Annotated in this window: 202 protein-coding genes, 4 tRNA genes and 1 other RNA gene (1 of these 207 running past the window's edge); 136 read left to right on the forward strand and 71 right to left on the reverse strand. The window is 70.1% G+C overall.

Features of this window, described 5'->3' with window-relative positions:
• On the forward strand, positions 1 to 653 hold the 3' portion of the coding sequence (locus KVS71_RS09865; protein ID WP_105949595.1) for an arylsulfatase. Its footprint begins 1,681 nt before the window's first position; only the last 653 of its 2,334 coding nucleotides appear in the window; the start codon falls outside the window, past its left edge; it ends in the stop codon at positions 651 to 653.
• A gap of 34 nt (positions 654 to 687) precedes the next feature.
• Positions 688 to 1,581 (forward strand): formylglycine-generating enzyme family protein, encoded by an 894-nt coding sequence (locus KVS71_RS09870; protein WP_060921621.1) that lies wholly within the window; start codon positions 688 to 690, stop codon positions 1,579 to 1,581.
• A gap of 19 nt (positions 1,582 to 1,600) precedes the next feature.
• Here KVS71_RS09870 and KVS71_RS09875 read toward each other — a convergent pair whose 3' ends face one another.
• Positions 1,601 to 2,533, reverse strand: a complete 933-nt coding sequence (locus KVS71_RS09875; RefSeq protein ID WP_060921620.1) for an HAD family phosphatase — start codon at positions 2,531 to 2,533, stop codon at positions 1,601 to 1,603.
• A gap of 156 nt (positions 2,534 to 2,689) precedes the next feature.
• Between KVS71_RS09875 and KVS71_RS09880 the strand changes: the two genes are divergently transcribed.
• The 4 genes from KVS71_RS09880 to KVS71_RS09895 all read left to right on the forward strand — a co-directional run bounded on the left by KVS71_RS09880 (position 2,690) and on the right by KVS71_RS09895 (position 7,657).
• Positions 2,690 to 2,899, forward strand: a complete 210-nt coding sequence (locus tag KVS71_RS09880) for a heavy-metal-associated domain-containing protein (RefSeq protein WP_060921631.1) — start codon at positions 2,690 to 2,692, stop codon at positions 2,897 to 2,899.
• A complete protein-coding gene (locus KVS71_RS09885) occupies positions 2,899 to 5,154 on the forward strand; it encodes a heavy metal translocating P-type ATPase (protein WP_217584445.1) in 2,256 nt (751 codons plus the stop codon). The genes KVS71_RS09880 and KVS71_RS09885 overlap by 1 nt, the downstream gene beginning before the upstream one ends.
• 23 nt (positions 5,155 to 5,177) lie before the next feature.
• Positions 5,178 to 5,438: a YHS domain-containing protein gene (locus KVS71_RS09890; protein WP_025103119.1), complete on the forward strand. Its 261-nt coding sequence runs from the start codon at positions 5,178 to 5,180 to the stop codon at positions 5,436 to 5,438.
• A gap of 65 nt (positions 5,439 to 5,503) precedes the next feature.
• A complete protein-coding gene (locus KVS71_RS09895) occupies positions 5,504 to 7,657 on the forward strand; it encodes a heavy metal translocating P-type ATPase (RefSeq protein ID WP_217584446.1) in 2,154 nt (717 codons plus the stop codon).
• 30 nt (positions 7,658 to 7,687) lie between these two features.
• Here KVS71_RS09895 and KVS71_RS09900 read toward each other — a convergent pair whose 3' ends face one another.
• The 6 genes from KVS71_RS09900 to KVS71_RS09925 form a co-directional block, all read right to left on the reverse strand.
• A complete protein-coding gene (locus KVS71_RS09900; protein WP_217584447.1) occupies positions 7,688 to 8,254 on the reverse strand; it encodes a hypothetical protein in 567 nt (188 codons plus the stop codon).
• 2 nt (positions 8,255 to 8,256) lie between these two features.
• On the reverse strand, positions 8,257 to 9,405 hold the full coding sequence (locus tag KVS71_RS09905; protein ID WP_217584448.1) for a zinc-dependent alcohol dehydrogenase: 1,149 nt from the start codon (positions 9,403 to 9,405) through the stop codon (positions 8,257 to 8,259).
• A 100-nt stretch (positions 9,406 to 9,505) separates the two neighbouring features.
• Positions 9,506 to 10,792 carry a Na+/H+ antiporter NhaA gene (gene nhaA, locus KVS71_RS09910; protein ID WP_217584449.1) on the reverse strand — a complete coding sequence of 429 codons (1,287 nt, stop codon included), beginning with the start codon at positions 10,790 to 10,792 and terminating at the stop codon, positions 9,506 to 9,508.
• Positions 10,793 to 10,853: 61 nt separating this feature from the next.
• On the reverse strand, positions 10,854 to 11,027 hold the full coding sequence (locus tag KVS71_RS09915; RefSeq protein WP_167627861.1) for a hypothetical protein: 174 nt from the start codon (positions 11,025 to 11,027) through the stop codon (positions 10,854 to 10,856).
• A gap of 97 nt (positions 11,028 to 11,124) precedes the next feature.
• A tRNA-Arg gene (locus KVS71_RS09920) sits at positions 11,125 to 11,197 on the reverse strand.
• 16 nt (positions 11,198 to 11,213) lie between these two features.
• On the reverse strand, positions 11,214 to 12,023 hold the full coding sequence (locus KVS71_RS09925) for an SGNH/GDSL hydrolase family protein (protein ID WP_217584450.1): 810 nt from the start codon (positions 12,021 to 12,023) through the stop codon (positions 11,214 to 11,216).
• A gap of 93 nt (positions 12,024 to 12,116) precedes the next feature.
• Between KVS71_RS09925 and argS the strand changes: the two genes are divergently transcribed.
• Together argS and KVS71_RS09935 are read left to right on the forward strand one after the other, a co-directional pair.
• Positions 12,117 to 13,781, forward strand: a complete 1,665-nt coding sequence (argS, locus tag KVS71_RS09930; protein WP_060922230.1) for an arginine--tRNA ligase — start codon at positions 12,117 to 12,119, stop codon at positions 13,779 to 13,781.
• An 8-nt stretch (positions 13,782 to 13,789) separates the two neighbouring features.
• Positions 13,790 to 14,638 carry a DUF2993 domain-containing protein gene (locus tag KVS71_RS09935; protein ID WP_217584451.1) on the forward strand — a complete coding sequence of 283 codons (849 nt, stop codon included), beginning with the start codon at positions 13,790 to 13,792 and terminating at the stop codon, positions 14,636 to 14,638.
• 12 nt (positions 14,639 to 14,650) lie between these two features.
• Here KVS71_RS09935 and KVS71_RS09940 read toward each other — a convergent pair whose 3' ends face one another.
• From KVS71_RS09940 to KVS71_RS09955, 4 genes are read right to left on the reverse strand one after another with little or no spacing between them, the layout of a single operon-like run.
• The gene (locus tag KVS71_RS09940; protein WP_060922232.1) at positions 14,651 to 15,385 is read right to left on the reverse strand and encodes an alpha/beta fold hydrolase; all 735 of its coding nucleotides are present in this window, start codon (positions 15,383 to 15,385) and stop codon (positions 14,651 to 14,653) included.
• 1 nt (position 15,386) lies between these two features.
• On the reverse strand, positions 15,387 to 15,968 hold the full coding sequence (locus KVS71_RS09945) for a TetR/AcrR family transcriptional regulator (protein WP_217584452.1): 582 nt from the start codon (positions 15,966 to 15,968) through the stop codon (positions 15,387 to 15,389).
• The gene (locus KVS71_RS09950; RefSeq protein WP_217584453.1) at positions 15,961 to 16,851 is read right to left on the reverse strand and encodes an alpha/beta fold hydrolase; all 891 of its coding nucleotides are present in this window, start codon (positions 16,849 to 16,851) and stop codon (positions 15,961 to 15,963) included. Before KVS71_RS09950 ends, KVS71_RS09945 begins: the two co-directional genes overlap by 8 nt.
• Positions 16,852 to 16,902: 51 nt before the next feature.
• On the reverse strand, positions 16,903 to 17,976 hold the full coding sequence (locus KVS71_RS09955) for a YihY/virulence factor BrkB family protein (RefSeq protein ID WP_217584454.1): 1,074 nt from the start codon (positions 17,974 to 17,976) through the stop codon (positions 16,903 to 16,905).
• A 146-nt stretch (positions 17,977 to 18,122) separates the two neighbouring features.
• On the opposite strand from KVS71_RS09955, the gene lysA reads away from it, so the two are divergent.
• The 5 genes from lysA to prfA all read left to right on the forward strand — a co-directional run bounded on the left by lysA (position 18,123) and on the right by prfA (position 25,043).
• The gene (lysA, locus tag KVS71_RS09960; RefSeq protein ID WP_368874660.1) at positions 18,123 to 19,541 is read left to right on the forward strand and encodes a diaminopimelate decarboxylase; all 1,419 of its coding nucleotides are present in this window, start codon (positions 18,123 to 18,125) and stop codon (positions 19,539 to 19,541) included.
• A gap of 21 nt (positions 19,542 to 19,562) precedes the next feature.
• Entirely contained in the window at positions 19,563 to 20,867 is a 1,305-nt protein-coding gene (locus tag KVS71_RS09965) for a homoserine dehydrogenase (protein WP_105949605.1), read from the forward strand.
• A 5-nt stretch (positions 20,868 to 20,872) separates the two neighbouring features.
• Positions 20,873 to 21,838: a homoserine kinase gene (gene thrB, locus KVS71_RS09970; protein WP_234024239.1), complete on the forward strand. Its 966-nt coding sequence runs from the start codon at positions 20,873 to 20,875 to the stop codon at positions 21,836 to 21,838.
• Between the two features lie 143 nt (positions 21,839 to 21,981).
• Entirely contained in the window at positions 21,982 to 23,955 is a 1,974-nt protein-coding gene (gene rho, locus KVS71_RS09975; protein WP_144880927.1) for a transcription termination factor Rho, read from the forward strand.
• Positions 23,956 to 23,963: 8 nt separating this feature from the next.
• Complete coding sequence (prfA, locus tag KVS71_RS09980; RefSeq protein ID WP_071328361.1) at positions 23,964 to 25,043, forward strand: peptide chain release factor 1; 1,080 nt, start codon at positions 23,964 to 23,966, stop codon at positions 25,041 to 25,043.
• An 18-nt stretch (positions 25,044 to 25,061) separates the two neighbouring features.
• On the opposite strand, the gene KVS71_RS09985 is transcribed toward prfA, so the two are convergent.
• Entirely contained in the window at positions 25,062 to 25,715 is a 654-nt protein-coding gene (locus KVS71_RS09985; RefSeq protein WP_217584456.1) for a response regulator, read from the reverse strand.
• Entirely contained in the window at positions 25,712 to 27,358 is a 1,647-nt protein-coding gene (locus KVS71_RS09990; protein WP_217584457.1) for an ATP-binding protein, read from the reverse strand. The genes KVS71_RS09985 and KVS71_RS09990 overlap by 4 nt, the downstream gene beginning before the upstream one ends.
• Before the next feature lie 149 nt (positions 27,359 to 27,507).
• Here KVS71_RS09990 and KVS71_RS09995 point away from each other — a divergent pair, with 149 nt between their 5' ends.
• The gene (locus KVS71_RS09995; protein ID WP_060922513.1) at positions 27,508 to 29,055 is read left to right on the forward strand and encodes a CitMHS family transporter; all 1,548 of its coding nucleotides are present in this window, start codon (positions 27,508 to 27,510) and stop codon (positions 29,053 to 29,055) included.
• 28 nt (positions 29,056 to 29,083) lie between these two features.
• Here the strand turns inward: KVS71_RS09995 and epsC are convergent, their stop codons facing one another.
• Both epsC and cysK read right to left on the reverse strand, forming a co-directional pair.
• On the reverse strand, positions 29,084 to 29,653 hold the full coding sequence (epsC, locus tag KVS71_RS10000) for a serine O-acetyltransferase EpsC (RefSeq protein ID WP_060922512.1): 570 nt from the start codon (positions 29,651 to 29,653) through the stop codon (positions 29,084 to 29,086).
• Positions 29,654 to 29,661: 8 nt separating this feature from the next.
• Complete coding sequence (gene cysK / locus KVS71_RS10005) at positions 29,662 to 30,600, reverse strand: cysteine synthase A (RefSeq protein ID WP_144880930.1); 939 nt, start codon at positions 30,598 to 30,600, stop codon at positions 29,662 to 29,664.
• Positions 30,601 to 30,697: 97 nt separating this feature from the next.
• Here cysK and prmC point away from each other — a divergent pair, with 97 nt between their 5' ends.
• The 16 genes from prmC (at position 30,698) to KVS71_RS10085 (ending at position 46,593) form a co-directional block, all read left to right on the forward strand.
• Positions 30,698 to 31,558 (forward strand): peptide chain release factor N(5)-glutamine methyltransferase, encoded by an 861-nt coding sequence (gene prmC, locus KVS71_RS10010; protein ID WP_060922510.1) that lies wholly within the window; start codon positions 30,698 to 30,700, stop codon positions 31,556 to 31,558.
• A gap of 52 nt (positions 31,559 to 31,610) precedes the next feature.
• Positions 31,611 to 32,306: an L-threonylcarbamoyladenylate synthase gene (locus tag KVS71_RS10015; protein WP_105949611.1), complete on the forward strand. Its 696-nt coding sequence runs from the start codon at positions 31,611 to 31,613 to the stop codon at positions 32,304 to 32,306.
• Positions 32,303 to 33,475: an MraY family glycosyltransferase gene (locus tag KVS71_RS10020; protein WP_071328370.1), complete on the forward strand. Its 1,173-nt coding sequence runs from the start codon at positions 32,303 to 32,305 to the stop codon at positions 33,473 to 33,475. Before KVS71_RS10015 ends, KVS71_RS10020 begins: the two co-directional genes overlap by 4 nt.
• Positions 33,472 to 33,990, forward strand: a complete 519-nt coding sequence (locus KVS71_RS10025) for a hypothetical protein (RefSeq protein WP_217584458.1) — start codon at positions 33,472 to 33,474, stop codon at positions 33,988 to 33,990. The genes KVS71_RS10020 and KVS71_RS10025 overlap by 4 nt, the downstream gene beginning before the upstream one ends.
• Before the next feature lie 144 nt (positions 33,991 to 34,134).
• Positions 34,135 to 34,923, forward strand: a complete 789-nt coding sequence (gene atpB, locus KVS71_RS10030) for a F0F1 ATP synthase subunit A (protein ID WP_036292497.1) — start codon at positions 34,135 to 34,137, stop codon at positions 34,921 to 34,923.
• A gap of 43 nt (positions 34,924 to 34,966) precedes the next feature.
• On the forward strand, positions 34,967 to 35,203 hold the full coding sequence (gene atpE / locus KVS71_RS10035) for an ATP synthase F0 subunit C (RefSeq protein WP_025103147.1): 237 nt from the start codon (positions 34,967 to 34,969) through the stop codon (positions 35,201 to 35,203).
• Positions 35,204 to 35,230: 27 nt separating this feature from the next.
• A complete protein-coding gene (locus KVS71_RS10040) occupies positions 35,231 to 35,809 on the forward strand; it encodes a F0F1 ATP synthase subunit B (RefSeq protein WP_060922506.1) in 579 nt (192 codons plus the stop codon).
• Positions 35,809 to 36,600 carry a F0F1 ATP synthase subunit delta gene (locus KVS71_RS10045; protein WP_060922505.1) on the forward strand — a complete coding sequence of 264 codons (792 nt, stop codon included), beginning with the start codon at positions 35,809 to 35,811 and terminating at the stop codon, positions 36,598 to 36,600. Before KVS71_RS10040 ends, KVS71_RS10045 begins: the two co-directional genes overlap by 1 nt.
• Positions 36,601 to 36,647: 47 nt before the next feature.
• On the forward strand, positions 36,648 to 38,288 hold the full coding sequence (gene atpA, locus KVS71_RS10050) for a F0F1 ATP synthase subunit alpha (RefSeq protein ID WP_062634989.1): 1,641 nt from the start codon (positions 36,648 to 36,650) through the stop codon (positions 38,286 to 38,288).
• Positions 38,289 to 38,307: 19 nt separating this feature from the next.
• Positions 38,308 to 39,204, forward strand: coding sequence for a F0F1 ATP synthase subunit gamma (locus tag KVS71_RS10055; protein WP_025103151.1), 897 nt, complete (start codon positions 38,308 to 38,310; stop codon positions 39,202 to 39,204).
• A gap of 26 nt (positions 39,205 to 39,230) precedes the next feature.
• Positions 39,231 to 40,685 carry a F0F1 ATP synthase subunit beta gene (atpD, locus tag KVS71_RS10060; RefSeq protein WP_025103152.1) on the forward strand — a complete coding sequence of 485 codons (1,455 nt, stop codon included), beginning with the start codon at positions 39,231 to 39,233 and terminating at the stop codon, positions 40,683 to 40,685.
• 2 nt (positions 40,686 to 40,687) lie between these two features.
• On the forward strand, positions 40,688 to 40,948 hold the full coding sequence (locus tag KVS71_RS10065) for a F0F1 ATP synthase subunit epsilon (RefSeq protein WP_025103153.1): 261 nt from the start codon (positions 40,688 to 40,690) through the stop codon (positions 40,946 to 40,948).
• A gap of 76 nt (positions 40,949 to 41,024) precedes the next feature.
• Positions 41,025 to 41,771, forward strand: coding sequence for a peroxide stress protein YaaA (locus KVS71_RS10070; RefSeq protein WP_217584459.1), 747 nt, complete (start codon positions 41,025 to 41,027; stop codon positions 41,769 to 41,771).
• Positions 41,772 to 41,910: 139 nt separating this feature from the next.
• Positions 41,911 to 42,720 (forward strand): DUF4794 domain-containing protein, encoded by an 810-nt coding sequence (locus KVS71_RS10075; RefSeq protein ID WP_025103155.1) that lies wholly within the window; start codon positions 41,911 to 41,913, stop codon positions 42,718 to 42,720.
• A 243-nt stretch (positions 42,721 to 42,963) separates the two neighbouring features.
• Positions 42,964 to 43,761 (forward strand): PP2C family serine/threonine-protein phosphatase, encoded by a 798-nt coding sequence (locus KVS71_RS10080; RefSeq protein ID WP_060922105.1) that lies wholly within the window; start codon positions 42,964 to 42,966, stop codon positions 43,759 to 43,761.
• Between the two features lie 57 nt (positions 43,762 to 43,818).
• Complete coding sequence (locus tag KVS71_RS10085) at positions 43,819 to 46,593, forward strand: FtsK/SpoIIIE domain-containing protein (protein WP_217584460.1); 2,775 nt, start codon at positions 43,819 to 43,821, stop codon at positions 46,591 to 46,593.
• A 43-nt stretch (positions 46,594 to 46,636) separates the two neighbouring features.
• On the opposite strand, the gene KVS71_RS10090 is transcribed toward KVS71_RS10085, so the two are convergent.
• A complete protein-coding gene (locus KVS71_RS10090) occupies positions 46,637 to 47,632 on the reverse strand; it encodes an asparaginase (protein ID WP_217584461.1) in 996 nt (331 codons plus the stop codon).
• An 81-nt stretch (positions 47,633 to 47,713) separates the two neighbouring features.
• Here KVS71_RS10090 and KVS71_RS10095 point away from each other — a divergent pair, with 81 nt between their 5' ends.
• Positions 47,714 to 48,211 carry an OsmC family protein gene (locus KVS71_RS10095; RefSeq protein WP_060922123.1) on the forward strand — a complete coding sequence of 166 codons (498 nt, stop codon included), beginning with the start codon at positions 47,714 to 47,716 and terminating at the stop codon, positions 48,209 to 48,211.
• 9 nt (positions 48,212 to 48,220) lie between these two features.
• On the opposite strand, the gene KVS71_RS10100 is transcribed toward KVS71_RS10095, so the two are convergent.
• Positions 48,221 to 49,000: a 1-acyl-sn-glycerol-3-phosphate acyltransferase gene (locus KVS71_RS10100; protein WP_217584462.1), complete on the reverse strand. Its 780-nt coding sequence runs from the start codon at positions 48,998 to 49,000 to the stop codon at positions 48,221 to 48,223.
• A 124-nt stretch (positions 49,001 to 49,124) separates the two neighbouring features.
• Between KVS71_RS10100 and KVS71_RS10105 the strand changes: the two genes are divergently transcribed.
• Positions 49,125 to 50,087 (forward strand): FKBP-type peptidyl-prolyl cis-trans isomerase, encoded by a 963-nt coding sequence (locus KVS71_RS10105; RefSeq protein ID WP_217584463.1) that lies wholly within the window; start codon positions 49,125 to 49,127, stop codon positions 50,085 to 50,087.
• A 43-nt stretch (positions 50,088 to 50,130) separates the two neighbouring features.
• The gene (dxr, locus tag KVS71_RS10110; RefSeq protein WP_105949620.1) at positions 50,131 to 51,213 is read left to right on the forward strand and encodes a 1-deoxy-D-xylulose-5-phosphate reductoisomerase; all 1,083 of its coding nucleotides are present in this window, start codon (positions 50,131 to 50,133) and stop codon (positions 51,211 to 51,213) included.
• Between the two features lie 12 nt (positions 51,214 to 51,225).
• Here dxr and KVS71_RS10115 read toward each other — a convergent pair whose 3' ends face one another.
• From KVS71_RS10115 to KVS71_RS10125, 3 genes are all read right to left on the reverse strand, one after another.
• Positions 51,226 to 52,842, reverse strand: coding sequence for a Mur ligase family protein (locus KVS71_RS10115; RefSeq protein ID WP_217584526.1), 1,617 nt, complete (start codon positions 52,840 to 52,842; stop codon positions 51,226 to 51,228).
• Positions 52,843 to 52,933: 91 nt separating this feature from the next.
• Complete coding sequence (locus KVS71_RS10120) at positions 52,934 to 53,608, reverse strand: YcnI family protein (protein ID WP_105949621.1); 675 nt, start codon at positions 53,606 to 53,608, stop codon at positions 52,934 to 52,936.
• 92 nt (positions 53,609 to 53,700) lie between these two features.
• Positions 53,701 to 54,285, reverse strand: a complete 585-nt coding sequence (locus KVS71_RS10125; RefSeq protein ID WP_217584464.1) for a hypothetical protein — start codon at positions 54,283 to 54,285, stop codon at positions 53,701 to 53,703.
• Between the two features lie 66 nt (positions 54,286 to 54,351).
• Between KVS71_RS10125 and KVS71_RS10130 the strand changes: the two genes are divergently transcribed.
• On the forward strand, positions 54,352 to 55,665 hold the full coding sequence (locus KVS71_RS10130; RefSeq protein ID WP_105949623.1) for an RIP metalloprotease: 1,314 nt from the start codon (positions 54,352 to 54,354) through the stop codon (positions 55,663 to 55,665).
• A gap of 18 nt (positions 55,666 to 55,683) precedes the next feature.
• On the opposite strand, the gene KVS71_RS10135 is transcribed toward KVS71_RS10130, so the two are convergent.
• Together KVS71_RS10135 and KVS71_RS10140 are read right to left on the reverse strand one after the other, a co-directional pair.
• Complete coding sequence (locus KVS71_RS10135; RefSeq protein WP_217584465.1) at positions 55,684 to 57,567, reverse strand: chorismate-binding protein; 1,884 nt, start codon at positions 57,565 to 57,567, stop codon at positions 55,684 to 55,686.
• A 172-nt stretch (positions 57,568 to 57,739) separates the two neighbouring features.
• Positions 57,740 to 58,366, reverse strand: a complete 627-nt coding sequence (locus KVS71_RS10140; protein ID WP_217584466.1) for a pyroglutamyl-peptidase I — start codon at positions 58,364 to 58,366, stop codon at positions 57,740 to 57,742.
• Between the two features lie 81 nt (positions 58,367 to 58,447).
• On the opposite strand from KVS71_RS10140, the gene ispG reads away from it, so the two are divergent.
• From ispG to KVS71_RS10155, 3 genes are read left to right on the forward strand one after another with little or no spacing between them, the layout of a single operon-like run.
• Positions 58,448 to 59,578: a flavodoxin-dependent (E)-4-hydroxy-3-methylbut-2-enyl-diphosphate synthase gene (gene ispG, locus KVS71_RS10145; protein ID WP_025103167.1), complete on the forward strand. Its 1,131-nt coding sequence runs from the start codon at positions 58,448 to 58,450 to the stop codon at positions 59,576 to 59,578.
• A 13-nt stretch (positions 59,579 to 59,591) separates the two neighbouring features.
• Positions 59,592 to 59,924: a nuclear transport factor 2 family protein gene (locus tag KVS71_RS10150; RefSeq protein WP_060922115.1), complete on the forward strand. Its 333-nt coding sequence runs from the start codon at positions 59,592 to 59,594 to the stop codon at positions 59,922 to 59,924.
• Between the two features lie 45 nt (positions 59,925 to 59,969).
• Positions 59,970 to 60,836 carry a hypothetical protein gene (locus tag KVS71_RS10155; protein ID WP_060922116.1) on the forward strand — a complete coding sequence of 289 codons (867 nt, stop codon included), beginning with the start codon at positions 59,970 to 59,972 and terminating at the stop codon, positions 60,834 to 60,836.
• Between the two features lie 290 nt (positions 60,837 to 61,126).
• On the opposite strand, the gene KVS71_RS10160 is transcribed toward KVS71_RS10155, so the two are convergent.
• A complete protein-coding gene (locus tag KVS71_RS10160; protein ID WP_217584467.1) occupies positions 61,127 to 62,542 on the reverse strand; it encodes an RNB domain-containing ribonuclease in 1,416 nt (471 codons plus the stop codon).
• Between the two features lie 78 nt (positions 62,543 to 62,620).
• Between KVS71_RS10160 and KVS71_RS10165 the strand changes: the two genes are divergently transcribed.
• Together KVS71_RS10165 and KVS71_RS10170 are read left to right on the forward strand one after the other, a co-directional pair.
• On the forward strand, positions 62,621 to 63,391 hold the full coding sequence (locus KVS71_RS10165; RefSeq protein ID WP_217584468.1) for an isocitrate lyase/phosphoenolpyruvate mutase family protein: 771 nt from the start codon (positions 62,621 to 62,623) through the stop codon (positions 63,389 to 63,391).
• Between the two features lie 39 nt (positions 63,392 to 63,430).
• Positions 63,431 to 65,191 (forward strand): proline--tRNA ligase, encoded by a 1,761-nt coding sequence (locus KVS71_RS10170; RefSeq protein WP_217584469.1) that lies wholly within the window; start codon positions 63,431 to 63,433, stop codon positions 65,189 to 65,191.
• An 18-nt stretch (positions 65,192 to 65,209) separates the two neighbouring features.
• Here the strand turns inward: KVS71_RS10170 and KVS71_RS10175 are convergent, their stop codons facing one another.
• The gene (locus tag KVS71_RS10175) at positions 65,210 to 65,713 is read right to left on the reverse strand and encodes a pyridoxamine 5'-phosphate oxidase family protein (protein ID WP_217584470.1); all 504 of its coding nucleotides are present in this window, start codon (positions 65,711 to 65,713) and stop codon (positions 65,210 to 65,212) included.
• Between the two features lie 134 nt (positions 65,714 to 65,847).
• Here KVS71_RS10175 and KVS71_RS10180 point away from each other — a divergent pair, with 134 nt between their 5' ends.
• From KVS71_RS10180 to KVS71_RS20445, 6 genes are all read left to right on the forward strand, one after another.
• Entirely contained in the window at positions 65,848 to 66,888 is a 1,041-nt protein-coding gene (locus tag KVS71_RS10180) for a TIGR00730 family Rossman fold protein (RefSeq protein WP_217584471.1), read from the forward strand.
• 172 nt (positions 66,889 to 67,060) lie between these two features.
• Positions 67,061 to 68,044: a transcription termination factor NusA gene (gene nusA, locus KVS71_RS10185; protein WP_025103177.1), complete on the forward strand. Its 984-nt coding sequence runs from the start codon at positions 67,061 to 67,063 to the stop codon at positions 68,042 to 68,044.
• 62 nt (positions 68,045 to 68,106) lie between these two features.
• Positions 68,107 to 68,361, forward strand: a complete 255-nt coding sequence (locus tag KVS71_RS10190; protein ID WP_082750046.1) for a YlxR family protein — start codon at positions 68,107 to 68,109, stop codon at positions 68,359 to 68,361.
• Between the two features lie 94 nt (positions 68,362 to 68,455).
• Positions 68,456 to 71,191: a translation initiation factor IF-2 gene (gene infB / locus KVS71_RS10195; protein ID WP_083371063.1), complete on the forward strand. Its 2,736-nt coding sequence runs from the start codon at positions 68,456 to 68,458 to the stop codon at positions 71,189 to 71,191.
• Positions 71,192 to 71,296: 105 nt separating this feature from the next.
• Entirely contained in the window at positions 71,297 to 71,722 is a 426-nt protein-coding gene (gene rbfA / locus KVS71_RS10200; RefSeq protein WP_060923633.1) for a 30S ribosome-binding factor RbfA, read from the forward strand.
• A 160-nt stretch (positions 71,723 to 71,882) separates the two neighbouring features.
• Positions 71,883 to 73,937, forward strand: a complete 2,055-nt coding sequence (locus KVS71_RS20445; RefSeq protein WP_217584472.1) for a helix-turn-helix transcriptional regulator — start codon at positions 71,883 to 71,885, stop codon at positions 73,935 to 73,937.
• A gap of 7 nt (positions 73,938 to 73,944) precedes the next feature.
• Here KVS71_RS20445 and KVS71_RS10210 read toward each other — a convergent pair whose 3' ends face one another.
• Positions 73,945 to 74,841 (reverse strand): A/G-specific adenine glycosylase, encoded by an 897-nt coding sequence (locus KVS71_RS10210; RefSeq protein WP_231919605.1) that lies wholly within the window; start codon positions 74,839 to 74,841, stop codon positions 73,945 to 73,947.
• 52 nt (positions 74,842 to 74,893) lie between these two features.
• On the opposite strand from KVS71_RS10210, the gene truB reads away from it, so the two are divergent.
• The 6 genes from truB (at position 74,894) to KVS71_RS10240 (ending at position 81,171) form a co-directional block, all read left to right on the forward strand.
• Entirely contained in the window at positions 74,894 to 75,787 is an 894-nt protein-coding gene (gene truB / locus KVS71_RS10215; RefSeq protein WP_217584473.1) for a tRNA pseudouridine(55) synthase TruB, read from the forward strand.
• Entirely contained in the window at positions 75,784 to 76,152 is a 369-nt protein-coding gene (locus tag KVS71_RS10220; RefSeq protein ID WP_217584474.1) for a hypothetical protein, read from the forward strand. The genes truB and KVS71_RS10220 overlap by 4 nt, the downstream gene beginning before the upstream one ends.
• Positions 76,153 to 76,207: 55 nt before the next feature.
• On the forward strand, positions 76,208 to 76,645 hold the full coding sequence (locus KVS71_RS10225; RefSeq protein ID WP_231919606.1) for a hypothetical protein: 438 nt from the start codon (positions 76,208 to 76,210) through the stop codon (positions 76,643 to 76,645).
• Positions 76,642 to 77,592, forward strand: a complete 951-nt coding sequence (locus KVS71_RS10230) for a bifunctional riboflavin kinase/FAD synthetase (RefSeq protein ID WP_105949634.1) — start codon at positions 76,642 to 76,644, stop codon at positions 77,590 to 77,592. The genes KVS71_RS10225 and KVS71_RS10230 overlap by 4 nt, the downstream gene beginning before the upstream one ends.
• Positions 77,593 to 77,793: 201 nt before the next feature.
• Positions 77,794 to 79,938 carry a DEAD/DEAH box helicase gene (locus KVS71_RS10235; RefSeq protein ID WP_144880954.1) on the forward strand — a complete coding sequence of 715 codons (2,145 nt, stop codon included), beginning with the start codon at positions 77,794 to 77,796 and terminating at the stop codon, positions 79,936 to 79,938.
• A gap of 204 nt (positions 79,939 to 80,142) precedes the next feature.
• Complete coding sequence (locus tag KVS71_RS10240) at positions 80,143 to 81,171, forward strand: 6-phosphofructokinase (protein WP_025103187.1); 1,029 nt, start codon at positions 80,143 to 80,145, stop codon at positions 81,169 to 81,171.
• 198 nt (positions 81,172 to 81,369) lie between these two features.
• On the opposite strand, the gene KVS71_RS20345 is transcribed toward KVS71_RS10240, so the two are convergent.
• Both KVS71_RS20345 and KVS71_RS10250 read right to left on the reverse strand, forming a co-directional pair.
• Entirely contained in the window at positions 81,370 to 82,230 is an 861-nt protein-coding gene (locus tag KVS71_RS20345) for a DUF559 domain-containing protein (protein ID WP_217584475.1), read from the reverse strand.
• 177 nt (positions 82,231 to 82,407) lie between these two features.
• On the reverse strand, positions 82,408 to 84,501 hold the full coding sequence (locus KVS71_RS10250; protein ID WP_217584476.1) for a S9 family peptidase: 2,094 nt from the start codon (positions 84,499 to 84,501) through the stop codon (positions 82,408 to 82,410).
• Between the two features lie 154 nt (positions 84,502 to 84,655).
• Here KVS71_RS10250 and KVS71_RS10255 point away from each other — a divergent pair, with 154 nt between their 5' ends.
• From KVS71_RS10255 to KVS71_RS10270, 4 genes are read left to right on the forward strand one after another with little or no spacing between them, the layout of a single operon-like run.
• A complete protein-coding gene (locus tag KVS71_RS10255) occupies positions 84,656 to 86,020 on the forward strand; it encodes an inorganic phosphate transporter (protein ID WP_060922644.1) in 1,365 nt (454 codons plus the stop codon).
• On the forward strand, positions 86,017 to 86,352 hold the full coding sequence (locus KVS71_RS10260; RefSeq protein ID WP_025103191.1) for a hypothetical protein: 336 nt from the start codon (positions 86,017 to 86,019) through the stop codon (positions 86,350 to 86,352). The genes KVS71_RS10255 and KVS71_RS10260 overlap by 4 nt, the downstream gene beginning before the upstream one ends.
• A gap of 51 nt (positions 86,353 to 86,403) precedes the next feature.
• Entirely contained in the window at positions 86,404 to 87,333 is a 930-nt protein-coding gene (locus KVS71_RS10265; RefSeq protein ID WP_060922643.1) for a phosphodiesterase, read from the forward strand.
• Positions 87,334 to 87,384: 51 nt separating this feature from the next.
• Positions 87,385 to 88,845 (forward strand): aspartate ammonia-lyase, encoded by a 1,461-nt coding sequence (locus KVS71_RS10270; protein ID WP_025103193.1) that lies wholly within the window; start codon positions 87,385 to 87,387, stop codon positions 88,843 to 88,845.
• Between the two features lie 63 nt (positions 88,846 to 88,908).
• On the opposite strand, the gene KVS71_RS10275 is transcribed toward KVS71_RS10270, so the two are convergent.
• On the reverse strand, positions 88,909 to 89,778 hold the full coding sequence (locus KVS71_RS10275; RefSeq protein WP_217584477.1) for a fumarylacetoacetate hydrolase family protein: 870 nt from the start codon (positions 89,776 to 89,778) through the stop codon (positions 88,909 to 88,911).
• Between the two features lie 89 nt (positions 89,779 to 89,867).
• Between KVS71_RS10275 and KVS71_RS10280 the strand changes: the two genes are divergently transcribed.
• From KVS71_RS10280 to KVS71_RS10290, 3 genes are all read left to right on the forward strand, one after another.
• Entirely contained in the window at positions 89,868 to 91,169 is a 1,302-nt protein-coding gene (locus KVS71_RS10280) for a PrsW family intramembrane metalloprotease (protein WP_105949638.1), read from the forward strand.
• 213 nt (positions 91,170 to 91,382) lie between these two features.
• Positions 91,383 to 91,751 (forward strand): FKBP-type peptidyl-prolyl cis-trans isomerase, encoded by a 369-nt coding sequence (locus KVS71_RS10285; protein WP_025103196.1) that lies wholly within the window; start codon positions 91,383 to 91,385, stop codon positions 91,749 to 91,751.
• Between the two features lie 177 nt (positions 91,752 to 91,928).
• The gene (locus KVS71_RS10290; protein WP_025103197.1) at positions 91,929 to 92,483 is read left to right on the forward strand and encodes a YceI family protein; all 555 of its coding nucleotides are present in this window, start codon (positions 91,929 to 91,931) and stop codon (positions 92,481 to 92,483) included.
• Between the two features lie 31 nt (positions 92,484 to 92,514).
• Here the strand turns inward: KVS71_RS10290 and KVS71_RS10295 are convergent, their stop codons facing one another.
• Positions 92,515 to 93,810 (reverse strand): MFS transporter, encoded by a 1,296-nt coding sequence (locus KVS71_RS10295; RefSeq protein WP_105949639.1) that lies wholly within the window; start codon positions 93,808 to 93,810, stop codon positions 92,515 to 92,517.
• A gap of 185 nt (positions 93,811 to 93,995) precedes the next feature.
• On the opposite strand from KVS71_RS10295, the gene rpsO reads away from it, so the two are divergent.
• A complete protein-coding gene (rpsO, locus tag KVS71_RS10300) occupies positions 93,996 to 94,265 on the forward strand; it encodes a 30S ribosomal protein S15 (protein ID WP_017203073.1) in 270 nt (89 codons plus the stop codon).
• A gap of 105 nt (positions 94,266 to 94,370) precedes the next feature.
• Here rpsO and KVS71_RS10305 read toward each other — a convergent pair whose 3' ends face one another.
• Positions 94,371 to 95,375 (reverse strand): isopenicillin N synthase family oxygenase, encoded by a 1,005-nt coding sequence (locus KVS71_RS10305; RefSeq protein ID WP_105949640.1) that lies wholly within the window; start codon positions 95,373 to 95,375, stop codon positions 94,371 to 94,373.
• 150 nt (positions 95,376 to 95,525) lie between these two features.
• Between KVS71_RS10305 and efeU the strand changes: the two genes are divergently transcribed.
• Genes efeU through efeB form a run of 3 tightly spaced genes read left to right on the forward strand, consistent with a single transcriptional unit; the run spans position 95,526 to position 99,023 of the window.
• Positions 95,526 to 96,464, forward strand: a complete 939-nt coding sequence (gene efeU / locus KVS71_RS10310) for an iron uptake transporter permease EfeU (RefSeq protein WP_105949641.1) — start codon at positions 95,526 to 95,528, stop codon at positions 96,462 to 96,464.
• On the forward strand, positions 96,461 to 97,693 hold the full coding sequence (efeO, locus tag KVS71_RS10315; protein ID WP_105949642.1) for an iron uptake system protein EfeO: 1,233 nt from the start codon (positions 96,461 to 96,463) through the stop codon (positions 97,691 to 97,693). Before efeU ends, efeO begins: the two co-directional genes overlap by 4 nt.
• A 25-nt stretch (positions 97,694 to 97,718) precedes the next feature.
• Positions 97,719 to 99,023, forward strand: coding sequence for an iron uptake transporter deferrochelatase/peroxidase subunit (gene efeB / locus KVS71_RS10320; RefSeq protein WP_217584478.1), 1,305 nt, complete (start codon positions 97,719 to 97,721; stop codon positions 99,021 to 99,023).
• Positions 99,024 to 99,027: 4 nt separating this feature from the next.
• Here efeB and KVS71_RS10325 read toward each other — a convergent pair whose 3' ends face one another.
• Together KVS71_RS10325 and KVS71_RS10330 are read right to left on the reverse strand one after the other, a co-directional pair.
• Positions 99,028 to 99,912: a serine hydrolase gene (locus KVS71_RS10325; RefSeq protein WP_217584479.1), complete on the reverse strand. Its 885-nt coding sequence runs from the start codon at positions 99,910 to 99,912 to the stop codon at positions 99,028 to 99,030.
• A complete protein-coding gene (locus KVS71_RS10330) occupies positions 99,909 to 101,039 on the reverse strand; it encodes an acyltransferase family protein (RefSeq protein ID WP_217584480.1) in 1,131 nt (376 codons plus the stop codon). Before KVS71_RS10330 ends, KVS71_RS10325 begins: the two co-directional genes overlap by 4 nt.
• A 111-nt stretch (positions 101,040 to 101,150) precedes the next feature.
• Here KVS71_RS10330 and KVS71_RS10335 point away from each other — a divergent pair, with 111 nt between their 5' ends.
• Positions 101,151 to 102,377 (forward strand): LLM class flavin-dependent oxidoreductase, encoded by a 1,227-nt coding sequence (locus KVS71_RS10335; protein WP_217584481.1) that lies wholly within the window; start codon positions 101,151 to 101,153, stop codon positions 102,375 to 102,377.
• A 1-nt stretch (position 102,378) separates the two neighbouring features.
• Complete coding sequence (locus tag KVS71_RS10340; protein WP_025103206.1) at positions 102,379 to 103,023, forward strand: FMN reductase; 645 nt, start codon at positions 102,379 to 102,381, stop codon at positions 103,021 to 103,023.
• A gap of 109 nt (positions 103,024 to 103,132) precedes the next feature.
• Here the strand turns inward: KVS71_RS10340 and KVS71_RS10345 are convergent, their stop codons facing one another.
• On the reverse strand, positions 103,133 to 103,312 hold the full coding sequence (locus tag KVS71_RS10345) for a DUF5302 domain-containing protein (protein WP_025103207.1): 180 nt from the start codon (positions 103,310 to 103,312) through the stop codon (positions 103,133 to 103,135).
• 39 nt (positions 103,313 to 103,351) lie between these two features.
• Entirely contained in the window at positions 103,352 to 103,936 is a 585-nt protein-coding gene (locus KVS71_RS10350) for a DedA family protein (RefSeq protein ID WP_368874667.1), read from the reverse strand.
• Positions 103,937 to 104,076: 140 nt separating this feature from the next.
• Between KVS71_RS10350 and KVS71_RS10355 the strand changes: the two genes are divergently transcribed.
• Positions 104,077 to 106,017, forward strand: a complete 1,941-nt coding sequence (locus KVS71_RS10355; RefSeq protein WP_083371095.1) for a GDSL-type esterase/lipase family protein — start codon at positions 104,077 to 104,079, stop codon at positions 106,015 to 106,017.
• An 11-nt stretch (positions 106,018 to 106,028) separates the two neighbouring features.
• Here KVS71_RS10355 and KVS71_RS10360 read toward each other — a convergent pair whose 3' ends face one another.
• Entirely contained in the window at positions 106,029 to 107,339 is a 1,311-nt protein-coding gene (locus KVS71_RS10360) for a UDP-glucose/GDP-mannose dehydrogenase family protein (RefSeq protein WP_105949648.1), read from the reverse strand.
• A 359-nt stretch (positions 107,340 to 107,698) separates the two neighbouring features.
• Here KVS71_RS10360 and KVS71_RS10365 point away from each other — a divergent pair, with 359 nt between their 5' ends.
• From KVS71_RS10365 to KVS71_RS10385, 5 genes are all read left to right on the forward strand, one after another.
• A complete protein-coding gene (locus KVS71_RS10365; RefSeq protein WP_060921087.1) occupies positions 107,699 to 109,972 on the forward strand; it encodes a polyribonucleotide nucleotidyltransferase in 2,274 nt (757 codons plus the stop codon).
• A gap of 312 nt (positions 109,973 to 110,284) precedes the next feature.
• On the forward strand, positions 110,285 to 111,214 hold the full coding sequence (locus KVS71_RS10370; RefSeq protein WP_174521413.1) for an aldo/keto reductase: 930 nt from the start codon (positions 110,285 to 110,287) through the stop codon (positions 111,212 to 111,214).
• Positions 111,215 to 111,287: 73 nt separating this feature from the next.
• Positions 111,288 to 111,890 (forward strand): histidine phosphatase family protein, encoded by a 603-nt coding sequence (locus KVS71_RS10375; protein ID WP_025103212.1) that lies wholly within the window; start codon positions 111,288 to 111,290, stop codon positions 111,888 to 111,890.
• A 55-nt stretch (positions 111,891 to 111,945) separates the two neighbouring features.
• On the forward strand, positions 111,946 to 112,686 hold the full coding sequence (dapB, locus tag KVS71_RS10380; RefSeq protein WP_217584482.1) for a 4-hydroxy-tetrahydrodipicolinate reductase: 741 nt from the start codon (positions 111,946 to 111,948) through the stop codon (positions 112,684 to 112,686).
• Entirely contained in the window at positions 112,686 to 113,120 is a 435-nt protein-coding gene (locus KVS71_RS10385) for a hypothetical protein (protein ID WP_105949650.1), read from the forward strand. Before dapB ends, KVS71_RS10385 begins: the two co-directional genes overlap by 1 nt.
• Before the next feature lie 12 nt (positions 113,121 to 113,132).
• Here KVS71_RS10385 and KVS71_RS10390 read toward each other — a convergent pair whose 3' ends face one another.
• From KVS71_RS10390 to KVS71_RS10400, 3 genes are all read right to left on the reverse strand, one after another.
• Positions 113,133 to 113,558, reverse strand: a complete 426-nt coding sequence (locus tag KVS71_RS10390) for an OsmC family peroxiredoxin (protein ID WP_060921083.1) — start codon at positions 113,556 to 113,558, stop codon at positions 113,133 to 113,135.
• Between the two features lie 84 nt (positions 113,559 to 113,642).
• A complete protein-coding gene (locus KVS71_RS10395) occupies positions 113,643 to 114,215 on the reverse strand; it encodes a DUF4395 family protein (RefSeq protein ID WP_217584483.1) in 573 nt (190 codons plus the stop codon).
• Complete coding sequence (locus KVS71_RS10400; protein WP_217584484.1) at positions 114,215 to 114,649, reverse strand: thioredoxin family protein; 435 nt, start codon at positions 114,647 to 114,649, stop codon at positions 114,215 to 114,217. Before KVS71_RS10400 ends, KVS71_RS10395 begins: the two co-directional genes overlap by 1 nt.
• Positions 114,650 to 114,762: 113 nt before the next feature.
• On the opposite strand from KVS71_RS10400, the gene KVS71_RS10405 reads away from it, so the two are divergent.
• Genes KVS71_RS10405 through KVS71_RS10415 form a run of 3 tightly spaced genes read left to right on the forward strand, consistent with a single transcriptional unit; the run spans position 114,763 to position 116,806 of the window.
• Positions 114,763 to 115,572: a thymidylate synthase gene (locus KVS71_RS10405; RefSeq protein WP_060921080.1), complete on the forward strand. Its 810-nt coding sequence runs from the start codon at positions 114,763 to 114,765 to the stop codon at positions 115,570 to 115,572.
• Positions 115,569 to 116,045, forward strand: a complete 477-nt coding sequence (locus tag KVS71_RS10410; protein WP_144880971.1) for a dihydrofolate reductase — start codon at positions 115,569 to 115,571, stop codon at positions 116,043 to 116,045. The genes KVS71_RS10405 and KVS71_RS10410 overlap by 4 nt, the downstream gene beginning before the upstream one ends.
• Entirely contained in the window at positions 116,045 to 116,806 is a 762-nt protein-coding gene (locus tag KVS71_RS10415; protein ID WP_217584485.1) for an SDR family oxidoreductase, read from the forward strand. The genes KVS71_RS10410 and KVS71_RS10415 overlap by 1 nt, the downstream gene beginning before the upstream one ends.
• Before the next feature lie 9 nt (positions 116,807 to 116,815).
• Here KVS71_RS10415 and KVS71_RS10420 read toward each other — a convergent pair whose 3' ends face one another.
• Complete coding sequence (locus KVS71_RS10420) at positions 116,816 to 117,355, reverse strand: NUDIX hydrolase (protein ID WP_217584486.1); 540 nt, start codon at positions 117,353 to 117,355, stop codon at positions 116,816 to 116,818.
• 79 nt (positions 117,356 to 117,434) lie between these two features.
• On the opposite strand from KVS71_RS10420, the gene dapA reads away from it, so the two are divergent.
• From dapA to dapF, 13 genes are all read left to right on the forward strand, one after another.
• Positions 117,435 to 118,412, forward strand: coding sequence for a 4-hydroxy-tetrahydrodipicolinate synthase (gene dapA, locus KVS71_RS10425; RefSeq protein WP_025103222.1), 978 nt, complete (start codon positions 117,435 to 117,437; stop codon positions 118,410 to 118,412).
• 53 nt (positions 118,413 to 118,465) lie between these two features.
• Entirely contained in the window at positions 118,466 to 120,142 is a 1,677-nt protein-coding gene (locus tag KVS71_RS10430) for a ribonuclease J (protein ID WP_105949656.1), read from the forward strand.
• Positions 120,143 to 120,233: 91 nt separating this feature from the next.
• Positions 120,234 to 122,948 carry a DNA translocase FtsK gene (locus tag KVS71_RS10435; protein ID WP_217584487.1) on the forward strand — a complete coding sequence of 905 codons (2,715 nt, stop codon included), beginning with the start codon at positions 120,234 to 120,236 and terminating at the stop codon, positions 122,946 to 122,948.
• On the forward strand, positions 122,948 to 123,523 hold the full coding sequence (pgsA, locus tag KVS71_RS10440; protein ID WP_025103225.1) for a CDP-diacylglycerol--glycerol-3-phosphate 3-phosphatidyltransferase: 576 nt from the start codon (positions 122,948 to 122,950) through the stop codon (positions 123,521 to 123,523). Before KVS71_RS10435 ends, pgsA begins: the two co-directional genes overlap by 1 nt.
• Positions 123,520 to 124,008, forward strand: a complete 489-nt coding sequence (locus tag KVS71_RS10445) for a CinA family protein (RefSeq protein WP_217584488.1) — start codon at positions 123,520 to 123,522, stop codon at positions 124,006 to 124,008. The genes pgsA and KVS71_RS10445 overlap by 4 nt, the downstream gene beginning before the upstream one ends.
• A gap of 141 nt (positions 124,009 to 124,149) precedes the next feature.
• Entirely contained in the window at positions 124,150 to 124,458 is a 309-nt protein-coding gene (locus KVS71_RS10450) for a helix-turn-helix domain-containing protein (protein ID WP_025103227.1), read from the forward strand.
• Positions 124,459 to 124,476: 18 nt separating this feature from the next.
• Positions 124,477 to 124,701: a DUF3046 domain-containing protein gene (locus KVS71_RS10455; RefSeq protein WP_060921072.1), complete on the forward strand. Its 225-nt coding sequence runs from the start codon at positions 124,477 to 124,479 to the stop codon at positions 124,699 to 124,701.
• Positions 124,702 to 124,961: 260 nt separating this feature from the next.
• Positions 124,962 to 126,008: a recombinase RecA gene (gene recA / locus KVS71_RS10460; RefSeq protein WP_060921071.1), complete on the forward strand. Its 1,047-nt coding sequence runs from the start codon at positions 124,962 to 124,964 to the stop codon at positions 126,006 to 126,008.
• A complete protein-coding gene (locus KVS71_RS10465; RefSeq protein WP_144880975.1) occupies positions 126,008 to 126,871 on the forward strand; it encodes a regulatory protein RecX in 864 nt (287 codons plus the stop codon). The genes recA and KVS71_RS10465 overlap by 1 nt, the downstream gene beginning before the upstream one ends.
• Before the next feature lie 49 nt (positions 126,872 to 126,920).
• Positions 126,921 to 128,465: a tRNA (N6-isopentenyl adenosine(37)-C2)-methylthiotransferase MiaB gene (miaB, locus tag KVS71_RS10470; protein WP_217584489.1), complete on the forward strand. Its 1,545-nt coding sequence runs from the start codon at positions 126,921 to 126,923 to the stop codon at positions 128,463 to 128,465.
• Entirely contained in the window at positions 128,462 to 129,373 is a 912-nt protein-coding gene (gene miaA, locus KVS71_RS10475; protein ID WP_060921068.1) for a tRNA (adenosine(37)-N6)-dimethylallyltransferase MiaA, read from the forward strand. Before miaB ends, miaA begins: the two co-directional genes overlap by 4 nt.
• Before the next feature lie 34 nt (positions 129,374 to 129,407).
• Positions 129,408 to 129,956, forward strand: coding sequence for a dihydrofolate reductase family protein (locus KVS71_RS10480; protein WP_060921067.1), 549 nt, complete (start codon positions 129,408 to 129,410; stop codon positions 129,954 to 129,956).
• Positions 129,957 to 129,965: 9 nt separating this feature from the next.
• On the forward strand, positions 129,966 to 130,838 hold the full coding sequence (dapF, locus tag KVS71_RS10485; RefSeq protein ID WP_217584490.1) for a diaminopimelate epimerase: 873 nt from the start codon (positions 129,966 to 129,968) through the stop codon (positions 130,836 to 130,838).
• Between the two features lie 18 nt (positions 130,839 to 130,856).
• Here dapF and KVS71_RS10490 read toward each other — a convergent pair whose 3' ends face one another.
• Positions 130,857 to 131,498 carry a class I SAM-dependent methyltransferase gene (locus tag KVS71_RS10490; RefSeq protein WP_217584491.1) on the reverse strand — a complete coding sequence of 214 codons (642 nt, stop codon included), beginning with the start codon at positions 131,496 to 131,498 and terminating at the stop codon, positions 130,857 to 130,859.
• A 66-nt stretch (positions 131,499 to 131,564) separates the two neighbouring features.
• Here KVS71_RS10490 and hflX point away from each other — a divergent pair, with 66 nt between their 5' ends.
• Positions 131,565 to 133,076 (forward strand): GTPase HflX, encoded by a 1,512-nt coding sequence (gene hflX / locus KVS71_RS10495; protein WP_060921064.1) that lies wholly within the window; start codon positions 131,565 to 131,567, stop codon positions 133,074 to 133,076.
• Between the two features lie 10 nt (positions 133,077 to 133,086).
• On the opposite strand, the gene KVS71_RS10500 is transcribed toward hflX, so the two are convergent.
• Complete coding sequence (locus tag KVS71_RS10500; protein ID WP_217584492.1) at positions 133,087 to 133,749, reverse strand: SIMPL domain-containing protein; 663 nt, start codon at positions 133,747 to 133,749, stop codon at positions 133,087 to 133,089.
• Between the two features lie 140 nt (positions 133,750 to 133,889).
• On the opposite strand from KVS71_RS10500, the gene ssrA reads away from it, so the two are divergent.
• Positions 133,890 to 134,259: a transfer-messenger RNA gene (gene ssrA, locus KVS71_RS10505) on the forward strand.
• 185 nt (positions 134,260 to 134,444) lie between these two features.
• On the opposite strand, the gene KVS71_RS10510 is transcribed toward ssrA, so the two are convergent.
• The gene (locus KVS71_RS10510) at positions 134,445 to 134,789 is read right to left on the reverse strand and encodes a hypothetical protein (RefSeq protein WP_217584493.1); all 345 of its coding nucleotides are present in this window, start codon (positions 134,787 to 134,789) and stop codon (positions 134,445 to 134,447) included.
• 212 nt (positions 134,790 to 135,001) lie between these two features.
• Between KVS71_RS10510 and KVS71_RS10515 the strand changes: the two genes are divergently transcribed.
• Entirely contained in the window at positions 135,002 to 135,229 is a 228-nt protein-coding gene (locus KVS71_RS10515; RefSeq protein WP_060920996.1) for a DUF2188 domain-containing protein, read from the forward strand.
• Between the two features lie 57 nt (positions 135,230 to 135,286).
• Positions 135,287 to 135,601, forward strand: coding sequence for a hypothetical protein (locus KVS71_RS10520; RefSeq protein WP_025103247.1), 315 nt, complete (start codon positions 135,287 to 135,289; stop codon positions 135,599 to 135,601).
• A 56-nt stretch (positions 135,602 to 135,657) separates the two neighbouring features.
• Here the strand turns inward: KVS71_RS10520 and KVS71_RS10525 are convergent, their stop codons facing one another.
• From KVS71_RS10525 to KVS71_RS10535, 3 genes are all read right to left on the reverse strand, one after another.
• Positions 135,658 to 135,834 (reverse strand): hypothetical protein, encoded by a 177-nt coding sequence (locus KVS71_RS10525; protein WP_158698530.1) that lies wholly within the window; start codon positions 135,832 to 135,834, stop codon positions 135,658 to 135,660.
• Positions 135,835 to 135,922: 88 nt separating this feature from the next.
• A complete protein-coding gene (locus KVS71_RS10530; RefSeq protein WP_105949717.1) occupies positions 135,923 to 136,471 on the reverse strand; it encodes a hypothetical protein in 549 nt (182 codons plus the stop codon).
• Between the two features lie 15 nt (positions 136,472 to 136,486).
• The gene (locus tag KVS71_RS10535; RefSeq protein ID WP_144880979.1) at positions 136,487 to 137,284 is read right to left on the reverse strand and encodes an inositol monophosphatase family protein; all 798 of its coding nucleotides are present in this window, start codon (positions 137,282 to 137,284) and stop codon (positions 136,487 to 136,489) included.
• 156 nt (positions 137,285 to 137,440) lie between these two features.
• Between KVS71_RS10535 and KVS71_RS10540 the strand changes: the two genes are divergently transcribed.
• Positions 137,441 to 137,513, forward strand: a tRNA-Lys gene (locus KVS71_RS10540).
• Positions 137,514 to 137,682: 169 nt separating this feature from the next.
• Here the strand turns inward: KVS71_RS10540 and KVS71_RS10545 are convergent.
• The 8 genes from KVS71_RS10545 to KVS71_RS10580 form a co-directional block, all read right to left on the reverse strand.
• Entirely contained in the window at positions 137,683 to 137,958 is a 276-nt protein-coding gene (locus KVS71_RS10545; protein WP_217584494.1) for a hypothetical protein, read from the reverse strand.
• Between the two features lie 29 nt (positions 137,959 to 137,987).
• Positions 137,988 to 138,257, reverse strand: a complete 270-nt coding sequence (locus KVS71_RS10550) for a hypothetical protein (protein ID WP_144880981.1) — start codon at positions 138,255 to 138,257, stop codon at positions 137,988 to 137,990.
• Between the two features lie 64 nt (positions 138,258 to 138,321).
• Positions 138,322 to 138,663, reverse strand: coding sequence for a hypothetical protein (locus KVS71_RS10555; RefSeq protein WP_060920991.1), 342 nt, complete (start codon positions 138,661 to 138,663; stop codon positions 138,322 to 138,324).
• Positions 138,664 to 138,808: 145 nt separating this feature from the next.
• On the reverse strand, positions 138,809 to 139,501 hold the full coding sequence (locus tag KVS71_RS10560) for an SOS response-associated peptidase (RefSeq protein ID WP_144880982.1): 693 nt from the start codon (positions 139,499 to 139,501) through the stop codon (positions 138,809 to 138,811).
• Positions 139,502 to 139,583: 82 nt separating this feature from the next.
• Complete coding sequence (locus tag KVS71_RS10565) at positions 139,584 to 140,066, reverse strand: YbaK/EbsC family protein (protein WP_217584495.1); 483 nt, start codon at positions 140,064 to 140,066, stop codon at positions 139,584 to 139,586.
• 22 nt (positions 140,067 to 140,088) lie between these two features.
• The gene (locus KVS71_RS10570) at positions 140,089 to 141,327 is read right to left on the reverse strand and encodes an MFS transporter (protein WP_144880984.1); all 1,239 of its coding nucleotides are present in this window, start codon (positions 141,325 to 141,327) and stop codon (positions 140,089 to 140,091) included.
• A complete protein-coding gene (locus tag KVS71_RS10575; RefSeq protein WP_144880985.1) occupies positions 141,324 to 141,761 on the reverse strand; it encodes a MarR family winged helix-turn-helix transcriptional regulator in 438 nt (145 codons plus the stop codon). Before KVS71_RS10575 ends, KVS71_RS10570 begins: the two co-directional genes overlap by 4 nt.
• Before the next feature lie 35 nt (positions 141,762 to 141,796).
• Positions 141,797 to 142,585, reverse strand: coding sequence for an IclR family transcriptional regulator (locus KVS71_RS10580; RefSeq protein ID WP_060920986.1), 789 nt, complete (start codon positions 142,583 to 142,585; stop codon positions 141,797 to 141,799).
• 103 nt (positions 142,586 to 142,688) lie between these two features.
• Between KVS71_RS10580 and KVS71_RS10585 the strand changes: the two genes are divergently transcribed.
• Genes KVS71_RS10585 through KVS71_RS10595 form a run of 3 tightly spaced genes read left to right on the forward strand, consistent with a single transcriptional unit; the run spans position 142,689 to position 145,309 of the window.
• The gene (locus KVS71_RS10585) at positions 142,689 to 143,462 is read left to right on the forward strand and encodes a CoA transferase subunit A (protein ID WP_217584497.1); all 774 of its coding nucleotides are present in this window, start codon (positions 142,689 to 142,691) and stop codon (positions 143,460 to 143,462) included.
• 1 nt (position 143,463) lies between these two features.
• The gene (locus KVS71_RS10590; protein ID WP_217584498.1) at positions 143,464 to 144,132 is read left to right on the forward strand and encodes a CoA transferase subunit B; all 669 of its coding nucleotides are present in this window, start codon (positions 143,464 to 143,466) and stop codon (positions 144,130 to 144,132) included.
• The gene (locus KVS71_RS10595) at positions 144,125 to 145,309 is read left to right on the forward strand and encodes an acetyl-CoA C-acetyltransferase (protein ID WP_105949720.1); all 1,185 of its coding nucleotides are present in this window, start codon (positions 144,125 to 144,127) and stop codon (positions 145,307 to 145,309) included. Before KVS71_RS10590 ends, KVS71_RS10595 begins: the two co-directional genes overlap by 8 nt.
• A 21-nt stretch (positions 145,310 to 145,330) precedes the next feature.
• On the opposite strand, the gene KVS71_RS10600 is transcribed toward KVS71_RS10595, so the two are convergent.
• Entirely contained in the window at positions 145,331 to 145,630 is a 300-nt protein-coding gene (locus KVS71_RS10600) for a hypothetical protein (RefSeq protein ID WP_025103262.1), read from the reverse strand.
• Positions 145,631 to 145,837: 207 nt separating this feature from the next.
• Here KVS71_RS10600 and KVS71_RS10605 point away from each other — a divergent pair, with 207 nt between their 5' ends.
• The 8 genes from KVS71_RS10605 (at position 145,838) to KVS71_RS10640 (ending at position 155,974) form a co-directional block, all read left to right on the forward strand.
• Positions 145,838 to 147,094 carry an MFS transporter gene (locus KVS71_RS10605; protein WP_060920983.1) on the forward strand — a complete coding sequence of 419 codons (1,257 nt, stop codon included), beginning with the start codon at positions 145,838 to 145,840 and terminating at the stop codon, positions 147,092 to 147,094.
• Between the two features lie 65 nt (positions 147,095 to 147,159).
• Positions 147,160 to 148,566 (forward strand): trehalose-6-phosphate synthase, encoded by a 1,407-nt coding sequence (locus tag KVS71_RS10610; protein WP_060920982.1) that lies wholly within the window; start codon positions 147,160 to 147,162, stop codon positions 148,564 to 148,566.
• 43 nt (positions 148,567 to 148,609) lie between these two features.
• Entirely contained in the window at positions 148,610 to 149,407 is a 798-nt protein-coding gene (gene otsB, locus KVS71_RS10615) for a trehalose-phosphatase (RefSeq protein ID WP_025103265.1), read from the forward strand.
• Between the two features lie 9 nt (positions 149,408 to 149,416).
• On the forward strand, positions 149,417 to 151,135 hold the full coding sequence (gene ilvD, locus KVS71_RS10620; protein WP_060920981.1) for a dihydroxy-acid dehydratase: 1,719 nt from the start codon (positions 149,417 to 149,419) through the stop codon (positions 151,133 to 151,135).
• 70 nt (positions 151,136 to 151,205) lie between these two features.
• Positions 151,206 to 153,005 carry an acetolactate synthase large subunit gene (locus KVS71_RS10625; RefSeq protein WP_025103267.1) on the forward strand — a complete coding sequence of 600 codons (1,800 nt, stop codon included), beginning with the start codon at positions 151,206 to 151,208 and terminating at the stop codon, positions 153,003 to 153,005.
• A 3-nt stretch (positions 153,006 to 153,008) separates the two neighbouring features.
• On the forward strand, positions 153,009 to 153,518 hold the full coding sequence (gene ilvN / locus KVS71_RS10630; RefSeq protein ID WP_025103268.1) for an acetolactate synthase small subunit: 510 nt from the start codon (positions 153,009 to 153,011) through the stop codon (positions 153,516 to 153,518).
• Positions 153,519 to 153,577: 59 nt separating this feature from the next.
• Entirely contained in the window at positions 153,578 to 154,606 is a 1,029-nt protein-coding gene (gene ilvC, locus KVS71_RS10635) for a ketol-acid reductoisomerase (protein ID WP_060920979.1), read from the forward strand.
• Positions 154,607 to 154,708: 102 nt separating this feature from the next.
• Positions 154,709 to 155,974: an alpha-L-fucosidase gene (locus KVS71_RS10640; RefSeq protein WP_217584499.1), complete on the forward strand. Its 1,266-nt coding sequence runs from the start codon at positions 154,709 to 154,711 to the stop codon at positions 155,972 to 155,974.
• A gap of 19 nt (positions 155,975 to 155,993) precedes the next feature.
• On the opposite strand, the gene KVS71_RS10645 is transcribed toward KVS71_RS10640, so the two are convergent.
• Complete coding sequence (locus KVS71_RS10645) at positions 155,994 to 157,145, reverse strand: ROK family transcriptional regulator (protein ID WP_025103271.1); 1,152 nt, start codon at positions 157,143 to 157,145, stop codon at positions 155,994 to 155,996.
• A gap of 199 nt (positions 157,146 to 157,344) precedes the next feature.
• Between KVS71_RS10645 and KVS71_RS10650 the strand changes: the two genes are divergently transcribed.
• The 6 genes from KVS71_RS10650 (at position 157,345) to KVS71_RS10675 (ending at position 164,387) form a co-directional block, all read left to right on the forward strand.
• Positions 157,345 to 158,604, forward strand: a complete 1,260-nt coding sequence (locus tag KVS71_RS10650; RefSeq protein WP_060920976.1) for an ABC transporter substrate-binding protein — start codon at positions 157,345 to 157,347, stop codon at positions 158,602 to 158,604.
• Positions 158,605 to 158,647: 43 nt separating this feature from the next.
• Complete coding sequence (locus KVS71_RS10655) at positions 158,648 to 159,553, forward strand: carbohydrate ABC transporter permease (protein ID WP_060920975.1); 906 nt, start codon at positions 158,648 to 158,650, stop codon at positions 159,551 to 159,553.
• Positions 159,543 to 160,457, forward strand: coding sequence for a carbohydrate ABC transporter permease (locus KVS71_RS10660; RefSeq protein WP_060920974.1), 915 nt, complete (start codon positions 159,543 to 159,545; stop codon positions 160,455 to 160,457). The genes KVS71_RS10655 and KVS71_RS10660 overlap by 11 nt, the downstream gene beginning before the upstream one ends.
• On the forward strand, positions 160,454 to 161,428 hold the full coding sequence (locus KVS71_RS10665; protein WP_217584500.1) for an ROK family protein: 975 nt from the start codon (positions 160,454 to 160,456) through the stop codon (positions 161,426 to 161,428). Before KVS71_RS10660 ends, KVS71_RS10665 begins: the two co-directional genes overlap by 4 nt.
• A gap of 65 nt (positions 161,429 to 161,493) precedes the next feature.
• Positions 161,494 to 163,041 (forward strand): M81 family metallopeptidase, encoded by a 1,548-nt coding sequence (locus tag KVS71_RS10670; RefSeq protein ID WP_254635686.1) that lies wholly within the window; start codon positions 161,494 to 161,496, stop codon positions 163,039 to 163,041.
• On the forward strand, positions 163,038 to 164,387 hold the full coding sequence (locus tag KVS71_RS10675; RefSeq protein ID WP_217584501.1) for an alpha-L-fucosidase: 1,350 nt from the start codon (positions 163,038 to 163,040) through the stop codon (positions 164,385 to 164,387). The genes KVS71_RS10670 and KVS71_RS10675 overlap by 4 nt, the downstream gene beginning before the upstream one ends.
• Before the next feature lie 58 nt (positions 164,388 to 164,445).
• Here the strand turns inward: KVS71_RS10675 and KVS71_RS10680 are convergent, their stop codons facing one another.
• Positions 164,446 to 167,280: an FAD-binding and (Fe-S)-binding domain-containing protein gene (locus KVS71_RS10680; protein WP_217584502.1), complete on the reverse strand. Its 2,835-nt coding sequence runs from the start codon at positions 167,278 to 167,280 to the stop codon at positions 164,446 to 164,448.
• Between the two features lie 74 nt (positions 167,281 to 167,354).
• Between KVS71_RS10680 and KVS71_RS10685 the strand changes: the two genes are divergently transcribed.
• Entirely contained in the window at positions 167,355 to 168,017 is a 663-nt protein-coding gene (locus KVS71_RS10685) for a GntR family transcriptional regulator (protein ID WP_217584503.1), read from the forward strand.
• Positions 168,018 to 168,019: 2 nt separating this feature from the next.
• Here the strand turns inward: KVS71_RS10685 and KVS71_RS10690 are convergent, their stop codons facing one another.
• A complete protein-coding gene (locus KVS71_RS10690; RefSeq protein ID WP_217584504.1) occupies positions 168,020 to 168,970 on the reverse strand; it encodes a hypothetical protein in 951 nt (316 codons plus the stop codon).
• 83 nt (positions 168,971 to 169,053) lie between these two features.
• Between KVS71_RS10690 and KVS71_RS10695 the strand changes: the two genes are divergently transcribed.
• The 3 genes from KVS71_RS10695 to serA all read left to right on the forward strand — a co-directional run bounded on the left by KVS71_RS10695 (position 169,054) and on the right by serA (position 171,592).
• Positions 169,054 to 169,524 (forward strand): hypothetical protein, encoded by a 471-nt coding sequence (locus tag KVS71_RS10695; RefSeq protein ID WP_217584505.1) that lies wholly within the window; start codon positions 169,054 to 169,056, stop codon positions 169,522 to 169,524.
• The gene (locus KVS71_RS10700; protein ID WP_105949734.1) at positions 169,521 to 169,856 is read left to right on the forward strand and encodes a hypothetical protein; all 336 of its coding nucleotides are present in this window, start codon (positions 169,521 to 169,523) and stop codon (positions 169,854 to 169,856) included. Before KVS71_RS10695 ends, KVS71_RS10700 begins: the two co-directional genes overlap by 4 nt.
• Positions 169,857 to 169,987: 131 nt before the next feature.
• The gene (serA, locus tag KVS71_RS10705) at positions 169,988 to 171,592 is read left to right on the forward strand and encodes a phosphoglycerate dehydrogenase (protein WP_105949735.1); all 1,605 of its coding nucleotides are present in this window, start codon (positions 169,988 to 169,990) and stop codon (positions 171,590 to 171,592) included.
• Between the two features lie 73 nt (positions 171,593 to 171,665).
• On the opposite strand, the gene KVS71_RS10710 is transcribed toward serA, so the two are convergent.
• Positions 171,666 to 172,208 carry a TetR/AcrR family transcriptional regulator gene (locus KVS71_RS10710; protein WP_060922663.1) on the reverse strand — a complete coding sequence of 181 codons (543 nt, stop codon included), beginning with the start codon at positions 172,206 to 172,208 and terminating at the stop codon, positions 171,666 to 171,668.
• A 96-nt stretch (positions 172,209 to 172,304) separates the two neighbouring features.
• Here KVS71_RS10710 and KVS71_RS10715 point away from each other — a divergent pair, with 96 nt between their 5' ends.
• The 10 genes from KVS71_RS10715 to KVS71_RS10760 all read left to right on the forward strand — a co-directional run bounded on the left by KVS71_RS10715 (position 172,305) and on the right by KVS71_RS10760 (position 182,632).
• The gene (locus tag KVS71_RS10715) at positions 172,305 to 173,840 is read left to right on the forward strand and encodes an MFS transporter (RefSeq protein ID WP_105949736.1); all 1,536 of its coding nucleotides are present in this window, start codon (positions 172,305 to 172,307) and stop codon (positions 173,838 to 173,840) included.
• An 82-nt stretch (positions 173,841 to 173,922) separates the two neighbouring features.
• On the forward strand, positions 173,923 to 174,966 hold the full coding sequence (locus KVS71_RS10720) for a 3-isopropylmalate dehydrogenase (protein ID WP_105949737.1): 1,044 nt from the start codon (positions 173,923 to 173,925) through the stop codon (positions 174,964 to 174,966).
• Between the two features lie 62 nt (positions 174,967 to 175,028).
• Complete coding sequence (locus KVS71_RS10725; RefSeq protein WP_062634807.1) at positions 175,029 to 176,129, forward strand: branched-chain amino acid aminotransferase; 1,101 nt, start codon at positions 175,029 to 175,031, stop codon at positions 176,127 to 176,129.
• A gap of 189 nt (positions 176,130 to 176,318) precedes the next feature.
• Positions 176,319 to 177,299, forward strand: coding sequence for a hypothetical protein (locus KVS71_RS10730; protein WP_217584506.1), 981 nt, complete (start codon positions 176,319 to 176,321; stop codon positions 177,297 to 177,299).
• 115 nt (positions 177,300 to 177,414) lie between these two features.
• On the forward strand, positions 177,415 to 178,194 hold the full coding sequence (locus KVS71_RS10735; RefSeq protein WP_060922668.1) for a fumarylacetoacetate hydrolase family protein: 780 nt from the start codon (positions 177,415 to 177,417) through the stop codon (positions 178,192 to 178,194).
• Entirely contained in the window at positions 178,191 to 179,450 is a 1,260-nt protein-coding gene (locus tag KVS71_RS10740) for an MFS transporter (RefSeq protein ID WP_217584507.1), read from the forward strand. Before KVS71_RS10735 ends, KVS71_RS10740 begins: the two co-directional genes overlap by 4 nt.
• Complete coding sequence (locus KVS71_RS10745) at positions 179,447 to 180,211, forward strand: class I SAM-dependent methyltransferase (protein ID WP_217584508.1); 765 nt, start codon at positions 179,447 to 179,449, stop codon at positions 180,209 to 180,211. The genes KVS71_RS10740 and KVS71_RS10745 overlap by 4 nt, the downstream gene beginning before the upstream one ends.
• Before the next feature lie 29 nt (positions 180,212 to 180,240).
• Positions 180,241 to 181,746: a glutamate--tRNA ligase gene (gltX, locus tag KVS71_RS10750; RefSeq protein ID WP_085606935.1), complete on the forward strand. Its 1,506-nt coding sequence runs from the start codon at positions 180,241 to 180,243 to the stop codon at positions 181,744 to 181,746.
• A 100-nt stretch (positions 181,747 to 181,846) separates the two neighbouring features.
• Positions 181,847 to 181,921 (forward strand) — tRNA-Gln (locus KVS71_RS10755).
• 132 nt (positions 181,922 to 182,053) lie between these two features.
• Positions 182,054 to 182,632 (forward strand): hypothetical protein, encoded by a 579-nt coding sequence (locus KVS71_RS10760; protein ID WP_060923185.1) that lies wholly within the window; start codon positions 182,054 to 182,056, stop codon positions 182,630 to 182,632.
• A 14-nt stretch (positions 182,633 to 182,646) separates the two neighbouring features.
• On the opposite strand, the gene KVS71_RS10765 is transcribed toward KVS71_RS10760, so the two are convergent.
• On the reverse strand, positions 182,647 to 183,351 hold the full coding sequence (locus tag KVS71_RS10765; RefSeq protein WP_060923186.1) for a hypothetical protein: 705 nt from the start codon (positions 183,349 to 183,351) through the stop codon (positions 182,647 to 182,649).
• A 196-nt stretch (positions 183,352 to 183,547) separates the two neighbouring features.
• On the opposite strand from KVS71_RS10765, the gene KVS71_RS10770 reads away from it, so the two are divergent.
• Complete coding sequence (locus KVS71_RS10770; protein ID WP_217584509.1) at positions 183,548 to 187,123, forward strand: hypothetical protein; 3,576 nt, start codon at positions 183,548 to 183,550, stop codon at positions 187,121 to 187,123.
• Positions 187,124 to 187,650: 527 nt separating this feature from the next.
• On the opposite strand, the gene KVS71_RS10775 is transcribed toward KVS71_RS10770, so the two are convergent.
• A complete protein-coding gene (locus KVS71_RS10775) occupies positions 187,651 to 188,502 on the reverse strand; it encodes a class II glutamine amidotransferase (RefSeq protein WP_060923188.1) in 852 nt (283 codons plus the stop codon).
• Positions 188,503 to 188,591: 89 nt separating this feature from the next.
• Positions 188,592 to 189,386 carry a hypothetical protein gene (locus KVS71_RS10780; RefSeq protein ID WP_217584510.1) on the reverse strand — a complete coding sequence of 265 codons (795 nt, stop codon included), beginning with the start codon at positions 189,384 to 189,386 and terminating at the stop codon, positions 188,592 to 188,594.
• A 75-nt stretch (positions 189,387 to 189,461) separates the two neighbouring features.
• Here KVS71_RS10780 and KVS71_RS10785 point away from each other — a divergent pair, with 75 nt between their 5' ends.
• From KVS71_RS10785 to pepN, 4 genes are all read left to right on the forward strand, one after another.
• The gene (locus KVS71_RS10785) at positions 189,462 to 190,748 is read left to right on the forward strand and encodes an MFS transporter (RefSeq protein WP_368874669.1); all 1,287 of its coding nucleotides are present in this window, start codon (positions 189,462 to 189,464) and stop codon (positions 190,746 to 190,748) included.
• 9 nt (positions 190,749 to 190,757) lie between these two features.
• Positions 190,758 to 191,264 carry a hypothetical protein gene (locus KVS71_RS10790; protein WP_060923369.1) on the forward strand — a complete coding sequence of 169 codons (507 nt, stop codon included), beginning with the start codon at positions 190,758 to 190,760 and terminating at the stop codon, positions 191,262 to 191,264.
• A 73-nt stretch (positions 191,265 to 191,337) separates the two neighbouring features.
• Complete coding sequence (locus tag KVS71_RS10795) at positions 191,338 to 192,348, forward strand: DNA topoisomerase IB (protein ID WP_217584512.1); 1,011 nt, start codon at positions 191,338 to 191,340, stop codon at positions 192,346 to 192,348.
• A 49-nt stretch (positions 192,349 to 192,397) separates the two neighbouring features.
• Entirely contained in the window at positions 192,398 to 194,881 is a 2,484-nt protein-coding gene (gene pepN / locus KVS71_RS10800) for an aminopeptidase N (RefSeq protein ID WP_217584513.1), read from the forward strand.
• Here pepN and KVS71_RS10805 read toward each other — a convergent pair.
• Both KVS71_RS10805 and KVS71_RS10810 read right to left on the reverse strand, forming a co-directional pair.
• Positions 194,878 to 195,408 carry a GNAT family N-acetyltransferase gene (locus KVS71_RS10805; RefSeq protein ID WP_260981392.1) on the reverse strand — a complete coding sequence of 177 codons (531 nt, stop codon included), beginning with the start codon at positions 195,406 to 195,408 and terminating at the stop codon, positions 194,878 to 194,880. The two genes, pepN and KVS71_RS10805, sit on opposite strands and share 4 nt — an antisense overlap.
• The gene (locus KVS71_RS10810) at positions 195,405 to 196,043 is read right to left on the reverse strand and encodes an MBL fold metallo-hydrolase (protein WP_217584514.1); all 639 of its coding nucleotides are present in this window, start codon (positions 196,041 to 196,043) and stop codon (positions 195,405 to 195,407) included. The genes KVS71_RS10805 and KVS71_RS10810 overlap by 4 nt, the downstream gene beginning before the upstream one ends.
• Positions 196,044 to 196,194: 151 nt before the next feature.
• On the opposite strand from KVS71_RS10810, the gene KVS71_RS10815 reads away from it, so the two are divergent.
• Positions 196,195 to 196,267: transfer RNA gene (locus KVS71_RS10815), tRNA-Glu, on the forward strand.
• A 60-nt stretch (positions 196,268 to 196,327) separates the two neighbouring features.
• Here KVS71_RS10815 and KVS71_RS10820 read toward each other — a convergent pair.
• The 4 genes from KVS71_RS10820 to KVS71_RS10835 all read right to left on the reverse strand — a co-directional run bounded on the left by KVS71_RS10820 (position 196,328) and on the right by KVS71_RS10835 (position 199,824).
• Entirely contained in the window at positions 196,328 to 197,569 is a 1,242-nt protein-coding gene (locus KVS71_RS10820; protein WP_217584515.1) for an MFS transporter, read from the reverse strand.
• On the reverse strand, positions 197,569 to 198,117 hold the full coding sequence (locus tag KVS71_RS10825; RefSeq protein WP_060922890.1) for a helix-turn-helix domain-containing protein: 549 nt from the start codon (positions 198,115 to 198,117) through the stop codon (positions 197,569 to 197,571). The genes KVS71_RS10820 and KVS71_RS10825 overlap by 1 nt, the downstream gene beginning before the upstream one ends.
• Before the next feature lie 64 nt (positions 198,118 to 198,181).
• On the reverse strand, positions 198,182 to 199,270 hold the full coding sequence (locus KVS71_RS10830; protein WP_217584516.1) for a DUF4349 domain-containing protein: 1,089 nt from the start codon (positions 199,268 to 199,270) through the stop codon (positions 198,182 to 198,184).
• Complete coding sequence (locus tag KVS71_RS10835; protein WP_105949749.1) at positions 199,267 to 199,824, reverse strand: RNA polymerase sigma factor; 558 nt, start codon at positions 199,822 to 199,824, stop codon at positions 199,267 to 199,269. Before KVS71_RS10835 ends, KVS71_RS10830 begins: the two co-directional genes overlap by 4 nt.
• A gap of 265 nt (positions 199,825 to 200,089) precedes the next feature.
• Here KVS71_RS10835 and KVS71_RS10840 point away from each other — a divergent pair, with 265 nt between their 5' ends.
• On the forward strand, positions 200,090 to 201,097 hold the full coding sequence (locus tag KVS71_RS10840) for a TerC/Alx family metal homeostasis membrane protein (protein ID WP_105949750.1): 1,008 nt from the start codon (positions 200,090 to 200,092) through the stop codon (positions 201,095 to 201,097).
• A 16-nt stretch (positions 201,098 to 201,113) separates the two neighbouring features.
• On the opposite strand, the gene KVS71_RS10845 is transcribed toward KVS71_RS10840, so the two are convergent.
• Positions 201,114 to 202,427: an LLM class flavin-dependent oxidoreductase gene (locus tag KVS71_RS10845; protein WP_060922894.1), complete on the reverse strand. Its 1,314-nt coding sequence runs from the start codon at positions 202,425 to 202,427 to the stop codon at positions 201,114 to 201,116.
• Positions 202,424 to 203,719, reverse strand: coding sequence for a PLP-dependent transferase (locus KVS71_RS10850; protein ID WP_217584517.1), 1,296 nt, complete (start codon positions 203,717 to 203,719; stop codon positions 202,424 to 202,426). The genes KVS71_RS10845 and KVS71_RS10850 overlap by 4 nt, the downstream gene beginning before the upstream one ends.
• 187 nt (positions 203,720 to 203,906) lie before the next feature.
• On the opposite strand from KVS71_RS10850, the gene leuC reads away from it, so the two are divergent.
• From leuC to KVS71_RS10880, 6 genes are all read left to right on the forward strand, one after another.
• Positions 203,907 to 205,343: a 3-isopropylmalate dehydratase large subunit gene (leuC, locus tag KVS71_RS10855; protein ID WP_217584518.1), complete on the forward strand. Its 1,437-nt coding sequence runs from the start codon at positions 203,907 to 203,909 to the stop codon at positions 205,341 to 205,343.
• A 2-nt stretch (positions 205,344 to 205,345) separates the two neighbouring features.
• Positions 205,346 to 205,966, forward strand: a complete 621-nt coding sequence (gene leuD / locus KVS71_RS10860; RefSeq protein ID WP_060922897.1) for a 3-isopropylmalate dehydratase small subunit — start codon at positions 205,346 to 205,348, stop codon at positions 205,964 to 205,966.
• Positions 205,967 to 206,027: 61 nt separating this feature from the next.
• Positions 206,028 to 207,395: a UDP-N-acetylglucosamine 1-carboxyvinyltransferase gene (gene murA, locus KVS71_RS10865; protein ID WP_060922898.1), complete on the forward strand. Its 1,368-nt coding sequence runs from the start codon at positions 206,028 to 206,030 to the stop codon at positions 207,393 to 207,395.
• Between the two features lie 5 nt (positions 207,396 to 207,400).
• The gene (locus tag KVS71_RS10870; protein ID WP_029989231.1) at positions 207,401 to 208,156 is read left to right on the forward strand and encodes a 1-acyl-sn-glycerol-3-phosphate acyltransferase; all 756 of its coding nucleotides are present in this window, start codon (positions 207,401 to 207,403) and stop codon (positions 208,154 to 208,156) included.
• Positions 208,146 to 209,285 (forward strand): NAD(P)H-dependent glycerol-3-phosphate dehydrogenase, encoded by a 1,140-nt coding sequence (locus KVS71_RS10875; RefSeq protein ID WP_060922899.1) that lies wholly within the window; start codon positions 208,146 to 208,148, stop codon positions 209,283 to 209,285. The genes KVS71_RS10870 and KVS71_RS10875 overlap by 11 nt, the downstream gene beginning before the upstream one ends.
• On the forward strand, positions 209,185 to 210,267 hold the full coding sequence (locus KVS71_RS10880) for a D-alanine--D-alanine ligase family protein (protein ID WP_217584519.1): 1,083 nt from the start codon (positions 209,185 to 209,187) through the stop codon (positions 210,265 to 210,267). Before KVS71_RS10875 ends, KVS71_RS10880 begins: the two co-directional genes overlap by 101 nt.
• A 22-nt stretch (positions 210,268 to 210,289) precedes the next feature.
• Here the strand turns inward: KVS71_RS10880 and KVS71_RS10885 are convergent, their stop codons facing one another.
• On the reverse strand, positions 210,290 to 210,772 hold the full coding sequence (locus KVS71_RS10885) for a DUF3515 domain-containing protein (protein WP_025103314.1): 483 nt from the start codon (positions 210,770 to 210,772) through the stop codon (positions 210,290 to 210,292).
• Positions 210,773 to 210,795: 23 nt separating this feature from the next.
• Between KVS71_RS10885 and thiL the strand changes: the two genes are divergently transcribed.
• On the forward strand, positions 210,796 to 211,791 hold the full coding sequence (gene thiL / locus KVS71_RS10890; RefSeq protein WP_083370847.1) for a thiamine-phosphate kinase: 996 nt from the start codon (positions 210,796 to 210,798) through the stop codon (positions 211,789 to 211,791).
• Here thiL and rsmD read toward each other — a convergent pair.
• Positions 211,761 to 212,375, reverse strand: coding sequence for a 16S rRNA (guanine(966)-N(2))-methyltransferase RsmD (gene rsmD / locus KVS71_RS10895; protein WP_217584520.1), 615 nt, complete (start codon positions 212,373 to 212,375; stop codon positions 211,761 to 211,763). The genes thiL and rsmD overlap by 31 nt on opposite strands.
• Positions 212,376 to 212,499 lie beyond the last annotated feature (124 nt).

Raw genomic sequence — 212,499 nt, forward strand, 5'->3', positions numbered from 1 at the left:
TCGCAGAGGCGGAGGCGAACTTCGCCCTTCCGCTCGACGACCGCTCGGCCCGTGACCTGCTGAACGTGGAGCGTCCGCAGGCGGAGCCGCCGCGGGGACGGTATGTGTACTTCCCCGGCACCGCGGCGGTGCCGGAGAGCGTCGCGGTGAACGTCCGAGGGCGCTCCTACAAGATCATCGCCGATGCCGTCCTCGACGAGGGCGCCGAGGGTGTGATCTTCGCGCACGGTTCCCGCTTCGGCGGGCATTCGCTGTTCCTCAAGGACAACAGACTGGTCTACGTGTACAACTTCCTCGGCATCCCGCCGGAGCAGTCGTTCACCTCGGAGGAGCTCACCCCCGGCCCGCACACTCTTGGTGTGGAGTTCGTGCGCGAGGGAGCGGGGGAGCACGGCGAGTCCGTAGGCACGACCACGCTGTACGTCGATGATCGTGCGGTGGCGTCCGGTCCGATGCGGGCGCAGGTCGGGAAGTTCACGCTCTGCGGCGACGGACTCTGCGTCGGGTGGGACAGCGCCGACCCGGTCAGCGCGCAGTACCGCAATCCGTTCCCGTTCACCGGCGGCAAGCTCCTGGGCGTGGCGGTGGACGTGAGCACGGAGCAGTATCTCGATATGGAGCTTGAGGCGGCCGCGATGCTGTCGCGCGAGTGACCGAACGCAGGGGGTGGCGGCCTAGCATGAGGGCATGACGGCGATGATCGAGGTCCCCGGCGGAACGCTCCTCATGGGGTCGGACGAGTTCTACCCGGAGGAAGGCCCCGTCCACGAACGGCGTGTGAAAGCGTTCGCGCTCGATCAGCACCCCGTGACGAACCGCCAGTACGCCGCGTTCGTCGAGGACACCGGCTACATCACGATCGCCGAGCGGCCGATGGACCCCGCCGACTACCCCGGCGTGCATCCGGACGACCTCGTCCCCGGCGCCATGGTGTTCACGCCGACCCGAGGCCCCGTCGACCTGCGCGACTGGCGGCAGTGGTGGCGGTGGGAGCCCGGTGCGTCGTGGCGCCAGCCGTTCGGACCGGCCTCGTCGATCGACGACCGCCTCGATCATCCGGTCGTGCAGGTCGCGTACCCCGATGCCGTCGCCTACGCTTCGTGGGCGGGCCGGCGCCTTCCCACCGAGGCGGAGTGGGAATGGGCGGCGCGCGGTGGCCTCGTCGGCGCCCGCTTCGCCTGGGGGGAGGAGACAAAGCCGGGCGGCACCCTCATGGCGGACACGTGGCAGGGCGCCTTCCCGTACCGGAACGACGGTGCCGACGGGTGGATCGGCACCGCTCCGGTGGCCTCGTTCCCCGTCAACGGCTACGGCCTGCACGACATGATCGGCAACGTGTGGGAGTGGACGGCGGACTACTGGACGCACCGGCACGTGCCGCCGGGAGCCGTGGGCGTGGAGGCGGGGCATCGAGCGAGCCTGCTGTCCTCCGAACCCGGGTCGCCCATCCCGCGCCGCGTTCTCAAGGGGGGATCGCACCTGTGCGCTCCGGAGTACTGCCTCCGCTACCGCCCCGCGGCGCGATCGGCGCAGGCGGAGGACACCGCCATGACCCACATCGGCTTCCGCTGCGCCCTCTGACCGCCCGGAGTTCCCCGACTCAGACGGGGTCGGGGAACAGGGACGCCCAGTCGTCGCGGACGCTCACCACGGTGTACCCGCGGTCGGCGGCTGCGTGGAGGGCCTGCTCCGCTCCCGTGTCGTAGGGCGTGTCGTCGCGGTCGGCGTCGTCGTGATGGATCAGCAGTGCGAGTCCGGGCCGAGGGCCGCCGTGCGCGAAGTCGAGCATCGGCATGTCGCCGTTCGAGTTGCCGGCCGCCAGGAGCGGGCGCCGGCCGATCCGACTCCAGATCCGCACCGGCTTCTCCGGCCCGTCGTCGAAGAAGGCGAGGGCGGAGGAGTAGCGGACGCTGGCATCCTTCTCGTCGTAGGCGAGTCCGAGCGCCGAGCCGATCACGCGCTCGGGAGGGATGCCGTAGTTCGCCTGGGTCATCGGTCGCATGAAGTCGCGCTCGCCGCCCGACACGATGTAGCAGGTGAAGCCGTGGCTCTCGAGATACCGCAGCAGCTCGACCATCGGGCGGTACACCGATTCGGCGTAAGAGCGACCGAGGAGCGGGTGCTGCGCGGTGCGGTAGAACTCCGTGACCGAACGGGCGTAGTCCTCCACGCTCACCCCGTCGGTCAGCCCCAGGAGCGCGTGGATGATGACGCCGAGGTCGGAGTCGTCGCCGGCGTAGTGCTTGTCGATCGCGGTGCCGAGCCAGGCGAGGTCACCGGTGACCGCGGCGCGGTAGGGCTGCCGGTCGGCCAGGGAGGGGTCACGGGTCGCCTCCTCGCGCCAGCGCTCGACGACGTAGTGCAGCTGGGTGGGCATGGGCTTCTCCGACCAGAGAGTGCCGTCGTTGTCGAACACGGCGATGCGTTCGTCGACGGGGACGGGGTCGGGGCCCTCCGTCACGGCGGCGACGAACGCCTCGATCGTGCGCCGCGTGCCGGTGTCGCGCCAGGAAGACAGAGGTGAGGAGTCCATGACCACGATCCTCCCAGGCGTGGCGTCGGATGCCGAGCGTCCCTCACCCGGAGCGGACGAGTCCCGCTGCGACCGGGCGTGCGGGAATACCCTCGCAGGGTATAGGGTTGTGCCGAAGGAGTACCCCAGGGGGGTATCCCGAGGAAAGGAAGCATGATGAGCACGAGCGAGTACCAGGTCACCGGAATGACGTGCGGCCACTGCGAGATGGCGATCCGCGGCGAGGTGTCGCGCATCCCCGGTATCGAGGGTATCGATGTGAGCGCACAGAGCGGGAAGCTCGTGGTGCGCAGCTCCGCCCCCGTCGACGACGCGGCCGTGCTGGCCGCCGTGGACGAGGCGGGCTACCAGGCGGTCCGGTCCTGATGGACACCCCGCCCGCGACCAGCGTGGAGCTGGAGATCGGCGGCATGACCTGCGCGTCGTGCGCGATGCGGATCGAGAAGAAGCTCAATCGTCTCGACGGCGTCACCGCCACCGTGAACTACGCGACCGAGAAGGCGAGCGTCACGGTGCCCGCGGGCATCGACACCGCCCTGCTCATCGCCGAGGTCGAGAAGACCGGATACACCGCCGTCGTCCCCGTGCCTCCCGCTCCCGCGGGTGCGCAGCCCGACGGCGAGGAGCCGGATCCGGAGCTCACGGCGTTGCGTCACCGGCTGATCGCGTCCGTCGTGCTCACCGTCCCGGTCATCGCGATGGCGATGATCCCGGCGCTCCAGTTCACGTACTGGCAGTGGCTGTCGCTCGCGCTCGCGGGTCCCGTGATCGTGTGGGCGGCGTGGCCGTTCCACAAGGCGGCGTGGATCAACCTCCGGCACGGTGCGGCCACGATGGACACGCTCATCTCGATGGGCACGATCGCCGCTCTGCTGTGGTCGTTGTACGCGCTGTTCTTCGGTACCGCCGGAATGCCCGGCATGACGCACCCCTTCGAGTTCACCGTCGCACCCAGTGACGGTGCCGGGAACATCTACCTCGAGGTCGGGGCGGGGGTGACCACGTTCATCCTCGCCGGGCGCTACTTCGAGAAGCGTTCCAAGCGGCAGGCCGGTGCGGCGCTCCGGGCGCTGCTGGAGCTCGGAGCGAAGGAGGTCGCGGTACTCCGGCAGGGCGTCGAGACCCGGATCCCGACGAGCGAGCTCCGGGTCGGGGACGAGTTCGTCGTGCGCCCGGGGGAGAAGATCGCCACCGACGGCGTGGTGGTCAGCGGCACGTCCGCGGTCGATGCCTCGATGCTGACCGGCGAGTCGGTGCCCGTGGAGGTCGGTCCCGGCGATGCCGTCACCGGCGCCACGGTGAACGCCGGAGGACGCCTGGTGGTGCGTGCGACCCGCATCGGCGCAGACACCCAGCTCGCCCAGATGGCGCGGCTCGTGGAGGAGGCGCAGACCGGGAAGGCCGAGGTGCAGCGCCTCGCGGACCGCATCTCCGGAATCTTCGTGCCGATCGTGATCGTGATCGCCCTCGGCACGCTGGGAGTGTGGCTGGCAGCCGGGTTCCCGGCGTCCGCCGCCTTCACCGCCGCGGTCGCGGTGCTCATCATCGCGTGCCCCTGCGCACTGGGCCTGGCCACGCCGACCGCCCTCCTCGTCGGCACCGGTCGCGGTGCCCAGATGGGCATCCTCATCAAGGGGCCCGAGGTGCTGGAGTCGACCCGGAAGGTCGACACGGTCGTGCTCGACAAGACGGGCACCGTCACCTCCGGTCGCATGACGCTGACGGCGGTGCACACCGACGACGGCGTGCAGCGCGAGGAGCTGCTGCGGCTCGCCGGTGCCCTCGAGGACGCTTCCGAGCACCCCATCGCGCAGGCAGTGGCGGCCGCGGCCACCCGGGAGCTCGGCGCCCTGCCGAGCGTCGAGGAGTTCGCGAACGTCGAGGGCAGGGGCGTCCAGGGCATCGTCGACGGCCACGCCGTCGTCGTGGGACGCGCCTCGTTGCTCGCCGACTGGTCGCAGCACCTGTCCGCGGGGCTGGCTGCGGTCAAGGCCGAGGCGGAGGCCCAGGGCAAGACTGCGATCGCGGTGGGCTGGGACGGTCGTGCCCGCGGGGTGCTCGTCGTCGCCGACACGGTCAAGTCCACGAGCGCGGAGGCGGTGGCGCAGCTCCGGGCGCTGGGACTGACGCCTGTCCTGCTCACGGGAGACAACCGTGCGGTGGCCGGGCAGATCGCCCGCGAGGTGGGGATCACCGAGGTGATCGCCGAGGTGCTGCCCCAGGACAAGGTCGACGTGGTGCGCCGGCTCCAGGGCGAAGGAAAGGTCGTCGCGATGGTGGGAGACGGCGTGAACGACGCCGCGGCCCTCGCCCAGGCGGACCTCGGGCTGGCGATGGGGACCGGGACCGACGCGGCGATCGAGGCCAGCGACATCACGCTCGTCCGCGGCGACCTCCGCAGCGCGGCCGACGCGATCCGCCTGTCCCGCCGCACGCTCGGTACGATCAAGGGCAACCTGTTCTGGGCGTTCGCCTACAACGTCGCAGCCATCCCGCTCGCGGCGCTCGGTCTGCTCAACCCCATGCTCGCCGGTGCGGCGATGGCGTTCTCCAGCGTCTTCGTCGTCGGCAACAGCCTCCGCCTGCGGTCCTTCCGCAGCAGGGCGGTGGACACCCCGTGAACGAACGACAGAGGAGTACCGACATGTCCGATTCCCCCGCAGGATCCTGCTGCAGCGTCCCGCGCCAGAGCGGCGTCTCCGCCGAAGGGCGCACCGACCTGCTCGCCGTGCCGGCCGAGGGCATGGCCGAATGCCCGGTGATGGCCGGAACGCCCGTGGTGATCGCGACCGCCGAGGCAGCGGGCCTGTATCGCGACCACGAGGGCACCCGCTACTACTTCTGCTGCGCGGGCTGCGGGCCGGCGTTCGACGCTGATCCCGCGAAGTACACCAGGGCGGCCTGAGCCCCCACCCGTGCGGGGCCGCGAGATCCGGCCCCGCACGGCATCATCGACGTTGGAGGGAAGACATGAGCACCTCGCATCACGACCATTCCGCGCACGGTCACCCCGGGGGAGCGGGGACCGGGACGCACGCGGATCACACCGGACACGCGGAGCACGCCGCGCCCGGAGACCACACGGACCACGCGGGACACAGTGCGCACGCCGGGCACGGCGGCCACGCGGGACACGGCGGTCACGGCGACCACGTCGCCCAGTTCCGGCGGCTGTTCTGGATCATGCTCGTCCTGGCCGTGCCGACCGTGCTGCTCTCGGGCATGTTCGCGATGATCGTGGGCTACCCGCTTCCCGACATCCCGGGTCTGGCCTGGGTGTCGCCGGTCCTCGGCACGATCATGTACGTGTGGGGAGGAAAGCCGTTCCTCACCGGCGCCGTCAGCGAGATCCGTGCCCGGCAGCCCGGCATGATGCTGCTCATCGGGCTCGCGATCACCGTGGCGTTCGTCGCGTCGTGGGGAGCGAGTCTCGGGCTGCTGCATCATGAGCTCGACTTCTGGTGGGAGCTCGCTCTCCTCATCGTGATCATGCTGCTCGGGCACTGGATCGAGATGCGGTCGCTGGCGCAGACCACCTCCGCCCTCGACTCGCTGGCCGCGCTGCTGCCGGACGAGGCCGAGCGCGTCGAGGGCGATCAGGTCGTGCGGGTGGCCCCGTCGGACCTCCGCGTGGGCGATGTCGTGGTGGTGCGCCCCGGCGGGAGCATCCCTGCCGACGGGCGGATCGTCGACGGCCGCGCCTCGATGGACGAGTCCATGGTGACGGGGGAGTCCCGCACCGTCACACGGACGACCGGCGACGCGGTGACCGCGGGGACCGTCGCCACCGACTCCGGCCTCCGCGTGGAGATCACCGCGACCGGAGACGACACGACGCTCGCGGGCATCCAGCGGCTCGTGACGGAAGCGCAGAACTCCTCGTCCCGCGCACAGCGTCTGGCCGATACGGCCGCCGGCTGGCTGTTCTGGTTCGCGCTCGGTGCTGCCGCGATCACCGCGGTGGTGTGGAGCGCGGTCGGCCTGCCGGACGACGCCGTCATCCGCACGATCACCGTGCTCGTGATCGCCTGCCCGCACGCGCTGGGTCTGGCCATCCCGCTCGTCGTGTCGATCGCGACCGAGCGCGCGGCCCGTGGCGGCGTGCTCGTGAAGGACCGGCTGGCCCTGGAGAGCATGCGCACCGTCGACACCGTGCTGTTCGACAAGACCGGCACGCTGACCAAGGGCGAGCCCGTCGTCTCCGAGGTGTCGGTGGCCGGTGCGGAGACCGCGGAGGAGGTGCTGGCGCTCGCCGCGGCCGCCGAGGCCGACAGCGAGCATCCGCTGGCGAAGGCCATCGTCCGGGCCGCTCGCGACAAGGAGCTCCGCGTGCCGGCGAGCCGCGACTTCTCGTCCTCGCCGGCGGTGGGGGTGACCGCGATGGTGGACGGCGCCGTGATCCGCGTCGGCGGCCCGCACCTGCTCACGGAGGAGGATGCCCACGAGCTCCCCGTCGCGGAAGGGTGGCGTGCGGACGGCGCGATCATCCTGCACGTGTTGCGGGACGGCCGCGTCATCGGGGCGCTCAAGCTCGCGGACGAGGTGCGTCCGGAGTCGCGGGATGCGGTCGATGCGCTGCACGCACTCGGCGTCCAGGTCGTGATGATCACCGGCGACGCGGAAGCCGTCGCGCACACCGTCGCGGCCGACCTCGGCATCGACCGTGTGTTCGCGGGCGTCCGGCCGGAGGACAAGGCTGCGAAGGTGCAGGAGCTGCAGCACGAGGGCCGCAGGGTCGCGATGGTGGGCGACGGCGTGAACGACGCCCCCGCGCTCGCTCAGGCCGACGTGGGCCTGGCGATCGGCGCAGGAACGGACGTGGCCATCGCCTCCGCCGGGGTGATCCTCGCCGGAGACGACCCGCGCGCCGTGTTGTCGGTGATCGAGCTCTCCCGCGCCTCGTATCGCAAGATGACGCAGAACCTCTGGTGGGCGGCAGGGTACAACCTGCTCTCCGTCCCGCTGGCCGCGGGTGTGCTCGCTCCGATCGGCTTCGTGCTGCCGATGTCGGTCGGCGCGGTGCTCATGTCGCTGTCGACGATCGTGGTGGCGCTCAACGCGCAGCTGCTCCGGCGGCTCGATCTCCGTCCGGAGGTCGTCACCGCGGGCATCCTGCAGCGCTGAGCGCCACCACGCCGCCGTCTCGGTCCCGGCTCAGTGTCGACGGCCGAGGCGGCGGAGAGCGCGGACGCTCAGGACCACCGTCAGCACCCAGGGTCCCACGACGATGATCGGGTCGAGCCAGGTGTGCCGGAGATCGATCCGTCCCCGTCCGAACGGCGACGCGAGCGGACGATGCTGCGGTTCCGCGAGGACACCGGTCTGCGTGATGGGGTCGTCCGGTCGCCGGGTGAGCAGGGAGCGCGCGTGCGCCGTCACCGCATCGACCCGGTCGCCCAGCACGAGCAGCAGCCAGCGGGTGTTCTTCGTCTCGCTGAACCGGTCGTAGGCCACGCGCCGGATGGCGCCGGACAGGCCGTGCAGCGGCTGGGCGGTGCCCCAGACGGGCGGCAGCATCCCGTGCTCGATGGAGCGCTCGCGGCCGCGGTCGGGGCCCTGACGCTCGGGGAGGTCCCAATGCGCGCCGGTGTCGCCGACATCCTCCAGCTGTTGCCAGGTGCGGCGGTGCTCGGGGGCGAGGTCGGCGCCCCAGCCCGGGATCCGGGCACGCAGCTCCTCGGGGGTCGGTGCGGGGATGGGTCGAGATCCTTCGTACGGCATGGTCATTCCTCTCCGACGACGATGAGCGGCTTGATGCAGTCGTCGAGCTTGGACGAGAACACGTGGTAGGCCTCCGCGATGTGCTCCAGCGGGAAGCGATGCGTCAGCAGCTCGGAGGGACGGATGTGCCCCGCCTGGATGTGTTCGAGCAGTCGAGGCCACTGCCTCTTCACGGGAGCCTGGTTGCCGCGCACCGTGAGTCCCTTGTTCATGATGTCGCCAAGGCGCACCGAGGTCACCAGAGGACCGTACGCGCCGAGGATGGACACGGTGCCGCCCTTGCGCGCGCTGTCGATGGCACAGTTCACCGCGACGGGGGAACCGCCCTGCAGCTTGAGCTTCGCGGCGGTCACATGCTGGACGACGCTGCCGTCCGCCTCCGCGCCGACCGCGTCGATCACCACGTCCGCGCCGAGGTAGCCGGTCGCCTTCTTCAGGGCGAGCACGATGTCACCGGCTTCGTGGAGGTGCATCGTCTCGGCGAAGGCGAAGTCCCGCGCCTTCTCGAGCCGGTAGTCGAGGTGGTCGACGACGATGACCCGGCCTGCGCCGAGGAACCAGGCCGAGCGGGCGGCGGCCAGGCCGACGGGACCGGCGCCGAACACGACCACCGTGTCCCCTTCGGCGATGTCGGCCTGCTGCGCGCCGAAGTAGCCGGTGGAGAACGCGTCGGTGAGCAGCAGCGCGTCTTCGGAGGCGAGCCACTCCGGGATCACCGACGGGCCGACATCCGCGAACGGCACGCGCACGCGCTCCGCCTGCCCGCCGTCGTACCCGCCTGTCGTGTGCGAGTAGCCGTAGATCCCCCCGACCGCGGTCGCGTTGGGGTTCACGTTGTGGCAGTTCGAGAAGAGGCCTCGGCGGCAGAAGTAGCACGAGCCGCAGTAGATGTTGAACGGCACCATCACCCGGTCTCCCGCCCGCAGACTCTCCACCGAGGGGCCGACCTCCTCCACCACCCCGACGATCTCGTGACCGAAGGTGTGCCCGATGCGGGTATCGGGCATCATGCCGTGGAAGAGGTGGAGATCCGACCCGCACACGGCGGCTCTCGTGACCCGGACGATCGCGTCGTTGGGGTGTTGGATCGTCGGATCAGGTTTCTCCTCGACGCGGATCTTGTACGGTCCGCGGTAGGTCATCGCCTTCATCGGATGCTCCTTCGCTACGTGGAGTGACCGACGCTAGGCGCCGCCTCGAGGATGACTCAGGGCATTGACGGATGGCGCCGGGGAGCGTAGCGGGCCGAAGTCAGGCCCTGGGCGGGGACCCGATCTCCGCGCGTGCCCGGCGGCTGCGGGCCGCGAGCACGAGGCCACCGAGGACCGCGGCGAGGAGCGAGCCGACGAGCACGCCGATCTTCACGTGATCGTCCGCGACGCTGCTGCTGCCGTACGCGAGCTCGCCCACCAGCAGCGAGACCGTGAACCCGATGCCCGCGAGCAGGGACATGCCCGCGAGATCCGACCAGCGCAGCGACTCATCGAGGCGCAGGGCCGGTACGCGACTCAACAGGAAGGTCGTGAGCAGGATGCCGACGGGCTTACCGAGCACGAGCCCCACGATGATACCGATCGTGATGGGGTCGGTCAGCGCCGAGACGAGGCCGTCCACGCCGCCGATCTCGACCCCGGCCGCGAAGAAGGCGAACACCGGCACGGCGACGAGGGTCGCCACGATGCCCCAGCGATCCGCGAAGTGCGCGGCGAGACCGTCGTAGACCGGGGCGCCGTCGGCGTCCGTCCCGGTCCGCACCCGCGCGCGCTCCGTCGGACGCACCGGGACCATGAAGCCGAGCAGCACGCCGGCGACCGTGGCGTGCACCCCCGACGCATGTACGAACGCCCAGACGGCCAGGGCGAGGGGGAGCAGGAGCCACCAGGACCGGATGCCGTTCTGCACAGCGAGTGCGAAGCCCGCGAGGGGGAGGAGCGCCAGGATCAGCCAGGGGAAGCTGATGGTCTCGGTGTAGAAGGTGGCGATGATCGTGATGGCGATGAGGTCGTCGATGATCGCGAGCGTCAGCAGGAACACCCGCAGGGCGGGCGGCAGGAAGCGGCCGACGACGGCGAGCACCGCGATCGCGAACGCGATGTCCGTGGCCGTGGGGATCGCCCATCCGCGGAGGACCTCGGCGCCCGACGCGGCGTTGATCGCGACGAAGAAGAGGGCGGGGACGATGACGCCGCCCACCGCGGCGGCGATCGGGAGCGCGGCACGGCGCGGGTCACGGAGACGCCCGGCGACGAACTCCTCCTTCAGCTCCAGTCCGACGACGAAGAAGAACACCGCGAGCAGGCCGTCGGCGGCCCAGGCGCCGACACTGAGCTCGAGGTGCCACTCTGGGATCCCGAAGCGGAAGTCCCTGATGGCCTCGTACCAGGGGGCGGCGGGGGAGTTGGCGAGGATCAGGGCAGCGAGCGTGGCGGTCAGAAGGAGACCGCCGCCGAGCACGTCGCTGCGGGCGGTGGAGCGGATGCCGCGCCAGAGCTCATGCGGCGCGAGACGGAAACGGGCAGGGGACGACGAAGAAGACACAGGGATACCTCACGGCAGATGGATGGGTGGCGCGATGTCGCCGCACCCGTCCGGGCGCGGCCTATCCCCGTGGCGGCGGGCAGCCGGCGATCTCGCCGTGCGAGAGGGTGCCCCAGACGCTCGTCCACCCGTTGGTGCCGGGGTGCAGCACCACGCGCATCCACTCCGTCATCGGCGTCGCGGACGACAGACGGCGCGGAGCGCGCGTCGAACCGGCAATGAGGAGGGAGGGCACGGATCCAGGCTACCGGTCCGGGCGGCGGGCCCGCTGAGCGACCTCCGGGGGAACGAGAAGAGGGACCGTCCGTCTGGACGATCCCTCTTGCTGTACGTGCCCCCGACAGGAGTCGAACCTGCGACCTACGGTACCGGAAACCGGCGCTCTATCCACTGAGCTACGGAGGCGTACCGATCGACAATATCACTCGTCGGGGGTGGTCTCCGACCCACCGGCCTCCGTGACCGGCGCGGCGCGCAGTTCGTCGAGCGCCGCGGCGAGCCTTTCGGCGAGATAGCGGTGGCCGTCGGTGGACGGATGCTTGCGTCCGACTTCCACGTCGATGACGGCGAGGTAGTTGTCCTCGGTGATCCAGTCCCGCTCGATCGGGGAGATGTACCACCAACCGCGGGCCGAGGCGAGAGCTGCGAGATCCCGGTCGATCCGTGCGGTCTGCGCGCCCACCGGCAGCTCGTGCGGCGCGGGACCGAGGACCACGATCGCCGCCTCCGGATACAGCGCCGTCAGCGCGTCCCACGCGGCGGTCACGGCCTCGCGGTAGCCGGCCGCGCCCTGCGCCCGGTCGTTGATGGAGCCCTGGATGATGACGAGGTCCGGATCGAGGGTCGGGTCCAGCGCCGCGATGCGGTCGCCGAAGTCGGGGCCGTCGATCCCGGGCTTGAGGTAGCCGCTGCCGCGGACGCCGTCGACGATGGTCGAGCCGTGCAGGAGGTCGGCGAGCACGTACGCGTAGCCGAGCGTGGGGTCGGAGGCGGCCGAACCGTAGGTCCAGGAATCGCCGAACACGAGGACGGTCGGCTCGTCGGGGAGCGCGAGCGGCGCGGGGGCGATGACCGCGGCGGACTCGTCTCCGGTGGCGGCGCCGACCGGGAGGGACGACGGCGCCGGGACCCACGGTCGCCAGACCCCGATCACGCCCGCGGCGACGGCGACGAGGAGGGCGGCGGCGACGCCCGCGATGCGCAGTCGACGAGGGGCGGCGGGGGCGTTCATGGTGTGAGAGTAGATCACGGAGGACGGATCGCAAACTCCGCGGGACACGGGGCGACGGAACGGGCCGGCGCACCCCCGTAAACTGGGGGATCTATGAATCCTGAAACGCTCGCCCACGCCCTCCTCGCCGTCCTCGCCCCCATCGCCGAGGAACGACGTCCGGGCGAGCCGTTCGACCTCTCCGCCGCCGACATCGTGCTGGAGCGCCCGCGCAACCGCGACCACGGCGACTGGGCCTCGAACATCGCCATGCGCCTGGCCAAGCCCTTCGGCACGAACCCGCGCGAGCTCGCCCAGCAGATCGCCGACGGACTGGCCGATGTGGACGGCATCGCGAGCGTGGAGGTCGCGGGCCCCGGCTTCCTCAACATCCGCCTCGACGCGGCGGCCGCCGGTGCGCTCGCGAAGGTCATCGTCGACGCCGGTCCCGCCTACGGGACGAACTCCTCGCAGGAGGGCGTGAGCGTCAACGTGGAGTTCGTCTCGGCGAACCCCACCGGACCGCTGCACATCGCGCACACGCGCTGGGCGGCCCTCGGCGACGCGATCGTCCGCCTGCTCCTCGCGAGCGGCGCCCGTGCGGTGCGCGAGTACTACATCAATGACGCGGGCGTGCAGATGGACCGTTTCGCCGCGTCCGTGCTGGCCGCGGCGAAGGGGGAGCCCACGCCGGAGGGCGGCTACCCGGGGGAGTACATCGCGACGCTCGCCGGTCGCGTTCTCGAGGCCCGTCCCGACCTGCTCGACCTCCCCGAGGAGGACCAGCTCACCGTCGCCCGCGAGCTCGGCTACGAGTACCAGCTCGCCGAGATCAAGAACTCCCTCGAGCGCTTCAACGTGCCGTTCGACGTGTGGTTCTCCGAGCGCACCCTCCACGCGAAGGACGCCTCGGGCACCAGCCTCATCGACCAGGCCGTCGACCGTCTGCGCGAGCAGGGCCACGTGTTCGACGAGGACGGCGCCGTCTGGGTGCGCACCACCGACTTCGGCGACGACAAGGACCGCGTCATCCGCCGCTCGAACGGCGAGTACACCTACTTCGCCGCCGACGCCGCCTACTACCTGAACAAGGGCGACCGCGGCTTCCGCGACAAGATCTACCTGCTCGGCGCCGACCACCACGGCTACGTGCACCGTCTCAAGGCGGTCGCGGGGGCGGCGGGCGACGACCCCGCGAAGAACATCCAGGTGCTGATCGGCCAGATGGTCTCGATCAACGGCGCCCGCCTCAGCAAGCGCGCCGGCAACATCATCGAGATGGACGACCTGCTCGACTGGCTCGGCACGGACGCGCTGCGCTACTCGCTGGAGCGCTCGCCGGCCGACTCGCCGCTCGACCTCGACCCGGAGCTGCTGCAGAAGCGCACGAACGACAACCCGGTGTTCTACGTGCAGTACGCACACGCCCGCACCCACAACGTCGCGCGCAACGCCGCCGACTCCGGCATCGACCGCTCGGTCTTCGCCCCGGAGACCCTCACGCACGAGACCGAGGCGGCGCTGCTGGGCGCGCTCCAGGAGTTCCCGCGCATCGTCGCGTTCGCCGCCGAGGTGCGCGAGCCGCACCGCGTCGCGCGCTACCTGGAGGAGCTCGCCGGGCTGTACCACCGCTGGTACGACAACTGCCGGGTGATCCCGCTCAGCGACGCCCCGGTGGAGGACGTGCACCGCACGCGCCTGTGGCTGAACGACGCCGCCGGCCAGGTCTTCCGCAATGGGCTCGACCTGCTCGGCGTCTCCGCGCCCGAGCGCATGTAGGGAGCGCCATGAGCGACGACAACCCGACCCTCCCGTACCCGAAGCCCTCGGACGAGCACCCGACGCTCGTGGTCCCGGACCCGGCGGACGGTCGCCAGCGGAAGGGCTCGGCGCCGCGCCGGCGCCGGTGGCCATGGGTCGTCCTCATCGTCGTGGTGGTGGTCGCGGCCCTCGTGGTCGCGGCGGAGCTCGTCGCCCGTGCGGTACTGCCCGGCGTCGTGCGTTCGATCGTCATCGAGCAGCTAGACCTCCCTGCCGACCAGCAGCTGGACGTCGAGACCGAGGGGGTCCTCCTCCCACAGCTGCTCGCCGGTCGTCTCGACACCCTGCGGCTGTCGACGGACGCCGTCACGCTGCAGGGCATCACCGGTGCGGCTGACGTCACGGCGACCGGCGTTCCGCTGCGGGGCGGCGACCTCGACGGCGCCGACGGCACCATCCGCATCGACCAGGAGCAGTTCACCGCTCTGCTCGCCGACTCCGAGCTCCCGGTCGACACCGTGGAGTTCGCGGCACCGAACGCGACCCTCGGAGGCTCGTTCGACGTGCTCGGCACCGCGGTTCCGGTCTCCGTCACCCTCACTCCGGGGGCTGTCGAGGGCGACCTCGAACTCACCCCGGTGGCGGCGAGCATCGGCGGCGTCGACATCGATCTCGACAGCGTCGGGTCGTCGCTCGGCTCCCTCGGTGACGGGATCACGCAGCCGCGGCGGGTGTGCATCGCGGACCAGCTCCCGGCCGGTCTCACGCTGACGGGGGTCGAGATCGTCGACGATCAGGCCGTGATCGACATCGACGTGGACGGGGCGATCGTCACGGATGATGCGCTCCAGGAGAAGGGGTCCTGCGACCGCTGACCGGACCCCACTTCAATCGGGCAGGCGCTCCTGCAGCCGTGCGGCGAGCTCCGTCGGCCGCTGCAGGGGGATGCCGTGTCCGTAACCACGAAGGACCTCGAGGGTGCTGCGGGGATGGACACGGTTCAGCAGCGCGGCGGAACGGCGCATGAGCGGCTTCTCGTCGCCTCCGACGAGGACCAGTGCCGAGCCGGGGTGCGTGCTCCACGCGGGCGGCGGCGTGAAACGCAGGTTCTCCTCGACGGCGCGCAGCAGGGTCGTGCGTGAGATGGCGGCGGAGGTCTCCAGATAGCGGGGGAGCAGCGCGTCCGGGACGAACAGCTCGCGCGCCTGCAGACGGGCGAAGCGCTCGTTCCTGGCGAGCCCGGCCGTGAGGCGGAGCAGCGCGAGGGTCGGTCGGATGGCGCGCAGCGGTTCCGCCTGGGCGCTGATGACGACGGCGTCGGCGACGAGGTCCGGGCGTCGTGCCGCGAGCAGGACGGCGAGCTGCGCGCCGAGGGAGAATCCGACGACCGTGGCCGGTCCCGTCTCCCGCTCCAGCAGGGGGACGAGCGCCGCCACCGTCTCCTCGTGCGACGCGTAGTCCTCGGTCGCGCTGCGGCCGTGACCGGGAAGATCAGGGACGATCACCCGCCGCGCAGGATCGAGGTGCGTGCGCAGCGGCTCCCACATCCAGCCGGCGACGCCGCCGCCGTGCAGGAGCAGAAGCGGTGGTGTTCCCGGGGGACCCGATGTCTCGTGATGCATGTCACTCCGTCTCGAAGCTCGCGGCCATGCGGCCGACCGTGTCGATGGCGCTCTTCAGCGTGCCCCGGTCGAGCGGTCCCAGCGTTCGGGCCGCGGAGAGCAGTCCGAGGGTGGCGCTGGAGAGCGCGAGGGCGAGGGCTTCGGGCTCCACGTCCGGCACGATACGGCCCTGACACTGGAGGTCACGGAGCCCGGTGACGACCCGCTCGTGACGTGTCCGGTACCGGGAGGTCGGTTGCGTGGCGACGTGCGCGCCGAGCACTCCCGCATCGTCGAGGAACGCTGCCGTCATGAGCTCGTCGTCGAGCAGCGCGGCCGCCGTGGCGCGGTAGAGGGCGCTGAGCGAGGGCTGCGGTCCTGCGGTGCGGGCGACGGCGTCGGCGATCCGAGCGGTTCCGCGCTGGAGCAGGGCGTCGAGGATGTCGCGCTTCGCGGCGAACTCCAGATAGACGGCGCCTTTGCCGATACCGGCCACGCGGGCGATCGCCGCGACGCTCATCGTGTCGAACCCCTCCGCGAGGACCATCCCCTCCGCCGCGTCGAGGATGCGTGCCCGGCGGTCCGGGACGAGCGGCCTAGGCATCGGAGCCTCGTGCGAACCACTCGTGCAGGGCGGGGATCACGAGGTCGGGACGGTCCCGTTGCACCCAGTGCCCGGCGCCGGGGGCCACGAAGAGCTGCCCGTCCGGCAGGCTCTCCGCGGCCGCCTCGATCCGTCGGAGCGGGACGCCGGAGTCGCGGTCGCCGTGCACGAGGAGGACGGGGACGCGGATCTCGGCGAGTCGATCACGGTAGTCGGTGCGGAGCCGCAGCGGCCGCACCTGGTCGCGCTGCCAGCCGCCGAAGGTCTTGAGACCGGAGCCGGTCGCAGCCTCGGCGAGCACCGCGTCGACGAGAGCAGGGGTGCGGGCGTCGGGGGAGCGCACGAGATCCTGAAGGCCTCGCGTCATCGCCTTGCGGTCGCGTGCGTAGACGCGTGTCATCGCACCGAGCAGGCCCGAACGCAGGAGCAGGAACGTCGACAGGTGGGAGAGGGGCCCGAAGGCGCCGTCCGTCAGGCGCGGCATCAGACCATAGCTGCCGAGGAGGGCGGCGGCGTGCGCTCCGTCCGGGCGGTCGAGCAGATGGCCCAGCGCCATCCCCGCGCCCATCGACAGGCCCCCGATGGCGTAGGCGTGCAGCCCGAGGGCATCGACGAGGTCGCCGACATACTGCACCAGGCGCTCTTGCGTCAGCGGTGCATCGAGGTGTGAACTGCGTCCGAAGCCCGGGTGGTCCGGCGCGAAGACGCGGTGCCCGGCCGCCGCCAGCGCCGGCCCGACCTCGCCCCAGGAGAGCTCCGCACTGTCGGCCCCGCCGCCGTGCAGCAGCAGCACGGGCGGCTGTGTCTCCCCGGACGGGCACCATTCTAGGATCGACACCGCCGCGCCGGGAACGGTCACGGTGTGCCGTCGTGGTGCGGACATGCATCCCCTCTCGTTGTGACCATCGTATCGATTCCGGTCACAACGAGGGCATCACTCCGTGGCGGCGGTGCCGTTCTCCTCGGCCGCCGCACGCTGGGCGTCGCGCAGCTCGGCCGTGGCGATCTTGACGTCGACCTCGGCGCGCTGCAGCCGTCGCTGGACGAACGTCCGCGCGCCGAACCGTTCGTGCAGGCGGTCGCCGCGCTCCTCTTCGGCCGTGACGATGTAGGCGCACGCGACGAGGATGACCTGCGTGGAGAGCTGGAGCCAGATCAGGAGGGCGAGGAGGGAAGCGAACGAGGCGAGCAGGGGATTGCTCGTCGCTCCGCCCACGAACAGTCCGGAGAGCTGCTGCAGCACGATGAGGCCGAAGGCGCCGAGGAAGGCGCCGCTCCACAGGGAACGGGCGGCCGGCCGGACGCCGGAGAGCAGGAGGAAGGCGCCGACGATCAGGGCGGCATCGAGGACGAAGACCACGAGAAGCGACAGGATCCGGACCGTCCAGGCGAGCAGAGGCGAATCCGACGGCACCCCGAGCAGGTCGCCGATCCAGGTCACCCCGAGCTGACCGATGAACGTGATACCGGCGGCGAGCACGAACGCGATCCCGATGCCGGCGGCGAGGAGCAGGTTGCGGACGATGACCCATATCCACAGGATGTCCGCCTGGATCGTGCCGGCGATGGTCCGGATGGCCGTGCGGAGCGAACCGATGGCGCCGAGGGCGGCACCGATCAGGGCGACGAGGGAGATGATGCCGGCGATCGAGAACGACGCCGGAGTCCGGAGGTCCTTCGTGTCGATGACGCCGCCTTCTCCGATGAGCCCGGGGACCGCGGACTGCACGGCGTCGATGATCGCGCGCCAGGCCTCCGGGTTGCCGGAGAGCCAGAGGGCCGCGAGGGAGAATCCGAGGAGCACGCCCGCGAACACGCTGAACAGGGCGCGATAGGTCACGCTGTCGGCGAGCATCGGACCGCGTCGTTCGGAGTACAGCAGCACCGCCCTCACCGGTCGCCGAGCCAGGGCCCAGGCGATCACCGGGCCCGTGATGCGGGCGACGAGCCCCGGGCGGGCCGGGGCTGCGGAGCGGTTCTCGGAGTCTCGGTTGTCGGTGTCTGCCACGTGCCCACCCTATGAGCCGGGCGGTACCGCTCCCCAGGGGGTTGACGCGGCGTGTCACCATGACCAGGCCGGGACAGAGGGTGCCCTAGAATCGGGGCAACTCGATGTGCGCCTCCGCCCGAGATCCGTCCCACGATTGGTGTTCCGTGCTCGACTCTGCCGCCACGCTCGCTCCGGACTGGCTCGTCGTCCCCGAGGATCCGAACGATCTCGCGCCGGGTGTCTGGCCATCGTCGGCCACGCGCGACGAGGACGGCAGCCTCGTGCTCGCCGGAGCGCCGGCGCCCGAGCTCGCCCGCACCTACGGCACGCCGCTCCTCGTGCTCGACGAGGACGAGGTGCGTCGCCGCGCCCGGGCCTTCCGCGACGCTTTCGACCGCGCCGCGTCCGCGCACGGCACTACCGCGCAGGTGTACTACGCCGGCAAGGCGTTCCTGTGCACGACGGTCGCCCGTTGGGTCGTCGACGAGGGGCTCCGCGTCGATGTGTGCACCGGCGGTGAGCTCGAAGTCGCCCTCGCCGCGGGGGTCGCGCCGGCCTCACTGGGGTTCCACGGCAACAACAAGTCGGTCGCCGAGCTGGAGCGCGCGGTCGCTCTCGGCGTCGGCACGATCGTCGTCGACAGCGCGATCGAGATCGAGCGCCTCGCCGCCATCACGGCGCGTACGGACACCATGCAGCGCGTCATGGTCCGGGTCATCAGCGGCGTCCACGCCGAGACCCACGACTTCCTCGCCACGGCCCACGAGGATCAGAAGTTCGGCTTCCCGCTCGCCGAAGCCGAGGTCGCCGTGGCGCGCATCCGCGAGATCCCGGGGCTGGAGTTCGCCGGCCTGCACTGCCATATCGGCTCCCAGATCTTCGGCGTGGCCGGCTTCCGCGAGTCCGCGTCGCGCGTGCTCGAACTGCACGCCGCCCTCCTCGAGGACGGACCGGTGCCGCAGCTGAACCTCGGTGGCGGCTTCGGCATCGCCTACACCCGCGTCGACGACCCCACGCCGATCGACGAGCTGGCCGACGGCATCGTGGCGGCGGTCGCCGAGGGCTGCGCGGCGCGGGGCATCGCGGTGCCCGCGCTCTCGTTCGAGCCCGGGCGCGCGATCGTCGGCACGGCGGGTGTGACCCTCTACGAGGTCGGGACGACGAAGGACGTCACGGTCGCCTCGGGAGCGACCAGGCGTTACGTCAGCGTCGACGGCGGGATGAGCGACAACGCCCGCACGGCCCTCTACGGCGCCAGCTACTCCGCCCGCCTCGCCTCGCGGACGGGGACGGCCGAGCCTCAGCTGAGCCGAGTGGTCGGCAAACACTGCGAGTCCGGCGACATCGTCGTCGACCACGAGTACCTCCCCGGAGACGTGACACCGGGCGATCTGCTGGCCGTCCCGGCGACCGGCGCCTACTGCGCCTCGCTCGCGAGCAACTACAACCACGTCCCGCGGCCGCCGATCGTCGCAGTGCGCGAGGGGCGCGCGCGGGTGATCGTCCGCGGCGAGACCGTCCACGACCTGCTGGCCCGCGACGCGGGCATCGACGGGGCGCACGCCCCTGAGGGAGCACGATGACCCACCACCGAAGGAGCATCCATGACTGACTACAGACGACTTCGCGTGGCGCTGCTGGGCGCCGGAGCCGTCGGCTCCCAGGTGGCGGCCCTCCTGCTCCGCCACGGCGACGAGCTGGCCGACCGCGCGGGCGCCGCGCTGGACCTGGCGGGCATCGCGGTGCGCAACCTCGACGCGCCCCGCGACGTCGACCTCCCGAAGGAGCTCTTCACGACCGACGCCGAGTCGCTCATCCTCGGCGCCGACATCGTGATCGAGCTCATCGGCGGCATCGAGCCCGCCCGCACGAACATCCTCCAGGCGATCGGCTCCGGAGCCGACGTGGTCACGGCCAACAAGGCGCTGTTGGCCACCCACGGGCCGGAGCTGTTCGAGGCGGCCGATCGCGTCGGCGCCTCGGTGTACTACGAGGCGGCGGCCGCGGGTGCCATCCCGATCATCCGTCCGCTGCGCGACTCGCTCGCGGGTGACCGCGTCGTGCGGATCATGGGCATCGTCAACGGCACCACGAACTACATCCTCGACCGGATGGACACCGAGGGCGCCGACTTCGCCGACGTGCTGGCGGACGCGCAGCGCCTCGGATACGCGGAGGCCGACCCCACCGCGGACGTCGAAGGCTACGACGCCGCGCAGAAGGCCGCGATCCTCGCCAGCCTCGCCTTCCACACCGCGGTGCCGCTGGATGCGGTGCACCGCGAGGGGATCACCGCCATCACGGCGTCGATGATCGAGGAGGCCCGCGCGGCGGGCTTCGTGATCAAGCTGCTCGCCGTCTGCGAGCGCATCGAGGCCGACGGCGCCGAGTCCATCTCGGTGCGGGTCTACCCGGCTCTCGTGCCGGTCGCCCACCCTCTCGCCTCCGTGCACGGCGCCAACAACGCCGTCTTCGTCGAGGCCGAGGCGGCGGGCTCCCTCATGTTCTACGGTGCCGGCGCGGGCGGCATCCAGACGGCCTCGGCCGTGCTCGGCGACGTGGTCTCCGCCGCGCGTCGGCATATCGCCGGCGGCGTCGGCGTGGGCGAGTCGACCCGGGCGAACCTCCCCGTCGTGCCCATCGGCCACGTCACGACGCGGTACCAGATCACCCTCGAGGTCTCCGACGCCCCCGGCGTGCTGGCGACCGTCGCCGGGATCCTCAGCGACGGCGGGGTGTCCGTCGCGACCGTCGTGCAGACCGTCGAGGGGGAGGACGAGCCGACCGCGCGCCTCATCATCGGCACGCACCGCGCGACGGAGCAGGCCCTCAGCGACACGGTGGACGTGCTCGCGGGCAGCGACGTCGTCGCCCGTGTGGTGTCCGTCCTCCGGGTGGAAGGCGAGTGACCACGGTGACGGCCACGGCTCCCGCCCCCGAGGAGCACGGTGCGCGCGTGGGCCGCACGGTCGAGGTGACGGTGCCGGCGACGAGCGCCAACCTGGGCCCCGGCTTCGACACGCTCGGCCTGGCGCTCAGCATCTACGACCGTCTCGAGGTGACGGCGCTTCCCGCAGGGCAGCTCGAGATCGAGGTCTCCGGCTCCGGCGCCGAGGACATCCCGCAGGACGCGTCCAACCTCATCGTCCGGACGATCGCCCACGTGTTCGCCGACGTCGGCCGGTCGATGCCCGGTCTGCGCATCGTGGCCGAGAACGCCGTCCCGCACGGCCGCGGTCTCGGGTCCTCCGGTGCGGCCGTCGCCGCCGGCGTGCTCGCGGCGAAGGGGCTGCTGGCTGGCGACGTCGACATCTCCGACACCGATCTGCTGCGCCTGGCGACCGAGCTGGAGGGCCACCCGGATAACGTGGCGCCCGCACTGTTCGGCGGACTCACGATCGCGTGGATGGGGGAGCGGGGCCCGCAGCACAAGAAGCTCCTCGTGCACCGCGGCGTCTCCCCGCTCGTCCTCGTCCCGGCCTACACGATGTCCACCTCGCAGGCCCGTTCCCTGCAGCCGCCGCACGTCTCCACGGCCGACGCGGTGTTCAACGTGTCCCGGTCGGCATTGCTCATCGCGGCGCTGATGCAGAGCCCGGAGCTGCTGCTGGACGCGACCGCGGACCGGCTGCACCAGGATTACCGCGCCGGCGCCATGCCCGAGACGCAGCGCCTCGTGCAGGCGCTGCGCGCCGCGGGATTCGCGGCCGTCGTCTCCGGTGCCGGGCCCAGCGTGCTCGTGCTCGCCGACGGTCCCGGCAGTCGGCTGGATGCGGTGGAGGTGGCCAACAGGGTGACCGACACCCCGTGGGAGGCGCTCCTGCTCGCCGTCGACGTCCGTGGTGGTACAGTGGGGGATCGAGCGGAGGGCTCCACGTAGCATTCGTGAATCTGGCCCCATTGCATCTCTTGCAAGACCCGCACGCGAACCCCTGAGGCACAAGTGCCGAGGCTGGCTGACGCCGAGCGTCAGCCCGTGCGATCGTGCGCAGCACCCGTTGTGCGCGTTCACGCTCATTTCCCATGACCTATAAGGGAGTACTCGTGGAGAACCTCTCCGAGACCCAGAACGATCAGGCGGCTCCGACCGCCGACGCCCCCGTCGCCGAGCAGGCGACCGAGTCGGCTCCGGCCAAGAAGCGCGCGCCGCGCCGGGCGAACACCGCCACGGCTGCGGCCAAGGCGGCCAAGGCCGCGGAGGAGTCCGGTTCGGCGGAGGCCCCTGCGGCTGCCGGCGACTCCGCCGAGGCGGCGGAGGCGGCCCCGAAGGCGAAGGCTCCGCGTCGCACGCGGGCGAAGAAGGCGGACGCCGAGGCTCCGGCCGAGGCCGCACCGGCGGAAGCGGCACCGGCTGCCGAGACCACCGAGGCGCCCGCCGAGGCCCCCAAGTCCGCCCGCGGGCGTCGTACGAAGAAGGCGGACGCCGAGGCCCCGCAGGCGAAGACCGAGAAGGCCGAGGCCGCACCGGCCGACAGCACGGCGGAGACCGCCGAGGCGGGCGCTGCTCAGGGCGGCCGCGCCAAGAACGATGCGGCGAAGAGCGAGTCGAAGAACGACAGCGCTGCCGCGAAGAACGAGGCCGAGGCGGACGCTCCGGCGAAGGATGCATCCGGCGAGGCGGACAACGGCGAGGAGCAGGGCGGTCGGGGCCGCAACCGCAACCGCAACCGCAACCGTGGCCGTGGTCAGGGCGGCGGCCAGGAGCAGGCACAGAACGCGCCGGCCGACGACGACCAGTCGGGTAACGGCAACGGCCGCAACCGTCAGCGCAACAAGCGTCGCAGCGGCGGCCAGGTCGACGAGTTCGAGACGGAGATCACCGAGGACGACGTCCTCATCCCGATTGCCGGCATCCTCGACGTGCTCGACAACTACGCCTTCGTGCGCACGACCGGCTACCTCGCCGGCCCCAGCGACGTCTACGTCTCGCTCGGCCAGGTCAAGAAGTACAACCTCCGCAAGGGCGACGCCGTCGTCGGCTCCATCAAGCAGCCGCGCGAGGGCGAGCAGCAGGGCCGCCAGAAGTACAACGCGCTGGTCAAGGTCGACTCGATCAACGGCCTCTCCGTCGACGACGCGGCCACCCGCGTGGAGTTCGGCAAGCTCACCCCGCTCTACCCGCAGGAGCGTCTGCGCCTGGAGACGGCTCCGGAGAAGCTCACGCAGCGGATCATCGACCTCGTCGCGCCGATCGGCAAGGGCCAGCGCGGCCTCATCGTCGCGCCGCCGAAGGCCGGCAAGACGATCGTCCTGCAGCAGATCGCCAACGCGATCGCGCAGAACAACCCCGAGGTCCACCTCATGGTCGTGCTCGTCGACGAGCGCCCCGAAGAGGTCACCGACATGGAGCGCACCGTGAAGGGCGAGGTCATCGCCTCGACCTTCGACCGCCCCGCGGAAGACCACACGACGGTCGCCGAGCTCGCTATCGAGCGGGCCAAGCGCCTCGTCGAGCTGGGCCGCGACGTGGTCGTGCTCCTCGACTCGATCACCCGCCTCGGACGCGCGTACAACCTGGCCGCTCCGGCGTCGGGCCGCGTCCTCACCGGTGGCGTCGACGCGTCCGCGCTCTACCCGCCGAAGCGCTTCTTCGGTGCCGCCCGTAACATCGAGAACGGCGGATCCCTCACGATCCTCGCCACCGCGCTCGTCGAGACCGGCTCCAAGATGGACGAGGTCATCTTCGAGGAGTTCAAGGGCACCGGCAACAGCGAGCTGCGGCTGTCCCGTCAGCTCGCCGACAAGCGCATCTTCCCGGCGGTGGACGTCAACGCGTCCAGCACCCGCCGCGAGGAGATGCTGCTCTCGGCCGACGAGGTCAAGATCACCTGGAAGCTGCGCCGCGCTCTCGCCGGCCTCGACCCGCAGCAGGCCCTGGAGGTCGTGCTCGGCAAGCTCAAGGAGACCCACTCCAACGTGGAGTTCCTCGTGCAGATGCAGAAGTCGATCCCGACGCTGCCCTCGGGCGCCCACGGGCACGACAACAACATCCGCTGAGGTCCGACGTGTTCGAGTCCGTCCAGACTCTGATCGACGAGCATCGCCGGGTCCAGGAGGAGCTCTCCGACCCGGCGGTGCACGCCGACGCGGCGCGCGCCAAGCGCGTCAACCGTCGGTACGCCGAACTGTCGCGCATCGTCGCGGCGCACGAGGCGTGGACGGGGGCCGTCGACGATCTCGAGGCGGCGCGGGAACTGGCCCGTGAGGACGAAGCGTTCGCCGCGGAGATCCCCGCCCTCGAAGAGGGCGTGCAGGCGGCGCAGGAGCGTCTGCGGCGCCTTCTCATCCCGCGCGACCCGGACGACGCCCGCGACGTGATCATGGAGATCAAGGCGGGGGAGGGCGGCGCGGAGTCGGCCCTGTTCGCCGCGGATCTGCTGCGCATGTACGTGCAGTACGCCGCGTCGAAGGGGTGGAAGACCGAGCTGCTCGAGCGCAACGAGTCCGACCTCGGCGGCTACAAGGACGTGCAGGTCGCGATCAAGGGCTCGTCGTCCGACCCCGCGCAGGGCGTCTGGGCGCATCTGAAGTACGAGGGCGGCGTGCACCGCGTGCAGCGGGTTCCCGCGACGGAGTCGCAGGGGCGCATCCACACCTCGACGACCGGCGTGCTCGTGTTCCCCGAGGTGGACGAGCCCGAGGAGATCCAGATCGATCAGAACGATCTGAAGATCGACGTGTTCCGCTCATCGGGACCCGGCGGGCAGTCGGTGAACACCACCGACTCCGCTGTCCGCATCACGCACGTGCCCACCGGGATCGTCGTGTCGATGCAGAACGAGAAGTCGCAGCTGCAGAACCGCGAGGCGGCGATGCGGGTGCTCCGGGCCCGACTTCTCGCCAAGCAGCAGGAGGAGCTCGATGCGGCCGCCTCCGACGCGCGCAAGTCGCAGATCCGCGGCATGGACCGCTCGGAGCGCATCCGCACGTACAACTTCCCCGAGAACCGGATCGCGGATCACCGCACCGGGTTCAAGGCGTACAACCTCGATCAGGTCATGGACGGTGCGCTCGACCCCATCATCGAGAGCGCCATCGCCGCCGACGAGGAGGCGCGTCTCGCCGCCGTCGGCTCCGAGGGCTGAGCGGCCGCCGCGACGGCGTCAGGTGCGCGCGGCGTACCGGTGCTCGGGACGCCCGGTCGACCCGTACCGCAACCGCACCTCGACGATGGTCCGCGCGGCGAGAGCGGCGAGGTGCCGTTGCGCCGTGGCGCGGGAGATGCCGACCCGTTCGGCGACCTCCGCGGCGGAGGCCTCGTCGGCCCCGAGCGCCTCGAGCACGCGCTGCTCGGTTGCCGAACGCGACAGGGAGACCGGCTCGCCGCCCCCGTGCAGGATCGCCAGCGCGCGGTCCACCTCCTCCTGCGTGAGCGCACGATCGCCCGCGAGCAGATTGCGGTAGCGGGTGTATCGGTCGAGGAGCCCGGTGAGGGCACGGCGCTCGAAAGGCTTCACGAGGTAGCCGACGGCGCCGGTCCGCAGCGCCCGTCGTACCGTGGGGGCGTCGTCCGCGGCGGAGATGAGGATCGCGTCGACGCCGGCCTCGCGGACGAGCCCGATGCCGTCGCCGTCGGGGAGATAGACGTCGGCGAGCAGGAGATCGGGGCGTGTCGAGCGCACGAGGTCGCGTGCCTCGGCGCAGGACCGCGCGGTCCCGGTCACGGCGTACCCGGGGTGGTCGTCCACGATCGTCCGGTGCAGATCGGCCACCCGGAAGTCGTCGTCGAGGATGAGCGCGCGCAGCGGTTCGGTCATGGGTCCTCCTTCGGGACACGCGGAGCGGGGTCGACGGCATCCCCGAGGCGGGCGGCGAACACCGCGCCGTGGCCAGGACCGCCGGGGTCGATGATCCAGAGCTCGCCTCCGCTGCGGCGGGCGATCTCCGTCGCGAGCGGCAGACCGATGCCGTGCCCGTGCACCGGGTCGTCGCTTCCGTCCTCGACGGTGCTCGTCCGCGGGTCGGGCTCGCGCAGACCGTCGCCGGAGTCGGCCACGGTGACGATGAGCGCGTCACCGTCGCTCAGCACGGAGACGTCCACCCACCGCGGCTCCCGCGTGCCTGCGACGGCGGCCACGACCGCGTTGTCGACGAGGTTGCCGAGCACGCTCGCCACGTCCTCGGCCCGGCGGACGGTGCCGATCAGCTGGGTCTCGTCTCCGATCCGCAGGGCGACGCCCCGTTCGGCGGCCTCGACGCCCTTCGCTCCGAGGAAGGCGTGCAGGAACGGGTCGCGCACGAGGTCGAGTCCGGTGACGGGGAACGCCACCGGACCGCGGCTCACCAGCTCGTCGAGGAATGCCCTGGCGTCGTCGACACGACCGGCGTCGATGAGGCCCGCGGCCACATGAAGGCGGTTCGCGAACTCGTGGCGCTGGACACGCAGCGCGGAGGTCATCGTCCGGACGGCTTCCAGCCGCTCGGTCAGGGCGATGAGGTCGGTGCGGTCGCGCACGATCAGCACCTCGCCGAGCGCGCGCCCGTCGCGTCGCACCGCGCGCGACTCGAGGTACAGCATCCGGTCGCCGACGACGGCCTCCGCACGGTCGCGAGCCCCGGTGGCGGTATCCCGCACGACTGGCGGGAGCGGGAGCGCGTCCACGGTGTGGCCGACCGGATCGTGAAGCCCGAGGAGCCGGTCCGCCGCCGCATTGCTCACGCGCACGACGCCGTCCTGATCGACCGCGAGCACGCCGTCGCCGACGCCGTCGAGCACCGCCGTCTGATTCTGCACGAGGGCGACCAGCTCCTCGGGCTGCACGCCGATGGTCAACCGTTCCCAGCGGCGGCGCAGGAGGAGGAAGGTCAGGAGGGCGAGGGCGAGCGCGCCGGCGGCGGTGAGACCGAGAGCGGCGAGTAGGGGAGGCAGGTCGTCGAACACACCCGTGCGCTCGAACCCGACGCTGATCTCGCCGACCGGCGTGCCGGAGTCGTCGCGCACCGGCACCTTCGCGCGGGCGGACTCGCCGAGCGTGCCGGTCTGCCAGTCGACCACCTCGTGGCCCGCCAGCACCGCGGCGAAGGGGGTGCTCACCACCTCGCCGATCCGGGACGGGAGGGGATGAGCAAGACGGATGCCTTCATCGTCCGTGATGACGACGAACAGGGCCCCGGTGCGGGCCATGACGTCCGTGGCGATCTGCTGCAGGTCTCCGTCGCGCAGCGCCTCCGCGTCCGGCTCGTCGTCCGAGGCGGAGACGGCGGCGACCGCCGCCCGCACCTGCGCATCCTCGGCCAGGGTCCTCGCGATGCCGAGCGCGGTCGACTCCGCCTCGGCGCGCAACTGCTGAACCGCGAGGGCGAGGTACACGCCCGTGCACAGCGTCACGACCAGGGCGACGGCCGCGAGGTGGAGCAGCAGCGCGCGGGTCGCGAACCGGACCCGTCTCCGCGGGGCCATCGCCACCTCCTCCCATCGCGCAATATGCGCAGAAGTCACGGTACGCGCACAAGGCGCGGTTATGCGGCATACCGCGCTCCGCGTCCCCGGATTCCCTAGCCTCGTCAGGATCCGTCAGCGATGACGGAGCGACGACGAAGGAGTCACGCATGTTCCACGCATCGACCGCGCTGATCGCTGCCGCCGAGGAGGAGGCACCGACCTACGACGTGGCTTTCGTGCCGCCGGAGGGCGTGCTCGTCATCCTCGGCTTCACGATGGTCCTCGTGTTCATGACGCTGATCATGACCAAGCGCCTCACCCCGATGGTGGCCCTGATCCTGGTGCCGACCGCCTTCGGGCTCTTCGCGGGAGCGGGGCTCGGGCTCGGCGACATGATCCTCGACTCGATCGGCACCATGGCGCCCACGGCGGCGCTGCTGATGTTCGCGATCATGTTCTTCGGCATCATGATCGACGTCGGACTCTTCGACCCTCTCATCCGGCTGATCACGCGGGTGCTCGGTGACGACCCCGCAAAGGTGGTGCTCGGGACGGCGATCCTCGCGGGCGCGGTGTCCCTCGACGGCGACGGCTCGACGACGTTCATCATCACGACCTCCGCGATGCTGCCCATCTACCTGCGCCTCGGCATGAGCCCCGTCGTCCTCACCTGCGTCGCCGGACTCATGAACGGCACGCTCAACATCGTCCCGTGGGGCGGCCCGACCGTGCGCGCCGCGACCGCGCTCGGTGTGCAGCCGACGGAGATCTTCGTGCCGATGCTCCCCGCTCTGGGCGCAGGCATCGTCGTGACGCTCGGCTTCGCCTGGCTCCTCGGCCTGGGGGAGCGGCGGCGCCTGGGACGGATCGACGCGGACGGCCGGCTCACCGGAGCCGACGGCGGCGTCCTCTCCTCGGTGCCCCGGATCTTCCGCGGCGCCGAGCTCAAGCCGGGCGCGCGCGCCTCGCTGCGCACCGGCAATCTCGTCGTCGTCGCCGGCGGACACGCTCCGGTCGCCGCCGGGAGCGTCGACCCCGCGGACACGGCGATGGCCGACACCATGCTGGACCCGGCCCGGCCGACCCTGCGTCCGCGGCTGATCTGGTTCAACCTCCTCCTGACCGTCGCGGTCATGGTGCTCCTGGTGATCGACATCCTGCCGTTGCCCTACGTGTTCATGGTCGGCGCGGGCATCGCCCTCGTCGTCAACTTCCGCGGCATCAAGGAGCAGGCGGCCGAGATCGTCGCGCACGCCCCGAGCATCGTCGGCGTCGTGTCGATGGTCATCGCGGCCGGAGTCCTCGTGGGAGTCCTCTCCGGCACCGGCATGGTCGACGCCATGGCGACCTGGATCACGAACGTGCTTCCGCCCGCGCTCGGCCCCTTCCTCGCTCCGATCACGGGCGTGCTGTCGATCCCGTTCACGTTCTTCATGTCGAACGACGCCTTCTACTTCGGGATCCTCCCGGTGCTCGCCCAGAGTGCCGCGAACTTCGGCATCGACCCCGTCGAGATGGCCAGGGCCTCGATCACCGGACAGCCGGTGCACCTGCAGAGCCCGCTCGTGCCCGCGATCCTGCTGCTCGTCTCCCTCGCCGGGGTGAACCTCGGAGACCACCACCGCAAGGTGCTGTGGCGCGCGGTCATCGTGTCACTCGTGATGCTGGGGATCGGCATCCTGGTCGGCGCCGTCCCGTTCTTCGTCGCGCAGTGACGAAGAACGCCGGTCGCCGGGCGGCGCGTCAGATGGAGTAGTCCGGGGCGGTCAGCAGGGCTCTGGTGTCCTCACCGGCGCTCCGCTGGCGCGGCTTCGCCGGCACGCCCACGAGCACGCTGTCGGCGGGTGCGTCCTTCGTGACCACGGCGTTGGCACCCACCACCGAGCGGGCGCCGACCGTGACGGGGCCGAGGATCTTCGCCCCCGCGCCCACGGCGACGCCGTCCTGCAGGGTGGGGTGCCGCTTGCCGACGTCCCGTGTCCGACCGCCGAGGGTCACACCGTGGTACATGAGCACGTCATCGCCGATCTCCGCGGTCTCGCCGATCACGACGCCCATGCCGTGGTCGATGAAGAAGCGCCGGCCGATCCGGGCTCCCGGGTGGATCTCGACGCCGGTCAGCCAGCGGGACACCTGTGACCCGGCACGGGCGAGGAGTCGGAAGCGTCGCCGCCACAGCGCGTGGGAGACGCGGTGCGCCCAGACAGCATGCAGGCCGGGGTAGAGCAGAGCCACCTCGATCGCGCTGCGCGCGGCCGGATCGCGGAGGCGCGCGGCGGCGATGTCCTCGCGCATTCGCCCGATCATGCCCATCGACGACCTCAGTCCTCGCGAAGATCCTCGAACAGGGCGGTGGAGAGGTACCGCTCGCCGGTGTCCGGGATGATCACGACGATGGTCTTGCCGGCGTTCTCCGGGCGCGCGGCGACGGTCAGCGCGGCCGAGACGGCGGCGCCGGAGGACATGCCGACCAGCAGTCCCTCCTTCGCGGCGAGCTCTCGGGCCACGCGCAGGGAGTCCTCGAACTCCGCCGTGATGATCTCGTCGAGCACGTCACGGTCGAGCACATCGGGCACGAAGTTCGGGCCGATGCCCTGGATCTTGTGCGGTCCGGGGTGCCCCTCGGTCAGGACGGGGGAGTCCTTGGGCTCCACGGCGATGACCTGGACCTCGGGCTTCGCCGCCTTCAGCGCCTGCCCGGTGCCCGTGACGGTGCCGCCCGTGCCGACGCCGGCGATGAAGATGTCGACTGCGCCGTCGGTGTCCCGGAGGATCTCCTGCGCCGTGGTCTCGCGGTGGATCTGCGGGTTCGCCGCGTTCTCGAACTGGCGGATCCAGACGGCGCCGGGGGTCTCGTCGACGATCCGCTTGACCTCCTCGATGGCCCCCTTCATGCCCTTGGTGGGGTCGGTGAGGACGATCTCCGCGCCGAAGGCCTTGAGCAGCACACGGCGCTCCTTCGACATCGAGGCGGGCATGGTGAGGATGACGCGGTAGCCGCGGGCGGCGCCGACCATGGCGAGGGCGATACCGGTGTTGCCGCTCGTCGACTCCACGATGGTGCCGCCGGGGGAGAGCTCGCCGGCGGCCTCGGCCGCGTTGATCATGGCGATGCCGATGCGGTCCTTCACGCTCGACGCCGGGTTGTAGTACTCGAGCTTCGCGAGCACGGTGGCGCCGAGGCCCTCGGTCACGCGGTTGAGGCGGACGAGCGGGGTGTTCCCGAAAGCGGTGGTGATGTCGGGGTGGATGCCGGACATGGGGGAGCCTTCCTGTGCGGGTGCGCTGCCGCTCCAGCCTAGGCGAGCGCGATGGGGCACGGGGCATTGTGACGGCTGCGCACTCTACGCTGGAGCCATGCCCGACCTCTCCCTCGCCGCCGCCGTGCGCGCCGCCGCGCAGCGTCTCGCCGACGCCGGCGTGCCCGACCCCCTCGTCGACGCGGAGCTGCTCGCCGGGCACGTCCGGGGACAGCGCCGGGGAGAGGTGCAGGCGGCGGTGATCCGCGGTGACCGGCTCGACGATGACGACGCGGCGGCGCTGGACGCCCTCGTCGCCCGCCGCGCGCGCAGGGAGCCGCTGCAGCATCTCACGGGAACGGCACCGTTCCGGCACCTGGAGCTCGCGGTCGGTCCCGGCGTCTTCGTCCCGCGTCCCGAGACGGAGACGGTGGTGCAGTATGCGATCGACGCTCTGCTGGGATCGGGCGATCCTTCCCCGATCGGCGTCGATCTCGGCACCGGGAGCGGTGCGATCGCGCTCGCGATGGCGACCGAGGTGCCGCATGCGCGGGTCTACGCCGCAGAACTCTCTCCGGAGGCGCACGCCTGGGCCCGCCGCAACGTCGAGGGCGTCGAGAACCTCACGCTCGTGCTGTCGGACCTCGCGGAGGCGTTCCCGGAACTGGACGGTACGGCAGCAGTCGTCATCTCGAACCCGCCCTACGTGCCGGCACAGGCGATCCCCCGTGACCCCGAGGTCCGGCTGTTCGACCCCGCCCTCGCGCTCTACGGCGGAGAGGACGGGCTCGATGTCGTCCGGGTGCTCAGCACCAGGGCTCTGCGCCTGCTGAGATCCGGCGGAACCCTCGTGATCGAGCACGGAGAACTGCAGGGCGCTCCGATCCGGGAGCTGCTCGCGGCGGACGGCTGGCGGGCCGCGGCCACCCATCGCGATCTGACGCTGCGCGATCGCGCCACCACCGCCGTGCGTCCCTGATCAGCAGTCGTCGAGCTCGTCCCGAACCCGCCCCGCGTAGAATCGAACCGTCATGTCCCCCATCTTCGACTGCAGCGACGAGGCGCAGCTGCTCGCCGGAATGCGCAATGCGCGTCAGGCGATCGGCCGCGGCGACCTCATCGTCATCCCCACCGACACCGTCTACGGCGTCGCCGCCGACGCCTTCTCGCCGCCCGCGGTGCAGCGTCTCCTGGATGCCAAGGGTCGCGGCCGCAATCAGCCGCCGCCCGTGCTCGTCGGCACGAAGGAGACGCTGACGGCCCTCGCGGAGGCTGTTCCGGAGCCCGTCCAGCGTCTCGTCGACGCGTTCTGGCCCGGGGGACTCACGATCGTGCTGCCGGCGCAGCCCTCGCTGGTGTGGGATCTGGGGGAGACCCAGGGCACGGTCGCCGTCCGCATGCCCGAGGGCCGGGTGGTGCTCGAGCTGTTGGCCGAGACCGGACCGCTCGCGGTGTCCAGCGCCAACCTCACCGGCAAGGCGGCGGCGATCTCCGCGCTCGACGCGGAGAAGATGCTGGGCGACAGCGTCGCGGTGTACCTGGACGACGGCATGAGCAGGAACGGCGTCGCCTCCACGATCGTCGACGCGACCTCTCTCGTGCGCCGCGGCCCCGATACCGAGGAGGGCGTCGTCCGGATCCTGCGGGACGGCGTCGTGACCAGGGAGCAGCTGCGCGAGGTCCTGGGCGACCTGCTCGAGCCGGAGCCGCAGGACGGGGATTCGTGAAGCAGTACCTCTTCACGATCATCGTCACCGCCGCGATCACCTTCGTGCTGACGTGGGCGGTGTGGCGGTTGAGCCTGCGCTTCAAGCTGTATCCCGGCATCCGCGAGCGCGACGTGCACACCACGCCGACGCCCCGCCTCGGCGGCGTCGCGATCTTCCTCGGCATCGTGGCCGCCTTCGCGGTCTCGGCAGCCAACCCCTTCTTCCAGAGCATCTGGACGCCCCCGCAGACCATGTGGTCCATCCTCGCCGCCGCGCTCCTCATCGCCGTGATCGGGGTGATGGACGATCTCTGGGACATCGACTGGATGATCAAGCTCGGCGCGCAGTTCCTCGCCGCAGGCATCATCACGGTCGGCGGCGGTCTGCAGATCCTCTCCCTGCCGTTCGGCGACCTCATCGTGGTGTCGAGCTGGCTGAGCATCACGATCACGATGTTCGCGATCGTGATCGTCATGAACGCCGTGAACTTCATCGACGGGCTGGACGGCCTCGTCGCCGGCGTCTGCCTGATCTCCAACGGGGTCTTCTTCGCCTATTCGTACATCTTCACGCGCGACTCCGGCGCGTCGAGCTACTTCAACCTCTCCACCTTCCTCGCTGCGGTCCTCATCGGCGCGTGCCTCGGATTCCTGCCGTTGAACTGGAGTCCGGCGAAGCTCTTCATGGGCGACTCGGGTGCGCTCGTGATCGGTCTGCTCATGGCGACCTCGGCCATCGCGATCACCGGGCAGATGGATCCGTCCGCCCTGGATCCGGAGCGCCTCGGGCGCTCGCAGCTCATCGGCGCCTTCCTGCCCATCCTGCTTCCGCTGCTCGTCGTGCTCCTGCCGCTGCTCGACTTCGGGCTCGCCGTGCTGCGTCGGATGAGCGCAGGCCGCTCGCCGTTCTCCCCGGACCGGAAGCACCTGCACCACCGGATGCTCGACCTCGGGCACCGCGACCGCGATGCGGTCCTCATCTTCTACGCCTGGACGGCCGTCATCTCCCTCGCCGTCCTCCTGATGTACGTCGGCGCCCGTGAGGACTGGCCCGGCCAGTACCTCCCCGGGGTCGCCTTCGGGGTCGTCGGCATCGCCGCGTGCCTCGTCATCACCCTGAGCCCCACCCGCCGACGCAAGACCGCCGCGGGCGCTGCGCCCGACCCGATCCCCCTGGAGCCCCGATGAGTCCCAGCCCCGTTTCCAGCACCCCGATCCTGCGTCGCACGCTCGTCTGGTCGGCGGTGGCAACCGTCGTGCTGGCTCTCGTCGCCGGCGGAATCGGCTTCGCGGTCGCGCAGGGGGAGGGGCTCGCGAGCGGCCTTCTCGGCGTGCTCCTGGCCGCGCTGTTCCTCGGCATCACCGGGCTGAGCATCCTGATCGCCAACCGGTGGTATGGCGACCCGCTCTACGTGCAGCTCTTCTTCGCGATCGTCCTCGGCGGCTGGCTGCTGAAGCTCGGGGTCTTCGTCGTCGTGATGATCCTGCTCGCCGGACAGCCGTGGATCGAGCCGATGGTGTTCTTCCTGTCGATCGTCGCCGGGGTGCTGATGTCCCTCATCATCGATGTCGTCGTCCTCACCCAGATGCGGCTGCCGAACGTCAGCGACACCACGCTGCCCACCGAAGTACCGGAGGACCGCGCCCCGGGAGCGGTGAACGATGCTCCGGACGGCCCGGCGGACGCCGCCCCGCGGTCTTAGGGCACCCTTGGATTCTGATAGTGTTGAGGAGTGCCCGCCGCTCGCCCGCGAGCGCTTGCGCTGTGTAGCACACCGACCATCGTCGCCCCGGTTCTGACCGGTGCCCCGAAGCTGGAGCCCGCGCTGTTTAATCTTGCTGCGACCCTGACCCCCCGACTCGCGTCCTCTGATGGCGAGTTCCACGGCCCTTCGATCGATGAGTTCTTCCCGGAGATCCTCTTCCACGTCGGACCCATCCCGGTCAACCGGATCCACCTGATCCAGTTGCTCTCGGTGATCGCCGTCGTCCTGATCCTCTGGCTCGGCACCCGCCGCATGAAGGTCGTGCCCGGCCGGTTCCAGAGCCTCGTCGAGATGGGCCTCGGCTTCGTCCGCGGCGGCATCGCCCACGACCTGCTGGGCCGCAAGGACGGCGACCGCTTCCTGCCGATCCTCACCACGATCTTCTTCATGGTGCTGTTCATGAACATCACGGGCATCATCCCGTTCCTGAACATGCCGGGAACGGCGATCATCGCGGTGCCGCTCACGCTCGCCGTGGTCAGCTACGTCACGTTCATCTACGCCGGTATCAAGAAGAGCCCGAAGAACTTCTTCAAGAACGCGCTCTTCCCGTCGGGCGTGCCGTGGCCGGTCTACTTCATCGTCACGCCGATCGAGCTCATCTCGACGTTCATCATCCGCCCGGTGACCCTCACCCTGCGACTGCTGATGAACCTCGTCGTCGGCCACATGATCCTGGTCCTCTGCTTCGCGGCGACCCAGTTCTTCTTCTTCACCGCGGGTGGCGGCTGGGCTGCCCTCGGTATCGGAACCCTCGCCTTCGGCGGCGCCTTCACTCTCTTCGAGATCCTGGTCGCCGTCCTGCAGGCCTACGTCTTCACCGTCCTCACCGCGGTCTACATCCAGCTCGCGGTCGCAGAAGAGCACTGAGCGGGCGGGCAACAGCCCACCCACCCAACGAAAGGAAAAACCCGTGGACGCAACTACGGTTCTCGCTGAAATCAACGGCCACCTCGCGGCGGTCGGCTACGGCCTCGCGGCCATCGGCCCGGCCATCGGTGTGGGCATCGTGGTCGGCAAGACCATCGAGGGCGTCGCCCGTCAGCCCGAGCTGGCCGGTCGCCTGCAGGTCCTCATGTGGATCGGTATCGCCTTCACCGAGGCGCTTGCGTTCGTCGGCATCGCCGTCGGATTCATCCCCTTCCCGTAATCCCCACCGACTTCTGAAGGAGACAGGATGCTGAACGCTCTTGTCACGAACCTCGCGGCTGAGGGTGAGGCGGCGAACAACCCGCTGATCCCCGCGTGGTACGACATCATCTGGTCGGGCTTCTGGTTCCTCATCATCCTCGCCGTCGTGTGGAAGGTCGCCCTTCCCCGTCTGACGAAGATGCTCGACGAGCGGTCCGCCGCCATCGAGGGCAACATTGCCAAGGCCGATGAGGCGCAGAAGCAGGCGGAAGCGGCTCTCGAGGAGTACACCCGGCAGCTCGCCGAGGCACGCACCGAGGCCGGTGAGATCCGTGAGGCCGCCCGTGAGGACGGCAAGAAGATCATCGCCGAGGCGAAGGAGACCGCAGCCAGCGAGGCCGCGCGTCTGACCGCCACCGCGCACACGCAGATCGAGGCCGAGCGCCAGACGGCTCTCGTCTCCCTGCGCAGCGAGGTCGGCTCGCTCGCTCTCGACCTCGCCGGCGGCGTGGTCGGCGAGACGCTCTCCGACGACGCTCGCGCGGCCGCCGTGGTCGACCGCTTCCTCGCCGATCTCGAAGCATCCGACCTTCGACAGGCTCAGGTACCGGGCGGGCAGTCGTAATGGGCAGCGCGACCGCTCAGGCACTCGCGGCATCCACTCAGACGCTTGCCGCAGCGAAGGACATCACCCTCGAGACCGCGCGCGAGCTGTTCGCGGCCGCGCGGGCCGTGGGCGAATCGTCTCAGCTGAGCGGCGCGCTGGCTGACCCCTCGGCTCCGGCCACGGCGCGGCAGAACGTCGTGTCCGCCGTGTTCGGGCAGTACGGCTCCGCGACGCAGGGCATCCTGCGCACCGCGGTCGCCGAGCGCTGGTCGAACGCGTCCGAGCTGATCGACGGCCTCGAAGAGCTCGCGATCCGGGCGGCGACCAGCGCCGAGCCCGGCGCGGACATCGAGGGAGAGCTCTTCGGCTTCTCGCGCGTGATCGCGGCGAACCCGGAGCTCGAACTCGCTCTCGGCAGCCGGCTCGGGGGAGAGGACGCGAAGGCCACCCTGGTCGAGCGTCTCCTCGCCGACGCCTCCGCCAGCGCTCCGACGGCCCTCATCGTCACGTCCCTCGTGCGTCAGCCGCGCGAGCGCCGGGTGCGGCAGCTGCTGAGCCGGGCGATGCGCATCGTCTCGAGCCAGCGCGGCCGCCTCGTGGCCACGGTGCACACCGCGACCGAGCTCAGCGACGCCCAGCGCACGCGACTCGGCCAGACGCTCTCGCAGCGATACGGCGGCCAGGTGTCCCTCAACGTCGTCATCGACCCCACCGTCGTCGGAGGCCTGCGCGTGCAGATCGCCGATGACGTCATCGACGGCAGCATCTCCGCACGACTCGCCGACCTTCGCCAGAAGCTCGCGGGCTAACACGACTTCGCGCGGGGAACCGCGCACCCAGATACAAAGGGAAGACAATGGCAGAACTATCGATCAGCCCCGACGTCATCCGTGACGCGCTGAAGGATTTCGCCGCCGCGTACGAGCCCACCGGGGCCGCGGCGACCGAGGTCGGCACCGTCATCGACGCCGCCGACGGCATCGCTCACGTCGAGGGACTTCCCGGCGTCATGGCGAACGAGCTCGTGACCTTCGCCGACGGCACCAAGGGTCTCGCGCTGAACCTCGACGAGCACGAGATCGGCGTCGTCGTCCTCGGCGACTTCACCGGCATCGAGGCCGGTCAGGAAGTCACCCGCACGGGTGAGGTCCTCTCCGTCCCGGTCGGTGACGGCTACCTCGGCCGCGTCGTCGACCCGCTCGGCAACCCGATCGACGGCCTCGGCGCGATCGCGACCGAGGGTGTCCGCGAGCTGGAGCTCCAGGCCCCGGGCGTCATGCAGCGCAAGTCGGTCCACGAGCCCATGCAGACCGGCATCAAGGCCATCGACGCGATGATCCCGGTCGGCCGCGGCCAGCGCCAGCTCATCATCGGCGACCGCCAGACCGGCAAGACGGCCATCGCGATCGACACGATCATCAACCAGAAGGCCAACTGGGAGTCCGGCGACGTCAACAAGCAGGTCCGCTGCATCTACGTCGCCATCGGTCAGAAGGGCTCGACCATCGCTTCGGTGAAGGGCGCGCTCGAGGAGGCCGGCGCTCTGGAGTACACCACCATCGTGGCGGCTCCGGCGTCCGACCCCGCCGGCTTCAAGTACCTCGCTCCGTACACCGGTTCGGCCATCGGCCAGCACTGGATGTACGGCGGCAAGCACGTCCTGATCATCTTCGACGACCTGTCGAAGCAGGCCGAGGCCTACCGTGCCGTCTCCCTGCTGCTCCGCCGCCCGCCGGGCCGCGAGGCCTACCCTGGTGACGTCTTCTACCTGCACTCGCGTCTGCTCGAGCGGTGCGCGAAGCTGTCCGACGAGCTCGGTGCCGGCTCGATGACGGGTCTCCCGATCATCGAGACCAAGGCGAACGACGTCTCGGCGTACATCCCGACCAACGTGATCTCGATCACCGACGGCCAGATCTTCCTCCAGTCCGACCTCTTCAACGCCAACCAGCGTCCCGCGGTCGACGTGGGTATCTCGGTGTCGCGTGTCGGTGGTGACGCCCAGGTGAAGTCGATCAAGAAGGTCTCCGGAACGTTGAAGCTGGAGCTGGCGCAGTACCGCTCGCTCGAGGCGTTCGCGATGTTCGCCTCGGACCTCGACGCCGCGTCGCGCCGTCAGCTCTCGCGCGGTGCCCGTCTGACCGAGCTGCTCAAGCAGCCGCAGTACTCGCCGTACCCGGTGGAGGAGCAGGTCGTCTCGATCTGGGCCGGCACCAACGGCAAGCTCGACTCGATCGAGGTCGAGGACGTGCTCCGCTTCGAGCGCGAGCTGCTCGACTACCTGCGTCGCAACACCAAGGTGCTCGACACGCTTCGGGAGACGAACGTGCTGGACGACGCCACCGTCGCCGAGCTCGACAAGCAGACCGACAACTTCCTCCTGGAGTTCCAGGGCGGCAAGGGCCACGCCATCGGTGCCCCTGGTCACGAGGAGCACGCTGCGGCCGAGGCCGAGGACGTCAACCAGGAGAAGATCGTCAAGGGTCGTCGCGCGTAATCGCGTGAGGTACTGATTCATGGGCGCTCAACTCAGGGTCTACAAGCAGAAGATCTCTTCTGCTCAGACGACCAAGAAGATCACGAAGGCGATGGAACTCATCGCGGCTTCGCGCATCCAGAAGGCGATGGCACGCGTCAAGGCGTCCACCCCCTTCGCGCGGGCCGTGACGAGGGCCGTGTCCGCCGTCGCGACGCACTCGAACGTCGACCACCCGCTCACCCGCGAGCCCGAGACGATCCGCCGCTCCGCGGTCGTGATCTTCTCGTCGGACCGCGGCCTCGCCGGAGCCTTCAACTCGCAGATCCTCCGTGAGGGTCTCGAGGTCGCGGAGCTCCTGCGCGAGCAGGGCAAGGAGCCGGTGTTCTACCTCGTGGGCCGCAAGGCCGTCGGGTACTTCCAGTTCCGTCGTATCGAGGCCGCTGCAGAGTGGACCGGCGACACCGACACCCCCTCGTTCCACACGGCGGAGGAGATCTCGCAGACGCTTCTCGAGGCCTTCAACCGTGGGGGAGAGGACGGCGGCGTCGACGAGATCCACCTCGTGTACAACCGCTTCGTCAGCATGATGACGCAGTCGCCGGAGTCCGTGCGCCTGCTGCCGCTGGAGATCGCGGAGGCCGACGACTCGGAGGCGGGCAGCACCGTCTACCCGCTGTACGAGTTCGAGCCCGACGCCGAGACGGTGCTCGACGCGATCCTGCCGGTGTACATCCAGAGCCGCGTCTTCAACGCCCTCCTGCAGTCGTCCGCCGCCAAGCAGGCCGCGACGCAGAAGGCGATGAAGTCGGCCAGCGACAACGCCGACAAGCTCATCACCGACTACACCCGCCTGCGCAACAACGCGCGTCAGGCCGAGATCACCCAGCAGATCGCCGAGATCGTCGGTGGCGCCGACGCTCTCGCATCGAGCTGACAGACCCTCAGGAAAGAGACGAAGAAATGACCACCACCGCCACGGCTGAGCAGCCGGCGACCGCGGTCGTCGGGCGCGTCGCCCGCGTCAACGGTCCGGTTGTCGACATCGAGTTCCCGCACGACTCGATCCCCGACATCTACAACGCGCTGAAGACGACGATCACGATCGGCGAGGAGTCCACCGAGATCACGCTCGAGGTCGCGCAGCACCTCGGCGACGACCTGGTCCGCGCCATCGCCCTGAAGCCGACCGACGGCATCGTCCGCGGTCAGGAGGTGCGTGACACCGGTGAGGCCATCTCGGTCCCCGTCGGTGACATCACCAAGGGCAAGGTCTTCAACGTGATCGGCGAGGTCCTCAACGGCGAGCCCGGTGAGACCATCGAGGTCACGGAGCGCTGGCCCATCCACCGCAAGGCCCCGAACTTCGACCAGCTCGAGTCGAAGACCACGATGTTCGAGACGGGCATCAAGTCGATCGACCTCCTCACCCCGTACGTGCAGGGTGGAAAGATCGGTCTCTTCGGTGGTGCCGGCGTCGGCAAGACCGTCCTCATCCAGGAGATGATCCAGCGCGTCGCGCAGGACCACGGTGGTGTGTCGGTGTTCGCCGGTGTCGGTGAGCGCACCCGTGAGGGCAACGACCTCATCCACGAGATGGAGGAGGCGGGCGTCTTCGACAAGACCGCCCTCGTCTTCGGCCAGATGGACGAGCCGCCGGGGACGCGTCTGCGCGTCGCCCTGTCGGCTCTGACGATGGCGGAGTACTTCCGTGACGTGCAGAAGCAGGACGTGCTGCTCTTCATCGACAACATCTTCCGCTTCACGCAGGCCGGTTCCGAGGTCTCCACGCTGCTGGGCCGCATGCCCTCCGCCGTGGGGTACCAGCCGAACCTCGCCGACGAGATGGGCCTCCTCCAGGAGCGCATCACCTCGACGCGCGGTCACTCGATCACCTCGCTGCAGGCGATCTACGTGCCGGCCGACGACTACACCGACCCGGCTCCGGCCACGACCTTCGCGCACCTCGACGCGACGACCGAGCTCTCGCGTGAGATCGCGTCGAAGGGTCTGTACCCGGCCATCGACCCGCTGACCTCGACGTCGCGCATCATGGACCCCCGCTACTTGGGCGAGGACCACTACCGCGTGGCCACCACGGTCAAGCAGATCCTCCAGAAGAACAAGGAGCTGCAGGAGATCATCGCCATCCTCGGTGTCGACGAGCTCTCCGAGGAAGACAAGATCGTCGTGTCGCGTGCACGTCGCATCCAGCAGTTCCTCTCGCAGAACACCTACATGGCGAAGAAGTTCACGGGCGTCGAGGGCTCGACCGTGCCGCTGAAGGAGACCATCGAGTCGTTCGATGCGATCACCCGCGGTGACTTCGACCACGTCGCCGAGCAGGCCTTCTTCAACGTCGGTGGCATCTCCGACGTGGAGGAGCGCTGGGCGCAGATCCAGAAGGAGAACGCCTGACCATGGCGCTGCACGTCAGCCTCGTCTCCGCCGACGCGGAGGTCTGGACGGGAGAGGCGAGCCTCGTGGTCGCCAAGACCGTCGAGGGCGAGATCGGCTTCATGTCCGGTCACGAGCCGGTGCTGGCCATCCTCGCCGAGGGCCAGGTCCGGATCACCCAGACGGATGGCGCCAAGGTGCTGGCGAACGCGCAGGACGGATTCCTCTCCATGGAGGGCGACGTCCTGACGATCGTGGCCGGCAACGCGGCACTCATCTCCTGACACTCCTGTACATCGCGTCCGCCTCGACACCCTGCCCGGGTGTCGAGGCGGACGCGTCTCTTTTCCCCGAGGTGCTATGAAGATCCTGCTTCCGCCGTCCGAGACCAAGCGCGAGGGCGGTGACGGCGGGCCGCTGGACGTGTCGGCGCTGGCTCTTCCCGGCCTCGCCCCCCAACGGGATGCCGTGATCGACGCCCTCGTCGCTCTCGCGGACGACGAGGACGCCGCCCGGCGGGTGCTCAAGCTCAGCGAGCGGCAGCGGGGAGACGTCGCGCACAACCGGGCCCTGCGGACCTCCTCCACGATGCCCGCGGTGGACCGCTACACCGGGGTGCTGTTCGACGCCCTCGACGCGGCGTCGCTGTCCACCGCGTCTCGGCGCTGGCTGGATGCCCATGTGTGGATCCACAGCGCCCCGTTCGGCCCCGTCGCCGCCTTGGACGGGATTCCGACGTATCGGCTCGCCGCCGGCACGGCGCTGCCCGGAGTGGCGCCGCTCCGCCGCCACTGGGCCGATCCGACGACGGCGGCGATCGCGGCCGACGCCCCGGCGTTCGTCCTCGATCTGCGCAGCGAGGCCTACGCGGCGCTCGGTCCGGTTCCGAGCGCGGTGTCGTCGGCGTACGTGCGGGTCGTCACGGAGCAGGGGAGAGCCCTGAACCACTTCAACAAGAAGAGCAAGGGGCTGCTCGTGCGGGCGCTGGCGGAGGAGCGTCCGCGGCTGGGTTCGCTTCGCGCCCTGCAGCGGTGGGCCCAGGCGCATGACGTCGTGCTCCGGGACGGGAAGGTGCCCGGCGAGGTCGAGCTGGTCGTCGCCGACTGACGCCCGCCCCGAGCCCGGCGAATCGCCTCCGGCGGTCGTTGCTGCCCCCTGGGCGCACCGCTACCATGTCCAATGCGAGGCGGGGAGTCTCGTGGTGGGGGACGAAAGCCGTCTCCCCTGACCAGAGAATGTGAGCCTCATGGGTTACGACGACTACGGAGCGGGCTATCTCGGCCTGCTCTTCGCCTACTTCTTCGTCATTCTGCTGATCGCGGTCGCCGGATACGTCCTGGTGTCGCTCTTCTACATGAAGATCTTCCAGAAGGCCGGAGTCCAGGGGAACTGGCGCGCCTGGGTGCCGGTCTACAACTCCATGATCTTCTTCAAGCTTGGCGACCTGAGCCCGTGGCTCGTCCTCTACGGGATCGCGGGTGCCGCGCTGTTGAGCTGGATCGGCATCGGCTTCCTGTTCTCGCTCGCCCTCGGGGTGCTCTCGGCCATCGCCGCGTGGCGCGTGGGTCTCAAGCTCCAGAAGGACGCCGTCTGGGTCGTCCTCTACGTCTTCCTCGCCGTCGTCTGGCTCGGCATCAACGCCTTCGACAAGTCGCGCTGGAACCCGAACATCCAGCCGGCACCGTGGGCGGGCAACGGATTCCTCGGCGACCGCACGGTCTGGGACGGCATCCCCGTCCAGCCCGCCGCGGCCGCGCCGCAGCAGGGCTACGGCGCGCCCCAGGGGTACGGTGCCCCGCAGGGCTACGGTACCCCTCCGCAGGGGTACGCGCCTCCGACGCAGCCGTACACCCCGCCCGCCGCTCCGGGCTACGCACCGCCGGCCGCGCCGACCGCTCCGGCGACGGGAGCGCCGATCCCTCCGGTGCCGCCCACCACTCCGCCGGCTCCGCCCGCGGCTCCGCCCACCACGCCTCCCGCGCCTCCGGCGGCTCCGCCTGCGGCGCCTCCGGCTCCGCCGACCACGCCGAACGATCCCACGCAGCCTCCTGCGTGACGACGGTGGAAGAGCCCCCGGTCTCCGGACCGGGGGTTCTTCGCGTCCGTGGTGCCGGCACGCCCCGACATGCCGCTAACGTGGAGGCATGGACTCGTCGCACCGGAGGGCCGTTCACTCTCCTCCTTTCGTCCCGCGCCCCGTTCACAGAGACCCCGGTGCGGAGCAGGAGAGCGAGTTCCACTACGATGTGTGAGTATCCTGCGCCCGCCCCATTCGCCGCAGGTCCATCGGAGGCAGTTCGTGGCTGAGACCAAGACGCACACCGTCACGGTTGCGCATCGTCCGTTGCTGCTGTCCTGGGCCGGGGTCACCGACCAGGGGCGACGCCGGGAGACGAATCAGGACGCTCTGCTCGCCGAGTACCCGCTGTTCATCGTCGCGGACGGCATGGGTGGCCACGCCGGTGGCGAGATCGCCAGTCAGAGCACGGTCACCCGACTGCGCGCGGTGGTGGACGCCGACGAGGTCTCTCCGTCTTCGATCGAGAAGGCGCTCGCTCTCGCCGTGGACGACATCGCCGGGCACCCCGACACCACCGATGAGGGCACGGGTACCACGCTCACCGGTGTGTACCTGGAAGAGCGCGACGGCGAACCGCACTGGGTGGCGCTGAACATCGGCGATTCCCGCGTCTACCTCCTGCGCGACGATCGGCTGCTGCAGGTCACGACCGATCACTCCGTCGTGCAGGAGCTCATCGCCGCCGGCAAGCTCAGCCCGGAAGAAGCCGAGGGACACCCCTACAGCAACGTGATCACCCGTGCCGTGGGCGCGAGCGAACTCACGGCGCCGGACTACATCACCATCGACGTGCGCCCGGGAGACCGGTTCGTCATCTGCTCCGACGGTCTCACGAAAGAGCTCACGGACTATGGCATCCAGCACTTCCTCCGGGCCCACGCCGACCCGGCCGAGAGCGTCGACGCGATGCTCGCCGCGGCACTCGACAACGGGGGCCGCGACAACGTCACGGTGATCGTCCTGCAGGTCGACGAACCCGACGACTCCTCCTCCCCATCCGACGACTCCGCGGAGTAGCGCCGCGCAGCCTGTGGAGAGGCCGCATCGGCACCGGGGGCGGGATGCACTGGGGGCATGGACCCTTCGCCCCTCCTCCTGCCGTCCGCATCGGCACCGCTCCGCCGCCGCCCGCTTCCCCTCGTCGCCGCGGTCGTCCCCGTGGCGGCCGGCCTCGCGCTCTGGATGACGACGGGGGCGGTACACGCGCTGTGGTTCGCGGCTCTCGGTCCCCTGATGCTGGGCGCTTCTCTCCTCGACACGGCCCGGGGGCGCCGCCGGGAACGGAAGGCCGACGCGCTCAGGGTGAGCACCGCGTGGGCCGACATCGAGGCCGAGTTGCATCGTCGCCACGCGCAGGAGCGGGCGCAGGTGGAGCGCCGTCATCCGGATGCGGCATCCTGCATCCGCGACCGACCGTTGCGGGATGCCCGACCACCGGGCGACGACACCTCGCTCGTGGTGGGACGCGGATCTCGGCCGAGCGGGGTGCGTTGCGAAGGCGGTGACGACGCCCGTGCTCAGTCCTTCCGCCGCCGCTGTGCGGTGTTGGAGGACGCGCCGTGGGTCGTCGCCCTCGGCCGCGGGGTGTGTCTCCGCGGCCGGGAGCCGCTCGTGCAGGCCGCAGCTCGCGCTCTCGTGATCCAGCTCTGCCTGCGCTTCTCGCCGAGCGTGCTGTCCCTCGTCGGCGACGAGGGGTGCGACCGGGCGCTCCGAGCGCTTCCGCATGCGCAGCGGGCCCGACGCGGCGGATTCCGTCTCGCTCTCGCCTCCGGTTCGGCCGGCGGGGCGGGGGCAGGTGCGGATGCCGTGATCTGGACCGTTCCGTCCGGCGCCGAGGTCCCGGAGGGCATCACGACGGTGATCGACATCGAGGAACCGGGCGCGGCCACGCTGCGGACGGCGGACGGCGAGGCCGACCTCGCCGTGGAGTTCCTCTCGTCCGCCCAGGCATCGGCCGCGGCGGAGCTGTGCGGCGCGGGGGACGGGGAGGGACCCGCCGTCACCGCGACAGCCCTGCGAGACCTTCCGCAGCCGCCGGCGGGGCCGGGCCTCCGCGTCGCGCTGGGCACCGGGAGGGATGGCGCGCCCGTGGGAGCCGACATCGTCGAGGACGGTCCGCATGCCATCGTGACGGGGATGACGGGCACGGGCAAGAGCGAGCTCCTCGTCAGCTGGGTCGTCGCGGTCTGCGCGGGACACGGCCCTGACCGGGTGAGCTTCCTCCTCGCGGACTTCAAAGGAGGAACGGCTTTCGACCGGTTGCGCGGTCTGCCGCAGGTGGTCGGTGTCATCACCGACCTCGACGAGACGGAGGCACGACGCGGGGTCGCCAGCCTCGCCGCCGAGATGCGGCGTCGTGAGGCAGCCCTTGCCGCGATGGGCGCCCGGGACGTGCGCGAGACCGACCTGCCCCGTCTGGTCATCGTCGTCGACGAGTTCGCCGCCTTGCTGCAGGATCACGCGGAGCTGGCGGCGGTCTTCACCGATGTCGCGGCGCGGGGGCGTGCGCTGGGCATGCACCTGATCCTGGGCACCCAGCGTGCCGCCGGCGTCATCCGTGACGCTCTTGCGACGAACTGCCCGCTGCGGATCAGCCTCCGCGTCGCGGAGGCCGCCGACAGCCGAGCGGTGATCGGGACCGGGGGAGCGGCGGATCTGCCCGGAGGCGCGGACGGGCGCGGTCGGGCGCTGCTCCGACGCCCCCAGGACGAGGAGCCCCACCCCGTGCGCACAGCGCTCGCGGATGACGAGCACATCCGTCGCATCGAGGAGCGATGGTCCGGAACGACCCCGTCCGCACCGCCGTGGCACCCGGCCCTCCCCACGTGCCTGCCGCTCGGGACGCTGCGAGCCGGGTCGAGGACGGGCGACAGGAGAACCGAGGAGGGGCCCCTGATCGTGCTCGGACGCGCCGACGACCCCGACCACCAGGCACAGCCGCTGGAGGTCCTGCGTCCTGGGCGCGAGCGCGGCATCGCCGTGCTCGGCGCTCCGGGGACCGGCAGGACGGCAGCGCTGCGCGTGATCGCCGCGCAGTATTCGCAATGCACGTGGTTCCCTGATGACCTCGAGAGCGCCGTCGATCAGCTCCTCGCGTGGACGGAGGGGGACGCCGCTCCGTCCGACGTCGTGCTCGCCGACGACCTCGACGCTCTCCATGCGGCGCTGCCTCTCGAAGACGGTCAGGACTTCGTCCAGCGCTGGGAGCACCTCGTGCGGTCGAAGGTGGCCGTCACCTGGGTGCTGGCGGCGAGTCGGGCCGTGGGCCCCCTGGCGCGCGTGTTCGATGCGCTTCCGCGACGGGCGGTGCTCCGGATGCCCACCCGGGTCGAGCACCTCGCCGCCGGTGGCGAGCTGGCGGCCTTCCGACGCGACCGTCCGCCGGGGCGGGCAGTGCTCGAGGAGCGGGAGATGCAGTTCGCGTGGGTCGATACCGAGCGCATGCCCGTGCGGCCGGTGCACACGCTTCGAGAGGGGGTGCCGGCCTGGGCGCCGGCCGGGGAGGTGACGGCGCTGGTCACCCCGGTCGCGGCGTCGGTCGTCGAGACGCTGGCCTCGGCGCACCCGGAGTGGGACGTGCAGGCCGCGGGTCCCGAGACGGGTAGGAACGGCAAGCCGCTCGTGCTCGTCGCCGATGCCGAGAGCTGGCAACGTCACTGGGCGCTGTGGCAGCGGGTGCGGTCGCATGGGGAGGTGCTCATCCGGGCGGAGCGGCCCAGCGAGCTGCGTCAGCTCGTCGGCATCCGCGCTCGCCCGCCGTACGCCCGACCCGACGCCGGACGCGCGTGGTCCGTGATCGGCGACCGCGCACCCCGGCGGGTGGTCATCGATGCTCTGGGGCGTCGCTGACCACCCGACCGCGGTACGCGGGTCCCGTGCCGTCGATGTGCGGTCAGATACCCGCGCCCGGCCGGATGACGCCGACGCGGGAGCCGCCACCGAGCACCGCGAGCGGCAGGGCCTCGGCCAGCGCGGTCACGTCGGCCTCGCTGAGGCCGCCGGCACGCGCCAGCAGAGTCGCGGCGACGATGGTCGACGCGCGAGCGCCGCCGTCCAGCATCTTGAGCGCGACCGTCGTCCCGTTCGGAGCCACCATCACCATGACGCCCTCCGCGCCGCCCTTGGCGAAGACGCCGAGGCGTTCGATCGCGATCGTGTCGGGGCGCCCGGGGCCGTCGATGGTCCAGGGGTTCTCACGTACCGCCTTCACCAGAGAGCCGGCCACGCGGTGCAGTGCGAAGGGGGAGCGCTCGGAAGCGGTTCCGATGCGATGGATGGCACGGGCCAGGCCCGTGAGGGTGAGGGCGTACACCGGGGCGCCGCAGCCGTCGATCGCGGTGTGGGCCATCTTCTCTCCGGTCAGCCGCTCGATGACGTCGCGGATGTGAGCCTGGAGCGGGTGCGCCGGGTCGAGGTAGCCGTCGGTCGGCCAGCCGGTCGCGATGCAGGCGCGGAGCATGGCGGCGTGCTTGCCGGAGCAGTTCATCCGGACGCGCGCCTCCTGGCCGTGTTCCCGCACCATCTCGTCGCGGGTCGCGGAGTCGCTCGGCCACGCGGGAGGACACGCGAGGTCGTCCTCGTTGAGGCCGCCGGCGGTGAGCATCTCGCGCACGACCTCGGCGTGCCGGTCGGTTCCGGAATGGCTGGCGGTGGACAGAGCCAGCTGCTCTCCCTCGAGCACCGCGCCCGCCGTGAGGCAGGCGACCGCCTGCAGGGGCTTCAGGCTGGAGCGGGGGAGGATCAACGCCTCCGCGTTCCCATGCCGCGCGACCACCTCGCCCTCGGGCGACAGCACGACAGCCGCCCCGGCATGACGCGACTCGATGAAGCCGCTCCGCTCCACGACGGCGAGTTCGACGGAATCCTGAACGGTGAGAGTCTCCAGCACCCGACAACTCTACCGGCGGGTGCGGCTCGCCTCCGTCGAGCACAGAGCCCGGGAGTCGGCGCCGCCTGGCAGACTGGGCGCATGCCAGAGCAGACGACTCCCCGGCCCCTCGGCGAGCACCGCTACGCCCTCACCTCCACCTGGACCGGCAACACCGGGTCCGGCACGAGCGGTTACCGCGACTACCGCCGTGACGTCACGATCGAGGTCGAGGGGAAGCCCGAGCTGCTCGCGTCGTCCGACAAGCCCTTCCGCGGCGATCCGTCGCGCTGGAATCCGGAGGACCTCCTGCTGGCCTCGCTCTCGGAGTGCCACCTGCTGTCCTATCTGCACGCGTGCGTGACGGCCGGCGTGGTGGTCGTGTCCTATCGCGACACCGCGAGCGGCGTGATGCGGGAGAACGGCGCCGGCGGCGGGTCCTTCGTCGAGGTGCTGCTGCGACCCGAGGTCGTCGTCGCCGAGCCGTCGATGATCGAGGCGGCCGAGCGGGCGCACGCCCAGGCGAACGAGTGGTGCTTCATCGCCAACTCGGTCAACTTCCCCGTCCGGCACGAGGCGACGGTGACGGCCGCCGGCTGAACGGGTCGCTCAGCGGCGCTCGTGCGGGAGCGCCTGCTTGATCTTCTCGATCGTGTTCTGTGCCGGCGCCTCGTTGTAGGTGCCCGCGAGCTCCTGACCGGAGAGGGCATGGATCGCGGCCATGATCTCGTCGGTCGCGAGTCGGCGCGCGCGGCCGCTCGTGGCCGGTCCGTGCGAGGACAGATCCAGGGGCTCCCCGAAGCGCACGGTGATCCGCTCGGACAGCGTGGGCATCTTGGCGCCGACCGGCATCACCTTGTCTGTGCCGATGAGTCCCACGGGGACGACAGGGGCGCCCGTCTGCAGGGCGAGGAACGCCACGCCCGTGCGGCCCTTGTACAGCCGGCCGTCGGTGGAGCGGGTGCCCTCGGGGTACAGCGCGACGGCGAGACCCTCGTCGAGGAGCTGACGCTGCAGGTCGAGAGCGTCGAGAGCCGCCTGGCCGGCGCCGCGGCGGACCGGGATCGCACCGATCGCCTCGAAGAACGTCTTGGACGCCCAGCCCTTCAGGCCCGTGCCCTCGAAGTAGCTCGACTTGGCGAGGAAGTGCACGGGACGCGGGGCCGCCACGGGGATGGCGATGGAGTCGATGAACGACAGGTGGTTGCTGGCGAAGATCACCGGGCCGGTGGTCGGGACGTGCTCGCGTCCTTCGATGTGCGGCCGGTAGACGAGCCGGGCGAGCGGGGCGATGAGGCTGCGGCCCAGGGTGTAGGTGAAGCCGGCGTGCCGGGGCTTCGGGGAGTCCTCTGAGGGGGTTTCGGGGTCCACGGACTGCTCAGAGCTCATCAGAGCAGGCTACTCCCGGATCCATGCCGACATGGGAATGAAGACTCGCGCCGCCGCTTCCCAGCGCGAGCAAAGGGCGATGAGGCAGGATGGAAGCTCCCGCCCGCGATCGTGAGGTCTTCCTGTGCGCACCCGTCCGCTGCTCGTCCTGTCCACCGTCGCTGCGGCGACCCTGCTGCTGGCGGGCTGCTCCGGGAACGGCGATCCGCAGAGCACCTCCTCCCCGGACGCCTCCGGCTCGAGCCAGTGCCTCGTGAACGCGAAGGCCGGCGACACCTCCGACGGCATCGAGGTGGACGGCGAGGGTCTCGACGCCAAGATCACGGTTCCCGCCGATGCGGAGTTCGCGAACGTCGAGCGGACCGTCGTGGCCGAGGGCGACGGGGATGACCTCGCGGCGAACGACCTCGTCTCCGTCCAGTACCAGATCGTCGATGCCGCCAGCGGCGACGTGGTCGACTCGTCGGCGCGCGGCGAGGACGGCACGCTCCCCGTGCTCCTCGACCCGAACCAGTCGTCGCTGTTCGTCGCCGCGCTGGAGTGCGAGCCGGTCGGATCCCGCGTCGTCCTCGCCATCCCCGGCAGCGCGCTCGGTGAGGGGCAGAGCAACATCGTCGTCTACGCGGAGGCCGTCGACCGACTCCCCGAGGTCGCGACCGGTGAGCCCGTCGAGCCGACCGCCGGCATGCCCGAGGTCGAGCTCGACGACGACGGCAAGCCGACCGTCACGATCCCGGACGGCGACGCGCCGACCGAGACGAAGGTCTCCGTCCTCAAGCAGGGCGACGGTGCGACGGTCGCGTCCGGCGACCTCGTGGTCGTCCAGTACCTCGGCGTGAAGTGGTCCGACGGCGAGGAGTTCGACTCCAGCTGGAGCCGCGACGCCGCCCCGGCGCAGTTCCAGACCACGGGAGTCGTCGCCGGGTTCCAGAAGGCGCTCGAGGGTCAGAAGGTCGGTTCGCAGGTTCTCGTCGTCATGCCGCCGTCCGATGGCTACGGTGCGAGCGAGGGGCACGAGCTGCAGGACGAGAGCCTCGTGTTCGTCGTCGACATCCTCGCCACGACTCCGGTCCAGCCGCAGCAGTAGCCGCCGTCCCGGACGGCGCCGGCACGTGTCCTAGGCTGGCGTCATGCGTCGCGTCATCATCCTCGGCTCCACCGGTTCCATCGGCACCCAGGCGCTGGATGTGATCCGTGCCAATCCTCGACGCTTCGAGGTCGTCGGTCTCGCCGCCGGGTCGAACGCGGCGATGGTGGCTGAGCAGGCGGCGCAGTTCCAGGTGGAGCACACCGCTCTCGGCGCGGCGGAGGCGGAGCAGTTGGTCCGCGACGTCGAAGCCGATGTGGTGCTGAACGCGATCACAGGCTCGATCGGTCTGGGATCGACGCTGGCTGCGCTGGAGGAGGGGCGGACGCTCGCCCTGGCGAACAAGGAGTCGCTGATCGTCGGCGGCGATCTCGTGCTGGCCGCCGCAGCCCCCGGTCAGATCGTGCCCGTGGACTCCGAGCACTCCGCTCTCGCGCAGGCCCTGCGTTCCGGTACGCACGACGAGATCCGTCGGCTGGTGGTCACGGCCTCGGGCGGGCCCTTCCGCGGGAAGTCGCGCGACGAGCTCAGCGCTGTCACGCCGCAGGAAGCGCTCGCGCACCCGACGTGGAACATGGGACGCACGGTCACCACGAACTCCGCCACCCTGGTCAACAAGGGCCTCGAGGTCATCGAGGCGCACCTGCTGTTCGACGTGCCCTACGACGACATCGACGTCGTCGTGCACCCGCAATCGATCGTCCATTCCATGGTGGAGTTCATCGACGGATCCACCATCGCGCAGGCCTCTCCGCCGGACATGCGTCTGCCCATCTCGCTGGGCCTCGACTGGCCAGACCGGGTGGGTGGTGTGGGCCGCCCACTGGACTGGACCACCGCCACGTCGTGGACGTTCGAGCCGCTCGACGACATCGCCTTCCCCGCGGTGACGCTCGCGAAGGCGGTCGGGAGGGCCGGAGGAACCTTCCCCGCGGTCTACAACGCCGCCAACGAGCAGGCCGTGGACGCGTTCCACGAAGGGCGCCTGCCCTTCCTCGGCATCGTCGACACCGTGCAGCGGGTCGTCGACGCGCACGACGCTCCGGACGCGCTGACCGTGGAATCGCTCGCGGCGGCCGAGGACTGGGCGCGGCGGAAGGCCGACCAGCTCATCGCCGCCGCCTGACGCGGCGCGGGCTCAGTCCTCGTCCGGGTACGGCACGGGCCAGCGCGGCTCCGGCACCGGCCAGCCGGCGGCCTTCAACGCACGCCGGGAGAGCTCGCGGGCGGAGTACGGCGTCCGCACTCCGCGGATGTCGCGGTAGTCCTGGTGGCCGGGGCCGGCCCAGAGGATCGCGTCGCCGTCGCCGACGAGTCCGACGGCGGCGACGATCGCGGCCTCCGGCGGGGAGTACTCGTGGATCTCGGCGCCAGGACGGGCGCGACGGGCGCCCTCGACGAGCGTCGCGCGGATCGACGCCGGGTCCTCGAACCGCGGGTGGTGATCGGTCACGACGAGGATGTCGCTGCCTTCCACCGCGGTGCGGGCCATGTCGAAGCGCTTGCTGGCGTCGCGGTCCCCGTCGGCCCCGAAGAGCATGAGCACCTTGCCGGGAGTCACCCGTCGCACGGCCGCCAGGGTCTTCTCGAAAGCATCAGGCGAGTGGCCGAAGTCGACGAAGACGGCCGGCCCCCGCGCGCCCGAGACGAGCTGCGTGCGCCCTGGCAGATAGGCGTGGATGCCGCCGTCGCGCTGCAGGGCTTCGACGATGCGATCCCAGGCATAGCCGCCTTCGAGCAGCATGACGATCGCGAGCGCCGCGTTCGCCGCCATGTGCGGACCGATCACCGGGACGGTCGTGGTGAGCGTGCCGGCCGGTCCCGTCATCGTGAACGTCGTGCCGGTCGTCCGCTCGTCGTCGATGGCGACCACCCAGTCGGCCTGCGCCGCAGCATCGGCGTCGGCCGCGATGGAGGGTGTCCCGACGGTGACGACGGGGATCTCGGAGCGTGCGACGACCAGGGCGCCGGAGGAGGAGTCGAGGCAGACGACGCCGCGCACGGCACGGTCGGGGCGGAAGAGAGGCAGCTTCGCCTCGAAGTACTCCTCCATGTCGGCGTAGTCGTCGAGGTGGTCGTGGCTGAGGTTGGTGAACCCCGCGACGTCGAATCGGATGCCGTCGACGCGGTGCCGGGACAGGGCCTGGGCGCTGACCTCGACCGCGACCGCTTCGACCTCGCGCTCGCGCATGAGCGCGAGGAGGGCGTGCATCTCGGAGGCCTCGGGGGTGGTGAGCCGCGAGACGATGACCTCACCCGCGATGTGTCGTTCGGCGGTGGAGGAGAGCCCGGTGACGACGCCCATCTGGTCGAGGATGCCCTCGAGGAGATGCGAGACGCTCGTCTTGCCGTTCGTCCCGGTGGTCGCGAACAGGAGGGGGAGCGGGTCCTCCGCGCCCGTGCCGTACACCCAGGCGCTCAGCGCGCCGAGCACGCCGCGGGGATCGTCGACGATGAGGATCGGGAGGCCGGCGTCCGCGGCGATGTCGGCACCCGCCTGGTCCGTGATCACCGCGACCGCTCCCTTCTCGGCGGCGGTCTTCGCGAACTCCGCGCCGTGGCGGTTCACGCCGCGGATCGCGACGAACGCCTCGCCGGGACGCAGGTCCGCCGTGGCGAGGGTGATGCCACTGAGAGCGACGCCCTCCACGTCGCCACGCACGGAGCGGGCGAACAGGGAGGCGAGTTCGGACAGCTCGCGCCGGGGCGGGTTCGCCGGGCGGAGCACGGGGGGCAGGGTCGGCTGTTGTTCCATCGACATGTCGTCTCCATGTTCTCACGACGGCGGTGTCGGCTCGGGCGGGTCGGTCCGCCGCGCGCCGGAGCCGGGCGCGGCGGACCGAGGGTCAGGCGCGGCGGCGGAACGCCAGCACCGCGACCACGAGCGCCGCGACGCCAGCGAGGAGGCCGCCGGCGCCCAGGGCGATGCCCAGCGCGTCGTCGCCGTCATCAGCAGTCGCGGGCTGCGGCGCGGCGCTCGTGCCGTGACCGTCCGCGGTGCCGTCGGTGACCGTCACGACAGGCGCGGGGGAGTCGAGGTCGTGCGCGTCCTCACCCTTCTCGGCGAGCTGCGTCCACTCGGTCGCGCCGTCCACGCACTGCTGGACCACCGGGAAGGCGAGCGTCTCGGGCGTGTCCTCGTCCAGGCCCACCGACATGCTCACGGCGCCGCGCAGGTCGGTCGGCACAGGGGTGAGGGCGGTGTACGTGACGGCGCTCACGAGACCGTCGTCGCCGCGCTCGACCTGGATGGTCCAGTCGCCGTCGAGCGTCGGGGCGACCGAGGCGAGGCCGTCCGGCATGGTGATGCGCAGGGCCGTGGTGGGCGAGGTGCCGCAGCCGTGCGAGAACGAGAAGGTCAGCACGCCGTGGTCGCCCGCGGCGAGCTCGTCGGGGCTGACGCTGACGTGCGCCCCGGCCATCGCGGGGACGGCGAGGGCGAGGGCCAGTCCGCCGACGATGCCGGTGGCTCCGAGAAGGGTGCGGCGCGGACGACGGGGACGGATGGTGGTGTTCGACATGGGGTCTCCAGATGCTCGTGTGCGGGCGCGCCGGACCAGCGCAGCCCGGAAGGAAGGGCCGTCGAACGGCGACGGCCGGATCAAGGGACGGCTCAGCCGCCGACGAGCAGCGGAGGACCGCGTCGCGAGACCACGGCGGTCGTCGCGACGTCGAGCGGAGGGAGGAGGGCGGAGCGCAGCGGACGCGGGGGTGCCGGAGGCGTGGAGGCGGGCGTCGCCGTGCGTCGGAGGGCGGCCTGGAACCAGCGGGCGATCGTGCGCAGCACGCTCTCGCCATGCCACAGCAGCAGCGTCGTCGGCAGGGCGGCGACGAGGTGGGCCGACAGCATCAGCGCTCCCGGCCCTGGGGCCGGTGACAGCGAGCCGAGTGCGCTCAGGTCGAGGTGGTGGGAGTGGGCGCCGAGGCCGGGGGCGTCTCCGGCGGTGGGGGCGCCCAGAAGCTGGAAGAGCAGGTGGAACGCGCCCTGCGCCAGGATCACGGCCACCGCGACCCGCGCGCGCGACGACCGCTCGCCGACCACGGCGGCGGAGAGGGGCACGAAGAGCGCGGCGACGGCGGCGATGAGCAGCGGGTGCGGGGCGGCGCCGCCGGCGAGCGTGTGGGAGACGGCCGCGAGGAGCGTGGCGATCGCGGACACGGCGGCGGCGCGGAGGAAGCGCAGCTGCCGGGACGTCATCGTGCCAGCCTAGCGACGCTGCGCGAGCCGGGCGGATTCCTAGGCGGCGGGCAGTAGCGTTGGCCTGTGGAATTCCTGCTCTATCTGGGCGGCATCGTGTTCATGCTGATCGGCCTCGGCCTCTCGATCGGTCTGCACGAGGTCGGCCACCTCGTCCCCGCGAAGCTCTTCGGCGTGCGTGTCGGCCAGTACATGATCGGCTTCGGGCCGCGCCTGTGGTCGAAGCGGATCGGCGAGACGGAGTACGGTTTCAAGCTGCTGCCCCTCGGCGGCTTCATCTCGATGTCGGGCATGTATCCGTCATCGAAGGACAGCGGGCCGGCATCCGGGGCGTTCCGCACGCTCATCCAGGACGCGCGCTCAGCCAACGACGAGACGATCGCGGAAGGCGCGGAGGACCGGGTCTTCTACAAGCTGCCGGTGTGGAAGCGCGTGATCGTGATGCTCGGCGGGCCGCTCATGAATCTCCTGCTGGCCGTGGTCATCTTCACCGTCCTCGTCAGCGGGATCGGTGTGCAGCAGGGCACCACGACGGTCGCGGCGGTGAACGAGTGCGTGGTTCCCGCGTCGTCGACGGCGACCGAGTGCGGGGCCGATGATCCGGAGTCTCCGGCCGCTGCGGCCGATGTGCAGCCCGGCGACGTCCTCGTGTCGATCGACGGGAAGCCGGTGTCGACCTTCGCCGAGGCCACCGCCATCGTCCAGGCCTCACCGGGCGATCCCCTCGCCCTCGTCGTGCGCCGGGACGGCTCCGAGCGGACGCTGACCCTCACGCCCATCGCCGCGGAGCGCACCCTCACGGATGCGAGCGGGCAGCCGGTGCTCGACGACGACGGCGATCCCGTCGTGAAGGAGGTCGGCTACGCGGGGATGATCGCGCAGATGGGCTACGTACAGCAGCCGCTGACCGCCGGACCCCAGCTGGCGGCGGACACCGTCGCCCGGGTCGGCTCGCTGATCGTCACGCTGCCGGTGCGGCTGTGGGACGTCGGGGTCTCGCTCGTGACGGGAGGGGAACGCGATCCGAACGGACCGCTGAGCGTCGTCGGCGTCGGGCGTCTCGCGGGCGAGGTGGCCGCGACGGACGCCCCGGTGCTCAACCGGTTCGCCGTGCTGCTCGGCCTTCTCGGCTCGCTCAACGTCGCGCTCTTCGTCTTCAACCTCATCCCGCTGCTGCCGCTCGACGGCGGGCACATCGTCGTCGCGCTGTGGGAGGGGGTCAAGCGGGCGTGGGCGAAGCTCTTCCGGCGGCCGCCGCCGGCGCCGGTCGACGCCACCAAGCTCGTGCCGCTGACCGTCGTCGTCGCGACGCTGCTGATCGCGATGGGCGCGCTCCTGCTCGTGGCCGACCTGTTCAACCCGGTCAAACTCCTGGGCTGAGCGGTCGGAAGCCCGGCCTCAGGCCAGGGCGTGCGCGGCCAGACGCTCCAGCGTGCGGATGCCGTCGCGGGACAGGATCGATTCGAGGTGGCCCTGCACCGATGCGAAGCCGTCGCCGCGAAGCGCGTAGACGTCCCCGGTCACCGGATCGGCGGAGACCTCGGCCGTGCCCACCGTGGTCATTCCGGGGTCGACCCGCGCAGTGAAGGTGTTGTAGAACCCGATCGAGGCGTCCTCGCCGAACACCGGCACGGCCTTCTGCAGCCCTTGGTGCGGAGCGTCGAGAGGCGTCAACGCGATCCCCATCCGGTCCGCCAGGATCTGGTGGCTCAGGCAGACCGCGAGCAACGGCGAATGCGCCTGCAGGCGGGCCGCCACGACCTCGCGCATCCGGGCGATGCGCGGGCTCGCGTCGTCGCGGGGGTCGCCGGGGCCGGGGCCGGCGACGACGAGATCGGCCGTCTCGACCGCCTCGTCGTCCACGTCGTCCCAGGATGCGATGGTCACGTCGAGCCCGAGGTGCCGCAGCTGATGCGCGAGCATCGTCGTGAAGCGGTCCTCGGCGTCGACGACGAGGGCGGAACGGCCCGAGAACGGACCAGTGAAGTCCTCGCCCTGCGGGTTCAGCCAGAACTCGGCGAGGCGGGCGTTGCGCGAGGAGAGCAGCGCGGCGACGTCCGGGTCGTCCGCGAGACGCCGGGGCTCACCGGGGGCGTCGGCGTCGCTCCGCGCCTCGGCCACACGATCCCGGTCGATCGCGCCGATGGCGCCGAGCACGCCCGCGGCCTTGCCGTGGGTCTCGGAGACCTCGCCGTGCGGATCCGAGTGCCGGACGAGGGTCGCGCCGACCGGAACGCTCAGCGCGCCGTCCTGCAGGTACACCGTGCGGATGAGGATCGGGGCATCGAGGTCGTGACCGCCGTCGCCGTTGGGGGTGAACAGCGCGGCCACCCCGGAGTAGTAGCCCCGGGGTTTGCGCTCGTGCCGCCGGATCACGGCGCAGGCGTTCTGCATGGGGGAGCCGGTGACGGTCGGGGCGAACATCGTCTCGCGGAGGATGTCCCGCGGGTCCAGCCCGCTCCGGCCGCGCAGCATGTACTCCGTGTGCGTCAGCCGCGACATCTCCTTCAGATGCGGACCCGTGATGCGTCCGCCGTCGGCGCAGACGGCGCTCATCATCTTGAGCTCCTCGTCGACGACCATGAACAGCTCCTCGGTCTCCTTGGTCGACGTGAGGAAGTCGGTGAGCGTCTCCTTGGTCGCGCCGCCCGCCGGATGCCGGAACGTGCCCGAGATGGGATTCATGGTGACGATGCCACCGCGGGCCACGACGTGCGCCTCGGGGCTCGCGCCGACCGCGATATGACCGGGGGTGACGACCGCGAACGTCCAATACGCGCCGCGCTCGTGGGCGAGGAGCGCTCGGAACCAGGTGAGCGCCGCGGTGCGCTCATCGGTGTCGACGGTCGCGGTGAAGTCGCGGCGGATGACGAAGTTCGCGCCCTCGCCGCGGCCGATCTCGTCGGCGATCACCGTCTCCACGATCGCGGCGTACTCCTCGTCCGCGATGTCGAAGCCCTCGTCACGCAGGGGGACCGGGGACGAGGGGAGCGCGTCGAGCACGGCGGCGGTCGGCAGGTGGAGGTGCTCCGCCACGACGAGGCAGCGCAGCGGGGCGCCGTCGTCCTGAGCCACGAAGCCGCGCTCGCGGACCTGTCGATACGGGACGAGCGCGAACACCTCCCGCGGCTCTCCGTCGACGGTCAGCGGGATGTCGGCGAGCAGCTCGACGTCGGTCACGTCGCCGGTGAGCAGCTCCACGGTGTCCGTGCCGTCCCGGGCGATCAGCACGAAGGACGCGGTGGGATCGGCGCTGAGCTCGTCGAGGCGAGAGAGGGTCATCGATGTCTCCTGTGCGAGGGCTCCGGCTCGGCGCAACGAAAAGACCGCCCCGGAGGCGGTCTGGATTCGAGGGAACGCGAACACACCGCCTAGGAGGCGGGCCACCAGGTGATGTGCGCGATCATTGGGGCGAAACTACCACACCCCGCCCTGCCGGCCGGGCGGCGTGACGTCACCAGAGAGAGCCGCCGGTTCCCGCTTCTTCGTCGTCGAGGCAGTGATCCACGAGCAGACGCACGCCGCGCGCGATCTCCTCGTCGTCCAGGTGCGGAGCGCCGGCCGGCGCGGTGCTGCGGGTCCAGGGCAGATGAACGAAGCCGGCGGGCACGGGCGCGGGAACGGCGGAGAGCGCCGTGTACAGCACGTGGTTGCACACGTACGAGCCCGCGGAGAGCGAGAGGCGTGCGGGGAGACCCGCATCGGCGAGCAGGCGCACGAGACGCTTCACGGGGAGGGTGGCGAATCGGGCGGTCGGACCGTCCGGATCGCTGCGCTGGTCCACCGGCTGCGCGCCGTCGTTGTCGGGGATCCGCGCGTCGATCAGGTTCAGCCCGACCCGCTCGACCGCGATCCGATCGCTTCCGCCGGCGAGACCCGTGCACACGACCGCGTCGGGGGAGTGCTGGGCGATCCGCTCCCGCAGGAGCGCGGCCGATCGGGCGAACGACACCGGCAGCGTCGCGACGACCAGGTCGTGAGGGCCGTCGTATCCGGTGGCGACCGTCTCCACAGCCTCCGCCGAGGGATTGCGGGCCGCGCCGTCGAACGGATCGAAGCCAGTGAGGAGGATGACCGCCATGCCCTCAGCGTAAGCGCCCGCATCCAGCCCTTCTGCATCCTGGCGGCGTAGGCTGGGATCGTGCCAGCAGTGAATCTTGGGATGCCGAAGGTCCCCGAAGTCCTCGCCCCGCGTCGCAAGTCCCGCCAGATCAAGGTGGGCAAGGTGCTCGTCGGCGGCGACGCGCCCGTCAGCGTGCAGTCGATGACGACGACAAAGACGACCGACATCAACGGGACGCTGCAGCAGATCGCGGAGCTCACCGCCTCGGGCTGCGAGATCGTGCGCGTCGCCGTTCCCTCGCAGGACGACGCCGATGTGCTGCACATCATCGCGAAGAAGAGCCAGATCCCGGTCATCGCCGACATCCATTTCCAGCCGAAGTACGTCTTCCAGGCGATCGATGCCGGGTGCGCGGCCGTGCGCGTCAACCCGGGGAACATCCGCAAATTCGACGACCAGGTCGGCGAGATCGCCAAGGCCGCCAAGGACGCGGGCGTCTCGCTTCGCATCGGCGTGAACGCGGGATCGCTCGACCGTCGCCTGCTCGAGAAGTACGGCAAGGCCACGCCGGAGGCCCTCGTCGAGAGCGCGGTCTGGGAGGCGTCGCTGTTCGAGGAACACGACTTCCACGACTTCAAGATCTCGGTCAAGCACAACGACCCGGTCGTCATGGTCAAGGCCTACCGTCAGCTCGCCGAGCGGGGCGACTGGCCGTTGCACCTCGGCGTGACCGAGGCGGGCCCGGCCTTCCAGGGCACGATCAAGAGCGCGACCGCCTTCGGCATCCTGCTGGGAGAGGGCATCGGCGACACCATCCGCGTGTCACTGTCCGCCCCGCCGGCTGAGGAGGTCAAGGTCGGTCACCAGATCCTCCAGTCCCTCAACCTCCGAGAGCGCAAGCTCGAGATCGTCTCGTGCCCCTCGTGCGGTCGGGCTCAGGTCGACGTGTACACGCTCGCGGAAGACGTCACCGAGGGGCTCAAGGAGATGACGGTGCCGCTGCGCGTCGCGGTCATGGGCTGCGTCGTGAACGGCCCGGGTGAGGCACGCGAGGCCGACCTCGGTGTCGCATCCGGCAACGGCAAGGGCCAGATCTTCGTCAAGGGCGAGGTCATCAAGACCGTCCCGGAGGCCGACATCGTCGCCACCCTCATCGAGGAGGCGAACCGCATCGCCGCCGAGATGGGACCGGACGCTCCGCTCGGCACCGCCCAGGTCGTCACCGCCTGAGCCGAGGAGCGCCATGCCCGACTTCCTCCTGCCCGCACCGGTCCAGGCCATGATCGACGCGATCAACGCCGGAGACACCGAGGCCTTCGTCGCCGCGTTCACGCCGGACGGCTTCGTGAACGATTGGGGCACCGTGAAGACCGGTGCCGACGGCGTGCGCGGCTGGGCGGACAGCGATGCGATCGGCGCCGGGGCGCGGATGAACGTGCTCTCGGCCGCCACGGACGGCGACACGACGCGCATCCGCTTCGGCTGGCGCAGTCGCGTCTTCAACGGCGAGTCCGAGGGGATCTTCGTCGTCGACGGCGACCGGCTCGTCAGCTTCACGATCCCGCCGTCCCACTGACACCCGGTGCCCCGTCGGCTCCGCCGCCCCTTTCCGAGGAGACCCATGACCACGCCCACGATCGTCACCTTCCCGGACGGCACCCTCCGCGGAGACGCCGTCGTGACCCGCGTGGCGGACGACGCGGACGGGACGGTGATCGTCGTCGACGCCACCCCGTTCCACCCCGTCGATCACACCTGGCCCGATCAGCCAGGCGACACCGGCGCGATCTCCGGCGAGGGCGGATCCGTCCGCGTGACCGAGGCGCTGATGGCTGCGGTATCGGACGACGGCGAGTTCGCAGTGGGCAGCGAGATTCCTGTCAAGCGCGGGACCGAGGGGTGGACGTGGCTGGTCGCTCACCGGCTGGAGGGCGCGGCGCCGGCGTGGCTCGCAGAGGGGGCTCGCGTGGTGCTCTCGGTCGACGAGGAGCATCGCGTCGGCCTCAGCCGCGGTCACACCGCGTGCCACCTCGCCTCCCTCGCCCTGGACCTCGCGGTCGCCGACCTCTGGCGCAAGGACCCGGGGGACGATGCGTTGGGAAATCCGGACTTCGAGGGACGCGCGAACCAGTCCAGCCGCATCCACGAGGACGGTGCGGTCGACGAGTACCGCCTGGGTAAGAGTCTGCGCCGTGCGGGCTTCGACACGGAGACGTTCGCGGCCACGCTGGCGGACCGCGAGCAGCGCATCAACGCGCAGCTCGCCGCGTGGGTCTCCGCGGCTGCCGCGAGCCGTATCGAGGTGGACGGGCCGACCATCGTCGACCGACGGCGCTGGCACTGCGACCTCCCCCAGGGCGAGGCCGTGATCCTCTGCGGCGGCACACATGTCCGTTCCCTCGCGGCGTTCGCCGCCATCACGGTGGCTCTGGAGCTGTCCGACCCCCAGCTCCTCGTGATGACGACGACCGCGACTCCCGCCTCCTGAGCCCTCGCCCGCCTCAGGCGTTCGCGCGAGGACAGGCGCCAGCGCCCGGTGTCGCCTGTTGTCGCGTGACTGCCTGTTCCCGCGGCGAGGTCAGCGCACGAACCCCGCCTGCACCCGACCACCTGCGAGTTCCAGTTCCTCGCCGACCCGCGCCGCGAACCCTTCGTCCCGGGAGGCGCCGACGACCGGCGCCCCTCGGGCTGACGCTGTGCCGGATCAGGCGATCGCGGCGGCACAGGCTCTCGTACCGGGAAGCGCCTGATCCGGCGTCCTCGCCTGATCCGGCGGAGTCAGACAGCGAGCTCGATCTCGCCCGTCGCGATGTCCACGCGCACGACGTGCAGCGAGACCACGTCCCCGGGTCTCGTGTCGGGGGTCACCGGCGCGGTCGTCGTCACTGCAGGCTCCGCGATCTGGACGGCAGCCCGCTCGCCCCGGAGCTCGATGACCGTCGCCTCGACCGTCTGTCCCACCAGGGGAGTGAGCAGTGCGGCCTCGACGCGGTTCACGGTGTCCGCGTCCAGCTGCGACGCCCGTCGGCCGGAGTCCTGCATGAGCGCGGGGAGGTCTCCCAGCGAGGAACGCACCCACTCCGGCACGGGCTGCCCTGTCGAGACGGCGAGGCAGATGGTGAGGACCCAGCGGTCGACGAGCCGGCGGAGCGGCGCGGTCGCGTGCGCGTAAGGGGCTCCGATCGCGGCCTGCACGGCGTCGGCGGGCGGCTCCCCGTCGAACACGAGGTACCCGGCTCCGCGGAACAGCGACGCGGCGGCTTCCAGCACGGGAAGGGTCATCGGGTCGGAGCGGTCGAGGCCGCGCAGGTACTCGCCGTAGGTGCCCGTGATCCACGGGCGCCCGAGCGCCTCCGTCTGGTGGCGGAAGGCCGCGAAAGCCGCCTCGTCGGGTTCCGGCATCGTGCGGAGGATACCGACGCCCGCGTCGATCATGAGCGCCGCGGCCGCCATCCCGGTCATGAGCGAGAGCTGCGCGTTCCACTCCTCGACGGGCAGCGGGCTGCGGCGCTCGATCGCATAGGAGCCGTCGTCGGTGCGCACGACCTCCTCGTCCGGGACGTTGAGGCTGGCGCCACCGCGGCGGCGCTCCTGCTCGAGGCGGAGGGCGCCGATCTCCGGCAGCAGGGCCGCGAGACCGCCGTCGCCCCGGTCCAGGGCGTCTTGCGTGGAGGCGTAGTCGAGCTGCGCGCGGGACCGGATGAGGGCGCGCTCCAGCCGGAAGTCGGTCACGGTGCCCGCGGCATCCAGCGTGAACGTCCACACGAGAGCGGGACGGTCGACATCGGGGAGCAGGGAGGCGCGGTCCTCGCTCAGCACCGGCGGATGCAGCGGGATCGTGCCGTCCGCGGCGTACAGCGTCTGTCCTCGCCGGCGCGCCTCCGCGTCCACGGCGCCTCCCGGTACGACGAACCCGGGCACGTCCGCGATGGCGTACCGCACCCGATAGCCGTCGCCGTCGCGCTCGAGGTGGAAGGCCTGGTCGAGGTCACGGGCGCCCGCCGGGTCGAGGGTCGCGAACGGGATGTCCGTGAGGTCGAGCTCCGGGGTCGTCGCCGAGGCTGCTTCCGCCTCCGCGAGCACGTCGGCGGGAAACGCGGTCGGCGTGTCCAGGGCCTCCCGCAGCGCGGAGAGCGCCGCGGCGAGCTCGGTCTGGGCGGCGGAGGGGGCGACATGCGAGCGGCGCTGGGGCATGCCGCCAGCCTAGGTCGAGCACCGGGACGATCCGCTGCAGCCGGCCCGCGTGCCCGCACCGGCCGCTAGCGTGGGGACATGACCACTGCTACCAAGGCCCAGACCCTCGTCGGACTCTATGACGCCCCGGAGATCCTCCGCGTGGTGAACGTGTGGGATGTCGTCTCCGCACGCGCCGTCGCCGCGCTGCCGGAGACGAAGGCGATCGCCACCGCCGGTCACGGCATCGCGGCGTCGTTCGGCTACGACGACGGCGACACCCCGCGCGACGTCATGCTCGACATGGTCGGACGGATCGCGGCGGCCGTGTCCGTTCCCGTCACCGCCGACCTGGACGACGGCTACGGCGACGCGGGGGAGACCACCCGGCTCGCGATCGCGGCCGGCGTCGTCGGCGCGAACGTCGAGGACCGCCTCAAGCCGCTCGACGAATCGGTCACCGTCGTCGAGGCCATCGTGAAGGCTGCGGAGTCCGAGGGCGTGCCGTTCGCCCTCAACGCCCGCACCGACGCGTTCGTGCGGGCCGGGTCGCGCCCCGTGGAGGAGAGCGTCGCGGACGCGATCCAGCGCGGGCGTGCGTTCCTCGATGCGGGTGCCACTGCGGTGTTCGTCCCCGGCATCCTCGACGCGAACGTCACTCGACAGCTCGTCGAGGGCATCGGAGAGCGCAAGGTCAGCGTGATCGGCATCCCCGGCGCGCTCGCTGCCTCCGAGTACGAGAAGCTCGGCGTGGCCCGCATCTCCTATGGCCCGCTGCCGCAGCGAGTGGCGCTCACGGCCCTGCAGGAGCTCGCCGAGAGCCTCTACGGCGGCGGTGTCGTGCCGCAGGGACTCCCGGCCCTCAACTGAGCGACGAGGCGGGTGACCGCGGCTCACTACACTTGAGCCGTGGTCACTCGTCTTTCGAACTTCTTCCTCCGTACGCTCCGCGAAGATCCTGCCGGTGCCGAGGTCACCAGTCACAAGCTGCTGATCCGCGCCGGGTACATCCGACCGCAGGCGGCGGGCATCTTCGCGTGGCTGCCGCTCGGCCTGCGCGTCAAGGCGAAGATCGAGACCGTCATCCGCGAGGAGATGGCCGCCGCGGGTGCGCAGGAGGTGCACTTCCCCGCGCTGATGCCGCGGGAGGCGTACGAGGCCACCGGGCGCTGGGACGAGTACGGCGATCTGCTGTTCCGCCTCCAGGACCGCAAGGGCGGGGACTACCTGCTCGCGCCGACGCACGAGGAGGCGTTCACGCTGCTCGTGAAGGACCTGTACTCGTCGTACAAGGACCTGCCGCTGACGATCTTCCAGATCCAGGACAAGTACCGCGACGAGGCCCGGCCGCGCGCCGGGCTCCTCCGCGGTCGCGAGTTCACGATGAAGGACGCCTACTCCTTCGACGCCTCCGACGAGGGGCTGGACGCGAGCTACCAGGCGCAGCGGGACGCGTACGAGCGCATCTTCCAGCGGCTGGGCCTCGAGTACGCGATCGTGCAGGCCGACGCGGGGGCCATGGGCGGTTCGCGCAGCGAGGAGTTCCTGCACCCGACCCCCGTGGGCGAGGACACGTTCGTCCGCAGCGCCGGCGGCTACGCGGCCAACGTCGAGGCCTTCACCACGCCCGTCCCGGCTCCGGTCCCGTTCGACGCCGACGGCGCCCCCGTGATCTTCGACTCTCCGGACACGCCGACCATCGAGACGCTCGTGGCGCACTGCAACCGCGAGCTCGACGGCGAGTACACCGCGGCCGACACGCTCAAGAACGTCGTCCTCGCCCTGAAGCACCTCGACGGCACCCGCGAGCTCGTGATCGTCGGCATCCCCGGCGACCGCGAGGTGGACGAGAAGCGCGCAGAGGTGGCCTTCGCGCCGGCCGAGGTCGAGACCGCCACCACCGAGGACTTCGAGAACAACCCGCTCCTGGTGAAGGGCTACATCGGTCCGTGGTCGCCCACGGGTGCCGTGCTGGGCGAGGAGTCCGCGACCGGCATCCGCTACCTCGTCGACCCCCGCGTGAGCGAGGGCACGAGCTGGATCACCGGTGCGAACATCGACCAGAAGCACGCGCACTCGGTCGTCGCCGGACGCGACTTCGAGGCGGACGGCATCGTGGAGATCGCGAACGTGCGTGCCGGCGACCCGGCGCCCGACGGCTCCGGTCCGGTCGAGCTCGCCCGCGGCATGGAGATCGGTCATGTCTTCCAGCTCGGACGGAAGTACGCGGAGGCGCTCGGCCTCAAGGTCCTCAACGAGAACGGCAAGCTCGTCACGGTCACCATGGGGTCGTACGGCATCGGCGTCACGCGGATCCTGGCGATCATCGCGGAGCTGAACAACGACGACAAGGGCCTGATCTGGCCGGCCTCGGTCGCGCCGTTCGACGTGCAGGTCGTCGCCGCCGGTCGCGACCAGGTCGCCTTCGACGTCGCGGAAGACCTCTCGGTTCAGCTCGAGGCCGCTGGGCTCGACGTGCTGTACGACGACCGTCCGAAGGTGTCGCCGGGGGTCAAGTTCGGCGACGCCGAGCTCGTCGGGGTCCCGAAGATCGTGATCGTCGGTCGCGGTGCCGCCGACGGCCAGGTCGAATTCTGGGACCGTCGCACGGGCGAGCGCGAGGCGGTCTCGGTCGCCGAGGCCGTGGAGCGGCTCTCCGCCACACGCTGACCCCGCGCCCCCGGTCGCTCAGCAGGTGACGCGGCCGTGGTTCATGATGTCGTCGTCCGGGGTGTCTCGGGTCACCAGTGCCTTGAGCGCCCCGGCGGCCATCGCCACCTTGCCCTTCGCCGGTTCCCAGAACTCGGCGACCACCGGGGTCACCGTGAGCAGGGCGATGCCGGGGGTGTCCAGCCCGTCCTCGAACCAGATGTCGAGGGAGGGGGAGTAGAGCTCCTCCATCTTCGCGCGATCGTGGACGATCTCGGCGGTGCCGGCGACGGACACGTAGCGCATGTCCTTGGCGTCGCAGTAGGCGAGACCGACATCGTGGTGACGGCGCGCCTCCTCGACCTTCTCCGTGTCCTCCGCCGTGAAGAACCAGATGGCACCGGCGTCGTCCATCTGCCTGGTCGACATCGGCCGGCTGACGAGGTTCCCGTCCGGGTCGGTGGTGGTGAGCATGGTGAAATCGATGTCCTCCACGAGCTCTTTGATGCGGGCGAGGGCCTCGGGTCCGGTGATCTCTGTCATGTCGCCATCGTGGCGTCATCGCCGACCGAGGGCACGGGCGTTGACACCGTGTCCTGCCCGTGCTGCGGAGCGCGGGGGTGCGGATCCTCGGCGTTGCGTCCCGCCGGCCGGGTGCCGCGTGGGACGCTGGGGGCATGACCGAGGAACCGCTGCCGGCCGCTCTGAGCGACGAGATCAACCATGTGCTGGACGAAGCGGGGGTGTCCTCGGACCGTCGGCTCGTGATGCGGATGCTCCGCACGGCGCTGCTCCTCGGTGAGGACGACACCGACCGCCTCGACCTCAAGATCGCCTCCGCCGCGCTGGCCGAGATGCGCGATGCCTTCCGCCTCTTCGCTCCGTTCCGCGGGGTGCCGAAGGTGACCGTCTTCGGCTCCGCGCGCACCCTCCACGACGACCCGCTGTACCTGCAGGCGCGGGATGTCGCCGCGGCGCTCGCGAGCGACGGCTGGATGGTCGTCACGGGCGCCGGCCCCGGGATCATGCAGGCGGCGGCCGAGGGCGCGGGTCCGGCGCTGTCGCTCGGCGTCTCCATCCGGCTCCCCTTCGAGGAGAAGGCGAACAGCCTCGTCGCGGGAAGCGATCAGGTCGTCGCGATGAAGTACTTCTTCACCCGCAAGCTCATGCTCATCAAGGAGTCGAGCGGCTTCATCTGCCTGCCCGGCGGGTTCGGCACGCTCGACGAGATGTTCGAGCTGCTCACCCTGCAGCAGACCGGGAAGGCCGAGCCGACGCCGATCGTGCTGCTCGATGAGAAGGGCGGATCATTCTGGCAAGGCATGCGGCGCTTCGTCGACGAGCACCTCGCCCCGATGGGGGTGATCTCCCCGGGGGACTTCCATCGCGTCGTCATCACCGACTCGGTCGAGGAGGCCCGCGCCGAGATCACCGGGTTCTGGCGCAACTACGACTCGCTGCGGTGGGTGGGGGACACGCTCGTGCTGCGACTCAAGGCCGAGCCGACGGACGCCGAGATCGAGGAGCTCAACACCGCCTTCGCTGCACTCCTGTCGACCGGGCGGATCGAGCGCACGGCTCCCCGGTCCCCGGAGGTCGCCGACGACGACCGGCTCGACCTCCCGCGCCTCGCCTTGCACCTGGACCAGCGTCAGGTGGGCAACCTCTTCCGGCTCATCGCCGCCCTCAACGCGCTCCCGTCCGCGCCGAAGCTCTGACCCCGCAACAGGCTCCCACGCGGGATCAGGCTGTTCTCGCGGTGAGCGCCTGCTGTCGCGCGATGGCCTGTCTCCGCGAGGACTGGATGGCCCGGGGGTGCGGCACACGGTATCGTTGTACGGATGTCGCGCGTGCATTCGGGCGCGACGAGAGCTGAATAGGGAGGCCGTCATGGACATCGAACTGAGTCTGCTGCGAGGGATCGAGAAGGAGAAGGCGATCCCGTTCGACGAGCTCGTCTCGATCATCGAGCAGGCGATCCTGACCGCATACTCCAAGCACGTCTCGCCCGACGGTGCCACGCCCGAGGGTGTCCGCGTGCACCTCGACCGCAAGACCGGCCACGTCGCCGTCCTCCAGGTCGTCCGCGACGACGAGGGCGCGATCATCGGCGAAGAGGAGGCGACGCCGGACGACTTCGGGCGCATCGCCGCATTCGCCGCCAAGCAGGTCATCAGCCAGCGCCTCCGGGACATCGCGGACGACGCCGTCCTCGGGGAGTTCAAGGGCAAGGAGGGCGACATCGTCGCCGGCGTGATCCAGCAGGGGCCGAACCCGCGCATGATCCACGTCGACCTCGGCTCCGTCGAGGCGATCCTCCCGCCCGAGGAGCAGGTGCCCGGCGAGGAGTACACTCACGGGTCCCGGCTGCGCGTCTACGTCACCAGCGTCGCCAAGGGGCTCAAGGGTCCGCAGATCACGGTCTCGCGCACGCATCCCGGGCTCGTCCGCAAGCTGTTCGCGCTCGAGGTGCCGGAGATCGCCGCGGGGCTCGTCGAGATCGTGGCGCTCGCCCGCGAGGCGGGCCACCGGACCAAGATCGCGGTCAAGGCGAACGACCCGGCGATCAACGCCAAGGGCGCGTGCATCGGCGAGATGGGGCGCCGTGTGCGGGCCGTCACGGAGGAGCTGGCGGGGGAGAAGATCGACATCGTCGACTACGACGCCGACCTGCCCACGTTCGTGGCGCACGCGCTGTCGCCCGCCAAGGTCACGAGCTCGTTCGTCCTCGACGCGAGCACCAAGGCCGTCCGTGCCCTCGTGCCGGACTACCAGCTGTCGCTCGCCATCGGCAAGGAGGGTCAGAACGCACGTCTGGCCGCCAAGCTCACCGGCGCCAAGATCGACATCCAGCCGGACAGCGTCCTCGACTGAACCCTGTCCGTCCTCGACGCCACGCCCGGTGGCGGCGAGGACGGACGGAACGCAGGTGTAAGATGGAACCCGTACGAACGTGCGTCGGTTGCCGCACGCGTGCTCCCCGCTCCACTCTGCTCAGGGTGGTTGCCCAGAACGACACCCTCGTCCCCGATGAGCGTGCTGTCCTGCCGGGGCGTGGCGCGTGGGTGCATCCGACACCCGAGTGCATGGAAGCCGCTCTGCGGCGTCGCGCTTTCGGAAGAGCACTGCGTGTGACCACTCAGCTGGATACACGGATCTTCGAACAGCACCCACCAAGAAACAAAGGCTGAACAGCTATGGAAACAAAGTGAACGGCTCGAAATGAGACCCGTCCGCGACTAGTGGTCTGCCCTGTCTGGGCAGACCGACCCAGACAGGAGAATTGTGGCTGGTAAACCACGCGTACATGAGATCGCCGCCGAACTCGGCGTCGACAGCAAGGTCGCACTTGCGAAGCTCAAGGAACTCGGCGAGTTCGTGAAGAGCCCGTCCTCGACGGTCGAGCCCCCGGTGGCGCGCAAGCTGCGTGCCGCGATCGAGGCCGACCCGTCCCTCAAGGCGGCCTCCGAGCCCGCTGCGGCGAAGCCCGCCGCGAAGCCGGCACCGAAGTCCTCGGCGCCCACCCCCGGTCCGAAGCCCGGCCCCAAGCCGGGTCCTGCCGCTCCGGCCGCACCCGCCCCGAGCCCGGCGCCCGCCCCCGCGGCGGAGAAGGCTCCGGCGCCGTCGGCGCCCGCGAAGCCGTCGGCTCCGGCTCCGGCCGCACCGTCCTCGGGTGACGGCAACGCGCCGAAGCCCGGCGCGCCCCGCCCCGGCAACAACCCGTTCTCGTCCGCTCAGGGCATGGGCCAGCGTCCCGCCGGTCCTCGTCCCGGCAACAACCCCTTCGCCTCGGCGCAGGGGATGGGCCAGCGGCCGACCCCCGGGAACATCCCGCGCCCGCAGGCGCCCCGTCCCGGCGCTCCGCGCCCGGGTGCCCCTCGTCCCGGCTCGCCGCGACCCGGTGCACCCCGCGGCGGTCAGGGTGGACGTCCCGGTGCTCCGTTCCAGCAGCGTACGGGCGGCCCCGGTCGTCCCGGCGGCGGTGGCGGTCCCGGTGCAGGTCCCCGTCCCGGCGGTGGTTTCGCCGGCCGTCCCGGTGGCGGCGGTGGCCGTGGCCGCGGTCCCGGCGGTGGTACCGCAGGCGCCTTCGGTAAGGGCGGCGGCAAGAGCAAGCAGCGCAAGTCGCGGCGGGCGAAGCGGCAAGAGTTCGAGATGCGGAGCGCCCCGGTCGTCGGCGGCGTCAACGTCACCCGCGGCAACGGGGAGATCATCCGCATGCGTCGCGGCGCGTCCATCGCGGACTTCGCCGACAAGATCGAGTCCCTGACCGGCTACACCGTGCAGCCGGGCACCCTCGTCACGATCCTCTTCAACCTCGGCGAGATGGCCACGGCCACCGAGTCGCTGGATGAGGCCACGTTCGAGGTCCTCGGTGAGGAGCTGGGCTACAAGGTCCAGATGGTCTCGCCCGAGGACGAGGACAAGGAGCTCCTCGAGGGCTTCGGTCTCGACCTCGAGAAGGAGCTGGAGGAGGAGAGCGAGGACGACCTCGAGATCCGTCCCCCGGTGGTCACCGTCATGGGTCACGTGGACCACGGTAAGACCCGCCTTCTCGACGCGATCCGTCAGACCAACGTCATCGAGGGTGAGGCCGGCGGCATCACCCAGCACATCGGTGCCTACCAGGTCTGGACCGAGCACGAGGGCATCGAGCGGGCGATCACGTTCATCGACACCCCCGGTCACGAGGCGTTCACCGCCATGCGTGCCCGTGGTGCGCAGGTCACCGACCTGGCGATCCTGGTGGTCGCGGCCGACGACGGCATCATGCCGCAGACGGTCGAGGCGCTGAACCACGCTCAGGCGGCGAACGTGCCGATCGTGGTCGCGGTGAACAAGGTCGATAAGCCTGAGGCCAACCCGGCCAAGGTGCGTCAGCAGCTCACCGAGTACGGTCTGGTGGCCGAGGAGTACGGTGGCGACGTCATGTTCGTCGACGTGTCGGCCAGGGCGAACACCGGTATCCAGGAGCTCCTGGACGCGGTGCTGCTCACGGCGGACGCCGGTCTCGACCTGACCGCCAACCCGAACAAGGCCGCTCGCGGTGTCGCCATCGAGGCGAAGCTCGACAAGGGCCGCGGTTCGGTCGCGACGGTGCTGATCCAGTCCGGAACCCTCCGGGTCGGCGATGCGATCGTGGCGGGCACCGCTTATGGCCGCGTCCGCGCGATGATCGACGAGAACGGCGAGATCGTCGAGGCGGCCGCACCGTCTCGTCCGGTCCAGGTGCAGGGTCTGAACTCCGTGCCGCGCGCCGGCGACGTCTTCATCGTGACCGAGGAAGACCGCATGGCCCGTCAGATCGCGGAGAAGCGCGAAGCCGTCGAGCGCAACGCCCAGCTGGCCAAGGCCCGCAAGCGCATCTCGCTCGAGGACTTCACCCGTGCTCTCGAAGAGGGCAAGGTCGAGTCGCTCAACCTCATCATCAAGGGTGACGTCTCCGGTGCCGTCGAGGCGCTGGAGGAGTCGCTCCTCAAGATCGAGGTCGACGACTCGGTGCAGCTGCGCATCATCCACCGCGGTGTCGGTGCGATCACCGAGTCCGACGTGAACCTGGCGACGATCGACAACGCGATCATCGTGGGCTTCAACGTCCGCCCCGACACGAAGGCGCGCGAGCGCGCCCAGCGTGAGGGTGTGGACATCCGCTTCTACTCCGTCATCTACAACGCGATCGAGGAGATCGAGAGCTCGCTCAAGGGCATGCTCAAGCCGGAGTACGAAGAGGTCCAGTCGGGTGTCGCCGAGATCCGCGAGGTGTTCCGCTCCTCGAAGTTCGGCAACATCGCGGGTGTCATCGTCCGGTCCGGGACGATCACGCGGAACGCGAAGGCCCGCGTCATCCGCGACGGCGTCGTCATCGCCGATGGTCTGGCCATCGAGTCGCTGCGCCGGTTCAAGGACGACGTCACCGAGGTGCGGACGGACTACGAGGCCGGTATCGGCCTCGGCAAGTACAACGACATCCAGGTCGGCGACGAGATCGAGACGACCGAGATGGTGGAGAAGCCGCGCGGCTGATCCGCACGACTGCGGCGGCTGCCTCCTCCTCCCGTGACGGGGGAGGGGGCAGCCGCCTCCGCGGTTCGCTGGGAGCCGCGATGCACAGAGGTGGGAGAAGGAACAATGGCTGGTGAACGACAGGCCCGACTCGCGGATCGTATCCGCGTGATCCTCGCCGAGCGCTTGGAGAAGGGGCTGCGCGACCCGCGTCTGGGCTTCGTGACCATCACCGACGTCCGCGTGAGCGGCGATCTGCAGCACGCGTCCGTGTTCTACACGGTGCTCGGCACGGAAGAGGAGCGCCTCGCCAGCGGTGCCGCGCTCACCTCTGCGACCGGCATGCTGCGCAGCGAGGTCGGACGACAGCTCAGCACTCGACTCGTCCCTACGCTCGAGTTCATCCCGGACGCGCTCCCGGAGAATGCCGACCATATCACCGCTCTGCTACGCGAGGCGCAGGAGCGCGACGCGGAGGTGGCCAAGCTGGCCTCGTCCGCGACCCACGCCGGCGAAGCCGACCCCTACCGGTCGGACGACGACGAGGACTGATCCCGTCTGATACCCTCAGGTCCGCGGCGGGACAACCGGTGGATCTGGGGGGATCGACATCGAGTCTCGGAACGCGCCTGCGGGGTCGTCCGTCGCGCCCGGCGACGTCGAGGCGCTGCTGGACGAGCTTCGGGCTCGGGAGCTCGCGTGCGCCCCGCACGTGGCCGCGCGGCTCGTCGCCGCGCTTCCGGCGGACCCGGCGGCCGTCATGGCGGTGGCGGCCCGCCTCACGCCGGAGCAGCGGCGAGGTCTCGGCCGGCTGCCGTGGCCTCTGCCGTCCGTCGCCGACGCCGTCCCTCTCGGCATGCTGTCGGCCCCGGACCGGCTGCTGCTGCTCACCGTGGCACTGGCGTTCGAGGATGACCTCGATCCGGTCCTCGCGGTGGACGGGCGCGGCGTGGAGGAGGTGCGGGCGAGCGGCGCCGCGCCGCACCTGGTGATCCACGCGGGACGCGTCCGGTTCGCCGACCCCCGGATGGAGACGGGAGTGCACGCGGCCGCCTCTGCGGCTGAGGTCGCGCACACGCACGCGCGCCTGGCCGCGGTCGCCGTCCGGCGGCGAGATCGGGTGGCTGCGGCCTGGCATCGCGCGCGTGGGGGCGCCGTCCGCGATCAACGGTCCGCAGCGGTGCTGACGGCAGGTGCCCGCGCCGCTGCCGCAGAGAGACGCCAGGAACGCGTACTGCTGCTCGCCGCCGAGGCCGCGAAGCACGCGGCCGGCGACATCGGCGAGGAGGCGCGAGTGCTCGCCGGGTGCGCGGCGCTCGCATGCGGTCATGCGGCGGATGCCGAGGAATGGTTGGGAAGCCTCGTCTGCGGTGCCGCCGAGCACCGTCGGGGGCGAGCGCTCGGACCGTTCCTCGTCGCCCGCACGTTCCGGTACGGAGCGGTGCCGGCCGTCGATCCGCAGCGGCTCGCTCCGCTGCGTACGGGGGACGGCGACTCCTGGGCGCGGTTCGCGGCGCTCCTGGCGATCCTGTGCGCGGAGCGCGGCGACCGCAGGGCGGGTCGCCGCTGGCTCGCCGATGTCCGTGATGGGGCCTCGCGCGTCGGCGGGGACGGCGTCCTGCGGGACGCGGTCGAGTCGCTGTGCGGCCTTCTCGCCGGGGAGGTCGCCACGGGTGACGTGCCAGGAACCGGCGGGCTGCTGGGCGCCGTGTCGGGGGCTCTGCACGCCGCGTGCGGCGGCGACATCGACGAGGGCCTGCGGCTGCTGCAGTCCGCGGATCTCCCCGGGGTGGGGGAGCGCGATCCGATGATCCCCGGTTTCGAGCACAGCCCACTGGGCCGGGCCTACCGGATCGTCACCGAGGTGCTGCTTCTTGTCTGGCGGGGAGACATCGGTCGCGCCCGGCTGCTGCTGCGGCGGGCAGCGGTCGAGCTCCCCGTCGCGATCCCGTTCGCGGGACTCGGCGTGGTGCTGGCGCGGCGGCTCGATCTCGCGGTCCTCGGCGCTTTCAGTCCGATCGCCAGGGCTCTCACCGCCGTGCTGCCTCCGGCCGCAGACATGGACGTACTGGTGGACCGCGCTGTCGAGGCGTTCCTGAACGGCTCCTTCGAGGCGGCCGCCGGTGCGATCGGGCTGTGGCGGGATCGCGGGGAGCCGCAGGCGCGCTTCGCGGTGCCGGGGGTGGAGGAGGTCGTGCTCGTCCCCGAGGCCGGACGGGCGTCACCGGCGGTGCGCCCACCGGAGACGGAGTTCGCCGACGCCCTGCGTCACGCCGTCGCGGCGTCCGGCGACGGTGCCTGGCGCACGGAGCAGGAGACCCTGCGAGAGGCGGCACGACGGCTTCGGTCGCCCTTCGCCCGCGGCCGTGTCGAGACGCTGTTGGGGGTCAGGTCCGGGCTGCACGGGGATCCGATCGCGGCCCGCAGTCACCTCGCGCAGGCCGAGAGGCTGTTCGAGGCCGCCGGGGCGAGCGCGTGGGGGCGTGCCGTCCGCCGGCGTCTGCAGCGGCTGGAGACCGACCCGCACGTCACGGGCGGCGCGTATCTTTTCGTGTGCCGGAGCGCCTGGGCCCAGCGACTGACACCGCGGGAACTGGAGGTGGCCATGCTCGCCGTCGAAGGCACGGGGAACCGCGCGATCGCGGAGCGCCTGTCGATCTCCGTCCGGACGGTCGAGGTGCACCTGGGACGCGTGTTCGCGAAGCTGGACGTCCGCAATCGCGTCGAGCTGACGGTGCTCGCGCACAGGACCGAACAGTACCTCTGAGGCGCGCTCACCGCGGCAGGGAGAGGCCCTCCCCGTCGGCTTCCGCGAGCCCGTCGGCGATGAGGGAGTCGATCGCACGATCCCGCTGACGCACGTCGGGCCAGTCCGGGAGGACGGCGGTAAGCGGGACTGCGGCGGGGGCGGCGGCGCGCAGGAGCCGGAGCACGGCGCCGCGGGCCTGGCGGTCCGAACCCTCGTACGCGGCCTGTCGTCGTCGCTCATCCCCGGTGTCGGGTCGGCCGGCCGCGAGCCACGCACACCCGTCCGCCAGCGGGCAGCGTTCGCATCGGGGCGCACGGGACGTGCAGATCGTCGCGCCGAGCTCCATAGCCGCGGCGTTCAGGACGGCGGCCTCTGCGGGGTCCGCGGGCAGCAGCGCCGCCATGAGCGCAAGGTCGCGGCGGGACGGGGACCCCGGTTGCGCTCGTCCCTCGACCGCCCTGGCCAGCACGCGCCGGGTGTTGGTGTCGACGACGGGATGACGGTCGCCGTACGCGAACACGGCCACGGCACGGGCGGTGTAGTCGCCGATCCCGGAGAGGGCGAGGAGGGCGTCGACGTCACGCGGCACGACGCCGCCGTGGCGCTCGACCACCTCGACGGCCGCACGGTGCAGCCACAGGGCACGCCGCGGATAGCCGAGGTTCGCCCACTGCTGGACGACGTCCGCAGTGGACGCGGCCGCCATCGCCAGGGGTGTCGGCCAGCGCGCTAGCCACGCGTCGAGGTGCGGGATCACGCGGGTCACGGGCGTCTGCTGCAGCATGAACTCGCTCACCAGGACGCCCCAGGCGCCGAAGGCGGCATGGAAGTCCGGACGGCGCCAGGGAAGGTCGCGCGCCGCGGAGGCGTACCAGCCGAGCAGGGGCGTCATCGTCGCGGGAGACGGTGCGGGCGCGGCCATCCCTCCAGCCTAGGCGAGCGGGCACCGCTCCCTGCCTCGGTAGGCTGGAGGGATGGCGACCCCCGGCATCCTCCTCGTCGACAAGCCCGGCGGGCTGACCAGTCACGACGTCGTCGCCCGTACTCGTCGGGCCTTCGGCACCCGCAAGGTCGGTCACGCCGGTACCCTCGACCCGATGGCCACCGGACTGCTCGTCATCGGCATCGAGGGCGCGACCCGCCTCCTCACCTACATCGTGGGCGCGGACAAGACCTACGAGGCGACCATCCGGCTCGGTGCCGTCACCTCGACGGATGACGCGGAGGGCGAGACCCTCCACCGCGCGGATGAGAGCGGCCTCGCGGCGATCGCGGATGCGGCTATCGATGCCGGAGTGGCCGCTCTGACGGGCGCGATCTCCCAGGTCCCGAGCGCGGTCTCGGCGATCAAGGTCGACGGCCGCCGCGCCTACGACCGCGTCCGTGCGGGGGAGGAGGTGGTCCTCCAGCCGCGAGACGTCGTCGTGTCCCGGTTCGACGTCATCGCGCGACGTCGCGACGATCACGCGATCGACCTCGACGTCGTCGTGGACTGCTCGTCCGGAACCTACATCCGCTCGCTGGCCCGCGACCTGGGCGCCGCCCTCGGCGTCGGCGGCCACCTGACCGCCCTCCGCCGCACCCGCGTCGGCCCGTTCGACGTGCGCGACGCCGTGACGATCGACGCCCTCGAGGGCGCTCCCGTGCTCACCCCCGGGGAGGCCGCCGGCCGCGTCCTCCCCGTCCTCCGCGTCTCGGCGGAGGAGGCACGCGATCTGCGGCACGGCAAGCGAGTGGCGGGCGCCGCTGCGCGGCTGGACGGCCCGCTCGCGGCCGCCATCGAAGACGACGGCGGCCTGGTGGGGATCGTCGAGAAGCGCGGTGCCGATGTGAAGAGCGCCATGAACATGCCGGAGGCCTCCCGATGATCCTGTGGTTCACGATCGTGCAGATCGTCATCGCCATCGCCGCCGGGCTCTTCTGCCTCGGCGCGGGGTTCGCCGGCCGTCGCCCCAGCGACTTCTCCGTCGGCGCGCTGGCTCTCGTCGAGGTGCTGCTGATCGTGCAGATCGTCGTCGCCATCGTCGCGCCGCTCGCGGGGAACCCGCCCACCGGCGACCTGCTGGAGCTCTGGGTGTACCTCGTCTCGGCGGCCCTGCTTCCGATCGGCGCCGTGCTCTGGGCGCTGATGGAACGCAGCCGGTGGAGCACCGTCGTGCTCGGTGTGGCCGCCCTCGCGATCGCGATCATGCTGTGGCGCATGCAGGTGATCTGGACAGTCCAGGTCGTCTGAGCGCCAGCCGGCGCGGACGCCGGGCGGCTCGCCCGGCTCTAGGATGGAATGCGCTATGAGCTCCACCGCCCCCTCCACTCGGATGACCGGCATCGGTCGTGTCCTGGTGATCGTCTACGCCGTGATGGCGCTGGCGGCCACCGGGCGCAGCTTCGTGCAGATCGTCCGTCGCTTCGACGAGGCCCCGTTGGCCTACAGCCTCTCGGCGCTCGCCGCGGTCGTGTACGTCCTGGCGACGCTCGCGCTCGTCTTCGCGCGTCGTCGCGGCTGGTACACCGTCGCGTGGGTGGCGATCGTCTTCGAGCTCACCGGTGTGCTGGTCGTCGGCGTGCTCAGCCTCGTCCTGCCCGACCTGTTCCAGCACGAGACCGTGTGGTCGCTGTTCGGCCGCGGCTACCTCTTCATCCCCCTGGTCCTCCCGATCTTCGGCATCTGGTGGCTGCGCACGCACCGGCCCGTCGACGCCGCGCGACCGGTCGAGGTCGCCGCGTGATCGTGTTCCGGAGTCCGGACGAGGTGCCGGAGAACTACGGTCCCAGCACCGTCGCCATCGGGAAGTTCGACGGCGTGCACGAGGGGCACCGCGCCGTCATCCGTCGCCTGGAAGAGGCCGCCGCGGCGTCGGGGAGCCGGGCCGTCGCGGTGACGTTCGACCGTAACCCTCTCGCTGTGATCCGCCCCGACCGGTGCCCCGAGAACGTCGTGACCGTCGACCGCAAGCTGGAGCTCCTGGGCGAGCTCGGGCTCGACGCGACGCTCGTGCTGACCTTCGACGAGACGCTCGCGGCCGTCGGTGCGGAGGACTTCGTCGCCGATATCCTCGTCGGCGCGCTGCACGTGTCCACCATCCTCGTGGGCGCCGACTTCCGCTTCGGGCACCGAGGCGCGGGCACCCCCGACCTGTTGCGGGAGCTCGGCCCCCGGTACGGCTTCACCGTCGAGGTCGTCGACGACGTCTACCTCCCGGGGTCCAGCCGTCGCGTCTCGTCGAGCTGGATCCGCGAGCTCCTGATGGCCGGTGACGTCGCGGAGGCGACTCGCGCTCTCGGCCGATATCCCGACGTGCGCGGCGTGGTGGTCCACGGCCTGAAGCGCGGACGAGAGCTCGGCTTCCCGACCGCGAACCTCTCCACGATCGTCGATGCGTTCGTGCCGGCGGACGGCGTCTACGCGGGGTGGCTCGTCGACCACGACACGGGCATCCGGCACCCGTCGGCGATCTCGGTGGGCACGAACCCCACCTTCGATGACGTGCTCGTGCGGCAGGTCGAGGCGCACGTGCTGGGGGAGACCGGACTCGATCTCTACGGTCACGACGTGACGGTCGAGTTCGTCGAGCGGCTGCGCGGCATGGTCGCCTTCGAGGGCATCGAGAAGCTGATGACGCAGATGGCCGCCGACGTCACGCAGGCCGCGACCATTCTGGACGTGTCCGCGTAACACGACGGCGCCGTGTTTCCGCGGCCGGTGCTCGCGATGACATAGAATGGGATCAGGCTCCCGCCGGTCCCGCACTCATCGCGTGCTCCGGAGGGAACACCGATCCACAGTCCGCACGGTCCTGGCTCACGCCACACGCGGACGACGAGAACGGCTCGCGGCTCCCCGGAGGCGCCGGAGCCCTTCAGGCTCAGGAGGAGCATGCCGACCACGGCAACCGCCGCCCCGCGGCGTAAGAAGACGTCCCGTCGCGACGACGAGGCACCGCTCATCCCGATCCTCGCGCGCAAGGTGCGCGAGATCGAGGCGAAGTCCCAGCGCGGCAAGCTGGGCCCCACGAACCGCACGAAGTTCCAGGTGATCGCCTTCCTGGTGCGCGAGGAGCGCGCCCGCGTGAAGGCCGATTCCGAGATCACCGACGCGGCCCGCGCCGAGCTGCTCAAGCGCCTCGACGGCGTCGCGACGATCCTCGCGAAGACGGCCGCACGGGACACGTCGCTCATCCAGCTGCTCGAAGCAGACCAGGCCACGTCGCCCGTCGCGAAGCGGATGCGTCGCGACTGGCTGCTCGAGTCCGGCGCGGAGCTCCCGCCGGAGGAGCTCATCATCGCCGACCCGGCGCCCGTGCAGACGCCCGTGGTGCCCGCGGCCATCGCGGAGCGTCAGGTCACCCCGCCCTCGGTGGAGGCCCGTCAGCTCGCCAACCCGTTCCTTGCGCCCGACCTGACCCCGCGACCGGCCAGCACGCCCCGCCGCCGCCTCGACGGCTGGGAGCTCATGGGGCCGCTGTACAAGGCCTTCGAGACCGGCGCGGGCGGTGCCGCGGCCTCGATGGAGCTTCCGCCGGCCCCGGAGTTCGACCACATCTCGCCCAAGGGCCGCGAGATCATGGTGCACCAGTCCCGTTTCCTCGAGGCTGTGCGCGCCGGGCACCGCAGCTTCCTGCTCGCCGACGAGCCGGGCCTCGGCAAGACGGCGCAGTCGGTGCTCGCGGCCTCGGTCGCCGGCGCCTATCCGCTGCTCGTCGTGGTGCCCAACGTCGTGAAGATGAACTGGGCGCGCGAGGTCGAGCGGTGGACGCCGCAGCGTCGTGCCACGGTCATCCAGGGCGACGGTGACGACATCGACGCCTTCGCCGACGTGTTCATCGTGAACTACGAGATCCTCGACCGTCACATGTCCTGGCTCGCGTCGATCGGCCTGCGCGGCATGGTCGTCGACGAGGCGCACTTCATCAAGAACCTCTCGTCGCAGCGTTCGCAGAACGTGCTGTCGCTCGCGGCACAGGTGCGCGAGCGCACCCCGGGGCACGATCCGCTCATGCTCGCCCTCACGGGTACCCCGCTCATCAACGACGTCGAGGACTTCGACGCCATCTGGCGTTTCCTCGGCTGGACGAACGGGGAGAAGCCCGGACCGGAGCTCATGGAGAAGCTCGACGCGACGGGGCTCACGCCGGCGGACAAGGCCTTCTACCCGGAGGCCCGCGACGCGGTGATCTCGATGGGCATCGTGCGGCGCAAGAAGAAGGATGTCGCCGCCGACCTGCCCGACAAGCTGGTCGCCGATCTGCCGGTGCAGCTCGACGACGAGTTCGGTCGCAGCATCCGCCAGGCCGAGCGCGAACTGGGAGAGCGTCTGGCCGCCCGCTACCGCCGCATCATCGAGGCACGCGGCGACCGCGGTCTCGCGCCCGGAGAGATCGACGACGACATCGTCCGGCTCGTGGCGCAGAACGAGCTCGAGGAGTCGAAGGCCGCCGGTACCGGGGGAGACAACGTCTTCACCATGGTGCGCCGCATCGGTCAGGCGAAGGCCCTCCTCGCGGCCGACTACGCCGCACAGCTGCAGCGGTCGGTCGGCAAGGTCGTGTTCTTCGCGAAGCACATCGACGTCATGGACCAGGCGGAGGCGCACTTCGCCTCCGCCGGCATCCGCGCGGTATCCATCCGCGGTGACCAGACGAACACGGCGCGGCAGCAGGCCATCGACGACTTCAACGGCGACCCCGAGGTCGGCATCGCGGTGTGCTCGCTCACGGCGGCCGGCGTCGGGCTCAACCTGCAGGCGGCGTCGAACGTCGTCCTCGCGGAGCTGTCGTGGACGGCGGCCGAGCAGACGCAGGCCATCGACCGCGTGCACCGCATCGGGCAGGACGAGCCGGTCACGGCGTGGCGGATCATCGCCGCCCACACGATCGACACGAAGATCGCGGAGCTCATCGACCAGAAGCAGGGCCTCGCGGCCCGCGCTCTGGACGGCGAGGCGACGGAGGAGACGGGGAGCGAGTCGGTGCAGCTGGCGGCGCTCACGCATCTTCTGCGCGAGGCTCTGGGCGGGCGCTGAGACGCCGTCAAGAACACGGGTTCTTAACGGCGATTCCGAGGCCTTATCCTGCCGGAACGCGAAGTTCGGCGTGATCGCTCGCCGCAGCCGTCAAGATCCCCGATTTTCGACGCGCTCGAATGGCCACGTGAGGGGGCGGCGCGCTAGTGTCGATCGCAGGCACTGTCGCCGCACCCCCATCCCTCGACCTCCGAAGGCAGCAGCATGAAGATCGGCATCCTGACGAGCGGCGGCGACTGCCCCGGACTCAACGCGGTCATCCGCGGCATCGTGCTCAAGGGCACCACGACCTACGACCTCGAGTTCGTCGGCATCCGCGACGGATGGCGCGGCGTCGTCGAGGGCGACTTCATGCCCCTGACGCGGCATGAGGTGAAGGGCCTGTCCAAGGTGGGCGGCACCATCCTCGGCACCAGCCGCACCAACCCCTACGAGGGGGAGCGCGGAGGCGCCGACAACATCGCGAAGACTCTCTACGGGCACAAGATCGACGGCATCGTCGCGATCGGCGGCGAAGGCACTCTCGCCGCGGCGGACCGCCTCGCGAAGGACGGCATCAAGGTGCTCGGCGTTCCGAAGACGATCGACAACGACCTCCGTGCCACGGACTATTCGTTCGGCTTCGATACGGCCGTGAACATCGCCACGGACGCCATGGACCGGCTCCGCACCACGGGAGACTCCCACCAGCGCTGCATGGTCGCGGAGGTCATGGGCCGTCACGTCGGCTGGATCGCGCTCCACGCCGGAATGGCCGCGGGCGCGCACGTCATCTGCATCCCCGAGGTGCCGATGTCGCTGGACGAGATCACCGCTCTGGTCACGAGCGCCCACGATCGCGGTCGCGCGCCGCTCGTCGTCGTCTCCGAGGGCTTCAAGCTCGCCGGTATGGACGAGGCCTACAGCGACAAGGGTCTGGATGCGTTCAACCGCCCGCGGCTCGGCGGCATCGGCGACCTGCTCGCCCCCGAGATCGAGCGGATCACGGGCATCGAGACGCGTGCCACGATCCTCGGGCACATCCAGCGCGGCGGTTCGCCGTCGGCGTTCGATCGCGTCCTCGCGACCCGGCTGGGCCTGCACGCCGCAGACGCGATCGTCGACGGCGCCTGGGGGCAGATGGTCGCGATGCAGGGCACCGACATCGTCCGCGTCCCGTTCGCCGATGCTCTCGGTGAGCTGAACACCGTGCCCCGCTACCGCTACGACGAGGCCGCCGCCCTCTTCGGCTGACTTCCGCCCGGCTTCAGGGTCTCGCGCCGCTTCAGGCATCTTGCTGTCTTTCTTGCCTGTTCTCGCGCGAGTGCCTGTGCCCGTCCGCTCGCCTGTTCTCACTGCCTCGCGCGGTGTCAGGCCCTCGCGCGGGTTCAGGCATCGTGCTGTCTTCCATGCCTGTTCTCGCGCGAGGGCCTGGGCTTGCGCTCGGGTCTGCTACCGACCCGTCGCCCGATGGCTTGCGTGATGGAGCCCCTGCGCGAGCGCGGCCAGGACGGTGTCCTCGACATGACTGTCGTCGACCATGACCTGGTGGTAGTCGAATCGCAGGACGGTGTAGCCGCGGAGCGCGAGCCTCGCGTCCGCTGCGAGGTCTCGCCGCCGATCGCCCGCGGCGCTGTGGTGGCGGAAGCCGTCGATCTGGATGGCGAGCCGTTCGCCGATGACACCGTCGAGCGGATGGCCGTACACCCACACCTGCTGTCGCACGTCGATGCCGATCGCGCGCATCCGTTCGACGAAGACCGTCTCGGGACCGGAGTCCGACCGGCCGCGGACGGTTCGAGCGAGGCGGTCAGCGGCGTGGCACCGCCACCGCACCCGCGCGAGCGTATCCAGCTCCACCGCTCCGTGGCGGATGGCGGACTCCCAGATCGCGCGGGCCTCGACCGGCGGCCGACATCGCGCGACCTGGAAGAGGACATCCAGGACGGGGTCGACCGCCGCTCGCGGATGCACGGGCACAGGCCCCTGCGCACAGTGCACCTCCACGCCGGCGCGATCGAACCGAGAGGCAGTGCGGGGGAGGGCGACGTGCACGTTCGTGGGCCCGACATCCCACCACCCGGCGAGAGCCGCAGCGCTCACACAGGTGACTCTCCCGCCGACCGAAGCAGCCGCCCGGCGCCGCGCATCGACATCGGGGACGAGGAGCCACGACCGGCGCACGCGCTCGAGCGTGCCTTCCTGCACCGCGCGACGCATCTGGTACTCGGTGAAACCCGCCTCACGTACCCGCGACGAATGCGCCGATCCGCCCTGCTCTCGAACCCAGCCCTCGACCCTCGTGCGTCCCACCCCTCCACCCTGAGCGCTCGCGCCGCACTCTCCATCGCCGCTCTCGGGATGGGGAATCAGCTCGCGAGATCCTCGCCCTGTGCAGGATCAGTCGTCGCATGTGGTCCCACAGGCGTCCGCGCGAGACCAGGCAGCGAGAGTCACGCGCGCCTGATGCCGCGCGAGTGCCTGATGCCGTCAGGCGAGGTGAAGGGTGTCCAGGAGCCAGGCGAGCTCGAACGCCCGCTCGCGCCAGGAGTTGTACCGTCCGCTCACGCCGCCGTGCCCGGCGACCATCTCGCACTTGAGCAGCACGTCCTCCGCGCCGGCCTCCCGCAGCCGGGCGACCCACTTGGCGGGCTCCACGTAGAGCACGCGGGTGTCGTTCAGCGAGGTCACCGCGAGGATCCGCGGGTACTCCACGCCGTCGCGCACGTTCTCGTACGGCGTGTACGACTTCATGTACGCGTACACCTCCGGGTCGTGCAGCGGGTCGCCCCACTCGTCCCACTCGATCACCGTGAGGGGGAGCGAGGGGTCGAGGATCGTGGTCAACGCGTCGACGAACGGCACACCCGCGAGGATCCCGGCGAACAGCTCCGGGGCGAGGTTGGCGACCGCGCCCATCAGCAGACCACCCGCGCTGCCGCCCTCCGCGACGAGCTGGGCCGGGGTCGTGGTGCCCTCGTCGACGAGGTGCCGGGCGCAGGCGACGAAGTCCGTGAAGGTGTTCCGCTTGTGCAGGAGCTTGCCCTCCTCGTACCACTGCCGGCCCATCTCGCCGCCGCCGCGCACGTGCGCCACGGCGAAGACGACCCCGCGGTCCAGCTCCGAGAGCCGGGCGACGGAGAAGCCGGGGTCGATCGAGTGCTCGTACGAGCCGTAGCCGTAGAGGTGGACGGGACGTGCGGTCGCACCGGGCTCTCCGAAGGAGCGCTTCCAGACGAGGGAGATCGGCACGCGCGTGCCGTCCTCCGCGGTGGCCCATTCCCGCCGCTGCCCGTAGTCGGCGGGGTCGTAGTCGCCGAGCACCGTCACCTGCTTGCGGAGGACGAGCTCCCGCGTCGCGAGGTCGAGCTCGTAGACCGTGCCTGGGGTGACGAACGACGTGTAGCCGAGACGCAGGAAGGGGGAGTGCCACTCGGGGTTGCCGCTGACGCCCGCCGAGTAGAGGGGCTCGTCGAACCGCAGCTCCTCCACGGCGTCCGTCGCGTAGTCGAGGAGCCCGACCCGTTCGAGGCCCTCGCTGCGGTACTCGACCGTGGCGAAGTCGCGGAACGCGTCCACCCCGAGCAGTCGTCGTCCCGGCTGATGCGCGACGACGACGCGGCGCTCGCCCTGCGGGTCGCCCGCCGCCACGGAGACGAGCTCGAAGTCGAGGGCGTCGTCGTTGTGCAGGATGAGCAAGCGGTCCTCGCCGTCCACGACCGCGTGCTCGAGCGAGTACTCCACGCCCTCCCGCCGCGGCCACACCGTGCGCGGCTCCGCGGTGATGTCGCCCGCGAGGTCGACGAGGTACTCCTCGCTCGTGATGCTGGACCCCACGCCGATCACGAGGTAGCGACGACTGCGCGTGATCCCGGCGCCGAGCCAGAACTTCTCGTCGGGCTCGTGGAAGAGCGTGATGTCGTCCGACACCGGGGTCCCGAGCCGGTGCAGCCACAGAGTGTCCGGACGCCAGGCGTCGTCGCGGGTCGTGTAGAGGATCCCGGTGCCGTCCGGGGTGAAGAACGCGCCCCCGGTGTTCGGGATCTCGTCGTCGAGGGTGACGCCCGTCTCCAGGTCGCGCACACGTACGGTGTAGAGCTCGTCGCCCTCGAAATCGGTCGACCACAGCAGCTTCGTCGCATCGTCGGAGGTGTCGAACGCGCCGAGCGAGAAGAACTCGTGCCCCTCCGCCTCGGCGTTGCCGTCCAGCAGGACGACCTCGCCGGGCACCGGCACCCCCGGCTCGAGCCGCGGGGGCGTCCAGTCGCCTTCGAGAGCGGCGGCGCGGCAGTGGATGCCGTACTGCGCGCCTTCCTCGGTGCGGCTGTAGTACCACCAGTCTCCGCGTCGCGTCGGCACGGAGAGGTCGGTCTCCTGGACCCGGCCCTTGATCTCCTGGAACAGCGTCTCCCGCAGATCTGCCAGGTGTGCGGTCTCGGCTTCGGTGTGCGCGTTCTCCGCCTCCAGGTGCGCGATGACCTCGGGGGAGTCCTTGGCGCGCAGCCACTCGTACGGGTCGTCGACCGTGTCGCCGTGGTGCGTGCGGAGGGTGGAACGGCGGGCGGCGATCGGGGCATCAGTCACCGTCCCACGCTATCCCAGGTCGAGTTGACCGGCACGGGGGACGGTGGCAGGATTTACCGGGGCCGGTAAACGGAAGTCAAACCCACGGTGAACTCTTCGTTCGTCACGTCGATCCCGTCGACATCTCCCTCTTCCTCAAGACCGAAAGCGAACGGTGGAAACCGCAGCCCTCATCGTCGTGCTCGTCATCGCGCTGGCACTCTTCTTCGATTTCACGAACGGGTTTCACGACACCGCGAACGCGATGGCGACGCCCATCGCGACCGGAGCGCTCAAGCCCAAGACCGCGGTGCTCCTGGCCGCCCTGCTGAACCTCGTCGGCGCCTTCCTGTCGACGGAGGTGTCCAAGACCATCTCCGGCGGCATCATCCAGGAGGATGCCATCATCGCCGCAGGGGCGGAGTTGTTCCTCTCGCTGATCTTCGCCGGACTCATCGGCGCGATCACCTGGAACATGCTGACCTGGCTGCTCGGCCTCCCGTCCAGCTCCTCCCACGCCCTCTTCGGTGGTCTGATCGGTGCGACGCTCGTGGGCGCCGGCCTCGGCGGCATCGATTTCGGCGCCGTGCTGTCGAAGATCGTCCTCCCCGCTCTCATCGCCCCGATCACCGCCGGGATCATCGCGTACGTCGCGACGAAGATCGCCTACTCGATCACCCGGCGCTACGACGGCAAGCCCGACGGGCGCGACGGCTTCCGCTGGGGTCAGATCTTCACGTCGTCCCTCGTCGCGCTCGCCCACGGCACCAACGACGCACAGAAGACGATGGGCGTCATCACCCTCGCGATGATCACGATCGGCTGGCAGTCCGGTGCGCACCACGAGCCCGAGCTCTGGGTCATCGTCGCCTGTGCGTTCACGATCGCCCTCGGCACGTATCTCGGCGGCTGGCGCATCATCCGAACGCTGGGCAAGGGCCTGACCGACGTCAAGCCGGCTCAGGGCTTCGCGGCCGAGAGCTCGACGGCGGCCACGATCCTCGCCTCCAGCGCCCTCGGCTTCGCCCTCTCCACCACGCAGGTGGCCTCGGGATCGGTCATCGGATCGGGTCTCGGTCGCCGCGGCTCGACGGTCCGCTGGCGGACGGCCGGTCGCATCGGCGTCGGCTGGCTGCTGACCCTGCCCGCGGCCGGAGGGGTCGGCGCCCTGGCGGCGCTGCTCGTCGTCTGGCTCGGTCCCTGGGGTGTGGCCATCGATGCCGTGCTCGCCGTGGTGATCATCCTCGGGCTGTACATGCGTTCCCGGCGCAACGCCGTCACGCCGGCCAACGCCATGAGCGACGTCGCCGAGTCCCACCTCGCGGTCGAGGTCCCGGACACACCGCCGCCCACGCGTCGCCAGCAGCGCATCGCCCAGGCGAAGGCGGAGGCGAAGGCCCGCGCCGAGGCCAAGGAGAAGGCGAAGGCCGAAGCCAAGGACAAGGCGAAGAAGAAGGCCAAGGCCAAGGCCGACGCGAAGGCCGCGAAGACCGGCAGCGTCTCCTCGTCCGACGCGTCGCAGAACGGGGACTCGGCATGAACGTCACGATCGACTGGATCGCCTTCCTGCAGGTGTTCGCTGCCGCGCTCATCGGCGCCGCTGCCATCGTCACCTTCTACGCCCTGGGGCTGCGTCTGCTCGTGCGCAGCGGACGAGCGCCCGTCGTCAGCCCCGCGGAGTTCACCGATGCCATCACGGTGATCTCCGAGAAGGAGCTCAAACGGGCCGCCAAGCAGGCGGCGAAGGCAGCGAGGAAGAGCCCGCTCACCGAGGGGCAGAAGACCCTCGCCCTCGTGGGCGCCTACGGCTGCTTCGTGCTCTGCGGGGCCGCGGTCATCGCCGGCATCCTGCTCATCGTCGTCGGCCACTGAGCGTCCGGCGCGCCAAGGGGGAGCGTCGGCGCCCGCCCGTAGGCTGAGGGCATGTCCGCACTCAACGGAACGCCCCCGGTCTTCGGCCGGTATGCCCCCGCGTCCCATGTCCTGATCCATGTCAGTGACCCGCACTTCCTGGCCGGCGGTGCCGCGCTGGGGGGACGGTACGACGTCGAGCGCACGTTCGCGCGGACGCTCGAGGCGATCCGTGCCGTGCATCCCGCTCCCGCCGCCATCGTGATCACCGGGGACCTCGCCGACCTCGGCGAGCCGGATGCGTACCGCCGGCTCCGGGCCGCGATCGAGCCGGTCGCCGCCGAGCTCGGCGCTCCCGTGGTCTGGGTCGCGGGCAACCACGACGAGCGCCCGGCGCTGCGCGAAGCGCTCCTCGACGGCGAGCCCACCGAAGAGCCGGTCACCGGGGTCTGGGATATCGATGGGCTGCGGCTCGTGGCCCTCGACACGAGCGTCCCGGGATGGCACCACGGCGACCTCGACCCGGCGCAGCTCGCGTGGCTGGCCGACGTCCTCGCGGAGCCCGCGCCGCACGGCACGATCCTGGCTATGCATCACCCGCCGCTGCCCAGCCATCTGCCGCTGTTCGACATCCTCGAGCTCCGTCATCAGGACGAGCTCGCCGCCGTCATCCGCGGCACCGACGTGCGCGGCATCCTCGCCGGCCACCTGCATTACTCCGCACACGGTCTTTTCGCCGGTGTCCCGGTGAGCGTGGCATCCGCCACCTGCTACACGATGAACGTCGCCCGTCCGGCGGCGGAGGTGAACGGCATGGACGCCGCCCAGGCGTTCCAGCTCGTGCACGTGCGGCCGGAGACCCTCACGCACACGGTCGTCCCCGTGGTCGACGCGCCGACCGACGACTACTTCTCGGAGGAGTGGATCGCGCGGATGGCGGCGCTGGCCCCGGAGGAGCGCCTGGAGGTGTTCTCCCGGAAAACCCCGCAGGGACCGGCGTAGACTGGTCGCATCCCCCACTTTTCCGTTCGCCACGACCCACGAGGATGTGACATGGCTTCTGCCGCGCCCGCCCATACCCGCACCGAGACCGATTCGCTGGGGAGCATGGAGATTCCCGCCGACGCGTACTGGGGGATCCACACCGCCCGCGCCGACGCGAACTTCCCGATCACGAAGCGCCCCATCTCGGTCTATCCCGAACTGGTGATCGCCCTCGCGATGGTGAAGCAGGCCAGCGCCAGGGCCAACAAGGAGATCGGCGTCCTCGACGCCGAGCGGGCCGACCTCATCGACCGCGCGGCGCAGCGCGTCATCGACGGCGAGTTCCACGACCAGTTCACGGTCGGCGTCATCCAGGGCGGCGCCGGCACGTCGACGAACATGAACGCGAACGAGGTCATTACCAACATCGCGCTGGAGATGGCCGGACGCGAGAAGGGCGACTACGCCTTCCTCTCTCCGATCGACCACACGAACCGCAGCCAGTCGACCAACGACGTCTACCCGACCGCGGTCAAGATCGGCCTCTCGCTGACGCTGCGTTCGCTGCTCGACGAGCTGGACGCCCTGCGCGTGGCGTTCCTCGGCAAGGCGGGGGAGTTCCACGACATCCTCAAGGTCGGCCGCACCCAGCTCCAGGACGCCGTGCCCATGACGCTCGGTCAGGAGTTCCACGGCTTCGCCACGACCCTGGGCGAGGACCACAGCCGCCTCACCGAGAACGCCTCGCTCATGTTCGAGATCAACATGGGCGCGACCGCGATCGGCACCGGCATCACGACCCACCCCGACTACGCGCCGGCGGTGCTGAAGCACCTGCGCGAGATCACCGGGCTCGACCTCGAGACGGCGACCGACCTCGTCGAGTCCACGAGCGACACGGGCGCCTTCATGTCGTTCTCCTCGTCGCTCAAGCGGAACGCCATCAAGCTCTCGAAGATCTGCAACGACCTGCGCCTGCTGTCGTCGGGTCCGCAGGCGGGCCTGGGCGAGATCAACCTTCCCGCACGGCAGGCCGGCTCCAGCATCATGCCGGGCAAGGTCAATCCGGTGATCCCGGAGGTCGTGAACCAGGTGGCGTTCGCGGTCGTCGGCGCCGACATGACCGTGACCATGGCCGTCGAGGGCGGTCAGCTCCAGCTCAACGCCTTCGAGCCCGTCATCGCGCACTCGATCTTCCAGTCGATCACCTGGATGCGTCAGGCCATGTGGACGCTGCGCGTGAACTGTGTCGAGGGCATCACCGCCAACCGTGACCGTCTGGGCGCGATGGTCGGCGCGTCGGTCGGCGTCATCACGGCGCTCACGCCCTTCATCGGCTACGCGGCGGCCGCCGCCCTGGCCAAGACGGCCCTGCTGACCAACCGCAACGTCGCCGACCTGGTGGTCGAGGCCGGACTCATGTCGCGCGACGAGGTCACCAAGCAGCTCTCTCCCGCCCGTCTCTCGGGTCTGGAGGCGGTCACGGCGGCCATCCCGATCGTCACCCCGGACGACCTCATCCAGATCTGAGCGTCGGCCGGATATGCGAAGGGGACGGGAGCTCGAAGCTCCCGTCCCCTTCGCGTATCCGGGTCAGTCGAGGATGCGGCAGCGCGTCGTGAGCTCGCCGATCCCGTCGATGCCGACCGTGACGGTCGAGCGGTCGCGGAGGAAGATCTGCGGGTCGCGCGAGTAGCCGGCACCGCCGGGGCTGCCCGTGGAGATCAGGGTGCCGGGGAGCAGGGTGAGCGACTGGGAGAGGTGGGCGATGAGCTTCGCCACCGAGCGCACCATCTGGTCGGTGCTGGCGTCCTGCACGGTGTGTCCGTCCACGACGGTCCAGATGTGGAGGTCCTGCGGGTCGGCGATCTCGTCGGCGGTCACCGCGAAGGGCCCGGTGGGGGTGAAGCCGTCGAACGACTTGCAGCGGGACCACTGCGCCTCGGAGAACTGGATGTTCCGCGCGGTGATGTCGTTGACCACCGTGTAGCCCCATACGTGCGTCAGGGCATCGGCTTCCGGGACGTCCTTCGCGGGGGTGCCGATGAGCACGCCCAGCTCGGCCTCGTAGTCGACGGCCTCGCTGAGACTCCGGGGCCAGGACGTGGTCTGGTCGTGACCGGTCAGCGAGTTCGGCCACAGCGTGAACACGGTCGGTGCGGCGTCGGTCTTGAGTCCGAGCTCGCTGGAGTGCGCGGCGTAGTTGAGGCCGACGGCGAGCACGGCCGGCGGCGCGATCACGGCGGAGGCGAACCCCCAGCCGGTCAGCGGGTGGCGCGGGGCCGTGCCGTCGCGCAGGGCGGCGCGGAGCTCGTCGAGTCCGGCGTCTCCTCGCTCGATCAGCTGCTGCAGGGTGGCAGGCGCGTCGGACAGGAGATCGGAGACGAGGATGGCGTCCGAGTCCTCCACCACGGCGAGAACCGCCTGGGAGGAGTCTGGACGGCGCAGGTGAGCGAACCGCATGGTTCTACGCTACCGGGTGCGTGCGGCCGGTCGGGTGGAGGAAGCCCCCAGAGCCCGGCGCGGATGCTTGTGCCCCATAAGCTTTGAGCATGACCTTCGGAGGACCGTCCGACCCCCAGCAGCCCGCCCGGTACACGCCGCCGTCCGCGCCGCCCGCGCAGCCGAGTGCGTACTCCGCCGCGCAGTACGCGCAGTCGCCGTATCTGCCGCCGTCGTTCGGACAGCAGCCCGGCTATGCGTCGGCCCTCGCGCAGCCGACGCCCTACACGCCGCCGGCTCCCGTCGCGCCGTCGCCCGCGGAGTCGCTGCCGGCTCTCCCGGTGCCGAACAAGAAGGGCCGGACGATCTCGCTGTGGCTGTTCGGCTTCCTCGGGTTCCTCCTCCTGGCGCTCATCGGCTACTTCGGCTGGGCGCTCGGACCGACCGCGTCGGTGATCGGGCTCGTCCTGGCGTTGATCCCGCTCACGATCGTCTTCCTCGGGGTGCGCATGATCGACCGGTGGGAGCCGGAGCCCAAGCGTCTCGTGGCGTTCGCCATCGCCTGGGGTGCCGTGGCCGCGGTCGGCCTCACGCTCCTCGTCGACATCGGCCTCACGATGCTGTTCGACATCCGCTCCGAGGAGTTCTCCGCGGTGGTCCAGGCTCCCATCGTCGAGGAGTTCTGGAAGGGCCTCGGGGTCTTCCTCATCTTCCTGCTCGCGCGGCGCTCCTTCGACGGTCCGGTGGACGGCGTCGTGTACGGGGCGCTCGTCGGCGCGGGCTTCGCGTTCACCGAGAACATCCAGTACTTCGCCATCAGCCTGATCGAGGGCGGCGGAGAGCAGCTCGGCGTGACCTTCATCGTGCGCGCGGTGCTGTCGCCGTTCGCCCACGCGATGTTCACCTCGCTGACCGGGTTCGCGATCGGCCTCGTGGCTCGCCGGCACGCTTCCGCGGGAGCGGCCGCCGGCGCAGGCCTGCTCGGCATGGTCGGGGCGATCCTCCTGCACGGCCTGTGGAACGGCTCGGCCACCTTCGCCGACTTCTTCGGGCTCTACTTCACCCTGCAGGTGCCGCTGTTCATCGGCTTCATCCTCGGGATCGTCGCGCTGCGGCGAGAGGAGGCGCGGCTCACGCGGGCGCGCCTGGCCGAGTACGCCGCCGCCGGCTGGTTCACGCCGGAGGAGGTCACGATGCTCGCCACGCCCGCCGGGCGCAAGGTCGGGCTGGCGTGGGCGGCGCAGCTGCGCGGCGACCGCCGGCCGCTGATGCGTGAGTTCATCAAGGACGCGACGGCGCTGGCGGCTGTCCGCCAGCGGGCGATCACCGGTCGCGACCCGCTCGCGGTCGAGGACGAGCGTGCCCTGCTGATCCGGACGAGGGCGGCACGAGCCGCGCTGCTGGCCTACTGAGCGGCACGCCCGGAGACAGACTCAGCGCCCGGTGCTGCGGCGATGCCTGCATGTCTCCCGGGCGCTGAGTTGATCTGCCACCAGGGTGCACCCGGCCCCGGGGATGTGTCAAGGGTCTCCGTGACGGGCAGCCACGGCGGCTCGACGAGGTGTTCGCTGTGAGCAGGTGCGGTCGCGTTGACCGGGCGCGCGACGGTCGGGTTGGATGGAGCCATGACTGATCGCACAAAGCCCGAGTTCGACGCCCCGACCGGCCCTGCCCCCGCAGAACTGGTCATCCGCGACATCATCGAGGGTGACGGTGCCGAGGCCAAGCCCGGCGACACCGTGACCGTCCACTACGCCGGCGTGGAGTTCGAGTCCGGCGAGGAGTTCGACTCGTCGTGGGGTCGCGGCGAGACCATCCAGTTCCCGCTCCGCGGCCTGATCCAGGGCTGGCAGGACGGCATCCCCGGCATGAAGGTCGGCGGTCGTCGCGAGCTGATCATCCCGCCGCACCTCGCCTACGGCCCGGCCGGGGGAGGACACTTCCTCTCCGGCAAGACGCTGATCTTCATCATCGATCTCGTCGCCGTCGGCTGACATCCTCGTTCGGAAGCGCCCCGCCCCCTGTGGTGTGGGGCGCTTTCGACGTCTCCGGACTTTCTGCCCGACACGGGAATACATGCGAGTGAATGTATGTTGTGGGAAGGGTGCCGCGGACGATCGCGGTGCCATCCCTTCGCCGCCGCCGCGGCCGACGTCTCCTGAGGAGCAACCATGAGCAGCATCGACATCCCCGGTTACCGCCCCGGCACCTGGGTCCTGGACCCGTCCCACAGCGAGGTGACCTTCAGCGTCCGCCACATGATGATCTCGAAGGTGCGCGGCACCTTCGGCGTGAAGAGCGCGACGCTCGTGGCCCCGGAGAACCCCCTCGACGCCAAGGTCGAAGCCTCGGTCGACGTGACCTCCGTCGACACGAAGGACGAGGGCCGTGACCAGCACCTCCGCTCCGCCGACTTCTTCGACACCGAGAACTTCCCGACCATGGACTTCGTCTCGACCGGCGCGCGCGTCGAGGGCGGCGACTTCCTCGTGGACGGCGACCTCACCATCCGCGGCATCACCAAGCCCGTCACCTTCGAGCTCGACTTCGGCGGCTTCGGCAGCGACCCGTGGGGCAACTACAAGGCCGGTGCCTCCGCCAAGACGGTCATCAACCGCGAGGACTTCGGCCTCACCTGGAACGCCGCGCTGGAGACCGGCGGTGTGCTCGTCGGCAAGGACGTCACGATCACGCTCGACCTCCAGGGTGCGCTGCAGCAGGACTGACGCGCGCAGACCTCTCCGAACCCCGGGCCCGTCAGGGCTCGGGGTTCTCTGCGTCGTAGGCGCGGAACCGCGGGTGCCGACGGGCGAGGAGGGCGACGAGGACGATCACGAGGATGCCGCCGAGCAGCGGGGGGAACCACAGCGACGTCAGCGTCGCGAGGGTCCCGGCGTAGAGGGCGCCGACGCGGGGGCCGCCGGTCACCACGACGACGAAGAGCCCCTGCAGGCGTCCGCGCATGGCGTCGGGCACCGCGGCCTGCATCATGGTGTTCCGATAGATCGAGCTGATGTTGTCCGAGGCGCCGGAGAGCGCGAGCGCCACGCAGGCGGCGACGATGAGCAGGACGTGCGGCCGGTCCTCACCGGCGGGCGTCGCGGAGAGCGCGCCGATCAGGAGGACGACGCCGAACAGGGCGATCGCGGCGCCGTAGGCCTCGATGGCACGGGCGATCCCACGACCGTGCCACCGGTACTGCACCACGCGGCCGGAGAACAGGCTCGAGGAGAAGGTGCCGACGGCGACCGCGGCCGTGAGGATGCCGGTCGTGAACGCCCCGCCGCCGAGGATCACGGTGCCCAGCGCCGGGAAGAGCACGAGGGGCTGCCCGAAGGTCATCGCGATGATGTCCATGACGTACTGCATCCGGATGTTGCCCGCCCGTCGGAGGAAGCGCCAGCCGTCGACGAGTGAGGCGAAGCCGGGGCGCACGGTGTCGCCTTCGGGGCGCAGGGCGGGGAGGGTCCACAGTCCGAGGAACATCGACAGCATGAGCACGACGTCGATCGTGTACGTCCAGCCGTACCCGGTGAGGGCCACGAGGAGTCCGGCCAGCGCGGGGCCGGCCATGACCGTGAGTCCGAAGGCGACGCCGTTGAGCGCGGACGCGGCGGCGAGCATGCGGCGGGGGATGAGCCGGGGGACGATCGCCGTCCGGGTGGCCATGCCGACGGAGTTCGCCGCCGAATTCACGATGCTCAGCGCGTACAGCCACCAGATCGTCTCCGTCCCCGTCCACGTGAGCGCGGCGAGGAGCGCGGTGGAGGCGAACGTCACGGTGGCCGCGATCAGCGCGACCCGCCGGCGGTCGAACGCGTCGGCGAGCATGCCGCCGTACAGACCGGCGAGGATCATCGGGAGAAGGCCGGCGACGGCGATCATCGAGACGGCGAACGTGCTCTCGGTCAGTTCGAACACGTGCAGCATCACGGTCACGATGGTGAGCTGACCGCCGATGCCGGCGAGCGTCGAGCCGATCCACATCCGGGCGAAGGCCGGGCTCGCCTTCAGCGGGGTGAGGTCGATCAGATGGCCGCGTCGGGAGCTCACAGGGCGATCTTCTTCTGCACATCCCGAGCCTAGTTGACCGGTGGACCCCGGTCCGGACCCCGTGTCCCGCCGTGGTCGTTCGGGCTGGTAGACTCGTCAGGTTGCCGTTCGATCGGCCGCGGATAAAGAGAGCTCACGCATCAGGCGTCGGGCGCCGCGCAACAAGCAGAGAGGGGATCGAATCTATGGCACTGGAAGCAGACGTCAAGAAGGCGATCATCGAAGAGTACGCGACGCACCCCGGTGACACCGGATCCCCCGAGGTGCAGGCCGCGATGCTGACGCAGCGCATCAAGGACCTCACCGAGCACCTGAAGGAGCACAAGCACGACCACCACTCGCGTCGTGGTCTGTTCCTGCTCGTGGGTCAGCGCCGTCGTCTGCTCGGCTACCTCCAGAGCGTCGACATCGAGCGGTACCGCTCGCTGATCGCACGCCTTGGTCTTCGCCGATAAGGCACCACGGACCCAGCGTTCAATCGCGCAGAACATTCTTGAGAAGGCCGCCCCACGGTGTGGGGCGGCCTTCGTCATGTCCGGGATGACGCGTCGCGGAGCCTGTCAGGCGGGCGTCCGGACCAGATCGGGGTGGTGGATGGCCGCCACGTCGGGGTGCGCGCGCAGTCGCGACTTCATGGCGTTCTCGCCGTAGGTCGCGTGGATCGGATTGCTCGGGTCCTCGGTGATTCCGGTGGCCTCGGCGGCGAGGTCGGCGGGGAGCTCGAGCAACGGCAGCTGCTGGTCGAGGGCGGGGTTGAAGAAGAACGGGATCGAGATGCGCTCCTCGGGCGCCCGCGGCGAGATCACCCGATGGTTCGTCGCCTTGAGGTAGCCGCCGGTGGCGTACTCGAGCAGCTCGCCGATGTTGACGACGAAGGCGCCGGGCACCGGGGGAGCCGACACCCACTCGCCGTCACGCTCGACCTGGAGCCCGCCCTTGCCGGGCTCGACCCAGAGCAGCGTCAGCACCCCGGAGTCCTTGTGCGCGCCGACGCCCTGCTGCGGTTCCGGCTCGTTCGTGCCCGGGTACCGCACGATCTTGATCAGGGTCGACGGATCGCGGAACGTCTCGTCGAAGTAGGTCTCCTCGGCCCCGAGAGTGAGGGCCCAGGCGCGCAGGAGCTTGCGGGCGATCTCCGTCAGGGCGTCGTGCCACTCGGTGACGACCTGCTTCAGCTCGGGCTGGGCGGCCGGCCAGAGGTTGGGGCCGATGAGGCGGTTGAAGGCGGGGCCGCCGTCCACCGGCTCGCGCTCGGGGCCGATGTCGATCTGCTCGCGCCAGTCGACCTTGCCCTGCGTCCGTTCCCCGCCGATCCGGGTGTAGCCGCGGAAGTGCGGGCTGTTGACGTTCTCGATCGCGAGCTTGTCCTCCTCCGGCAGGGCGAAGAAGTCGAGGGCCGCCTGGTGCAGCCGCGCCTCGAGTTCCGGTGAGATCCCAGTGCCGGTGAGATAGAAGAAGCCGACGTCGTGAGTGGCCGCGCGGAGGTCGTCGCGGAAGCGCGCCGCGGCCTCGGGGCCGTCGTCGAGCTGGGACAGGTCGAGGATGGGGAGCGAGAGTTCAGCCATGGACCGAGGCTATGTCGGGGATGTGGCCGGAGGACGCTCTGTTGCACTCCATTACCTCCGGCGGTGGTGTCGGGGCGGCGCCGGTCGCGGTGCTAGAGTCTCGGTGGTAAGGGATGCCTTACCTCAGTCGTCAGTCAGAGAGTGTCTCCCGTGCTCGCCACCTTCCTCATCGGACTCCGCGAGGGTCTCGAAGCCGCGCTCGTCGTCGGCATCCTCGTCGCCTACCTCCGCCGTCTCGGTCGGCGGGACGCGCTGCCCAAGATGTGGGCCGGGGTCGGTCTCGCGATCGCCCTCGCTCTGGGCATCGGCGCGATCCTGACCTTCGGAGCCTACGAACTGACGTTCCAGGCCCAGGAGCTGATCGGCGGCGGGTTGTCCCTCGTCGCGGTGGCGATGGTGACGTGGATGATCTTCTGGATGCAGCGCGCCGGCCGCACCATGAAGGCGACTCTGGAGGGCGGCATCGATCGCGCGCTGACGGTGGGTGGTCTCTGGGCGCTCATCGCGATCGGCTTCGTCTCCGTCGCCCGCGAGGGGATCGAGACCACGCTGCTGCTGTGGTCGATGGTGCAGTCCTTCGGCGACGCCCCCTCGGCCCTCGTCGGCGCGCTCCTGGGACTCTCCGTGGCCGTCGTGCTCGGCTGGCTCATCTCCCGCGGGGCGCTGCGCCTGGACCTGCGGCGCTTCTTCGCCTGGACGGGCGGCTTCCTCGTGATCGTCGCGGCAGGCGTCCTCGCCTACGCGCTGATGGATCTGCAGGAGGCCGGCGCGCTTCCCGGCCCGTTCACCGCCGCCGCTCCGCTCGACCCGGTCACCGGCGCCGTCGCCGTGGGCGCGGCCGGCTTCCCGTTCGGCTGGGCGTTCGACGTGTCGGCGGCGATCGCTCCCGGCGGCGCCCTGGCCTCCGTCCTGCAGGCCACGGTCGGCTTCATGCCCGCCATGACGTGGCTGCAGGTGCTCGCCTGGGGCCTCTACCTCCTCGTCGTGGGCGGGCTCTACCTCCGCGGCCTTCGCTCGGCACGCCCTTCGACGCGCGGTGCCTCCGCCGCCACCCCGACGTCCTCCCTCACACAGCAAGGAGCAGCATGATCACCTCGCACCGGGTCCTCGCCGCGGCAGCCGCCGCGGGTACCGCCGTCCTCCTCCTCAGCGGCTGCGTCGCGAAGAGCGATAGCCAGGCGACGGCGGCGTTCGACGTCTCGTCCACCGCCACGGACTGCGCCGTCTCCGCGTCCACCGCGAAGAGCGGGACGCTGACGTTCGATGTGAAGAACGACACCGACCAGGTCTCCGAGTTCTACCTGCTGGCGGAGGACGGACTGCGGATCGTCGGCGAAGTCGAGAACATCGCCCCGGCCGCGTCCCGCACCCTCACGGTGGTCGCCCAGCCGGGCGAGTACTTCACGCTCTGCAAGCCGGGCATGGTCGGCGACGGTGTCGGTCGGGCGGCGTTCACGGTGACCGGAGACCGCGTGGCGGTGGACGGCCCCGACGCCGAGCAGAAGCAGAAGGCCGTCGATCTCTACGGGGCGTTCGTGAAGGATCAGGTCGGGCAGCTCGTGCCGGCCGTGGAAGACCTCGTGGCCGCATATGAGTCCGGCGACGACGAGACCGCCCGCACGCTCTTCCCCCAGACGAGGGCGTTCTACGAGCGCATCGAGCCCGTCGCCGAGGCGCTCGGAGACCTCGACCCGCGGATCGACTACCGAGAGGTCGATGCGGTGGCGGAGGGCCTGGACTGGACCGGATTCCACCGCATCGAGAAGGACCTCTGGGTGCCGGCGAAGGACGCGCTGAACGCCGACGGAGAGACCCCGGCATGGCAGGACTGGACGCCGTCCACGCCCGCGGAGCGCGCCGATTACGGCGACCTGCTCCTGGCCGACGTGCAGGAGCTGTACGACTACGTGCACTCGGACGACTTCACCACCGCGTTGGACGACCAGGGGATCGGCGGCATCTCGAACGGCGCGATCGCACTGCTCGACGAGGTGGCCACCGGCAAGATCTCCGGTGAGGAGGACTGGTGGTCCGGCACGGATCTCTTCGACTTCGCCGCGAACGTCGAGGGATCCAAGATGGCCTTCTCACTGGTGCAGGACTTCGCCGCGGCGCAGGGCGACGACGGCGAGGCCCTCGTCTCCGAGATCGAGACCGGATACACCGCCCTCGAGGAGTCCCTCGCCGCGCACGGCTCGCTCACGAAGGGTTTCGTCGGCTACGGCGAGCTGACCGAAGCGGACAAGCGGGAGTTCACCGACCTCATCAACGCGCTCGCCGAGCCGCTCTCGCAGCTCACCGGCACGGTGCTCGACTGACGACGGCACACGGAGGAGCACGGACGTGAACGAGTCGGAATCCGTCCCCCGGGAGGCGCCGGCGGCCCTGCCGTCGGAGCCCTCCGGCGGTGGTCTCAGCCGCCGAGGGCTGCTCGGGCTGGCCGTCGGCGGTGGCGTCGCGGGGCTGGCCGTCGGCCTGGGGGCCGGGACGGCCGGGGGCATGGCGCTCGGGCGTGCGCGCGCCGCCGAGGACGCCGAGTCGCGGTACGAGTTCTTCGGCGCGTACCAGGCCGGCGTCACGACGCCGGTGCAGGACCACCTGCACTTCGCGAGCTTCGACATGATGCCCCGCACCGACCGGGACGATCTCATCTCCCTGTTGCAGGACTGGTCGTACGCCGCGGCGCGGATGACGCAGGGGCTGGAGGTGAGTGCGAGCGGCGCGGTGAGCGGCCCCGCCGAATCGCCCCCGGATGACACGGGGGAGGCGCTGGGGCTCCCCGCCGCGGGCCTGACCCTCACGTTCGGGTTCGGTCCGGGGCTGTTCGAGAACGAGGACGGCGATCGCTACGGTCTCGCAGCGCGGCGCCCGCCCGGCCTCGAACGCCTCCCCGCCTTCCTCGGGGACGACCTCGATCCCGCGGCGTCGCACGGCGACCTGTGCATCCAGGCCTGTGCCGACGACCCCCAGGTCGCCGTGCACGCGATCCGCAACCTCAGCCGCATCGCGTTCGGACGGGCGCGCCTGCGCTGGTCACAGCTCGGATTCGGCAAGACCTCGCGCACGACGGCAAGCCAGGCCACGCCCCGGAACCTCTTCGGCTTCAAGGACGGCACGGCCAACATCCTCGCCGACGACACCGCGGCGCTCGCCGAGCACGTCTGGGTCGCCGAGGGTGACGAGCCGTCCTGGATGGCCGGCGGTTCGTATCTGGTCGCCCGGAAGATCGCCATGCTCATCGAGACCTGGGACCGGGTGCGCCTCTCCGAGCAGGACACGATCATCGGACGGGACAAGGGGGTCGGGGCGCCGCTCTCCGGTGGCGACGAGTTCACGGCGCCCGACTTCCGCGGGACGAAGATCGATGCGAACAGTCACGTCCGGCTCGCGCATCCGGAGCAGAACGACGGCATCCGCATCCTGCGCCGCGGCTACAACTACGTCGACGGCAACAACGCCCTCGGACGACTCGACGCCGGGCTGTTCTTCCTGTCCTACCAGCGTGATCCCGCCCAGTTCATCAGCCTGCAACGCCGGCTGTCGACCGATCGTCTCAACGAGTACATCCGTCACGTGGGCTCAGGCATCTGGGCCATCCCCCCGGGAGCGCAACCGGGCTCGTACGTGGGGGCGGAGCTGTTCGCCTGAGCACTCAGCCGGCGGCGACGTCTTCGAGGACGGCGACGGCGTCCGCGGCGAACGCATCCGCTCCGGCGTGATCGTGAGCGGTCACCGTCACCACCGCGTCGTCGAGGAAGAGCAGCAGCTGGCCGTGGGCCCCGTGCAGCCGCCACGCTCGTCCCGGACCCTGCCAGCCCGCGAGCGCATAGCGGTCGTAGCCCGGGTTGACGCCCGCGATGACGCCGTCCTCGTGCATGGCGTCGATCCACTCCGGGGCGACGAGTCGACGTCCCTGCCAGGAGCCACGATCGCGGATGAGCAGCCCCAGGCGCGCGACCTCCTCGGTGCGGAGCGGCAGGCCACCCCCCGCCTCGATGCGGCCGTTCGGGCAGCGGGACCACGCCACGTCCTCGATGCCGAGCGGGGCGAACAGGCGGGTCGAGAGGTAGTCGCCGACATCGCCCACCCGGGTCGCGAGGGCGGTCATGGCGGTGTAGGTGCTCGCGTTGGAGTACTGGAACACGCGGCCGCGTGATGGCCGTCGCAGGAACTCCCGGGCCAGATCCGGCCAGTCCGTCATCAGCGTCTCGGACCACGGCAGGTCGATGCCGCTCGACATCGACAGCAGGTGACGCAGGGTGATGTGAGCGACACCCTCGCCGAGTTCGTGGTCCGGAAGGAGGGTGGCGACGGTGTCGTCCAGGCGGATCAGTCCGTCGTCGGCGGCGAGCGCGGCGGCCAGCACGCAGACGCCCTTCGCGATCGAGTGCACGTCCTCCCGGACGTCGGGTGTCCAGCGGTGACCCGCGGTGTCGTCGCCGATGCGCACGTGAAGCCCGTGCGCGGCGAACCCCTGGGAGTCGGCGATGGCGACGAGCCGGTCCCGGACCTCGGATGCGGGGTGGGTGGCTGTCACCGCGGACGCCGGGATCCGGTCGGATCGTTCCGGCGGCCTTCCCGCGAGGCGAGCTCGGGGTCGGCGAACAGCCACCGCGGACGCGGCTCCACGAGCGGACGGAACACCCGCCGCACGGGCTTGGTCGCGAGCAGCAGCGCGAGGACCACCGACAGCGCCGTGACCGCAGGGAGCCAGAACCAGGTCGGCTCGAGGTCGCGCAGCACGCCGCTCTCGCGGAACGGGTAGAGCACGAAGGAGTGCAGGAGGTAGACGTACATCGTGTACTGGCCGAACGTGGTCCACCAGTACGCTCCGCGCGGGATGAGGGCGAAGAAGGCGGCGCACAGCACGACCGCCAGCAGCATGAGCAGGATGCGGATGCCGCCGGCCCACCACTGATCGCCGACGAGGTCGACGTAGGAGTCTTCGTAGAACAGCCAGTGCCGCAGGTCGACTGCCTGCCACAGGGGCAGCCAGTTCCACGCCGCCCATCCGGCCGCGCCGAGGACGACGAGCGCGAGGACGCGGCTCCACCACGGGCGGACGTCGAGGAGGCGGAGGCGGTCGACGACGTTCCGCTCCCGGAGCCACCAGCCCAGGGTGAAGAACGGCAGCAGCCCCAGGGTCCGGGAGAGCGAGAACGTGCTGTCGACGTTCGGCAGGTAGCCGGCGCCGATGGAGATCACGATCGTCCACAGCAGCGGCCAACGCAGCAGCGCGAGGTAGGGGAGGACGAGACGGAAGATCCCGAGCGCGAGCAGGAACCAGAGCGTCCAGCTGGGCTGGGTCGGATTCGGGGTGGTCTCTCCCTCCACGAGCCACTTCGTGAGCGTCCAGAGCGCCTCGAAGATGACGTAGGGCAGGATGATGTCGGTGATGACGCGGGCCATCTGCGTCCGGGTGGGGGAGCCCGACTTGGAGAAGTAGCCCGAGATGATGGCGAACGCCGGCATGTGGAACGCGTAGAGCGCCAGATAGAAGGCGAAGGCGATGTCCGAGTCGTAGCTGAGGCGCTGGATGGCGTGACCCAACACCACGAGGACGATGCAGGCGTATCGCGCGTTGTCCCAGAAGGGCACGCGTCGGCGTTTGCGGGCAACCAGCCCTGTGTGGGGCCCCGTCGTCCCGACTCCGGTGGTGCTCATTCTCCGAGGCTACCGGCCGGGAATAAAGTTGCCCTGCACGCGTTGACCCAATTACATTCAAATGAATAGAACCGGATGTCGAGCATCCGATTCGGAGAACACGGAGCAATCATGAGCGAGCAGTCAGGCGCGCAGGCGATGCAGTTCGGCATCATGTCGGTCAGCGACATCACCCGCGACCCCACCACGGGAGTCACCCCCAGCGAGCAGGAGCGGATCAAGGCGACGCTGGCCATCGCCACGCACGCCGAGGAGGTGGGCCTCGACGTCTTCGCCATCGGCGAGCACCACAACCCGCCGTTCTGGTCGTCGAGCCCCACGACGTTCCTCGCCGCGCTCGCCGCCCAGACGGAACGCCTCATCGTCTCGACCTCGACGACGCTGATCACGACGAACGACCCGGTGCGCATCGCCGAGGAGTACGCGATGCTGCAGCACGTCTCGGACGGCCGCATGGACCTCATGCTGGGCCGCGGCAACACCGGCCCGGTGTACCCGTGGTTCGGGCAGGACATCCGTCAGGGCCTTCCGCTCGCGATCGAGAACTACGCGCTGCTGCACAAGCTGTGGCGTGAGGACGTCGTCGACTGGGAGGGCAAGTTCCGCACCCCGCTGCAGGGCTTCACCTCCACGCCCCGTCCCCTCGACGGCATCGCCCCGTTCGTGTGGCACGGCTCCATCCGCACACCGGAGATCGCGGAGCAGGCCGCCTACTACGGCGACGGCTTCTTCGCGAACAACATCTTCTGGCCGAAGGAGCACTACCAGCGGCTCATCGAGCTGTACCGTCAGCGCTTCGAGCACTACGGCCACGGCACGCGCGAGCAGGCGATCGTCGGTCTCGGCGGCCAGGCGTTCATGGCCGCGAAGTCGCAGGACGCGGTGAACCAGTTCCGCCCGTACTTCGACAACGCCCCGGTCTACGGTCACGGCCCCAGCATGGAGGACTTCACCGAGATGACCCCGCTGACGGTGGGATCGCCGCAGCAGGTGATCGACCGGTACGCGGCGATGCGCGAGCACTACGGCGACTACCAGCGTCAGCTGTTCCTCATCGACCACGCGGGTCTGCCGTTGAAGACGGTCCTCGAGCAGCTCGACATCCTCGGCTCTGAGGTCGTGCCGGTGCTCCGCAAGGAGCTCGCGAAGGACCGCCCGTCCACGGTGCCCGACGCGCCGACCCACGCCGCGCGCGTGCAGGCGACGTACGGCGACGGACCCACGCGGCAGGCGCGCCCCGGTGCGAACCGCGGAGACAACCTCACCGGGGACTCGCCCTACCAGGACACGCCGGCGCCCGCGGGTGCCGCCTTCGGACTCGGCCGGAAGGAGGCCTGACATGACCACGCGTCGCATCGCCGTCGTCTCGGCGGGGCTGTCGAACCCGTCGTCCACCCGGATGCTCGCCGACCGGCTGGCCGCGGAGACCGTGAAGGCGCTCGCGGAGCGCGACATCGAGGCCACCGTCGACGTGATTGAGCTGCGCGACCATGCGCACGACATCACGAACAACATGCTCACCGGCTTCGCGCCCCCCGCACTCGAGACGGCGATCAACACCGTCGTCTCTGCCGACGCGCTGATCGCGGTCACCCCGATCTTCTCGACGAGCTACTCCGGGCTGTTCAAGTCGTTCATCGACGTGCTCGACCCGGACGCGCTCACCGGCAAGCCGGTGCTGATCGGGGCGAACGCGGGGACACCGCGGCACTCGCTCGCGATCGACTACGCGATCCGACCGCTGTTCGCCTACCTGCATGCCGAGGCTGTCTCGACGGGCGTCTTCGCGGCGTCGAGCGACTGGGGCGGCGCGGGGGACGACGTCGCGCCGCTGGCGAAGCGGGTCGAGAAGGGGGCGAGGGAACTCGCCGAGGCCGTCGCGCGCCGGGATGCCGCCGCGGTCGTCGACCCGTACGACCCCGCCACCTACCTGGGTGAGGGACGCTCCTTCGGTCACATGCTCGGCGGTCTCGCCGGAGAGTGACCCGAACGGCGGCCTGACAGCGACGTGCCCCGTGCCTTCCGGCGCGGGGCACGTCCGTGTCTGCGGAGGGGGATGCGGGAGCAGGAGACCGGCTCCCGCATCCTCGCGGTCAACCGCTCTTGCGTCGGAACTCGCGCCGCGTCTGCGGGGCGTGGGCGGCGTGCACGGCGGAATCGCCGTCGAGGTGAGCCTCGCCCTGCCGGTGGTGCGCGTTCTTCTTCTCGAGCGCTTCCTTGAATTTGCGCTTCATGTCCTCGGAGGAGGAGCCGGCGCCTTCTTCGGTGCTCATGCTCCCGAGCCTAGAGCACGGCCGGACGGGCGGCGAGGGTCACCGCTCCCGCCTCCGTGTGAGTCGGTCGAGCCCGAGCCCCAGGGCGACGGCGAGTGCCACCGACACCGGGACGGCGACGAGAGGGCCCCCGGGGAGTACTGCGGCGACCATCGCTCCGACGGCGGCCTGGTAGCCCGCCCACCCGAGCGCGGCCAGGGACACGAGTACCAGGTAGCGAGGGGGATGGATGCGGGAGGCGCCCGCCACGAGGTTGACGGCGAGCCGGGCGAACGGCACGAAGCGCGCGGTGAACAGCACCGTGGCCGTGCCGTGGTCCAGCCGATGGCGTGCCCAGGCGAGGGCCTGCCGGACGCGGTGCCCTCGCATCCAGCCCCAGCGCTCGGTGCCGACGACACGACCGATCAGATAGCAACAGGCGTCGCCGAGCACCGCTGCCCCCGCAGCGCAGAGCACCACCATCCAGAGCGCGGGCGTTCCGGTGGTCACCGCCACGGCGCCGAGGGCGGTCACGGCGATCTCCCCGGGGATGATGACGAAGAACGCGTCACCGAGCACGAGCAGGCTCATCGCGGCCAGGCTCCAGGGGCTGGCGAGGACGTCAGCGAGCAGGTCTGTCGACACGGGCGTCACTCTGCCCCGGGGCGGTGAACGGGAACCAACGCGCGGATAGCCGGTGACCCGTGATCCAGCATCCGGTGAACATCCGGTGCCCGACGCCGATTCCCCTCGGCGGGGACGGGGATCGCCGCCATCCTGAGGGTGTGAGAGTCGCGATCGTCACCGAGTCCTTCCTTCCGCACATGAACGGTGTGACCGGATCCGTGATGCAGATCCTCCGTCACCTGGAGCGCCGAGGGCATGAGTCCTGTGTGCTCGCTCCGGCCGCGATCGGAATCCCGGCGGAGCTGCACGGCGCGCCCGTCACGGCGATTCCCAGCGTCCCGCTCCCGGGGTACCGGGACGTCCGCGTGGGCGCGGCGACCACCCGGAGGATCGGCGCGGAGCTCCACCGCTTCCGTCCCGACGTCGTCCACCTCGCGTCGCCGTTCGCGCTCGGGTGGCGGGGCCTGCTCGCTGCAGAACGCGGGGGTGTCGGAACGGTCGCGGCATACCAGACCGACGTGGCCGCGTACACGGAGAGGTATCGCGTCGCGGTGACGACAGGGATCGCCCATGCCCACATCGCCCGACTGCACCGGAGGGCGACACTCACGCTCGCGCCGTCCACCGAGTCGGCACTGCAGCTGAGTCGGCTCGGCATCGACCGCATCCGGTCCTGGGGGCGGGGTGTGGACGCCGAGCTCTTCCACCCCTCGCGGCGCAGCGACGCGCTCCGGGCGGAGTGGGGAGCCGAGATCGTCATCGGCTACGTCGGACGCCTCGCCCCCGAGAAGCAGGTGGAGGATCTCGCCGCACTGCACGGCATCCCCGGCGCGCGTCTCGTCATCGTCGGAGACGGCCCCCGGCGGGAGCGGTTGCAGGAGCAGCTTCCCGACGCCCTCTTCCTCGGGCGGCTCGACGGGGAGGCGCTCGCCGCGGCGCTGGCCTCCTTCGACGTCTTCGTGCATCCGGGGGAGAGCGAGACCTTCGGGCAGACGCTCCAGGAGGCCCATGCGAGCGGTGTCCCCGTGGTCGCCACAGGCAGAGGAGGCCCGCTCGATCTCGTCCGACCCGGCGTCGACGGATGGCTGTACCGACCAGGAGACCTCGCAGACCTCCGCCGTCGCGTGACCGATCTCGCCGGAGACGAGCGCCGGCGTCGGGCGTTCGGGGAGGCGGGCTGGAGCGCGGTGCAGGGCCGGAGCTGGGCGCACCTCGGCGATCAGCTCCTGGATCACTTCGAGGAGGCGCGGACGCTGCACGCCGTGGACCGTCGGCTGCGCGCTCGCCGCCTCGTCCGGCCGGAGCCGGCCCCGCCCGCCCCCTCGCGCCGCTGGCGACGGATCGTCGCCCTCGGCGACTCGGTGACCGAGGGGCTCTGCGATCCCGGACCCGACGGGGCGCTCCGCGGGTGGGCGGACCGGCTCGCGCTGCTCCTCGCCGCGCGGGGAGGCCTCCACTACGCGAACCTCGCGATCCGGTCGAAGCGGGTGTCCGACGTGTGCGGACCGCAGCTGGAGCGGGCGCGCGAACTCCGCCCCGACCTGGTCACCGTCCTGGTGGGTGCCAACGATCTCGTGAGGCACCGCGTCGACGTGCCCGCGCTCGCCGCGAGTCTGGAGACCGCGGTGCGGCGGCTGCGCGCGACCGGTGCCGACGTGATCCTGGTCACGCCGTTCCTGCCGGCCCGTCGCGCGGCGGCGCTGTACACGCGGCGCTTCTCCGCCTTCGCCACGGCGCTCGCCGGTGTCGCGGCGCGGACCGGTGCGATCCTCATCGACACCGATCTGCTCCCGGCGCTGGGGGAGCGACAGCACTGGGGCGAGGACCTCGTGCATCTCGGCAGTCGGGGCCACCGGGTGCTCGCCTATCGCGTCGCGGAGGTGCTCGGGGTGCCGCACGCCGACGCGCTGGGAGCGCTGGATGCGGCGTTGCACGAGAACGAGCCGATCGGACGCGCGGCCTGGTGGCGGCAGTACGCGCTCCCATGGGTGTGGCGACGACTCCACGGCCGCGCGGCGGGGGACGGGCGTCGGGCCAAGCACGACGACTACGTCTACCTCGGACGCTCCACCGTGCGGCAGGACGCGAGCGTGGTCTGACCGACGGGGCCTCAGCGTCGTCCCATCCCGAGGTAGGTCCAGCCGGCAGCCCGCCACGCGTCGGCATCCAGACAGTTCCGCCCGTCGATCACGATGCGGCCCCGCACGAGCCCGCCGGCGTGCTGGGGACGGAGCTCCCGGCGGTACTCGTCCCACTCCGTGACGACGACGACCGCATCCGCGTCCCGCAGGGCCTCGTCCCTGGACGAGGCGTACCCGAGCTGCGGATGCCGTTCGCGGGCGTTCTCGATCGCCGCGGGATCCGTCACCACGACATCGGCCCCCAGTCCCCGCAGCCGCACGGCGACCTCCAGGGCGGGAGAGTCGCGGACGTCGTCGCTGAAGGGCTTGAAGGCCGCACCGAGGACGGCGATCCTCCGCCCGAAGACGAGGCCGCCGAGCGCATCCACCACGAGGCGCACCGCCCGATCCCGTCGGCGGAGGTTGATGGCGTCCACCTCGTGCAGGAACCCGACGGCCTCCCCGCGTCCGAGCTCCTCGGCGCGCGCCGCGAACGCGCGGATGTCCTTGGGCAGGCAGCCGCCCCCGAACCCGATTCCCGAGCCGAGGTAGCGACGGCCGATGCGCGAGTCGTGTCCGAGTGCTTCGGCGAGGAGGGTGACGTCCGCTCCGGCCGCCTCGGCGATCTCGGCCATGGCGTTGATGAACGAGATCTTCGTCGCGAGGAACGCGTTGGCGGCGCCCTTCACGAGCTCCGCGGTGGCCAGGTCGGTGACGAGGAAGGGCGCGCCCGCGTCGATCGCCGCGGCGTACACGCGGCGGAGCAGGTCGACGGCGGCGGCGCCCTGCGGGGTGTCTTCGACGCCGGCCACCAGACGGTCGGGGTGGAGGGTGTCGTGGACGGCCCAGCCCTCCCGGAGGAACTCGGGGTTCCAGGCGAGCGTCGCGCCGGTCTCCGCGATCCGACGGGCGAGACGGGCTGCGGTGCCCACGGGGACCGTCGACTTCCCGGCCACCACCGCCCCCGGTCGCAGGTGGGGGAGCAGCCCGTCGATCGCCGCGTCGACGAAGCGGAGGTCGGCCGCGGGCCCGGAGGCGGACTGCGGGGTACCGACCGCGAGGAAGTGCACGTCCGCCCCGGCAGCGGCCGCCGGATCAGCGGCGAAGCGCAACCGCCCTGACCGCACCCCGTCCTCGAGGAGCTCGGCGAGGCCAGGCTCGAAGAAGGGCGCGGCACCCGCGGTGAGGTCGGCGACCTTGCCCTCGTCCACGTCGATCCCCACGACATCGTGACCGAGCGAGGCCATCGCCGCAGCGTGCACCGCTCCCAGATACCCGCATCCGATCACTGACATCCGCATGCGCCCAGCACAGCCGAGCCGTCTCTCGCTCCGGCGCACGCACGGTGAACGCCGGGTGACGGTCGGGTGTCGGGACCGCGCCGCGCGCGGAACCCTCGGGTCTTGACGGACACGCTGGTAGTGTGGTCGAGGGTGACTCCGGTCACCCGACAATTTCACATCGACTCATGGAGCGATCGGCGGAGAAGCTGGTCCCCTGTGGTGGGTTCCTCGGCGCACGTCGGGTGGCTTTCTACTGGTGGCCAGCGCAGGCGAGATTCGCGGGAATGCCCGCGCGCCCGAACCCTTCCGTTCCGCTCCTTTGAACACGCTCGCGCGTCACACGGATTCGCGAGTCTAAACAAAGAAGGAGAGACCTCTTGGAAGGTCCTGAAATCACCGCCACCGAGGCCGTTCTCGACAACGGCCGCTTCGGCACCCGCACCATCCGCTTCGAGACCGGCCGCCTCGCGCAGCAGGCTCAGGGCGCCGTCGCCGCCTACCTGGACGGCGAGACCATGCTCCTGTCGGCCACGAGCGCGGGCAAGCACCCGCGAGAGGGCTTCGACTTCTTCCCGCTGACGGTCGACGTCGAAGAGCGTTCCTACGCCGCCGGCAAGATCCCCGGCTCGTTCTTCCGTCGCGAGGGTCGTCCCTCGACCGAGGCGATCCTGGTCTGCCGTCTGATCGACCGTCCGCTGCGCCCGTCGTTCGTCGACGGCCTGCGCAACGAGGTCCAGATCGTCATCACGGTCCTCTCGATCGCGCCGGGCGAGTTCTACGACGCCCTCGCGATCAACGCCGCGTCCGCGTCCACCCAGATCTCGGGTCTGCCGTTCTCGGGTCCCGTCGCCGGTGTGCGCCTCGCGTTCATCCCCGGTCACGGTCAGCACGAGGACCAGTGGGTCGCGTTCCCGACCGCCGAGCAGGTCTCCGAGGCCGTGTTCGACCTTATCGTCGCCGGCCGCGTGGTCACCAAGGCCGACGGCTCCGAGGACGTCGCGATCATGATGGTCGAGGCCGAGGCGACCGAGGGCAGCTGGAACCTGATCAAGGCCGGTGCCACCAAGCCCGACGAGACCATCGTGGCCCAGGGCCTCGAGGCCTCGAAGCCGTTCATCGCCCAGCTCGTCAAGGCCCAGGCCGAGCTCGCCGCCACCGCGTCGAAGGAGCCGGGCGTCTACCCGGTCTTCCCCGCGTACAGCGACGAGGTCTACGACTTCGTGTCCGAGCGCGCGTTCGCCGAGCTGAGCGACGTCTACCAGATCGCCGACAAGACCGAGCGCCAGAACGCCGACGACGCGATCAAGGACCGCGTCAAGGCCGAGCTCATCGAGGCCACCGAGGCGGGTTCGCTCCCGGCCGCGGCCCCGCTGGAGTTCTCCGCGGCGTACAAGTCCGTCACGAAGAAGATCGTCCGTGGTCGCATCCTCACCGAGGGCACCCGCATCGACGGCCGCGGGCTGGCGGACATCCGTCCGCTCGACGCCGAGGTGCAGGTCATCCCGCGCGTGCACGGCTCCGCGATCTTCCAGCGCGGCGAGACCCAGATCATGGGTGTCACCACGCTGAACATGCTCAAGATGGAGCAGCAGATCGACTCGCTGTCGCCCACGACCAGCAAGCGCTACATGCACCACTACAACTTCCCGCCCTACTCGACCGGTGAGACCGGCCGCGTGGGTTCGCCGAAGCGTCGCGAGATCGGGCACGGCTTCCTCGCCGAGCGCGCACTGGTGCCGGTTCTGCCGAGCCGCGAGGAGTTCCCGTACGCGATCCGTCAGGTGTCCGAGGCGCTGAGCTCCAACGGCTCCACCTCGATGGGCTCCGTCTGCGCGTCGACCCTCTCGCTCCTCAACGCGGGTGTGCCGCTGCGCGCCCCCGTCGCCGGCATCGCGATGGGCCTCGTCTCCGACGAGGTCAACGGGGAGACCCGGTACGCGGCGCTGACCGACATCCTGGGTGCGGAGGACGCGCTCGGCGACATGGACTTCAAGGTCGCCGGCACGAGCGAGTTCGTCACCGCCATCCAGCTCGACACGAAGCTCGACGGCATCCCGTCGTCGGTGCTCGCGGGCGCGCTGACCCAGGCCAAGGACGCTCGTCTGACGATCCTCAACGTCCTGAACGCCGCGATCGACGCTCCCGACGAGATGGCACCCACCGCGCCGCGCGTCATCAGCGTCCAGATCCCGGTCGACAAGATCGGCGAGCTGATCGGCCCGAAGGGCAAGACGATCAACGCGATCCAGGACGAGACCGGCGCGCAGATCTCCATCGAGGAGGACGGCACCGTCTACATCGGCGCGACCGACGGCCCCTCGGCCGAGGCCGCCCGTGCCCAGGTCAACGCGATCGCCAACCCGACCAACCCGGAGGTCGGCGAGCAGTTCCTCGGCACCGTCGTGAAGATCGCCACCTTCGGCGCCTTCATCTCGCTGCTGCCGGGCAAGGACGGTCTGCTGCACGTCACCGAGGTGCGCAAGCTCGCCGGTGGCAAGCGTGTGGAGAACGTCGAGGACGTGCTCTCCGTCGGCCAGAAGATCCTCGTGAAGATCACGAAGATCGACGATCGCGGCAAGCTGTCGCTCGAGCCCGTGCTCGACGATGCGCCCGCTGCGGACGAGGCTCCGGCCGAGGACGCCGCCGAGTAAGACACGGATGACACGGAACCCGGGTCTCTCCGTCGGAGAGGCCCGGGTTCCGTCGTCTGTGCCGTGATCGAAACGTTATGGGAAGTTTGCGCGCCGTTCCCCGGATTGGTCGGGACGTTCGCGCACGTCGCATACCCTCGAAGTACGCACCGGGGGGTGCCAGCGAAGCAGTGATGTCGATCGGCTCCGGCCGATCACGGCGGGGGTGAGAGTATGCGGTTGTTCAGCGTAGGCGCAGGAACACCTGCTGAACGCGCCCCGCAGGAGCACGAGGACCATCCTTCCGCTCCCATCCCCATCGTCGGACCCGGCGTGGGGGAGTCCATCCGCGCCGCCCTCGGCGAGACCGGGTACGAGACGTTCCCGCTCATGCTCGGCGCCGCGGAGTTCGGATGGAACGTCGATCTCGAGACGAGCCACGGCATCCTCGACCGCTACGTGGAGTTCGGCGGCAACGCCATCCATACCGCGGACGGGTTCTCCGGCGGGCGGAGCGAGCACATCCTCGGGCAGTGGCTGCGGTCGCGGGACCAGCGCGAGCGCGTCGTCCTGAGCGTGCGCATCGGAGCCCACGCCGACAACCCCGGCCTGGGATCGGTCAACCTCGTCCGTGCCGTCGAGGGGTCGCTGACCCGGCTCGGCGTCGAGCGCATCGACGTGCTGTACCTGGACGCCACGCTGGATGCGACGACCAACCTCGAGGACACCCTGGCCACGGTCGAGTGGCTCGTCGAGGCGGGGAAGATCGGGGCGCTCGGCGCGTACGGCTTCACGCCGGAGAGGCTCGTCGAGGCGCGGATCCTCGCGTCGGCGGGATATCCGCGCATCACGGTGATCGACACGCCGTACAACCTCGTCCGCCGGCAGCCGTTCGAGGGGGACCTGCGGCTCGTCGCCGGCGCGCAGAACCTCGCCGTGACGCCGTCCCACGCTCTGGAGCACGGATTCCTGTCCGGCCGTCACCGGACGAAGGCCCTCGCATCGCGCGGCGTCCGCGGCGAGCAGCTGCGGGGTCACCTCAACCGCCGCGGGACCAAGGTGCTGCGTGCGCTGGATCAGGTCGCGGCGGAGCTCGCCGTGCCTGTCGCGGCCGTGTCCATCGCATGGCTGCTCGCACAGCGCACGGTCGCCGCGCCGATCGTGAACACGTTCGCGACCGACCACGTCGACGAGCTGATGCAGGGCGCGGGTGTCACGCTGTCCCGGGTGCAGGTCGCCGACCTCACCCGCGCGGGCGCCTGAGCTCGCGGCGCCCGTGACATAGGGTGGAAGAGGAAGACCGGCGGATGCTGGCGATGAGGCGAGCGAGCGAGTTGTGACGCACTACATATATCTGGTCAGACACGGTGAACATCAGGATGCCGAGCACGGCCTCGCCGACGGACCCCTCTCCCCGCGCGGTCAGCGGCAGGCGGAGCTCATCGCGGACCGCCTGTCCGGCCTCCCGCTCGACGCCGTCTGGCACTCGCCGCTCCTGAGGGCCGCGGAGACGGCGAGAGCGATCGCCGGCCGACTCCCGTCCGTGGATCCGGAGCCCTCCGCTCTGCTCTTCGACTGCGTGCCGACGGGGATGACGGAGGAGACGCCGGCGGTGTTCGAGCCCTTCTTCGGCTCCGTGACCGAGGCGGAGATCGAGGCGGGCCGCGCGCAGATGTCGGATGCCGTCAACGAGTTCCTCGTGCGGAAGACCGGCGACGTGCACGAGGTGCTCATCACCCACAACTTCGTGATCTCGTGGTTCGTGCGTGAGGTCCTCGCCGCACCGGACTGGCGCTGGATGACCCTGAACCAGTCGCACTGCGGGTTGACGGTGATCGCACAGAAGCAGGGACGGCCGTGGACCCTGCTCACGCACAACGACACCGGCCATCTGCCGATGGAGCTGCGGACGGGGATCCCGGACGCGCTGCTGGTCTGATCGACGCCTCCGCGCGCCGCGTCCCCCGGCCGACGCCCGGAAATAGACTGGAGGTATGACCACGAAGGTAGCCCTCGTCGGCGGGACCGGAAAGCTCGGAACGATCATCGGCGCCGTGATCGCTGAGCTGGACGGCTTCGAGGTGAGCCGCGTCCTGACGTCGGCGAGTGACCTCTCGGAACTCGCAGGCGCCGACCTCGTGATCGACGCCTCCACGCCGCAGGTCAGCATCGACGTGGTGCGCACGGCCGTGGAGCACGGGCTGAACGTCCTCGTCGCCACCTCCGGCTGGTCGGCGGAGCGGATCGCCCTCGTCCGTCCGCTCGTCGAGGCCGCCGACACCGGAGCGGTGTTCATCCCGAACTTCTCCCTCGGCTCCGTTCTCGGCTCGGCCCTCGCGGCGGCCGCCGCGCCCTACTTCGGCTCGGTGGAGATCGTCGAGGCACACCGGGAGACGAAGGTGGACTCGCCCAGCGGGACTGCCGTCCGCACGGCGGAGCTCATCGCCGCCGCGCGCGCGACCCAGGGTCCGGTGAGTGCGCCGCATGCCGATCAGCGCGCCCGAGGTCAGCAGGTCGGCAGCGTGCCCATCCACTCGCTCCGCCGTCCCGGGGTGATCGCCAAGCAGGAGGTGATCCTCTCCGGACCGGGGGAGTCGCTGACCTTCACGCATGACACCACCGACCCGGCCCTGGCGTATGCGCCGGGGATCCGCCTGGCCGTGCCCTACGCGGCCACCGCCACCGGCGTCGTGGTGGGCCTGGAGAACATGCTCGACATCGGCATCCGCTCGTGATGTCCCGGATCGGGGTCGGGCTGATGGCCGCGGCCCTCCTGCTCTACCTCGTCGTGGCCGGCTGGCTCGCCGTCATGTTCCTCGCCGTGGGGACGCCGGTCTCCATCGGGATGGGCATCACGCTCCTCGTGCTCGCACCCGTGGGCGGGTGGGCGCTGGTGCGCGAGATGCTCTTCGGCTTCGGCGCCGACCGGCTGGGGCGCCTGCTCGACGCTGAGGGCGGCATGCCGCCCGTCGAGACCGAGCTCACGCCCAGCGGACGCATCGCCCGCAAGGATGCCGATGCGCTCGTCGCGCGCTACACGGCGGAGGCGGAGGCGGCGCCCGCAGACTGGCGGGCGCGCTATCGCCTCGGCGTCGTGCAGGATGCGGCGGGACGCCGCAAGGACGCCAGGGCGAGCATCCGACAGGCGATCAGCCTCTCCCGCGCCTGACGTCCACGCGGCTCAGGCGAGCGTCGCCTCGAGCGTGATCTCGATCCCCGCGAGAGCCTGGGACACCGGGCATCCGGTCTTCGCCCCCTCGGCGATCTCCTGGAACTTCTCCGCGGTCAGACCCGGCACCGTCGCGTTGACGTTGAGGTGGCTGCCGGTGATGCCGACGCCCGGCTTGAAGGTGACCGAGGCGCTGGTGTCGACGCGCTCCGGTGCGGTGCCGTTCTCGGCGAGTGCGTGCGAGAGCGCCATGCTGAAGCAGGAGGCATGGGCCGCGGCGATGAGCTCCTCCGGCGTCGTGGTCGTGTCGCTGCCCTCGCTGCGGGACTTCCAGTCGATCGGGAACGTCCCCAGATGTGAGGAGGAGAAGGCGACCGTGCCGGAACCCTCCGTGAGCGATCCGGTCCAGGTGGCGGCGGCTTCACTGGTGACGGGCATGGTTCCTCCGGTTCTGACGCCACCGGGGGAGCGGCGTCGCTTGGTCGCCAGCCTACCGAGCGACCGGGCCTTCGGGAACCGGCGTCAGGCGGCGCGGCGCGGTCGTCCGGTGAGCCCGACGCGCTGCAGCAGGAGGTAGAGCTGGCATCCGAGGCACAGTCCGAACAAGGCGTTGAGGAAGGCGGCGAGGAACGCCGCAGCGGTGGCGATCGGAAGGGCCCACGGCACCCCGGCGAGGTGGAGCAGGAGGCCGAGTCCCACGACGACGAGACCCACGCCCTGGGCGAACCGCGGGGGACGGGGATCCTCCAGCTCTGCGGGCGGCGCGAGGCGCGGACGGACGAGGCGGCGGTAGAGGACGCCCCAGGGCGCGGTGGTGGGAGAGACGACGCCCCAGAGGAACAGGAGCGCGATCAGCGTGGCCAGGAGGAAGCCAGGGTCGAGCACGCGCGCGACGGGCCCTGCGGCGGAGACCGCCCAGCCGCCTCCTCCGATGAAGGCGAACTCCGACGACGCCGTGAGCGCGAACCAGCGATCGGGGGTCCGCGCGGTGGAGATCCCGATGAGGGCCAGGAACGTCGCGATGGCGAGCAGGAGCGCGGTGATCCCGGCGGCGAAGCGGGGCCCGCGCGGATCGATTCCGGGGGGAGGGGTCATCATCTGCTCCAGACGGGGTCTGAGACGGCGGCGACGGCGTGGGTCAGGCTCTCCCGAGCGGGTATGCCCGCGAACCGGGCCCTGACGCGCCCGGTGGCGTCGAGCACGAAGGTGGTCGGTGTCTGCAGCACACGGTAGCGCGCCGAGAGATCCGGGCGGTGCGTGAGATCGATCTCGATGTGCGCGAGGCCGGTGTCCGCGGACGCATAGGAGCCGAGAAGACGACGCACCTGGGGGCAGCGGGCGCATGTCTCCGTGCTGAACTGCACGAGCGTCGCCGTGGCCCCCAGCGCCGCGCCCTCCGCATCAGCGGGATCGAACCGCAGGTCGCCGCCGTCGCGGCGGCGGCCCTCTCTCCCGCGGAGCACGAGCCCGACCACGGTGGCGAGCACCAGCAGCGCGGCCAGAGCGGCGAGAGCGAGCGCGGGGGACATCCCTCGAGGCTAGATCCGCGGCCGCGGGAGCGTCGCGATGTTTCGGTCCGTGACGTGCGGATCGCGTGACGACCACCGCCCCCGCCGGGAGCGGGGCGGGTATCCTGACAACCATGAGCGCCGCTGTCCCGACTCCGTACGAAGACCTGCTCCGCGACGTGCTCGAGACGGGCACGCACAAGAGCGATCGCACCGGGACCGGGACCACGAGCGTGTTCGGGCGGCAGATCCGCTTCGATCTCGCGCAGGGCTTCCCCCTCATCACCACGAAGCGCGTGCACTTCAAGTCCATCGCGTACGAGCTGCTCTGGTTCCTGCGCGGCGACTCCAACGTCCGCTGGCTGCAGGAGAACGGCGTCTCGATCTGGGACGAGTGGGCGGACGAGGAGGGCGACCTCGGCCCGGTGTACGGCGTCCAGTGGCGGTCCTGGCCGACTCCCGACGGCGGCAGCATCGATCAGCTGACCGAGGTCATCGAGCAGATCCGGCGCTCACCCGACTCGCGGCGCCTGCTCGTCTCCGCCTGGAATCCCGCGGACATCCCGGACATGGCCCTCGCACCGTGCCACGCACTGTTCCAGTTCTACGTCGCCGACGGAAAGCTCTCCTGCCAGCTCTACCAGCGCAGCGCGGACATGTTCCTCGGCGTCCCCTTCAACATCGCCTCCTACGCGCTGCTGACGATGATGATCGCGCAGCAGGTGGGGCTGGAGCCGGGCGACTTCGTGTGGACCGGCGGGGACTGCCACGTCTACGACAACCACGTCGAGCAGGTGCGCGAGCAGCTCACACGAGAGGCCTACCCGTACCCGACGCTGCGGTTCGCGCGGAAGCCGGACTCGATCTTCGACTATCGGTTCGACGACTTCGTCGTCGAGGACTACCAGCACCACGCACCGATCAGGGCGGCGGTGGCGGTATGACCTGGGTGGGGCTCATCTGGGCGGAGGCCGCCGGAGGCGTGATCGGCGCCGAGGGCGGCATGCCCTGGTACGTGCCGGAGGATCTGGCGCACTTCAAGGAGACCACCCAGGGCGCGCCGGTCGTCATGGGGCGCAAGACCTGGGACTCGCTGCCCGAGCGATTCCGTCCCCTGCCCGGTCGCGACAACATCGTCGTGACCCGCCAGCAGGACTGGACGGCGGAGGGCGCCCGCCGTGCGGCCACGGTGTCCGAGGCCGTGCGCGGCCAGGAGAAGGTGTGGATCATCGGCGGTGCGGAGATCTTCCGTCAGGTGATCGCCGACGCCGACCGGCTCGAGGTCACGGAGCTCGACCTCACGGTCGACGGCGACACGTTCGCTCCGCCGAAGACCGGGTGGCGCGTGGTGGACGAGGGGGGCTGGCAGACGTCCCGCACCGGCGTCCGGTATCGCTTCCTGAGGTACGAGCGCTGATGCCCACCGCACTGATCACCGGAGCCAGCGCGGGGCTGGGCGCCGAGTTCGCCCGTCAGCTGGCACGTCGACGCGCCGACCTCGTCCTCGTGGCCCGCTCGGAGGAACCGCTCTCGGCTCTCGCGGGGGAGTTGCGCGGCGAGTGGGGAGTGGCCGTCGAGGTGCTCCCGGCCGATCTGTCCGAGGGGGCCGGCGTCGAGCTCGTCGCGGCTCGGCTCCGTGATCGGGACGACCCGATCGACCTGCTCGTGAACAACGCCGGGTTCGGGCTGCCGTTGCAGTTCGCCGACAACGACATCGAGGACGAGGTGCGGCATCTGCGTGTGCACGTCGAGGCCTCCATGCGCCTGATGCACGCGGCCCTGCAGACCATGCGGGGGCGGGGCGGTCGGATCATCAACGTCGCCTCGGTGGCCGGTTTCATCTCGCGGTCGACGTACTCCGCCTGCAAGGCCTGGCTCATCGATTTCAGCCGATGGGCGAACGCGGCCTACGGTCCGGACGGCGTGAGCGTCACGGCGCTCTGCCCCGGTTTCACGCACACGTCCTTCCACGAGCGGATGGGTCTCGCGGTGGGGGAGGAGGGCGTGCCGCCGTTCCTGTGGCTCGATGCCCGAGACGTCGTGCGCGAGGGGCTCCGCGACGCGGCGCGCGGTAAGGCCGTGTCCATCCCCTCGCTGCGTTACAAGGCCGTCGTCGCCGTGACGAAGGTGCTGCCCCGATCCCTCACTGCGGCTGTCGCGCGTCGGGGCCGGGTCTGACGCTTCCGGTCAGCGGAATCGACCGAGGCGGATCCCTGCGAGAGCGATCGCGGCGATCGTCTCCCCGTCGGTGATCCGACCGTCGGCGATCATCCGGAGGACGTCCCCGAACGCGACCCACTCGACGGTGTCGATGCCCTCTTCCGCGCGGCTGTCGACCGCATCGTCGACGCGCTCGATCTCCCGGGCCAGGAAGACGTGCTCCGTGGCCTCCGCGACGCCGTCGAGCGCGTGCGTGCTGCCGAGGTGCTCCCACCGGTGCGCACGGTACCCGGACTCCTCCCGGAGCTCCCGTTCCGCGGCGGCACGCGGGTCCTCGCCGTCGGTACCGCCGGCAGGGACCTCGACGGACGGTCCCACCGTGTAGCGGTCGACGGTCACCAGGCACACCCGGTCCTCGGCGTCCATCGCGACGATGAACACTGCGGGGTTCTTGACCGTCATCACGCCGTAGACGCCCGGGCCGCCCGGCCCGGTGACGTCGTCCTCACGGACGCGGATCCAGGCGTTCTCGTAGGTCGTGCGCGAGGCGTGCGTGATCCAACCCATGGTGCGAGCCTATGGCCGACAGGGGAGGAGCACGCGGACGCGTCCGCGACAGTGGCATCCGACCCGATACGCTGGACGCATGACGCACTCGGGCAACCCCTTCGGACAGGTTCTCGTCGCGCTCGTCACTCCGATGACGGCCGACGGCGAAGTCGACTGGCCCGCCGTCGAGAAGCACATCGATGACGTGATCACCGCAGGCGCGGACGGCATCGTCGTGACGGGAACGACCGGCGAGACCTCGACCCTGACGGACCCGGAGAAGCTCAAGCTCGTCGAGGTCGGCAAGTCCGTCTCCGCAGGCCGCGCGAAGATCATCACCGGCGGCGGATCGAACGAGACCGCGCACGCCATCGAGCTGTACAAGGCCAGCGAGAAGGCCGGTGCCGACGGCATCATGATCGTCACGCCGTACTACAACAAGCCGACGCAGGCGGGTATCCTCACGCACTTCCGGCTCGTCGCCGATGCGACCGACCTGCCGGTCATCCTGTACGACATCCCCGGGCGGACCGGTGTCCCGATCAAGTACGAGACGATCCTCCGGCTCGCGAAGCACCCGAACATCCTCGCGGTGAAGGACGCCAAGGGCGACTTCTCCGAGGTGAGCCGTGTGCTCAACCAGACCGATCTCATGTACTTCTCCGGTGACGACGCGAACGTGCTGCCGCATCTGTCGATCGGGGCGACCGGCCTCATCGGCGTGACCGCGAACGTCGCCGCCGCTCCGTACCGGACCATCATCGATGCGGTGAACCGGGGCGACCTCGCCACGGCGACGGCCGAGCACAAGCGACTGGAGCCGCTGGTCCGGGCCGTCATGACGCACGTTCCCGGCACGGTCGCCGCGAAGTACATCCTGCACGGGTTGGGTCGCATCTCCAGCCCGCGTGTCCGCCTTCCCCTCGTCGGCCCGGAGGAGTGGGAGGCCGCCCTCATCGAGGACGAGCTCGATCTCGTCAGCGGCGTGCCGGGGGCGGACTTCTCGAACTTCCGGCCCGACCGCAACGCGGCCGCGGGCGGCGCCCTGCCGAAGGTGCACGGCACGACGCGCTGAGCCGCGTCACCATGAACGAACGGACGCGTGGAGTGTCCGACTGAGGAGACAGCATGTCCATTCCCCTGGCCGAACCGTCCGCTCTCGACGAAGGGACGCTCCGGGTCATCCCGATCGGCGGCCTGGGGGAGATCGGTCGCAACATGACCGTGTTCGAGTACGCGGGCAAGATCCTGATCGTGGACTGCGGGGTGCTCTTCCCGGAGGAGCACCAGCCGGGTGTCGACCTGATCCTCCCCGACTTCGAGCCGATCCGCGATCGTCTCGATGACATCGTGGGCGTGGTGCTGACGCACGGGCACGAAGACCACATCGGGGCCGTTCCGTACCTGCTGCGGCTGAAGAGCGACATCCCGCTGATCGGCTCCGGACTCACGCTCGCCCTCGTCGAGGCGAAGCTGAAGGAGCACCGCATCAAGGCCTTCACCTTGACGGTGAAGGAAGGTCAGCAGGAGAAGGTCGGACCGTTCGACCTCGAGTTCGTCGCGGTGAACCACTCCATCCCGGACGCGCTGGCGGTCGCGATCCGCACCCCTGCCGGCATGGCTCTGGCCACCGGCGACTTCAAGATGGACCAGTTGCCCCTGGACGGCCGCATCACCGATCTGCGCGCGTTCTCACGCCTGGGGGAGGAGGGCGTCGATCTCTTCCTCGTCGACTCCACCAACGCCGACGTCCCCGGCTTCACGCCCACGGAGCGCTCCATCGGCCCGGTCCTCGACCAGGTCATCGGCAAGGCTCCGCGGCGCGTGATCGTCGCGAGCTTCTCCAGCCACGTGCACCGCGTGCAGCAGGTCATCGACGCCGCGCACGCGCACGGACGTCGGGTGGCTTTCCTCGGCCGCAGCATGGTCCGCAACATGACGATCGCGGAGCAGCTCGGCTACCTCAAGGTGCCGGCGGGTGTGCTGATCGACTTCAAGAAGGCACGCGACCTCCCGGACGAGCAGATCGTCTACATGTCGACCGGTTCGCAGGGCGAGCCGATGGCCGTGCTGAGCCGGATGGCCAACATGGACCACGCCATCGAGGTGAGCGAGGGCGACACCGTGATCCTGGCGTCGAGCCTCATTCCGGGCAACGAGAATGCCGTCTACCGCGTCATCGACGGGCTCACGAAGCTGGGCGCCAACGTCGTGCACAAGGCCAACGCGCGCGTGCACGTGTCGGGGCACGCCGCGGCCGGCGAGCTGCTCTACTGCTACAACATCCTCAAGCCGAAGAACGTCCTCCCTGTCCACGGGGAGTACCGGCACCTGATCGCCAACGCCAAGCTCGCCCAGGACACCGGGATCCCCGAGCAGAACACGATCATCGCCTCCAACGGCACCGTGATCGACCTGAAAGACGGAGTCGCCCGCGTGGCCGGGCAGCTCGACCTCGGGTTCGTCTACGTCGACGGCTCGACCGTCGGCGAGATCACCGACGCCGACCTCAAGGACCGCCGCATCCTCGGTGAGGAGGGGTTCATCTCGGTCATCGTCGTGGTGGACGCCGCCACCGGGCGCATCATCTCCGGTCCGGAGATCCATGCCCGCGGTGTGGCCGAGGACGACGCGGTCTTCGACGACGTCGCTCCGAAGATCGTCGCCGCCCTGAAGGAGGCGTCCGGCAACGGCGTGCGCGACACGCACGCGCTGTCGCAGGTGGTGCGTCGCACGATCGGCCGCTGGGTGAACCAGAAGCTGCGTCGTCGTCCGATGATCGTCCCTCTCGTCATCGAGGCCTGACCCTCGGATCGCGGCGCGCCCTCGCGCGCCGTGATCGTCGATTTCCGCGTGGTGACGCGGAGATGTCGGTCTCGGGTCGTACCGTGGAGGCATGGCCAGGAGCAGCACCAAGACCGAGCGCGCCTCGACGAGCGCCCCGTCGCGCCCCAAGCGGCAGGCGGCTCCGAAGGCGCAGTCCGCTCCGAAGAAGTACATCGACGAGGCGGACAAGCCGCCCGTCGCCGCGCGCGCCTGGAACGGGCTCGCGCACGGCGTCGGCGGACTCTTCCGGGCCTTCGGGCCGGAGACGCTGCAGAAGGACGACCGCAGAGACGGCTTCCCGTTCCTGCTGGTGATCCTGGCGGCGCTCGGCGCCGTCAACGAGTGGTTCTTCATCGGCAACGAGGTCGCGGCGAACATCAGCGCCTACTCGGTGGGGCTCTTCGTCGGTCGGGTGGCCTTCATCATGCCGGTGCTGCTGCTCCTCCTGGCGGGATGGCTCTTCCGGCACCCGTCGTCCGTGCATGACAACGGACGCATCGGCATCGGCTTCGGGATGTTCGTGCTCGCTCTGGCGGGCATCTTCCACGTCGCCGGCCCTCGCCCCCACCCGAATCAGGGCATGCCCGCGCTGAGCGAGTCGGGTGGTCTGCTCGGATGGCTCGTGGGTCAGCCCCTGACGTACCTGACCGACATCCCGGCCTACATCATCCTCGGGCTGCTCGCCGCCCTGAGCATCCTCATCCTCACGAAGACCCCGCCGAACCGCATCGGTGCGCGCCTGGGAGACCTCTACGCGTGGATGTTCGACGCCGAGCGCCCGCAGAAGCCGGCGAAGGACGCTGCGGACGCGGTCGACGAGGCGGACAAGGTCGACGATCCGGACGTCCTGCCCTGGTGGCGGCGCAACAAGACCGGTCGCGAGGAAGACCCCGACGAGGGGACTCTCGCCTCGGACGACATCACCGCGCTGTTGTCCACGACCGAGGCCACCCCGGCGTACGACCAGGCCGTGACGGTGGCGAACCCGTACGACGCGGCGACCGAAGTGCTCAGCGACGTGCGCTCGGTGACCGACGCGCTGGCGGAGCAGCAGACGACCGCGCTGCTGGACGATGAGTCCGACACCGGCGAGATGCCGGAGCTCCCCGGACTCGACGGCTTCGGCACGGAGGGCCCGGGCGACCGCGGCCCGCAGGCGCCGGTGGCCCCGTACATCCTTCCGTCGCCGGGCGTGCTGTCCGAGGGTCCGCCCTCGGTCGCGCGGTCCGAGGCGAACGACCGCATCGTCGAGCAGATCACGAGCGTCCTCGACCAGTTCAAGGTCGACGCCAAGGTCACCGGGTTCTCCCGTGGTCCGACGGTCACGCAGTACGAGGTCGAGGTCGGCCACGGCGTCAAGGTCGAGAAGATCCTCCAGCTCAGCAACAACTTCGCCTACGCGGTCGCCTCCAACGACGTCCGCATCCTCTCGCCGATCCCCGGCAAGAGCGCGATCGGCATCGAGATCCCGAACACCGACCGCGAGACGGTCGCCCTCGGCGACGTGCTGCGTTCCGCGGCCGCGCAGAAGAGCACGCACCCGCTCACGATCGGCGTCGGCAAGGACGTCGGCGGCAACTTCGTCGTCGCCAACCTCGCGAAGATGCCGCACCTCCTGGTGGCGGGCTCGACGGGGTCCGGAAAGTCCAGCTTCGTGAACTCGATGATCACGAGCCTCCTCATGCGGGCGCGCCCGTCCGACGTGCGCATGGTCCTCATCGACCCGAAGCGTGTCGAGCTGACGAGCTACGCCGGTGTCCCGCACCTGATCACTCCCATCATCACGAACCCGAAGAAGGCCGCCGAGGCGCTGCAATGGGTCGTGAAGGAGATGGACATGCGGTACGACGACCTCGCGTCGTTCGGCTTCCGCCACATCGACGACTTCAACCGCGCCGTGCGTGCCGGGGAGGTGGAGGTGCCCCCGGGCAGCGAACGGGTTCTCAAGCCGTACCCGTACCTCCTCGTCGTCGTCGACGAGCTCGCGGACCTCATGATGGTCGCCCCGCGCGACGTCGAGGACTCGATCGTCCGCATCACGCAGCTCGCTCGCGCCTCCGGTATCCACCTGGTGCTCGCCACGCAGCGCCCGAGCGTCGACGTCGTCACGGGCCTCATCAAGGCGAACGTGCCGTCCCGTCTCGCGTTCGCGGTCACGAGCGTCACCGACAGCCGCGTGATCCTCGACAGCCCCGGCGCCGACAAGCTCATCGGCCAGGGTGACGCGCTCTTCTCGCCCATGGGCTCGTCGAAGCCGTTCCGACTGCAGGGTGCGTGGGTCGACGAGAAGGAGATCGACGCGGTCGTCAAGCACGTCACGCGTCAGGCGCGTCCCGAGTACCGTGCCGACGTCCAGGAGGCGATGGAGCCGGCGAAGAAGAAGGAGGTCGACGAGGACATCGGCGACGACCTCGAGCTCCTGCTCGCGGCGGCCGAGCTCATCGTCTCCTCGCAGTTCGGATCCACGTCGATGCTGCAGCGCAAGCTGCGGGTCGGCTTCGCCAAGGCCGGACGCCTGATGGATCTCCTCGAGTCCCGTGAAGTCGTCGGCCCCTCGGAGGGCTCGAAGGCGCGCGATGTGCTCGCGACCCCCGAGCAGTTGCCGCAGGTCATGGCGAAGCTCCGCGGCGAAGACGTTCCGTCGGCTCCGGCGGCTCCGGCTGCGCCCGCCGCCTCGGCGGTGCCGCTGGCCGAACGGGATCCGTTGGAGGCGCAGTACGACGGCCTGCCGGTCGTCGAAGCGGAGGGCGACGAAGACGCCTGGGGTCTGACGGGACGCGACTGATGGCGATCCCTCGGCAGCTCCCCAACGCCATCACAGTGGCGCGCATCCCGCTCGCCGTGGTGTTCTTCGTCCTCCTGCTCGTCGGCGGGACGTACGGCCTCGCCGATCTCACCGTGCGCTGGATCGCTGCCGTCCTCTTCATCGTCGCCATCTCGACCGACTGGGTCGACGGCTACCTCGCACGTCGCTACGACATCGTCAGCGACTTCGGCAAGCTCTGGGACCCGATCGCGGACAAGCTCCTCACCGGCGCCGGATTCGTCGGGTTGGCGATCCTGGGCGAGGTCTCCTGGTGGATCGTCGTGATCATCCTCGTCCGCGAGTGGGGGATCACCATCCATCGTCTGGTCGTCGCGAGCGAGCACGTTGTCGCAGCCGCCTGGATGGGCAAGATCAAGACGGCCTTCCAGGGCGTCGCCCTCGGCTGGGCTCTCCTGCCGCTGCACGTGTTCATCGGGCTCGGCCCGTGGACGGTCGTGACGACCGTCCTCATGGTCATCGTGCTCGTGCTCACCGTCGTCAGCGGGATCGACTACATCGTCGCGCAGGTGCGCGGCGCGCGTCAGAGCCGATGAGCGGCACGACGCCGGCCGAGGCTCTGGACGCTCTGCGTGAGCGAGGCTGGACCCTCGGTGTGGCGGAGTCGCTCACCGGCGGTGCGGTGTGCGCGGCGCTCGTCGCGGTTCCCGGCGCCTCCGCGGTGCTCCTCGGCGGCGTCGTCGCCTACGCCACGCCCGTCAAGCACACGCTGCTCGGCGTCGACACCGACCTGCTGGAGCGATACGGGCCGGTGCACCCGGAGGTCGCGCGGCAGATGGCTGCCGGAGTGCGCGACGCCGTCGCGGTGGATGGTCTCCCCGCCGATGTCGGGGTGTCCACCACGGGGATCGCGGGCCCGGAGTCCCCGGATGGGCAGCCCGTGGGTACCGTCCACATCGGCGTGGTCACCCCGACGGTGAGTCGGACCCTACCGTTCCACTTCGAGGGGGACCGCGACGCGGTGCGAGCACAGACGGTCGCGGCGGTCCTCGATGTGCTGGCCGCTGCGCTGCGGGAATAGCGACCCCCCGCGTCATGTTGATATGGATGTGCTCACATTCAAACCACAGAGTGCAAGGGTAGATTCTGTGCAAGCCAGGAGGACTAGACTGGCCGTCTCTTCGAGGGAGACCTCGATTCACGAACTGCGGAGGAGGTTCCGATGATTCTTGTACGACAGGAGATCGGCGACGTGCTGAGGGACTTCCGTCTGCAGAAGGGGCGGACGCTCCGGCAGGTCGCGAGCAAGGCATCCGTCGCTCTCGGTTACCTCAGTGAGGTCGAGCGCGGACAGAAGGAGGCATCGAGCGAGATTCTCGCCTCGGTGGCAGAGGCGCTCGACGTCCCCATCTCCACGATCATGCGCGAGGTCGGGGACCGCATCTCGGTGCTCGAAGGCATCCAGGTCTTCCCGGACGTCGTTCCGGACGACCTGGTCGCATCCGTGGAGCCCGAGCTCTCGCTCCGCTGACACTCGGAGAGCACCTTTATGCGACGCAGTGAGTTCCTGCGCGCCGTCGACGCCGAGTTCCATGCCCGAGCCTCTTCTCTGGTGAACGACCTCGTGCTCTCCGGCATGGGGGGACGAACGGCGCTCGAGGCTCTTGAAGCCGGCGTACCTCCGCGCGACATCTGGCTCGCGCTCTGCGCCGACATGGATGTCCCGGAATCCCGTCGCCACGGCGTGGGACGTCTGGAGCCGCGCGGCCGATGACGGCGGCTTCCCGGGTGTGCGGAAGTCCGACACGCCGGACCGGCGTGTTGTCGAAAATCTGTTCGAACCGGGCGTAGTCTTCTGCACAAGTGGTCAGACGGTTCTGATCCCCACGATCCGTGGCTCCTCGACGCAATGTCGGAGGCCCGCCGTACCGTGAGGTCCAGGCTGAAAAGCCATACGCCTTGTCGGAGAGTTCCTTCCGCCGGAAGAGCCGCGACAGCCTACAGGCGGCAGCACACGCGCAGAAGGAGCACACCATGCCATCACCCGCCGACCGCGAGAAGTCCCTCGAGACTGCCCTCGCCCAGATCGACCGCCAGTTCGGAAAGGGCTCGGTCATGCGACTGGGCAGCGATGAGCGTGCCCCTGTGGCCGTCATCCCCACCGGCTCCATCGCCCTCGACGTCGCCCTCGGCGTGGGAGGTCTGCCGCGTGGCCGCATCGTCGAGATCTACGGCCCGGAGTCCTCGGGTAAGACGACGCTGACGCTGCACGCCATCGCCAACGCCCAGCGGGCCGGCGGTATCGCGGCATTCATCGACGCGGAGCACGCGCTCGACCCCGACTACGCCGCGAAGCTCGGCGTCGACATCGATGCCCTTCTCGTCTCGCAGCCCGACACGGGTGAGCAGGCTCTCGAGATCGCCGACATGCTCGTGCGCTCCGGTGCCATCGACCTCATCGTCGTCGACTCGGTGGCGGCCCTGGTGCCGCGTGCGGAGATCGAGGGCGAGATGGGTGACTCCCACGTGGGCCTCCAGGCCCGCCTCATGTCGCAGGCGCTGCGGAAGCTCACCGGTGGTCTGAACCAGACGAACACGACGATGATCTTCATCAACCAGCTGCGCGAGAAGATCGGCGTGTTCTTCGGCTCCCCGGAGACCACGGCCGGTGGTAAGGCGCTGAAGTTCTACGCCTCCGTGCGTATGGACATCCGCCGCATCGAGACGCTCAAGGACGGCACGGACGCTGTGGGTAACCGCACTCGCGTCAAGATCGTCAAGAACAAGATGGCCCCGCCCTTCAAGCAGGCGGAGTTCGACATCCTCTACGGCGTCGGCATCTCCCGCGAGGGCAGCCTGATCGACTTCGGCGTCGAGCACGGCATCGTCAAGAAGTCGGGATCGTGGTACACCTACGACGGCGATCAGCTCGGCCAGGGCAAGGAGAACGCGCGGACGTTCCTGCTCAACAACGCCGACATCGCCTTGGCGATCGAGAGTCAGATCAAGCAGAAGCTCGGTATCGGCGGCCCGGCCGCGGCTCCGGGTTCTGATGAGCTGGCCGAGCGTCGCCCGGCCTGATGAGTGACCAGCGTGGGGGCGATTCCAAGCGGATCGCCCCCATCATCCCTCTCTTCGGCGGACCCGCGCGTGCGGAGCGTCCGGCCGATGGCGGTGCGGACGACTCGTCATCCGCACCGCCTGCGGGGTCGGGGCCGACCGCGGACGCGGCGCGACTCTGGCGCTCGACGTGGCACGAGCCCTCGTCGGCAGGGTCCCCGTCGGTCGACGACGGTTCTCCCAGCGCGCGGCACCCCGCCCGGGGTGCCGCGGCGCGGGCCGCTTCCCGGGGCGGGAAGACGACCACGTTGCGCGCCGTCGGCGATACGTCCCGATCGACCGGAGGGGGAGAGGGCCCGGAGCACGGCCCCTCGGCGGCGGAGATCCGAGTGACGGCGGAGGAGTCGTTGGTGCGGAAGCTCCGCACGCGGTCGCTGTCCGTCTCCGAGGCCCGGCTGGTGTTGAGAGGACACGGGCTCGCGACGGACGCCATCGAAGACGTGATCGACGACTTCGTACGGCGCGGATACCTGGACGACGCCGTGCTCGCGGAGCTCCTCGTCACGTCCGGCGTCGAACGCAAGGGCCAGGGGAGGGTCGCGCTGTCCCGAGCGCTCGCGCAGCGGGGCATTCCTCGTGAGGTCATCGACGCCGCGCTCGACGAGCTGCCCGACGACGATGCGGAGCGGGCACTGGAGTTCGCCCGGACCAAAGCGCGTTCGATGGGACGCCTCGACCCCGACGCGGCGCTCCGACGGTTGGTCGGGCAGCTGTCGCGCCGCGGGTACGGGGGATCGGTCGCCATGAACGCGGCGAAGACGGCACTGCGGGAAGCCTCGTTCGGCGGTGGTGTCTCCGGCGTCCGGTTCGTGGATTCCGACTGACGGTCCGCACGCGATCGGCTCTCGGTGACGCTCGTACAATGGGAGCATCATGACTATCCCCCGCAGTGAACCGACGATCATCAGCGCGTCGTCGGCGGCCGTCGACGATGACGGGCGCCAGCGATCCTACGAAGTGCGCACCTTCGGCTGCCAGATGAACGTCCACGACTCCGAGCGTCTGTCCGGATCCCTGGAGAGCGCCGGCTACATCCGTGCCGAGGCCGGAGCCGAGGCCGACGTGGTGATCATCAACACCTGCGCCGTCCGGGACAACGCCGCCGGGAAGCTCTACGGCACTCTCGGGCATCTGGCCGCCGTCAAGCGACGTAAGGCCGGGATGCAGATCGCCGTCGGTGGCTGCCTCGCGCAGATGGACAAGCAGGCCGTGCTCGACAAGGCTCCCTGGGTCGACGTGGTGTTCGGCACACACAACATGGGGTCCTTGCCCGGTCTCCTGGAGCGCGCGCGCCACAACGGCGATGCCGAACTCGAGATCCTCGAGTCCCTCGAGGTCTTCCCGTCGACGCTTCCCACCAAGCGCGACTCGGCGCACAGCGGCTGGGTGTCGATCTCCGTCGGCTGCAACAACACCTGCACCTTCTGCATCGTCCCGAGCCTCCGGGGCAAGGAGAAGGACCGTCGGCCGGGCGACATCCTCAACGAGATCCGCCTGCTGGTGGAGGACGGCGCCATCGAGGTGACGCTCCTCGGGCAGAACGTGAACTCGTACGGGGTGGAGTTCGGGGATCGTCAGGCGTTCGGCAAGCTCCTCCGCGCCGCCGGCGAGATCGAGGGACTCGAGCGCATCCGCTTCACGAGCCCGCATCCCGCCGCCTTCACGGACGACGTGATCGACGCGATGGCGGAGACGCCCGCCGTCATGCCGCAGCTCCACATGCCGCTGCAGTCGGGGAGCGACCGGATCCTCAAGGCGATGCGCCGCTCCTATCGCAGCGAGCGCTTCCTGGGCATCCTGGACCGCGTCCGCGAGCGCATCCCGCACGCGGCCATCACGACCGACATCATCGTCGGCTTCCCCGGCGAGACCGAGGAGGACTTCGAGGACACGATGCGCGTCGTCGAACAGTCGCGCTTCTCCGGAGCGTTCACCTTCCAGTACTCGATCCGCGAAGGCACCCCTGCGGCCACGATGCCCGACCAGGTACCCAAGGACGTCGTGCAGGCCCGCTACGACCGGCTGATCGCGCTCCAGGAGCGCATCTCGCTCGAGGAGAACCAGAAGCAGGTCGGCCGGGAGGTCGAGGTTCTCGTGTCCACGGGCGAAGGCAAGAAGGACACGGAGACGCGTCGCCTCACCGGGCGGGCGCAGGACAACCGGCTCGTGCACTTCGAGGTCACTCCCGGGTCCGAGCTGCCGCGCCCCGGAGATGTCGTCACGGTGACGGTGACGCACGCCGCGCCGTTCCACCTCCTCGCCGACGACCCGACGGGTGCCCCGCTCCGCACCCGCCGGACGCGTGGTGGCGATGCGTGGGATCGGGGACAGGCCGAGTCGTGCGCCGTGCCGGCACCGAGCGACGGCGCTCCGCGCGCCGTCTCCCTCGGCCTGCCGACCCTCCGCGTCGGAGTGTGACCGCGCCTCGGCTCTGGGCCGTCGTCGGTGCGACCGGCACGGGGAAGAGCGATCTGGCGCTCGATCTCGCTGGGGAGCTCCGGCGTCGCGGCAACCCGGCGGAGATCGTCAACGCCGACGCCATGCAGCTCTACCGCGGCATGGACATCGGTACCGCAAAGCTGTCGGTCGCCGAACGTCGCGGCATTCCGCACCACCTCTTCGACGTGCGAGAGGTGACGCAGGACGCCGCCGTGGCCTGGTATCAGCCGCTCGCGCGTAACGCCGTGCAGCGGATCCACGCGGCGGGAGGAGACGCGATCCTCGTCGGTGGATCCGGACTCTACGTGTCGAGCGTCGTCTACGAGTTCCACTTCCCGCCCCGAGACCCCGCCATCCGCGAGCGTCTCGAGCAGGAGCTCGATCGCGAGGGCGTCGAGTCCCTGCTTCAGCGGTTGCGTGCGCGCGATCCGGAAGCCGCGGCCCGAGTGGACCCGCGCAACGGGAGACGCGTGATCCGCGCGCTCGAGATCATCGAGCAGGGGAGCGCGACGCATGGTGCCGCTCTCCCGGCGACCCCGACGCTCTGGCACCCGCACACGCGTCTGATTGGCCTGCAGGTGGATCGGGCCGAACTCGTCGCCCGTCTCGATGCGCGCGTGCGTCGGATGTGGGAGCACGGCCTGGTGGCAGAGGTCGCCGGGCTGCGGGACCGCGGTCTGGAGCGGGGGACGACAGCCCCGCGGGCGATCGGATACGCGCAGGCGCTCGCACAGCTGGACGGACGCTCCACCGCCGAGGAGGCGATCGCCGAGACGCAGGCACTCACGCGGCGCTACGCACGACGGCAGGTGTCGTGGTTCAAGCGCTACCCGGAGCTGGAGTGGGTGACGCCACCCGTGGCCGTCGCCGACCTGCTGGGGGACTGACCGCGATGTCGGCGGCCCGTGCGAGCATGCGCGTATGGCCACTCACTACTTCACCGCGTCCAGCCTGGACGGCTTCATCGCCACTGCCGAGCATTCCCTGGACTGGCTGCTGAGCCAGGACATCGACATGGACGGTCCGATGGCGTACCCCGGCTTTGAGAAGAGCATCGGCGCGCTGGTGATGGGGGCATCCACGTTCGAGTGGGTCATGCGCCATGAGGAGGGCCGCTGGACGTACACTCAGCCCACGTGGGTGCTGTCGCATCGTGATCTCGCGGTGCCGGAGGGGGCTGATGTCCGCGTGACGAGTGCCGACATCCTCGACGTGCACAGCGCGATGCTCGACGCGGCGGGTGGCAAGGATCTGTGGGTGGTCGGCGGGGGAGACCTCGCCGGGCAGTTCGCCGACGCGGGGCTGCTGGACGAGTTCTGGGTGCAGTACGCACCGGTGACCCTCGGGAGCGGCGCCCCGCTGTTGCCGCGGCGACTCGATCTGGAACTGATCGAGGTGGCCCGCAACCGCAGCTTCCTCTGCGGGCGCTATCGCGTCGCACGGCCGGGCGCAGGGGCCTCGGCTCCCTAGACTGGTCCCATGGTCGCATTCACCAAGGGGCACGGTACCGGCAACGACTTCATCATCATCGCCGACCCCGAAGGGCAGCTGGAGTTGACGGCGGAGCAGGTCGCCGTGCTCTGCGATCGTCACTTCGGCATCGGCGCGGACGGCGTGCTGCGCGTCGTGCGCTCATCCGCGATCCCGGAGGGCGCAACGGCCCTGGCGGAAGAGCCGGATGCCGAGTGGTTCATGGACTACCGCAACGCGGACGGTTCCGTGGCCGAGATGTGCGGCAACGGGATCCGCGTCTTCGCCCACTACCTCGTCCGCTCCGGTCTTGCGTCGATCGAGCCCGGCAGCACGCTTCCGATCGGCACCAGAGCGGGCGTCCGTGACGTCACACGCAGTGTGAGCGGCTATCAGGTCGACCTCGGCGCGTGGAAGCTGTCGGGAGACGACCCGCTGGTGCGCGCGGACGGGCTGAGCGTCACCCGTCCGGGACTGGGTATCGACGTCGGGAACCCGCACGTCGTGGTGGCGCTTGCCTCGGACGCGGAGCTCGGACTGCTGGAACTCACCCGCACGCCCGAGCTGGAGCCGGCCCCGCCCGCGGGAGCCAACGTCGAGTTCGTGGTGCCCGGCGAGCCCCTCGTGCGCGACGGCATCGGGCACGTGCGGATGCGCGTCTTCGAGCGCGGCGTCGGCGAGACGCTGAGCTGCGGGACGGGCGTCGCCGCCACGGCTCTCGCTGTGCGCTACTGGGCCGGCGCTCAGGCCCCCGACAACTGGCAGGTCGAGGTTCCCGGTGGCACGCTCGGCGTGCGCATGTTCCCCGCCGAAGACGGGGAGCACGTCGCACTGTCCGGGCCTGCGCAGCTCGTCTATCAGGGTGAGGTCGATCTCGTCTGAGGCCGCGGGGCGGACCTCTCAGACGATGTCGATGGGCTCCGTCGGCGGTGTTCCGTGCTTGCGCACCTTGAGGATGCGGTAGCCCTTGCCGGTCGCCGTCCGGAAGACGCTGTAACCGGGCTGGAAGGTCGCCGCGATCCAGCGCTGCAGGGAGTCGGCGCCGAGGTTCCGCTGCACGACGAGCCATGCATCGCTGCGCTCGTCGAGCCTCGGGATCCACTTCTCCAGCAGACCGTGCAGCTCGTTCTTCCCCACCCGGATCGGGGGATTGGATCTGATCGTGCGGAAGGTCACGTCGGCGGGAACATCTTCGGGCAGTGTGGCGTTGACATTGGTGAGGCCGAGGGCTGCGGCGTTGCGACGCACGAGGTCCAGAGCCCGCTCGTTCACATCGACCGCCCAGACGGTCGCGTGCGGTGCGGCCAGCGCCATCGACAGGGAGATGGGACCCCACCCGCTGCCGAGGTCGAGAAGATGACCTCCGGGAGGAACGGGAGGCATGTTGGCGAGAAGCACTGCGGTGCCGGCGTCGAGTCGATCCGGGCTGAAGACACCACCCGCGGTGGTCACTTCGAGCTCACGTCCTGCCAGGGATACGCGGATCTTGCGCAGGTTCTCGGGGCTAGCCGGGGCCGCAGTGAAGTAGTGGTCGGACCCCATACGGTGAGCGTACCGGACGGCGCGGGCTAAGGTTAAGGCTCGCGAGGAAACCAGAGACAGGAACGGATGACGGAGACGAAGACACCCTCCACCGACGACCAGACGGTCGACCGCGTGCTGGCGAACGCAGAGAAGCGCTCGGAGGTGCGGATGTTCGGCGCCGCACAGGCGCTCCAGGACGAAGCGACGGCCGCGCACTCGACGGCTGACGGCGACCAGTGGGACCTCGAGGATCGGCACGCGCTGCGGCGTGTGGGCGGTCTGTCGACGGAGCTCGAAGACGTCACCGAGGTCGAGTACCGTCAGCTGCGCCTCGAGAACGTCGTGCTCGTCGGCGTGTACCCGCAAGGGGCCCAGGAGGACGCGGAGAACTCGTTGCGGGAGCTCGCCGCCCTTGCGGAGACCGCCGGCGCCGTCGTGCTCGACGGCGTGCTGCAGCGCCGTCCGCACCCGGACGCCGCCACCTACCTCGGACGCGGCAAAGCGCAGGAGCTGAAGGACATCGTCGCCGCCGTCGGCGCCGACACCGTCATCGCCGACACCGAGCTGGCACCCAGCCAGCGACGTGCGCTCGAAGACGTCGTGAAGGTCAAGGTCATCGACCGGACCACCGTGATCCTCGACATCTTCAGCCAGCACGCCAAGAGCCGAGAGGGCAAGGCTCAGGTCGAGCTCGCGCAGCTCGAGTACCTGCTGCCACGCCTGCGCGGTTGGGGTGAGTCGATGAGCCGACAGGCCGGTGGACAGGTCGGCGCCGGAGGCGCGGGCATGGGCTCGCGCGGTCCCGGTGAGACGAAGATCGAGCTCGACCGCCGACGCATCCGGACGAAGATGGCGCTCCTGCGCAAGCAGATCCGCGACTTCGCGCCCGCGCGCGAGGCGAAGCGGGCCGAACGCAAGCGCAACACCATCCCCTCCGTCGCCATCGCCGGATACACGAACGCCGGGAAGTCGAGTCTGCTCAACGCGCTGACGAGCGCGGGCGTGCTCGTGGAGAACGCGCTGTTCGCGACCCTCGATGCGACCGTCCGTCGGTCCGAGACCGAAGACGGCCGCGTGTACACGCTCACCGACACGGTCGGATTCGTGCGGAACCTGCCGCATCAGCTCGTCGAAGCCTTCCGCTCCACGCTGGAGGAGGTCGGTGACGCGGACGTCGTGCTGCATGTGGTCGACGGCTCGCACCCCGACCCGGCCGGCCAGCTGCAGACGGTGCGCGACGTGATGGGCGATGTCGGCGTGCGAGACATGCCCGAGATCGTCGTCTTCAACAAGGCCGACCTCATCCCCGAGGACGAGCGGCTCGTGCTGCGCGGCCTGGAGCCGCAGGCGCACTTCGTCTCGTCACGGTCCGGCGAGGGCATCGTCGAGCTCCGCGCGGCGATCGAGGAGGCGCTGCCGAAACCGGCCGTCGAGCTCCACGCCGTGATCCCGTACGACCGCGGTGACCTCGTCGCGGCGATCCACGAGACCGGGATGCTGCTGTCCGTCGAGCACCAGGAGGCAGGGACCGCGGTGCACGCGCACGTGTCCGAGCGTCTCGCGGCCGACCTCGCGCCCTACGTCGTCAGCGACTGACGGCAGAGGCTCAGCGAGCGAGGAAGCGCGCCTCGACGGTCGCCGTGAGGACGATGTCCTGCGGCTCGTACTCCATGGCCGGCGCGGAGTCGGCCGCGAAGGCGACGGCGCTGCGTGCTTTCGCCAGCGGAGCGCCGGGTGCAGGTGCCGAGGACAGCAGGCCGGTGTCGGCGATCTCCAGGGGCGTCACCTCAGCGAGGCCGAGCGCGGCGGCGTAGGCCTCGGCTCTCGTCACGGCCACATGGACGGCCTGCGTGGCGACCTCTCGTTCCACGCGAACGCGGGTCTCGGGGGTGAGGTGCCAGTCGACACCGCCGACCTCGACGCCATCCCAGGCGGAGATGTCGGAGATCCAGACAGACAGTTCCGACGCCTCGGCGAAGGTCGCGGTGAGGTCGATGCTCGCGTAGTAGACCGGGGCGAGACGTTTGCCGTCGGCGTTCCAGGGGCGCTCGGCGCGCACGGAGAGCCGCGTGCTGCTCCAGTCGAGGGCGGAGCCGGCGTCCACGCGTCCCACGATGCTGCTGCGGACCGGCTCGGCCAGGCGCATGACGTGATCGACGACGGTCGCGCGCTCCGGACCCTCGGCGCGCACCGAGACGCGGACGGTCGCCCGTTCCGGCGCCAGGCGGGCTTCGTGTTCGCCGCGGACGGTGACTGTCACATCGCTCATGGGGCGACTCTACGCGACGGGCACGGCGGCGGGGAATGGCGGCGGAGGCGCAGACGTTGTAGTCTGTGATGCTCGGGCGTTCGTCGTCCGAGGCTGACAATTCCACAGCGTGACAGCGGCTCCTTCGAGAGAAGGACCACGGGGCTGATCGGTTTCGACAGCGCCTGTGAATCCACGAGAAGCGGGCCGAGGATGCAGAGTTATCTCGTAAACGCTCTCTGCAAAACAATAGTTGCCGAAACCAAGCGCAACGACTTCGCCCTCGCTGCCTAAGCGAGCCCGATAGTCCGTCAGACCGTATGTGATTCCGATACGGATCCTGGCGTCATCTAGGAATCTTGCTGCGTGACGGCGTCTGGACGTCTCGTGGGACTCTTCCCAGGCTGGGCTCGTCGACTTAGGTGTCTGTGACAAAGGTCGGAGCCGAGCAGAACGCTTCCACAGACTGCGCCCGGAGAAGGCGTGGAGACTCAGCGTTGGACGGGGGTTCGATTCCCCCCAGCTCCACCAGGTCGCTGTCACACAGAATGAGGCCCGCCTCCCTAGTGTTCACTGGGGAGGCGGGCCTCACCTTCCCGCCGTGGACGATCGAGACCGAGAACGGAACCGCGTACGCGCTGTGGTGGGAAGCCCGTCAGGGAAGCAACTGCCAAGACGGTCTGCGTTAGGCTCCGCGGCGCGGTGACCGCGATCCTCTACGCGGTCACCCAGCGGACGCCGTCGGCGTCGGGGGTGAAGCGGCGCCCGGCGTCCGTCTCCAGTTCCTCCATGAGGGGGATGATGACGCTCCACAGCGCCCAGTGCTCCGGAGTGCCTTCACCACCTTGTGCCTTCCCCTCCCACCGGGCGGCTGCCGGAAGCGGAACGCGGAAGCCGAACCGGGTCCCCGTCGAGTCGGTGACCTCCGCGCTCAGCGATCCCGCTCCGGCCGCCAACTGCGTCAGGGTGAAATCCCGGGGGATGATGAGTGTTCCACGCGCACGGTCCCAGGCCTGACGGACAGCCGTCAGGAACGGCCCCGCGATCATATCGGTCGTCATCAGAAGTCTCCTTCCCCGATCGGCGGGACAGCGCCCGCCCATTCGACTCCCTCACCGAGATGATCGCAGGCGGAGGGGCCGGATGTCTGTCCCCTCTTCGGGGGACGCGAACGGATCCCCGGCCGCGTACGACCGATCCGGCGCGCGCGCAAGGGGGTCGGAGACGAGCGGCGTCGCGCGGTACCAAGGGGTTCACGACGAAGGGAGACACCATGCCGAAGGGCGATGTCGACACGTTCCACCAGGAAGGCGGCTGGTTCAATCGCGTCCAGGGCGAGGTGAACACGTTCAGCGGGCCGCATGACACGAAGGACGAGGCGGTCGCCGTCGGGCGGGAGACGGCTCGGGCGCGTCAGGTCGAGCACCTCATCCGACGGGAGGACGGCACGATCGGGGAGCGCAACAGCTATGGCGACGACCCCAGGGACGTCCGCGGCTGAGATGCACGCGGCATGACGGCCCTGGTGGCGGAGTCGGGCGTGGCCTACGATTCGCACATGGGGTTCATCATGTACGACAGCACGAGCCAGCTCCACATCGAGGACCGCGCGCTCGCGCACCTCAAGGTCGTGATCGCGACGAAGCTCCGACGCAACGAGAGCTTCACGGTGTCGTGGACCCACCCCGAGGGCGACGCATACGGACGCTCCACGATCTGGCTGCATCCGTCGATCCCGCTGCGCTTCACGTTCGAAGGGCGGGAGCCGCCCAAGCTGAACCCGAAGTGGATCGACGACCTCATGCAATCGGCGAACTCCACCGGAGGCATCACGCTCGTCGACGAGATCGTCCAGGGCTCGACGACGGAGTGACAGCGCAGAAGCCCCACCTCGTGCGAGGCGGGGCTCCTGTCATCGGGCCAGCGGGCTCAGTGCGAGCGGTCCGGGTCCTCGGCGAGCACGTCGTCGCCGTCGTCATCCGATCCGTCCGTGGGCGGAACGGTGCGCGGCTCGCCCTTGTTGTCCTCGGCGCCGAGGTTGTCGTTCTCCTCGGGGCCGGGGGAGGGCTCGGTGCTGATGTCGTTGCGGTCGCTGTCGTTACCCATGGGCGTTCCTTTCCTCGGATGCCTCCAGCCTCGTCCATCACCGGCCGCAGGCCCAGCCGCTTGACAGCCGACCGGATGGTGTGTGCCGTCAGCGGGGGCCTTCGATGAGGAGGAGTCCTTGCTTCGTGTCGGCGACCTTCACCCAGCCGTCGCCGAAGAGGTAGGTCATGCCGTACCCGTCCTCGTCCGTGCTCATGGCGAACTGCGGGTCCTCGGTGACGTACGTGCCCTGGGCGTCTTCCTCGCTCCGCCACCCCTCCTCCTCGAGGCCCGCCTGTGCGCGCTCCGCCTCCTCGATGGACAAGGGAGACCAGCCGTACATCTGCCCGTGGTCCGAGGGCACGCTGAAGTCCGCCCAGAAGCAGAGGAGTCCCTGTGTCAGCTCGACGCCCCCGACGCGGAACTCGCGCGGCTCTGCCGTCCAGCCGGCGTCGGTGAGGGCCGCGACGGTGCCTTCGGAGATCATCGACTCGCACGTGAGCTCGTCCCCGCCCGGTGTCGCGCTCGCGCCGCCGTCTCCCGTGGGAGCGGCAGAGCCCGGCGCCGACGGATCAGGGGTACCGCCACCCGTGCACGCGGTGAGGGCGGCTCCCGCGAGCACGAGACCGATCAGGATCGCGAGTCGTCGGGTGGTCATCGTGGCCTCGGAGAGTCAGTCGTGCAGGAGACGGAGGAACTGGTCGTGAAGGGTGCCGTTGGTGGCGAGTGTCGAGCGCGCCGAGATCGTCTCGGAGCCGTCGAATGCCGTCATGCGCCCGCCGGCCTCGTTCACGATCGCCACAGCCGCTGCGATGTCGTACTCTTTCACATCGAACTCCGCGACCGCCTCCAGTCGCCCTTCGGCGAGGAGCATGTAGGCGTAGACGTCGCCGTACGCCCGATCGCGCCAGACGCGCGCGCTCAGGCGCAGCAGGGCATCCAGCTGTCCGGCGTCACGCCACTGCGCGATGCTCTGGAAGCTCACGCTGGCCTCGTCCAGCGAGGAGACGGTGGAGGTGGAGAGACGGCGCTCCCTGCGGTCGCTGACGGTCCAAGCGCCATGTCCGGCCGCCGCCCACCAGCGTCGGCCGAGGGCGGGCATGCTGACCACGCCGACGCGCGGCACGCCGTCGATCGCGAGGGCGATCATCGTGCCCCACAGAGGAACGCCGCGGAGGAAGTTCGCGGTGCCGTCGATCGGGTCGATGATCCACTGCCGGGCGGTGCTGCCCTGAGCGCCGAACTCCTCGCCGAAGATGCCGTCGTCGGGTCGTTCCTCCTCGAGGATCCGGCGGATCGCCCGCTCCGTCGCCAGGTCGGCGTCGGTCACGTGCGAGTGGTCCGCCTTCGTGGAGATCTCCAGGTCGGCGGCGTCGAAACGCGGGAGCGACTGGGCATCCGCGGCGTCGGCGAGGCGAAGGGCGAGCTGGAGATCGGCGCGCAGGTCGGCGGCGTCGGGAGTGGCGGTCACGCTCTCAGGATAGTCGCCGCCCCGACCGCGCCCGCAGAGACCATCGGCCAGGATCAGGGGGGCGAAACGCCCGAGCCACGCCCGGGCCGCGCCGGATTTCGTGTCGGCGCCAACCGCTGGTAATGTAATTCCTCGGTCGGGGTTATCCCGGGCCACGCACCTCTAGCTCAATCGGCAGAGCAACTGACTCTTAATCAGTGGGTTCAGGGTTCAAGTCCCTGGGGGTGCACGGAACAAGCCTCAGAGATCTCGCCATCTCCGAGGCTTTTTCTCTGCCCGTTTCGGGGCCGGATCGCTCGGGCCGGGATGGAAACCGTGCGTTTCGCGGCCGGGAGAGGCACCTTCTCGAACCCGCACGGGGCGGGAGGGGCGGCGGGATCTGGGGGGTGGGGCGCGCGTCAGGCGCGGCGGACGGACAGCAGCTGCCAGCCCTCGGGAACCTTCGCCTCGATGCCCGCCATGTCGTCGGCCTCGATCTGCTCGACGCCGTCGACGCGATGGAACGTTCCCGTCGCCTCCATCTTCGCCTCGCCCTTGAGCATGCGCACCGGGGCGGAGGTGAGCGCGTAGCCCGGCTCACGATGAGCATCGAGCTGGGTGTGGACGTCTTCGAGGGATGTCCCGGTGACGTCGACGGTCATGGATCCTCGGGGGCGGATGAGGGCGACGAGCATCCGTCCAGTCTACGAGCGGACCGTGCTGCTCAGAGATCCCAGTCGAGCGTGGAGCGCACGTCGACGGGGGCGTCGTGACCGGCGTCCTCGCGGATCAGGTAGACGACGACACGCGACTGTGCGGTGATGAGCACGCTCGTCAGAGCGTCGCCGGTCGCCAAGTCGATGAACGTCGGTTGCGAGCGCGCCGCCGCTTCGATCCGAGACATGAGGTCCGCGACATCCGTGCTGCGAGGCAGGAGGAAGTCGTGCCCATCGATCTCGATGTGCGTCGTCGTCATTCCCGTCTGGTTCCCCATGCGCTCCACGGTACGAACCTCCTCGGAACCCGACAAGAGGGGTTGAACCCCGTCGAAGAGCGTGTTAGGACCGCGTGAGAGCGCTCTCGCTGCCGTCCGACAGCTGCTGCTCCGCAGGCTCGGGGACGAGGTACAGACCGCTCGGGGCGTTGGCGGTGAATGCGAGGGCCTCGATCCAGGCGCGGTTGACGCTGGGCTGGCGACTGCCGTGGTACTTGTACACGAGCGAGCTGCCGGCATGGATCCAGACCGTCGTCCGGCCGCCGCCCATGCTGACGTCGTCCTTCCACGTGAAGCCGAAGGGCTCGCCACGGCGGAGCTTCGCGGTCATGACCAGCTGGATGTGAGTGAGAGCGCGGTCTTCGATATCGACCTTGACGCTGTTCTCGTAGATGAACTTGCCCATTGCAAGATTCCCTTCTCGCCACGGGAACCTGTGCGAAGAGGCGCGGACGCGATGACCGCTGGTGTGGGGTGTGCTCAGCGTTTCACACTTCTGCCCGTTCTCCTACCCGACCGGGGTGTCGTGCGTCGTCGCGTGTCTCCCTGTTTCAGGCCACCGGATCGAGAAGCGTGGGATCGGACGGGTCGACGGTGCGCGTGTTGCTCACCTTGCGGTCCACGACGTGTCCGCGGAGCGTCGCCGCGACATCGGCGGAGGTGTGATCGAGCATCGCCAGCGTGTCGAGCTTGGTCTGCCCGGTGAGCTTCTCCGGTGTGAGCCACGCGTCCCAGGTGTCGGGAGTCAGGAAGGCGGGCATCCGGTCGTGCACCTCCCCACCGGCGTCGCGTGCCTCCCGCGTGACGACGACGAAGCAGCGCACCTTCTCTCCTTCGTGCTCCATCGACCAGGTGAGGCCGGCGGCGGCGAGCAGGCCGTCACCGTGGAGGAAGTGCGGGGTCTTGTGGCCCTTCTCGCCCGTCCATTCGAAGTACCCGCGCATCGGGACGAGGCACCGCGCGGCGGAGAACGCCGGCGCCCAGAACCCGGCGGCGAGCTTCTCCATCCGGGCGTTGATCAGCGGGGCGCGCTGCGGACGGTTGGGGGGACTCTGCCAGTCCCACCGCACGAGTTCGAGGATGCGGCCCTCGCCGCGGTCCCGGACGATGGGGGCGCTCTCGGTGGGCGCGATCGAGTAGGCGCCGTGCCAGGACTTCCACCAGTCCTCCGGGCGGCCGCCATCGGCGACGAACTCCCGGATCAGCTCGTCCGTCGCCGCGTCGTTCGCGAATCGTCCGCACATCTCGTCGCCTCCGTCTCGCCGGTCGCTCGCGCCGCGGCCCGCATCGCCTCCATCATGGGGCATGGCGCGGACATCCGGGGTGTCAGACCACGTCGATCACGGTGCCGCCGGTCAGATCCGACAGCTGGGCGAAGGTCAGCGGCATGACGGTGTGCGGGTGGCCGGCCGCCGCCCAGACCACGTCGTATACCTGCAGGGCACTGTCGATGAAGGTGGGGAGGGGCGTGGGGTGGCCGACGGGCGCCACTCCGCCGATCGCCTGTCCGGTGGCCTCACGGACGACGGCGGGCGGAGCCATGACCACCGCACGCGCCCCGATGCTCCGCGCGAGGACCGCGAGATCCGCGCGGTGCCCGCCGCTGGTCATGACGAGGACGGGACGGCCATCGGCGAGGAAGACGAGGCTGTTGGCGATCGCTGCGACGTCGCAGCCGATGGCGGCGGCGGCCTCCGCGGCGGTGCGGGCGGAGTCGGGAAGGACCCGGATCTCGGTCTCCACGCCGGCGGCGTGGAGGTGTTCCTGCACCCGTCGGCTGCGCTCGGGGAGGGGAGGAGCGTCGGTCATGTCCCCACGGTAGCCGAGCGGGTCAGCCGGCGTCGCCGACGAGGATCGCCGCCGCGTCCTCGGTGACCACGTCGCCCGGCTCGTCGTCGATGTGCGCGAGGACCTTCCGGCCGAGGAGGATCGTCAGTGCGGCCAGCAGGACCGCGGCGGCGGCGAAGAGATACGGCACCGTCGCGCTGAACAGGTGCCACAGCAGAGCCGCGATCGGCGGGGCCATCGCGCCGCCGAGGAAGCGGACCGCGGAGTAGGCCGAGGAGGCGACGGAGCGGGGGAGGTCGGTCGCCTCCATCACGGCTTCGGTCAGCACGGTGTTCATGACGCCGAGGAGCAGGCCGCCCACGATGATGCACACGACGAGAGCGGCAGGTTCGGCGACCACCAGCCCCGCGACGACGAGGTCGACGGCGAGCAGCGGCAGCACGGTGAGGATCACGTGGGTCCTCGGCATCCGGCGCATCAGCACCGGCGCGACCCACACGCTGGTGATCGCGAGGGCGACACCCCAGCCGAAGAACGTCAGGCCGATGCCCATCGCTCCGAAGCCCAGGGGGAAGGGCGAGAACGCGAGCAGCACGAAGAAGCCGATGTTGTAGAACAGGGCGGCCACGGCGAGGATCGCGAGCGCGGGACGGCGCAGAGCCGTGAAAGGGGCGGAGAACTTCACCGGCGTGCGCTTCTCGCCCGGTCCCCGCAGCAGCACGAGCACGGCGATGAAGGCGATGGCCATCAGGGCCACGACGCCGAAGAACGGTCCTCGCCAGCTCTGCTCACCGAGGATGCCGCCGAGCAGGGGACCCACGGCGATGCCGAGGCCGAGCGCCGCCTCGTACAGCACGATGGCCGCGCTGCTGCCGCCGGATGCGGCACCGACGATCGTGGCCAGCGCCGTCGAGATGAACAGCGCGTTGCCCAGCCCCCAGCCGGCACGGAAGCCGATGACCGCGTCGACGCTGCCGCTGATCGCGCAGAGGAAGGCGAACACGACGATCAGGCCGAGACCGACGAGGAGCGTGGCCTTGGCGCCGATCCGGCTGGAGATCCAGCTGGTGACGAGCATCGCGAGGCCGGTGACGAGGAGGTAGCTGGTGAACAGCAGTTCCGTCTCGACCGGCGTGGCCTCGAGCGACTCCGCGATCGCCGGGAGGATGGGGTCGACGAGTCCGATCCCCATGAAGGCGACGACGCACGCGAAGGCGACGGCCCACACCTGGGCGGGCTGCCTCCAGACCGAGGGGGCGGGGGATGCGGGGGCGGTGTTCAACGGATGTCTCCTGTCCGGTCGGCAGAGGTGTGGGCGGCGAGGATCTCGGCCGCACGGGTGAGGGCATGCCAGTCGTCGTCGTCGAGGTCGGCGAACCGCGGTGCGATCGTCTCCCGGAACTCGGAGCGCCAAGCGGCCAGGGCCGCCGTGCCGTCGGGGGTCGCGGCGACGACGGTGGCACGGGAATCGTCGGGATCGGGGGAGCGGCGGATGAGGCCCTCGCGTTCGAGGGCGCCGAGCAGCCGGGTCATGCCGGGCTGTGTCGTGCGGGCTGCCGTGGCGAGCTCGCCGACGCGACGGGGGCCTGACTGGTCGAGCAGGCTGAGCACCCGCCACTGCGCGGCGGGGGCCTCGTTCCCCGCGTCCTGGGCGGCGATGCGACCCAGCGCATAGCCCGACAGGACGAGCGACGGGATGACCTCCGAGCGATTCATACCAGAAAGTATATACCTGTTGGTATGTATCGAGGTCACCGTCGGGCGTGCGCGATCCTCGCGGAGAGCTGATGCGCGTGCGCGAGGAGGATCCGGCCCAGCTCGGCCTGACGCTCCGGGCCGAAGCGGAACGCGACACCGGTGAGGCTGAGGGCCCACTCCGGGCGTCCGGCGCGGTCGAACACCGCCGCGCCGAGGCCCCAGCTCCCCTCGACGATCAGGCCGGGGTTGACGGCGAACCCGCGCTCCTTCGTCTCGGCGAGGCGCTTCCGCAGCGGGCGCTCCCCATGAGCGCGTCCCCAGTTCTCGACGAGCTCCGGATGGCGCTCCAGATAGGCATCCACATCGTGGTCGGGGAGGAAGGCGAGGATCGCCAGGCCCGCGCTCGCCACGCCGAGCGGGAAGCGCACTCCCTCGCTCAGCACGAACGAGCGGATGGGGAACGAGCCCTCTTCCCGCAGCAGGCAGACCGTCTCGTCCGCGCGGCGGACGGAGAAGAATGCGCTCTCCTCGGTCTTCACCGCGAGCGACCGCACGATGTCCCGGGCCAGGGCGGTCACGTCGTATCGAGCGGCAGCCACGGACCCCATGAGGAAGAGCTCGGGTCCCGGCATCCAGCGCGTGCTGTCGGCGTCGCGGTCCACGAGTCCCTCCGCGCGGAGGGCACTGAGCAGGCGATGTGTGGTGGGTCGGGAGAGCCCGGCGCGTGCCGCGAGCTCCTGCAGGGTGGCGCCGTCGGTGCCGGCCGCCGTCACCAGGCGCAAAAGCCGAGCCGCCCGCGCGACGGCCTGAGTGCCGGGGACGGCGTTCGTCACAGTGTCCACATCGTGGACGCTAGTGGTGCGGGCGTCCACATCGCAAGAGGGTGCTGGCCGTGGCTCCGCCGGGGCGAGAGGCTGGAGGGGACACGGAACCGAAGGAGCAGACGTGATGAACAAGCAATGGGAGTCCGCGGCCGCCGCGGTCGCCGACATCCCGGACGGCGCCTCGCTCGCGGTCGGAGGCTTCGGGCTCTCCGGGAACCCGATCGCCCTCGTCGAAGCGCTCCTCGCCCAGGGCACGACCGACCTGAGCGTCGTCAGCAACAACTGCGGGGTGGACGACTGGGGGCTCGGCATCCTGCTCGCCGCGCAGCGCATCCGGAAGATGACGTCGTCGTACGTGGGGGAGAACAAGGAGTTCGAGCGGCAGTTCCTGTCCGGGGAGCTCGAGCTGGAGCTGACCCCGCAGGGCACGCTCGCCGAGAAGCTGCGGGCGGGAGGATCCGGAATCGCCGCGTTCTTCACCCAGACGGGCGTCGGCACCCAGGTCGCCGAGGGGGGCCTTCCTCGGCGGTACCACGCCGATGGGTCGATCGCGGTGGCCTCGCCGCCCAAGGACGTGCGCACGTTCACGGTGCACGGCGAATCCCGCGATTTCGTGCTGGAGGAGGCGATCACCACCGACTTCGCCCTGGTCCACGCGGTCCGCGGCGACCGGCACGGCAACCTCGTGTTCCGGAAAGCGGCGCGGAACTTCAATCCGCTCGCCGCGATGGCCGGGCGCGTGTGCATCGCGCAGGTGGAGCGGCTCGTCGAACCGGGAGATCTCGACCCGGACGCGATCCATCTGCCCGGGGTCTTCGTGCACCGGATCGTCGAAGTCGGCGAGGACATCCCCCAGCGCATCGAGCGACGGACCGTCGCCGCGGAAGGAGCCTGACATGGCGCTCACGAGAGACCAGATGGCCGCGCGTGCGGCGGCCGAGCTGCCGGACGGCGCGTATGTGAACCTCGGCATCGGTCTGCCCACGCTCGTGCCGAACCACGTCCCGTCCGACGTGACCGTGGTGCTGCAGTCGGAGAACGGCATCCTCGGGGTCGGGCCCTATCCGCGAGAGGACGAGGTCGACCCGGATCTCATCAACGCCGGGAAGGAGACGGTGACCACGCTCCCAGGGGCGGCGTTCTTCGACTCCGCCCTCAGCTTCGGCATGATCCGCGGCGGGAAGATCGATGCCGCGATCCTCGGGGCGATGCAGGTCTCCGCCTCGGGAGATCTGGCGAACTGGATGATCCCCGGCAAGATGGTCAAGGGCCCCGGGGGTGCGATGGACCTCGTGCACGGCGCGGGACGGGTGATCGTGCTGATGGAGCACGTCGCCAAGGACGGCTCGGCGAAGATCGTCGACGCCTGCACGCTGCCGTTGACCGGACGCGGCGTCGTGGACCGGATCATCACGGACCTCGCGGTGATCGACGTGACGCCGGACGGGCTCGTCCTGGTCGAGCTCGCGCCCGATGTCACGGTGGAGCAGGTGCGGCACGCCACGGAGCCGCCTCTCCGCCTCGCCCCGGAACTGGACAACGGAAGGACCGAGATCAATGAGTGAGAACGATGTCGTCATCGTCGCCGCGGCGCGCACCCCGCAGGGGCGGCTGAAGGGCCAGCTCGCCGCCTTCACCGCGCCGCAGCTGGGGTCGTTCGCGATCCGCGGTGCGCTGGAGCAGGGCGGAGTGGACCCGGCTGACGTCGACGCGGTCATCGTGGGACAGGTGCTGGCCGCGGGGTCTGGTCAGAACGCCGCCCGTCAGGCCGCCATCGGCGCGGGAATCGGCTGGGACGTCCCCGCCCACTCCGTGAACAAGGTCTGCCTGTCCGGGCTCACCGCCGTGATCGACGCGGCGCGCGTGATCCGGACCGGGGACGCCGAGGTCGTCGTCGCCGCCGGCATGGAGTCGATGACCCGTGCACCCCATCTGCTCATGGGATCGCGCGAGGGCTGGACCTACGGCACCGTCGAGGTCCTCGACCACATGGCCTACGACGGGCTGACGGACGCCTACGACCGGGAGAGCATGGGCGCGTCCACGGAACGGCACAACGCGCGCTACGAACTCACCCGGGAGGCCCAGGACCAGGTCGCCGCGCTCTCGCATCAGCGCGCCGCCGCCGCGCAGGAGAGCGGTGTGCTCGACGCGGAGATCGTCGCCGTCGAGGTGCCGCAGCGCCGGGGCGAACCGGTGCGCGTGACCAGGGACGAGGGCGTGCGCCCCGAGACGACGGTGGAGACCCTCGCGGGACTGCGAGCCGCCTTCGCCGAGGGTGGCTCGATCACGGCGGGTAACTCGTCCCAGATCTCGGACGGCGCCTCCGCCGTGGTCGTCACGACGCGGGCGACCGCCGAGGCCAAGGGCTGGGCGGTGCTCGTGACCGTCGGCGCGAGCGGCCAGACCGCCGGCCCTGACAACTCGCTCCAGGCGCAGCCGGCGCGAGCGATCGAGCAGGCGTGCCGGAAACAGGGCATCACCCCGCAGGACCTCGACCTCGTGGAGATCAACGAGGCGTTCGGGGCCGTCGTGGCCCGCTCGCAGACCGAGCTCGGGCTGGACGGTGAGATCGTCAACGTGCACGGCGGCGGCATCGCGATCGGTCATCCGATCGGTGCCTCCGGCAACCGTCTCGTGGTGCACGTCGCGCACGAGCTGGCCCGCCGGGGAGGCGGAACCGCGGCGGTCGGCCTGTGCGGCGGCGGCGGTCAGGGCGAGGCGCTCATCCTCACGCGCTGACGCGGGAGGCGCGGGGGTGCGTCAGGACCGCTTGTCCTGGGCGTGCCCCTGCGCGTCGGCGAGGGCCTTCTGCGAACGGAACTGCAGACGCTGCGCCTTCTTGGACTTCTTCACCGACTGCGGGGAGTCCGCGTCCACCGGCACGCCGTGGCGTTCGCGGCGCATGTCGACGACCGCGCCGACCGCGAGCGCCATCGTGATGCCCCAGCTCACCCACGACAGGAGCGAGCGCCAGGTGATGGGTTCGTTGCGGGTGCCGCGCAGCAGCGAGATCCCAGCCGAGATCGCGGCGACGAGTCCGGTGCTGAAGAGGTAGCGCATGCCCCTACGGTACCCGCAGCCGGGGTGCGCGGGCCGGAGCCTTGACAAGCCGGGGGAGAGGCTGGCAGGGCGCCCGCCCAGGGGCACCGGATATCATGGAAGGGTCGCGGTTCGCCCGCGGCCGCAGAAACCGTGTATCTACCGGCCGTCGGCGTCTCCGGCGGACAGCGGCGGCACCCGACATCGCGTCGTCGACGCGCGAGAGCCATGACACACGCCAGCACCACGCCCGATACCGCCGAGCCGAGCCTCTTCCGCCTCGCCGGCCTGCCCTACTTCCTGATCGCGTTCATCGCGCGTCTGCCCTTCGCCATGATGGTGGTCGGTGTGCTGACCGTCGTCGTATCGGCGCGGGAATCCCTGTCCCTCGGCGGGCTCACGTCCGCTGCGGTCGGTCTCGGCACCGCCTGCTTCGGTCCGCTCCTGGGCGCCGCCGCCGACCGCTTCGGCCAGCGCACGGTCCTCCTCGCGCTCGCCGTGGGCAACGCGGCGATGCTCCTGCTCTTCACCGCGGTGGTCTATGGTCCGGCCGCCGACGGCTTCGTGCTTCTCACCGCGATCGGCATCGGCGCGACGGCCCCGCAGGTGGCGCCGCTCTCGCGCTCCCGTCTGGTCACGATCATCGGCGAGCGGATGCCGGCGGAGCGCCGCGCCCGCACGGTCTCCGGCACGATGGCGTACGAGTCGGCCGCCGACGAGACTGTCTTCGTGTTCGGTCCTTTCCTCGTGGGTGTCCTCGCCTCGGCACTCGCGCCCTGGGCGCCGCTGGTCGGCGCCGCCGTGCTGACCCTGGTGTTCGTCGGGGCCTTCGCGCTGCACCCGAGCGGACGGCATGTGTCGCAGGACCGCACCGAGGACGGCCGGGCGCCGTCCGCCGTGTCCGAGCTGTTCCGGCCGCAGCTCCTCATCGTCGTCCTCGGCATCCTGGGAGTCGGCATCTTCTTCGGGACCATGCTCACCTCGCTCACGTCGTTCATGGCCGACCTCGGTGCCCCGGAGCAGGCGGGCCTGCTGTACGGCGTGATGGGCGTCGGCTCCGCGCTGCTGGCCCTGGGTGTCGCGTGGCTCCCCGCGCGGTTCTCGCTCCGGGCGCGATGGCTCGTGTTCTCCGGAGTCCTCCTCGCCGGCTCGCTGCTGCTCGGCATCGTCGACTCGCCGGCGGGGATGATGCTCGCCCTGGCCATCATGGGCATCGGCATCGGTCCGACCCTCGTCACCCAGTACAGCTTCGGAGCGGCGCGGAGCCCCCGTGGCCGGTCGGCGACGGTGATGACGATGCTCGGCTCCGGGGTGATCGTCGGCCAGTCGATCGGCGCCGCGGTGGCGGGGGAGATCGCGGAGAGCCTCGGCACGTCGGCCGCCCTCGTGCTTCCGATGATCGCGGCCGGCATCGCGTTCGCGGCGGGTCTCGCCAACTGGGCCCTCAGCGGTCTGCACCGCGGAACGTCCGCTGTCAAGGCCTGAGCGCGGACCAGCGGTCGGCGCTCATCCTCGGTAGGTTGGAAGCTCCTGGACCGAGGAGTGCCCCTGTGACCGCTGCTGATTTCGTCGTCGTCGCCAACCGCCTCCCGGTGGACCGGGTCGTGGGGCCGGACGGGGAGGAGACCTGGCGGACGTCGCCCGGCGGACTCGTCGCCGCACTCGAGCCGATGATGCGCCGCGTGCACGGCGCCTGGGTCGGCTGGCCCGGTCAGCCGGACGTGGAGCTCGAGGCCTTCGATGCCGATGGGATCCATCTCATCCCGGTGACGCTGAGCTCCGAGGAGGTCGCGGACTATTACGAGGGCTTCGCCAACGACACGATCTGGCCGCTCTACCACGACGTCATCGCCCCGCCGCAGTACCACCGTGAGTGGTGGGAGGCGTATGTGCGGGTCAATCGCCGGTTCGCCGAGGCTGCCGCGGCCGCCGCCGCTGAGGACGGGACCGTCTGGGTCCACGACTACCAGCTCCAGCTCGTGCCCCAGATGGTCCGCGAGCTGCGCCCCGATGTCACGATCGGCTACTTCCACCACATCCCGTTCCCCGCGCACGGCCTCTACGCTCAGCTTCCCTGGCGCGACCAGGTCCTCCGCGGACTGCTCGGCGCCGACGTCATCGGCTTCCAGCGGGCGCAGGACGCGACCTACTTCCTCACCGCGGTGCGGCGCCGGCTGCGCTACGAGGTGAAGGGGCCGAACATCACGGTCCCGGAGCAGGGCGGGTCGCGGACGGCGATCGCCAAGGCGTTCCCGATCTCCATCGACACCGCCCCGTACCTCGAACTCGCCGCGCGGGAGGACGTCCGGGCGCGGGCCGCGGAGATCCGCGCGAGCCTCGGCAACCCCAAGCGCATCCTCCTCGGCGTCGACCGCCTGGACTACACCAAGGGCATCGGGCACCGGATCAAGGCCTACGGCGAGCTCCTCGAAGACGGCCGCCTCGATGTGGAGGACGTCACCCTCATCCAGGTGGCGAGCCCGAGCCGGGAGCGGGTGGACGCCTATGCGCACCTCCGGGACGAGATCGAGCTCGCGGTGGCCCGCATCAACGGCGACCACGACACGGTCGGCCACTCCGCCATCCGCTACCTGCATCAGGGATACCCGCGCGAGGAGATGGTCGCCCTGTACCTCGCGGCGGACGTCATGCTCGTGACGGCGCTGCGCGACGGCATGAACCTCGTCGCGAAGGAGTACATCGCCACGCGGACGGACAACCGCGGCGTGCTGGTGCTCAGCGAGTTCACCGGCGCGGCGGACGAGCTCCGTCAGGCCGTGCGCGTCAACCCGCACGACATCGCCGGGCTCAAGGACGCGATCATGGAGGCCGTGGAGATGTCGCCCGCCGAGCAGGGACGCCGCATGCGGTCCCTGCGCCGACGGGTGCTCGACAACGACGTGAACGCCTGGTCGTCGTCCTTCCTCGAGGCCCTCGCGGACGTCCGCAGCCGCTGACCGCCCTTCCTGCACCCCCTTCTTCCTCTCGATCGGAGACACCGTGACGCGCCCCTGGATCCCCGGAACCGCCGACGCCGACCTCACCGCCCTCGCGACGACGCCGCGCCTGGTGGTCGCCCTCGACTTCGACGGCACCGCGTCGCCGCTCGTCGTGGACCCCATGGCCGCGCGGGCGCTTCCCGAGGTGGCCGTGCAGATGAATCGCCTCGCTGCGATGCCCGACACCGTGGTCGCCTACGTCTCCGGGCGCAGCATGCACGACCTCCGGGAGATCACCGAGCACACCGACGACTCCGTCGTCGTCCTCGCCGGCTCCCACGGCGCGCAGTACTGGTTCCCCGGCGAGGGGGCCGCCGACGCGCCGGGCGATGCGACCGAGACCGGGGCGCGGGAGGAGCTGTGGGCTGCCGCGCAGCCGATCATCGACCGTTACGAGGGGGCGGAACTGGAGCCCAAGACCTTCGGCATGGGCGTGCACACCCGCCGCGCGGACCGGGACACCGAGGAGAAGGTCTTCGCCGAGATCGATGCCCTCGTCGCCGAGCGCTTCCCGCACTGGCGGCGGCGTGCCGGCCACCGGGTGCTGGAGTTCTCGTCGCGGAACGAGGGGAAGGACGCCGCGATGATCGCCCTCCGTGAGCGCTTCGACGCGACGGGGATCCTCTTCGCCGGCGACGACGTGACCGACGAGGATGCGATGCGCGTGCTGCAGGAGGGCGACCTCGGCGTGCGCGTCGGGCCGGGGGAGAGCGCCGCGACCCTCCGTGTGGACTCTCCACAACAGATCGCCGCGCTTCTGGAGACGCTCGCGAACGAGAGGGCCGTCGCGCAGGAATAGACTCTCGTCATGTCCTCGCATGATCCCTCCGCCAGCGCGCCCATCGACATCAAGCCCCGCAGTCGCGTCGTCACCGACGGCATCGAGGCCACGACCTCCCGCGGCATGCTCCGCGCCGTCGGCATGGGGGATGCCGACTGGGACAAGCCGCAGATCGGCATCGCGTCGAGCTGGAACGAGATCACGCCCTGCAACCTGAGCCTCGACCGGCTCGCGCAGGGCGCGAAGGAGGGCGTGCACTCCGGCGGCGGGTACCCGCTGCAGTTCGGAACCATCTCCGTCTCGGACGGCATCTCGATGGGCCACGAGGGGATGCACTTCTCGCTCGTCTCCCGCGAGGTCATCGCCGACTCGGTCGAGACCGTGATGATGGCCGAGCGCCTCGACGGCTCCGTCCTGCTCGCGGGCTGCGACAAGTCGATCCCCGGCATGCTCATGGCCAGCGCGCGCCTCGACCTGTCGAGCGTCTTCCTCTACGCCGGGTCGATCGCGCCGGGCTGGGTCAAGCTCTCCGACGGCACCGAGAAGGACGTCACGATCATCGACTCGTTCGAGGCGGTCGGTGCCTGCCGTGCCGGCCTCATGAGCGAGGAGGACCTCAAGCGCATCGAGTGCGCCATCGCTCCCGGTGAGGGCGCGTGCGGCGGCATGTACACGGCCAACACCATGGCCTCCGTCGCCGAGGCGCTCGGGCTCAGCCTCCCGGGCTCCGCCGCGCCGCCCGCCGCCGACCGCCGTCGCGACTACTTCGCGCACCGCTCGGGCGAGGCGGTCGTGAACCTGCTCCGCCAGGGGATCACGACGCGCGACATCCTCACCAAGGAGGCGTTCGAGAACGCGATCGCCCTCGCGATGGCCCTCGGCGGCTCGACCAACGTCGTCCTCCACCTGCTCGCGATCGCCCGCGAGGCCGAGGTCGAGCTGAGCCTGCACGACTTCAACCGCATCGGCGACAAGGTCCCGCACGTGGCCGACATGAAGCCGTTCGGCAAGTACGTCATGAACGACGTCGACCGGCACGGCGGCATCCCCGTGATCATGAAGGCCATGCTCGACGAAGGGCTGCTGCACGGCGACGCGCTCACGGTCACCGGCAAGACGCTCGCCGAGAACCTCGCCGAGCTCGACCCGCAGCCGATCGACGGCGAGGTCATCCACACGTTCGACAACCCGATCCACGCCACCGGCGGCCTGACGATCCTGCACGGATCGCTCGCGCCGGAGGGTGCCGTGGTCAAGACCGCCGGCTTCGACGCTGCCGTCTTCGAGGGCCCCGCGCGGGTGTTCGAGCGGGAGCGCGCCGCCATGGACGCGGTCGCCGAGGGCAGCATCGAGCCGGGGACGGTCATCGTCATCCGGTACGAGGGCCCCAAGGGCGGACCGGGCATGCGCGAGATGCTCGCCATCACCGCGGCCATCAAGGGCGCGGGGCTCGGAAAAGATGTACTACTCTTGACGGACGGACGATTCTCAGGCGGCACAACCGGCCTGTGCATCGGCCACATAGCACCCGAAGCGGTGGACGCAGGTCCTATCGCCTTCGTGCGCGATGGTGATCTGATACGGGTCGATATCGCAGCTCGCTCTCTCGATCTACTCGTCGACGAGGCAGAGCTCGCCTCCCGCCGCTCTGGCTGGGAGCCGCTTCCCCCGCGCTACACCCGAGGCGTTCTTGCCAAGTACTCGCGCCTCGTGCGGTCCGCCGCCGAGGGAGCGACGACCGGCTGATCCATCGACCGGCTCAGCAACCGCTCGATCGGAGCGCCGGTGTCCCGCACAGTTCATCAGAAGGAAAGTCATGACTGCTGACTCCGTCTCGGCCGTGCCGAGGCCGCCCGCCCGTCCATCCGCTCCGGAGATCACCGGTGCGGAGGCCGTCGTCCGCTCGCTCGAGCTTCTCGGCGTCACGGACGTCTTCGGCCTTCCCGGCGGCGCGATCCTCCCGGTCTACGACCCGCTCATGGACGCCTCGCAGCTGCGCCACATCCTCGTGCGGCACGAGCAGGGCGCGGGTCACGCGGCCGAGGGCTACGCGTCCGCATCCGGCAAGGTCGGCGTGTGCATCGCCACCTCCGGTCCCGGAGCGACCAACCTCGTCACGGCGATCGCCGACGCCTACATGGACTCGGTGCCGCTGCTCGCGATCACCGGCCAGGTGTTCTCGACGCTGATGGGGACGGACGCGTTCCAGGAGGCCGACATCGTGGGGATCACGATGCCGATCACCAAGCACTCGTTCCTGGTGAAGGACGCCGCCGACATCCCCGGTGCCATCGCCGCGGCCTACGAGATCGCCGGCACCGGTCGTCCCGGTCCCGTGCTCGTGGACATCACCAAGGATGCGCAGCAGGCGACGGCCCCGTTCGTGTGGCCGCCGAAGATCGACCTCCCCGGGTACCGACCGGTGACCAAGGCGCACGGCAAGCAGATCCAGGCGGCAGCCGCCCTCCTCGCCGAGGCGAAGAAGCCGGTGCTGTACGTGGGTGGAGGCGTCGTCCGCGGCCGTGCCGCGGCCGAGCTGCTCGAGCTCGCCGAGTCGACCGGCGCGCCCGTCGTCACCACGCTGATGGCGCGCGGCGCGTTCCCCGACTCGCACCCGCAGCACCTGGGCATGCCGGGCATGCACGGCACGGTTCCCGCCGTGCTCGCACTGCAGGAGGCCGATCTCCTCGTCTCGCTCGGCGCCCGGTTCGACGATCGCGTCACGGGCAAGGCCGCGCTGTTCGCGCCGCACGCGAAGGTCGTGCACGTCGACATCGATCCGGCGGAGATCTCCAAGATCCGCACGGCCGACGTGCCGATCGTGGGCGATGTGCGCGACGTGCTCACCGATCTCGATGCCGCCTTCCGCGGAGCGACGGCCGACGCGAAGCCCGACATCGAGGAGTGGTGGTCGTACCTCGACGGACTCCGCAACGAGTTCCCCCTCGGGTACGCGCCGACGACCGACGGCCTGCTCGCCCCGCAGTACGTGATCCAGCGCATCGGAGAGCTCACCGGTCCGGAGGGCATCTTCGCCTCCGGTGTGGGGCAGCACCAGATGTGGGCTGCGCAGTTCATCAAGTACGAGCGCCCGAACGCCTGGCTGAACTCCGGCGGCGCGGGCACGATGGGCTACTCGGTGCCGGCGGCCATGGGCGCCAAGGTCGCGGAGCCGGAACGCCAGGTCTGGGCGATCGACGGCGACGGCTGCTTCCAGATGACCAATCAGGAGCTCGCCACCTGCGCGATCAACAACATCCCGATCAAGGTCGCGATCATCAACAACTCGTCTCTGGGCATGGTCCGGCAGTGGCAGACGCTCTTCTACGACGGCCGTCATTCCAACACCGACCTGAACACCGGGCACGGCACGATCCGCATCCCCGACTTCGTGAAGCTCGCGGAGGCGTACGGCTGCCTCGCGATCCGCGTGGAGAAGGAGGAGGAGGTCGACGCCGCCATCCAGCTCGCGCTGGAGACGAACGACCGCCCCGTGGTGATCGACTTCGTCGTGAGCGCCGACTCCATGGTGTGGCCGATGGTGCCGCAGGGGGTCAGCAACAGCTATGTCCAGTACGCGCGCGACCACGCGCCCGCGTTCGACGAGGAGGACTGAGCCATGTCGACCCACGTCCTGAGCCTGCTGGTGGAGAACACCCCCGGCCTCCTGACCCGCGTCGCCGGCCTGTTCGCGCGCCGGGGCTTCAACATCGACTCCCTCGCCGTCGGCGTGACCGAGGTGCCGGGGATCTCCCGCATCACGGTCGTCGTCGACGTGGAGGAGCTGCCGCTCGAGCAGGTGACCAAGCAGCTCAACAAGCTGATCAACGTCATCAAGATCGTCGAGCTCGACCCGGCGTCGTCCGTGCAGCGCGAGCACATGCTCGTGAAGGTGCGCACCGACAACGCCAGCCGTTCGAACGTGATCGAGGTCGTCAACCTCTTCCGCGCCTCGGTCGTCGACTACGCCGCCGACGCCCTCGTCATCGAGGTCACCGGAGACAAGGGCAAGGTCGAGGCGCTGCTGCGCGCTCTGGAGCCCTTCGGCATCAAGGAGATCGCCCAGTCCGGCCTCCTCGCGATCGGCCGCGGCGGCAAGAGCATCACCGAGCGCGTCCTGCGCGGCTGACCCTTCGACAGACTCAGGGACCGCGCGTCCCGCACAACCACAACCAAGGAGAGAAACCAGTGAGCACCGAGATCTTCTACGACGACGACGCCGACCTGTCCCTGATCCAGGGCAAGAAGGTCGCCATCGTCGGCTACGGCTCGCAGGGCCACGCCCACGCCCAGAACCTGCGCGACTCGGGTGTCGAGGTCGCGATCGCCCTGAAGGAGGGCTCGAAGTCCGCCGCGAAGGCCGAGGAGGCCGGCTTCCCCGTGAAGACCGTCGCCGAGGCGACCGAGTGGGCCGACGTCATCATGATCCTCGCGCCGGACCAGCACCAGCGCACGATCTACAGCGAGTCCATCGCCCCGAACCTGACGGCGGGCAAGACCCTGGCCTTCGCGCACGGCTTCAACATCCGCTTCGGCTACATCGACGCTCCCGAGGGTGTCGACGTGATCCTCGTCGCGCCGAAGGCCCCCGGTCACACCGTGCGTCGCGAGTTCGTCGCCGGCCGCGGCATTCCGGACATCATCGCCGTCGAGCGCGACGCGTCCGGTCACGCCTGGGACCTCGCGCTCTCGTACGCGAAGGCGATCGGCGGCACCCGCGCCGGCGTCATCAAGACGACCTTCACCGAGGAGACCGAGACCGACCTGTTCGGCGAGCAGGCCGTGCTCTGCGGTGGCATGAGCCACCTGGTGCAGGCGGGCTTCGAGACCCTCGTCGAGGCAGGCTACCAGCCGCAGATCGCCTACTTCGAGGTCCTGCACGAGCTCAAGCTCATCGTCGACCTCATGTGGGAGGGCGGCATCGCCAAGCAGCGCTGGTCGATCTCCGACACCGCCGAGTTCGGCGACTACGTCTCCGGTCCGCGCGTGATCGACGAGCGCGTCAAGGAGAGCATGAAGGGCGTCCTGTCCGACATCCAGTCCGGCGCGTTCGCGAAGCGCTTCATCGAGGACCAGGACAACGGGGCCGAGGAGTTCCTCGCCCTCCGCGCCAAGGAGGAGCAGCACCCCATCGAGGCGACCGGCAAGGAGCTGCGTTCGCTCTTCGCCTGGAAGCAGCAGGACGAGGACTACGTCGACGGCAGCGCCGCGCGCTGATTCGACTCGCGAACGAACGGGCGTCCCCTCGGGGGCGCCCGTTCGGCGTTCCGCGCAGCATTCACGGGCGCAGACATCGGATGTCTGTGCCAGGATGGACGCATGCGACAGGAATGGTTTGATGACGCCCGCTTCGGCATGTTCGTCCACTTCGGCCTCTACAGCGGGGCCGCGCGGCACGAGTGGGTGCAGAACTACGAACGCCTCACCGACGAGGAGTACCGCCCCTACTTCGACAACTTCGATCCCGACCTCTTCGACGCCGCGGCTCTGGCGAAGACCGCCAAGGAGACGGGGATGGGCTACGTCGTGCTCACGACCAAGCACCACGACGGCTTCTGCCTCTGGGACTCGAAGCTGACCGACTTCACCTCCGTCACGGCGGTCGGACGGGACCTCGTGCGCGAGTACGTCGACGCCCTCCGTGCCGAAGGGATCCGCGTCGGCCTCTACCACTCGGTCATCGACTGGCATCACCCCGACTTCACGGTGGACTGGAACCACCCCCGACGCGACGACGAGAACGCGCACGCCGTGAACGAGGGGCGCGACATGGCCCGCTACCGGCAGTACCTGCACGGTCAGGTCCGCGAGCTGCTCACCGACTACGGCGACATCGACTACCTGTTCTTCGACTTCACCTACCCGGAGTCCAAGGACGGCTGGGAGGGGAAGGGGCCGCAGGACTGGGACGCCGAGGCGCTGCTCGCGCTGTGCCGTGAGCTGCAGCCGGAGATGCTCGTCAACGACCGGCTCGGCATCCCCGCGGACTTCGTGACGCCAGAGCAGTACCAGCCGACGGCTCCGATCGTCCGCGACGGCGTGCCCCTCGTGTGGGAGGCGTGCCAGACGCTCAACGGCTCCTGGGGCTATCACCGGGACAACACCGACCAGAAGTCGCCGGTGCTGCTCGTGCAAATGCTCGTCGACTCGGTGTCGATGGGCGGCAACATGCTGCTCAACATCGGTCCGGATGGCCGCGGGGCGATCGCCCCCCGGGACGCGGCGACCCTCGCCGAGATCGGCGAGTGGATGCGGCTCCACGACCGCGCCGTGATCGGGGCCGGTCATGCGCCGTTCACGCCGCCCCGAGAGGGCGTGTACACGCTCCGCGGCGACCGGCTCTACCTGAGCCTGTTCAGCTGGCCGCTGGGCTTCGTGCATCTGCCGGGACTCGCGGGCAGGGTCTCGTATGCGCGCCTGCTGAACGATGGGTCCTGGCTGCGCACGAGCATCAGCGACCCGGACCAGCAGGCCGACCTGATGACGCCGGCAGGCGAGGCCGAGGGGACGCTCACGGTGCATCTCCCGGTACGGCGTCCCGACGTGCTGATGCCGGTCATCGAGCTGCGCCTGACAGGGGAGTGAGGCCGTCGGTGGCGGCGGCTCAGGCCGTCGCCACCGGGATCTCCATGCCCTCCAGCGCGAGGCGTGCGGCGCCGTGCAGGATCGCGTCCGCGCCGGTGGCCGCGGCCTCGATCCGCAGGCGCTGGGTCGCGAGCGGGTGGCAGGCCTCGTAGACCCGGCTGCGCACCGCGGCGATGAACGGCTCGGAGGCGCTCATGCTCCCGGTGAGGAAGAGGGCGTGCGGGTTGAAGAAGTTCACGACCCCGGAGAGCGCCTGACCCAGGTGGGTCCCGGCGGTGCGGACGAGCGTCGTCGCCAGCGGGTCCGCGTCCCGTGCCAGTGTCAGCACGTCGGCCGTGGTGCGGACGTCGGTGTTGCCGCGCTCGCGCATCTGGCGGACGAGGCTCGCGCCGCTGGCCACGGTCTCCAGGCAGCCGGTGTTGCCGCAGGAGCAGGGGATGTCCCCGCTGCCGTCGATGCGCGTGTGCGTGATGTCGCCGGCCGCAGCGGTGGCCCCGCGGTGGATGTGGCCGTCCACGATGATCCCGCTGCCGATCGCGGTGCCCGCCTTGACGGTGATGCTGTGCTGGGTGTGCCCGAGCTGGCGACGGTGCTCGCCGAGGGCGGCGAGATTGGCGTCGTTGTCGACGACGACGGGGACACCGTGGCGCTCCGCGAGGTGCTCGCCGACGCGGAATCCAGGCCACCCCGGCATCCGCGAGGGCTGATCCACGGAGCCGGTCGCGACGTCGACGGGGCCGGGCAGGCTCACGCCGATCGCGTGGACCCGCGTCTCGGCGAGCAGGCGCTCGAACACCTCCGACACTCTCTCCAAGGTGGCCTCCGGGCCGTCCGCGACGTCGATCGCGATGGTCTCCGAGTGGAGCAGGCCGCCGCTGAGGTCGTGCCGCCCGATGCGGGCATGGCGCCCGCCGAGATCGGCGGACAGCACGATGCCGTCGCCGGCGATCCGGAGCACGCGTGGCCGTCGTCCCCCGCGGGAGGTGCCGGCCCCTGCCTCCTCCAGCACGCCGGCATCGAGAAGCGCCTGTACGCGCAGGCCGACGGTGGAGGCGGCCACGCCGAGAGCGGAGGCGAGCTCCGAGCGGGAGCGGGCTTGCCCGCGCGCGACGAAGTCGAGGATGCGCCGTGTGTGCGGATCGTCGACGGGGGTGTCGGCGGGGTTCGTCATGGAGGCCCTTCGTCTCGGAGCATCGTCAGCGTAGCGGGGGTGTCGCATGTTTCGGGGGAGTGACGAATTATCACCACCCTATAAACATCGGATGTTCAGCTTGCGGCACCTTGCGAACTATGACAGCGTAACTTCATACGAAATCCTAATTGGTTAGTTCGAGTCTCGAAATAACCGTTCCCTTCTCAGGAGGCATTCAATGAAGAAGTTGCGTGTGGGGGCTGTCGCCGCTGTCGCGGGCGTGGCCGTGGCGATGACCGGCTGTGCGAGCAGCGGGGGATCCGGAGGCTCGGCCGACGGCGACACCATCGTCGTGGACATGTGGGCCGGCAGCGAGTCGGACGTCGATGCGCTGGAGGCGCAGATCGAGTTCGCGCAGAAGCAGAACCCGGACATCAAGATCAAGCTGCAGACGTCGCCGTGGAGCGACTTCTTCACCAAGCTCACGACCAACATGGCCAGCGGCAACATGGCGTGCATCACCGGCATGAGCGGCGCGCAGCTCGGCGGCTACACGGCCGGCTTCCGCGAGCTCAGCGACGAGGATCTCAAGACCGCGGGCATCGACTGGTCGGAGTTCAACCCGAGCGCCGACGGCATCCTCAGCTTCGAGGGCAAGGTCTACGGCGTGCCGTTCGACGTCGCCACGATGCTCGTCTACTACAACCAGGACATGCTCAGCGCCGCCGGTGCCGCCACGCCGGAGATCGGCTGGACGTTCGACGACTTCGACACGATCGCCGCCGACGCCACGAAGGACGGCAAGTACGGCTTCGGCATGGGCATGGGCGGCTACCAGTGGATGTCGATGCCGATCGCGTACTCCGCCACGCAGCCCGCCTCCGAGGACGGCACGCTGCACATCGACGACGAGGACTTCGTCGATGCCGCGTCCTGGTACGCCGGCCTGGTCACGGAGAAGAAGGTCGCGGCTCCGGTCGCCTCCGCCTCCGACACCGGCTGGGGCGAGAACCAGTACACGGGTGGCAACGCGGCCATGGCCGTCGACGGCACCTGGAACGCCGTCAGCTACCTCAACAACGAGTCCGGCTTCGCCGCCGGCATGGTGCCGCTGCCCGCGGGTGTCGACGGCAACCCCGGTCCCATCCTCGGCTCCGGCTACGGCATCGCCGAGAACTGCAAGAACCCGGAGGCCGCGCTGAAGGTGCTCGGCTCCCTCGTCGGCGAGGACGCGCAGGACTACATCGCGTCGTCCGGCCGCTCCTACCCGGCCCGCATCTCGTCGCAGCCGCTGTACTTCGAGTCGATCGACGAGCAGTACCGCGACCAGGTCCAGTCGGTGTTCGAGGCCGCGTTCGGTGACACGGTGCCGCTGTACATGACCAAGAACTGGCAGAAGCTCGACAGCTACATCCAGCCCAACCTCGTCAGCGTCTACAACGGCCAGATGACGATGGAGGAGCTGCTGTCGAACGCCCAGGCGCAGTTCGGCGAGTGAGCCGGATCCGGCTCGCACAGCAGTAACAGAGAAAGACAACGAGATGACGATCACGACGAGACGTCGAGGATCGCTCGCCAAGGTCGAGGGCCGCCAGGCGCTGGGTTTCGCAAGCCCGGCCCTGGTGGGCCTCGCCCTGTTCACGATCGTGCCCGTGGGGCTCTCGATCGTGATGAGCGTCTTCGACTGGCCGACCTTCGGCGAACGCACCTTCAACGGGGTGGACAACTACGTCAAACTGTTCACCAGCAGCCCGGACTTCTGGCCCGCGCTGCGCAACTCGGCCGTGTACACGCTGCTGTACGTGCCGTTGAGCGTCGCTCTCTCGCTCGTGCTCGCCCTCGGCCTCGGCCCCCGCATCCGCGGCCGCGGTGCCCTGCGCGTCCTCTTCTTCATCCCCGTCGTGACCCCGATGGTCGCGAACGTCCTGGTGTGGAAGATGATGCTGCAGCCGCAGGGGCTCTTCAACGGCCTCTCGGTCACCTGGTTCGGCATCGAGCTGCCGAACTTCCTCGCCGACCCCAACTGGGCGATGATCATGGTCGTCGTGATGAGCGTCTGGCAGGGACTCGGCTACAACATGCTGATCTTCTCCGCCGCCCTCGAGCAGCTCCCGGAGAGCGTCCTGGAAGCGGCCAGTATCGATGGCGCACAGGGCATCCGGCGTGTGTGGAGCATCATCATCCCGATGATCTCCCCGTCGATCTTCTTCGCGACGATCATGACGATGATCACCTCGCTCCAGGTCTTCGTCCAGCCGCAGATGCTCACCGGAGGCGGCCCCGGCAACGCCACCAAGCCCCTCGTGATGTACATCTGGGAGCAGGGCTTCACCTTCGGCGATCTCGGACTCGCCGCCGCCGCCGCGTGGATCCTGTTCGCGATCATCATCGCGATCACGGGCATTCAGTTCGCCGCACAGAAGAAGTGGGTGCACTATGAGCACTGAGACCCTCGTCCGGCCCACCGGCACCGCCCCGCGGCGTCAGCGCGAGCGGGAGAAGGCGCGTGGTGCGGCGACCACGCCGGGCGCGCGCGCCCGACTGATCCTCGCGCACGTCACCATCTACGTCGCGGCGCTCATCTTCATCGCGCCGCTCGTCTACGCGTTCTTCTCGGCCCTCAAGCCGAACTCCGAGATGTTCTCGATGCCGCCGACGCTCGTGGGCTCCGAGCTCCGCTGGAGCAACTTCGTCGACGTCTTCGCCTACGGACCGTTCCTGACGTACATCATGAACTCGTTCATCGTGGCGATCGGCGGCACCCTGGTCGTGCTCGTGGTGTCCACGACCGCCGGATACGCGTTCGGGCGCCTGCGCTGGAAAGGCCGCGACGCGGTCTTCGTCCTCTTCCTGGCCACGCTGATGGTGCCCGCCGAGGTGCTCGTCATCCCCATGTTCCAGGTCATGCAGTGGTTCAACTGGGTCGACACCTATCAGGCGCTCATCCTTCCCTTCGCGTTCGGCGCCTTCGGCACGTTCCTGATGCGGCAGTTCTTCCGCGGCATCCCCTACGAGCTGGAGGAGGCGGCCCGTGTCGACGGCGCCGGCCCTGTCCGGTCCTTCCTGCAGATCATCCTGCCGCTGTCGAAGTCCGCGGTCGCGGTGCTCGCGGTCTTCACGTTCCTCTCGTTCTGGAACAGCTACCTCTGGCCCCTCATCGTCACGGTCGACTACAACGCGCACGGCACGCTGCCCGTCGGTCTGGCGAGCTTCGCCGGCCTCACCGGCACCCGCTGGGACCTGCAGATGGCCGCAGCGATCATTTCGATGATCCCCACCACCCTGCTCGTGATCGTGCTGCAGAAGCATCTGGTCAAGGGCATCGCGATGGCCGGACTGGGCGGACGATGAGCGCGGTCGGGCAGCAGACGGACGACCCTCGACGAACGACCACGGGCCTCGGATCCGACCTGGCGCTGGCGGGGGTGGACATCGGGGGCACGAAGATCGCGGCCCTCGTCGTGGACGCGTTCGGAGACGTCCTCGCACGCGGAAGCGTGCCGGCACCCGCCAGCGTCGGCGGCCCGGCGATGGCGGATGCGGCGGCCGGTCTCGTCGCGCGGCTGGCGGCCGAGGCCGGTGTCGCCGTCGCCGCGGTGGGGGTGGGCGCCGCGGGCGTCATCGACCACGAGAGCGGCACCATCCGCGCCGCGTCCGCCCTGTTCGCGGACTGGGCGGGCTTCCCGCTCGGCCCGGAGCTGGCGCAGCGCCTCGGTGTCCCGGTGCGGGTGGAGAACGACGTGAACGCCTTCCTCCTCGGTGAAGCCGCCGCGGCGGGCCCGAGCGTGCCCGATGTGCTCGGTGTGATGCTCGGCACGGGCGTCGGCGGCGCGCTGGTCATCGGCGGGGAGCTGCACCACGGCCCGCACGGCGCGGCCGGCGAGATCGGGCACACGCCCGGTTACAGCGACCTCGTCTGCACCTGCGGGCAGACCGGTCACCTGGAGACCCTGGCCTCCGGGACGTCGATCGCCCGGCGGTTCGAGGAGCGCACCGGGCGCTCGGTGAACGATGCCAGGGAGGTCGCGGAGGCCGCCCGGGCGGGTGACGCCGACGCCCGCGCGGTGTTCGACGCCGCCGGACGGGCGCTCGCTCTCGCCTGCGCCAGTGCCGCGACGCTCCTCGACCTGCCGATCGCCATCGTCGGCGGCGGGGTCACGGCCGCCTGGGACCTCCTGGAGCCGTCGATCGAGCGGACGCTCGGTACCGATGCCCCGGTGTCGGGCATCGCGCTGCGCGTCGTCCCCGCCGTCCTCGGAGCCGACGCCGTCGCGCTCGGCGCCATCGAGAGCGCCCGACGCGCCCTCGCCCCCGTTTCCTGACCACGACTGCGACCGCAGAGGAGAACACCACCGTGACCGCACGCCCGGAAGCCCACGAGATCTGGATGGGTCCGCTGCCGCCGCTCGCCGAGGGCGGGCTCGCGCGGCCCCGGATCGGCATCGGCGGCATCTCCATCGAGTCGAGCACCTTCTCCCCGCACATCTCCGGGGACGAGGCCTTCACGATCCGCACCGGCGATGCACTGCGGGCGTACTACCCGTTCCTCGACGCCGGACGCGAGCTCGCCGAGGCGGCGGAGTGGGTCCCGCTCACGCACGGGCGGTCGCTCCCCGGCGGCGCCGTGGACCCGGACACCTATCGGCGGATGAAGGACGCCCTCGTCGAGGGGATCCGCACGCAGGGCCCGTTCGACGGCTTCTTCTTCGACATCCACGGCGCGATGAGCGTCGTCGGGATGGACGATGCCGAGGGCGATCTGGCTCTCGCGGTGCGGGAGGCGCTCGGTCCGGACACCCTCGTCTCCACGTCGATGGACCTGCACGGCAACGTCTCGGAGACCCTGCGCGACGCGGTGGATCTGCTCACCTGCTACCGCATGGCCCCGCACGAGGACTGGCTGAACACGAAGGAGCGGGCGGTGTGGAACCTGCTCGACCGTCTCCGCGGACCGCACGGCGGCGACGTGCAAGCGCGGCGACCCTTCACCGCCTGGGTGCCCGTGCCTGTGCTCCTGCCGGGGGAGAAGACGAGCACGCGGCTCGAGCCCGCGCAGGGCATCTATGCCGAGCTCCCCGAGATCGAGGCTCTGCCCGGTGTCGTCGACGCCTCCGTGTGGATCGGCTACGCGTGGGCGGACGAGCCGCGCTGCCAGGCCTACGTCGTGGTCACCGGGGACGACCGTGAGGTCATCGCCCGGGAGGCGGAGCGCGTGGCCCGGATGTTCTGGGAGGCGCGGGAGGATTTCGTCTTCGTCGCGAAGACCGGAAGCCTCGACGAGGCGCTGGAGGAGGCCCTGGCGTCCGGAGCCCCGCGTCCGTACGTGATCTCCGACTCCGGGGACAACCCTACGGCCGGGGGAGCGGGCGACGTGACCTGGACCCTCGCCCAGCTGCTCCAGCGACCCGAGCTCACCGACGGGACGCACACGACGCTGGTCGCCTCGATCTTCGATCCGCGGGCCGTGGCCGAAGCCGTGGAGGCGGGCGTCGGTGCGACGGTCACGCTGTCCGCCGGCGCCGCGGTCGACTCCGGGCCCCACGGACCGGTCGAGATCACCGGCACGGTGTTCTCCGTCACCGACGGCGACCCGGACGCCGGCACCCAGGTGGTGATCGCTGTCGGCGGGCTGCACGCCATCGTGACCGCGCGCCGCAAGCCCTTCCACCACCTCTCCGACTTCCGGATGCTGGGGCTCGAGCCGACGACGGCCGACGTCGTGGTCGTGAAGATCGGCTACCTGGAGCCGGAGCTGTATGAGCTGGCGGCGGGATGGACGCTGGCGCTCACCCCGGGCGGGGTGGACCAGGACCTGCTCCGCCTCGGACACCATCGCCTGCGCCCCGGGGTGTTCCCGTTCGACACGACAGGCGACCCCGATCTGACCGCGGTGGTCGTGCGCCGCGGGGCCGACGAGGAGGACACGGCATCATGATGAACTTCGAGAAGCGCACCGGCCCCGACTTCGGTGCGGCGTCCCCGGTCTACCCCGCGAACGGCGTGCCGGACTGGTACCGCGACGCCAAGCTCGGCTTCTTCGTGCACTGGGGGCTGTACTCCGTGCCGGCGTGGGCCGTGCAGCACGGGGAGGGCGTGAACATCCCCACCGAGGACGCCTATGCGTGGCACCAGTACGCGGAGTGGTACGGCAACACGGTGCGCATCCCGGGCAGCCCGACGTGGGAGCGTCACCAGCGCACCTACGGCCCAGGGACCTCGTACGAGGACCTCGCCGACCAGTGGGACGCCGACGCCTTCGATGCTGACGCCTTCGTCGGTGAGCTCGTGTCGGCGGGGGCGCGTTACGTCGTGCCCACGACCAAGCACCACGAGGGGTTCTGTCTGTGGGACACCGCCACGACGGGATTCAACGCCGTTGCGCGCGGCCCTCGTCGTGACCTCATCTCCGAGTTCCACGACGCCACGCGGCGGGCCGGAGCCAAGTTCGGCGTGTACTACTCCGGAGCGCTCGACTGGCACGTGAGCGACTTCCCGCCGATCGAGTCGGACACCGACCTGTTCCGGTTCCGTCGCAACGACGCGCACTTCTCCCGGTACGCCGCCGCGCAGCTCGAGGAGCTCGTGGACCGGTTCGCGCCCGACGTGCTCTGGAACGACATCGAGTGGCCGGACGGCGGCAAGGGCACGGAGGACTACGCCGTGGCCGCACTGCTACGGCGTTACTTCGACGCCGTCCCGGACGGCGTCGTCAACGACCGGTGGGGCGTGCCGTACCACGGCTTCCTCACCCGCGAATACACGGACATCCCGGACATCATCCCCGAGCCCTGGGAGTCGACCCGCGGGCTCGGCTACTCGTTCGGGTTCAACCAGGCGGAGGACGAGCGGCACTCGCTCTCCGGTGCGGCCCTGGTCCGGCTCCTCGTCGACGTCGTCGCGAAGAACGGCAACCTGCTCATCAACGTGGGCCCCGCGGCGGACGGATCCATTCCGGCGCTGCAGCGGAAGGCGATGCAGGAGCTCGGCGGCTGGTTGGCCGTGAACGGCGCGGCGATCTACGGCACGCGGCCCTGGGCGCGGATGGGGGAGCGGACGGGGGCTCCTCGTCGCTACACCACCTCCACCGACGCGGTGCACGTGCATGCGCTCGACCCGGCGGCAGGCGAGTTCGAGCTGCCGTCCGAGCTCGCGGCCGCCGCGCTGTCGTGGGCCGACGGGACCCCGGCCCACGCGACCGTGGACGGCGGTGCGACCCGCGTCGTGATCCCGGCCGGTCTCCGCGAGGCTCCGGTCGCCGTGCTCACCGCGCACGGCGCCTGACACACGCTCCGCAAAAGGGCCCCCGTCGGTGATCCGACGGGGGCCCTTCGTCGCTGAGCTAGGGGCGCGTGCGCTCCTCGAGAACCTCGATCACGTGGCGGTACGGGCGGCCGGTAGCGCGGGTCATGCCGATCTCGCACGTGCGGTTGGCCGACACGAAGGCGTCGAAGCCGCCGCGGGCCGTATCGGCTGCGGCCACCTCGGCCGATTCCTGCGCCGTCGCGCTCGCGGTGAGCTCGGGGTGCAGCATGCCGCGGTCGCCGGCGAACGCGCAGCAGCCCCAGCCGTCCGGCACGAAGACCTCGTCGGCGACGGCGGCAGCGATCGCCGTCAGGGCCCCGGTCGCGCCGAGAGCGGTCGTCGAGCAGGTCGGGTGCACGGCGATCGAGGGGAGCTTCGCATCGACGGAGAGGCGCGGCAGCACCTCCCGCGCGACGAACGTGGTGGCGTCCTCAATGCGCAGACCGGCGTACTCCGGGTGGGCGGCGACGGCCTGGGTGAGCATCACGTCGAGGCCCTCGGTGCAGGAGGCCGCATCGCAGACGACCGGGAGCTCCCCGTGGCGGCTGGCGTCCCAGAGCGAGGCCAGCACCCGGTCGGACATGAGGCGATAGCCGTCGAGGTGTCCCTTGGACTTCCACGGCGTCCCGCAGCAGAGCCCGCCGTTCTCCTCCGGGACCACGACGGGGATCCCGGCGCGGTCGAGCAGGGCGCGCAGGGCGTCGCGGGAGCCGAGACCCTCGTCCTCCGGGCCGAACATAGTGCCGATGCAGGCGCCGAAGAAGACGGCCTGGGCATCGGACGGTGAGACGGGTCGGGGCGGCGCGGTGCCGCCGCGGGGGAGGCCGCCGTCGTAGAGGGGCACGGTGTCGGCGCCGAGCACCGCGCGTCCGATCCGCGTCGCGCCGCGCACGAGCGGGACGGGGAGAGCGTCGGCGACCGTGAGTGCGACGCCGCCGGCGCGCGTGACGGTGCTCCAGTGCTTCGCCGCCGTTCCCCACGCGGCCCCCTCCACGGCGTTCTCCTGCTCGGCGCGGAGGCGGCGGACGAGGTCGCCGGTGTTGATGTCCACCGGACACGCGACGCCGCACATGCCGTCGACCGCGCAGGTCTGCACGCCGTCGTAGTCGTAGTCGGCGCGGAGGTCCCGCAGCAGCGCCGTGTCGCCCTGCTCCTCGGCCCAGGCCATGTCCCGGCGCAGCACGATGCGCTGCCGCGGTGTGAGCGTGATGCTCTTGCTCGGGCACGTGGGCTCGCAGTAGCCGCACTCGACGCAACGGTCCACCTCGCGCTCGACCGTGGGCACGCGCTTCAGATCCTGCAGATAGGAGTCCGGGTCGTCGGAGAGTACGACGCCGGGGTTGAGGATCCCGTCCGGATCGAACAGCCGCTTGATCTCCCACATCATGTCGGTGAGCTCGTCGCCGTACTGCCGCCGCACGAACGGCGCCATGATGCGGCCGGTGCCGTGCTCGGCCTTGAGGGATCCCTCCTGCGCGAGGACGAGCTCGACGAGGTCGTCCGTGAAGCGGCGGTACCGCGCCACGCTGTCGGCGTCGTCGAAACGCTCGTTCAGCAGGAAGTGGACGTTGCCGTCCTTCGCGTGCCCGAAGATGACGGACCCCTCGTAGCCGTGTTCCGCGAACAGCTCGATCAGGCGTTCGCAGGTGGCCAGCAGCCGGGGGACGGGGACGACGATGTCTTCGAGGAGGGCGGTCGTGCCGGACGGCCGCGCTCCGGCGACCGCCGTGTAGAGGCCTTTGCGGACGTGCCACAGTGCGGCGCGCTCTCCTGCATCGGTCGTCAGGCGTGGGGCGACGGCGAGGGGGAGGGCATCGAAGTGCGCCTGCGCTGATGCGCTCGCGACGGCGAGGGCGTCGTCATCCACGGCGTGCACCTCGACGAGGAGGGCGGCGTGGCCCTGCACGTCGATCTCGGAGATCGCGGCCGGGACGTCGCTCAGGCCCTGGGCGACGCGCAGCGAGGCGGCGTCGAGGAGCTCGATCGTCGCGAGTCCGAGCTCCGTGAGAGCGGGGAGCGCGGTCATCGCCGCCGACAGCGTCTCGAAGACGAGCAGACCGGTGGCGATCGCGGGGCGCACCTCGATGGTGCGGAAACGGGCCTCCGCGACGAAGCCGAGGGTCCCTTCCGATCCGATGAGGAGGTGTTCGAGGATCCGCACCGGGTCGTCGAAGTCGAGCAGGGCGTTCAGGCCGTAGCCCATGGTGTTCTTCATCGAGAACTGCTGTCGGAGGAAGGCGACGTTCTCGGGCGCGGCGAGCAGCCGCTCCCGGAGCGACGACAGCCCGGCGAACAGGGTGGGTTCCGCGGCGCGGAGCACATCCGCGGCGTCCGCGCGTCCGGTGTCCAGCACGGTGCCGCTGGGCAGCACGACGACCATCGAGGTGATCGTCTGGTACGAGTTCTCCGTGATGCCGCAGGCCATGCCGCTGGAGTTGTTGGCGACGACGCCGCCGATCGTGCAGGCGATCTCGCTGGCCGGATCCGGTCCGAGCTTGCGGCGGTACCGGGACAGCCGTGTGTTCACCTGCCGGACCGTGGCTCCGGGGCCGACCCGCACCGCGGCGCCGTCCTCCTCGATGTGGATGTCGCGGAAGTGGCTGCGCGTGTCGACGAGGATGTCGCCGCTGATGCCCTGTCCGGAGAGGCTGGTGCCGCCGGAGCGGAACGTGAGCGTACGCCCGGCCGCCCGGACCGCTGTGAACGCGCGGGCGACGCCCTCCGCGTCCGCGGGGGAGAGCACCGCGTCCGGGACGAGCAGGTAATGCGAGGCGTCGTGGGCGCGGGCGAACCGGTCGATGGATCGGGCGTGGACCTGCGTCTCGTTCCCCAGCAGTGCGGGATCGAGGGGGTGGTCGAGGGTGGTGGGCACGGTGCTCCTCTGCTCCGCTCGAAGATTGTCTGACAAGTGTACTGAACGACCGACGTCTCACTAGACTGTTCCGCATGACCTCGATCGCGGAGCGCCCCCTCGGCGTGGTCGGCGTGGTCGATGCCGTGACCGGACAGCTGCGCACCCGGATCCTCTCCGGCGAGATCCGCTCGGGGGAGCCACTGACCGAGGCGGCCGTCTCCCAGGCCTACGGCGTCGCCCGGCCCAGCGCGAAAGCGGCCATCGAGCAGCTCGTGGCCAGTGGGCTGCTCGTGCGGACGGCGCATCGCACGGCGCGTGTGGTCGGCATCGAGGCGGAGACCGTCCGTGACGTCTACCGCACGCGGATCCGGCTGGAGAGTGCGGCGCTGCGCGAGCTGGCGGAGAGCGCGGCCGTGCCGGCGGCCGCTGTGGCGGCGAACGCCGAGCTGCAGGCGATGGCACCGGGCCCCGATCCCGCGACGGTCGATCCCGACCTCCGTTTCCACACGGCCCTCATCGACGCGCTGGGAAGCGAGCGCACCAGTCGCATGTACCGGAGCGTGCTGGACGAGGTGCGGCTGTGCATGGCGCAGGTGCAGGGGCGGCGTCTCCTCGACGCGGAACTCATCGCCGCGCAGCACGCCGAGATGCTCGAGGCCGTCGCCGCCGGGGACGCGGAGCGCGCGGCCGCCGTGCTGCGTGCCCACCTCGCCTCGGCCGAGGACCGTCTCGTCGAGGCCCTGCACGGCTCCTGACGTCAGCCCGCGTCGGCGGGGGCGTCCTGGATCTGGATCGGCGCATCCGTCGGGTCGGCCCAGACCGGAGCAGGCAGAGGCGTGTCGACCTGACCGGCCTGGATCGCGCGGAGGGCCTCGGTGATCTCGTCGGCGTTCTCGGGCACCGCCAGGCCGCAGGTGCGCAGCTCGGACGCGAACTGCAGGGTGAGCCGTATCTTCCCCGCCTCGATGGCCTCGGAGGTGGTGCCGGTGCGGATCTCGCTGCCGGTCTGGATCGCGGGCACCTCGTCGCAGACGTGATAGACCTTGCCGCCGTCGACCCACACGACCTCATCGGCCCCGAGGAGCTGGATCACGGCGGACTGGTCCGCGGTGTACTGCTCGACGGACGGCGGGGCGAAGCTCGTCCCGACGACCGCGGCGAGGACGGCCAGGACGATGCCCACGATGCCGGCGGTCGCCTTCTGCCCCTTGTCCATGTCCTTATTCAGGAAGACGAGGATGACCAGGGGCAGGAAGGCGACGACCGCGATGATCGCGCCGAGCTGGTTCTGGACGAAGAACCGCGTCTTGTCCGCGCGCCGCGCCGGGTCGAGGGTGTTGGCCTTCTTCCACAGGATCGAGCCGATGATCGACAGCGCGGCGATCACGACCAGCAGGACGAGCAGGGCGATGAACGCCCACTGCGGGAATTGCGCGGTCGCTCCCTGCTCTTCCAGGAGGCCGGTGTCCGGATCGCGGAGCAGCCTGCCGCCCTCGTCGACGAACTCGCGCTGGCGCAGGAGCCAGAAGATGCCGACGGCCTCGCCCGCGATGGCGAGTGCCCAGAGGACCGCGGCGATGATGCGGAAGCGCGTCGCGGAGGCCTTGGCCTCCGGGCTCGGCGTCCAGCCCGCGGGCGGCTCGCCGGTCGCGGCGCCGGTCGTGGGACGACGCGGCGCGGCGGAAGACGTCTGCTCGTTCTCGGCCATGGTTGTCCTTTCCGCCGAAAGTGCCCGGCGACCCCGCCGAGGCATCCCCGAGCCTAGTGGCCGCGGTGTCCTACGCTGGAGAGATGACATCCGATTCGGACGACGCCCTGAGCTGGGAGGGCGACGACAGCGCGGAGCGACGCCCCCGGGACGCCGCACGGCGCTCCACGCCCGCTCCGGAACCGACGCCGGTCGAGGCCGTCGCGCCCGCGGCGCCCGCATCCGCGTCGGTGGACGAGACGACCGCGGCGCCCTCCGGTCTCAGCAACGCGATGCTGGTCCTCGTCGGGGTCGTCGGGGGCGTCTACCTGCTCTACACCTTGGGGTGGATCGCGGGCGGTCTCCGCCTGCAGCCACTCGCCTCGTTCCTCGTCGCGGATTTCATGTTCCTGCCCTGGTTCGTGCTGGCGATCGCCGCCCCCGCGCTGTGGTTCCTCGCGACATGGGTGCTGACACGGGGCCGGGCCTCCTGGATCCGCGCCGCCGTGCTCCTGGCGGGCGTCGTGCTGCTCGTGCCGTGGCCGTTCGTGACCGTGGGGGTGATCGGTTCATGAGCGCTCCGAAGTCACCGTCCGCCGTGGCGACCGGCTCGCCGCGCTGGCTCGTGTGGACCGTCATCGCCCTCGCCGGGCTCTTCTACGCCTACGCGGTGTGGAACGCGGTCGCGCACCTCATCACCATGGCCCAGACCGGTCTCACCGGCACCGGATGGGCGACGCTCCTGTTCGGCGTGGTGTTCCCCGTCATCGTGTTCGGGTTCGCCTTCGCGATCGGCCGACGGCGGCGGGTGGGCGAGCTCGCTCTGACGTTCCTCGCCGGACTCGGGATCGTCGCGGTGTTCTGGATGAGCCTGCTCGCGCTGAGTCTGACGCTGCCCAGCGCCTGACCCGCATCCGTCACGGCGTCACACGGCACGGAGCGGTCCCGGCGCTCCGGTAGAGTTGTCGCGATCGCGCCCCCGACGGTGTGCGGCGCATCGGCCCCTCCCGCCTGTCGCGCTGCCCCGAAGGATCCACTGTGCCGAAGCCTGTCGTGCTCATCGCCGAAGTACTCTCTCCCGCCACGATCGAGGCGCTCGGCCCCGACTTCGACGTCCGCCACGTCGACGGTACCGATCGCGAGGCGCTGTTCGCCGCCCTCGCGGAGTCGGACGCGGTGCTCATCCGCTCCGCGACCCGCATCGACGAGGAGGCGCTGTCGCACGCGCCGAAGCTCAAGGTCGTCGCGCGGGCCGGTGTCGGCCTCGACAACGTCGACATCAAGGCCGCGACCGCGGCCGGCGTCATGGTCGTCAACGCCCCGACGTCGAACATCGTCTCGGCCGCCGAGCTGACGGTCGGCCACATCCTCAGCCTCGCCCGCCGCATCCCGGCCGCGCACGCCTCGCTGTCCGCCGGGCAGTGGAAGCGCAGCTCCTTCACCGGTGCCGAGCTCTTCGAGAAGACTGTCGGCATCGTCGGACTGGGCCGGATCGGCGCTCTCGTCGCTGCTCGCCTCGCCGCCTTCGACATGCGCGTCGTCGCGTACGACCCCTACGTCACCTCGGCGCGCGCCCAGCAGCTCGGCGTGCAGCTCCTCTCGCTCGACGAGCTCGTCGCCGAAGCCGACTTCCTCACGATCCACATGCCCAAGACCCCGGAGACGACGGGCATGATCGGCGCGGAGCAGTTCGCCGCCATGAAGCCGACCGCGTTCGTCGTCAACGTCGCCCGCGGTGGACTCATCGACGAGGAGGCGCTGCACGAGGCGCTCGTCGCCGGCGAGATCGCCGGGGCCGGCCTGGACGTCTTCACCTCCGAGCCCCCGGCGGAGGGCGGCAGTGCCCGCGCGCTGCTCGACCTCCCGAACGTCGTCGTGACCCCGCACCTCGGTGCGAGCACGGAAGAGGCGCAGGAGAAGGCCGGCGTCTCGGTCGCGCGCTCGGTGCGGCTCGCGCTCGGCGGCGACCTCGTCCCGGATGCGGTCAACGTCGCGGGCGGCGTCATCGACCCGTACGTGCGTCCCGGCATCTCGCTCGTGGAGAAGCTCGGCCAGATCTTCGCCGCGCTGGCCACGTCGCCGCTCACGAGCCTCGACGTCGAGGTGCACGGCGAGCTCAACGACTACGACGTGAGCGTGCTCAAGCTGGCTGCCCTCAAGGGTGTCTTCACGAACATCGTGAGCGAGACCGTGTCGTACGTGAACGCGCCCCTCCTGGCGGAGCAGCGCGGCATCGCGGTGCGCCTGCTCAAGGACGACGTGAGCGAGGAGTACCGGAACGTCATCACCCTCACGGGGGCGCTGTCCGACGGATCGCAGCTCTCGGTGTCGGGCACGCTGACCGGACCGAAGCAGGCCGAGAAGCTCGTCGGCATCAACGACCACGCCCTGGAGCTGCCGATCGAGAAGCACCACGTCGTCATGCTCTACACCGACCGCCCCGGCATCGTGGCCGTCTACGGGCAGAAGTTCGGCGAGGCCGGGATCAACATCGCCGGCATGCAGATCTCGCGGCTCGCGGCCGGCGACCAGGCGCTCAGCGTGCTGACGCTCGACTCGCCCGTGTCCGAGGAGCTGCTGGACGACGTGCGGGGCGCCATCGACGCCGACCTCTTCCGTCAGATCGAGATCACCGAGGTCTGACACCGCAGAGCGGGGGAGAAGGGCGGGAGCGCGATGCTCCCGCCCTTCTCCGTATCTGCAGCCCTATCCGGCGTCAGGCGGTGGCCCGCAGCACGAGGGCGATGAGATCGGCGAGCTCGTCGCTGCGCGGGACCAGGCGCTCCGGCCCGTGCACGTCGAGAGAGTTGTTGAAGTAGAGGCCGTCGCTCACGAGCATCACGAGGTCGAGGCTGGCGGTGTCGCGGACGTGCGGGCGGATCGTCTCCGCCCAGCGACGCCGGGTATCCCGGAGCATGTCGGACGCGGCGGACGAGCCGCCCTGGGCCAGCCGGGTCGTGGCGATCAGCGCCCGATCGAGGGCGTCGTCCTCCATCACCGAGGTCCGCACGTAGTACGCGACGGGACCTTCGTCGGCGGTGCGCATGCGCTCCAGATCGAGGGTGGTCAGGTGGTCGAGGCGCTCCAGGAGCCCGGCCTCGAGGTCGTCCTTCGAGCGGAAGTGGTAGAGCAGGCCGCCCTTCGACACGCCGGCGGCCTTGGCCGTCGCCTCGAGCGTCGCGGCGCGTTCGCCGTCGTCGATGAGGATCGCCTCGAAGGCGTCGAGGACCTTCTCGCGGGCGAGGGGTGGGCGGGGCATCGTTCATCCTCTGAGCGGGATCGGGAGGGCGGCATCTGTTACTATACCAGCCGGACGGTTTAGTAACGAGCGGTCCGCAGGAAGGAAAGGTGTTCCATGACCCGTACTGCGTCGATACCGACGACAGAGACGGAAGCTCCCCGCGTCGGGGCTCGGGGGTGGGCGGCACTCGTCGTCCTCATGCTCCCGGTGCTGCTGGTGTCGGTGGACAACACGGTGCTGAGCTTCGCGCTGCCCGAGATCTCGATCTCGCTCGCGCCGAGCGGGGCCGAACAGCTCTGGATCATCGACGTCTATCCGCTCGTGCTCGCCGGACTCCTGGTGACCATGGGGACACTCGGCGACCGCTTCGGGCGTCGTCGTCTGCTCCTCATCGGCGCCACCGGTTTCGCCGTGGTCTCAGCGCTGGCCGCCTTCGCGCCGACCGCGGGCCTGCTCATCGCCGCCCGCGCCCTGCTCGGCTTCTTCGGCGCCATGCTGATGCCGTCGACCCTGTCGCTGCTGCGATCGATCTTCCAGAACCGCGACCAGCGCCGCATGGCCATCGCGGTCTGGGCGTCCGCGTTCTCCGCCGGATCCGCGCTCGGCCCCATCGTCGGCGGCTTCCTCCTCGAGCACTTCGCGTGGGGTTCGGTGTTCCTCATCGCCGTCCCCGTCCTCATCCCGCTGCTCATCGCCGCGCCGCTGCTCGTGCCGGAGAGCCGTGACCCGAACCCGGGCCGCATCGACCCGCTCAGCATCGCCCTCTCGATGGCCGCGATGATCCCGGTCGTCTACGCGATCAAGTCCTTCGCGGTCGACGGTCCGTCGCTCTACGCCGGGGGATGGGCGCTGCTCGGCCTCGTGATGGGGGCGCTGTTCGTGCGCCGTCAGCTCCGCGCCGACACCCCGATGCTCGACATGGCGCTGTTCCGCCGCGGGTCGTTCTCGGGGGCGATCCTGGTGAACCTGCTCAGCGTCGTGGCCCTCGTCGGGTTCCTCTACTTCGTGTCGCAGCACCTGCAGCTCGTGCTGGGACTCTCGCCGATGGTCGCGGGCCTCGCGCTCGTGCCGGGGATGGCGGCCATGATCGTCGCCGGACTCACGGTGGTACCGATCTCGCGGCGGGTTCCGCCGCACGTGCTCATCCCGGCGGCGCTGGTGTTCTCCGTCGCGGGGTACCTCATCGTCGCCTTCACGACGCACGCGCACGGCGTGGCACCGCTCATCCTCGCCTTCGTCGTCCTCGGCATCGGCATCGGTGCGGCCGAGACCATCTCGAACGAACTCATCCTCTCCAGCGCCCCCGCGGCGAAGGCCGGTGCCGCGAGCGCGGTGTCCGAGACGGCGTACGAGCTCGGCGCCGTGCTGGGGACCGCGATCCTGGGCGGCATCATCACCGCGTTCTACCGCGGCGCGCTGGTGCTGCCCGAGGGGCTTCCGGCCGAGGTGGCCCGCGCTGCGCAGGAGACGCTGGCCGGCGCGTACACCGCCGCCCACGAGCTCCCGGCCGCGCTCGGCGACGCCCTGTGGCAGGCGGCGGCCGACGCGTTCGGCTCGGGAGTCACGGTCACGTCGCTCATCGGTGCGGGCCTCGTCGTCGTCGCGGCGGTCATCGCGGCCGTCACACTGCGCAAGGCACCCACGCACTGACCACTACGCTGGGGGGACCGGCCCGTTCGACCCGCGGTCGCGCCGCGGCCGGTCCACCCCCGTGCAGTGCGCAAGGAGTCTCATGTCGCGTGTCGTGAAGCTGGCCGTCATCCCGGGTGACGGCATCGGTCCCGAGGTCATCGCCGAGGCGGAGAAGGTGCTCGACGCCGTCACCGCCGACAGCGCCGTGACGTTCGACAAGACCCGCTTCTCGCTCGGTGCCGGCCGGTACCTCGAGACCGGCGACACGCTCACCGACGACGACCTCGCCGCGATCTCCGCACACGACGCGATCCTCCTCGGCGCGGTCGGCGGCACGCCGGGCGACCCGCGCCTGAAGGACGCGAACATCGAGCGCGGACTCCTGCTGAAGCTCCGGTTCACCCTCGACCACTACGTGAACCTGCGTCCCTCGAAGCTCTTCGCCGGAGCGCCCGGTCCGCTGTCGGACCCGGGCGAGGTCGACTTCGTCGTGGTCCGTGAAGGGACGGAAGGGCCTTACGTCGGCAACGGCGGAGCGATCCGGAAGGGGACACCGCAGGAGGTCGCGAACGAGACGTCCGTGAACACGGCGTTCGGCGTCGAGCGGGTCGTCCGTTACGCCTTCGCGCTTGCCGAGCGCCGCCGTCAGAAGCTCACCCTCGTGCACAAGACCAACGTGCTCGTGCACGCCGGTGCCATCTGGCAGCGCATCGTGAACGAGGTCGCCGCCGAGCACCCTGACGTCGCCGTCGACTACCTGCACGTCGACGCCGCCACCATCTTCCTCGTCACCGATCCCTCGCGCTTCGACGTGATCGTGACGGACAATCTCTTCGGTGACATCCTCACCGACCTCGCCGGCGCCGTCACGGGCGGCATCGGCCTCGCCGCCTCGGGGAACATCAACCCCGATGGCGCCTTCCCGTCGATGTTCGAGCCCGTGCACGGCTCGGCTCCGGACATCGCGGGTCAGCAGAAGGCCGACCCGACCGCCGCGATCCTCTCCATCGCGCTGCTGCTCGACCACCTCGGCCTGACGGCCGAGTCGGCGCGTGTGAGCGCCGCGGTCGAGGCGGACATCGCCGCCCGCAGCGGTGCCCGCACCACCGCGGAGATCGGCTCCGCGATCACTGCCCGTCTCTGAACGGCGGGCGTAGGCTGACAGGGCGCGAGGATGCGCCCACCCCACGAGGATTGGATGACGACATGACGACGATCGACGCCGAGACGAGCGTGGCTCCCCTGGAGTTCGCCGTGACGAAGAACCTGAACGCGGCCTCGCCGGCACGCGTCGCCGAAGTGCTGGAGAACCCCGGTTTCGGGGTCGTCTTCACCGACCACATGGTCGACATCTGCTGGTCGGCCAAGGGCGGCTGGCACCGTCCGCGCGTGCAGCCCTACGGCCCGATCCCGCTCGACCCCGCGGCGTCCGTGCTGCACTACGCGCAGGAGATCTTCGAGGGCATCAAGGCCTACCGGCACGCGGACGGTTCGATCCACACCTTCCGTCCCGACCGCAACGCCGCGCGCCTTCAGGCGAGCGCCCGCCGCCTGGCGCTGCCGGAGCTGCCGACGGAGTACTTCATCCAGTCGCTGCGAGAGCTCATCGCCGTCGACGGCCGCTGGGTGCCCTCCGGCGCCGACCAGAGCCTGTACCTGCGGCCGTTCATGTTCGCCAAGGAGGCCTTCCTCGGTGTGCGCGCGGCGCAGAAGGTCGCCTACTACGTGATCGCGAGCCCCGCGGGCGCCTACTTCACCGGAGGCGTGAAGCCCGTGCGGATCTGGCTCTCCGAGGACTACGCCCGCGCGGGACGCGGTGGCACCGGCAAGGCGAAGACGGGCGGCAACTACGCCTCCAGCCTCCTGCCGCAGGCCGAGGCCAGTGCGAAGGGCTGTGACCAGGTCGTGTTCCTCAACGAGAACCGCGATGTCGAGGAGCTCGGCGGCATGAACGTCGTGTTCGTGTTCAAAGACGGTCGTGTCGTGACGCCGGAGTCGGACAGCATCCTCGAGGGCATCACGCGCGACTCGCTGCTGCAGCTCGCCGAGGACCGCGGCTACACGGTCGAGAAGCGTCCGATCTCGATCGACGAGTGGCGTGAGGGCGTGGCCTCCGGTGACATCGTCGAGGTGTTCGCCTGTGGCACGGCCGCGGTCGTGACCCCGATCGGCGCGCTCGTGGGCGAGGGCTTCGACGAGCCGCAGCCGCTGGGTGAGCTCGCGCTGTCGCTCCGCGAAGAGCTCACCGACATCCAGTACGGGCGCCGCGAGGACAAGCACGGCTGGCTGCTCCGCCTCGACGCCTGATCCGATTCCCCGAGACCCCGTCTCCCCGCCGACACCCCGCCGTGTCGACGCGTGGAAGGCGGGGTCTCGGCGTGTTCCCGGGGGCTCGCGCGCGGGGACGGTTCCTGCACAATGCGGGGGGAGTGGGGGAAGAGGGGCGGGGGGTGTGGAGAACGAGAGGTGAGGGAGCAGGCGGGGGAGAGTGAGGGGATGTCGCGGCGCCTCTCGTTCTCCGAAGCCTGGGATCTCGTGCGATCGCGGAAGGAGGTCCTCGACACGGGGGTCACGGAACGGGAACTGGGGGAGGCGGTCGCGTACGGCAGGCTGCGACGGGTGCACCGGGGGGCGTATGTCAACGCGGAGGTCTGGGACGCGCTGTGGCCGGAGGGGCGACAGCTCGTGCGGGTGTGCGCCGTCCGTCGAGCCAGCGCCGGCGAAGGTCCGGTGTTCTCGCACCTCTCCGCGGCGGCGCTCTGGGGGCTGCCGCTCGTGGGGCCGATCCGGGACGACGTGCACACCGCGATCCGCAGCCGTCGGCACAGCCGGACCGAGGCCGGGGTCGTCCGACACCAGATGGCGCTCGACGAGGGCGACATCGTCCGGCGACACGGGCTCCGGTGCACGTCGTTGATCCGTACCGTGTTCGACCTCGCGAGGCTGCTGCGCCCAGAGGCCGTCGTCGCGGCCGGGGACGCGGCGCTTCGGATGGTCTCGATCGACGGACACGAGGTCGACCACGATGAGGTCGACGCCTGGCGGGCCGAGGTCGACCGGCTGTGTACGGCGGGGCTCCGGGGCGTGCGGCGCGCGCGGTGGATCGGAGCCTTCGCGGACGGACGGGCGCAGCTTCCGGGCGAGAGCGTGAGTCGCCTCCAGCTCCACCGACTCGGCTTCCGGGACATCGGTCTGCAGATCCCCGTCGTCGGCTCTGACGGCGCGCGGTACTTCGCCGACTTCGGCTTCCCGCGGTCGCAGGCCTTCGGGGAGTTCGACGGGGAGGACAAGTACCGGGATGCGGAGCTGCGGACGACGCCCACGGCGACCGATGCGGTGATGGCGGAGAAGCACCGCGAGGACGAGATCCGCGGGGTCACGGGGTGGCGGGTGGTGCGCTGGGGCTCCCGACACATCCGCACCCCCGAGGACCTCGGGCGCCGGCTCGCCGCGTTCGGCATCCATCCGCCCGGCTGAGGTCGGTTGAGCCCCCGGGCTCGCGTCGAGACCCCGCCTCACCTGCGCACGCAAGGCGGGGTCTCGACGAGAAAGCGGGGTCTCGACGGTGGAGCAGGGGATCTAGGGTGGAGGGATGAAGATCGCCCGGTTCAGCCACGACGACGCCATCATGTACGGGATCATCGACGACCGCGAGCTCGTGGTCCTGGCCGGGGACCCGATGTTCTCCGGGTACGAGACCACCGGCGCCCGCGTCCCGCTGACCGAGGTCACGCTGCTCGCGCCCGTGATCCCGCGCTCCAAGGTCGTCTGCGTTGGGAAGAACTACCACGACCACGCCGCCGAGATGGGGGGAGTGGCCCCCGAGGAGCCGCTGCTGTTCCTCAAGCCGAACACCGCCGTGATCGGCCCCGACGACGCGATCGTGCGTCCCGTCGCCCTCTCCGAGCGGACGGAGTACGAGGGCGAGCTCGTGGTCGTGATCGGGCGGATCGCCAAGAACGTGAAGGCGGAGAACGCCCTCGACCACGTGCTCGGCTACACCATCGGCAACGACGTCACGGCGCGCGACCTGCAGCGCAAGGACGGGCAGTGGTCGCGGGCGAAGGGCTTCGACACGTTCTGCCCGCTCGGCCCCGTGATCGAGACGGACTTCGACCCCGCACAGGCCACGATCGAGACGCGGGTGAACGGCGAGGTCCGCCAGCACGCCCCGCTCACCGACATGATCCACTCGGTCGCCGCGATCATCGAGTACGCCTCCGCGGTGTTCACGCTCCTTCCGGGCGACGTCATCATGACGGGCACTCCCGCCGGCGTGGGCACGTTCGAGGCGGGCGACACGGTCGAGGTCGAGATCTCCGGACTCGGCATCCTCCGCAACACCGCGCGCGACGCCGCTCCCACGTCATGACCGAGGTCGCCCTCACGGCGACGCAGCAGCAGGCGGTCCAGCGTCGCACCGTGCTCGTGCTCTCGCTGGGGCAGGTGCTCGGCGGCATCGCGTTCGGAGCCACCGTGTCGCTCGGTGCGCTGCTCGCCGCGGACATCTCCGGCAGCGACGCGCTCTCCGGACTCGCGACGGCGTCGGTGACCCTCGGGGCCGCGGTCTGCGCGATCCCGCTCGCCCGGATGGCCGCGCGGCTCGGACGGCGTCGTGCACTCACCCTCGGCAACCTCTTCGCCCTCATCGGCATCGCCGTGGTGATCCTCGCAGCATCCGTGCGCGTCTTCCCGCTCCTGCTCGTCGGCATCCTGCTGATCGGTGCGGGGAACGCGGGCAACCTGCAGTCCCGGTTCGCGGCCACGGACCTCGCGGCCCCGCAGCATCGTGGGCGCGACCTCTCGATCGTCGTGTGGTCCACGACGATCGGCGGCGTGGCGGGGCCGCTGCTGCTCGGTCCGGGGGAGATCGTCGGCCAGGCGATCGGCATGCCGCCGCAGACCGGCTCGTACGTCTTCTCGTTCGTCGCGCAGTGCGCGGCACTCGCGCTCTATCTCGTCGCCCTCCGACCCGATCCGCTGCTCGCCGCGCAGCGACTCGCGCAGGCGGCGGCCGCCGCGACGAGCGCCGCCGTGGCGGACCGCCCGCGCGTGGCCCGCTACGCGATCTTCGCGATCGCGGGGTCGCACGTGGTGATGGCGTCGGTCATGGCGATGACCCCCGTGCATCTGTCCCACATGGCGCACGGCGCCCACGGTGCGGCGGCGACCCCGGCTGACGTCTCAGCGCTCGTCGGGATCACCATCGCGCTGCACGTCGGCGGCATGTACGCGCTCTCTCCGGTGTTCGGCGTGCTGGCCGACCGCTGGGGGCGGCTGCGCGTGGTGCTGCTCGGGCAGGCTCTGCTCGGCGGCGCCCTCGCCTTCGCCGTCTTCACAGGCACCGAGGCGTGGGGTGTCATGGTGGCGCTCATCCTCCTCGGCCTCGGGTGGAGCGCCGCCACGGTCGCCGGCGCCGCCCTGCTCACCGAGGCCTCGGCCCCCGACGTCCGCACGCGGCGGCAGGGACGCAGCGACTCGCTGATGAGCCTGTCGGCCGCCGCCGGCTCCGTCCTCGCCGGCATTGTGCTGTCGAACTTCCAGTACGCCGGGCTCGGCATCGCGGCCTCCGTGCTCGTCCTCGCGATCGTCGCGCTGTCACCGCTCGCCCGGAGCAGCGCGCGGTGAAGGCCTGGGGTGGCGTCGGGGAGGCCTATGCCGCCTCGTACGCGGCCTTGTGCGCGGGGACTTTCGACGTCCTCGCCGCCGCCCTCGGACCGGCGGAGGGTCGCAGCCTCCTCGACGTCGGGGCGGGGGAGGGTGGCCTCGCGGTCCGCTTCGCCGGCCTGGGGTGGGACGTCACGGCCTGCGAGCCGGAGCCGACCATGCGCGCCGTCGCCCGCCGGCGGCACCCGACGCTGCGCATCATCGACGGCGGCCTGCCGACGCTGCCGTTCGCCGACCGCGCCGTCGACGCCGTCGTGGCGAACTTCGTGTTGAACCACGTCTCCTCCCCGCGGACCGCCGCCCGCGAGCTGGGTCGGGTCGTGCGGGGACAGGTCGCCGCGACGACCTGGACCCGTTCGCCGTCGTGGTTCTGGGCCGAGGTCGTCGAACGCGCGGGGCTGCGGCCCTCTGCGGGGGAGAGGCTTCCGGCGGAGGAGGACTTCGATCGCACCGCGGACGGCTTCGCGGCCATGCTCGTCGACGCCGGACTCCCGAAGGTGTCGGTCGGCGAGCACACCTGGACCTGGCACGCCGACCCGGACGCCCTGTGGGTCTCGGTCGAGGGCGGTGTGGCCGGCGCCGGGGCGCAGTATGCGGGGCTCTCCTCTGCCGAGCGATCCCGGTTCCGTGCCGGGTTCGAGGAGACGGTCGCCGCGCATCGGGTGGGTGCGGTGCTCCCGCTGGAGCACCGCGCGGCCGTGGCGGTCTCGCGCCGGGGCTGACCGGCCCGCACCCGTAGAATCGAAGGGCTATGGCTACTCCGCATCCCCTCACCACGACCGCCAGCGGCGCCGACGTCCGCGTCCGCTTCTGCCCCTCTCCGACGGGGCTGCCGCACGTCGGCATGGTCCGCACGGCTCTGTACAACTGGGCGTATGCCCGTCACAACGGCGGGAAGATGGTGTTCCGCATCGAGGACACCGACGCCGCACGCGACAGCGAGGAGAGCTTCCGCCAGCTCGTGGACGCGCTCACGTGGCTGAAGATCGACTGGGATGAGGGCGTCGAGGTCGGCGGCCCGCACGCCCCGTACCGCCAGTCCGAGCGGCACGACATCTACCGCGAGGTCATCGACAAGCTGCTCGCGACAGGCGCGCTCTACGAGAGCTACTCGACGGCCGAGGAGATCGACGCCCGCAACGAGGCCAACGGCCGCGCGAAGCAGCTCGGCTACGACAACTTCGACCGTGACCTCACCGATGAGCAGAAGGCCGCCTTCCGCGCCGAGGGCCGGCAGCCCGCCCTCCGCCTGCGGGTGCCGGATGAGGACCTCACGTACGTCGACCTGATCCGCGGCGAGGTCACGTTCCCCGCGGGGTCCTTCCCGGACTTCGTCGTCGTGCGCCCCAACGGTGTGCCGTTGTACACCTTCGTGAACCCCGTCGACGACGCGCTGATGGGCATCACCCATGTGCTCCGCGGCGAAGACCTCATGCCGTCCACCGCGCGGCAGCTCTCGCTCTACGCCGCTCTCATCGACGCGGGTGTGACGACGTTCGTGCCACGGTTCGCCCACATGCCGCTCGTGCTGGGGGAGACCGGCAACAAGAAGCTCTCCAAGCGCGACCCGCAGGCCGATCTGTTCCTGCACCGGGAGCGCGGCTTCATCCATGAGGGACTCCTGAACTACCTCGCGCTGCTGGGCTGGTCGATCGGCCCGGACCGCGACGTCTTCTCGCTCGACGAGTTCATCGCCGCGTTCGACATCGAGAACGTGAACCCCAATCCGGCCCGCTTCGATCAGAAGAAGGCCGAGTCGATCAACGGCGACCACATCCGCATGCTCGACGTGAAGGACTTCGCCGAGCGCACGGTCCCGTACCTCGCCGCGGCCGGCCTGTTCGACGAGCCGACCCACGAGCAGCTCGTCCTCGCGTTCCGCGCGGCGCCGCTGGTGCAGGAGCGCGTGCAGCTGCTGGGCGAGGTGCCGGGCATGCTCGGCTTCCTGTTCCGCGACGAGGTGTCGTACGACGCGGATGCGCTCAAGGGGCTGCCGGCCAACGCGGCCGAGGTGCTGGACGCCTGCGTCACCGCCCTGGAGCCGGTCACGGACTTCACCCCGGAGAGGATCCAGGAGGCGCTGTCGACGGCGCTCGTGGAGAACCTCGAGCTGAAGCCGCGCGTGGCCTACGGGCCGCCGCGTGTGGCCATCACCGGCCGCCGTGTCTCGCCGCCGCTGTTCGAGTCGATGGAGCTGCTGGGCAAGGACGAGTCGCTGCGCCGCCTGCGCGCGCTCTCGGCGTTCCTCGCCGACTGATCCGCGACGCGCCCGAGCGGCGACGCGACACCGACGGTTTTGGTGATCGGTCGCCGCTCGGGTAAGCTTGACTCTCGGTGCGAGGCTCCGGTTTCGCCCTTGGGGTATGGTGTAATTGGCAACACGGCTGATTCTGGTTCAGTTGTTCTTGGTTCGAGTCCAGGTACCCCAGCCAACAGACAAGCCCGGAACTCCGCAGCAAAACGGAGGATCCGGGCTTCTGTTGTTTCCGGCGTCGGCGTTGCATCCCCGGTAGATCCCCGGTAGCCGCGCGGGTCGGAGTGCGTACTTCTGCCAGAATGTGCGGGTGGACATTCTCAGCTTCTTGGCTACGTACGCCATACCGCTCTTCGCGATTGGCTCCGCGCTATGCGGTGCGTTCGTCGGAGGCTTGATCGGTCGGAGCAACGATAAGCAGAAGCGAATTGCAGAGTTGAAGCGTGAGGTGTTGCTTGAGTCCCTCGATAACGCATATGAGTTTGAGGACGCCATGCGCGACTTCACGACGAATGCGTCGCTGGGCGGCTCGGATCCCGAGGCTGATGCGGCTGGAGCAGCTGCACTGGAAAGGGCTCTGGAACTGAACAAGGAGATGCGCCGACTCCGGGGGCGCGTCGCTGTCGTCGGATCCCAAGCGATTGTTGACTCCTTTGGTGCATTTCAGACTGCAACCGACACCTTCATGGATGAGTGTGCAAGGCAGATCAATACGGATGGGATCTTCCGCGGTGAAGAGGCACAGAAGTTCCATAAGGAGTATGCCCAGGCTTTGGACAAGTACGTCAATCGGACGCGACGCGAACTCGGAATTCGCCGCTCGGTGAACGCGAAGAACGAACGCCGCACGGATGCTGTGCAGGTTGAGGCTTTGTCTCAGGCCCAGTGATCCCCGGAGGGCGGTCAGCCGATGCGCGCCAGAGCGGGACGGCTGGCCAAGGCTGCTAGGCGGTCCATGTCGTCGGTCAGGTCGTCGTTGAACAGGTGCAGGTAATGCTTGTACATCGTGGTGATGTCGGCGTGCCCCATGAACTTGGCGACGCGCTCGATAGGTAGACCGGCGCTCGCGCACGGCTTGGGTTTAACCGCCGCGCGCTGTTCGGCCAGCCACGCCTCCACGTCCATCGTGGTGAGCTGCGAGATGCGCCGGTTCCCGAAGGTCGGATAGATGTGCAGCTCATACGTGGCCGCGTTGTCGCGCCGTTGCTCATGCTTGCAACCTCGGGGGAGTAGCTCATAGTGAAGCGTCCTATGCCGAGACTCACTACCCGCGACTACCTCACGCTCCGCCACTTCCTCATCGAGCTGTGGAGTGAGAGCGATGGTCAAGCATTCGGGGCCCTCCCTGGATCCGCGCAGCGCGACCTCCACGACTACTTCGCTCCCACGGTTCCGATAACCGATCGCGACGCACTCGCCCACCGCAAGCAGATGACCAAGGTCTTCCCTTCTCTGCCTCAGGAGGACGGTCGACACTTCGAAGCCCTCCGCGCCAGTCTCGAGGGGCGTCCGAACCAGATGGTCGACCGCCATCGTGCCAAGATCACCCGCGCGTTCAAGGTCGGTGGCAGGACGCGCACGATCCGCATCGCCGCCGATCACGTCCACAGATCGATACTCATTACCTCGCCAAGGCGCTGCTCCAGCTCGTCAAAGAGGACGACGGCACGGTCATGAGGAAGGCGCGCCGTAGGGAAGCCCGGCAGGAGCGGCGGCGACGATAGCGTCTTGACTAAGGTCGGCAAGGTCTTCATAATCGGGGCATATATGACTACTACGGTATGTAAGACGGGGGCAACAGGAAGTGCCTGACAAGGGCCCGTTTTCTGTTGACCCGCAGCAGGTCGAAGGGCTCGAAGGCTCGGCCTTCGCGGATCTAGTGGGACGCCTGCTCGAAGCCGAGTTGGCGAGTGCCGGACTTGCGGGTGCTGCCCTCACACAGACGTACCGTACGAACGCACCTGACAGAGGTGTCGATGCAGGGCTCGCCTCTGATCTCGCTACTGTCTGGGTTCCTCAAGGACAATCAGCGTGGCAGTTCAAGGCTGGCGATCTCGCACCAGCCGCATGCAAGACAGAACTCCTTGAGGCAACCGCAGCCCTTGAGATCCTGACGAGTGGCGGCTCCTACCGGTTAGCCCTCGGACGGTCGCTGACTCCTGTCCAGATATCTAGACGAAAGTCGGCGCTGGAGGCGGCTGCTCGTTCGGTTGGCATCGCCGTCAACCCCGGAACTATCGAAGTGTTGAACGCCGATCATCTTGCCCGATGGGCGGAGGTCTACCCAGCGGTTGCGATCAGCCCGTTGATTCGCGGTATCGGCATTATCGGCCAGACCTTTGATGAGTGGTCGGCATCGGTCAGTCATAAGACGACTTGGGTTGCGTCTGACGCACGCGAAAAGCAGATCGAAAGCTTGCGGGAAGCCATACAGTCCGGTGACGAGTCCGGCGTACATGTCGAGGGCGTAAGCGGACTCGGAAAGACCCGACTAGTCATGGAGACGCTCCGAGGCCAACCCAATCAGGCCCTTGTGATCTATGTGCCGAGCGAAGACCAGTTCACTCCGGCCGTCTTGAGTCAACTTCAGACGCAGGGGCGCTCAGCCGTGATTGTGATCGATGAGTGCGATGCAAAGCGTCATGACATCTTTGCCGCGATGCTCCAGACGGGTACGAAGATCCGACTCGTCACCGTTAGCGAACCGTCTCAGCGTGCGGCCCGAGCGGCGACGCTCCAAATCACGGCTTTCGAGGACGCGCCGCTCACTGAGCTCTTGCAGAAGAACGTACCGACACTCTGGCCGGAAGCGACCCGGGTCATTGTCGAAGTGTCTGCGGGGAACATCGACTACGCACTGAAGTGTGCGAAGGCACTCGTTGCCCAACGCCCTGGCACCGCGCGCCAACTGATCGACCCCAACGACATCCGCCAGTTCATTGTCGATGAACTTCCTGGAGGGACACTTTTTTTAGCATCATCCGCCCTCGCCCTTTTCAGCCGAATCGGCTTCGACGCTGAACTCGCGTCGGAACTCTCAATACTGAGCGAGGGGCTCGGCGTACCTGAGTCCGATCTTCGGGCCGCGGCAGCGGACCTCGCCTCACACGGCTTACTCACGACACAGGGACGCTATCGAAGTGTCGGCCCCAACCCCGTCGCAATTTACCTTGCCTCAAACGGGTGGACAGAGTTTGGATCACGCATCGTAATTGACCTCCTACCCAAACTCTCCGAAGACCTCACTGAACGCCTCTTCCGACGCGCTGCCGAGATTGGCGATTCCACATTGCCTCGCGCAGTCATCGATCAAATGCTTGGTGCCGATGGTCCACTCAGCTCACTTGAAGCCGTAGCAACAGACCGCCGCGGGAATCTGCTGGATCACCTCGCGATTCTCTCGCCTGAGAGGGTGTCGGGTCGGATTGCTGAGCTACTCGCGGAAACGGAAGATGACGACCTGCGCAAGGCTGAGGGCGCACGACGGCCACTGGTGTGGGCACTGCAGAAGCTTGCATGGCATACCTCAACCTTCACTGAAGCAGCCGATTCCCTTCTACGACTTGCTCTCGTAGAAAATGAACCCTTCTCCAACAACTCGACAGGTGTCTGGGTGGACCTGTTCGGAACGATGCTGCCGTCAACAGCTGCGTCTCCGGCCGAACGCCTCGCCTATCTGCAATCGAAGGCCGCGAAAGGTCGTTCAGAAATCCGTGCGCTCGTAGTTAAGGCCGCGCATCGGGCGCTTGATTCCCACGAGCACACGACGGTGTCAGGAGAGCTTCAAGGTGGAGTCGTGGTTGAACCTCGCGGTGCGCCCAAGACTTGGGGCGAGTCTTGGGAGTACCGCAACGCCATCATCGACATCCTCGGTTCTCTCAGCGGCGATTCGGACGCATACGTTGCAGCGTCCGCCGTTGAGGCGCTCACGGACGCTATTCACGCTTCCCTCGGTCAGCCCGTGCTTCGAGACCATCTGGCGTCGACCCTTGCAAGCCTTCCTCCCGAGCAGCTCCAAGACGCTCGTGCGAAACTTGCAGACCTTGCGTCGCTGTACGACCGCACTGGTGACGAGAAGCATTTTGCCGAAGACATCGACGCCATCCTTGCTGCCCTGCCCGCTGGCACTCTTGACGACCAACTCTGGGTGTTCGCGCACGCATCGCCATGGGACAGGCGTAACGGCGACATCGAAACTGACTTCATCAACGCCCTGGAGGGGACGGAATCCGAGTCCGCCACGGCCAAGCTTCTCGCACTGCTCGTGAAAGAGGTACCCACCGACTTCGTTATCGGGAGGGTGCTTGCAAAGCGTGGTGCAAATATCGCCGCCACCGCACCTACGCTGCTCGCGCAGTTGTCGGGCCCCAACGCTCGCGCATTGGTAGGGTTCCTCGTTGGTCTGGAGGAGGCAACTCCTGGCACTTACGACGAGTACGTTGACCAGCTAAACGCCGATCCGATCACGAAGCTTCGTCTCACCACGCAAGGTCCACGCACTTTGCGCGCTGAAGCACGAGCAGCAGAGCTTCTTCCAGAAATCTCTGTCGCAGAAGGCGCTCGCGCAGTCTTCTACTGGCTGCGTGAGACCAGCGACGACGACCTACTTCGCCTCTACATCAATGACTGGAGGACCCGCGTCGAATCGGAGGATGACTATCGCGCACTCGTGGACTTCCTTGCGTTCGAGCTACATGATCGACCGGAAATCTCACCAGAGCTTCAGGCTGCGATCGAAGAGATCGTCGAGCTTCGGCCTCGGTTCCCAGTGCTCGGTCAACAAGAGTACGACTGGTCTCAGCTCGCAGAACGACAGCTCGAGAAGGACCCGGCCAGGATCGTTCGGATTCTCGTTGAGCTCGTCGAGCAAGACGCGATCAGTATGTACTCCGGCTCTCAAGAGAAGGGACTCTTCGGCCGAGCCCTGAAGCTCGCAGGAAAAGAAGTCTGGATCGAACTCCTTGACCGGCTTGCGAAGCGTGAGTCGTGGAAGCTGGCATTCTCTACGCGAGGTTGGGTTGCCGACATCATCGATCTTGATGTGATCGAAAGCTGGGTTGGCGACTCGATAGATCGCGCCAAGACCGTGGCCTCGGTTGCTTCTGTGGGTTCAGACGAACTAAGTCCGGTCGCGTCTTTCCTTTTGAGTCGCTTCGGAGATGAGCGAGGGGTAACGTCTCCGCTAGTCGGTGAGTTCGTCTCTGGGATGTGGTCAGGGAACGAGTCGGACCGGATCAAGGGCCAGATTGCTCAGGTGAAGCGCTGGGTCGCTCAACCCGGTCAATCTGATGGTGCTAAGCGGTGGTGTCGAAAGCTGCTTGAACACCTCGAGTCTCGGCTGGGAGATGTACTCCAGGGCGAGCAGGAACACGATTGGTAGTGACGCAGCGCGGTCCCGCCTAGTTCTTGCGGCGAGGCGCGCTTGCTCTCAGTTTTGCTCCGCATCGATGCAGTGCTCTCAAGATTGCACCGTGCGACTGTCCGTACTTTTTCTCGAGTCCCGCCATCGTGGCGCCGGCTTCATACTCGCCCGCCATCGCGGCTGCCTCGTCGTTACTCACCTTCCGTTTGGAGATGGCGACACCTTCCTCGCGCAGCATTCGCGTCAGTGCCGAGTTCGCAACATCCAGTTCGCGAGCAAGGGACCGAGTACTCTAACCCGCCCTGACACGGCGGACGAGCTCCGCGACTTTGATGCTGCCGAGTCGCTTGGACAGCTCGTGGCTTCGGTACACATTTGGTGCGCTCAAACCATCGTTTCGATCACCAAGAACCGCGAGATTCCGCAGTTCCACAAGGTTGACTGGCAGCTCCAAAGGGTTTGAGTAGAGGTCAGCGATGTCAGCACTTCGAAAACCCCCGCTCCGGCGGGGGTTTTGTCGTTTTCCGGTACGGGGCCTCAGCTTCTCACGCGGCTTCGAGGAAGGGCACGTACCGATAGCCCGTCTCGTCGAGGATCGATACCGTCGATTCAGGGACCTCTGTGAATGCACCGGGCAGATCGTTGAGGGGCTCGGACACGATCACGTGCGCCCGGCGGCCGAAGACGCGAAGCCGTTCGGCATCGGGGTACATCCGGCGAAGAGTCTCGATGTCGGTGGAGTGGAAGAGGGAGCGGGAGCGCCCAGCCGTCGAGTACCGGAACGCCCAGACGGTGGTGCCGTCGGACACCGCGAAGGTTCCCTGGACCGGGAAGCGGACGCCATGCTCGCGCCCCACGCGCTCGGCCTCGCGGATGGCCGCCCGCATGCCCGCGATCGGATCGTCCTGGAGGCCGAGGGTCAGGGCGAGGTAAAACAGCACCTCCGAGTCGGTGGTGCCCTGGATCTCCGGGTAGAGGGAGGGATCGACGGCGAGCGTGAGGTCGCGTTTCACGCTCAGGAAATCCGCCAAGCCGCCGTTGTGCATGAAGAGCCAGTTCGCGTGCCGGAACGGGTGGCAGTTGGTCTGCTGGACCGGCGGCCCGGCGGCAGCTCTCACATGGCTGAAGAACAGCGGGCTGCGGATCGTGCGGGAGATCTCGCGCAGGTTCAGATCGTTCCAGGCGGGCTCCATGCTGCGGAACAGTGCAGGCTTCGGAGGCTGCCCAGAGTCGTCACCGTTCGACGCCGGATACCAGCCGAGGCCGAACCCATCCCCGTTCACGGTCTCCGCGCCGAGGGGCGAGTCCAGGGACTGCGCCACGAGGGAATGTCGCGCGTCGAGGATCACCTCCGACGGGTGCAGCGGTTCTCCCACGTACGCCAGCCACCGACACATGTCGACACCTCGTCCCCGACCCGATCACGTCTGTGCCCGACGATACGCTCGGTCAGCCTCCCCGGCGAGACCCGCGGATGGCTGACCGGCTACTCGCACTCCCCGAGGAACCCGAGATAGCACACGGCCTCATGCGTGACGGCCGGCTCGGCATCGTCGTTCGAGACCTGCCGCGTCGCCGTCTCGGGCGTCCGGGTGAGGTGTCCGAAATCGCCGAGGGAGGCCACGTACATCCCGTCCGCGTCCTCCGCGATCATCCGGTCGATCTCGGCGCGGTGCTGGGCGCACAGGTCCGCGGCGGCGGGGACGAGCTCGACCCCGGCGCAGGCGCCCGAATACTCGGCCTCCATGAGGCCGATGCAGTCCGTCCAGTCCTGGTCCACCGCGCACGGGCTCACGCCGTCGTCGGCGACGAGGTACTTGCCGGTCTCGTACTCCTCGCTGTGGAAGGTCTCGGGCTTCTCCGGCACGTCGACCTTGGTCCAGTGGCGTGCGGTCGTGAACGCGAACACCGTAACGATCGCGGCGATCAGCAGCAGCGCGCCCACGATGCCGAGCGTCACCCAGAGTCCCACCCGGCTCTTCCGCTCCGGGCCCTCCGCAGGCGCGGGGGTCCACGGGGCGGCGGCGGGTGCCGGCGGGGGTGCCGCGGCGAATCCCGGCGCGGCGGCGACGGGGAGCTCGTGTCCCCCGAGCGGTGCCGCCGCCGCAGGGGCGGTCGGCGCCGCGGCCGTGGTCGCGAGGAAGTAGTCGTACCAGGCCCGGCTCGCCTGCTCGTCCGCGGCGACCTGCTGCGCCTCGGCGTCGGTGAGCACGAGGCCCCACGCGTCACGGGCCGGTGCATGGGGGAGGGCGGAGCGGAAGTCTTCGAACGACACGGGCATGCTCGCAGAATATCGGCTTCCTCCTCGAGACCCCGGCGGTCATCCGATGTCCCCGGCTCCTGGAACAATGACGAGGTGATCGGTATGAGGTCTTTCTGGAACGCGTTGCCCACCGAGGGGCGCTGGCTGCTGTCGACCGTGGCGATCCAGACGCTCGGGCGGGGGATGACGCTGCCGTTCACCATCATCTACCTCCACGAGGTGCGCGGCTTCGACCTCGGGTTCTCCGGGGCGCTCATGAGCCTCATCGCGATCACGGGGCTCGTCGTCACGGGCCCCGGCGGTACGCTCATCGACCGCTTCGGCGCCCGCCGTGTGCTGATCGTGGGACTGCTCGCGATGATCGCGGGGTGCACGCTCCTCGCCTATGCCACGCATCCAGCCGTCGCGACCGTCGCGGTCGTGCTCATCGGGGTGAACTTCGGGGTCTCCTGGCCCGGCTTCAACGCGCTGATCGCCTCGGTGGTCGACGGCGAGGTCCGTCAGCAGTACTTCGGCGTGAACTTCGCCCTCGTCAACCTCGGCATCGGCGTGGGCGGCATCATCGGCGGGTTCTTCGTCGACGTGACGGAGCCGTCGACCTTCACCACGATCTTCCTCATCGACGCGGCCACGAGCCTCATCCCGCTCGCTCTGCTCCTCGGCCCGCTCCGGCACGTGCGCACCCAGGCGGACCCGGACCCGGCCGTGACCACCGAGGGCGGTTACCGGGAGATCCTGCGGCGCCCTGCGGTGCTCTGGATGACGCTGCTGACCTTCTTCTCCGTCTTCATCGGCTACGGACAGATCGAGGCGGGCTTCCCCGCCTACGCTCGTCAGATCGCCCAGGTCTCGACCGCCGTCGTCGGCATCTCGTTCGCGGTGAACACGGCCGTCATCGTGCTGCTGCAGTTCGCCGTCCTCCGGCTCATCACCGGGCGCCGGCGCACCAGGGTCATGCAGGTCATGGCGCTCATCTGGGCCGTCTCCTGGGTCATGCTCGGTGCCGCGGGCCTGCTTCCCGACTCGGTCACGGCCGCGATCGCGGTGATCGCGTTCATGGGCGTGTTCGCGTTCGGAGAGACGATGATGCAGCCGACGATCCCGGCCATCTACAACGATCTCGCGACGGACCGCACCCGCGGGCGCTACAACGCCCTCAACTCCGCGGCCTTCCAGGGCGGAGCGATCCTCGGTCCGCTCGTCGCGGGGGTGCTCCTCGGCGTCGGCGTCAGCGGCTGGTTCATCGCGGTCATGGTCGCGGGCAGCCTCGCAGTCGGCGTGCTGGCGGTCGTACTGGAGCGGGTGCTCCCGGCAGCGGCCAACGGCAGCAGCGCCGAGGTCCATCGAACGGACGAGGTCGAACGGACGCCGCCGGTCTAGGCTCCGAGCATGGCCCTCGAACCGCTCTTCCTCCGTCTCGACCGGATCGCGGGTGGGCGGCAGGCCGGCGTGCTGATCAGCGACGCCGGTCGCACCCATCCGCGGACCGTCCGTGCCTTCACGTGGATCCTCTGGCTGCTCGTCGCCGAACTGGTGCTCGGGGTGGGCGCCGTGGTGGTCGCCCTGGTGCTCGCCGCCGACGGCGACAGCGTGCCCTTCGCCGTGTGGATGCGCACTCTCGTGGTGCTGGCGATGACGGCGACGCTGTTCTACTTCGCGTGGCGCGCGCGTCGCGGATGGCGCTGGGCCTACCTCCGGCTGCGACTGTTCGCACAGATCTTCCCGGTCATCACGCTCGTCATGGCGGCGATCCCCGGCCTCTACCCGGTCTGGATGGTCACCGAGCAGATCGTCTTCAGCCTGATCATGATCGGGATCGCGGACTTCCTCACCAGCGACCACATGCGGGCGGTCTTCGCGAAGGACGCCGACGCGGATAGCACGCGGGCAGGGTGAGACGCCACTCCCTTCCCGCCGAGACTGCGGTCACTCCACACTCGGAGGAGCTGCACGGCGGGAGGAGAGACGCATGGCGCGACTGGTGCGAGTGGTACCCGGCCAGGACCCGGGTTTCACACGGAAGCGGACGAGCTCGGGATTCCGGTACGTCGATCCGACGGGGGAGCCGGCGCCCGAGGCGGATCGCGAACGCATCAGCGACCTGGTGATCCCGCCGGCGTGGCAGGACGTGTGGATCGCGGCCGACCCGCTCGCGCACATCCAGGCCGTGGGGATCGACACCGCCGGGCGCAAGCAGTACCTGTACCACCCGCTCTGGCGGGTCTCCCGCGACCGTCGCAAGTTCGTCCGTGCGCTTGACCTCGCCGCGGCCCTGCCCAGCGCCCGGACGCAGGTCACCAAGGCTCTCAAGGAGGACGGGCAGACGAAGGAGCGAGCCCTCGCGATCGCCTTCCGCCTCCTCGACGACGCCGCGCTGCGGATCGGTTCCGAGCGCTACCTGGCGCGCCACGGCAGCCGGGGCCTGACCACGCTCCGTCGCCGCGACGTCCGCATCGACGGCGGCGACGTCGCCCTCTCCTTCCCGGCGAAGAGCGGACAGACCGCCGCGATCGAGATCACCGACGAATCCCTCGCCGAAGCCCTCACCGACTTCGCGAGCGGTGCCTCGACCGCCTTCCTCCTGGCGTACCGGAAAGGCCGGCGGCGGGTGAAGATCACGCCCGCCGAGGTCAACACGTACCTCAAGGACGTGCTCGGGGCCAGCTTCTCGGCCAAGGACTTCCGCACCCTCCACGGCACGATCATCGCCGCGGACGCCCTCGCCCGCATCGGAGCCCTCGACCGCCGCGGTCAGCGGAACCAGGCCGAACGCCTCGCGGTGCAGGCGGCGGCGACCGCCCTCGGCAACACGACCGCGGTCGCCCGCAACAGCTACATCGATCCCCGCGTGTTCCGGCAGTACGGTCGGGGCCGGACGCTCGATCTCGACGTGACCCCGGAGACCGCGATCCGGCGACTGCTGGGCGGACCGGAGACGTCGCGCAAGGTCAACCGGCGAGGAACAGGGCGGCGCGGCTGAACGCGCCGACGCTCCCCGATCGCCCCCGGGAAGATGCCAGGATGGGGGGATGCACACCGCGAACCTGACCCGTGAGGAGACCGCGGCGCGATCCGCTGCGATCACCCTGCACCGCATCCGCGTCGAGCTGGACCTGACCGGAGCCCCCGAGCGGGCGCGCACGGGTTTCCCGACCACGACCGTGCTGGAGTTCGATGCGACCGTCCAGAGCACGTGGCTGGACTTCATCGGCGAAGAGGTCCTCCGCGTTGAAGTGAACGGCGAGGAGCGGGACGTCGTCTACGACGGCGCGCGCCTGACGATCGACGGCCTCGCTGCCTCGAACGTCGTCCTGGTCGAGGCGGTCGGTGCCTACAGCCGGTCGGGGGAGGGCCTGCACCGGTTCCACGACCCGGCGGACGATCGCACCTACCTTTACACCCAGTACGAGCCCGCGGACTCCCGCCGGGTGATGGCCTGCTTCGAGCAGCCGGACATGAAGGCGGAGTACACCTTCGTCGTCGACGCGCCGTCCGGGTGGGAGGTGCTCTCGAACCAGTCGCCGGCTCACGTCGACCTCGGCGTCGGCGTGCAGCGGGTGCAGTTCGCTCCCACGCTGCCGATCTCGAGCTACATCACGGCGGTCGCAGCCGGCCCGTATGCCCGCGTCGACGGGGAGTGGACCAGAGACGAACAGCGGGTCGCCCTCGGGGTGTTCGTCCGCCGCTCGCTCGTCGATCACCTCGAGGCCGACGAGATCCTCGAGGTCACCCGGCAGGGGCTCGACTTCTTCACCGACGCCTTCGCCTATCCCTATCCGTGGGGCAAGTACGACCAGATCTTCGTCCCCGAGTACAACCTCGGTGCGATGGAGAATCCCGGTCTGGTCACCTTCACGGAGGGCTACCTCTCGCGCGGCGCCGCCACCGAGGCGCAGCGGGCGAGCCGGGCCAACACGATCCTCCACGAGATGGCGCACATGTGGTTCGGCGACCTCGTCACGATGACGTGGTGGGACGACCTCTGGCTCAAGGAGTCGTTCGCCGACTACATGGGCTCGCACGCCTCGGCGGTGGCCACCCGGTTCCACGACGCCTGGGTGACGTTCGCCATGCGGCGCAAGGCCTGGGCCTACCAGCAGGACCAGCTCCCCACGACGCATCCCATCGTCGCCGACATCCCCGACCTCGAGGCCGCGAAGCTGAACTTCGACGGCATCACCTACGCCAAGGGCGCTTCGGTGCTGAAGCAGCTCGTCGCGTTCGTGGGCGATGACGCCTTCTTCGAGGGGGCTCGCCGTTACTTCGCCGCCAACGCCTTCGGCAACACCACTCTCGACGACTTCCTCGTCGAGCTCAGCGCGGTGTCCGGGCGGGACATGACCGACTGGGCAGCCGCCTGGCTGCAGACGACGGGCGTCTCGACGATCTGGACGGAGACCGACGACGATGGAGGACACCACCTCGTGCAGGACGATGTGCGTCCGCACCGCCTGCGGATCGGGCTGTACGACCGCGTGGACGGCCGCATCGTGCGGCGGGAGCAGCGGGAGCTGGACCTGATCGGGGAGCGCGTCGACATCGACCTCCCCGAGGCCGATCTCGTGCTGCTCAACGACGACGACCTCACCTATGCGAAGGCGCGCCTCGACGAGCGGTCGTTGCGCACCGTCGAGGAGTCCCTCTCCGACATCGAGGACCCGCTCGCCCGTGCGCTCGTGTGGTCGTCGCTGTGGAACGCGACCCGCGACGGCGAGCTCGACGCGGCCCGCTTCGTCGCGATCGTGCGGGCGCACGCGCCGCGGGAGTCGAACGGCGGTCTGCTGGCCGCAGCGCTCCTCGACGCCGCTTTCGCGCTGCGGCATTTCGTCCGCGACGACCGACGCGACGCGGAGCAGCGCGCTTGGACCGAAGCCACGTGGTCGGCGCTGCAGCAGGCGGACGCCGGCAGCGACGCCCAGCTCTCCTGGGCGCGCGCGCTGGCGGCGGCCTCGGCCTTCGACGACATCCATCACGCCGAGGTCCGTGCCCTGCTCGACGGCGATGTGCCCGAGGGGCTCGTCGTGGATCCCGACCTGCGCTGGCAGCTCCTCACGGCCCTCGTGACGACCGGCCGCGCCGATCTCACGGACATCGCCGCGGAGGAGGAGCGGGACGACACCGGCGACGGACGCACCGCCGCCCGCCGCGCTCGTGCCTCCGTGCCCGACGCGACGGTGCGCGCGGCCGCCTGGACGGCCGCATGGGATGACCGGTCTCTCACCAACGACCACCTCGATGCCGAGATCGCGGGCTTCCGCGCCGGCGGCCGCCGCGACCTCATCGAGTCCTTCGACGAGGAGTACTTCGAGCGGATCGGGACGGCGTGGTCGGAGCGGAGCATCGAGATCGCTCGTCGACTGGTGATCGGTCTGTTCCCCGCGCGGTCCTCGCTGGACCTGGTCGATGCCTGGCTGTCGGCCAGCCCCGAGGCCCCGGCGGCGCTGCGACGACTCCTCATCGAGCAGCGCGACCACCTCGCGCGTGACCTGCGGGTGCGGGGCGCTCAGGACTAGGTCGCGGCCTCCACGGTCATGCCCATCACGGTCCGCACGATCCACGGATGGGCATGGTCATCGGTGATGTGGGTCATGCCGAGCTTCTCCGCCACCCCTCGTGACGCCTGGTTCTCGGGGTGGATGATGGCGGTGAGGAGGGTCGGTGCGAAGGTCTGCGCGACGAGGTCGACGCAGGCGCGCGCAGCTTCGGTCGCATAGCCGCGTCGTTGGCGGTCGGTGCGGACGTGATACCCGACTTCGAGCACGGGGGAGTCGTTCACCGACTGCCAGGTGAGACCGCAGTCACCGAGGAACTCCCCGTCGTGCGTCTCGATGATCCAGAGACCGTGGCCGTCCTCGCGGTAGCGCTGCTGCATGCGCGCGATCCACGCGGCGGCTTCGGTTCGCGACTTCGGCGCCGGGTAGTAGGCCATGACCTTCGGATCCCCGAGGAGCGCCGCCATCTCGTCGAGGTCGTCGGCGGTCATCTCCCGGAAGGCGAGCCGCGGCGTCGGGGCGGGAAGGAGGCGTCGCGATGCCGTCACAGATCCACGGCGTCGCCGGGTTCGAGCACGAGGAACTCGCCGCCGCCCTGCTCGGTCGCCCACTGCAGTCGCTGGCGGTGCATGTTCTTGCCGATCACGGACAGGGTCATGTCGTGCGTGCCGAACGCCCGGCGGGGCTTCACGGCGAGCACGTAGTCGATGGCCTCCCCGATCTTGAGCCACGGGGCTCCGAGCGGCGCGGCGAGGGTGCCGACCTCGACGCCCTCGGGCACCGCATACGAGTCACCGGGGTAGTAGAACGTGTCGTTGACGAGCACGCCCACGTTGTCGATCGTCGGGATCGACGAGTGGATCACCGCGTGCGTGCCTCCGAAGAAGCGCAGGGTGAAGGCGCCGACCTCCACGGTGTCGCCGGGGGAGACGACGGTGACCTCATAGCCCTCCGCCGCCTTCGCCACGCCCTCCGGCCCGAAGATCGGGGTCCCGGCGGCCGCGCGCAGGATCCGGTCGAGGTGCTCCGGCGTCCAGTGGTCGGGGTGCTCGTGCGTGAGCACGATGGCGACCAGTCCGCTGAGATCGTGCAGCGGCGCGGTGAAGGATCCCGGATCGATCAGGAGGGTGTCGTCGTTCTGGTCCAGACGGAGGGTGGCATGTTCGAACTTGGTGACGCGCATGAGACGAGTCAACTCCTTCCCGGGGGCTGCGGCAAACGGAGATCGGCGCGCCACGCCCGGGATCCTGGTTGGAGCGGCCTCGATTTGGCGCCATGAGAATCGCCGTGGCATACTTGAACGGTTGTCGCGGAACGGAAAAGTTCCGCAAGACGGCCCCATCGTATAGCGGCCTAGTACGCCGCCCTCTCACGGCGGTAACGCGGGTTCGAATCCCGCTGGGGTCACACAACACGACGAAAGCCCTCCGGTTCTCCGGGGGGCTTTCGTCGTTCCGAGCGTGCGCGTCAGTCGTCCGCGCGCAGCGACAGGGTCCGGAACGCCCGGGCCTGGAGCGGCACGACCATGAGCGCCATCATCGCGCCACCGGCCACGACGAACGGCACCCAGACGGTGGTGAGGGACGCCAGCGCGCCGAAGCCCGCCATCGCGAGCGGCATCAGGCAGTCGTCGCCGAGCCGGGTGAGGGAGCCCATGCGACCGAGGAACGCGGTGTCCACCGTCGCGGCGAAGGTCGCGCTCAGCAGCACGGAGGCGTAGCCGGCGGTGGCGCCGACGACGGTGGCGGCGACGGCCACCGTCCAGGCGGGGCCGAACCCGAGCGCGACGATGCCCGCTCCCTGGACGAGGAGAGCGCCGAACCCGCTCCGCGCCTCGTGGCGCGGCCGCCATCTCGCGACCGTGGCAGCCCCCACGGCGGCGCCGAGGCCGAGCAGGCCCTCGAAGAGGCCGACCGCGGGAGCCCCCCAACCCTCGTCGTGCGCCCGCAGAGCCAGGCCGATGCCGACGGCGGGTCCCACGGCGAGATTGAGTCCGGAGAGGGCGATGACGAGCGTGCGCGTCGTGGGGTTCGCTCCGAGGTGGGCGAACGCCGCGCCGATCGCCCGCAGGGATGACGTGCGCGGGGCCCGGGCGAGCCGGAACCGCGGACGGAGGGCGATCGCCAGGAAACCGACGACCAGAGCGAAGGTCACCGCGTTCGCCGATGCGCTCCCCGCGAGACCTGCCTGGGCGACGAGCAGGCCGCCGAGAGCGGCGCCTCCCATCGTGCCGAGGCGAGACGCCGTCTGCAGGACAGCCGCGTAGGAGGGGAGGTCGTCCGTGCGTACCAGCTGTCGCCCGATAGTGCCGGCCGAGGGTTCGTAGAACGCGTCGCACACCCCGAACGCCACGGCGGCGGCGAGCAGGACGGGCACGGTGGGCGCATGCGAGACCGTCCACACGGCAGCGGCGACGAGCACCCCCACGCGGACCGTGTTGCAGACCATCATCACTCGGCGGGCATCGGCGCGGTCTGCGATGACCCCGCCGAAGAGCAGCACCATCGCGCGCGGCACCGTGCCGGCGGCGACGATGAGTCCGGCGACGGCGGGGGAGGCGATCTGCACGGCTGTCCACGCCAACGCGATCGTCCACACGGCGTCGCCGGCGTCGGACAGGGCCTTCACGCCGATCCACGCGTGCACCATCCGGTCACGCCGGAACGGAGGGGGACTGGAGAGCTCGACGGGCGGGGTGAGCGCGGTCATCACGGCTCCGTGGGGAACGCGTGGGCGAAGAAGAACACCGGCGTGCGCGCCCGGCCGTCGTCTTCGTCGATCGAGGCCTGCCAGTCCCGCACCACGCCCAGCACGCGCGCGGAGAGGTCGCGCAGTTCCTCCGGGGTCGCCCACGCGGTGGTCTCCGTGTTGGAGGCGTCGTAGTCAGCCACGGCGGGCTCGCCTCGGCGGCGGTGCCAGCGCTGCAGACGGTCGATCTGCATGCGGATGCCCTGCCGTTGTGCTTCCCGGGCGAGCAGGGCATCGGCGGGGGAGTCGGCGAAGTCCTCGACCGACCAGGTCAGGCCCCGCCGTGCGACCGTCCACCAGCTCGTGCGCCGATCGCCGGTCGGGTCGGCTGCGCGCTCGACGATGCCGGCACGCTCGAGCATCCGGAGGTGATGGCTGATGCTGCCGACCTGACTCTCGAGCGCACGGGCGATCGCCGTCACCTGCGAGGTGCCGTACAGCAGGAGGTAGTCGTAGATGCGGCGACGCAGCGGATGGTGCACGGCGGTGATCACAGAGATGTCTTCCACGCTCCGAAGGCTATGCACCGGTGCGGAGACGCACAAGACTTCTTGTATACCCCGGAACGGCGGGCTATTCCTCCGCGCGGGGCGCAGCGGACGCGGCCTTCCTGCGCCGTCGGCCGCGGCGGACGAGCCAGACGACCAGCACGACGACAGCGGTCACCGCGAGCCAGGGGAGGAGGAAGCCGAACGCGATCACCAGGGCGTTCAGCGAGACCACCAGACCGTTCCATCCGGCCCGGAGCCCGTCGCCGAAGCCCGCGGGGTCCGCCGCGGCCGGCGCGTCCGCCCTCGACAAATCCACGGTGAGGGACGACAGGGCCACCTGATCCTCCAGCGCGGCGAGCTGCTGTTCGTACGACTCGAGCTGCGCCTGGCGTTCGGTGAGCGCGACCTCGGCCTCGATGAGATCGGCGACCGTGCCCGACTGGCTCATGAGCTCCGTGAGCCGCTGCACCGAGGCGCGGGTCGACTCCACGCGGGCGCGGAGGTCGATCGCGGTGGCGGTCACGTCCTGTTTCGTGACGGAGGACGAGAGCACCTCCCCGGTGTCGCCGAGGGCCGCGATCACCGCGGTCAAGTCGTCGGCGGGGACGCGGACCGTGGTCCAGCCGTACCCGGAGTCCGTGGGGACCCGCTCGGCGGGGGCATCCGTCGCGAGCGCCTTGCCGACCTCGGTGCTCTCGACGTAGCCGCCGTGCTCGACAGCGAGGTCGCCGATGGCGGCGGCGGCATCGGCGATCTCCTTCACCTGCACCGAGGCCTGGGCCGAGGCGACGATCTCCCTGCCGTCTTCGGCGGATGCCGCGGCGTCCGATCCGATGGCACCGGGCAGGGTCGCCCCCTCGACAGCGCGGTCCGGCACGGCCGACCCCGCCTCGTCGGTCGACCAGCCCACGACGCCGTCCGCTGTGGACACGGACGAGCCGCCCCCTCCCACGGCACCGAGGATCGGCGGCGTCACGAGGACTCCGACGACGAAGGCCGCCGCGATCCCGCCGGCCGTGAGCCACCGGCGCCGTCGTCTCCTGGCGCGCTCTGCGCGCGGCGGAACAGGCGGCCGCTCGCCCTGGATCTCGGTGAACACGGCCTCCTCGATCCGCGCGACGGTCGCGTCGGACACGGGCGGGAGGCTCTGCTGCGGGGTCTGGTCGTTCATGCGTCCCTCACTTCCTTGACGGCGCCGCGCAGCTGAGTGCGCACGCGCGAGAGACGGTTCCGGACGACGGCGTGCGTCACGCCGAGCTCGTCGGCGGCGGCCTGGTAGGCGTAGCCCTCGGAGGCGCAGAGCCGGAAGATCTCCTGGTCGAGCGCGCTCAGGGTGCCCACCTCCGCGGCGATCCGAGCGGCGAGCGCCGCCGTGATCACCTGGTCCTCGACGCTGACGACGTCGGGGAGCTGGTCGTCGGCCGCGTCCGTCGTGTGCGCCTGGTCGCGGCGGCGCTGGCGCAGCCGGTTCGCCGCCTGGAAGCGGCAGATCGTCGCGAGCCAGGGGAGGATCGACTCTCCCTGCAGCTGCAGCCCCGGAAGCTTGCGCCAGGCGACTACGAAGGTCTCCTGCGTCACGTCTTCCGCGTCGGCGACGGCGCCCAGGATGCCATGGGCGATCCAGTACACGGGGCGCACATGGGCGCGATACAGGGCGCGGAAGGCGCTCTGATCGCCGGCCGCCGCCTGGGCGGCCCAGCGCTGGTCACTCGTCTGTGCGGGCATCCTGGTTCCGTTCGGTGTCTCTCCTCGAGAGTGTCGGCGGACGTCCCATCGTCTCAACACGGATCCGGATGCGCATCGTGTGTCGACTTCCTCGTCCCGACGACCTCCACCTCCGGTAGCATGGCCCGGGCGAGAGGGAGTATCCCGAATCCGCGCGTAACGTCATCACGAGCACCGACATCGCTGCTCCGGGCGCGCGCCGCATAACTGCGGGGGAGAGACTTTCGACTCAATCCCGACCCCTCGCGAAAGGTGCACAGCGCCCGTGGACATCCCCGTCTGGTTCGAGATCACGTCGATGGTCGTCCTCACGATCATCCTGATCGCCGACCTGCTCCTCATCCGGCTGCGCCCGCACATCCCCTCCACCAAGGAGTCGACGCTGTGGGTCGTGTTCTACGTGGGTCTCGCGCTGCTCTTCGCGGTGCTGCTGGGGAACGTGGGCGGATGGCAGAACGCCGGGGACTTCATCACCGGGTGGGCGCTGGAGTACAGCCTCTCCGTCGACAACCTGTTCGTCTTCGTGCTGATCATGGCGCAGTTCGCGGTGCCGCGACGTCTGCAGCAGCAGGTGCTCATGGTCGGGATCATCATCGCGCTGATCCTGCGCGGACTGTTCATTCTCGTCGGCGTGACGATCATCGAGAACTTCTCGCCGATCTTCTACCTGTTCGGCGCCTTCCTCGTCTACACCGCCATCCGGCAGGCGATGCCGGAAGGCGAGCACGAGGACGACGTCAAGCGCGAGAACTTCATCGTCCGGCTGCTCCGCCGTCGGATCGACATCAGCGAGACCTACGACGGCTCGAAGATCCGCACGACCGTCGACGGGAAGCGCATGTGGACGCCGATGATCATCGTGTTCATCACGATCGGCGTCACCGACCTCATCTTCGCGATCGACTCGATCCCGGCGATCTTCGAGATCACGACCAACGGCTTCCTCGTCTTCGCCGCCAACATCTTCGCGCTCATGGGGCTGCGCCAGCTCTACTTCCTCCTCGGCGACCTCCTGGACCGCCTCCGCTACCTGCACTACGGCATCGCCGTGATCCTCGGGTTCATCGGCATCAAGCTGATCCTGCATGCGCTGCACGTCAACGAGCTCCCGTTCATCAACGGCGGCGAGCACGTGGAATGGGTGCCGGACATCGACAACATGGTGTCGCTCGCCGTGATCCTCGTCTCGATGACGGTGGCGACGATCGCGAGCCTGATCGCCTCGTCCCGGGAGAAGCGCGCCGAGAAGCGCACGGCTGCGATCCGGGACTGATCCGGCGGGGCGCGGGTCAGAACGCCTGCAGGTTGGCCTGCAGGCCGCCGTCCGCGTACTCGCGGCGGAGGAGCCCGCGGCGGCGGAGGATCGGCACCAGCTCGTCGAGGGTCCGGTGCAGCGTCACGGGATGGAAGTCGCCCCAGAGGAGCACGCCGTCGTTGCCCCACTCGCCGAGCTCCTCGACGAGATCGGCGAATTCCTCCGCGGTACCCACGAAGCCGCTGCGATCACGCAGCCGGCCGGTGCGGGCGAGTGCGGTGAGGTGCGCGCGGAGCGGGGCATCCTCCCCACGATCCCCGATCAGCCGCTGGATGCTCCCACGGGAGACGTGAGCTCCGAAGATCGAGGGGTCGAGAGGGCGGTCCAGATCGAGGGCCGTGAGGTCGGTCTCCAGGTCGCTCGACTGCTTGCGGGCGATCTGCGCGAGCGCGGCGTCGTCCGGGTGGGCGGAGGCGGCCACGATCCGGTCGGCCTCCTCGGCGGACGCCGTGATCACGGGCTGGATCGCGAAGAGGATCTTGACGTCCTCGGCCCGGCGCCCGCGGGCGAGAGCCGCGTCGTGCACCCGCTGCCGATACTCCCGAACCGCCTTCTCGTGCAGGGGAGCGAGCGCCAGCTGGACGTCGGAGTTCGCCCCCGCGAACGCCAGGCCGCGCCCGGAGCCGCCGGGGGAGACGATGGCCGGCTCGCCGTCCGTGAAGGGCAGGGCGTTGAGAGGGCCGTCGAAGTCGTAGTGGGCGCCGCGGTGCTGCACCGGACGCATGCGCGTGCCGTCCGCGTAGACGCCGGAGACGGGATCGGCGACCAGCGCGCCGTCGTCCCAGCTCCGCCAGAGCGCGCGGATGCCCGCGAGCCATTCCTCGGCACGGTCGTACGCCTCGTCGTGGCCGAGTTGCGGGGCCGCCGAGAAGTGCCGGGCGCTGCCGGTGTCGGTGACCACGTTGAGGCCGAGCCGGTGCCCGCTCAGGTGCTGCAGGGTCGCGAACTGACGGGCCGAGGTGTAGGGCAGCGAGGCCGCGGGGTTCACGGTGGGCACCACGCCGAGATGACGGGTCGCCTGGAAGAGGTACGGTGCGAGCAGCAGGGGGTCGTGCTTCGGGCCGCCGAACGCATGACGCACGCGCAGGTCGATCGTGTCCGCCGAGCCGAGCGAGGGACTGTCCTCGATGATCACGAGGTCGAAACCGGCCTGCTCCAGGGTGCGGGCGGCCTCCTGGTAGACCTCCGGCCGCTTCCAGTCGTAGTCCCAGTCCAGGGACGGATATCCCCAGCCCTGAGGACCGAAGCCCCGGGCGAGGAACCACCCGAAGTGCTGCAGGCGGCTCATGCCACCGTCTCCCTGACGCTCTCGAGCACCCGCGCGAGGTCGCCGATCAGGTCGTCGACATCCTCGATGCCGATCGACAGCCGCAGCGTGCCGGGGCCGACGCCGAGGACCCGGCGCTCCGCCTCAGTGCGCTGCGCGTGGCTGGTCGTGCCGGGGTGCAGCACGAGCGACCGCACGTCGCCGATGTGCGTCATGTGGGTGAAGACGGACACCTCCTCCACGAAGCGACGGGCCGCGGGGAGGCCGCCGCGCAGTGTGAAGGTGAAGATGGAGCCGAATCCGCCGTCGAGGTAGCGCAGCGCGGTCTCGTGATGAGGATGCGAGGGCAGGCCGACGTAGTCCACGCTCTCCACGGCGTCATGCGCGGCGAGCCAGCGTGCGACGGCGAGGGCGTTCTGCGACTGGCGCTCCACACGCAGGCCGAGCGTCTCGGTGCCCTGGCCGATGAGGAACGCGTTGAGGGGCGAGGGGGACGCGCCGAATCGCGGGGCCACCGACTCCCTGGCGTACCCGATGCGGGCACGGCCGCCGTGCCGGGCGAAGACGCTGGGGACGCCGCCCCGCCCCGGCAGCACGAGGTGCGGGGCGTTGTGCCCGGCGCGCTCCGCATCGAACCGGCCGTCGTCGATCACCACGCCGCCGAGCACCGCGCCCTGGCCCGCGAGGAACTTCGACGCGGAGTGCACGACGATGGCCGCGCCGTGCTCCAGCGGTCGGAGGAGGGCGGGCGTGGCCAGGGTGTTGTCGACGATCAGGGGGACGGCGATCTCGTCGGCCACGGCGCTCACCGCCGCCACGTCGAGCACGTCGTTGCGGGCGTTGGCGAGCGACTCCGCGAACAGCGCCCTCGTCGTCGGGCGTACGGCCTCCCGCCAGGCATCCGGGTCCGTGATGTCGTCCACGAACGTCGTCTCGATGCCGAGGCGGGCGAGGTTGTCCAGGAACAGCCCGCGGGTGCCCTCGTAGATGTGGGTCGAGGACACGATGTGGTCGCCCGCCCCCACGACCGAGAGCAGAGCAGTGGTCACTGCAGCCTGTCCGCTGGCCACGAGCACGGCGTCGGCACCGGACTCCAGACTCGCGAGCTGTCGCTCCACTGCGTGCACCGTGGGGTTGCCGGTGCGGGTGTACCCGAATCCGGTGCCGGTGCCGAAGTGGTCGGCGGCGTGATCGAAGTCGTCGAACTCGAAGCCCGCCGTCAGGTAGATCGGCGTCACACGGGAGGCGGCAGCGGCTCGGCCTCTCGCGGCGTGGACGGCGCGGGTGGCGAAGCGGGCGGTCTCGACGGTCATGCGGGGCCTCTCGGTCGATCGGGTGAGCAACAGAGTGTCACGGCGTGTCTCGGCGTGTCCGAGCGGTGGTAACCTGACGTCATGCGGACCGTGCTCCTTCTTAGCGGCCGCGGCGAGACCTCGATCTGAGCCCCTCCTCGTCGCGGAGTCCATCGTGGGCCGAACCGCCATCCACAGGAGACACGCCATGACCACCACCGCCGGTGCGGATTCCGCACGCCCCAGGACGCTCGCCGAGAAGGTCTGGGACGACCACCTCGTCGTCAAGGGTGAGGACGGCCAGCCCGACCTCATCTACATCGACCTGCACCTCGTGCACGAGGTCACCAGCCCGCAGGCCTTCGACGGCCTCCGCAGCGAGGGGCGCTCGCTCCGCCGGCTCGACCTGACCATCGCCACGGAGGATCACAACACGCCGACGTGGGAGATCGACAAGCCCATCGCCGATCTGACCAGCCGGACGCAGATCGAGACGCTGCGCCGCAACGCCGCCGAGTTCGGCGTGCGTCTGCACTCGCTGGGGGACGCGGAGCAGGGCATCGTGCACGTCGTCGGCCCGCAGCTCGGCCTGACCATGCCCGGCATCACCGTGGTCTGCGGCGACTCGCACACATCCACGCACGGCGCATTCGGCGCGATGGCGTTCGGCATCGGGACCAGCGAGGTCGAGCATGTCATGGCGACCCAGACCCTGCCGTTGAAGCCGTTCAAGACGATGGCCATCAACGTCGAGGGCACGCTGCGCCCCGGCGTCACCGCGAAGGACATCATCCTCGCCGTGATCGCCAAGATCGGCACCGGCGGCGGTCAGGGCTATGTGCTCGAGTACCGCGGCAGCGCGATCCGCGCGCTCTCCATGGAGGGCCGCATGACGATCTGCAACATGTCCATCGAGGCAGGTGCGCGCGCCGGCATGGTGGCCCCGGACGAGACGACGTTCGCCTACCTCGAGGGCCGTCCGCACGCGCCGAAGGGTCAGGACTGGGACGACGCCGTCGCCTACTGGCGCACGCTGCCGACCGACGAGGGCGCCACGTTCGACGCCGAGGTCTTCATCGACGCCGACGAGCTGGAGCCGTTCGTGACCTGGGGGACGAACCCCGGCCAGGGCAGCTCGCTCTCCGCCACGGTGCCGAACCCGGCGGAGATCGCCGACCCGAACGAGCGGGCCGCTGCCGAGCGTGCGCTGGAGTACATGGACCTGACGCCGGGCACGCCGCTCAAGGAAGTGCCGGTCGACGCGGTGTTCATGGGCTCGTGCACGAACAGCCGCATCGAGGACCTCCGGGCCTTCGCCTCCATCATCCAGGGCAAGAAGAAGGCCGACGGCGTCCGGGTGATGGTCGTCCCCGGGTCCGCCCGCGTGCGACTGGAGGCCGAGGCCGAGGGCCTGGATCAGGTCATCAAGGACTTCGGGGCGGAGTGGCGCTTCGCAGGGTGCTCGATGTGTCTGGGCATGAATCCCGATCAGCTCGCCCCGGGGGAGCGCTGCGCCTCCACCTCGAACCGCAACTTCGAAGGGCGCCAGGGCAAGGGCGGCCGTACGCACCTCGTGTCGCCGCTCGTCGCGGCGGCGACCGCCATCCGCGGCACCCTGTCCAGCCCGAGCGATCTGGAGGCCTGATCATGGAGAAGTTCACCACCCACACGGGCATCGCCGCGCCGCTGAAGCGGTCGAACGTCGACACCGACCAGATCATCCCCGCGGTGTTCCTCAAGCGCGTCACCAAGACCGGCTTCGAGGACGCGCTGTTCCACGGCTGGCGGCAGGACCCCGCCTTCGTGCTCAACCAGGCGCCGTACCAGGGGGCGTCCGTGCTCGTCGCCGGGCCTGATTTCGGCACCGGCTCCAGCCGTGAGCACGCGGTCTGGGCCCTTCGCGACTTCGGCTTCAAGGTCGTGCTGAGCCCCCGGTTCGCCGACATCTTCCGCGGGAATGCGGGCAAGCAGGGGCTCCTCGCGGCGACCATCTCCGAAGCGGACCTGGAGCGGTTCTGGGCCTTCATGGACGCTGTTCCCGGCGCGCGGATGACGGTCGACCTCGAGGCGCGCACCGCCGCCATCGGCGACCCCACCGGGGGCGCGGAGGCCGGCTTCCAGGCCGACATCGGGATCGACGATTACACTAGATGGCGGCTCCTCGAAGGGCTCGATGACATCGGGCTCACGCTGCGCAACGAAGACAAGATCGCGCAGTTCGAGGCCCGTCGCGAGTCGTGGCGGCCGCGGACCCTCCCCGTCCAGTGAGACGGAGGGGGCGGGGGAGCCAGGGGTAACCCCGCCCCCGATGAACGAAGTGAGGCCCCGAATGACGACACCCGTGCGCGACGCTCTCTCCGACGACGTCCCCGCGCTGACCGGAGACGTCCTCGCCATCCGTGGAGGTCGTCCGCTGCGCGGACGCGTCGACGTGAAGGGCGCGAAGAACCTCGCCACCAAGGCGATGGTCGCGTCCCTGCTCGGGGAGACCACGAGCGTCCTGCGCGACGTGCCGGCCATCAGCGACGTCGCCGTGGTGCGCTCGCTGCTCGAGGTGCACGGCGTCCGGGTGTCGGAGGGAGACGAGCCCGGCTCGCTGGTGTTCGACCCCAGCGACGTCGAGTCGGCCCATTTCGAGGAGATCGACGCCCACGCGGGCGCCTCGCGGATCCCGATCCTGTTCTGCGGCCCGCTGCTACACCGCCTGGGTCAGGCGTTCATCCCCGACCTCGGCGGCTGCCGCATCGGCGACCGTCCGATCGACTTCCACCTGGACGCTCTTCGCAAGTTCGGCGCGATCGTCGAGAAGCTGCCCAGCGGCATCCGCCTCTCGACGGGAGGGACCCGCCTGCACGGCGCGAACATCCACCTGCCCTACCCGAGCGTCGGCGCCACGGAGCAGGTGCTCCTCACCGCGGTGCGCGCCGAGGGCATCACCGAACTCCGCAACGCGGCGATCGAGCCGGAGATCATGGACCTGATCGCCGTCCTGCAGAAGATGGGCGCGATCATCTCCTACGAGCCGAACCGCGTCATCCTCATCGAGGGCGTCGAGAAGCTCCGCGGTTACGACCACCGGTCGATCTTCGACCGCAACGAGGCGGCCTCGTGGGCGTCGGCCGCTCTGGCCACGGACGGCGAGATCTTCGTCGGCGGTGCCAAGCAGCAGGAGATGCTCACCTTCCTCAACGTCTTCCGCAAGGCGGGCGGCTGGTTCGACATCCAGGAGGACGGCATCCTCTTCCGTCGCGACGGCGACATCAAGCCGGTCGTGATCGAGACCGACGTGCACCCGGGCTTCATGACCGACTGGCAGCAGCCGCTCGTCGTCGCGCTCACCCAGGCGCACGGCCGCTCGGTCGTGCACGAGACCGTGTACGAGAACCGGATGGGCTTCACCGAGGCGCTGGTCAAGATGGGCGCCGACATCGTCGTGCACCCGCGCGGTCTGCAGGACGGGCCCCGGCGCGTGCCGCGTCGTGATCTGGAGCAGGCAGCCGTCATCACCGGTCCCACCCCTCTGCACGGCGCCGACATCGTGGTGCCCGACCTCCGCGGCGGCTACAGCCATGTGATCGCGGCCCTGACGGCCACGGGCGAGTCGAAGGTGTCGGGCGTCGACATCCTGAGCCGCGGATACGAGAAGTTCCTCGCCAAGCTCGACGCGCTCGGCGCCGACTTCGACGTCCTCCGGTGAGCCCCATGGCTTCCCGGTCTCCGGAGAAGACGCGGCCGAGCGTGTTCTGGCCGCTCGCGGCGATCGTCGTCCCGCTGGTGTCGCTGATCGCGAAGGTCCGCATCATCGGTGCGGAGAAGCTCCCGCGAGAGGGCGCGTTCGTCCTGGCCCCGAACCACTACTCGGAGTTCGACCCGCTGATCGTCGCCTTGGCGGTCTGGCGGATCGGGCGCGCTCCGCGGTTCATGGCCAAGGAGAGCCTCTTCCGCGTGCCGGTGCTCGGGTGGTTCCTGCGCAAGACGGGGATGATCCCGGTCGCGCGCACCTCGTCGGCGTCGTCCGCGAAGCAGACGATGGCCCAGTCGGCAGCTCTCGTGGAGCACGGCCGCGGCGTGATCGTGTACCCGGAGGGCACGCTCACCCGTGACCCCGACATGTGGCCGATGCGCGGCAAGTCGGGGGCGGTGCGGCTCGCCCTCGCCGACGGCATCCCGCTGATCCCGATGGCTCAGTGGGGGACCCAGGCGATCATGGGGCGCTACCAGAAGGGGCTGAGCCTCTGGCCGCTCCGGAAGCCCGTCACCGTCATCGTCGGCGACCCCGTCGACGTCTCCGATCTCCGCGGCCGCGCGGGTGAGCCGGCGGCGCTGACGGAAGCGACCAACCGACTCATGAACGCGATCACCGCGCTGCTGGAGCAGGTGCGCGGCGAGAAGGCCCCCGCGGAGCGCTGGAACCCGGCGAGCCACGGCCAGAAGGAGACCGGACGCCTTGACCCCTAAGAGAACCGCGCCGGCCGGACCCCGCGTCGCCGTGATCGGCGCCGGCAGCTGGGGCACCACGTTCGGCAAGATCCTCGCCGACGGCGGCGCCCACGTGACGATGTGGGCGCGCCGGGCCGAGCTCGCGCATGAGATCGACGAGGCGAAGCGCAACTCGCGTTACCTGCCGGGCATCAACCTGCCCCGCACGATGGCGGCCACGCACGAGCTGGCGACCGCGCTCGACGGCGTCGACCAGGTGTACCTGTCCGTGCCGAGCCAGTCGCTGCGGGAGAACCTCAAGGCACTGCGCCCGTTGATCGCCTCGGGCGACGCCAAGATCGTCAGCCTCATGAAGGGCGTCGAGCGGGGCACCGGGCTGCGCATGAGCCAGGTCATCCAGCAGGAGCTGCAGTGCGATCCCGACCGGATCGCCGTGGCCTCCGGACCGAATCTCGCCCTGGAGATCGCGCGGGAGCAGCCGACCGCGGCCGTGATCTCGTCGCGCAGCCAGGAGACCGCGGACGTCGTGGCTCGGGCCGCGCGCAACTCCTACTTCCGGACGTTCGTGAACACGGACGTCATCGGCACGGAGTTCGGCGGAGTGCTCAAGAACCTCATCGCCGTCGCCATCGGCATCGTCGACGGCGTCGGCTACGGCGAGAATACCAAGGCGTCGATCATCACCCGCGGCCTCGTCGAGATGACCGACTTCGCGGTCGCGAACGGCGCCCAGCCGGAGACCCTGCAGGGGCTGGCCGGTCTCGGCGACCTCATCGCGACCTGCCAGTCGCCCCTGAGCCGCAACAACACCGCCGGGCGGCTGCTCGGGCAGGGCTACAGCTTCCAGGACGTCGTGAAGCAGATGCAGCAGACGGCCGAGGGGCTCGCCTCGGTCGCGCCGGTGCTGCAGCTCGCTCGCGAAGCCGATGTGCACATGCCGATCGTCGAGCAGGTGAAGATGGTGCTCGACGGCAAGATGGATCCCCGGGACATCGCCCCGCATCTCACGACGGACGACGACACCCCGCAGGGGGAGAGGACCAACCATGGACAAGCAGACGGTGGTGGTGCTCTTCGGAGGGCGCTCCAGCGAGCATTCGATCAGTTCCGCAACGGCGGGGGGAGTGCTGGGCGCGATCGATCGTGACCGGTATGCCGTGATCCCGGTGGGGATCACCCGCGAGGGTGCCTTCGTCCTCGAGGACGACGACCCGGCGAAGTTCCCGCTCGACGCCGCGCATCTCCCGGAGGTCGTCGACAACGGCACCCGGGTGCTCTGGCCGGAACCCGGGGGCGACCGCACCCTGCGGGTCGTGCATCCGGGCGGCGAGACCGAGGGACTCGGCGAGATCGACGTCGTGCTGCCGATCCTGCACGGACCGCACGGCGAGGACGGCACGATCCAGGGCTACTTCGACACGCTCGAGGTGCCCTACGCCGGGGGCGGCGTGCTCGACTCGGCGCTGTGCATGGACAAGCACTTCATGAAGATCGCCCTGCAGGCCGCCGGGATCGCGGTGGCGCCGGGTGTGACCGTGCGCCGTCGTGAGTGGGATGCGGATCCCGATGCCCTCCGCGCCCGCGCCGCCGACTTCGGCCTGCCCGTCTTCGTCAAGCCCGCTCGCGCCGGGTCGAGCGTCGGCGTCTCGAAGGTGTCGGCGCCGGAGGAACTCGACGCCGCCCTCACCATCGCGTTCGCCGAGGACGACAAGGTGCTCATCGAGGCCGGTGTCGCCGGCCGGGAGATCGAGGTGGCCGTCCTCGAGACCGCCGACGGCGTCCGCGCCTCCCTCCCCGGCGAGATCGTGCTGACCGACCGCGGCTTCTACGACTTCGAGGGGAAGTACCTCGGCGGCGACGGCGTCGACGTGGTGTGCCCGGCGGAGCTGACCGAGGCGGAGGTGGCCGCCGTCCAGGAGGCCGGCGTCCGGGCCTTCCAGGCGGTCGACGGTCGCGGCCTCGCCCGGGTGGACATGTTCCTCACCCCGACCGGCGAGCTCGTCGTGAACGAGCTCAACACGATGCCCGGATTCACGCCCATCTCGATGTTCCCGAAGTGCTGGGTGGCGTCGGGACTGAGCTACGGCGACCTCATCACCGAGCTCGTCGAGGCCGGCCTGCGCCGCTGACGTCGTGGTTCCCCGCGCGTGCTCAGCTCGCGGGGAACTCCACCCGGTCGGTGCACTGCGCGGTCGCCGGGGCGAGCCCGGACTGGATGTTCGACGACAGGCTGTCGACGATCGACTGGAAGTCGACCTGCTCGCCGCGGCGGATGATCACCTCGATGGCCGGTTCCCGACCGTAGGTGACGAGGCGCTGGCGCTCCTCCTCCTGCTCCAGGACGAGCCAGTCGACGCCGCCGAGGGTGGTGCAGACGAGATCGGACGGGGCGGGCGGCTCCACGCCGCAGCGCAGGACGACCGTGGGGTCTCCCCAGGCGCCCGTCGCCTGCGCGTCGGTCCACACGCGCTCGTACCCCCCGACGGTGTCCGGCAGGAGCACGGAGACGTTCGCGCAGGCCGGGTCGTTCGCGTCGGCCGCCGGCTCGAGGTGCACGGTCGTGGAGCATCCGGCGAGTCCGGCGGCGAGGGCGATCGCCCCCGCAACGGCAGCGAGGCGGCGGGAACGAAGCATGTATCCAGGCTACCTTTGACGACATGCCCTCCCGACCCGACTCCGACGATCCGCGCCTGGGAGATCTCTCGGAGGGTCGCATCCTCCGCGCCATCCTCCAGCGCACCGCGCCGGGCGCGCACACGCTTCTCGGTCCCGGGGACGATGCCGCCGTGATCGCCGCCCCCTCGGCATCGGTCGTCGCGACGACGGACACGCTCGTGCACGGGCCCGACTTCCGGCTCGCCTGGACGAGCGGGTACGACCTCGGCTGGAAGGCGGCGGCGGTCAACCTCGCCGACATCGCCGCGATGGGCGCACGCCCGACCGCGCTGCTCGTGGCTCTGGCCGTGCCGCGCGACCTCCGGCTGTCCTTCGTGGAGCGCCTGGCCGACGGCTTCCGCGAGGCCTGCGCCGCGCTCGCCCCCGGGTGCGCGGTGGTCGGCGGCGATCTCACGGTGTCCGAGGTGCTCACGGTCGCTGTGACCGCTCTGGGCGACCTGGAAGGCCGCCCACCGGTGACCAGGGCGGGGGCGCGACCGGGTGACGTCGTCGCCGTCGCCGGAGAGCTGGGTCACGCCGCACACGGGCTGGCCGTGCTGTTCGGCCGCTTCCGGGACGGCGAGACGCCGGTCCCGGTCGATCCCGCGGCTCTCGCACCCGGGGAGAGCGCCGCGGTCGCCGCGCAGCTGCGGCCGTCGCCGCCCATCGGTCTCGGCGTGGTCGCGGCGGCGGCCGGGGCGACCGCGATGATGGACGTCTCGGACGGGCTCGCCCTCGACGCGCGTCGCCTCGCCGAGGCCTCGGGCGTCACCCTCGCGCTGGACGGCGCCGCGCTCGGCGCGAACCCGCAGCGCGCGCTCGCAGGCGGGGAGGACCACGCCCTGCTCGCGACGTTCCCGGACGGCGTGCTGCCGCCGGGTTTCCGTGCGATCGGCGTCGTGCGTCCGCGCGGCGAGGAGGACCTGCTCTGCGACGACGGTCCCGTGGACGTCAGCGGCTGGGATCCCTACCGGGACTGGGACTCCGTCGCCGGTTGAGCGGTCGCGAAGGCGGCGTCCTCGAGGTCGGGCTCCGCCCACCAGAGGGTCGTGTCGCCGTAGGTCTTCTCCCGGAAAACCCGGAGCCCGGCCGCGGCGAAGTCGGGTGTGGACGAACGCCGGGCGCGTTCGACGACCACCACGGCATCGTCGCTGAGCAGCGGAGCGAGGGCGGCGAGGTCGCCGTCCATCGCCTCATCGCCGATGTCGTACGGCGGATCCGTGAACACGAGGTCGTAGGGCCCGGACGCTCGGCCGAGGAACGCCCGGACGGTCGCCTCCTGCACCCGAGCGGTCGCGGTGCCGGAGGCCTTCGCGACGGCCGCGGCGTTGCGCCGCACGACGGCGGCGGCCTGCCGGCCCCGCTCGACGAGGTCGGCGCTCCGGGCGCCGCGGCTGAGGGCTTCGAGCCCGAGCGCCCCTGAGCCCGCGTAGAGGTCGAGCACGCGGGCGTCCGCGATCGCGTCGAGCGACTCCAGGGCGCCGAACAGTGACTCGCGCACGCGGTCGCTCGTCGGCCTGGTCCCGGCGCCGGGGACGTCGAGCCGGGTGCCGCGTGCCGTTCCGGCGATGATCCTCGTCACCCGTTCACGATACGACAGGCCGCGGACGGTCGTGTCCGTGCGGTTCCCTAGGTGCGCGGGTCAGAATCGGGTGGCGTGGCGCGCGGCGTTGACTCTGGCATCGCGCGCTGACGGTCGCGAACGG

This window comes from Microbacterium sp. GbtcB4 (genome assembly GCF_019091465.1).
Classification (GTDB): Bacteria; Actinomycetota; Actinomycetes; order Actinomycetales; family Microbacteriaceae; genus Microbacterium; species Microbacterium paraoxydans.

Bases quoted from the DNA above. Each gene is read 5' to 3' on its own strand.
- KVS71_RS09950 (WP_217584453.1), bottom strand. From the start codon at position 16,851: ATGTCCGCACCACGACGGCACACCGTGACCGTTCCCGGCGCGGCGGTG.
- KVS71_RS10500 (WP_217584492.1), bottom strand. From the start codon at position 133,749: ATGAGCGATGTGACAGTCACCGTCCGCGGCGAACACGAAGCCCGCCTG.
- KVS71_RS10430 (WP_105949656.1), top strand. From the start codon at position 118,466: ATGTCCATTCCCCTGGCCGAACCGTCCGCTCTCGACGAAGGGACGCTC.
- KVS71_RS10845 (WP_060922894.1), bottom strand. From the start codon at position 202,427: ATGAGCCGCCTGCAGCACTTCGGGTGGTTCCTCGCCCGGGGCTTCGGT.
- KVS71_RS10100 (WP_217584462.1), bottom strand. From the start codon at position 49,000: ATGAGCTCTGAGCAGTCCGTGGACCCCGAAACCCCCTCAGAGGACTCC.
- KVS71_RS10150 (WP_060922115.1), top strand. From the start codon at position 59,592: ATGCCCGACTTCCTCCTGCCCGCACCGGTCCAGGCCATGATCGACGCG.
- KVS71_RS10265 (WP_060922643.1), top strand. From the start codon at position 86,404: ATGTCCGCACTCAACGGAACGCCCCCGGTCTTCGGCCGGTATGCCCCC.
- atpD (WP_025103152.1), top strand. From the start codon at position 39,231: ATGACCACCACCGCCACGGCTGAGCAGCCGGCGACCGCGGTCGTCGGG.
- rpsO (WP_017203073.1), top strand. From the start codon at position 93,996: ATGGCACTGGAAGCAGACGTCAAGAAGGCGATCATCGAAGAGTACGCG.
- KVS71_RS09900 (WP_217584447.1), bottom strand. From the start codon at position 8,254: ATGCCGTACGAAGGATCTCGACCCATCCCCGCACCGACCCCCGAGGAG.
- KVS71_RS10225 (WP_231919606.1), top strand. From the start codon at position 76,208: ATGAGCTCCACCGCCCCCTCCACTCGGATGACCGGCATCGGTCGTGTC.
- KVS71_RS10685 (WP_217584503.1), top strand. From the start codon at position 167,355: ATGACCTCGATCGCGGAGCGCCCCCTCGGCGTGGTCGGCGTGGTCGAT.
- KVS71_RS10515 (WP_060920996.1), top strand. From the start codon at position 135,002: ATGCCGAAGGGCGATGTCGACACGTTCCACCAGGAAGGCGGCTGGTTC.
- KVS71_RS10410 (WP_144880971.1), top strand. From the start codon at position 115,569: ATGACCTGGGTGGGGCTCATCTGGGCGGAGGCCGCCGGAGGCGTGATC.
- KVS71_RS10390 (WP_060921083.1), bottom strand. From the start codon at position 113,558: ATGCCCGTCACCAGTGAAGCCGCCGCCACCTGGACCGGATCGCTCACG.
- KVS71_RS10650 (WP_060920976.1), top strand. From the start codon at position 157,345: ATGAAGAAGTTGCGTGTGGGGGCTGTCGCCGCTGTCGCGGGCGTGGCC.
- KVS71_RS10235 (WP_144880954.1), top strand. From the start codon at position 77,794: ATGCCGACCACGGCAACCGCCGCCCCGCGGCGTAAGAAGACGTCCCGT.
- KVS71_RS10290 (WP_025103197.1), top strand. From the start codon at position 91,929: ATGAGCAGCATCGACATCCCCGGTTACCGCCCCGGCACCTGGGTCCTG.
- KVS71_RS10675 (WP_217584501.1), top strand. From the start codon at position 163,038: ATGATGAACTTCGAGAAGCGCACCGGCCCCGACTTCGGTGCGGCGTCC.
- KVS71_RS09925 (WP_217584450.1), bottom strand. From the start codon at position 12,023: ATGAACGCCCCCGCCGCCCCTCGTCGACTGCGCATCGCGGGCGTCGCC.
- KVS71_RS10530 (WP_105949717.1), bottom strand. From the start codon at position 136,471: ATGACCACCCGACGACTCGCGATCCTGATCGGTCTCGTGCTCGCGGGA.
- KVS71_RS09985 (WP_217584456.1), bottom strand. From the start codon at position 25,715: ATGACCGAACCGCTGCGCGCGCTCATCCTCGACGACGACTTCCGGGTG.
- KVS71_RS10155 (WP_060922116.1), top strand. From the start codon at position 59,970: ATGACCACGCCCACGATCGTCACCTTCCCGGACGGCACCCTCCGCGGA.
- KVS71_RS10275 (WP_217584477.1), bottom strand. From the start codon at position 89,778: ATGCGGTTCGCTCACCTGCGCCGTCCAGACTCCTCCCAGGCGGTTCTC.
- ilvN (WP_025103268.1), top strand. From the start codon at position 153,009: ATGTCGACCCACGTCCTGAGCCTGCTGGTGGAGAACACCCCCGGCCTC.
- KVS71_RS10395 (WP_217584483.1), bottom strand. From the start codon at position 114,215: ATGACCCCTCCCCCCGGAATCGATCCGCGCGGGCCCCGCTTCGCCGCC.
- atpA (WP_062634989.1), top strand. From the start codon at position 36,648: ATGGCAGAACTATCGATCAGCCCCGACGTCATCCGTGACGCGCTGAAG.
- KVS71_RS09995 (WP_060922513.1), top strand. From the start codon at position 27,508: ATGTTCCACGCATCGACCGCGCTGATCGCTGCCGCCGAGGAGGAGGCA.
- leuC (WP_217584518.1), top strand. From the start codon at position 203,907: ATGACCACCACCGCCGGTGCGGATTCCGCACGCCCCAGGACGCTCGCC.
- recA (WP_060921071.1), top strand. From the start codon at position 124,962: ATGCCATCACCCGCCGACCGCGAGAAGTCCCTCGAGACTGCCCTCGCC.
- KVS71_RS10670 (WP_254635686.1), top strand. From the start codon at position 161,494: ATGGGTCCGCTGCCGCCGCTCGCCGAGGGCGGGCTCGCGCGGCCCCGG.
- KVS71_RS10830 (WP_217584516.1), bottom strand. From the start codon at position 199,270: ATGAACGACCAGACCCCGCAGCAGAGCCTCCCGCCCGTGTCCGACGCG.
- KVS71_RS10025 (WP_217584458.1), top strand. From the start codon at position 33,472: ATGAGTCCCAGCCCCGTTTCCAGCACCCCGATCCTGCGTCGCACGCTC.
- KVS71_RS10560 (WP_144880982.1), bottom strand. From the start codon at position 139,501: ATGTGCGGACGATTCGCGAACGACGCGGCGACGGACGAGCTGATCCGG.
- KVS71_RS09890 (WP_025103119.1), top strand. From the start codon at position 5,178: ATGTCCGATTCCCCCGCAGGATCCTGCTGCAGCGTCCCGCGCCAGAGC.
- KVS71_RS10695 (WP_217584505.1), top strand. From the start codon at position 169,054: ATGACATCCGATTCGGACGACGCCCTGAGCTGGGAGGGCGACGACAGC.
- rho (WP_144880927.1), top strand. From the start codon at position 21,982: ATGACCTATAAGGGAGTACTCGTGGAGAACCTCTCCGAGACCCAGAAC.
- KVS71_RS10285 (WP_025103196.1), top strand. From the start codon at position 91,383: ATGACTGATCGCACAAAGCCCGAGTTCGACGCCCCGACCGGCCCTGCC.
- KVS71_RS10330 (WP_217584480.1), bottom strand. From the start codon at position 101,039: ATGAGCACCACCGGAGTCGGGACGACGGGGCCCCACACAGGGCTGGTT.
- KVS71_RS10085 (WP_217584460.1), top strand. From the start codon at position 43,819: ATGGACCCTTCGCCCCTCCTCCTGCCGTCCGCATCGGCACCGCTCCGC.
- KVS71_RS10655 (WP_060920975.1), top strand. From the start codon at position 158,648: ATGACGATCACGACGAGACGTCGAGGATCGCTCGCCAAGGTCGAGGGC.
- KVS71_RS10175 (WP_217584470.1), bottom strand. From the start codon at position 65,713: ATGACAGAGATCACCGGACCCGAGGCCCTCGCCCGCATCAAAGAGCTC.
- KVS71_RS10165 (WP_217584468.1), top strand. From the start codon at position 62,621: ATGACCACTGCTACCAAGGCCCAGACCCTCGTCGGACTCTATGACGCC.
- pepN (WP_217584513.1), top strand. From the start codon at position 192,398: ATGCACACCGCGAACCTGACCCGTGAGGAGACCGCGGCGCGATCCGCT.
- thiL (WP_083370847.1), top strand. From the start codon at position 210,796: ATGCCCTCCCGACCCGACTCCGACGATCCGCGCCTGGGAGATCTCTCG.
- KVS71_RS10120 (WP_105949621.1), bottom strand. From the start codon at position 53,608: ATGTCGAACACCACCATCCGTCCCCGTCGTCCGCGCCGCACCCTTCTC.
- KVS71_RS10340 (WP_025103206.1), top strand. From the start codon at position 102,379: ATGACCACGCGTCGCATCGCCGTCGTCTCGGCGGGGCTGTCGAACCCG.
- KVS71_RS10135 (WP_217584465.1), bottom strand. From the start codon at position 57,567: ATGACCCTCTCTCGCCTCGACGAGCTCAGCGCCGATCCCACCGCGTCC.
- KVS71_RS10595 (WP_105949720.1), top strand. From the start codon at position 144,125: ATGAGTGAGAACGATGTCGTCATCGTCGCCGCGGCGCGCACCCCGCAG.
- KVS71_RS09870 (WP_060921621.1), top strand. From the start codon at position 688: ATGACGGCGATGATCGAGGTCCCCGGCGGAACGCTCCTCATGGGGTCG.
- KVS71_RS10075 (WP_025103155.1), top strand. From the start codon at position 41,911: ATGGGTTACGACGACTACGGAGCGGGCTATCTCGGCCTGCTCTTCGCC.
- KVS71_RS10780 (WP_217584510.1), bottom strand. From the start codon at position 189,386: ATGCCCGTGTCGTTCGAAGACTTCCGCTCCGCCCTCCCCCATGCACCG.
- KVS71_RS10885 (WP_025103314.1), bottom strand. From the start codon at position 210,772: ATGCTTCGTTCCCGCCGCCTCGCTGCCGTTGCGGGGGCGATCGCCCTC.
- hflX (WP_060921064.1), top strand. From the start codon at position 131,565: ATGACGGAGACGAAGACACCCTCCACCGACGACCAGACGGTCGACCGC.
- KVS71_RS10645 (WP_025103271.1), bottom strand. From the start codon at position 157,145: ATGACGAACCCCGCCGACACCCCCGTCGACGATCCGCACACACGGCGC.
- KVS71_RS10730 (WP_217584506.1), top strand. From the start codon at position 176,319: ATGTCGCGGCGCCTCTCGTTCTCCGAAGCCTGGGATCTCGTGCGATCG.
- KVS71_RS10545 (WP_217584494.1), bottom strand. From the start codon at position 137,958: ATGCTCGTCGCCCTCATCCGCCCCCGAGGATCCATGACCGTCGACGTC.
- efeO (WP_105949642.1), top strand. From the start codon at position 96,461: ATGATCACCTCGCACCGGGTCCTCGCCGCGGCAGCCGCCGCGGGTACC.
- nusA (WP_025103177.1), top strand. From the start codon at position 67,061: ATGGACATCGAACTGAGTCTGCTGCGAGGGATCGAGAAGGAGAAGGCG.
- KVS71_RS10065 (WP_025103153.1), top strand. From the start codon at position 40,688: ATGGCGCTGCACGTCAGCCTCGTCTCCGCCGACGCGGAGGTCTGGACG.
- KVS71_RS10210 (WP_231919605.1), bottom strand. From the start codon at position 74,841: ATGGCCGCGCCCGCACCGTCTCCCGCGACGATGACGCCCCTGCTCGGC.
- KVS71_RS10405 (WP_060921080.1), top strand. From the start codon at position 114,763: ATGAGCGCCGCTGTCCCGACTCCGTACGAAGACCTGCTCCGCGACGTG.
- KVS71_RS10665 (WP_217584500.1), top strand. From the start codon at position 160,454: ATGAGCGCGGTCGGGCAGCAGACGGACGACCCTCGACGAACGACCACG.
- KVS71_RS10640 (WP_217584499.1), top strand. From the start codon at position 154,709: ATGCGACAGGAATGGTTTGATGACGCCCGCTTCGGCATGTTCGTCCAC.
- KVS71_RS10345 (WP_025103207.1), bottom strand. From the start codon at position 103,312: ATGAGCACCGAAGAAGGCGCCGGCTCCTCCTCCGAGGACATGAAGCGC.
- KVS71_RS10810 (WP_217584514.1), bottom strand. From the start codon at position 196,043: ATGCGCGTCACCAAGTTCGAACATGCCACCCTCCGTCTGGACCAGAAC.
- KVS71_RS10880 (WP_217584519.1), top strand. From the start codon at position 209,185: ATGGACAAGCAGACGGTGGTGGTGCTCTTCGGAGGGCGCTCCAGCGAG.
- KVS71_RS09895 (WP_217584446.1), top strand. From the start codon at position 5,504: ATGAGCACCTCGCATCACGACCATTCCGCGCACGGTCACCCCGGGGGA.
- KVS71_RS09880 (WP_060921631.1), top strand. From the start codon at position 2,690: ATGAGCACGAGCGAGTACCAGGTCACCGGAATGACGTGCGGCCACTGC.
- pgsA (WP_025103225.1), top strand. From the start codon at position 122,948: ATGGCGATCCCTCGGCAGCTCCCCAACGCCATCACAGTGGCGCGCATC.
- KVS71_RS10660 (WP_060920974.1), top strand. From the start codon at position 159,543: ATGAGCACTGAGACCCTCGTCCGGCCCACCGGCACCGCCCCGCGGCGT.
- KVS71_RS10190 (WP_082750046.1), top strand. From the start codon at position 68,107: ATGGAACCCGTACGAACGTGCGTCGGTTGCCGCACGCGTGCTCCCCGC.
- gltX (WP_085606935.1), top strand. From the start codon at position 180,241: ATGGCTACTCCGCATCCCCTCACCACGACCGCCAGCGGCGCCGACGTC.
- KVS71_RS10260 (WP_025103191.1), top strand. From the start codon at position 86,017: ATGAACGTCACGATCGACTGGATCGCCTTCCTGCAGGTGTTCGCTGCC.
- KVS71_RS10455 (WP_060921072.1), top strand. From the start codon at position 124,477: ATGCGACGCAGTGAGTTCCTGCGCGCCGTCGACGCCGAGTTCCATGCC.
- KVS71_RS10775 (WP_060923188.1), bottom strand. From the start codon at position 188,502: ATGTGTCGGTGGCTGGCGTACGTGGGAGAACCGCTGCACCCGTCGGAG.
- KVS71_RS10045 (WP_060922505.1), top strand. From the start codon at position 35,809: ATGGGCAGCGCGACCGCTCAGGCACTCGCGGCATCCACTCAGACGCTT.
- KVS71_RS10740 (WP_217584507.1), top strand. From the start codon at position 178,191: ATGACCGAGGTCGCCCTCACGGCGACGCAGCAGCAGGCGGTCCAGCGT.
- KVS71_RS10465 (WP_144880975.1), top strand. From the start codon at position 126,008: ATGAGTGACCAGCGTGGGGGCGATTCCAAGCGGATCGCCCCCATCATC.
- KVS71_RS10870 (WP_029989231.1), top strand. From the start codon at position 207,401: ATGGCTTCCCGGTCTCCGGAGAAGACGCGGCCGAGCGTGTTCTGGCCG.
- KVS71_RS10625 (WP_025103267.1), top strand. From the start codon at position 151,206: ATGACTGCTGACTCCGTCTCGGCCGTGCCGAGGCCGCCCGCCCGTCCA.
- KVS71_RS09885 (WP_217584445.1), top strand. From the start codon at position 2,899: ATGGACACCCCGCCCGCGACCAGCGTGGAGCTGGAGATCGGCGGCATG.
- KVS71_RS10520 (WP_025103247.1), top strand. From the start codon at position 135,287: ATGGGGTTCATCATGTACGACAGCACGAGCCAGCTCCACATCGAGGAC.
- leuD (WP_060922897.1), top strand. From the start codon at position 205,346: ATGGAGAAGTTCACCACCCACACGGGCATCGCCGCGCCGCTGAAGCGG.
- KVS71_RS09940 (WP_060922232.1), bottom strand. From the start codon at position 15,385: ATGCATCACGAGACATCGGGTCCCCCGGGAACACCACCGCTTCTGCTC.
- KVS71_RS10850 (WP_217584517.1), bottom strand. From the start codon at position 203,719: ATGACCGTCGAGACCGCCCGCTTCGCCACCCGCGCCGTCCACGCCGCG.
- truB (WP_217584473.1), top strand. From the start codon at position 74,894: ATGGCGACCCCCGGCATCCTCCTCGTCGACAAGCCCGGCGGGCTGACC.
- KVS71_RS10575 (WP_144880985.1), bottom strand. From the start codon at position 141,761: ATGAATCGCTCGGAGGTCATCCCGTCGCTCGTCCTGTCGGGCTATGCG.
- KVS71_RS10400 (WP_217584484.1), bottom strand. From the start codon at position 114,649: ATGTCCCCCGCGCTCGCTCTCGCCGCTCTGGCCGCGCTGCTGGTGCTC.
- KVS71_RS10140 (WP_217584466.1), bottom strand. From the start codon at position 58,366: ATGGCGGTCATCCTCCTCACTGGCTTCGATCCGTTCGACGGCGCGGCC.
- KVS71_RS10180 (WP_217584471.1), top strand. From the start codon at position 65,848: ATGACCGAGGAACCGCTGCCGGCCGCTCTGAGCGACGAGATCAACCAT.
- KVS71_RS10305 (WP_105949640.1), bottom strand. From the start codon at position 95,375: ATGGCTGAACTCTCGCTCCCCATCCTCGACCTGTCCCAGCTCGACGAC.
- KVS71_RS10115 (WP_217584526.1), bottom strand. From the start codon at position 52,842: ATGGAACAACAGCCGACCCTGCCCCCCGTGCTCCGCCCGGCGAACCCG.
- argS (WP_060922230.1), top strand. From the start codon at position 12,117: ATGAATCCTGAAACGCTCGCCCACGCCCTCCTCGCCGTCCTCGCCCCC.
- murA (WP_060922898.1), top strand. From the start codon at position 206,028: ATGACGACACCCGTGCGCGACGCTCTCTCCGACGACGTCCCCGCGCTG.
- KVS71_RS10700 (WP_105949734.1), top strand. From the start codon at position 169,521: ATGAGCGCTCCGAAGTCACCGTCCGCCGTGGCGACCGGCTCGCCGCGC.
- KVS71_RS10420 (WP_217584486.1), bottom strand. From the start codon at position 117,355: ATGGGTTGGATCACGCACGCCTCGCGCACGACCTACGAGAACGCCTGG.
- KVS71_RS10385 (WP_105949650.1), top strand. From the start codon at position 112,686: ATGTCCCGGATCGGGGTCGGGCTGATGGCCGCGGCCCTCCTGCTCTAC.
- KVS71_RS10435 (WP_217584487.1), top strand. From the start codon at position 120,234: ATGGCCAGGAGCAGCACCAAGACCGAGCGCGCCTCGACGAGCGCCCCG.
- KVS71_RS10335 (WP_217584481.1), top strand. From the start codon at position 101,151: ATGAGCGAGCAGTCAGGCGCGCAGGCGATGCAGTTCGGCATCATGTCG.
- KVS71_RS10550 (WP_144880981.1), bottom strand. From the start codon at position 138,257: ATGGGGAACCAGACGGGAATGACGACGACGCACATCGAGATCGATGGG.
- KVS71_RS10795 (WP_217584512.1), top strand. From the start codon at position 191,338: ATGGCGCGACTGGTGCGAGTGGTACCCGGCCAGGACCCGGGTTTCACA.
- KVS71_RS10125 (WP_217584464.1), bottom strand. From the start codon at position 54,285: ATGACGTCCCGGCAGCTGCGCTTCCTCCGCGCCGCCGCCGTGTCCGCG.
- KVS71_RS10070 (WP_217584459.1), top strand. From the start codon at position 41,025: ATGAAGATCCTGCTTCCGCCGTCCGAGACCAAGCGCGAGGGCGGTGAC.
- KVS71_RS10600 (WP_025103262.1), bottom strand. From the start codon at position 145,630: ATGCGCTACCTCTTCAGCACCGGACTCGTCGCCGCGATCTCGGCTGGG.
- KVS71_RS10015 (WP_105949611.1), top strand. From the start codon at position 31,611: ATGTCCCCCATCTTCGACTGCAGCGACGAGGCGCAGCTGCTCGCCGGA.
- rbfA (WP_060923633.1), top strand. From the start codon at position 71,297: ATGGCTGGTGAACGACAGGCCCGACTCGCGGATCGTATCCGCGTGATC.
- KVS71_RS10040 (WP_060922506.1), top strand. From the start codon at position 35,231: ATGCTGAACGCTCTTGTCACGAACCTCGCGGCTGAGGGTGAGGCGGCG.
- KVS71_RS10565 (WP_217584495.1), bottom strand. From the start codon at position 140,066: ATGACCGACGCTCCTCCCCTCCCCGAGCGCAGCCGACGGGTGCAGGAA.
- KVS71_RS10160 (WP_217584467.1), bottom strand. From the start codon at position 62,542: ATGCCCCAGCGCCGCTCGCATGTCGCCCCCTCCGCCGCCCAGACCGAG.
- KVS71_RS09990 (WP_217584457.1), bottom strand. From the start codon at position 27,358: ATGGCCCCGCGGAGACGGGTCCGGTTCGCGACCCGCGCGCTGCTGCTC.
- KVS71_RS10555 (WP_060920991.1), bottom strand. From the start codon at position 138,663: ATGGGCAAGTTCATCTACGAGAACAGCGTCAAGGTCGATATCGAAGAC.
- KVS71_RS10055 (WP_025103151.1), top strand. From the start codon at position 38,308: ATGGGCGCTCAACTCAGGGTCTACAAGCAGAAGATCTCTTCTGCTCAG.
- KVS71_RS09905 (WP_217584448.1), bottom strand. From the start codon at position 9,405: ATGAAGGCGATGACCTACCGCGGACCGTACAAGATCCGCGTCGAGGAG.
- cysK (WP_144880930.1), bottom strand. From the start codon at position 30,600: ATGTCCGGCATCCACCCCGACATCACCACCGCTTTCGGGAACACCCCG.
- KVS71_RS10715 (WP_105949736.1), top strand. From the start codon at position 172,305: ATGACCCGTACTGCGTCGATACCGACGACAGAGACGGAAGCTCCCCGC.
- KVS71_RS10720 (WP_105949737.1), top strand. From the start codon at position 173,923: ATGTCGCGTGTCGTGAAGCTGGCCGTCATCCCGGGTGACGGCATCGGT.
- KVS71_RS10790 (WP_060923369.1), top strand. From the start codon at position 190,758: ATGGCCCTCGAACCGCTCTTCCTCCGTCTCGACCGGATCGCGGGTGGG.
- KVS71_RS10510 (WP_217584493.1), bottom strand. From the start codon at position 134,789: ATGACGACCGATATGATCGCGGGGCCGTTCCTGACGGCTGTCCGTCAG.
- dapF (WP_217584490.1), top strand. From the start codon at position 129,966: ATGGTCGCATTCACCAAGGGGCACGGTACCGGCAACGACTTCATCATC.
- dapA (WP_025103222.1), top strand. From the start codon at position 117,435: ATGACGCACTCGGGCAACCCCTTCGGACAGGTTCTCGTCGCGCTCGTC.
- KVS71_RS10095 (WP_060922123.1), top strand. From the start codon at position 47,714: ATGCCAGAGCAGACGACTCCCCGGCCCCTCGGCGAGCACCGCTACGCC.
- KVS71_RS10240 (WP_025103187.1), top strand. From the start codon at position 80,143: ATGAAGATCGGCATCCTGACGAGCGGCGGCGACTGCCCCGGACTCAAC.
- KVS71_RS09875 (WP_060921620.1), bottom strand. From the start codon at position 2,533: ATGGACTCCTCACCTCTGTCTTCCTGGCGCGACACCGGCACGCGGCGC.
- KVS71_RS10605 (WP_060920983.1), top strand. From the start codon at position 145,838: ATGACACACGCCAGCACCACGCCCGATACCGCCGAGCCGAGCCTCTTC.
- ilvD (WP_060920981.1), top strand. From the start codon at position 149,417: ATGTCCTCGCATGATCCCTCCGCCAGCGCGCCCATCGACATCAAGCCC.
- KVS71_RS10690 (WP_217584504.1), bottom strand. From the start codon at position 168,970: ATGGCCGAGAACGAGCAGACGTCTTCCGCCGCGCCGCGTCGTCCCACG.
- KVS71_RS10480 (WP_060921067.1), top strand. From the start codon at position 129,408: ATGGCCACTCACTACTTCACCGCGTCCAGCCTGGACGGCTTCATCGCC.
- KVS71_RS10725 (WP_062634807.1), top strand. From the start codon at position 175,029: ATGACGACGATCGACGCCGAGACGAGCGTGGCTCCCCTGGAGTTCGCC.
- dapB (WP_217584482.1), top strand. From the start codon at position 111,946: ATGACCACGAAGGTAGCCCTCGTCGGCGGGACCGGAAAGCTCGGAACG.
- KVS71_RS10490 (WP_217584491.1), bottom strand. From the start codon at position 131,498: ATGGGGTCCGACCACTACTTCACTGCGGCCCCGGCTAGCCCCGAGAAC.
- KVS71_RS10415 (WP_217584485.1), top strand. From the start codon at position 116,045: ATGCCCACCGCACTGATCACCGGAGCCAGCGCGGGGCTGGGCGCCGAG.
- epsC (WP_060922512.1), bottom strand. From the start codon at position 29,653: ATGGGCATGATCGGGCGAATGCGCGAGGACATCGCCGCCGCGCGCCTC.
- KVS71_RS10820 (WP_217584515.1), bottom strand. From the start codon at position 197,569: ATGACCGCGCTCACCCCGCCCGTCGAGCTCTCCAGTCCCCCTCCGTTC.
- KVS71_RS10220 (WP_217584474.1), top strand. From the start codon at position 75,784: ATGATCCTGTGGTTCACGATCGTGCAGATCGTCATCGCCATCGCCGCC.
- KVS71_RS10450 (WP_025103227.1), top strand. From the start codon at position 124,150: ATGATTCTTGTACGACAGGAGATCGGCGACGTGCTGAGGGACTTCCGT.
- KVS71_RS09945 (WP_217584452.1), bottom strand. From the start codon at position 15,968: ATGCCTAGGCCGCTCGTCCCGGACCGCCGGGCACGCATCCTCGACGCG.
- KVS71_RS10590 (WP_217584498.1), top strand. From the start codon at position 143,464: ATGGCGCTCACGAGAGACCAGATGGCCGCGCGTGCGGCGGCCGAGCTG.
- dxr (WP_105949620.1), top strand. From the start codon at position 50,131: ATGCGTCGCGTCATCATCCTCGGCTCCACCGGTTCCATCGGCACCCAG.
- KVS71_RS09935 (WP_217584451.1), top strand. From the start codon at position 13,790: ATGAGCGACGACAACCCGACCCTCCCGTACCCGAAGCCCTCGGACGAG.
- KVS71_RS10835 (WP_105949749.1), bottom strand. From the start codon at position 199,824: ATGCCCGCACAGACGAGTGACCAGCGCTGGGCCGCCCAGGCGGCGGCC.
- KVS71_RS10710 (WP_060922663.1), bottom strand. From the start codon at position 172,208: ATGCCCCGCCCACCCCTCGCCCGCGAGAAGGTCCTCGACGCCTTCGAG.
- KVS71_RS09965 (WP_105949605.1), top strand. From the start codon at position 19,563: ATGACTGACTACAGACGACTTCGCGTGGCGCTGCTGGGCGCCGGAGCC.
- KVS71_RS10445 (WP_217584488.1), top strand. From the start codon at position 123,520: ATGAGCGGCACGACGCCGGCCGAGGCTCTGGACGCTCTGCGTGAGCGA.
- KVS71_RS10280 (WP_105949638.1), top strand. From the start codon at position 89,868: ATGACCTTCGGAGGACCGTCCGACCCCCAGCAGCCCGCCCGGTACACG.
- KVS71_RS10270 (WP_025103193.1), top strand. From the start codon at position 87,385: ATGGCTTCTGCCGCGCCCGCCCATACCCGCACCGAGACCGATTCGCTG.
- KVS71_RS10360 (WP_105949648.1), bottom strand. From the start codon at position 107,339: ATGCGGATGTCAGTGATCGGATGCGGGTATCTGGGAGCGGTGCACGCT.
- KVS71_RS10735 (WP_060922668.1), top strand. From the start codon at position 177,415: ATGAAGATCGCCCGGTTCAGCCACGACGACGCCATCATGTACGGGATC.
- KVS71_RS10525 (WP_158698530.1), bottom strand. From the start codon at position 135,834: ATGGGTAACGACAGCGACCGCAACGACATCAGCACCGAGCCCTCCCCC.
- prmC (WP_060922510.1), top strand. From the start codon at position 30,698: ATGCCCGACCTCTCCCTCGCCGCCGCCGTGCGCGCCGCCGCGCAGCGT.
- miaB (WP_217584489.1), top strand. From the start codon at position 126,921: ATGACTATCCCCCGCAGTGAACCGACGATCATCAGCGCGTCGTCGGCG.
- ispG (WP_025103167.1), top strand. From the start codon at position 58,448: ATGCCGAAGGTCCCCGAAGTCCTCGCCCCGCGTCGCAAGTCCCGCCAG.